The organism is Methanosarcina horonobensis HB-1 = JCM 15518 (assembly GCF_000970285.1).
In the GTDB taxonomy this organism is placed as follows: Archaea; Halobacteriota; Methanosarcinia; order Methanosarcinales; family Methanosarcinaceae; genus Methanosarcina; species Methanosarcina horonobensis.
Genome location: NZ_CP009516.1, coordinates 2,937,606 through 3,168,291 on the forward strand (window position 1 = coordinate 2,937,606; position 230,686 = coordinate 3,168,291).

General features: G+C 40.3%; 196 protein-coding genes and 3 pseudogenes (2 of these 199 only partly in view). 117 read left to right on the forward strand and 82 right to left on the reverse strand.

Annotated elements, in window-relative coordinates; all coding sequences use genetic code 11:
* The 6 genes from MSHOH_RS12925 to MSHOH_RS12950 form a co-directional block, all read left to right on the forward strand.
* Positions 1–558, forward strand: the 3' portion of a protein-coding gene (locus MSHOH_RS12925; protein WP_048143461.1) for an ABC transporter permease. The gene continues 393 nt to the left of window position 1, outside the view; only the last 558 of its 951 coding nucleotides appear in the window; the start codon falls outside the window, past its left edge; its stop codon occupies positions 556–558.
* Positions 555–1,400 carry a nickel transporter permease gene (gene nikC, locus MSHOH_RS12930; RefSeq protein WP_048140191.1) on the forward strand — a complete coding sequence of 282 codons (846 nt, stop codon included), beginning with the start codon at positions 555–557 and terminating at the stop codon, positions 1,398–1,400. Before MSHOH_RS12925 ends, nikC (MSHOH_RS12930) begins: the two co-directional genes overlap by 4 nt.
* Positions 1,397–2,338: an ABC transporter ATP-binding protein gene (locus tag MSHOH_RS12935; protein WP_048140193.1), complete on the forward strand. Its 942-nt coding sequence runs from the start codon at positions 1,397–1,399 to the stop codon at positions 2,336–2,338. Before nikC (MSHOH_RS12930) ends, MSHOH_RS12935 begins: the two co-directional genes overlap by 4 nt.
* Positions 2,292–3,272, forward strand: coding sequence for an ABC transporter ATP-binding protein (locus tag MSHOH_RS12940; protein WP_204245315.1), 981 nt, complete (start codon positions 2,292–2,294; stop codon positions 3,270–3,272). Before MSHOH_RS12935 ends, MSHOH_RS12940 begins: the two co-directional genes overlap by 47 nt.
* 279 nt (positions 3,273–3,551) lie before the next feature.
* Positions 3,552–4,556: a FecCD family ABC transporter permease gene (locus tag MSHOH_RS12945; protein ID WP_239450963.1), complete on the forward strand. Its 1,005-nt coding sequence runs from the start codon at positions 3,552–3,554 to the stop codon at positions 4,554–4,556.
* Positions 4,550–5,344 (forward strand): ABC transporter ATP-binding protein, encoded by a 795-nt coding sequence (locus MSHOH_RS12950; protein WP_048140200.1) that lies wholly within the window; start codon positions 4,550–4,552, stop codon positions 5,342–5,344. Before MSHOH_RS12945 ends, MSHOH_RS12950 begins: the two co-directional genes overlap by 7 nt.
* A gap of 413 nt (positions 5,345–5,757) precedes the next feature.
* Here the strand turns inward: MSHOH_RS12950 and MSHOH_RS12955 are convergent, their stop codons facing one another.
* From MSHOH_RS12955 to MSHOH_RS12965, 3 genes are all read right to left on the reverse strand, one after another.
* Entirely contained in the window at positions 5,758–7,083 is a 1,326-nt protein-coding gene (locus tag MSHOH_RS12955) for an ABC transporter substrate-binding protein (RefSeq protein ID WP_048140202.1), read from the reverse strand.
* Between the two features lie 1,494 nt (positions 7,084–8,577).
* Entirely contained in the window at positions 8,578–10,380 is a 1,803-nt protein-coding gene (locus MSHOH_RS12960; protein WP_052730862.1) for an ABC transporter ATP-binding protein, read from the reverse strand.
* Positions 10,377–12,188, reverse strand: coding sequence for an ABC transporter ATP-binding protein (locus MSHOH_RS12965; protein WP_052730863.1), 1,812 nt, complete (start codon positions 12,186–12,188; stop codon positions 10,377–10,379). Before MSHOH_RS12965 ends, MSHOH_RS12960 begins: the two co-directional genes overlap by 4 nt.
* A 493-nt stretch (positions 12,189–12,681) precedes the next feature.
* Between MSHOH_RS12965 and MSHOH_RS12970 the strand changes: the two genes are divergently transcribed.
* The 9 genes from MSHOH_RS12970 (at position 12,682) to MSHOH_RS13010 (ending at position 23,293) form a co-directional block, all read left to right on the forward strand.
* On the forward strand, positions 12,682–13,431 hold the full coding sequence (locus tag MSHOH_RS12970) for a class I SAM-dependent methyltransferase (protein WP_048140204.1): 750 nt from the start codon (positions 12,682–12,684) through the stop codon (positions 13,429–13,431).
* A gap of 278 nt (positions 13,432–13,709) precedes the next feature.
* Positions 13,710–14,639, forward strand: coding sequence for a nickel ABC transporter permease (nikB, locus tag MSHOH_RS12975; protein ID WP_048140206.1), 930 nt, complete (start codon positions 13,710–13,712; stop codon positions 14,637–14,639).
* The gene (gene nikC, locus MSHOH_RS12980) at positions 14,632–15,522 is read left to right on the forward strand and encodes a nickel ABC transporter permease subunit NikC (protein ID WP_239450964.1); all 891 of its coding nucleotides are present in this window, start codon (positions 14,632–14,634) and stop codon (positions 15,520–15,522) included. Before nikB ends, nikC (MSHOH_RS12980) begins: the two co-directional genes overlap by 8 nt.
* Positions 15,506–16,318, forward strand: coding sequence for an ABC transporter ATP-binding protein (locus MSHOH_RS12985; protein WP_052730864.1), 813 nt, complete (start codon positions 15,506–15,508; stop codon positions 16,316–16,318). The genes nikC (MSHOH_RS12980) and MSHOH_RS12985 overlap by 17 nt, the downstream gene beginning before the upstream one ends.
* An 11-nt stretch (positions 16,319–16,329) precedes the next feature.
* Positions 16,330–17,295, forward strand: a complete 966-nt coding sequence (locus MSHOH_RS12990; protein WP_048140208.1) for an ABC transporter ATP-binding protein — start codon at positions 16,330–16,332, stop codon at positions 17,293–17,295.
* Between the two features lie 82 nt (positions 17,296–17,377).
* Entirely contained in the window at positions 17,378–18,937 is a 1,560-nt protein-coding gene (locus MSHOH_RS12995) for a nickel ABC transporter substrate-binding protein (RefSeq protein WP_239450965.1), read from the forward strand.
* Positions 18,938–18,948: 11 nt separating this feature from the next.
* Positions 18,949–19,707, forward strand: coding sequence for a class I SAM-dependent methyltransferase (locus MSHOH_RS13000; protein WP_048140215.1), 759 nt, complete (start codon positions 18,949–18,951; stop codon positions 19,705–19,707).
* Positions 19,708–20,044: 337 nt separating this feature from the next.
* Entirely contained in the window at positions 20,045–20,377 is a 333-nt protein-coding gene (locus MSHOH_RS13005; RefSeq protein ID WP_048140217.1) for a hypothetical protein, read from the forward strand.
* 147 nt (positions 20,378–20,524) lie between these two features.
* The gene (locus MSHOH_RS13010; protein ID WP_048140218.1) at positions 20,525–23,293 is read left to right on the forward strand and encodes a phosphoenolpyruvate synthase; all 2,769 of its coding nucleotides are present in this window, start codon (positions 20,525–20,527) and stop codon (positions 23,291–23,293) included.
* A 149-nt stretch (positions 23,294–23,442) separates the two neighbouring features.
* On the opposite strand, the gene MSHOH_RS13015 is transcribed toward MSHOH_RS13010, so the two are convergent.
* Complete coding sequence (locus MSHOH_RS13015; protein ID WP_048140219.1) at positions 23,443–23,673, reverse strand: DUF3006 domain-containing protein; 231 nt, start codon at positions 23,671–23,673, stop codon at positions 23,443–23,445.
* A 2-nt stretch (positions 23,674–23,675) separates the two neighbouring features.
* Positions 23,676–25,121, reverse strand: a complete 1,446-nt coding sequence (locus tag MSHOH_RS13020; RefSeq protein ID WP_239450966.1) for a lamin tail domain-containing protein — start codon at positions 25,119–25,121, stop codon at positions 23,676–23,678.
* A gap of 344 nt (positions 25,122–25,465) precedes the next feature.
* Between MSHOH_RS13020 and MSHOH_RS13025 the strand changes: the two genes are divergently transcribed.
* The 7 genes from MSHOH_RS13025 to MSHOH_RS13055 all read left to right on the forward strand — a co-directional run bounded on the left by MSHOH_RS13025 (position 25,466) and on the right by MSHOH_RS13055 (position 32,608).
* Complete coding sequence (locus MSHOH_RS13025; protein WP_048140221.1) at positions 25,466–27,022, forward strand: flavin monoamine oxidase family protein; 1,557 nt, start codon at positions 25,466–25,468, stop codon at positions 27,020–27,022.
* A gap of 479 nt (positions 27,023–27,501) precedes the next feature.
* The gene (locus tag MSHOH_RS13030) at positions 27,502–28,029 is read left to right on the forward strand and encodes a nucleoside deaminase (RefSeq protein ID WP_239450967.1); all 528 of its coding nucleotides are present in this window, start codon (positions 27,502–27,504) and stop codon (positions 28,027–28,029) included.
* Positions 28,030–28,325: 296 nt separating this feature from the next.
* Positions 28,326–29,696: a coenzyme F420 hydrogenase subunit alpha gene (frhA, locus tag MSHOH_RS13035; RefSeq protein WP_048140224.1), complete on the forward strand. Its 1,371-nt coding sequence runs from the start codon at positions 28,326–28,328 to the stop codon at positions 29,694–29,696.
* A gap of 5 nt (positions 29,697–29,701) precedes the next feature.
* Positions 29,702–30,181, forward strand: coding sequence for a coenzyme F420-reducing hydrogenase, FrhD protein (gene frhD, locus MSHOH_RS13040; protein ID WP_204245451.1), 480 nt, complete (start codon positions 29,702–29,704; stop codon positions 30,179–30,181).
* Complete coding sequence (frhG, locus tag MSHOH_RS13045; protein WP_048140227.1) at positions 30,168–30,974, forward strand: coenzyme F420 hydrogenase subunit gamma; 807 nt, start codon at positions 30,168–30,170, stop codon at positions 30,972–30,974. The genes frhD and frhG overlap by 14 nt, the downstream gene beginning before the upstream one ends.
* A gap of 10 nt (positions 30,975–30,984) precedes the next feature.
* Positions 30,985–31,860, forward strand: a complete 876-nt coding sequence (gene frhB, locus MSHOH_RS13050) for a coenzyme F420 hydrogenase subunit beta (protein ID WP_048140229.1) — start codon at positions 30,985–30,987, stop codon at positions 31,858–31,860.
* Between the two features lie 286 nt (positions 31,861–32,146).
* The gene (locus tag MSHOH_RS13055; RefSeq protein ID WP_048140231.1) at positions 32,147–32,608 is read left to right on the forward strand and encodes a type I restriction endonuclease; all 462 of its coding nucleotides are present in this window, start codon (positions 32,147–32,149) and stop codon (positions 32,606–32,608) included.
* Between the two features lie 43 nt (positions 32,609–32,651).
* Here MSHOH_RS13055 and MSHOH_RS13060 read toward each other — a convergent pair.
* A pseudogene (locus MSHOH_RS13060) lies at positions 32,652–33,831 on the reverse strand (IS256 family transposase).
* Positions 33,832–33,869: 38 nt separating this feature from the next.
* Here MSHOH_RS13060 and MSHOH_RS13065 point away from each other — a divergent pair.
* Positions 33,870–37,115, forward strand: coding sequence for an NACHT domain-containing protein (locus MSHOH_RS13065; RefSeq protein ID WP_048140235.1), 3,246 nt, complete (start codon positions 33,870–33,872; stop codon positions 37,113–37,115).
* Between the two features lie 815 nt (positions 37,116–37,930).
* Here MSHOH_RS13065 and MSHOH_RS13070 read toward each other — a convergent pair.
* On the reverse strand, positions 37,931–38,527 hold the full coding sequence (locus tag MSHOH_RS13070) for a dihydrofolate reductase family protein (RefSeq protein ID WP_048140237.1): 597 nt from the start codon (positions 38,525–38,527) through the stop codon (positions 37,931–37,933).
* Between the two features lie 730 nt (positions 38,528–39,257).
* On the opposite strand from MSHOH_RS13070, the gene MSHOH_RS13075 reads away from it, so the two are divergent.
* Entirely contained in the window at positions 39,258–39,461 is a 204-nt protein-coding gene (locus MSHOH_RS13075; protein ID WP_048140239.1) for a hypothetical protein, read from the forward strand.
* Positions 39,458–39,883: a type II toxin-antitoxin system VapC family toxin gene (locus MSHOH_RS22225; RefSeq protein ID WP_052730865.1), complete on the forward strand. Its 426-nt coding sequence runs from the start codon at positions 39,458–39,460 to the stop codon at positions 39,881–39,883. The genes MSHOH_RS13075 and MSHOH_RS22225 overlap by 4 nt, the downstream gene beginning before the upstream one ends.
* A 96-nt stretch (positions 39,884–39,979) precedes the next feature.
* On the opposite strand, the gene MSHOH_RS13085 is transcribed toward MSHOH_RS22225, so the two are convergent.
* From MSHOH_RS13085 to MSHOH_RS13095, 3 genes and pseudogenes are all read right to left on the reverse strand, one after another.
* Complete coding sequence (locus MSHOH_RS13085) at positions 39,980–40,195, reverse strand: type II toxin-antitoxin system HicB family antitoxin (RefSeq protein ID WP_048140241.1); 216 nt, start codon at positions 40,193–40,195, stop codon at positions 39,980–39,982.
* 373 nt (positions 40,196–40,568) lie between these two features.
* Positions 40,569–40,928, reverse strand: a pseudogene (locus MSHOH_RS13090) (DUF5615 family PIN-like protein).
* Complete coding sequence (locus MSHOH_RS13095) at positions 40,928–41,173, reverse strand: DUF433 domain-containing protein (RefSeq protein WP_048140243.1); 246 nt, start codon at positions 41,171–41,173, stop codon at positions 40,928–40,930. The pseudogene MSHOH_RS13090 and the gene MSHOH_RS13095 overlap by 1 nt, the downstream one beginning before the upstream one ends.
* Positions 41,174–41,863: 690 nt before the next feature.
* On the opposite strand from MSHOH_RS13095, the gene MSHOH_RS13100 reads away from it, so the two are divergent.
* The 3 genes from MSHOH_RS13100 to MSHOH_RS13110 all read left to right on the forward strand — a co-directional run bounded on the left by MSHOH_RS13100 (position 41,864) and on the right by MSHOH_RS13110 (position 44,213).
* Entirely contained in the window at positions 41,864–42,937 is a 1,074-nt protein-coding gene (locus MSHOH_RS13100; RefSeq protein WP_239451383.1) for an MFS transporter, read from the forward strand.
* Positions 42,938–43,522: 585 nt separating this feature from the next.
* Positions 43,523–43,900, forward strand: coding sequence for an SHOCT domain-containing protein (locus tag MSHOH_RS24705; RefSeq protein ID WP_204245317.1), 378 nt, complete (start codon positions 43,523–43,525; stop codon positions 43,898–43,900).
* A 100-nt stretch (positions 43,901–44,000) separates the two neighbouring features.
* Positions 44,001–44,213, forward strand: coding sequence for a hypothetical protein (locus MSHOH_RS13110; protein ID WP_048140246.1), 213 nt, complete (start codon positions 44,001–44,003; stop codon positions 44,211–44,213).
* Between the two features lie 90 nt (positions 44,214–44,303).
* Here the strand turns inward: MSHOH_RS13110 and MSHOH_RS13115 are convergent, their stop codons facing one another.
* Positions 44,304–44,852 (reverse strand): YkgJ family cysteine cluster protein, encoded by a 549-nt coding sequence (locus MSHOH_RS13115; RefSeq protein ID WP_048140248.1) that lies wholly within the window; start codon positions 44,850–44,852, stop codon positions 44,304–44,306.
* Positions 44,853–45,171: 319 nt separating this feature from the next.
* Here MSHOH_RS13115 and nagA point away from each other — a divergent pair, with 319 nt between their 5' ends.
* The 4 genes from nagA (at position 45,172) to MSHOH_RS13135 (ending at position 50,305) form a co-directional block, all read left to right on the forward strand.
* Positions 45,172–46,332, forward strand: a complete 1,161-nt coding sequence (gene nagA / locus MSHOH_RS13120; protein ID WP_048140250.1) for an N-acetylglucosamine-6-phosphate deacetylase — start codon at positions 45,172–45,174, stop codon at positions 46,330–46,332.
* 114 nt (positions 46,333–46,446) lie between these two features.
* Positions 46,447–47,409 (forward strand): ROK family protein, encoded by a 963-nt coding sequence (locus MSHOH_RS13125; RefSeq protein WP_082089352.1) that lies wholly within the window; start codon positions 46,447–46,449, stop codon positions 47,407–47,409.
* Positions 47,410–48,232: 823 nt separating this feature from the next.
* The gene (locus MSHOH_RS13130; RefSeq protein ID WP_048140252.1) at positions 48,233–48,724 is read left to right on the forward strand and encodes a GyrI-like domain-containing protein; all 492 of its coding nucleotides are present in this window, start codon (positions 48,233–48,235) and stop codon (positions 48,722–48,724) included.
* Positions 48,725–49,165: 441 nt separating this feature from the next.
* Positions 49,166–50,305 carry a C45 family autoproteolytic acyltransferase/hydolase gene (locus MSHOH_RS13135; protein WP_048140254.1) on the forward strand — a complete coding sequence of 380 codons (1,140 nt, stop codon included), beginning with the start codon at positions 49,166–49,168 and terminating at the stop codon, positions 50,303–50,305.
* A 275-nt stretch (positions 50,306–50,580) separates the two neighbouring features.
* Here the strand turns inward: MSHOH_RS13135 and MSHOH_RS13140 are convergent, their stop codons facing one another.
* Positions 50,581–51,672, reverse strand: coding sequence for an alkene reductase (locus MSHOH_RS13140; RefSeq protein ID WP_048143469.1), 1,092 nt, complete (start codon positions 51,670–51,672; stop codon positions 50,581–50,583).
* Between the two features lie 428 nt (positions 51,673–52,100).
* On the opposite strand from MSHOH_RS13140, the gene MSHOH_RS26055 reads away from it, so the two are divergent.
* The 3 genes from MSHOH_RS26055 (at position 52,101) to prf1 (ending at position 54,098) form a co-directional block, all read left to right on the forward strand.
* Positions 52,101–52,337, forward strand: a complete 237-nt coding sequence (locus MSHOH_RS26055) for a DUF2267 domain-containing protein (protein ID WP_052730866.1) — start codon at positions 52,101–52,103, stop codon at positions 52,335–52,337.
* Positions 52,286–52,489 carry a DUF2267 domain-containing protein gene (locus MSHOH_RS25700; protein ID WP_158024157.1) on the forward strand — a complete coding sequence of 68 codons (204 nt, stop codon included), beginning with the start codon at positions 52,286–52,288 and terminating at the stop codon, positions 52,487–52,489. The genes MSHOH_RS26055 and MSHOH_RS25700 overlap by 52 nt, the downstream gene beginning before the upstream one ends.
* A 361-nt stretch (positions 52,490–52,850) precedes the next feature.
* Positions 52,851–54,098 carry a peptide chain release factor aRF-1 gene (prf1, locus tag MSHOH_RS13150; RefSeq protein ID WP_048140256.1) on the forward strand — a complete coding sequence of 416 codons (1,248 nt, stop codon included), beginning with the start codon at positions 52,851–52,853 and terminating at the stop codon, positions 54,096–54,098.
* A 106-nt stretch (positions 54,099–54,204) separates the two neighbouring features.
* Here prf1 and MSHOH_RS13155 read toward each other — a convergent pair whose 3' ends face one another.
* Positions 54,205–54,924 carry a polysaccharide deacetylase family protein gene (locus MSHOH_RS13155; protein WP_048140258.1) on the reverse strand — a complete coding sequence of 240 codons (720 nt, stop codon included), beginning with the start codon at positions 54,922–54,924 and terminating at the stop codon, positions 54,205–54,207.
* Positions 54,925–55,575: 651 nt separating this feature from the next.
* Here MSHOH_RS13155 and MSHOH_RS13160 point away from each other — a divergent pair.
* The 5 genes from MSHOH_RS13160 to cydB all read left to right on the forward strand — a co-directional run bounded on the left by MSHOH_RS13160 (position 55,576) and on the right by cydB (position 60,176).
* Positions 55,576–56,616 (forward strand): glycoside hydrolase family 130 protein, encoded by a 1,041-nt coding sequence (locus tag MSHOH_RS13160; protein WP_048140260.1) that lies wholly within the window; start codon positions 55,576–55,578, stop codon positions 56,614–56,616.
* Positions 56,617–57,200: 584 nt separating this feature from the next.
* Positions 57,201–57,614 (forward strand): Fur family transcriptional regulator, encoded by a 414-nt coding sequence (locus MSHOH_RS13165; RefSeq protein WP_048140262.1) that lies wholly within the window; start codon positions 57,201–57,203, stop codon positions 57,612–57,614.
* Positions 57,615–57,640: 26 nt separating this feature from the next.
* The gene (locus MSHOH_RS23845; protein WP_158024158.1) at positions 57,641–57,835 is read left to right on the forward strand and encodes a hypothetical protein; all 195 of its coding nucleotides are present in this window, start codon (positions 57,641–57,643) and stop codon (positions 57,833–57,835) included.
* The gene (locus MSHOH_RS13175; RefSeq protein ID WP_048140263.1) at positions 57,814–59,130 is read left to right on the forward strand and encodes a cytochrome ubiquinol oxidase subunit I; all 1,317 of its coding nucleotides are present in this window, start codon (positions 57,814–57,816) and stop codon (positions 59,128–59,130) included. Before MSHOH_RS23845 ends, MSHOH_RS13175 begins: the two co-directional genes overlap by 22 nt.
* 2 nt (positions 59,131–59,132) lie before the next feature.
* Complete coding sequence (gene cydB / locus MSHOH_RS13180; protein WP_048140265.1) at positions 59,133–60,176, forward strand: cytochrome d ubiquinol oxidase subunit II; 1,044 nt, start codon at positions 59,133–59,135, stop codon at positions 60,174–60,176.
* A 244-nt stretch (positions 60,177–60,420) separates the two neighbouring features.
* Here the strand turns inward: cydB and MSHOH_RS13185 are convergent, their stop codons facing one another.
* On the reverse strand, positions 60,421–63,933 hold the full coding sequence (locus tag MSHOH_RS13185) for a PAS domain S-box protein (RefSeq protein ID WP_052730867.1): 3,513 nt from the start codon (positions 63,931–63,933) through the stop codon (positions 60,421–60,423).
* Positions 63,934–64,572: 639 nt separating this feature from the next.
* Complete coding sequence (locus MSHOH_RS13190) at positions 64,573–64,965, reverse strand: VOC family protein (protein ID WP_048140267.1); 393 nt, start codon at positions 64,963–64,965, stop codon at positions 64,573–64,575.
* Between the two features lie 350 nt (positions 64,966–65,315).
* Between MSHOH_RS13190 and MSHOH_RS13195 the strand changes: the two genes are divergently transcribed.
* Positions 65,316–65,618 carry a GNAT family N-acetyltransferase gene (locus MSHOH_RS13195; RefSeq protein WP_239450968.1) on the forward strand — a complete coding sequence of 101 codons (303 nt, stop codon included), beginning with the start codon at positions 65,316–65,318 and terminating at the stop codon, positions 65,616–65,618.
* A 1,537-nt stretch (positions 65,619–67,155) separates the two neighbouring features.
* On the opposite strand, the gene MSHOH_RS13205 is transcribed toward MSHOH_RS13195, so the two are convergent.
* Together MSHOH_RS13205 and MSHOH_RS13210 are read right to left on the reverse strand one after the other, a co-directional pair.
* On the reverse strand, positions 67,156–67,674 hold the full coding sequence (locus tag MSHOH_RS13205; RefSeq protein WP_048140271.1) for an NUDIX domain-containing protein: 519 nt from the start codon (positions 67,672–67,674) through the stop codon (positions 67,156–67,158).
* Between the two features lie 107 nt (positions 67,675–67,781).
* On the reverse strand, positions 67,782–68,534 hold the full coding sequence (locus MSHOH_RS13210; RefSeq protein ID WP_204245319.1) for a hypothetical protein: 753 nt from the start codon (positions 68,532–68,534) through the stop codon (positions 67,782–67,784).
* 424 nt (positions 68,535–68,958) lie between these two features.
* Between MSHOH_RS13210 and MSHOH_RS13215 the strand changes: the two genes are divergently transcribed.
* A complete protein-coding gene (locus tag MSHOH_RS13215; RefSeq protein ID WP_048140273.1) occupies positions 68,959–69,768 on the forward strand; it encodes a methyltransferase domain-containing protein in 810 nt (269 codons plus the stop codon).
* Between the two features lie 275 nt (positions 69,769–70,043).
* On the opposite strand, the gene MSHOH_RS13220 is transcribed toward MSHOH_RS13215, so the two are convergent.
* From MSHOH_RS13220 to MSHOH_RS13235, 4 genes are all read right to left on the reverse strand, one after another.
* Positions 70,044–70,721: a hypothetical protein gene (locus tag MSHOH_RS13220; protein WP_048140275.1), complete on the reverse strand. Its 678-nt coding sequence runs from the start codon at positions 70,719–70,721 to the stop codon at positions 70,044–70,046.
* 172 nt (positions 70,722–70,893) lie between these two features.
* The gene (locus tag MSHOH_RS13225) at positions 70,894–71,691 is read right to left on the reverse strand and encodes a class I SAM-dependent methyltransferase (RefSeq protein ID WP_048140278.1); all 798 of its coding nucleotides are present in this window, start codon (positions 71,689–71,691) and stop codon (positions 70,894–70,896) included.
* A 368-nt stretch (positions 71,692–72,059) separates the two neighbouring features.
* Positions 72,060–73,010: a hypothetical protein gene (locus MSHOH_RS13230; RefSeq protein WP_048140280.1), complete on the reverse strand. Its 951-nt coding sequence runs from the start codon at positions 73,008–73,010 to the stop codon at positions 72,060–72,062.
* A gap of 261 nt (positions 73,011–73,271) precedes the next feature.
* Positions 73,272–74,759, reverse strand: a complete 1,488-nt coding sequence (locus MSHOH_RS13235; RefSeq protein WP_048140282.1) for a sensor histidine kinase — start codon at positions 74,757–74,759, stop codon at positions 73,272–73,274.
* A gap of 1,171 nt (positions 74,760–75,930) precedes the next feature.
* On the opposite strand from MSHOH_RS13235, the gene MSHOH_RS25250 reads away from it, so the two are divergent.
* From MSHOH_RS25250 to MSHOH_RS22885, 3 genes are all read left to right on the forward strand, one after another.
* Entirely contained in the window at positions 75,931–76,278 is a 348-nt protein-coding gene (locus MSHOH_RS25250; protein WP_048140285.1) for a TolB family protein, read from the forward strand.
* A 2-nt stretch (positions 76,279–76,280) separates the two neighbouring features.
* Complete coding sequence (locus tag MSHOH_RS25255; RefSeq protein WP_048140286.1) at positions 76,281–76,583, forward strand: PKD domain-containing protein; 303 nt, start codon at positions 76,281–76,283, stop codon at positions 76,581–76,583.
* Between the two features lie 269 nt (positions 76,584–76,852).
* The gene (locus MSHOH_RS22885) at positions 76,853–76,999 is read left to right on the forward strand and encodes a hypothetical protein (RefSeq protein WP_082089355.1); all 147 of its coding nucleotides are present in this window, start codon (positions 76,853–76,855) and stop codon (positions 76,997–76,999) included.
* Positions 77,000–77,022: 23 nt separating this feature from the next.
* Here the strand turns inward: MSHOH_RS22885 and ala are convergent, their stop codons facing one another.
* Positions 77,023–78,003: an alanine dehydrogenase gene (ala, locus tag MSHOH_RS13250; RefSeq protein WP_048143472.1), complete on the reverse strand. Its 981-nt coding sequence runs from the start codon at positions 78,001–78,003 to the stop codon at positions 77,023–77,025.
* A gap of 223 nt (positions 78,004–78,226) precedes the next feature.
* Between ala and MSHOH_RS13255 the strand changes: the two genes are divergently transcribed.
* From MSHOH_RS13255 to MSHOH_RS25705, 3 genes and pseudogenes are all read left to right on the forward strand, one after another.
* On the forward strand, positions 78,227–78,928 hold the full coding sequence (locus tag MSHOH_RS13255; RefSeq protein ID WP_048140287.1) for a DUF434 domain-containing protein: 702 nt from the start codon (positions 78,227–78,229) through the stop codon (positions 78,926–78,928).
* Between the two features lie 33 nt (positions 78,929–78,961).
* A pseudogene (locus tag MSHOH_RS13260) lies at positions 78,962–79,645 on the forward strand (RNA-guided endonuclease TnpB family protein); the annotation flags it as partial.
* Complete coding sequence (locus tag MSHOH_RS25705; protein ID WP_275425532.1) at positions 79,642–79,776, forward strand: hypothetical protein; 135 nt, start codon at positions 79,642–79,644, stop codon at positions 79,774–79,776. The pseudogene MSHOH_RS13260 and the gene MSHOH_RS25705, both read left to right, overlap by 4 nt.
* 4 nt (positions 79,777–79,780) lie before the next feature.
* Here the strand turns inward: MSHOH_RS25705 and MSHOH_RS13265 are convergent, their stop codons facing one another.
* Together MSHOH_RS13265 and MSHOH_RS13270 are read right to left on the reverse strand one after the other, a co-directional pair.
* Positions 79,781–80,833, reverse strand: a complete 1,053-nt coding sequence (locus MSHOH_RS13265; protein ID WP_048140289.1) for a tetratricopeptide repeat protein — start codon at positions 80,831–80,833, stop codon at positions 79,781–79,783.
* A gap of 496 nt (positions 80,834–81,329) precedes the next feature.
* A complete protein-coding gene (locus MSHOH_RS13270; RefSeq protein WP_239450969.1) occupies positions 81,330–81,719 on the reverse strand; it encodes a hypothetical protein in 390 nt (129 codons plus the stop codon).
* Positions 81,720–82,093: 374 nt separating this feature from the next.
* Between MSHOH_RS13270 and MSHOH_RS13275 the strand changes: the two genes are divergently transcribed.
* Positions 82,094–82,888, forward strand: a complete 795-nt coding sequence (locus tag MSHOH_RS13275; protein WP_048140291.1) for a metallophosphoesterase — start codon at positions 82,094–82,096, stop codon at positions 82,886–82,888.
* Between the two features lie 358 nt (positions 82,889–83,246).
* Here the strand turns inward: MSHOH_RS13275 and MSHOH_RS13280 are convergent, their stop codons facing one another.
* On the reverse strand, positions 83,247–84,434 hold the full coding sequence (locus MSHOH_RS13280; RefSeq protein WP_048140293.1) for a tetratricopeptide repeat protein: 1,188 nt from the start codon (positions 84,432–84,434) through the stop codon (positions 83,247–83,249).
* Positions 84,435–85,265: 831 nt separating this feature from the next.
* On the opposite strand from MSHOH_RS13280, the gene MSHOH_RS13285 reads away from it, so the two are divergent.
* Positions 85,266–85,670, forward strand: coding sequence for an FxsA family protein (locus MSHOH_RS13285; protein WP_048140295.1), 405 nt, complete (start codon positions 85,266–85,268; stop codon positions 85,668–85,670).
* 107 nt (positions 85,671–85,777) lie between these two features.
* Here MSHOH_RS13285 and MSHOH_RS13290 read toward each other — a convergent pair whose 3' ends face one another.
* Positions 85,778–86,350 carry an LrgB family protein gene (locus MSHOH_RS13290; protein ID WP_239450970.1) on the reverse strand — a complete coding sequence of 191 codons (573 nt, stop codon included), beginning with the start codon at positions 86,348–86,350 and terminating at the stop codon, positions 85,778–85,780.
* Between the two features lie 47 nt (positions 86,351–86,397).
* On the opposite strand from MSHOH_RS13290, the gene nifS reads away from it, so the two are divergent.
* The 6 genes from nifS (at position 86,398) to truD (ending at position 92,763) form a co-directional block, all read left to right on the forward strand.
* Positions 86,398–87,588, forward strand: a complete 1,191-nt coding sequence (gene nifS / locus MSHOH_RS13295) for a cysteine desulfurase NifS (RefSeq protein ID WP_048140297.1) — start codon at positions 86,398–86,400, stop codon at positions 87,586–87,588.
* A 30-nt stretch (positions 87,589–87,618) separates the two neighbouring features.
* Entirely contained in the window at positions 87,619–88,008 is a 390-nt protein-coding gene (gene nifU / locus MSHOH_RS13300) for a Fe-S cluster assembly scaffold protein NifU (protein ID WP_204245322.1), read from the forward strand.
* Between the two features lie 153 nt (positions 88,009–88,161).
* Positions 88,162–89,214, forward strand: coding sequence for a tetrahydromethanopterin:alpha-L-glutamate ligase (gene mptN / locus MSHOH_RS13305; RefSeq protein WP_048140299.1), 1,053 nt, complete (start codon positions 88,162–88,164; stop codon positions 89,212–89,214).
* 279 nt (positions 89,215–89,493) lie between these two features.
* Positions 89,494–89,841 (forward strand): peptidyl-tRNA hydrolase Pth2, encoded by a 348-nt coding sequence (pth2, locus tag MSHOH_RS13310; protein ID WP_048140301.1) that lies wholly within the window; start codon positions 89,494–89,496, stop codon positions 89,839–89,841.
* A gap of 119 nt (positions 89,842–89,960) precedes the next feature.
* Positions 89,961–91,202, forward strand: coding sequence for a transglutaminase-like domain-containing protein (locus MSHOH_RS13315; protein ID WP_048140303.1), 1,242 nt, complete (start codon positions 89,961–89,963; stop codon positions 91,200–91,202).
* A gap of 244 nt (positions 91,203–91,446) precedes the next feature.
* Positions 91,447–92,763, forward strand: coding sequence for a tRNA pseudouridine(13) synthase TruD (gene truD / locus MSHOH_RS13320; RefSeq protein ID WP_048140305.1), 1,317 nt, complete (start codon positions 91,447–91,449; stop codon positions 92,761–92,763).
* A gap of 135 nt (positions 92,764–92,898) precedes the next feature.
* Here truD and MSHOH_RS13325 read toward each other — a convergent pair whose 3' ends face one another.
* From MSHOH_RS13325 to MSHOH_RS13335, 3 genes are all read right to left on the reverse strand, one after another.
* Entirely contained in the window at positions 92,899–94,707 is a 1,809-nt protein-coding gene (locus tag MSHOH_RS13325; RefSeq protein ID WP_048140307.1) for an outer membrane protein assembly factor BamB family protein, read from the reverse strand.
* Positions 94,708–94,955: 248 nt separating this feature from the next.
* Positions 94,956–96,224 carry a HEAT repeat domain-containing protein gene (locus MSHOH_RS13330; RefSeq protein ID WP_048140309.1) on the reverse strand — a complete coding sequence of 423 codons (1,269 nt, stop codon included), beginning with the start codon at positions 96,222–96,224 and terminating at the stop codon, positions 94,956–94,958.
* 90 nt (positions 96,225–96,314) lie between these two features.
* The gene (locus MSHOH_RS13335; RefSeq protein WP_048140311.1) at positions 96,315–96,794 is read right to left on the reverse strand and encodes a hypothetical protein; all 480 of its coding nucleotides are present in this window, start codon (positions 96,792–96,794) and stop codon (positions 96,315–96,317) included.
* 243 nt (positions 96,795–97,037) lie between these two features.
* Between MSHOH_RS13335 and MSHOH_RS13340 the strand changes: the two genes are divergently transcribed.
* Positions 97,038–97,538, forward strand: coding sequence for a hypothetical protein (locus MSHOH_RS13340; protein ID WP_239450971.1), 501 nt, complete (start codon positions 97,038–97,040; stop codon positions 97,536–97,538).
* A 149-nt stretch (positions 97,539–97,687) separates the two neighbouring features.
* On the forward strand, positions 97,688–97,978 hold the full coding sequence (locus MSHOH_RS24360) for a hypothetical protein (protein WP_048140313.1): 291 nt from the start codon (positions 97,688–97,690) through the stop codon (positions 97,976–97,978).
* A gap of 209 nt (positions 97,979–98,187) precedes the next feature.
* Here the strand turns inward: MSHOH_RS24360 and MSHOH_RS13350 are convergent, their stop codons facing one another.
* From MSHOH_RS13350 to MSHOH_RS13370, 7 genes are all read right to left on the reverse strand, one after another.
* Positions 98,188–98,775, reverse strand: a complete 588-nt coding sequence (locus MSHOH_RS13350; protein WP_082089357.1) for a DUF4013 domain-containing protein — start codon at positions 98,773–98,775, stop codon at positions 98,188–98,190.
* 465 nt (positions 98,776–99,240) lie between these two features.
* Positions 99,241–99,378 carry a hypothetical protein gene (locus MSHOH_RS23855; protein ID WP_158024159.1) on the reverse strand — a complete coding sequence of 46 codons (138 nt, stop codon included), beginning with the start codon at positions 99,376–99,378 and terminating at the stop codon, positions 99,241–99,243.
* Between the two features lie 499 nt (positions 99,379–99,877).
* The gene (locus tag MSHOH_RS24365) at positions 99,878–100,135 is read right to left on the reverse strand and encodes a hypothetical protein (protein ID WP_239450972.1); all 258 of its coding nucleotides are present in this window, start codon (positions 100,133–100,135) and stop codon (positions 99,878–99,880) included.
* A gap of 133 nt (positions 100,136–100,268) precedes the next feature.
* Complete coding sequence (locus tag MSHOH_RS25710; protein WP_275425533.1) at positions 100,269–100,403, reverse strand: hypothetical protein; 135 nt, start codon at positions 100,401–100,403, stop codon at positions 100,269–100,271.
* 261 nt (positions 100,404–100,664) lie between these two features.
* Entirely contained in the window at positions 100,665–102,278 is a 1,614-nt protein-coding gene (pyrG, locus tag MSHOH_RS13360) for a glutamine hydrolyzing CTP synthase (RefSeq protein ID WP_048140317.1), read from the reverse strand.
* A gap of 375 nt (positions 102,279–102,653) precedes the next feature.
* Positions 102,654–103,415: a DUF7524 family protein gene (locus tag MSHOH_RS13365; RefSeq protein WP_048140319.1), complete on the reverse strand. Its 762-nt coding sequence runs from the start codon at positions 103,413–103,415 to the stop codon at positions 102,654–102,656.
* A 14-nt stretch (positions 103,416–103,429) separates the two neighbouring features.
* A complete protein-coding gene (locus tag MSHOH_RS13370; protein WP_048140321.1) occupies positions 103,430–103,612 on the reverse strand; it encodes a methytransferase partner Trm112 in 183 nt (60 codons plus the stop codon).
* A gap of 547 nt (positions 103,613–104,159) precedes the next feature.
* Here MSHOH_RS13370 and cooS point away from each other — a divergent pair.
* On the forward strand, positions 104,160–106,034 hold the full coding sequence (gene cooS, locus MSHOH_RS13375; protein ID WP_048140323.1) for an anaerobic carbon-monoxide dehydrogenase catalytic subunit: 1,875 nt from the start codon (positions 104,160–104,162) through the stop codon (positions 106,032–106,034).
* Positions 106,035–106,049: 15 nt separating this feature from the next.
* The gene (locus tag MSHOH_RS13380; protein ID WP_048140325.1) at positions 106,050–106,592 is read left to right on the forward strand and encodes a 4Fe-4S dicluster domain-containing protein; all 543 of its coding nucleotides are present in this window, start codon (positions 106,050–106,052) and stop codon (positions 106,590–106,592) included.
* Positions 106,593–106,942: 350 nt separating this feature from the next.
* On the opposite strand, the gene MSHOH_RS13385 is transcribed toward MSHOH_RS13380, so the two are convergent.
* From MSHOH_RS13385 to MSHOH_RS25265, 3 genes are all read right to left on the reverse strand, one after another.
* Positions 106,943–107,599 carry a fasciclin domain-containing protein gene (locus MSHOH_RS13385; RefSeq protein WP_239450973.1) on the reverse strand — a complete coding sequence of 219 codons (657 nt, stop codon included), beginning with the start codon at positions 107,597–107,599 and terminating at the stop codon, positions 106,943–106,945.
* Between the two features lie 750 nt (positions 107,600–108,349).
* Positions 108,350–108,520 carry a cytidine/deoxycytidylate deaminase family protein gene (locus MSHOH_RS25260; protein ID WP_239450974.1) on the reverse strand — a complete coding sequence of 57 codons (171 nt, stop codon included), beginning with the start codon at positions 108,518–108,520 and terminating at the stop codon, positions 108,350–108,352.
* Positions 108,492–108,689 carry a hypothetical protein gene (locus MSHOH_RS25265; RefSeq protein ID WP_239450975.1) on the reverse strand — a complete coding sequence of 66 codons (198 nt, stop codon included), beginning with the start codon at positions 108,687–108,689 and terminating at the stop codon, positions 108,492–108,494. The genes MSHOH_RS25260 and MSHOH_RS25265 overlap by 29 nt, the downstream gene beginning before the upstream one ends.
* 150 nt (positions 108,690–108,839) lie before the next feature.
* Between MSHOH_RS25265 and MSHOH_RS13395 the strand changes: the two genes are divergently transcribed.
* From MSHOH_RS13395 to MSHOH_RS13405, 3 genes are all read left to right on the forward strand, one after another.
* Positions 108,840–109,244: a pyridoxamine 5'-phosphate oxidase family protein gene (locus MSHOH_RS13395; RefSeq protein WP_048140327.1), complete on the forward strand. Its 405-nt coding sequence runs from the start codon at positions 108,840–108,842 to the stop codon at positions 109,242–109,244.
* 296 nt (positions 109,245–109,540) lie between these two features.
* A complete protein-coding gene (locus MSHOH_RS13400; protein WP_394297754.1) occupies positions 109,541–109,855 on the forward strand; it encodes a hypothetical protein in 315 nt (104 codons plus the stop codon).
* A gap of 532 nt (positions 109,856–110,387) precedes the next feature.
* Entirely contained in the window at positions 110,388–112,628 is a 2,241-nt protein-coding gene (locus tag MSHOH_RS13405; RefSeq protein WP_048140328.1) for a sensor histidine kinase, read from the forward strand.
* A gap of 69 nt (positions 112,629–112,697) precedes the next feature.
* On the opposite strand, the gene MSHOH_RS13410 is transcribed toward MSHOH_RS13405, so the two are convergent.
* Complete coding sequence (locus tag MSHOH_RS13410) at positions 112,698–113,261, reverse strand: YkgJ family cysteine cluster protein (RefSeq protein ID WP_338037899.1); 564 nt, start codon at positions 113,259–113,261, stop codon at positions 112,698–112,700.
* A 950-nt stretch (positions 113,262–114,211) separates the two neighbouring features.
* Here MSHOH_RS13410 and MSHOH_RS13415 point away from each other — a divergent pair.
* The gene (locus MSHOH_RS13415; protein ID WP_048143480.1) at positions 114,212–116,344 is read left to right on the forward strand and encodes a sensor histidine kinase; all 2,133 of its coding nucleotides are present in this window, start codon (positions 114,212–114,214) and stop codon (positions 116,342–116,344) included.
* A gap of 69 nt (positions 116,345–116,413) precedes the next feature.
* Here the strand turns inward: MSHOH_RS13415 and MSHOH_RS13420 are convergent, their stop codons facing one another.
* The 4 genes from MSHOH_RS13420 to MSHOH_RS13435 form a co-directional block, all read right to left on the reverse strand.
* Positions 116,414–117,592, reverse strand: a complete 1,179-nt coding sequence (locus MSHOH_RS13420; protein WP_239450976.1) for a transglutaminase-like domain-containing protein — start codon at positions 117,590–117,592, stop codon at positions 116,414–116,416.
* A gap of 227 nt (positions 117,593–117,819) precedes the next feature.
* Complete coding sequence (locus MSHOH_RS13425) at positions 117,820–119,061, reverse strand: ABC transporter permease (protein WP_048140332.1); 1,242 nt, start codon at positions 119,059–119,061, stop codon at positions 117,820–117,822.
* 35 nt (positions 119,062–119,096) lie between these two features.
* A complete protein-coding gene (locus MSHOH_RS13430; RefSeq protein ID WP_048140334.1) occupies positions 119,097–120,512 on the reverse strand; it encodes a COG1361 S-layer family protein in 1,416 nt (471 codons plus the stop codon).
* Between the two features lie 9 nt (positions 120,513–120,521).
* On the reverse strand, positions 120,522–121,445 hold the full coding sequence (locus tag MSHOH_RS13435; RefSeq protein WP_082089358.1) for an ABC transporter ATP-binding protein: 924 nt from the start codon (positions 121,443–121,445) through the stop codon (positions 120,522–120,524).
* Between the two features lie 1,769 nt (positions 121,446–123,214).
* On the opposite strand from MSHOH_RS13435, the gene MSHOH_RS13445 reads away from it, so the two are divergent.
* Positions 123,215–123,496 (forward strand): DUF4405 domain-containing protein, encoded by a 282-nt coding sequence (locus MSHOH_RS13445; RefSeq protein ID WP_048140338.1) that lies wholly within the window; start codon positions 123,215–123,217, stop codon positions 123,494–123,496.
* A 91-nt stretch (positions 123,497–123,587) separates the two neighbouring features.
* On the opposite strand, the gene MSHOH_RS13450 is transcribed toward MSHOH_RS13445, so the two are convergent.
* From MSHOH_RS13450 to MSHOH_RS24370, 4 genes are all read right to left on the reverse strand, one after another.
* On the reverse strand, positions 123,588–124,862 hold the full coding sequence (locus MSHOH_RS13450; protein ID WP_048140340.1) for a helix-turn-helix transcriptional regulator: 1,275 nt from the start codon (positions 124,860–124,862) through the stop codon (positions 123,588–123,590).
* Between the two features lie 96 nt (positions 124,863–124,958).
* Positions 124,959–126,023: a hypothetical protein gene (locus MSHOH_RS13455; protein ID WP_239450977.1), complete on the reverse strand. Its 1,065-nt coding sequence runs from the start codon at positions 126,021–126,023 to the stop codon at positions 124,959–124,961.
* Between the two features lie 149 nt (positions 126,024–126,172).
* Positions 126,173–126,589 carry an ArsR/SmtB family transcription factor gene (locus MSHOH_RS13460; RefSeq protein WP_048140344.1) on the reverse strand — a complete coding sequence of 139 codons (417 nt, stop codon included), beginning with the start codon at positions 126,587–126,589 and terminating at the stop codon, positions 126,173–126,175.
* Positions 126,582–126,845 (reverse strand): hypothetical protein, encoded by a 264-nt coding sequence (locus MSHOH_RS24370; protein WP_162197637.1) that lies wholly within the window; start codon positions 126,843–126,845, stop codon positions 126,582–126,584. Before MSHOH_RS24370 ends, MSHOH_RS13460 begins: the two co-directional genes overlap by 8 nt.
* Before the next feature lie 844 nt (positions 126,846–127,689).
* Between MSHOH_RS24370 and MSHOH_RS13465 the strand changes: the two genes are divergently transcribed.
* From MSHOH_RS13465 to MSHOH_RS13475, 3 genes are all read left to right on the forward strand, one after another.
* Positions 127,690–128,661 (forward strand): hypothetical protein, encoded by a 972-nt coding sequence (locus tag MSHOH_RS13465; protein WP_048140346.1) that lies wholly within the window; start codon positions 127,690–127,692, stop codon positions 128,659–128,661.
* A 395-nt stretch (positions 128,662–129,056) separates the two neighbouring features.
* Positions 129,057–129,707 carry a hypothetical protein gene (locus MSHOH_RS13470; RefSeq protein ID WP_048140348.1) on the forward strand — a complete coding sequence of 217 codons (651 nt, stop codon included), beginning with the start codon at positions 129,057–129,059 and terminating at the stop codon, positions 129,705–129,707.
* 260 nt (positions 129,708–129,967) lie between these two features.
* Complete coding sequence (locus MSHOH_RS13475) at positions 129,968–131,308, forward strand: hypothetical protein (protein WP_204245323.1); 1,341 nt, start codon at positions 129,968–129,970, stop codon at positions 131,306–131,308.
* A gap of 39 nt (positions 131,309–131,347) precedes the next feature.
* Here the strand turns inward: MSHOH_RS13475 and MSHOH_RS13480 are convergent, their stop codons facing one another.
* Entirely contained in the window at positions 131,348–132,721 is a 1,374-nt protein-coding gene (locus tag MSHOH_RS13480) for a HEAT repeat domain-containing protein (RefSeq protein ID WP_048143484.1), read from the reverse strand.
* 2,039 nt (positions 132,722–134,760) lie between these two features.
* Here MSHOH_RS13480 and MSHOH_RS13485 point away from each other — a divergent pair.
* From MSHOH_RS13485 to MSHOH_RS13505, 4 genes are all read left to right on the forward strand, one after another.
* The gene (locus MSHOH_RS13485; RefSeq protein ID WP_239450978.1) at positions 134,761–135,165 is read left to right on the forward strand and encodes a hypothetical protein; all 405 of its coding nucleotides are present in this window, start codon (positions 134,761–134,763) and stop codon (positions 135,163–135,165) included.
* Between the two features lie 107 nt (positions 135,166–135,272).
* Positions 135,273–135,965, forward strand: coding sequence for a hypothetical protein (locus MSHOH_RS13490; protein WP_204245324.1), 693 nt, complete (start codon positions 135,273–135,275; stop codon positions 135,963–135,965).
* Between the two features lie 655 nt (positions 135,966–136,620).
* Entirely contained in the window at positions 136,621–137,655 is a 1,035-nt protein-coding gene (locus MSHOH_RS25270; RefSeq protein WP_052730868.1) for a UPF0228 family protein, read from the forward strand.
* Positions 137,656–138,387: 732 nt separating this feature from the next.
* Entirely contained in the window at positions 138,388–138,825 is a 438-nt protein-coding gene (locus MSHOH_RS13505; protein WP_052730869.1) for a hypothetical protein, read from the forward strand.
* Between the two features lie 66 nt (positions 138,826–138,891).
* On the opposite strand, the gene gpmI is transcribed toward MSHOH_RS13505, so the two are convergent.
* The 6 genes from gpmI to MSHOH_RS13535 all read right to left on the reverse strand — a co-directional run bounded on the left by gpmI (position 138,892) and on the right by MSHOH_RS13535 (position 149,321).
* Positions 138,892–140,445, reverse strand: coding sequence for a 2,3-bisphosphoglycerate-independent phosphoglycerate mutase (gene gpmI / locus MSHOH_RS13510; protein WP_048143489.1), 1,554 nt, complete (start codon positions 140,443–140,445; stop codon positions 138,892–138,894).
* A 211-nt stretch (positions 140,446–140,656) separates the two neighbouring features.
* A complete protein-coding gene (ppsA, locus tag MSHOH_RS13515) occupies positions 140,657–143,071 on the reverse strand; it encodes a phosphoenolpyruvate synthase (protein ID WP_048140352.1) in 2,415 nt (804 codons plus the stop codon).
* Positions 143,072–143,331: 260 nt separating this feature from the next.
* Positions 143,332–144,690, reverse strand: a complete 1,359-nt coding sequence (gene glmM / locus MSHOH_RS13520; protein ID WP_048143490.1) for a phosphoglucosamine mutase — start codon at positions 144,688–144,690, stop codon at positions 143,332–143,334.
* A 286-nt stretch (positions 144,691–144,976) separates the two neighbouring features.
* Positions 144,977–145,984 (reverse strand): type II glyceraldehyde-3-phosphate dehydrogenase, encoded by a 1,008-nt coding sequence (locus MSHOH_RS13525; protein WP_048140354.1) that lies wholly within the window; start codon positions 145,982–145,984, stop codon positions 144,977–144,979.
* Positions 145,985–146,700: 716 nt separating this feature from the next.
* Positions 146,701–147,939, reverse strand: a complete 1,239-nt coding sequence (locus MSHOH_RS13530) for a phosphoglycerate kinase (protein WP_048140356.1) — start codon at positions 147,937–147,939, stop codon at positions 146,701–146,703.
* Between the two features lie 182 nt (positions 147,940–148,121).
* A complete protein-coding gene (locus MSHOH_RS13535; RefSeq protein WP_048140358.1) occupies positions 148,122–149,321 on the reverse strand; it encodes a dihydrolipoyl dehydrogenase family protein in 1,200 nt (399 codons plus the stop codon).
* A gap of 506 nt (positions 149,322–149,827) precedes the next feature.
* On the opposite strand from MSHOH_RS13535, the gene MSHOH_RS13540 reads away from it, so the two are divergent.
* The 21 genes from MSHOH_RS13540 to MSHOH_RS13635 all read left to right on the forward strand — a co-directional run bounded on the left by MSHOH_RS13540 (position 149,828) and on the right by MSHOH_RS13635 (position 170,820).
* A complete protein-coding gene (locus MSHOH_RS13540) occupies positions 149,828–150,814 on the forward strand; it encodes a glycoside hydrolase family 130 protein (RefSeq protein ID WP_048140360.1) in 987 nt (328 codons plus the stop codon).
* A gap of 225 nt (positions 150,815–151,039) precedes the next feature.
* Positions 151,040–152,416 (forward strand): site-specific integrase, encoded by a 1,377-nt coding sequence (locus MSHOH_RS13545; RefSeq protein ID WP_048140362.1) that lies wholly within the window; start codon positions 151,040–151,042, stop codon positions 152,414–152,416.
* A 594-nt stretch (positions 152,417–153,010) separates the two neighbouring features.
* Positions 153,011–153,607, forward strand: coding sequence for a hypothetical protein (locus tag MSHOH_RS13550; RefSeq protein WP_048140363.1), 597 nt, complete (start codon positions 153,011–153,013; stop codon positions 153,605–153,607).
* Between the two features lie 210 nt (positions 153,608–153,817).
* Positions 153,818–154,432: a site-specific integrase gene (locus MSHOH_RS13555; protein WP_048143491.1), complete on the forward strand. Its 615-nt coding sequence runs from the start codon at positions 153,818–153,820 to the stop codon at positions 154,430–154,432.
* Positions 154,433–154,736: 304 nt separating this feature from the next.
* A complete protein-coding gene (locus MSHOH_RS13560; protein WP_048140365.1) occupies positions 154,737–155,060 on the forward strand; it encodes a hypothetical protein in 324 nt (107 codons plus the stop codon).
* Complete coding sequence (locus MSHOH_RS13565; RefSeq protein WP_048140367.1) at positions 155,057–155,785, forward strand: hypothetical protein; 729 nt, start codon at positions 155,057–155,059, stop codon at positions 155,783–155,785. Before MSHOH_RS13560 ends, MSHOH_RS13565 begins: the two co-directional genes overlap by 4 nt.
* On the forward strand, positions 155,782–156,738 hold the full coding sequence (locus tag MSHOH_RS13570; protein ID WP_048140369.1) for a hypothetical protein: 957 nt from the start codon (positions 155,782–155,784) through the stop codon (positions 156,736–156,738). Before MSHOH_RS13565 ends, MSHOH_RS13570 begins: the two co-directional genes overlap by 4 nt.
* A gap of 58 nt (positions 156,739–156,796) precedes the next feature.
* Complete coding sequence (locus MSHOH_RS13575) at positions 156,797–156,985, forward strand: hypothetical protein (RefSeq protein WP_048140370.1); 189 nt, start codon at positions 156,797–156,799, stop codon at positions 156,983–156,985.
* Positions 156,978–157,196: a hypothetical protein gene (locus tag MSHOH_RS13580; RefSeq protein ID WP_048140372.1), complete on the forward strand. Its 219-nt coding sequence runs from the start codon at positions 156,978–156,980 to the stop codon at positions 157,194–157,196. The genes MSHOH_RS13575 and MSHOH_RS13580 overlap by 8 nt, the downstream gene beginning before the upstream one ends.
* Positions 157,197–157,272: 76 nt before the next feature.
* A complete protein-coding gene (locus MSHOH_RS13585; RefSeq protein WP_048140374.1) occupies positions 157,273–158,433 on the forward strand; it encodes an ATP-binding protein in 1,161 nt (386 codons plus the stop codon).
* A gap of 72 nt (positions 158,434–158,505) precedes the next feature.
* A complete protein-coding gene (locus MSHOH_RS13590) occupies positions 158,506–158,967 on the forward strand; it encodes a hypothetical protein (RefSeq protein WP_048140376.1) in 462 nt (153 codons plus the stop codon).
* 42 nt (positions 158,968–159,009) lie between these two features.
* Positions 159,010–159,651: a hypothetical protein gene (locus tag MSHOH_RS13595; RefSeq protein WP_048140378.1), complete on the forward strand. Its 642-nt coding sequence runs from the start codon at positions 159,010–159,012 to the stop codon at positions 159,649–159,651.
* On the forward strand, positions 159,603–161,120 hold the full coding sequence (locus MSHOH_RS13600; protein WP_158024160.1) for a hypothetical protein: 1,518 nt from the start codon (positions 159,603–159,605) through the stop codon (positions 161,118–161,120). The genes MSHOH_RS13595 and MSHOH_RS13600 overlap by 49 nt, the downstream gene beginning before the upstream one ends.
* An 11-nt stretch (positions 161,121–161,131) precedes the next feature.
* Complete coding sequence (locus MSHOH_RS13605; protein ID WP_048140382.1) at positions 161,132–162,031, forward strand: hypothetical protein; 900 nt, start codon at positions 161,132–161,134, stop codon at positions 162,029–162,031.
* A gap of 12 nt (positions 162,032–162,043) precedes the next feature.
* On the forward strand, positions 162,044–163,318 hold the full coding sequence (locus MSHOH_RS13610) for a hypothetical protein (RefSeq protein WP_048140384.1): 1,275 nt from the start codon (positions 162,044–162,046) through the stop codon (positions 163,316–163,318).
* A gap of 401 nt (positions 163,319–163,719) precedes the next feature.
* Positions 163,720–163,878, forward strand: coding sequence for an AbrB/MazE/SpoVT family DNA-binding domain-containing protein (locus MSHOH_RS23860; RefSeq protein ID WP_158024161.1), 159 nt, complete (start codon positions 163,720–163,722; stop codon positions 163,876–163,878).
* Positions 163,879–164,160, forward strand: a complete 282-nt coding sequence (locus MSHOH_RS13615; protein ID WP_048140386.1) for a hypothetical protein — start codon at positions 163,879–163,881, stop codon at positions 164,158–164,160.
* A gap of 40 nt (positions 164,161–164,200) precedes the next feature.
* On the forward strand, positions 164,201–164,392 hold the full coding sequence (locus MSHOH_RS13620) for a hypothetical protein (protein WP_158024162.1): 192 nt from the start codon (positions 164,201–164,203) through the stop codon (positions 164,390–164,392).
* Positions 164,393–164,441: 49 nt separating this feature from the next.
* A complete protein-coding gene (locus MSHOH_RS13625) occupies positions 164,442–166,508 on the forward strand; it encodes a DNA primase family protein (RefSeq protein ID WP_048140390.1) in 2,067 nt (688 codons plus the stop codon).
* A 1,407-nt stretch (positions 166,509–167,915) separates the two neighbouring features.
* Positions 167,916–168,659, forward strand: coding sequence for a carbonic anhydrase (locus MSHOH_RS13630; protein ID WP_048140392.1), 744 nt, complete (start codon positions 167,916–167,918; stop codon positions 168,657–168,659).
* Positions 168,660–169,104: 445 nt separating this feature from the next.
* A complete protein-coding gene (locus MSHOH_RS13635) occupies positions 169,105–170,820 on the forward strand; it encodes a TolB family protein (RefSeq protein WP_048140394.1) in 1,716 nt (571 codons plus the stop codon).
* Positions 170,821–170,941: 121 nt separating this feature from the next.
* Here MSHOH_RS13635 and pncB read toward each other — a convergent pair whose 3' ends face one another.
* Positions 170,942–172,147: a nicotinate phosphoribosyltransferase gene (gene pncB / locus MSHOH_RS13640; RefSeq protein ID WP_052730870.1), complete on the reverse strand. Its 1,206-nt coding sequence runs from the start codon at positions 172,145–172,147 to the stop codon at positions 170,942–170,944.
* A gap of 253 nt (positions 172,148–172,400) precedes the next feature.
* On the opposite strand from pncB, the gene MSHOH_RS13645 reads away from it, so the two are divergent.
* Both MSHOH_RS13645 and MSHOH_RS13650 read left to right on the forward strand, forming a co-directional pair.
* The gene (locus MSHOH_RS13645; protein ID WP_048140396.1) at positions 172,401–173,585 is read left to right on the forward strand and encodes a trans-sulfuration enzyme family protein; all 1,185 of its coding nucleotides are present in this window, start codon (positions 172,401–172,403) and stop codon (positions 173,583–173,585) included.
* 147 nt (positions 173,586–173,732) lie between these two features.
* Entirely contained in the window at positions 173,733–174,233 is a 501-nt protein-coding gene (locus MSHOH_RS13650) for a type 1 glutamine amidotransferase domain-containing protein (RefSeq protein ID WP_082089362.1), read from the forward strand.
* 238 nt (positions 174,234–174,471) lie between these two features.
* Here MSHOH_RS13650 and MSHOH_RS13655 read toward each other — a convergent pair whose 3' ends face one another.
* A complete protein-coding gene (locus tag MSHOH_RS13655) occupies positions 174,472–174,696 on the reverse strand; it encodes a hypothetical protein (protein ID WP_048140398.1) in 225 nt (74 codons plus the stop codon).
* Between the two features lie 393 nt (positions 174,697–175,089).
* Here MSHOH_RS13655 and MSHOH_RS13660 point away from each other — a divergent pair, with 393 nt between their 5' ends.
* The gene (locus MSHOH_RS13660; protein WP_048140399.1) at positions 175,090–176,217 is read left to right on the forward strand and encodes a serine/threonine-protein kinase RIO2; all 1,128 of its coding nucleotides are present in this window, start codon (positions 175,090–175,092) and stop codon (positions 176,215–176,217) included.
* A gap of 82 nt (positions 176,218–176,299) precedes the next feature.
* On the opposite strand, the gene MSHOH_RS23865 is transcribed toward MSHOH_RS13660, so the two are convergent.
* Positions 176,300–176,437 carry a hypothetical protein gene (locus tag MSHOH_RS23865; protein WP_158024163.1) on the reverse strand — a complete coding sequence of 46 codons (138 nt, stop codon included), beginning with the start codon at positions 176,435–176,437 and terminating at the stop codon, positions 176,300–176,302.
* On the reverse strand, positions 176,434–179,427 hold the full coding sequence (locus MSHOH_RS22240) for a PAS domain S-box protein (protein ID WP_162197638.1): 2,994 nt from the start codon (positions 179,425–179,427) through the stop codon (positions 176,434–176,436). The genes MSHOH_RS23865 and MSHOH_RS22240 overlap by 4 nt, the downstream gene beginning before the upstream one ends.
* Positions 179,428–179,757: 330 nt before the next feature.
* Between MSHOH_RS22240 and MSHOH_RS13670 the strand changes: the two genes are divergently transcribed.
* The gene (locus MSHOH_RS13670; protein WP_048140401.1) at positions 179,758–181,752 is read left to right on the forward strand and encodes a DUF460 domain-containing protein; all 1,995 of its coding nucleotides are present in this window, start codon (positions 179,758–179,760) and stop codon (positions 181,750–181,752) included.
* Positions 181,753–181,772: 20 nt separating this feature from the next.
* Here MSHOH_RS13670 and MSHOH_RS13675 read toward each other — a convergent pair whose 3' ends face one another.
* From MSHOH_RS13675 to MSHOH_RS13700, 6 genes are all read right to left on the reverse strand, one after another.
* Positions 181,773–182,012, reverse strand: coding sequence for a tautomerase family protein (locus MSHOH_RS13675; protein ID WP_048140402.1), 240 nt, complete (start codon positions 182,010–182,012; stop codon positions 181,773–181,775).
* Positions 182,013–182,396: 384 nt separating this feature from the next.
* A complete protein-coding gene (locus MSHOH_RS13680) occupies positions 182,397–182,672 on the reverse strand; it encodes a hypothetical protein (RefSeq protein WP_048140404.1) in 276 nt (91 codons plus the stop codon).
* The gene (locus tag MSHOH_RS13685; RefSeq protein ID WP_048140406.1) at positions 182,665–183,324 is read right to left on the reverse strand and encodes an energy-coupling factor ABC transporter permease; all 660 of its coding nucleotides are present in this window, start codon (positions 183,322–183,324) and stop codon (positions 182,665–182,667) included. Before MSHOH_RS13685 ends, MSHOH_RS13680 begins: the two co-directional genes overlap by 8 nt.
* A gap of 339 nt (positions 183,325–183,663) precedes the next feature.
* Positions 183,664–184,425, reverse strand: coding sequence for an energy-coupling factor ABC transporter ATP-binding protein (locus MSHOH_RS13690; protein WP_204245325.1), 762 nt, complete (start codon positions 184,423–184,425; stop codon positions 183,664–183,666).
* A gap of 17 nt (positions 184,426–184,442) precedes the next feature.
* Entirely contained in the window at positions 184,443–185,264 is an 822-nt protein-coding gene (gene cbiQ / locus MSHOH_RS13695) for a cobalt ECF transporter T component CbiQ (RefSeq protein WP_048140408.1), read from the reverse strand.
* A 667-nt stretch (positions 185,265–185,931) separates the two neighbouring features.
* The gene (locus MSHOH_RS13700) at positions 185,932–186,477 is read right to left on the reverse strand and encodes a ferredoxin domain-containing protein (RefSeq protein WP_048143495.1); all 546 of its coding nucleotides are present in this window, start codon (positions 186,475–186,477) and stop codon (positions 185,932–185,934) included.
* A 620-nt stretch (positions 186,478–187,097) separates the two neighbouring features.
* Here MSHOH_RS13700 and MSHOH_RS25275 point away from each other — a divergent pair.
* Positions 187,098–187,349 carry a hypothetical protein gene (locus tag MSHOH_RS25275; protein WP_048140410.1) on the forward strand — a complete coding sequence of 84 codons (252 nt, stop codon included), beginning with the start codon at positions 187,098–187,100 and terminating at the stop codon, positions 187,347–187,349.
* A gap of 11 nt (positions 187,350–187,360) precedes the next feature.
* Positions 187,361–187,846 (forward strand): NosD domain-containing protein, encoded by a 486-nt coding sequence (locus MSHOH_RS25280; RefSeq protein ID WP_048140412.1) that lies wholly within the window; start codon positions 187,361–187,363, stop codon positions 187,844–187,846.
* Between the two features lie 176 nt (positions 187,847–188,022).
* On the opposite strand, the gene MSHOH_RS13715 is transcribed toward MSHOH_RS25280, so the two are convergent.
* Together MSHOH_RS13715 and MSHOH_RS13720 are read right to left on the reverse strand one after the other, a co-directional pair.
* Positions 188,023–189,273: an MBL fold metallo-hydrolase gene (locus tag MSHOH_RS13715; protein WP_048140414.1), complete on the reverse strand. Its 1,251-nt coding sequence runs from the start codon at positions 189,271–189,273 to the stop codon at positions 188,023–188,025.
* A 441-nt stretch (positions 189,274–189,714) separates the two neighbouring features.
* Complete coding sequence (locus tag MSHOH_RS13720; protein WP_048140416.1) at positions 189,715–193,047, reverse strand: tetratricopeptide repeat protein; 3,333 nt, start codon at positions 193,045–193,047, stop codon at positions 189,715–189,717.
* Positions 193,048–193,694: 647 nt separating this feature from the next.
* Between MSHOH_RS13720 and MSHOH_RS13725 the strand changes: the two genes are divergently transcribed.
* Complete coding sequence (locus MSHOH_RS13725) at positions 193,695–194,510, forward strand: HD domain-containing protein (RefSeq protein ID WP_048140417.1); 816 nt, start codon at positions 193,695–193,697, stop codon at positions 194,508–194,510.
* Between the two features lie 190 nt (positions 194,511–194,700).
* Here MSHOH_RS13725 and MSHOH_RS13730 read toward each other — a convergent pair whose 3' ends face one another.
* Complete coding sequence (locus MSHOH_RS13730) at positions 194,701–195,621, reverse strand: Nif3-like dinuclear metal center hexameric protein (RefSeq protein ID WP_048140419.1); 921 nt, start codon at positions 195,619–195,621, stop codon at positions 194,701–194,703.
* Between the two features lie 811 nt (positions 195,622–196,432).
* Here MSHOH_RS13730 and MSHOH_RS13735 point away from each other — a divergent pair.
* The 3 genes from MSHOH_RS13735 to engB all read left to right on the forward strand — a co-directional run bounded on the left by MSHOH_RS13735 (position 196,433) and on the right by engB (position 200,028).
* Positions 196,433–198,040, forward strand: coding sequence for a BatD family protein (locus tag MSHOH_RS13735; protein ID WP_048140421.1), 1,608 nt, complete (start codon positions 196,433–196,435; stop codon positions 198,038–198,040).
* A 373-nt stretch (positions 198,041–198,413) separates the two neighbouring features.
* A complete protein-coding gene (locus MSHOH_RS13740) occupies positions 198,414–199,424 on the forward strand; it encodes a DHHA1 domain-containing protein (protein WP_048140423.1) in 1,011 nt (336 codons plus the stop codon).
* Positions 199,399–200,028, forward strand: a complete 630-nt coding sequence (gene engB / locus MSHOH_RS13745) for a GTP-binding protein EngB (protein WP_048140425.1) — start codon at positions 199,399–199,401, stop codon at positions 200,026–200,028. The genes MSHOH_RS13740 and engB overlap by 26 nt, the downstream gene beginning before the upstream one ends.
* Before the next feature lie 100 nt (positions 200,029–200,128).
* Here the strand turns inward: engB and MSHOH_RS13750 are convergent, their stop codons facing one another.
* The 4 genes from MSHOH_RS13750 to MSHOH_RS13765 all read right to left on the reverse strand — a co-directional run bounded on the left by MSHOH_RS13750 (position 200,129) and on the right by MSHOH_RS13765 (position 204,850).
* Positions 200,129–201,835 (reverse strand): ATP-dependent DNA ligase, encoded by a 1,707-nt coding sequence (locus MSHOH_RS13750; RefSeq protein ID WP_048140426.1) that lies wholly within the window; start codon positions 201,833–201,835, stop codon positions 200,129–200,131.
* An 84-nt stretch (positions 201,836–201,919) separates the two neighbouring features.
* A complete protein-coding gene (locus tag MSHOH_RS13755; RefSeq protein ID WP_048140428.1) occupies positions 201,920–202,918 on the reverse strand; it encodes a homoserine dehydrogenase in 999 nt (332 codons plus the stop codon).
* A 21-nt stretch (positions 202,919–202,939) separates the two neighbouring features.
* Positions 202,940–203,443, reverse strand: coding sequence for an amino acid-binding protein (locus MSHOH_RS13760; RefSeq protein ID WP_048140430.1), 504 nt, complete (start codon positions 203,441–203,443; stop codon positions 202,940–202,942).
* A 330-nt stretch (positions 203,444–203,773) separates the two neighbouring features.
* Complete coding sequence (locus tag MSHOH_RS13765) at positions 203,774–204,850, reverse strand: helix-turn-helix transcriptional regulator (protein ID WP_048140432.1); 1,077 nt, start codon at positions 204,848–204,850, stop codon at positions 203,774–203,776.
* A gap of 215 nt (positions 204,851–205,065) precedes the next feature.
* Here MSHOH_RS13765 and MSHOH_RS13770 point away from each other — a divergent pair, with 215 nt between their 5' ends.
* From MSHOH_RS13770 to MSHOH_RS13785, 4 genes are all read left to right on the forward strand, one after another.
* Positions 205,066–206,139, forward strand: a complete 1,074-nt coding sequence (locus MSHOH_RS13770; RefSeq protein ID WP_052730872.1) for a hypothetical protein — start codon at positions 205,066–205,068, stop codon at positions 206,137–206,139.
* Between the two features lie 102 nt (positions 206,140–206,241).
* Positions 206,242–206,502, forward strand: coding sequence for a hypothetical protein (locus tag MSHOH_RS13775; RefSeq protein WP_048140434.1), 261 nt, complete (start codon positions 206,242–206,244; stop codon positions 206,500–206,502).
* Positions 206,503–207,122: 620 nt separating this feature from the next.
* Positions 207,123–208,214, forward strand: a complete 1,092-nt coding sequence (locus MSHOH_RS13780) for a coiled-coil domain-containing protein (RefSeq protein WP_158024164.1) — start codon at positions 207,123–207,125, stop codon at positions 208,212–208,214.
* 13 nt (positions 208,215–208,227) lie between these two features.
* Entirely contained in the window at positions 208,228–208,482 is a 255-nt protein-coding gene (locus MSHOH_RS13785) for a hypothetical protein (RefSeq protein WP_048140435.1), read from the forward strand.
* A 32-nt stretch (positions 208,483–208,514) separates the two neighbouring features.
* On the opposite strand, the gene MSHOH_RS13790 is transcribed toward MSHOH_RS13785, so the two are convergent.
* The 5 genes from MSHOH_RS13790 to MSHOH_RS13805 all read right to left on the reverse strand — a co-directional run bounded on the left by MSHOH_RS13790 (position 208,515) and on the right by MSHOH_RS13805 (position 211,785).
* Positions 208,515–208,841 carry a phasin family protein gene (locus tag MSHOH_RS13790; RefSeq protein ID WP_048140437.1) on the reverse strand — a complete coding sequence of 109 codons (327 nt, stop codon included), beginning with the start codon at positions 208,839–208,841 and terminating at the stop codon, positions 208,515–208,517.
* A gap of 680 nt (positions 208,842–209,521) precedes the next feature.
* Complete coding sequence (locus MSHOH_RS22905) at positions 209,522–209,644, reverse strand: DUF2196 domain-containing protein (protein ID WP_082089497.1); 123 nt, start codon at positions 209,642–209,644, stop codon at positions 209,522–209,524.
* Between the two features lie 225 nt (positions 209,645–209,869).
* Positions 209,870–210,019 (reverse strand): HepT-like ribonuclease domain-containing protein, encoded by a 150-nt coding sequence (locus MSHOH_RS25285; RefSeq protein ID WP_239450979.1) that lies wholly within the window; start codon positions 210,017–210,019, stop codon positions 209,870–209,872.
* Positions 210,016–210,312 carry a nucleotidyltransferase family protein gene (locus tag MSHOH_RS13800; RefSeq protein ID WP_048140440.1) on the reverse strand — a complete coding sequence of 99 codons (297 nt, stop codon included), beginning with the start codon at positions 210,310–210,312 and terminating at the stop codon, positions 210,016–210,018. The genes MSHOH_RS25285 and MSHOH_RS13800 overlap by 4 nt, the downstream gene beginning before the upstream one ends.
* Before the next feature lie 159 nt (positions 210,313–210,471).
* Positions 210,472–211,785: an ATP-binding protein gene (locus MSHOH_RS13805; RefSeq protein ID WP_048140442.1), complete on the reverse strand. Its 1,314-nt coding sequence runs from the start codon at positions 211,783–211,785 to the stop codon at positions 210,472–210,474.
* Positions 211,786–212,114: 329 nt separating this feature from the next.
* Between MSHOH_RS13805 and MSHOH_RS13810 the strand changes: the two genes are divergently transcribed.
* On the forward strand, positions 212,115–212,966 hold the full coding sequence (locus tag MSHOH_RS13810; protein ID WP_048140444.1) for a UbiA family prenyltransferase: 852 nt from the start codon (positions 212,115–212,117) through the stop codon (positions 212,964–212,966).
* 286 nt (positions 212,967–213,252) lie between these two features.
* Here MSHOH_RS13810 and MSHOH_RS24375 read toward each other — a convergent pair whose 3' ends face one another.
* Positions 213,253–213,438, reverse strand: coding sequence for a hypothetical protein (locus MSHOH_RS24375; protein WP_048140446.1), 186 nt, complete (start codon positions 213,436–213,438; stop codon positions 213,253–213,255).
* Positions 213,439–214,649: 1,211 nt separating this feature from the next.
* Here MSHOH_RS24375 and MSHOH_RS13820 point away from each other — a divergent pair.
* The 3 genes from MSHOH_RS13820 to MSHOH_RS24710 all read left to right on the forward strand — a co-directional run bounded on the left by MSHOH_RS13820 (position 214,650) and on the right by MSHOH_RS24710 (position 217,328).
* Positions 214,650–215,969 carry a PKD domain-containing protein gene (locus MSHOH_RS13820; RefSeq protein ID WP_162197639.1) on the forward strand — a complete coding sequence of 440 codons (1,320 nt, stop codon included), beginning with the start codon at positions 214,650–214,652 and terminating at the stop codon, positions 215,967–215,969.
* 366 nt (positions 215,970–216,335) lie between these two features.
* Complete coding sequence (locus MSHOH_RS13830) at positions 216,336–216,557, forward strand: hypothetical protein (RefSeq protein WP_048140448.1); 222 nt, start codon at positions 216,336–216,338, stop codon at positions 216,555–216,557.
* 606 nt (positions 216,558–217,163) lie between these two features.
* Complete coding sequence (locus MSHOH_RS24710) at positions 217,164–217,328, forward strand: hypothetical protein (RefSeq protein WP_204245326.1); 165 nt, start codon at positions 217,164–217,166, stop codon at positions 217,326–217,328.
* A 169-nt stretch (positions 217,329–217,497) separates the two neighbouring features.
* On the opposite strand, the gene MSHOH_RS23870 is transcribed toward MSHOH_RS24710, so the two are convergent.
* Entirely contained in the window at positions 217,498–217,644 is a 147-nt protein-coding gene (locus MSHOH_RS23870; RefSeq protein WP_158024165.1) for a hypothetical protein, read from the reverse strand.
* Between the two features lie 499 nt (positions 217,645–218,143).
* On the opposite strand from MSHOH_RS23870, the gene iorA reads away from it, so the two are divergent.
* From iorA to MSHOH_RS13845, 3 genes are read left to right on the forward strand one after another with little or no spacing between them, the layout of a single operon-like run.
* Complete coding sequence (iorA, locus tag MSHOH_RS13835) at positions 218,144–220,030, forward strand: indolepyruvate ferredoxin oxidoreductase subunit alpha (protein WP_048140449.1); 1,887 nt, start codon at positions 218,144–218,146, stop codon at positions 220,028–220,030.
* The gene (locus MSHOH_RS13840; RefSeq protein ID WP_048140450.1) at positions 220,027–220,704 is read left to right on the forward strand and encodes an indolepyruvate oxidoreductase subunit beta; all 678 of its coding nucleotides are present in this window, start codon (positions 220,027–220,029) and stop codon (positions 220,702–220,704) included. The genes iorA and MSHOH_RS13840 overlap by 4 nt, the downstream gene beginning before the upstream one ends.
* Positions 220,697–222,004 carry a phenylacetate--CoA ligase family protein gene (locus tag MSHOH_RS13845; RefSeq protein ID WP_048140451.1) on the forward strand — a complete coding sequence of 436 codons (1,308 nt, stop codon included), beginning with the start codon at positions 220,697–220,699 and terminating at the stop codon, positions 222,002–222,004. Before MSHOH_RS13840 ends, MSHOH_RS13845 begins: the two co-directional genes overlap by 8 nt.
* A 220-nt stretch (positions 222,005–222,224) precedes the next feature.
* Here the strand turns inward: MSHOH_RS13845 and MSHOH_RS13850 are convergent, their stop codons facing one another.
* From MSHOH_RS13850 to MSHOH_RS13860, 3 genes are all read right to left on the reverse strand, one after another.
* The gene (locus MSHOH_RS13850) at positions 222,225–223,379 is read right to left on the reverse strand and encodes a mechanosensitive ion channel family protein (protein ID WP_048140452.1); all 1,155 of its coding nucleotides are present in this window, start codon (positions 223,377–223,379) and stop codon (positions 222,225–222,227) included.
* 313 nt (positions 223,380–223,692) lie between these two features.
* On the reverse strand, positions 223,693–226,443 hold the full coding sequence (locus MSHOH_RS13855) for a fasciclin domain-containing protein (protein WP_048140453.1): 2,751 nt from the start codon (positions 226,441–226,443) through the stop codon (positions 223,693–223,695).
* A 744-nt stretch (positions 226,444–227,187) separates the two neighbouring features.
* A complete protein-coding gene (locus tag MSHOH_RS13860) occupies positions 227,188–228,108 on the reverse strand; it encodes a mechanosensitive ion channel family protein (RefSeq protein WP_048140454.1) in 921 nt (306 codons plus the stop codon).
* Positions 228,109–228,407: 299 nt separating this feature from the next.
* Here MSHOH_RS13860 and corA point away from each other — a divergent pair, with 299 nt between their 5' ends.
* From corA to MSHOH_RS13875, 3 genes are all read left to right on the forward strand, one after another.
* Positions 228,408–229,478 (forward strand): magnesium/cobalt transporter CorA, encoded by a 1,071-nt coding sequence (corA, locus tag MSHOH_RS13865; protein WP_048140456.1) that lies wholly within the window; start codon positions 228,408–228,410, stop codon positions 229,476–229,478.
* 180 nt (positions 229,479–229,658) lie between these two features.
* On the forward strand, positions 229,659–230,402 hold the full coding sequence (locus tag MSHOH_RS13870; RefSeq protein ID WP_048140458.1) for a DUF432 domain-containing protein: 744 nt from the start codon (positions 229,659–229,661) through the stop codon (positions 230,400–230,402).
* Positions 230,390–230,686: the 5' portion of a mechanosensitive ion channel family protein gene (locus tag MSHOH_RS13875; RefSeq protein ID WP_204245327.1), read on the forward strand. The gene runs 627 nt beyond the window's last position; 297 of the gene's 924 nt are visible here — the first part of the coding sequence; its start codon is at positions 230,390–230,392; the stop codon falls past the right edge of the window. The genes MSHOH_RS13870 and MSHOH_RS13875 overlap by 13 nt, the downstream gene beginning before the upstream one ends.

Here is a 230,686-nt window from a genome sequence, read left to right on the forward strand (position 1 = left end):
CAGAACTCGTTAACGGATTATTTCTGCAGCACTATATCCGTGCTTGGAATATCGATTCCCAGTTTCTGGCTTGCAATCCTTTTAATTTTTGTTTTTTCCTACACTTTAGGCTTGACACCGACAATGGGATACGGAGACTTTAAGAGCCTGATACTGCCGGCAGTTGCACTCGGAACTCCTGCTTCAGCTGTAATTGCGCGTCTCATGCGTTCAAGTATGCTGGAAGTCATGAGGCAGGACTACATCAGGACAGCCGTAGGAAAAGGCCTCAGTTACAGAATGGTTATCCTGAGACATGCGTTGAAGAACACGTTTATTCCGGTGATTACAATAATCGGGCTTGAATTCGGACACCTGCTGGGAGGTACTGTCATCATTGAAACCATTTTTGCATGGCCAGGCATTGGCAGGCTTCTTATAACATCCATATCTGCACGAGATATCCCGGTGATCCAGGGATGCATCGTTTTTATCACCATCACTTACCTTGTGATCAATTTTATAACAGACATCTCCTACTCCTATTTGGATCCCAGGATAGGGAGGAGTAAGCATTGAAGTTCAAAGACATCAGACTGGATGACCTGCTCAGGAATAAGGCTTCATTCCTTGGACTTGTTATTATCGGGCTTTTAGCTTTTACTGCAATTGCAGCAGATTTCATAGCGCCTTATGATCCCAACAAGATAGAACTTGACGACAAACTCAAACCGCCGTCTTCCGAACATATATTCGGTACCGATCAACTGGGTAGGGACCAACTCAGCCGGGTGATTCACGGAACACGGACAACTTTCGAACTGAGCCTTATTATAGTCACTGTCACTGCTTCATTCGGAGTGTTTGTCGGTATTATAGCCGGGTATTGCGGAGGTTTCATTGATGAGATATTAATGCGTCTCATTGATGTCCTGCTTGCCTTTCCGTCCATAATCCTTGCCCTGGTCATAATCGGTTCACTTGGACCCGGGATTTTGAATACGGTAATTGCTATCTCGCTTGTAGGATGGCTATATTACGCAAGGGTTGCGAGGGCATCAACACTCTCAATCAAAGAAAAAGAATACATAGAGGGAGCCAGGGCGATGGGCTGCAGCGAAATGTATATTTACACACATTATATCCTGCCCAATTGCCTGCCTCCCATCATAGTTCTTGTTACCCTTAACATGGGGGGGGTGATATTGACCATAGCCTCTCTTGGTTTCCTTGGTCTTGGAGCCCAGCCTCCGACACCCGAGTGGGGTACCATGCTCAACGAAGGGCGGGAGTTCCTGAGGGATTGTCCATGGCTATCTGTAGTTCCCGGGGCCTTGATAATGATTTCTGTCCTGGCATTCAATTTTATCGGAGACGGATTAAGAGATATTCTGGACCCCAGGCAGCAGGTGATTAAGTGACTCTCTTATCCATCAGGAACCTTAAGAGCTATTTTGTAACTCGTGATGGGGTTGTGAAGGCAGTTAACCAGGTAAGCCTTGATATATTCGAAAACGAGACTCTCGGCCTTGTAGGGGAAAGTGGATGCGGAAAGACCGTTCTTGCGCTGTCTATCTTAAGGCTTTTGTCGGAAAATACGGTAGTCGAAGGTAAGATCTCATTTAAGGGAAATGATCTTTTGCGTCTTAATGAGGAAGAGATGCGGGATATCCGGGGCAAGGAGATAGCCCAGATATTTCAGAACCCCCTTAGTTCCTTGAATCCTGTCCTGACAATCGGTTTACAGGTTTCGGAACCTTTCATGCTTCACAGAGGCATGAAACTTGCAGATGCATGGCAGAGCGCCATATCAATGCTGCGTGCTGCAAAGATACCGTCTCCAGCAGAAAGGGGAAAAGAATACCCTCATCAATTCAGCGGGGGAATGAGGCAGAGAGCTATGATATCCATGGGGCTTGCGTGCAACCCTGCGTTAATACTCGCCGATGAGCCTACAAAAGGCCTTGATGTAACCATACAGTCCCAGATAATCGAACTGATGAGGGAGCTTGTGAAGGACAGGGGAGCATCGATGCTCATCATCACCCACGATCTTGCTGTTGCTGCAGAACTTTGTGACAGAATTGCAGTCATGTATTCGGGGGAAATAGTGGAGGTTTCGGAAATCAAGGATTTTTTAAGTAATCCGGGTCATCCCTATTGTAGAGGCCTTTTACGGTCTTTGCCATTGAACGGTATGGAACCTATACCCGGAAATAGTCCTTCTTTAATTGATGTTCCGGAAGGGTGCCGCTTCCACCCCAGATGCGAATATGCCATGGAAAGATGCCGGAACGAACATCCTGAAATATATGAAGTTGAAAACGGCAGAAAAACGAGGTGTTTCCTTTATGCTTGAGGTGCGGGACATTAAAAAAACTTTTTCAAAAGGACTGGTGCATAAGAAGTATCTCCGAGCCGTAGATGGTGTTAGTTTCACCATAGGCGAAAAGGAGACTTTCGGGCTGGTCGGAGAAAGCGGTTGTGGAAAGACTACTGTTGGCAGACTCATTTTGAGGCTTATGGAGCCTGATGCCGGGGATGTAGTCTTTAACGGGACAAACATAACAGGGCTCAACAAACCGGATCTGAGGAAAATGCGCCCGAAAATGCAGATCCTGTTCCAGGATGCGGATTCCTCTTTACATCCCAGGATGAGGATACGGGAGAGCGTGGCTGAACCTTTGAAGCTGTATAACTTAGTACCGGAATCAGATATCGAAAAAAAAGTAGTTGAGCTGTTAGAAATGGTTGGGCTTCAAAAAGAGCATCTTAACAGGTATCCTCACGAGTTAAGCGGAGGGCAAAACCAGAGAGTAGTGCTGGCAAGGGTACTTGCTCTCGGACCGCAATTCATTGTTGCCGACGAGCCGACATCTGCACTGGATGTCAGTGTGCAGGCTCAGATATTATCCCTGATGAATGAGATGCAGCAGAAGTATGGCTTTTCATGTCTTTTCATATCTCATGACCTGAGTGTCATAAGAAAAATGACCAGCAATATGGGTGTGATGTACCTTGGCAAGCTTGTGGAAACAGGCCGGACGGAAGATGTTTTTGAGACGCCAAAGCACCCTTATACGCAGGCTTTGATCTCGGCTGTCAGGATAGCCGGTTCGGAAAGTCTACAAAAAACATCTCCCATTGAAGGTGAGACGCCGGACCCGATGAATCCGCCATCGGGATGTAAGTTCCATACACGATGTCCACAAAAGATGGATATATGCGAAAGAGTCGAGCCTGAAGTGGTCAATGTAGGAAATGGGCAGGTAGCGTGCCATTTATTCGAGTGATTGCACTGTATCAATTCCTGATACTCATTTCAGATCGTGTCAGGAAATTTCTATTCACAGTCTTGGCAGAATCCTACAAAGCCAAGATTTTTATAATATGAAAGCAATGAAGTGCTACTAAAAGTTAGAAAAATAACACTATCAAAGCCTGATGCTGTTTGGAGGACTCATGAATTTATGAATCGAACCACTGATAGGCATTGCTCTCCTGATGTTAATAAGACAGATATAAGTATTCAGGCGAAGTTTCGTCAATATAATTCGAGAAAAAAATTTTTTTTGACCAGTGTATCGGCAATGATTGTTCTTTTGGTCGGTATTGCAGCAGCCTTCGGCTCCTATGATCTCACCTTTGTTGAGGTCTATAGAATCATCTTTGGTGGAATCATTAATAGAATTTTTCTAGAATCAACCCTTCCCGATTCTGTCACTAGCACCATAATCTGGGATCTTCGCCTTCCCAGAATCTGCATGGCAATCGTTTCAGGTGCAAGTCTTGGGATTGCCGGTGCAATTATGCAAGGGGTACTCCGCAATCCATTGGCTGAACCATTTACGCTTGGCATCTCTTCTGCTGCCGCAATGGGGGCATCCCTGTCGATCATAGGCGGGATAAGGTTTTTTGGATCCTACAGTGTGGTAATCAACGCCTTCATCTGCGCTTTCGTTGCAACCATGGTTATCTACACGATCGCAAAAAGCAAGGGCATGACCCCTGAGACAATTATTCTCTCTGGAATTGCCATCATGTTCCTGCTTGACGCTGTCACATCCTTCATGCAGTATCTTGGCACTGCGCAGCAAGTTCAGGCAGTAGTCTTCTGGATGATGGGAAGTATTTCGGTTGCAGGCTGGGATGCTGTATTCATCGTCTTTCTGACTGCCATAGTTTCTATTCCATATCTGATATATAAGGCTTCAGATATCACTATCATCGGGGCCGGTGATGAGACCGCCCACAGCCTTGGGATAAATGTCGAAAAAGTACGAATGCAAACCCTCGCATTTGGGGCTCTACTCACAGCTGCAGTTACTGCATTCTGCGGGATTATAGGATTTGTCGGCCTGCTCTCCCCGCATATTACAAGGATGATCATCGGGGGAGACAACCGTTATGTTATTCCAGGATCTGCTATGGTAGGGGCAGTTCTTCTCCTTGGTGCAGATACAGTAGCAAGAACTATCCTCTCTCCAATGATCCTCCCGGTCGGAATCATGACCGCTTTTGTTGGAGTTCCATTCTTTATGTACCTTTTTATGCGTAAGGGGAGAGAATCATGGTGAAAGTTGATATCAATCAAGTATCCTTCAGTTATCCTAGTGCTGATGTACTCCATGATGTGACTTTCCAGATAGGGCCTGGAGAGATAACTGGTATCGTCGGTCCAAATGGTTCTGGAAAGAGCACTCTTATTAAGTGTATAGATACAATCCTTAAGCCAAAGGGTTCTATTCTACTCGATGGAACTAATGTTCTGAAGATGGATCCGGTTGAACGTGCCCGTAATATCAGCTTGGTTCCGCAGTATGAAACCAGTGCGATGGATTCGACTGTCTTTGAGACCGTGCTTATGGGCAGGAGACCACACTCGGCCTGGAGGATAAGGAATGAAGATATAAACAAGGTTGCAGAAGTTTTGGAATGCTTTGGTCTCACAGATATGGCTATGCAAAAATTTGTTAGCCTTTCAGGGGGTCAGAAGCAAATCACTATGCTTGCCCGTGCGATCTGTCAGGAGCCTAAATTTCTTCTTTTGGATGAACCAACCGCTGCCTTGGATATCAAAAATCAGCTTGAGGTACTTGACGTTATACGAAAACTTGTAAAGGAGCGAAACATGGCAGCTATCATTGCTATCCATGATCTAAATCTAGGGTCCCGTTACGCAGACTCAATCGTGATGCTCAAAGAAGGTATGATATTTTCTAAAGGAAAGGCAGATGAGTTATATACTTCGGATATGATTGAGAAAGTTTACGGTGTGGAATCTGTAGTATTGGAAGTGCTCGGAAAACCTCATGTCATTCCTGTAAGCCCAATGAAAAAAGAATCATTTGATCTAGCAGAGTAGAAGTCTTTTAAGGAAAACTTCATCAAATGAAGCAAATCAAAGATTTTTGCACTTTAAGCCTGAAAGTGGAGGCACCTCTTGAGCAGTTCCTCTTCATTTTTTCGACCTTAAGCTTGTCAGGCTCATCCCCATACTTGGACGGTATATGGAGCGCACCTTACCGCAGCCCTCATCAGTTTAAGTGCTTCAATTCTCCTAATGTTTCTTGTAAGCCTCTTTATTTCGGCGGTGGTCGAGGGGTAATTCCCTGCAAATATGGCTTGTTTTTGATTACAACGCAAATAAGTAGCAGACGATTCATACTGTTACAAGGGTAAACTAAAGGAAGGAGAAGATGGAAAAATACCCTCTTTTGCCTTTCACGGAACTAAAGACCTTCCTCATTATTATCTATAAGATGAAATTCCTTAAAATTAAGAAATATCTGGATAGATAAAAAGTCCATCCTTCTTAACATCCATATCCGGAAGTTTGAGGAAGTCGGTTACATATTTTTGGTGGATTGCATAGGGATCCATATCAGCCAGTTGATCCGGATACAAGGCCTTTGATATGTACAATGCACCAAGGCAATTGCTGTGAGACACAATGTTCACATCAACCAGGTATACCTTGTTATTCTTCACGGCATCTATAGAGCCAAACCCAGGCATTGCTTTGATTTTATCAAGTTCGGATTGGGCTACGGCCTTGTCCGTCAAACCATAACCTAATGCTACATCAAAATCTTCCATCACTATCACCTCAGGGTTCTTCATAATAACCACCTCAGGATCGATCTCGAAGTAGGACGCAGTATCCATGAGGTTTCCTTTTGTGCCTTTTGTATCTTTGGTCATGGTGTTTGCACCAAGGAATTGGAGAGTCTTGATCGTCGGGCATTCATCACCACCGCTTCCAAGAGCTTCACCTTTTCTTGGATACAGATAAATCACTTTTGCTCGTTCATCCTCGTTCAAGTCGGCAAGTTTATCGTGAACGTTACCTAAGGTATTTCCCATCCAGTCTACGTATCTGTTGGCTGAGTTTGGGGATCCGCAAAGATATCCGAGCATCTTTGCATACCCTAAGCTGTTCTGAATATCTCCATGATAGATCATGCTTAAGGGAGTTAAACTGGCTTCTTTCATCTTATTCATAAGTTCTTCATCAAAGTACTGATTCTGAACAACAAGGTCCGGCTTTAAGGCTACAATAGCCTCTATATCTGGTTCCGCTGCATCGCCTACATTCTTCACCTTACTAATCTCGGGAAGAATAATGCTCCGGGAAGCAGTGTCTTTATCAATTCCGACAATTTTGTCTCCAACTCCTATTACCTGGGCATTCTCGGCGATCATTTTGTCCAGCGAAACTATACGCTCAACAGGTGTCTTGACCCTTACAGGATTACTGTAGGAATCTTGCACAATCATTTCTGTTGCAGCTCCATCCATGATTGCCTTTACCTGCTCAACATCCTTGCTGTCCACTTTTCCATCGAGGTTAGCATCTGCAAGGGGTGTTGAGTCAGTTTTTCCTGCTCCAATCTGTTCTATTAGATCGATGTCTTGCTGATCAATATTCATATCCCCATTAGCATTTCCATAGATGAAAAGTGTAAAATTCATTCCTGTATCGAAAGTAGCGCTGGCGTTTTTTTCATAATCCGAGCTCATGGAGGTTTTCATAACTCCAAGTGCCAGAATTAATATTACTAAACCGATACCAAAATATAGATACTTGTTATTTTTGTCCATCATTTATCCTCAGTACGCATAAGATTTACATAATAACTGTTATTTTGCAAATCATGATAGATCATATTTTCCTTTATTCCTAGCCACAATAACAAACATAAAATTTGAATAACAAGCAAAAAAATGAAATCCATGTTTGTCTTAATTTTTTGCACTTGTCTGTTTTTCTTTTTGGGTAGTAATGTTGTTTTTTGTTTTTCAAATTCGTCAAACTACGTGGATCACCATCAAATTACAGGTGTGACTTGATCGCGGATGTAAAATTGGTTTCTCAGGCAGTATCACTTTCAGAATAAGTCATATCACATATATAGTTGTTATTAAAAGATTTCGTTTTTATCACTATTTGTTTTATTTTTTTGAATAAAATTCATATTTTGGCATATTTTAGATAATAAAATTATTGTTTTTTATGACTCATTTTTATGACTTTTCGCTGTTTTGTATGGGCTGTCGTATCCAAAAATAATTTCACATGTGTAAATCATTGGATATTTCGAAATATGATCATTATTGAATGGCTCAAAAGTTTAATCATTGAGAGACTTCATTTTAATCGAAGCCCAATAGAACGACTATGTGAGATGAAACAGATCTGAGTAGAAGGAAAAAATAGTAGTCATTAGTTTTTGATTTTACCCTAAATAAAAGAGTTGAAAAGAGAAATTATTTTGGAATAAAACTTGTATTAAATATTCCTGATTTAATTTCTTTAAGCACATATACTTTTGCATTTAGAGCCATTTTTGATAATTTATCGTAGAATATTACTAAGTATATAAATTAATACTAAATCACTAAAAAATATTAAAATATGACATATTTTAATACATACATGTTAACATTTAAATAATAAATCGTCATTGATATTGATATTAAAAAGGAATTACATATAGAAATTTAAAAATTAGATAAAAACGCAATGTCAACAGAAACACCACAACACGTGACAGAAACACTAAAACAAATAACAAAGAGATCGCCTCACCCACAATACCAAAAGAGGACTTAACTTTTGATCAGGGCTCAAACCAAATGATACGATGTTCAGGTGGTTAATCTTACAAGAGAGTGGTCTTCCCGATAGCATCTTAAACGACATTCTGCGAAATTTTAATGATCCCCGCAAAGGGAGTATTTAAAAGCTGCAGATGTCGCCAGGGAACTCCATAGAATTTTCGTTGGGATCTCTTCCTAAAAGCATAACTATTTTTTCATTTTCATTTTCATTTTCAGTGAAAGCATTCCATCTAATGTGTTTTCATTTGGATTCGGTTAAGGATTTTGAGCTGCTGATCTCGATTTCGACGGAAAAACTCAAATCCAAATGTTTAGTGTTTAAATTGAAATCGATATCAGATTCCAGTTTTGCATTTGATGAATAATTTAACAAATTTTATGAAAATCAATGCAATTGATAACGATTTTTTCCTTAACCGATGACCAATGAATGTGTTTTTCATACGAAAAACACTTTATTAATTAACAAGATCATCATACTCGAATTTTAAGAGGAGCAGATACCGGTCCGTATGTTTTTCCAGTAATAAGGCTTTCAAAACTCCCTCCTGCTCTTATTAATTCGTCGTATTTCCCGGATTCTGCTACACGGCCTTTGTCTAACATGACTACCGTATCCGCACTACGAATCGTCGAAGGACGGTGAGCTACAATAATCGTTGTCCTGTCCCTGGAGACCTCTGCCATAGCCCGGCGCACTGCGACCTCCGATTCGGTGTCCAGGCTGGAAACCGCTTCGTCCATGACCAGTATAGGGGCGTCCTTCAAAAATGCCCGGGCTATCGCAATCCTCTGGCGTTGGCCTCCCGAAAGCGTCTCGCCACGCTCTCCAAGCACGGTGTTCCACTTATCAGGCAAAGCCTCAATGAAATCAAGAGCAAATGCCCGACGGGCCGCTTCCCGAACTTCGGCGTCGGTAGCGTCACTCCGGCCGATGCGGATGTTTTCCCTCACTGAGATATTGAACAGGTAGACATCCTGAGGCACATAGGCGATCATATTCCGAAGATATTCCTGAGGGAACTGACGCAGATCGTGCCCGCCGATCCTGACCGAGCCTTCAGTAGGGTCCCATAGCCTGAGTAACAGATAGGTACAGGTCGACTTTCCTGCACCTGAAGAACCGACAAGTGCGACTGTCTCGCCCGGCGATACCGTCAGGTTCACACCCTTCAGTACTTCAGGTAATTTAGGGTCGTACCGGAACCTCACGTCTTCAAAGCGTACTTCCGGGATAATCGGCCCCTTGGGAGGGGAAACTACCCGATCGACGACCGAAGGCTGAGTGTTCATTATACCGAACACTCGGTCGGCTGCTGCCGCGGTCTGGCTGAGCTGTCGGGCGATATTCAGCAAGTGCATAACAGGTGAGAACGCCATTGCAGTGAGGACTGCTGCTACAGGGTATAGTGCAATGTTCATGTAGCCCATGATAGAGAGCCAACCTCCTAGCGCTATGGTGACGAACATTCCTCCCGCCAGCAATGCATCGCCGGCTCCACGCTCCATGCCGCTGCGACTCTCGTAGGCTACGTAAGTGTCCGAGTACTTCTGCTGGCTGGCATCGAGCCGGCTCATCGACAATTTTATCGCCCCGAAGGCCACGATCTCCTTCATGCCCTGGATGTAATCGATCACGTCTGCACTCATCGCTCCTGCCGATTCCCTGTGAGCTTTGCCCTGCGCTTCCGCCCGGCGAGCGAACCAGTCTGGCACCGTTACTGCGGCTATAAGGAACGGAGCAAGCACTATCATCAGGCTCCAGTGGATAAGCCCGATGAAGATCAGTGCTAAAGGTGTCACCACGATCGCCTGTAGAAACTCGGGCAGTGTGTGGGCAATGTATAGCTCCAGAAGGTTGACATCTGAGAGCGCGGATCGGGCCAGGTCGCCGGACCGCTGCTTGATCACATATGCCGGGGCAAGCTCGTCCAGTTTCCGGTATAGCGCCTTGCGAATCTCGGCCAGAGATCGGAACGCGATAACATGAGACCAGTAGCTGTTGAGGTTTGAGAGCCCGAATTGCGTAATGGTGAACAGGAGCAACAGCCCGATCACCGGCCATAGCTCGGCAACGGGAACCCCTGTGATTACCGCCCCCACGAGATACGCTCCGGTAACTGCCGATAGAACGCTGAGCACCTGAATCACAATGCTGGCAATCCGCACTTTCCAGAGATCCAGGTGATAGATGGTCAACAACCGATCAATGATTCTTACTTTTCGAAATACCTGTCCTACGGGCAAATCGAAGTGTGTGCTGTGTTCGTGGCTCATACACATTCCTCCTCGGCCCTGACCAGAGCACTGTAATTACCGTTGCAGCCGACCAGCTCCGTGTGCGTACCCGCCTCCGTCAGCCGGCCTTTTTCCAACACGTAGATTCTGTCGGCATCTCGAACTGTCGAAAGACGGTGAGAGATGATCAAGGTGGTTCTGTCATGGGCCAAACCGGCTATTGCTTCGCGAATCAGCGCTTCGTTGGCGACATCTACGCTGGATGTCGCCTCATCCAGGATAAGGATTGGAGCATCCTTCAGGATGGCCCGGGCGATAGCGATACGCTGGCGCTCGCCTCCGGACAACCGTACCCCCCTCTCCCCTATCAATGTGTCGTAGCCTTCAGGGAGAGTTGTGATGAACTTGTGCGCTGCAGCAGCCCGAGCAGCCCGCTCGAGTTCCTCCTGTGAAGCCGACGGTTTCGCCATCAACAGGTTATCACGTACAGTCCCATAGGACAGGAACGTGTCCTGGGATACGATCGAGTACATGGCATGTAAGTCGTCTGTAGGAATATACCGGATGTCTTCCCCGCCGAGCCTGACGACGCCGGCTTGCGGGTCAAAATACCTCATCAGGAGAGCGGTTACTGTCGTTTTGCCACTCCCGGAACGGCCGACCAGCGCGACTTTATCTCCTGGTTCAACCTCAAATGAAAGATTCTCGACCGCAGGAGCATCAGCTTTCCGGTACCTGAAGGTGATGTCTTCAAAGGCAAAGGAGTGGGGGATGGGGCTCGGGGTGGGTCTAGCGGGCACTGCCGCGAGAGAGACCGCTTCCAGGATATCTAACACGCCTTCGGCAGCGCCCATTCCGGAAAAGGAGAAGTGTATCGTCTGCCTCAGGTCAGTGACCGGGCGAAGCGCTTCTCTCACCAGCAACAGCACGAAGAGCAGACCGGCTGCAGACAGGGCACCTGCGTCCATGCGGATGGCACCGATAATGATAGCCACAGTGCCGCAGATCGCGGCGACCAGCCCGGGAGGGATACTCCACAGAATTTCATTCCGCAGAATGCCGATTTCCGCATCGTACAGGTCATTAGTCCGCTGGTAGAGAATTTCCCCTTGTTTTTGGCTTGCGTTGAAAGACTTCAACGTGACGATGCCCTGGATGTTATCGACGTACTCCGCGAATAGGCGGGGCATGGCGACAAACCAGATCTGTATCCCCTTGCCGACTCCCTTATAGATGGCGAGCGGCTGGATTAGGGCAGCAATCATCATAGCCCCGATGACCAGCCCGATGATCATGTCAACGTAGAGCAGTATCGCTACAATCGAGATACCGGCGGCGATAGACACTACGACCTGAGGCAGAAAGCGCCCGTAGTAATTCTGCAGGGCTTCGGCTCCGTCGACCAGCGTAGCCTGTATAACTCCGCTTTTCTGGTTCAGGACCCACCCGGGACCAAGCTCGTACAACTTATGGTACATGCGCCGTCGTAAAGACATGGCGATGTTGCTGGCAGTTCTGGCCGCGATACGATCGTTTTCCCGGATCATGGCCCATCGCAGGACGATAAGGAGCGCTACAGCGGCAAAGTACAGCCCGGATTCATGGAGCGGCGTTCCCGCAAACACTCCGTTGAGTATGAGGGCAATGAGCAGTCCCTGGATAATATAACTGAATGAGATGAGAAGGCCGAGAATGATAACGCTCCATAGCTTGCCGTACTCTCCGCGGCCGAGCTCAAGCACCCTGCGGTCGAATAGTTTCATTCTGTTCGCCCCTGTTGTAATCGAAAGCCCGCGCTTTGACTCAATCCGGGTATACTCTTTGACGACATCGGTTTTTTTTGACATGTGATCTCTCTGTTAACAACTGCATTTTGTCATTAATTGATGTAATTTCGGCTGTGTTCCTAGACTTATTGCTGACTTGAGGAGAATCAATTAAACGAATTTTTAATATATTTGCTAAAAATCATTTATAAATAACTTATTAATTAACATTAATAACAATATTTATATCATATTGATTAACATTTAAAGAAATTAGTAATAAAAATTAATAACTATAGCATTATTTGTAAGAAAGATAACATTTGTTAGCCAAATAACAATATATATCACACAAAATTATATTAAAAAGAATTGACAACAAAAAGTAATAAATTTGATATTTGTTATAAAAATGTTAGTCAAAGATGATTAAAACATTAAAGGTTATTTGGAAAAATGAAATATTAATTAAAAATCTATATATTTTTTCTAAGATATTGTCGAAAAAATAGTAATTCTACTAGAATTATCATGAATTTAGCCAAAAAATGTTGCATATTAGAGGGACAGTAAAATGAGTTTAAACATCCGCATTAAAAATTATTGGGAAGGCGAGGCGCAAGGTTACAGTGAATTTATTGATAATGAACTAAACGGCTTTGAGAGAAAAGCATGGTCCGATTTGGTACTGGAACACGCTCCCTCCAAAGATTCTCTTGACATACTGGATATTGGTACCGGACCGGGATTTTTTCCAATTGTCTTGTCACAGGGCGGACATAATGTTACTGGTATAGACTTAACAGAAAACATGATCGAGTTTGCACGTCTTAACCTTGCACGTGAAGGTGCTAGTGCAAAGTTGATGACTATGGACTGTCAGGATTTAAAATTTCCAGATAACAGTTTTGATCTGTTAGTTTGCCGTAATCTCACGTGGACACTTGACGACCCTGCCAGATCATATCAAGAATGGCACCGCGTCCTAAGACCCGGCGGGAGGATTCTTGTCTTCGACGCTTGCTGGTATCTGCACCTGTTTGATGAAAATATGAAAATAGCCTATGAGAAAAAGGAAAAAGAGATCCTTGAAAAATACGGGTACCCGGTGCACCGGCACAAGGACCAGGCTGAAGGCGAAGCACTCAGCCGGAAGCTGTTTATGAGTGACAAAGTCAGACCGCAGTGGGATTTGGATTTGATGCTTAAACTCGGATTTTCAAAGGTATTTGCAGATACTTCAGTGGGTGAACGGATACTCAATGAACAGCAGCAGGATATAAACAGTATGCATCCTCCATTTTTGGTGGGAGGAGAAAAATAAAAAAGACACACTAAATGTCGCGCCTTGTGGCAAAATATTTACGGCTTGTACAGCTCCTCCGTGGATTCTAAAAAAGATGTAACAGGCAAAGTGACAGTCGATCTTTTGTCTACAGAGTGCGGTTTTTAAGTATATCCGCGTTTATAAGTCGACACCCTCAACGAATTAATAAAGCAGCCAGCTTTTACAGGGCCCTTATTGAACCACAGTTGCAAAAATAGAAGAGATAGGAGAGGGTTCAAACTGCGAGTAACATCACAGGTACGGGAAGTGAAGTAATGCTTAAAAACATAGGTGAACGGCTGTTCACATTGATTCCGGTACTGCTGGCTGTTTCATTAGTAACTTTTATCCTTGGTAGCATGTCTTCCGGCGACACTGCACGTACACTGGCTGAAAAGAAATATGACAGGCCAACATATGAGCAGATTGAGGAAATAAGAACCGAAATGGGATTTGACAGACCGGTGCTCGTCCAATACGCCGATTGGCTTAAGGATGCGGTGAGGGGCAATTTGGGCTTTTCTTATTCAAATAACAAGCCTGTTGTTGACGAGATTGTTAAGTATTTTCCCAAAACATTACAGTTGGCACTTCTCGCACTATTGTTTTTAATTGTAATTTCATTTACTCTTGGAATCTTATCAGCGGTGTTTTCCGGCTCATGGATCGACAAGATTTCCAGGATATACTGTTTTTGGAGTGTATCAATGCCCGAATTCTGGTTGGGACTCATTCTGCTGTATATTTTCGGAGCTCGTCTTGGACTAATATCAGTGCTTGGTGGAAGTTCAATGAAATTTCCAATAATACCTGCTCTTACAATGTCTATATGCAGTGGTGGGATTTATGTCCGACTTGTTCGCACAAATATGGAGGAAGTACTGAATAAAGGATATATCCGTGCAGCCAGAGCAAAAGGCGTTAGTGAATATAACATTATAACAAAACATGCTCTCAAAAACGCAATGCTTCCTGTAATAAACAAGCTTGGAATTGGATTTGGCTCTTTGTTAGCTGGATCTGCCATTATCGAATCAATATTTTCATGGAACGGACTTGGAAAACTGGCTCTCGAATCTGTTAAGCTCAAAGATTATCCAGTAGTCCAGGGATATGTGCTGTTTATGGCTGTTTTGATGGTGTTAATTAACCTGGCTGTAGATATCGTATGCGGCATCATTGATCCGCGTCTTAAAAATGGATGAGGATGAACATATGATGCAGATCAAAATTCAAGCAATAAAGAGATTAAATGTATGGTTTCGTCCATCCAATGGCATTACAAATCGTATACTTACGCAAAAAGCACCAGTTTTCGGTCTTGTAATAGTGGCTTTGATCATCTTCATTGCCATAGCTGCATCTGTAATTGCTCCAAATGACCCACTTAAGGTAAATATGTCAATGCGTTTAGAAGGCCCAAGCTCATTATATTGGCTTGGCACTGATAATCTGGGGCGATGCATCGCATCTCGTCTGATTTGGGGAGCACGAATGTCACTGATATATAGCCTGTGCGTACTGGGTCTAATGATGGCAATTAGTATTCCGATAGGGCTCCTTTCCGGGTATGCAGGCGGTCGCGTGGACACGTTTATTATGCGGGTTACCGACATATTTTTATCACTTCCGACTTTTCTGATGGCACTAGCCGTCGCCGGTATGCTGGGACCCAGTGCGAAAAATATGATTATCGCCATGGCCAGCGTGTGGTGGTCGTCTTATGCAAGAATAATACGTGGTATGGCAATGCAGATGAAGCAGCAGGACTTTATGCTTGCAGCAAAAGCAGCCGCCTGTACTCACAGTCAGATTCTTTTCCGGCACATACTTCGCAATATCGCCTCACCAATTATCGTAATGGCCACACTTGAAATTGGTTCGATTATACTGGCAATTGCATCATTTTCTTTTATAGGGTTGGGTGCTCAGCCGCCTACGCCCGAGTGGGGTATTATGCTCAGCGATAGCAAAGAGTTTATCCAGACACAGCCGCAGTTGATGATTTATCCGGGGATTGCAATTATTATTACAGTCATGGCATTCAATCTTCTGGGGGAAGGACTGAAAAATGCAATACAAGATTGACAAGGGAGTTCGGAGTGAAAATGTGATATTAGATATCCGGGACCTTTCTCTGGACTACGTTATGCCGGATCAAAACATCCATGCCGTAATAGACTTGAAACTTGTTGCAAGAATGGGAAAAATCACCGCACTTGTTGGGGAAAGTGGCAGTGGAAAATCAACGGTCGCACTTGCGGTAATGGGTATTCAGGATAAAAATGCTGTCATCTCAAATGGTGAGATTTATTTGGCAGGGACAGATGTACTTTCTCTACCCAAAAAAGATAAGCGTTCTTATATATCTAACCGTGTCGGCATTATCTTTCAGGATCCAATTGATTCGCTGAATCCGTTATTAACTATTGGAGAGCAGCTGGTGGAGGCAGTCCTGATACATGAAAAAATAACAAAAAATCAAGCTCGCACCATTGCACTCAATCAACTTCTGGCTGTCAGCCTGCCGCAGCCAGAGGAATTGATGAAAAAGTACCCATTTATGTTGAGCGGAGGAATGTGCCAGCGTGTTATGATTGCCATCGCCAGTGTTTTCCGTCCACTGCTTCTTATTGCAGATGAGCCAACGACCGCTCTTGATGTAACGATTCAGGCTCAAATCCTGCATCAATTGGATTCTATGCGGAAGAGAGACGGAACTGCAATTTTGCTTATTACGCACGATTTGGGAGTCGTTGCAGAAATAGCAGACGACGTGTGTATCATGAAGGACGGACATATTGTGGAAAGCGGCACGGTAGACGACATATTTTATAATCCGCAACATGTGCATACACGCCAGCTACTGGCGGCGACGCTCTAAGAGGTTTGACCATGGAAGTATTGGTGGAAACCCTGAACATACGAAAATGCTACGAAAAACAAAAGTTATTTACAAAAAAGGGAGACCAGGTTTCTGCCGTAAACGGCGTGTCTCTCAAAATTCAGAAGGGACGTTCATTAGGACTTGTCGGGGAGAGCGGAAGCGGAAAAAGCACACTTGGCAGAATGATGGCCGGGCTGGAAACGCCGACAGAAGGACAGATACTGTTCCGAGGACAGTCAATATCAAATATTTCCCTTAGAAAAATGCGCCCATTACGGCGTAATATTCAGATAATCTTTCAAAATAGCAGCAGCGTTTTTGATACGTCCTATACTATAGGAGAAAGTATTGCCGAGGTTATTAAAAACAGCGAGACAGTATCAAAAAAAGAATGCTTAGGAAAAATTGAGACGATATTGGAACAGGTGGGGTTAGATGCCTTATATGCTCAGCGGAATCCAAAGGAGTTGAGCGGAGGGCAACGCCAGCGCGCCAATATTGCCCGTGCTCTTGTTCTTCACCCGGAGTTCGTTGTTTGCGACGAGCCCGTTTCCAGCCTTGATTATTCATTGCGCAAACAAGTTCTGACTTTACTTAACGATCTACGAAACAAATTTGGTTTAACCTACTTGTTTATCACCCACGACCTCAACTGTGTGCCTTATGTCTGCGATATTATGGCCATTATGTATGCGGGCAAGATAGTGGAGCAAATAGATTTAAAGAATAACTCGATGCAAAACGCACTTCACCCGTATACCAGCCTGCTGTTTTCGTGTATACCAGCAAAGGTACCTGCAGAACGAAAAAAATGCACGATGGAGAGCATAATTGATACAACAGTTATACCTGATTCAAAGCACTGTTGTCGGTTTTTTCTGCGCTGTCCTTGTTGTACGGAACGTTGCATAAACGAAGAGCCTTTGCTAAAAGAGGTCGCAAGCGGTCATTTTGTAGCATGTCATATCGTATAAGCCATAATAAAAAGGAGAATAAAAAATGAAGAAAAAATGTATTTGGGCAGTTATCGTGTCAGCACTATCACTGGTGCTGTTGATGAGTGGATGCATTTCAAATCAAGTGTTAAACGATACTCCGAACGGGACTTCTGGTTCTTCAGCTGCTACCGCCATGGACGATAGCAATCAGTCCGACTCTATTACAATTATGATTTCTGGCACGATGAATCCGGAAGACGCCAGCCCGATAGAATCCAGTACGGAAATGTGCCTTTATGAAATGGTATACGAACCGCTGGTTAAATACGGAAATGGTGGCGTGATTGAACCGGGGCTTGCTGAGAGATGGGAAATCAACGATAATGGAACACAGTATACTTTCTATTTACGTGAAGATGTCAAATTTTCAGATGGTACCATCTTTAACGCGGACAGCGTGGTAAGCAGTGCAAAGCACTGGGAACCCACGAAATTTTCCACGCCGCTTACAAATGTTGAGAAATTAGACGATTACACGGTCAGGATGACATTTAAGGAAAACTGCTACCCTGTATTAATCGAACTGACCTATCCCCGGCCTTTCCGCATTGCGTCTGAGAATTCATTTGATACAAACGGCAACTTTGTAAAAATGATTGGCACGGGTGAGTGGATGGTGAAGAGCTATATCCCCGAGGAAGAGGTGGTCATGGCGCCTAACCCGTATTACTACGGAACAAAACCGAGTATTAAAAAGATAACCATCAGAAAAGTTACTGACGGCGGATCAAGAATTATGGCGCTTCAGAGCGGAGAAGCTGACCTTTCTCTTGCAGATCTTCCCTCCGAAGGCAAATCGATTATCGAGTCATCAAAAGATCTTGCCGTTAAAAACGCTGAAGGTACAATGGGATTTTTCCTAATGCTAAATCAAGAAAATAAAATACTGCAGGATAAAAATGTTCGTCTTGCGTTAAATTATGCAATAGACAAAGACAGCATCGTGGATTATATACTCGGAGGCGACGGAGTTGTCGCGAAAGGTATTTTGCCCGACACGGTACCGTACGTTACTGACGAAAACAGCGAAGGCTACTCTTATAACCCGGAAAAAGCTAAAGAACTGCTGGCTGAATCGGGATATACGGACACTGATGGAGATGGGATCGTTGATAAGAACGGCGTGCCGCTGTCCCTTAAGCTTGTTTTTCAGTCTGAGGAATATTCAAGCTGGAAACCTATGTGCGAATACTTGCAGGCGGCTGGCAAAGAGGTCGGAATTGATATTCGGCTTGAGCAACGGGACACTTCGGCCTACTATGACGCGATCTGGAAAAACCGTAATTTTGACATGATTATTTACCGCACATATGAGGACTCATGGAATCCTCACGGATTTTTGCGCTCCATGTTTTATCAGGCCGAGGGCGGCATGTCCGTGTGCTGGTATGACCCGCAGTTAAATAAATATCTTGACGAGGTCATTAAGACACAGGACGAGTCAACGCGTCAGGCAAAGTATGACCAGATATTCAGACTGATCAATGACGGGGCGCTTATTGTTCCTCTGTGCAATCCCGATAAACAATATGCATATAATACCCGCTTGCAAAACGTGACAGTTGCACCGACGACCTATGAAGGCATAGAGTGGCAGACAATCACTATAGCAAAGTAAAAGGTCTAAGCATGTCGGAAACTGTGTTTGAACAGATTGAAACAGCCTGGTCTGCCGATGCCGGAAGTTATGACCAGGTAATTCAAAAACAGCTAAGTAATAAAAAAGACGTAAAACATTGGCAGGACGAACTTTGTCTGGTGCTTGGTGAGGAACCATTGAATGTACTTGATGTCGGGTGCGGACCCGGATTTTTTACAATTATGCTTGCCAGGCTAAAACATAATGTGACATCTGTTGACGGTGCTGAGGGAATGGTAGAGCGCGTCAGAATCAATATCAAAAAAGAGGCATTAAATGCAAAAGTGTATAAAGGTGACGCAGTGCTTCTGGATAAAGAGAAGGAAAACAGCTTTGATGCCATAGTGTCACGTGATGTTGTTTGGACTCTCTATGACCCGGAGAAAGCTTTCATGAGGTGGAAAAATCTGCTGAAACCAGGTGGTAAAATCGTCATTTATGATGGAAATTACAGGCGGGATCAGTCGTCTTTGCGTTACTATGTATTGAAACTTACCTCAGACCTGATTAATCTCTTCACAGAGGGGAAATATCGGAAAAAGCAGCAGCACAGTTCCGCAGGCATCGGATTCGAGCAACTGCCGATGATCCGGCATAGGCGACCTCAATATGATCGAGAACTGTTGCTAAAGGCAGGTTTTTCAAAAGTTGAGGTGACAAAGGATCGTTTCCGCAACAGTCCTTTGCGTCTTGAATTCTGGAGATATGGGTATCAGGGGGAAAAGTTCCGTGTAATTGCCTACAAGTAGATGAACCGATAATACGACTTACGCGGTGAATCGTTTTTCTGAAAATCTGGGATAAGTTCGCCTATGAAGTAGTTCACCATAGACTATGATTTTGAAAAATTAAAGGTTCCGGAGGGTGCCGGGCTCACCCTCCCGAAGAGGCTAAACACCTGGATCAGTGAACCAGGGAGTTCTTCGCCGCCAATCCGGTTTCGACTGTGTTGCACTTGGGCTGTGGGCTGGACAGCTTCGTGTTACGGATAGATCCTCCGACTACAGTCCGCGCTGGTACGATGTCGGCAGGCCTGATGTGATCAAGCTGTGAAGGTGCCTGTACTCAGAGCATCATAACTACACGATGATCGGCTCTTTGGTCACCTACTTGCAATGGTTAGACTATATACCGGCAGACAGGCCTGTGCTCGTGGGTCGCCGAGATATTGTTATTATCATCCTTATTATTCCCTCATTTGACCACCGTTTCGGGTGGTCGGATGTTCCCTTTTATTATTATTGTGGGGACATTCTTGTAGCTCTGGGATTTTTCCTCATTTTTCTGGTGTTCAGAGAAAACCCCTTTGCCGCTGTGACCATTCAAGTATTTGCAGACCAGAAAGTAATAACCACAGGGCCTTATAGTAAAGAATACCGTCAAAAAGTTTGTTACAAACTGGTTCCGTTATTGTGGTAAGAACAGATTATTCTCGTTTAAAGCAAAACATGTGAAATCAAGGCTAATTTCTCCATTTGTCATGCTTGATTAAATAACATAAAAAGGATAATATAAAATCTGGATATAAAATCCAAATACTTCCTATTTTTCAAAGGTGTATTTAACATGAACGTTTATGTGATGCACTTTAATGAAGTCGATAGAACGAATTTGCCTGAAGTTGGGGGAAAAGGCGCTAATCTGGGAGAAATGAGCAGGGCGGGCTTTCCTATCCCTCCGGGGTTTTGCATTACAACATCAGGCTACCGTGACTTTATTGCAGAAAGCCATGAGATGGGCGAATTGCTGGATTTGCTTGACCGGTTAAAACCCGGTCAACCGGATGAAATTAGCAGGCTGGGAAAGCGGATCAGGGATCACTTACTAGCTGTTCCAATACCCCGGAAAATTAAATCGTCCATTATTGATGCATGGAAAATGGTGGGAGAAGAACATTCATATGCCGTTCGGTCAAGCGCCACAGCCGAAGATTTGCCGACTGCCTCTTTTGCCGGCCAGCAGGAGACTTATTTGAACGTAAAAGGAGCAGACCAGTTGCTGCAGGCTGTGCAGAAATGCTGGAGTTCCTTATTCACCGACAGGGCAATTATTTACCGTATTAAAAACGGATTTGATCACCGTTCTGTGTATTTGTCCGTAGTGGTGCAGCAAATGGTGTTTCCGGAAGTCTCAGGGCTTATGTTTACTGCTGATCCTGTCACAGGACATAGAAATATCATTTCCATTGATGCCAGTTTTGGGCTGGGCGAGGCATTGGTTTCGGGAATTGTTTCCGCAGACTCCTATAAGGTCCGCAGGGGTCAGATTATTAAAAAGCAAATTGCGGAAAAGAAGAAAGCTGTTTATCCGACTGCAGAAGGGGGAACCGAGATTCGGGAACTTGCTCCTGAACTGCAGAACAAACAGGCCCTCTCTGACGACAAAATTTTAGAGCTGGCCCAAATAGGTCAAAGAATAGAAGATCATTACTGCTCGAAGCTGGGTGTTGAACAGCTTTCGGAAAATGGCATTGAGAGGTGTCCTGAGCAGGATATTGAACGGAGTCCTGAACAGGATATTGAATGGTGTCCTGAACAGGATATTGAATGGTGTCTGGTAGGTGACAGGTTCTATATTTTACAAAGCCGTCCTATTACCTCGCTTTATCCAGTTCCTGAAGTGTACGATAACAAATTTCATGTTTTTTTATCTATTGCGCACATGCAAATGATGACGGATGCCATGAGACCTATGGGGGTTTCTATCTTCCAGGGTATGCTTCCTTATGGGAAGGACCCCGGGCTTTCTCCCAATTCAGTGATGGTGGAAGCGGGAGGAAGGCTTTTTTTTGACGTTACCCCTTTTTTGCATAATAAACTTCTTCGTCGATTTTTTATCTGGAGAACCAGGATTCTTGATGAATTAATGGGAGATGCTCTGGAAAAAATACTGACAAGTGAGACCTTTCAACAGGAAATTGAAGCAAACCAGGGCACCATGAAGCAGGTGTTTGAATTTTTCAAACCAGTACTTCCACTCTATTTAAAGGGTATTCCCGTTATTATTAACAATTTATTCTTCCTGGACCCTTCAGGAATTATTGAGCGAGCTACAACTCCTGTAGAACCGGTTATTTATAAGCATGAGCACTACATTATGCAGGCATCAGGGACAGAACGGATTATAAGAGTCCGTGAGAGTATGGGGAAATTATTAGATGAAATAATTACCAGCATGATGTACGTACCCTTGCCATTCATTGTCCTGCCCATGGCAAGCAGCCTGACCAGACGATGGTTGGGTGAGGACCTTGATATTGACATGCTGAGTAAATCCCCGCCTGGAAACGTGACCGGTGAGATGGGGTTAATGATTGGAGATCTGGCTGAAACAGCAAGAAAATATCCTGAAGTGGTAGATTATCTGGAAAAAGCAAAAGACAACACTTTTTATCAGGGGTTCAGTGAAGTAAAAGGTGGAGATGTATTCAGGGCTGAGCTGGACAGGTTCATGGAGCTATACGGTATGCGCTGTCCTGGAGAAATCGATATATCAAACACCCGGTGGCGGGAAGCCCCTACCATGCTTGTTCCATCCATCATAAACCACATGAAAAGCAATTCTCCGGGGGAACATCGAAATCATTTCAGAGAGGGCAGGAAGGAAGCTCAGGAAGCTGTACAGAAACTTCTTGAGCATATTAGCAATGTCCCTGCCGGAAGCCTCAAAGCAAGAATTATGTCCAGACTTCTTTCAATTTATCGAAATTCTATAGGTTTACGCGAATTTCCCAAGTATATCATTATTCGATTTTTCGGCATCTATAGGCAGGCTATCCTTGCAGAGGCACGGGTTTTACACCAGAGAGGAATTCTGGAAAGAGAAGAAGATGTGTTCTACCTGTATCTCGATGAATTGATCTCGTTGTTAGAAAACCGTTTTAGTGAAGATTCAAGGCATCTTATAGACTCCCGTAAAAGAGCCTACGAACTGTATAAAAAGATGACTCCTCCCAGGGTTATGACCAGTGAAGGGGAAGTTATTACGGGTGTGAGGAGCGATGTCGAAGCCCCGAAAGGCGCTTTAATTGGCACTCCTGTCTCCGCCGGCGTTGCGGAAGGGTACGTAAAGGTTGTCCTCAAACCCGAAGAAGCGAAGCTGAACAAAGGAGACATTTTAGTGGCGCCATTTACCGATCCGGGTTGGACTCCCCTGTTTTATTCCGCTCAAGCTCTGGTGGTGGAGATTGGCGGTATGATGACACACGGCTCGGTTATTGCGCGGGAGTACGGTATTCCTGCCGTTGTCGGCATAGAAAACGTAACCAAAATATTAAAAGACGGCCAGTATGTCCGTGTTGACGGTACAAGGGGCTTTGTACAGGTTCTGGAGTGAGATATTTATTAATTAAAAAAGGGAATCATTTTTAGATCCGATCTTCCTTCTAAATAGGAAAAATTGGGTGGCATTTACGGGGCTGCCTGAATAGTTACAATTTTGCAAAGTAATAACTCTATATTTAATTAAAATTTTATTATCTTTTATTATCTCTGGTTTTTATCTTTAAGTTTATGAAGTAAAGACGATACTCTTTCTTCAGCAGTTTCTGTCTCCTTAGCATCCCTATTAACGCTTATATTCAAAATATCCCTCTCTTTACTTTCCGGAGGCAATAAAAAAAGAGGGATATTAATTTTTATTGACTCATCATCCCTTAAAAGCAGAACCGCGATATTGCCCTCTATTCTATCGATAGTAACTTTGAAGCTTCCCATCTTCATCTCTCCAGTGAAGCGACCAGATTTCCACTTTCATCATAGAGATATGCTGTGTCTCCATCGTTATTCCAGATTGGGCTGCCTGATCCCCAGTACAGCTCGGTTGCCGTGTTCGTTCCCTCTCCGGTATACAGAGTTACAGTAGCCTGAGAATCCAGCGTACAGGAAGGAAAAACATAGGTGTGCTTGCTTCCTTCATCCTCGATTTTCCAGCCAACCAATGAAACAGAAGAAGAGCCTTCGTTTGTGATCTCCACCCATTCTTCCTGCAGGTTAAGGTCGCTAACATAGACCTCTGGTTCTGCAGAACTTGTTATCTCACTTGCTTCGGACTCAGTCTCTTCTAACTTAACGTTTTCTGACTCCATTTCTTCAGGTTCGGTTTCTTCAGCTGTTATTGAAGCCGAAGAGCTGTCAGTTCCATTCACAGAAGTTCCGGCTTTGACCACTTCCTCTCCATACCCGGTCTTTTGAGTAGTTACCGTATAAGCAGATCCGTCTGTTGTAACTACGATCGAGCTGTCAAGATCGGTCCTGTAGACCCTGGAAGCTTTCTGCAGCCTTTCAAGGACTTCGGCATGGGGGTGTCCGTAGTCGTTACCTGCTCCAACTTCGATTACGCTTACTTCGGGGCTTACGGCTGAAATAAAAGCTTCTCCGCTGCCGGACCGGCTGGCATGGTGCCCGACTTTGAGAATATCAGAATTCAGGTCATACCCGGTACCCATGAGTTTTTCTTCGGTTCCAAGCCCTGCATCGCCCATAAGCAGGAACGAAACTTCTCCGTAGCTTACTTTAAGGACAACTGAGTTTTCGTTCAGATCATCGGAGTATTCGGATCCCGGGTTCAAGACTTCAATCTCAACAGCAGGGTCAAACTCGATTTCTTCTCCTGTTTTTATTATCTCAAAAGGAATATTTTTTTCATCAATTGTAGTCAGCATATTCTCATAAGTCTTTGAGGTATGAGGGAAACCGCTGTCAATGAAATGTTCAACCTGAAAGCCGTTCAGTACATCCTCCATGCCACCGATATGATCCGAATGAGGGTGGGTTGCAATAACGTAATCAATGCCTGAGACGTCCTGTTCGTAAAGGTATGCTGAAACTTCTGAGCCCTGATCCCGTTCCCCTGCATCTACGAGCATAGTTTTTCCATTATATTTCAGGAGAATTGAATCTCCCTGACCTACATCAAGAAAATGAACTGTCAGGTTTTCGTCAGCCGGATTTTCACCGGCAGCAGGACTATCAGCCTGAACCTGAGCCTCAGCCAGATCTGTTTCTCCTGTCTGCTGTGCGGCCTGCTCGGGTTCTTCAGCAACCTGATCATCTTTTATTCCTGCATTTATCCCAGCAATGATTATTACAACAAATATGAAACCGAAAATCCAGCGTAATGAGCTGCTTCCGGAAGTTTTTCCTGCCTTTCCCAATCTGATCACATCTTATTCTTAGGTAAACAATATAAATGGGTTTTATATTAAACTGCCTTTTCATGTTCCCTGAAAGCTTTAATGTGAGGTAATCGCCAGAAGAATGCAATAATCTACAATAATTCGTCTCAGAAAATTCTATCGCGGGAAAGTCTGCAGGATAAATATAAGCAATATCGAGCACAAATACGCATATGAATGATTTATCTTCTTTTCCGGAAGCGATATTTATTTTTGATGTGATTACTTTTTAACCAGAAAATTACTTTTTAACTCATGAAAAATGATGGAAAGCTGTCTAAAAGAATATTGGGGGAGATTTAATTCCTGACATCGTCAATTTTGATACAGTCGTGGTTGGAGGAGGTATCACAGGTCTTTATACATGTTATAAATTAAAACAGTTAAAAGGCGCTAACCACACAATTTCTCTTTTTGAATGTACGGATCGATTTGGAGGTAGAATTGAAACAGTGGAAATGGGTGGATTTTTAGCTGAGTATGGCCCAATGCGGTTTGAGAAAATGGCACAGCCTCTTCTTATGGATCTCATAGCTGAACTTGGTCTGGAGACAAGGCACTTTGTCCCCTACACAGCAGCAAATGATCCTGACTCTCTTTTTGATTTAACCTTTGATGAATCGGGGGGCGAGCGCCATGGGAATAAATTGACAACACTCGATCTTTTAAAACTGGGTATTCTGCGCCTCTTAAATGCAAGTGGCGGAGACATGAACGACCCGGATGATCCCAGGCACCGGGAATGGTGGGCTGCTCTTGACGAGGAATACTATAGTCATGTGCGTAATGAGGCTGCCTATGATGGTAAGTATCTCTACCAGATGGGTTTCTGGAATGCTCTCAGCCTTGTCCTCAGCCACCGTGCAGTGAGTAAGATTATCCACTACGGGACATTTTATCATGTCATTCATTTTAACCCGAATGCAGCAGAATGGATTATTTTCTGGCTGCGCGGGTTGCATCCGTATGATGAACTTGTGGGTATAGGGCAGGGTACGGAGTCCCTTGTCCGCGAGTTAGTTTCCAGGTTGAACTCTACACCGGAACTTTCAGTCTCGTTACATCTTAATAACATGTTAACAGCCCTTTCCCCCCACCCGGACGGAAGAGTTTTGCTGGAGTTCAAGACCGATCATAGGACCGATAACAGGACCGATCATGCTGCTGCTGATAATTCTGCTGCTGACCATAGTTCAACTGACCATACTACCGTTAAAGTACTTGCAAGGCATGTTGTGCTGGCATTGCCCCGCTCTCCTTTAATGAAGCTTCTTCCCATGTTCCCTGGATACATAGGAGAACTGGTAAATTCCGTGATACCTGTTCCGTTAGTAAAATGTTTTTTCGTTAATGAAAACCCCTGGTGGGACGGATTTACATTGCCGCAAACGCGCGCCTCCTCCCTGCCGGCAAGGGAAATCCATTATACTTTCAGGAAGGAAGGTGATAGTAAACGCGGAATGGTCATGGTCTACGGTGACCAGCCCAGCATGAATTACTGGACACCGTTTGTACAGCAAAGAGAACACAAAAAAGCAGAGATGAATCTCGATAAACGCCTTGTTGAAGGGTACCTCCGGTATTTAAGAGCAAATCCCGATAACAATGACATTAAAGAAATAGAAGCAGAGGCTAAACTGATAAGCTGTTTCGGCATAAGGGACTGGAGCCGGGAACCCTTTGAGGCTGGTTGCCACATCTGGAAAGCCGGAGTCCGTGTTGAAGAGGCAATAAAAGAGTTAACAGCATTTTCGCTGGATGGTTCAACACTCCCAAATAAGAACATCCACATATGCGGAGAGGCTTATTCGGATTTCCAGGGTTTTATCGAAGGAGGGTTACGGACAGCTTTAGAGGTTGTAAAATGTATTGATCGAGATAGGGGGTGAAGACTGTGAGTGATGAGGCACGTAAAAGAGGTGATCTTCTCCAGCTCGATTTTCATTGAAATATCTGCATCAATATCAAATGATGGATACACGGATTAATTCTATTCAATTAATTTTATCCCGTCATCTTTTTAGGTTTCTTTTCTCATGAGGTTATTTTTCAGACTTTTTAATATCAGTTTGTTATCGACCTAAACCAATTTGTTTGTTAAGCCTTTGAGTTGGTGCTTTTTGAAAAAACAATTTTGTGTAAATTTGTTATTCATAATTTTAAATAAAAAAGTTTATAATGATTAACAGGAATTTATTTTAAAAACTTTTAATATGACGCGTATGATGAACAGTATTGAAATTAACTACTTTTAATTGTTTTAATAATGCAAAAAATGCCAGCATGATTTGAAAAGGGGGAGCTTATGAAACACTTCATTACAAAAGAGACGCCCGTTACGGAAGAGGCGCTTAATGTCATCGTCCATTTGGCCACGAAAAGTCTTCCTGCGATAATTGAAGATGAATTCTTCCTTAAACTGAGCGACCGCAATATTATGCGTATAGCAGTTTTACTTGCTCAAAAAAGCTATGAAGAAGGTGGCTGCCCAATCGGGGGCGTCATTATCGATAACAGTACTCGCCGGATTGTCGGCAAAGGACATAATACGCTTGTGCAGGATAACGACCCTTACAACCACGGTGAAACTTCTGCCATACGAGATGCAGGACGGCAGGACTTCAGCGATACCACGATTTTCACGACTCTCAGCCCCTGCGACATTTGCGCCACGTTGATATATATGCGCCAGTTCGACCGCGTGGTAGTCGGCGATGTTACTAACGCCTCGGGCAATGAACAGATGCTACGAGAGAAGGGAGTCAAAGTCGATATTCTTGAAGACCCCATGGGAATAGCATTGTATGCGAAGTATCGGGCTGAAAAACCGGAGCTCGATATGGAAGACTGGAAAGGGTTGGCTGCTGTTCGCAAAGCCCGAAAGGACTGGGCTTGATATAGGCATTATCCCGTAGCATGACAGGGATTGAAGCTCTAAATTGATTAATACTTTTTATGTATCTATTATTTTTTATTTGTTTTTATATTTGTACAAATTTGATTTTTTTCATTAACTGTTTTATCATAAATTTTAATAACATGACTAAATTTAGAAGAATAGATATATGAATGGCTGTTTTTCTAGAACCTTGTCTGAACCAGGATATCAGAATGTAATATTATACCGCTATAATCGTGACTCTCTGAAAAGGGAAAATGCAAGAACATCGAATCGAAAATGAGGCAATACCATTGACAAAAGTCGTAGAGATCTCTCCAACCACGAGACATGAAGGCCATTCCAAGCTCACTCTGAAGGTGAATGACCAGGGTATCGTCGAGCGAGGAGACTGGCTCTCCATCACCCCGGTCAGGGGTATTGAGAAGCTCGCTATAGGTAAGACGATGGACCAGGTTCCGAAGATTGCCTCTCGGGTCTGCGGTGTCTGTCCTATCGCCCACACCCTGGCGGGTATCGAAGCCATGGAGGCCTCGATCGGCTGTGAGATCCCCAAGGATGCAAAGCTCCTGCGGGTCATTCTCCATGCAGCGAACCGCCTCCACAGCCACGCCCTGCACAATATCCTGATCCTTCCGGACTTTTACGTCCCTGGTACGGAGACGAAGTTCAACCCTTTCGCCAAAGAGCAGCCTTTCAGGAGCGTTGCGGTGAGAATCTTCCGCATCCGCGAGATCGCACAAACTATTGGAGCCGTCGCAGGCGGCGAGGCGATCCACCCCTCCAACCCGAGGGTCGGCGGGATGTACCGCAATGTGAGTCCCAAGGCAAAGCAGAAGATGGCTGACCTGGCGAAGGAAGGCCTCGTCCTTGCCCACGAGCAGATGGAGTTCATGCTCGAGGTCATCAGGAACATGCAGAACCGGGAGTTCACCGAGGTTGCGGGCAAGCAGATCCCGATTCCCAGGACACTTGGGTACCACAACCAGGGGGTCATGGCCACAGCCCCGATGTACGGCTCATCCAGTCTGGACGAGAAGCCCATGTGGGACATCACCCGGTGGAGGGAGACCCGGCCATGGGATTGGTACATGGGTGAGGTTACCATCGATCTTGAGGACCCAAGCTACCCAATCGGCGGCACCACGAAGGCCGGCACCAAAGCCAACCCCCGGATAGAGGCCTGCAACACTGTTCCGACCTACGACGGCCAGCCAGTTGAGGTCGGCCCTAGGGCAAGGCTCGCTAATTTCAAGAACTTCACCGAGAAGGGCACCTTCGCCCAGCACATCGCCAGGCAGATGGAGTATCCCGACTGCTGCTACACTATCCTCAAGTGCCTTGACAATCTGGATACCTCTGGCAAGGTCCTTGCCGACCACATTCCCCAGGGAGACGGGTCCATGGGTTGGGCTGCAAACGAGGCCCCGCGTGGAACCGACGTCCACCTCACACGGGTGAAGGACGGGCGTGTGCTGTATTATGAGATGCTTGTGCCCACCACCTGGAACCTCCCGACCTGCAGCCGCGGGCTGACGGGAGCACCCTGGCAGATCGCCGAGATGGTCATCCGGGCTTATGACCCGTGCGTCTCGTGCGCAACTCACATGATCGTAACGGACGAGAAGAACAGGATGGTCGCCCAGAAGCTCATTCAGTGGTGAAGAGAATGGAAACGCCGTATTCCAGGATCGTGGTGGCAGGCTGCGGCAACCCGCTCTATGCGGACGACGGGTTTGGGCCCGCAGTTGTGGAGAGTCTCAAGGGTTTCGAGCTCCCCGAAAACGTTACGGTCGTTGACGCGGGGCTCGGAGGCCCACATTTCGTCTTTACCCTCCTCAATCCTGAGTCCACGAAGACTCTTATCATCGTGGACATTGCAGACTTCGGAGGGGAACCTGGCGAGCTCAGATGGCTTGCCGTTGAAGAGCTCCCTGTGGGGAGCTACCGGGACATCCACTCCTGGGATCTGACCGAGCCGCTCCAGTACATCAAGGACGATATCCGGGTCCGGGTCCTCGCATGCCAGAAGAAGTACGTTTCTGCCCCAGAGATGGTCATCGGGATTACGGACGAGGTACAGAGAGCCATTCCAGACGCTGTATCCGAGATACTGAAGGAAATCTGGATGGACTATGGAACTGCTTAAGAAGATGAAAACTACAAAGGAGGCGAAACCAGTGGCAAATAAGATCAAGATCGGGCATGTACACTTGAGCGGCTGTACCGGCGACCTTGTGTCCATAGCCGACAACTACCTGGGATTCATCAAGATCCTGGATGACTACGCCGACCTCGTCTACGGCCTAACGCTCGTTGACGTCCGGCATATCCCGGAGATGGACGTAGCGCTTGTCGAGGGATCGGTCTGCATAGAGGACCGTGAATCAGTGGAGGAGATCAGGGAAACGCGGAAGAAGTCCAAGATGGTGGTGGCCCTCGGCTCCTGCGCATGCTATGGGAATATCACCCGGTTCTGCCGCGGCGGGCAGCACAACCAGCCCCAGCACGAATCCTTCCTCCCCATAGGGGACCTCATCGATGTGGATGTCTACATCCCCGGATGTCCCCCGAGCCCGGAGCTCATAAGGAACGTTACTATCATGGCGTACCTGCTCCTGCAAGGGAATGAGGACCAGAAGGTCCTTGCAGACAAGTACTTAAAGCCCCTTATGGCCCTTGCGAAGCGCGGCACGACCGGAAGCTTCGGCGACCTGATGTACGACGTGATCAACCAGGGTCTTTGCATAGCTTGCGGAATTTGCGCTGCATCCTGCCCTGTGCGGGCGATTACCCTCGAGTTCGGAAAGCCGCAGGGTCAGCGTGACCTCTGCATCAAGTGCGGCTCCTGCTACGGCGCCTGCCCGAGGTCGTTCTTCAACTTCGACGTGATTCCTGAATTCGAGGCTATCAGCGAGCTAATCGCAGACGTGCTTAAGTGAGGTGAGAAAGATGGTTTCAGATCCGTATCTCGGCAAATACATGACCTGCGTCTCGGCACGGAGCACGGACAAGGAGATTCTGAAGAAGGCACAGGACGGCGGCATTGCCACCACCCTCATGGTCTATGCCCTCGAGCAGGGGATAATCGATGGGGCTATTGTGGCAGGCGAGGGCGACCGACCATGGCAGCCCAGGCCATTCGTCGCGATGAGCCGCAAGGACATCCTCAAGGCACAAGGGGCGAAGTATAATATCAGTCCCCAGATCTCCTGGCTCAAGGAGGCGACCCGGTCCTTCGGCCTCGACAGGGTCGGGGTCACCGGCGTCTGTTGCCAGATGCAGGCAGTCAGGAAGGCTCAGCTCTATCCTATCAACATGCGGGATGTCCCGGACAAGATCGCCCTTGCAGTAGGGCTCTTCTGCATGGTGAACTTCCCATACGATTCCATACAGGCCCTTGTCGAGGACCACGCAAACCAGAGCCTCAGCTCCGTGAAGAAAATGGAGATCGGGAAGGGCAAGTTTTGGGTCCACACAGAGCGTGGGAACGTGGCCACCGTGCCGCTCAAAGATACCCATAAATATGAGCAGCCCGGCTGCCACGTCTGCCTCGATTACGTTTCCAACCTTGGCGACATCTCAACCGGCTCTGTCGGGAGCCCGGACGGCTGGTCCACGGTTTTCATCCGCACAAAAGTGGGGAACGACATCTGGTCCAAAGCAATCGATGCAGACCTGTTCGAAACAAAGCCCATCGAGGAGGTCAAGCCCGGCCTTGAGCTCGTCACGAAGCTCGCGAAGGAGAAGATAGACAAGAACCGGAAGACCCTCGAAGAGCGCAGGAATTTCGGCGTAAACAAGGCGTTAAGGGATCCTTATGCCTGAAACTTATCTTTTTTGTCGTAGAAATTATTCGTGATATTACACGAGTGTGGGGAGTGGGATAAGTTCTCATCCCCAAGTTATGATTTTATTTCTGTTATTTACCCCTCGCTATCGTAACTGAGGGGGTTCAAGATAAGACTGTATGTGTAGGGTAACTGAACTTAGAAATCTAGGCACTAGGCAGACGCTTTTTCTGGAAAAAGGGGAAATAATTCGATCATTTAAAATAATTAAACAAGAAAATCACTAGATAACGGAATAATAATCACTTAACTTAGTGAAAAAAATGGGAACTATCTTTGGAAAATTTGGGTCAAACAAATATAGTAATGAGGCAGCGGTAAATCAAAACTTTATTGTACCTTTATTAACAGACTTTCTAGGTTATTCACTTGCAGAGATAATACCAGAGAAAAATTTTACCATATTTGATGTTCCATGTAATCGGTACAAGAAAGTAAGATCAGACGAGTTACCAAAAAACCAAAGACCAGATTTTGTAGTATGTCTTGAGAGTCCTCAAAACCCAAAATTTGTCGTGGAGAGTAAAGCATCAAATGAAGATTTAGTAAAACATAAGCCACAATCACTGGCTTATGTAATTGGAACAGGAGTTAATTTCATAGTCTCGACTAATGGAACTGAATTTAGGATATACTACGCAAACGACTTAGTATTCGAAGCAAAAAACATTGAAGAATTAGATCTAAATTTCGATATCCTAAAAGATATCTGGCAGTGTGCCTGAATTTCTGTAAAATTCTCTATACCTTTTTCCTCTTCTTTTTTGATTACTGTTCCATTATTAAATACTTATTTCCTGTAATCCACTCTTCATTAATATCAATCAGTATTGAGACTCCGAGTCTCAATACTGATTCCTGACTCGGGAATGCCCCTACTACCTTAGTTCTTCTTTTTATCTCCTTGTTAGTTCTCTCCATGATATTTGTTGTCCTTATTCTTCTCCAATGACTCTGTGGAAACTGCATATAATTCATTACATCATACTGGAAACTTTCAAGTGTATCAGCTGCGCTTTTATATCCCATTTTATCCAGTTCTCTAATCAATTCCTGTAACTTCTGACGGTCTACCAATGCTTCTTTTATTTTATCTGCTACTTCTTTTTGCTTCTTTTTTGGAACCTTTTTTAGGGCTTGTCTTATCAGATGGACATGACACATTTGCCAGCTTGATCCAACAAAGGACTCTCTAACTGCTTTTTGTATTCCTTTATGACCATCAGAAACAATTAACTTGACACCTCTTAACCCTCTTACTTTAAGGTCTTCGAATAGATCTTGCCAGAATAGAGAGTCTTCACTGTCTGCTAATCTTGCTCCAAGAATCTCACGATAACCGTCGTCCCTGACTCCGGCAACTATGAAAAGAGCTTTATTTTCATAGTGAAGTCCATCTCTCACTTTGAGATAAGTCGCATCGATAAACAGATAAGGAATTTCGTGTTCTATTGGCTTTGATAAGAACTCTTCAACCTTTTGATCAAGTTCTTTAGTAATCCTGGAAACAGAAGAGGCTGAGATTCCCTCTACTCCTAAAGCAGTCATGATCTTATCCACCCTTCGGGTGGAAACACCTTGGAGATAAGATTCACTCACGGCAGCTAAAATGGCCTTTTCAACTCTTGAATACTTCTCAAAAACCTCTGTTTCAAAGGGAAACTCACGGAACTGAGGTTTTAATAATTCAAGTTCTCCATACTTGGTCAGGAGAGTACGGGGTTTGTAACCGTTTCTACTGGCTTTGCGAGAATCAGTCCTCTCATAACGTTTTGCACCAGATTGGAGGAGGGCTTCCTCCTCCATTACAAGGTTTAAAAACCAGGTAATTAACTGGCGAATTCCATCTTCCTGATCGAAAAGATAATCTTTTATAAATGAGACGACATTAACCATTGACTCTGCATCCTGTTTTTTTTGTGGTGAAAGGAAAAGGATATAGAGTCAATCATATTTTACAGAACTTTCGGTACACTGCCAGATATCTTGTCAAGAGATGCTCATATAAAATATTCTCCACAGGAAATATTCCAAAGAATTGATTTGAAAAAATCTCTTAGCAAAACTGCTGCACAAGAAAATGATGAGGAATTAACTCGAAAAAGGATAAAAATATCTGATTTCACATTCTATTTGAAGAATGTTCGTGATACATTTCAAAATTGGCAAATTCCTAGTGAGTTCCATTTAGGAGACGATTTTGATTTTCAGCAGTATCCACCTGATAAATTGTTAAGATTTCAAAATTATGATCCAAACGATAACTCTTTCTCGAATATAAAAGATCGCAAAATACATTCATTGACAGATATTTTTCAACAGTATCCGCCTGATAAATTGTTAAGATTTCAAAATTATGATCCAAATGATAACTCTTTCTCGAATATAAAAGATCGAGAAATATATTCATTGTCAGATATTGAAGAGAAAGTAAAGTCCAAAAACAAGATATTTATTGGAAATTCGGGGATTGGAAAAACAACTCTTCTAAAATATTTAACTTGGATTAAGAGTAATGAATGCCTAAAATACCAAAATACTTTAATTCCCGTGTATATCCAGCTGAAAAATTTTGGCTTAAATAACTCTCTTCAAAGTCTTATACTCTATTCTTTTGCCGAGAAAGGTCTAAATATTTCTGAAGTGCAATTTCGTGATTACCTTAGCAAAAATGAGTTTATCTTTCTTTTTGATGCATATGATGAAGTTCAAGAAGAATACATTGAAGACCTACAACATGAAATGGTGCAATTTTTTGATATTTGTAAACAAAAAAGCCATAAAATTATAATCACCTCCCGTAATATCCGAATCCCACGTCTCTCCTCATCTTCTCGATTTTATGTATGCCCTTTAGATGAGTCTCAAATTCAGGAATTATCCAGGCAATATCTCGATAATGATTATTCTAAATTTTGTTACCAAATACAAATAAAAGGTTTACAAAAGGAATCTCAAAACACACTACTTCTTACATTGATGATTATCATTTACAAAAAATATGATCTTATACCTACCTTAAGAACTAAAATCATAAAAAAAGTAGTTGAAAATATTGAAAATTGGGAACTAAATAAACCCCAAAGATTCAAACCTGTTCTTTCTTGGGAAATAAAAATAGATATTTTGAGTGAGTTAGCGCTTGAATCTGCAAAAAAACATGAGACCCTCTCTTTAACAAAAGAAGAAACAAATGAAATAATGTTTCCAATAATCGAACATTATGAACGGAGTAGAGAAATTCCTTCTAGAATTGAGAGGAAAAGCTTGATAAATAATTTAATTAGTACAGGCTTTATTTATGAAAATATTAATGGAATATCTTTTTGGCATACAGCTTTTCTTGAATATTTCGCCTCTAAATCACTAGCTGAAAAATATGTTGAGAACCCAGCTATCATAGAAGAAATTAAAGCAAGGTTATGGTGGAAATTTATTATTATTGGAGCTGCTGGATTTCTGAAAGACTCAACTACATATATTGAAAGTGTTTTGAAGACAAATTTATATCTTGCTTCGTCTTGTCTGCTTGAATCGAAATTTGTAGACTGCGACTTAGTAAATAAAATAAAGTCAGAATTAACAGCAAACTGTGAATCTTCCATATATGAAGTTAGACAGCGTGGGATTTATTTCCTTTCAAAAATTGAGGAAGAGTATCCATCTGGTCTTCTTTTTAAGATATTAGATAAGAATCCTTATTCTGATATTAAACAGATAGCTTTGGAAGAGGTTGCGAAAAATAAAACTGAGAAAGCAAAAAAGATCGTTTGTAGTTTTATTGATTGGAAAGAGAAAGTAACATTTGTTGAACAAACAACTACACAAGGAAGTGTTGCAAAAGCTCTGTCAAATTTTGGTGAAGATGAACATCTAATGATTATTGATATTTGGAAAAAGAATACGGATATATTCACTTCTTCCGCATGCAGAGAAGCTTTTATTGACATTGTAAGAAGAAATCAATTAACTGAGAAAGTAAAAGAAAAATTGTATAATTTTTATCTGGAACCACGTGAACAACCTTTTTTAGTTGATAAAAGTGATCTTGCTAAAGTGATAATTGAGATTGGTAACGTAACTTTTGTTCCAAAATTGATCCAAAATCTAAAACATATTACCGATGAAGAAAAAGAATATGAATTCCTCTGGGAATCTGAAGGGATATTAGCAAGCTTTGAATCCAACGATGTAATAGAACAGTTAATCTCATATGCCATTGACAAAAACCAGTCAAACATTCTGAGAGGATACTGCACTGGAGCATTGAGTAAAAGCAAGGGTAAGGTGGATATTCTTATTTTCAAAACCTTAGCTGAGGATGATAATCTACTTGTCAGGAGAAATGCTATACATGGTCTAAGAAAATATCCCGCCTTAGAAGTAAAAGAGATTTTATTTAGACACATAAACGACGAAGACGGCTGGATTCAACATGAGATTATTGAGATCTTAGGAGAAAAAGGACTACTAATTGAACTAGTTGAAAATAATCGGCTTCCTATTAAATTCTATAATATTACTGTAGAAGCATACTTAAAACAAATTATGAAATATTCTCTATATAAGCTAATACCTACACTCAATGAGTTAAGCAGTATTGTCAAAGATAATAACAGATTGCAAATACAAATTGCAGAAACATATTGCTACCTCTCTGAAGAAGGTAAGGCAAAAAAGATTATAGAGAATTTTTATGATGGGGACAAATTCATCGCTGACGATAATATCTTGTATGACATGATAAATATTGCACCTAGCTTTGATTTACCCTATTCTCTCGAATTAATCAACCAGGTTTTAAAATCGGTTAATACCCTTGAGAAAAAGTATACATACGAATACTGGTGTAGTGAAGCTCTAGGCAAAATTGGTGGCATTGATTCTGTTGAGTATTTAAAGAAAATTGTTGAAAAATATGGATCTGAAAAAGACGGAATATTAATTGAACGTGTATTTAGATCTCTAAATCCTCTTGTATCTACTAAAGACGAAGATTGGTATATTAATTTCCTTAAATTGCACACCGATATTAGTGACACTGATCTTAATAGAGTGATCGAGGGGTTAGGTGGAATCGGTACTGATAAATCCATTAAGATAATTAGAGAAATTGCGCAATCATATAAGGATAATAAATATATACTGAATGTTTGTTTTAGAAGTTATGAAAACATTATGTTTTCTTCTGGAAAATTCACAAATGTTAAAGATGAAGATCTATTTTTATAATCTGATACAACTCGAAAGGTTCAAAATTCGGCGGCAGACATAACTTGAGCAACCGCAGGAACTAAAAGAGTTTCAGCAAATTAGCTCAAAAATAGGATTGTACTTCTACATAGCACGAACTATAACTTTGATATTTCTCTCTTTTTCTATTCTAAATTACGTGAGTTCGTATAAACTGATATTGATGATCCAATAATCAAGTTTTCTTCTTTTTTTCCAGCGACCGCCCGATATCTCTCACTTCGCGAACATGTGGGCATGGAGGGAAGTTTTAAGATAGTAAATTAAGAAGAGATTTGATAACTTCTTCAGAGTCAACAAGGCGCTTCGGGATCTTTACACCTAAAACTCTCCTATTTTTCACCGTTGAGATAATTAGCGTTATCTACACCGAATATGGGGTGGAGTAGAGTTCATCCCAGGATAATGGGTCTTAAAGCGAAATAATTTTAGGATTGAACAAATGCTCTTTTTAATAATATACTTAAAAAATAATATCCATGGATAGTTAGAATATCACCCGTTGTAAGGCAGGATCATTTACTCTTTCCTATCCCTCGCCATCAGGCGGAATGCTAGTTTTTTCCAATACTAGCAAAAACACTAAAGTTTGCCACGGCGCCAGCTAATTTTCAAAGCTAATTAGCAAAAGCCTAATGCTATATTATATTTACGTCTTTATATAATTATCTTGAACGTATATTAAGTTCAAATCGGTTCTACAAATGGGCAATTGGTTTTCTCCATGTGGTCCCCCAACCGACATTCTACTGATATTGATTATGTATTTCTTCTTTTCCCCTGAGATACATTCCTCAAAACGATCCCGTCTTAACATCGCCTGCACGTTCATAACTGGCGATAATGACTCCGCTCGTCGACACCTTACTATCGATTAACTTGAAAGCCGCTGGGATCGTTCCTTCGGCAAATAAGCGCTTTCCCGAGCCGAGTGTTATGGGAAATATTTTAAGCCATAATTCATCGACAAGATCGTGTTTTAAAAGCGTTTGGACGAGATTGCCGCTGCCGTAAACCTGTAAGTCAGGTCCATCCTGTGCCTTAAGTTTTTTTATTGCCTCGATCACATCACCTTGCAACAAAACCGATTTATCCCATGTAAATCGCATATCCCCATGTGAAGCGACATATTTTGTTGCTTTGTTAATCCCAGGCCACTCGTCTGTATGATGCGGCCAATAGGAAGCGAATATCTCATACGTTTTTCTGCCAAGTAGCAAGTCAAACGGCTTGTTCATCTGCTCGTCCATGATCTTACCTAAAAACTCATCAAAATAAGGAACAGTCCAACCCCCATATCTGAAACCTCCCGAAGTATCTTCTTCGGGTCCGCCGGGAGCCTGCATAATACCATCGAGTGTTATAAAAGTTAGAACAACGATTTTTCTCATATTCTTATTTCCCCCTTTGTCATTAAATGTAATATACTCATATCATCTCTTTTATTTTGAATAACACAGTATTCAGGCGCTTGGATTTTACTCTGTCATTTCCTTGATTTATTTAACAAATTCGCCGTTGTGTAACTCGTTGCGCTTCTATTAATTCTGCTTCACTTAACATAAATAGGGTGTTTCTAAATTAAAAGGCTGGCTTAGAGCCTATCCGAAAAGTCCTACCGCTCTAAATATTGTTATGCGGAAGTGAGCATAGAAGTATATTTTACGTCACGGGTTAAGGAGTTTTCTTGCTATGGGTCTGGATTTCAACGAAAAAAATCAAGCTCAACAGAGCTCTTAAACTGAAACCGATATTTAATTATGGCTTGCACAATATCAATGAATAATTTGATATCTTTACGAAAATTGACGTAATTGATAACGATTTTTCGGTAACCATGACCAATGGATTAATACTGAATTCTTATCGAGCTTCTGATGCTGCTGAGATATGCCAGTCTTTACCGCGTTTATCATTACTGCTACGTTTTCTTCTTTTTTGCCAGCGACCGCCCGATTTCTGCTCACTTCGTGAGCATGCGGGCGTGGAGGGAGTTTCAGATTAATTTAATTTATTCACATGAACTTGAAATCTCCATTTGAAATATACTTTAGTAAATCGGAGAAAAATTTAAGCTTCCGATTAAATAAGGTTATACGGCATTAAGACTAATTGATATTTATGGAATCAACAGCAGAAATCGAGAAGCGGCTTATCGAACTCGATAGGGAAATTCATTCCATCCTCAACATGGTTAGAAAAAAAGAAGGAAGAAGCTCAAAGGAAATTGTAGAATCGGCCTGTGGTGCATGGGGTTACGATGTCGAGAGCGAAGAGTTTGTTGACCAGTTGCGAAAATCTTCACGTCTGGACTGGATAGAATGAAATTTTTTGTAGACACATCGATATTCGTTGATTGCCTTCGAAAAGAGGTCATTCCGTCTTCCAGAAGCTTTCTAGAACGCATCGGAAATGAATATTCAGGCTATACATCATCAATTACCGCTGCCGAACTGAGTGTTGGCGCTCACCTTTCAAGATCCCAAGATGCTCTTGAAAAAACACTTGAACTACTTAATATTGTAGAAGTAATAGCTCTTGATTCGAGAATAGCAATAGATGCAGGAAAAATTTATGCTGATCTCATCAGAAGCGGAAAAAGAATTGAGTTAAATGACTGCCTGATTGCAGCAACAGCCCTTTCTCTGGGCATAAATAGAATAGTAACCAGAAACAAAAAATATTTCATTCGAATAGAAGATATTGAAGCGGTAACTCCTGAAGAGACCGGAGTCGACCTTGATTAATCAATTGAAAAACTTAATTCCAAGACTTTTTACTGTTTTCTGTTTTTCGATTTTCTTTCGAGTTCATGCTAAACAGTACCTGATACAACTGGTAATTTAGACATTGGAAACTTCCACTAGAGTCAGGTAAGGTTTGGAAACTTGTTGCGAAAGGTCTTCAGTCCCGAATCTCTCAATGTACAATTCTATAGCTTCTTTAATATTTTCTTCGGCTTCTTCAAGGGTTTCACCCTGAGAAGTCACATTGAGCTCAGGACATCTTGCAATAAAGAAGTTATCTTCTTTTGTTATAGCTACAAGAAATTGTCGCATGATCACTCCAGGCCGGGTTTTTTTACACGTTTTTCATCTAATATTTGTTACAATTCTATTTTATATTAGCGTAGAAAACTGTCCAGTCAGGTAGTGTGTCTAGTTTGTAAAATTTTACGGTTGTTGTGTTTTTGGGTTCTGTTCTTCTTTTTGCCAGTGGCCGCACGATAACTGCTTACTTTGCGAGCATGCGGCCGTAAAGGGAAGTTTTAAGATGAATATTAAAAGAAATCTGGCAACTAAAAGCCTATCAGAAAAATAGGTTCTCTGTAGTCTCTAGGGGATAAGAATTCTTTCCAGTTACTACCGAGATTACAAATGTCCATCCTTCAAGAATACATAGTACCATTAATCAAAATAAAAAAAACATATTTTAATCTCTTTTCAATGGCCTTATTCTGATTCTACTCTCTTCAATAACTGCAAAATGTCCTTCCCAATCATCACGCGACTCTATAACTTTTACAAGGGCTTTCGCTATGTAAGCTGAAGAGATCATAGGTATGCGAAAAAGAATTATTCCAAGTGCCGGTGGTTTCTTCGTGGAGAAAGCCAGTTCTCCAAAATCTTTGTTGAAAGTGATAAGAATACGTTTTTCCCTATGACCCAGTTCCATAACTTCTATATCAGTGATACCCGGCGATTTTTCTCATATCCACAGGACATCATGTCCACAGGCTTGGAGAGCTTCCACGGCACTCAGAGGAATGTTTTCATTTGCCAGCAGGCGCATCAGTCTACTTCCTGAGAAATCTCAGCAGGATAAACCCTTTCTGTCCTGAGTAAATCGCTCACATACATCAGGCACGCTTGAATATCTTCATGAGCCAGGCCGGGGTAGCTCCGAAGGATTTCTGACTCAGTCCAGTCATGAGCCAGAAGGTCGATAATGAACTCTACTGCAAGGCGTGTACCTTTTATAATGGGCTTGCCTGTAAGGACTGAGGGGTCAATAACAATACGTTCTCTCCAGTTCATAGATCGCACCTAGTGTTTTTTTGATGCACAAACCGAACCAATCGCTAATTTTCAAATGACGAGGTAAGGTTAATTGATATCGATATTTGTTGTTTTTCTATCAATTCATTATCGTTTTTCTATATCAATTTGATATTGTTTTTCTTCAATTTAATATTGTTCTGCAACACACTTTTTTGCTTTTTTGATATACAAATTGAATGAATTGCGAATTTTTCAAACTGCAAACTCCATTTTTTTTCTTCTTTTTTGCCAGCGGTCGCCCGATTTCTGCTCACTTCGCGAGCATGCGGGCGTGGAAGGAAGTTTTAAAATGAATTTATTAGAAAGAACATCACAAGTTATTATTTTCTTTTCTGCAACTCATCTATCTGGCTACTCAACCGAAGAGTGCGCGGTATTTTTAAGGATTCACTTTCAACTCGAAAATGGATCAGGTATGAAATGACGAAAGCAGATGTGGATTTTATCATCGGATTATACTGTAATTTGTGTGATTGAGGGAAAATAAAAAAATAAATAAGATGCTTGATCGTTGTAAATCGCACTACACGTCAGAAGAAATAAACCATGATTCAAAAAAACGGCACTCTTCAGGCTGGAAATGTCTCTGAGCCAGGCAAAGGGCTTGTCTTCGCTATGGCCTGTGCATGCGGAATCGCGGTGGCCAATATCTACTATAACCAGCCAATGCTGGGAGTTATCGCACGCTCTTTTCCCGGTGAATTAGCTCCCAGCCTTATTCCTACTGCTACCCAATTCGGTTATGCAACCGGTTTGCTGCTTCTGGTGCCCCTGGGAGATCTGATGGAACGCAGCCGGCTCATTGTGTCGCAGTTCCTTGTTCTGGCTTTATCATTGCTTTTTGCAGCAATTGCATCTACCGGTTGGGCCCTCCTGGGTGCCTCACTTCTCATTGGCTTCAGCGCCTCAGTTACGCAGCAGATAATACCGGCTGCCGCATCGCTGGCTTCTGATAACCACAGGGGTTCAGCCGTCGGCAGCGTTATGAGCGGATTGCTGAGCGGCATGCTTTTGAGCCGGATTCTGGCAGGTTCCATCGCTACTAATTACGGCTGGAGAGCCATGTTCTGGCTTGCCATTCCCCTGGTTCTTATCGGCGCGACAGCAATGGCACTTGTATTGCCGTTAAATCGGCCCGCGACTTCAATGAAGTACGGGTCGCTGCTTCGTTCACTCCTGCAACTCTGGCGCAGTGAGCCCGGACTACGTCGAGCTACCTTCATACAGGGATTGCTCTTCGCCGTGTTCAGCGCCTTCTGGACGATCCTCGCGCTGCATCTCGAACAGCCTCCTTTCCACTATGGCGCCGATGTCGCAGGACTTTTTGGTATTATCGGGGTGGTTGGAGTGCTTGCCGCTCCCGTAGCCGGACGCCTGGCCGACCGCCGGGGCCCAGGCCAGGTTGTTTCTACAGGTGCGTTTGCCACTTTGCTAGCCTGGCTGGTACTTGCAGGCTGGAATTCCCTTGCCGGACTGGTCTTTGGGGTCATGCTTCTGGATTTCGGGATGCAGAGCGCCATAGTTGCCAACCCGAAGGTAATTTACGGGCTCAAGCCGCAAGCACGCAACCGGGTGAATAGTTTGTTCACGGTAGGGATGTTTATCGGCGGCAGCCTGGGGTCAGGAGGTGCAATGCTTGCCTGGAAGGTAGCAGGCTGGCAGGGGGTTGCCATTTCTGCCATTGCTGTAGCACTTACAGCCTCCCTGGCGTCACTTTTGCTTCAGCATAACGATTCGTGAAAACGTCTCAGAACTGGATAGCTTACTGATATTGTTTTCTACTTAATCAGTAAAGTTTAATGAAAAGTATTTTTCTACAGGAGCAGGGACAGGAACACTAGAAAATATTCGCAACATTAGAAAATATTCGCGAAGGAGAAGATCGATAAGAACCGGAAGATGCTTGAGGAGCGCAGGAATTTCGGCGTTAATAAAGCATTGCGGAATCCCTATGTCTAAAACTCTCTTTTTTGTCGTCGAAATTATTAGCATTTTCTACGCTGAGCACGGGGATGGAATAGATTCTCGTCCCCAAGATGGTTTCACTGAAGGTGTATCGAAATTACTGAAAAATTTCGATTGATTTTGTAGTCTTTTTTGTAATGGTATCTCAGGTAGTTAAGTAAATTCGCTGTATTCGCTGTAAATTTAAATACATAGTCGTAAATATTCGGTGAACCTCTGGTAAAATACAAAAACTTTGTGAGTAAGATTAATAATTCATAGTATTATTTTCGTATATTCTTTGAAATATATGATAAAACTGTCTCTTTGAAGCAGCTGAAATTTACGATTTTCAATGATAAGAAAGCATGAGGCCAATCAATGATAGGCTCAACAGAAGTTATCCTGTTTGGAAGGCTTATTTTCCGGATTCTAGTAATTGCAACAGCATTTATATTAATCAAAGATTATGTTAATCGGAACAAGACTGGCAGTGAAGGGAAATCTGCGCTGGATATCTTAAAAGAAAAATATGCTAGAGGTGAAATCACAAAAGATAAATTCGAAGAAACAAAAAAGAAGATGAGATCAATTACTTTACTATGCTACTCAGTTTTAATTGCTTTCTTGCTATGTTTAACATATTTATTTTTTAATGGGCTTATTGGCACAAGTGAAGCGGACCTCTTTAAAGATATTATTCTAGTACTAATTGTGCTTGTTAATTATTTAGGTCGTGGATTATTAAATGATGGGTAAAAGTGCTTTATAGAATAAAAACAGGATTAAACCCTGACTTTACAAAATATATTCCCGTCTTCAAGATAAGGTTATACAGCATTAAGACTAATTGAAATTTATGGAATCAACAGCAGACATCGAGAAGCGATTTATCGAACTCAAAAACATATGGTTCGTGATTGCCTCGTTGAGTTATATTGCAGCAATTGGTTTTATTATTGCATATTTTATCGGTGGATACTCTCCCTATGTAGCTATAGCTGTGATGTGGGCATGTATAGGAGGTCTGGACGTGATACTTGGTATACATAGCAGGAGAAAAGGAAAATAATAGATAAATTTCAATTTGTGTAGTACCATGCAGTATACTTCCTCTATGCTAGTGAGTATATTTTATGCAAAAAAAGAAAATGAATAATGATTACTTCTTTTCAAGAAATTCTATGAAAGAATCTAAGTTATGCTCTTTCATTTGAATACAAAAATCATTATTTTTGTCTATGTTTTTATACTGTTCGTACAAGGCATTTAATTGATTATACATTGTTGAGTTTACCGATTTATACCACTGTGCATAATCTTGAACTATGTTAACAGACATCGGACACAATAACAGCGTTAAACCGAACCCTGCTTCCGCATCAGGAAAAATTACAAAAGGAAAATTTCTACATGCTTGCGGCCTATTATCGTATATTCTGCATTTTAAGTTTATCAATAACGGGCACTGCCCGACTATTGCTTTATAACATCCTTCCAACTCTGATTTTATCGCATTCGATTTTAAAATATTCGCACTTTCTTTATCTATATTTTTTAAGATTTTCTCATACTCTTTTCTATGAAAATCAATAATATGATTTTTGCAGCAACTCGCATTACATAATTCAGGACAGCTATAATGTTTAAGTATGCTTTGAGTTTTTGAGCTTAACCAGTCATATTTTTCAGAACGTTGTCTTTTATCCATAGCATTCACCCAATTGAAAGAAAAAAGAGATGTTAAGTATATAATAGCTATCAATTGCCCTATTTTATGAGAACTTAATATACTGATAAAAACTTATTTGTCCCAAAATTATTTCTCATTTCCTATTTTGATTGTAATCCCTTCTTCTTTTTTCCCAGTGGCCGCCCGATATCTGCTTCCTTCGTGAGCATGCGGACGTGGAGAGAAGTTTTAAGAGAAGTTTATTGTCAATTTTCAGGTGAGATGAGAACTTTAAAAAAGTTGAAATACCATTAAAAAGACTATTGAAAAAATGTTTAATTTTATTAAGTGGTAAACGATGAAGTATGCGCTAGTAAACTGTAATATTTACACTGGAAATGAAATAATTTGTAATGAAGCAATCATAATTGAAAATAACTATATTAAGAGTTTAGTCGATGTATCAAAAGTTCCATCTGATATAGATTTTATTGATCTGGGCGGACTTTCAGTTGCACCGGGATTCATAGACTTGCAAGTAAACGGTGGTGGCGGTTATTTTTTTACTGACAATCCTACCGAAGAAGCAGTTTCCGCTATTTTTGAAGCACACAAAGAGTTCGGGACTACAAATTTTTTACCTACAATAATTTCCACGTCCTATGAAAATATTGTAAAAGCAATCGATACTGTTGGAAAATGTTTATCTAACAATAAGTATGGGATATTAGGATTACATATTGAAGGACCTTACTTAAATGATACGAAAGCAGGCGTGCACAATAAAAAGTTAATCAGGTCAATCCGGGACGAAGAATTCTATAATTTGATAGAAAAAGGAACTAACATTATCAAACTCATAACATTGGCACCTGAAAATGTGGATAAGAGATATATACGGATGTGTATTAACTCCGGAATTCGTATTTCAGCCGGACATTCTGATTCTACATATGAACAGGCAAGTGAGGCATTTAAAATCGGTGTGTCTTCAGTAACGCATATATTTAATGCTATGTCTCAACTGGGAAGTAGAGAACCAGGTCTCGTTGGGGCTGCTTTAGAAAACGATGATGTATGGGCGAGTGTTATCGTTGATGGTGTTCACGTACATTTTTCATCTGTAAAGATTTGTAAAAGGGTTAAGCCTTTGAATAAACTGTTTCTTATTACTGATGCAATGCCACCTGTCGGTAAACCTGAAGATACTTTCAAAGTCGGGGATTTAGAGATTTTCTGTAAAGAAGGGAAATGTATTACTAAAGATGGAATCCTTGCGGGCTCATCCCTGGATATGGCAACAGCTGTTCGCAATTGCGTTCAGAGGATTGGAATTCCAATTGATGAGGCACTTAGAATGGCCTCTACATATCCTGCAGAATTTCTAGGTATCAATAATTTACTTGGCAGAATTAAACCAAACTTTATTGCAAATCTGACAATTTTTGATAACCAATTGCATGTGCGTGGAACCGTTGTTAACGGGAAATACGAGGCCACAATACGGGTTAAAGCATAAGCTAAATTAATAGACAGTTAATTGCTATTTTTATATATTCAAAGTTATCACGAAATTATCACGAGATAAACAATATTTTGGAAAATCTCTCAAAAAGAGAAAGGGGGAATAGTGATGAACTACGCCACGAAGGAATCGAAGCAAAAGTCACAAAAGACTATAGAAAAATTTGGAAACAATAATGGGAAGCTATATGGAGGGATTGAGGCAGGAGGTACAAAATTTGTCTGTGGCATAGGCACAGGACCGGATGATCTGAAGGCCGAGAGCTTTCCAACTACAACGCCCACCGAGACATTAAACCATGCAATTGAATTCTTTAGAGAGTATTCAGATAGACAACAGCTCACAGCTATAGGTATTGCTTCTTTTGGATTTTTAGATCTAAACACATCCTCTTCGACTTTTGGCTGCATAACCTTAACAACTAAACCTGGATGGTCAAATACGGATATTTTGGGAATAATCCGGCGTGCATTAAATGTGCCGGTTGCAATTGATACAGATGTGAATGGAGCTGCACTGGGCGAATATCGCTTTGGTAACGCTAAAGATAAGGATAATTTTATCTACTTGACTATCGGCACAGGAATTGGTGGTGGAGGTATGATAAATGGCAAACTAATGCATGGATTAATTCATCCTGAAATGGGACATATCCGTATTCCACATGATAGAGAAAAGGATCCGTATCATGGTTTATGCCAATATCATAACGATTGTTTTGAAGGACTAGCCTCCGGACCAGCTATTTCTAAAAGATGGGGAAAACCTGCAGAGGAATTGCCTGACAATCATCCAGCCTGGGAATTGGAAGCACATTATATAGCACTTGCATTAACTAACTACATCTGCATATTATCGCCAGAACGCATTATTTTAGGTGGTGGAGTTATGGAAAAATCTGTAATGCTTCCACTAATACGAGAAGAAGTGAAAAAGCTATTGAAAGATTTTCTCAGGAAACCAGAGATTACAGAAAATATAGATAATTATATTGTTACGCCAAAATTAGGCAAATATGCCGGCGTCCTGGGAGCAATTGCACTAACTGAAGAAAAGGTAAAAACGATTTAACCTTCAACATCAGTTAATTCACATTTATTTTAATGTAACCTATAAGTCAAATTACTAACTGATCAAGGCTGATAAAATAGGCTTTTTTCATCCAGAAACCAGTAATACTCTCTTAGTGGATTTTAGAGATTATTTTTAAGTCAATAGTTTTTGCTTAAACCAGAAAAGATTTTAAATCAAAGATCGCAAGATTTTCGGATAATCTCTGGTTCAAACTGGCTCTCATAAATGCTGCTAACAATGTTCAATCTACAACATGCTTTTTATGGTAGATGCCGATTCTTAAAATACCTGTCTAGCTAACATAAAAGCATTTTAATCTCTTTCAAAGGCCTTATTCTGATTCTACTCTCTTCAATAAGTGCGAAATATCCTTCCCAATCATCACGCGACTCTATAACTTTTACAAGAGCTTTCGTTATGTAAGCTGAAGAGATCATAGGTATGCGAAAACCAATCGGCTCGGCAGATCTGCATCAAGTATTTTCCATATGCCTTCGGTGGATCCGAATCTATAATAAAGGTAAATGGTACTGTATTCACAAGGCGATGGCTAATTTGAAGAAGGGCTGAAGATATCCGCGCACATCCCCCGGTCCAGGACCGGGTGGACCCAACTCGCCCGAACTTAAGATAAAAGCTATCTAAAACTCGGTCATAGCCTTAGAGCCTGGGGACGTCGGGAAAACCTATCCGATAAGCGAAATGACGCACGGCGAAAAATATTGGAACTATACTTAAAAAACTGCAATGAATTTGGCTTATCAATTAAAATTGAAATAGATTTCAAATAATTAATTAACATACGGGAAGGAGCCAATAAATGGAGCCAAGAATTGAAATATTACCTGAAAAAAATTTAATAGGTAAGAGAATGAAAATGACATTCTCGAACAATAAAACAGGAGAATTATGGAAATCATTTATGCAAAGACGAAAAGAAATTAAAAATAATCTAACTACAGTGTTATATTCGCTGCAAGTGTATGACAAATCATTTGATTTTCAAAAATTTGATCCATATATATCTTTTGAGAAGTGGGCTGCAGTCGAAGTTTTAAATTTTGAGGAGATTCCGTATGAAATGGAATTCTTTATAGTGCCAAGTGGTCTTTATGCGGTTTTTGTTCATAAGGGAGCTGCCAGCACTGCTCCAAAAACATTCGAGTACATTTTTAGAACTTGGTTGCCAAATTCTGAATACTCATTGGACAATAGGCCCCACTTTGAAATATTGGGAGAGAAATACAAAAATGAAGACACCAGTTCAGAAGAAGAAGTATGGATTCCAATTAAGCTAAGAAAGAAACTTTAGTCGGATGCGTCACTTCGCCTAACATTGTTTTCTCGCAAGGGCACGAGTAGCGGTTCTCAAGGGCGTGTGCGCCCCATCTCCCGACCTAACCGCGGAAGTGGCCGGCTCGTCCGGGCCTAAGTTAATAACTTTAAGTTATTTATAATTTAACATTACTTATTTTATAATTATCTATATTGTGTTACTTATTATGCAATACATAGGAAATTAATTCTAAAAAATTTAAACTAATATCATGAATTTATCTCCCAATATATAAGAGCATTCGCTAACCGATAATACATTTTTGTATAAATATCTTTCTAAAAAAAATAATTATCTGGGTACTATATACTGGTTATGAATATGCTGAATTGTCATATCTAGAATTTATCCTATAAGCGGCCAAAAATCAGACATAATAAGGCTGTAAATCCGGAAGGAAAAAAGGAGGAAACAGTGATGAAATTAACGACCGCACATTATCTGAACCATTCAGGTACAAATTACGAAATTGGACAGCATCTAGGGAGATGGATTTTAGCGACGCCAGAAGCAGCAAGGAGACTGCAAGCGCCGCCAGGTATATTTCCCGTTAGAACACAGGAAAAAATCGCCGCAATGTTTGAAATGTTTGATCAGTATTGTCCCGGTGTCAATAAAGAGATAAAGGGTTTTGCCGATACGGTCGGCGTTGACCCGGTACAGGTGTTGTTTTATTCCATAAGCTTCTTTGCGCACGGATGTAATGTGATGGCGCTGAGGTCAGAGAAAAACCTGGAAGGACATACTATTCTGGCTTATACCTACGATTTTACCGATATATTGGAGGAGATGTGCCTGGCGACTACTTCCGTTACCGGTAAATATAGCCATATCGGTTCTCAGTGCAATATATTCGGGCGGGCCAATGGCGTGAATGAACATGGATTAGCTCTCTGTCAATCGTCCAATGGTATACCCGTAACGCCTATTGAAGGTTTAGGGTTGGATCCTCAACTTACTGGCCTGAATTTCTGGTGCGTTATCCGTGCTTTGCTGGAAAACTGTAAAAATATCTCCGAAGCTTTGGAATACCTGGAAAAGATACCTATTTCCTATAATATGAATTTGATGATGGGAGATGCATCCGGTGACATTGCACTATTTGAGAATCTCCACGGATTTAAGGCATATAAGATTATAACTGCCTCAGATCCCGAGGGATTTCTCTGTGCCAGTAATCATGCCGTTTTACCCGAAATGTTAGCACGGGAAAATGGTCGCTGGAAGGGTTCGATAAAACGTTTTGGGGTAATCCGGAACACTTTTACTGCCAAACAGAAAATCTCCAGGGAAGATATCAGGCAACTGATTTCAACCAGCTATCCCCAAGGCTTGTGCACCCACTTTTATGATCCGCAGAATATGTTTGGAATGTTATATGGAGGCATCTTTGACATCGAGGAAAAGGCCATAGACATTACTTTTGGCACGCCACAGCATAATCCGTGGAGAAAGTTTGACGTGGGAGTAAAGGATAAAGATCAGGTTTTCAAGGTTTCCTTACCTTATGAGCAACCGCCAAAGGACTTTTTTGAGATGACGGAAGAGATCGTCTGAATAGTTAAACCGGAACCTTACCACCTTTGAAAGCTTTAATAGTGGTAAGGTTTCGGCAGGCAAGACGTATAATAATTATGCAAAGGGAAGGTATTATCAAATATGCGGATTTAGGGCGTTTTTGCATATCCCGCCAAACACATCGAACCATATTGCTCTTTGTACTTCGACCAGATTATGATGGGAGTTATGCCAGGATTCCAAGGATTACTCCATATAAGACATATTGTAACAACCATCTCCCGAAGACTTTACATTACCATGCTTTGACCACATCATCTATTGACCAGGGCCGGATAGTCCGTGTAGCCTTTCGCACCGCCCACGTAGAAGGTGGCCACGTCCGGCTCGTTAAGCGGCGCATTCCGCCTGAAGCGCTCTGGCAGGTCAGGATTGGCCAGGAATGGCACTCCGAAGGCGATAAGGTCGGCCTCGCCGCTGGCAATCGCTTCGTTCCCGCTGTTGAGGTCATAGCCACCGTTCAATATGAACGTCCTTTCAAAAATTCTGCGCAGGGTAGGCCCAAGCCGTGCCTTGGGTGGCACGAACTCCGCCCTGCCTCCGATGGGCTCGATTAAATGAAGGTAGCCCAGACCGATTTTGTTCAGCTCTCCGGTGAAATAGGAAAAGGTCTCCCTGGGATTTGCGTCCGACATGGAATGTGCGGTATTGTGCGGAGAGATGCGGTAGCCGACACGGTCGCCGCCCCATACATCGATGACGGATTTCGTGACCTCAAGCGGTAAACGAGCCCGGTTCTCAAGGCTGCCGCCGTACTTATCGGTTCGTTTGTTGGCCCCGCTCCGCAGGAATTGATCCAGCAGGTAGGTGTTAGCGCCATGGATTTCTACACCATCGAAGCCAGCAGTTTTTGCGTTCTCAGCCGCCTGCCGGAATTGCTTGACGATGTCCGGCACCTCGTCGGTCTCGAGAGCCCTAGGCACCGGAATTGGCTTTTTTCCAACGGGTGTGTGGACAAAGCCTTCGACGGGTAGCGCGGATGGCGCGACCGGCAGAGTGCCACCCAGCAAGTCGGGATGAGAGATCCGCCCTACGTGCCAGAGCTGGATGAAAATCCTGCCGCCAGCCCGATGGACAGAGTCTGTTATCTTCTTCCAGCCGGCGACCTGTGCCGCAGAGTAGATGCCCGGTGTATGTATGTAGCCTACCCCCTGCGGGCTAACCTGCGAGCCTTCGGAGATAACCATCCCGGCAGAAGCTCGCTGCACATAATAAGTGACCATCAGTGGGATCGGGACGTCGGCATTCCCTGCGCGGTTGCGAGTCATCGGTGCCATCACTATGCGATTTGACAGCGTGAGATCGCCCATCCGATATTGTGAAAAAAGGTCTGGATCTTCTGCCATGATGACCATCTCGTTAAGCCTGCAAAATCAGTAGCTACCTTTGTAGCTGGATTCTTAGAATGTCATTGATCTCTTCAATGCTCCCCAATCATTAAACTGATTATTGTCTCAGCGCCTGGCACCATCCCCATTGTGCAATGCTTACATTATAACCAATTACTAAATATGAGCTCCGGGTAAAAACTTATAAGATAATTATTATGGATTTTTTATTTAAATATTCGTAGCTTGCCTGATAAATTATCGGGTATTTTAACCACCAAATCACATTTTGAAAAGTCAAAGATAACGTTTTGTAAAAGTCATGGTAAATCTATAATGTAGAGTACTGTCTGGTACTGCGTAGTTTACAGGGCAGAAATTCTTTCCAGTTACAGTCAAGCTTTTAATTGTCCATCCTTTTGACCAATATATAGCTTAAAGACATTATGAATGAATTAAAGTGGGAAAGTAAGGACAGAGCAGATCAAGCGTTACGAGCTACCTTACATACACTCAGGGACAGGCTTACGATAGAAGAAATAGTTCAGCTTGCTGCACAGCTGCCTCTTCCAATTAAAGGAATGTATTATGACGGCTGGATACCTAGGATAGGCCAGTGCTATTTGAAAACGTGGAATTCGCAAGAAGAGTTCATGAACAATTTCAGTATGGTCCAAATATGAACCCAGCCGAGGTAATACGGGCTGTCCTGCGGGTTATGTACAGGCACATGGAGGAAGGTGAACTTAGGGATATAAGATCCAATATGCCAAAAAGATATTCAGGAATGGTTCCCAGAAGAGGTTGCGCCAAAAGGATAAATTATGTTATTTAATCAGGATACGTTTCTACTAATTGTTTTTAATTTTTCTTTCGTGTTACTGATTTGGCAGTGTACTGAGAGCTCTGCAAATTTAGATTGACTTCATACCTTTTCGGTAAGCTGATCTAGCTCTTCACTACTTCTTGTTTCATAAGTAATAACACGCTTTATATGGTAGCGGCCTGCTCTCCTTTTCTTTTTTTTCCAGTGGCCACCCGATATCTGCTCACAAGTGAACATGTGGGCATGGAGGAAGTTTTGAATGGAAATTCAAAAAATGTTTTTAAAGAATAAACCATAAATGAATATTGTAGTTTCATGTCATTTTTTAGGTTCCCTCAACTGTTTTATATGAGAGAAGGAGGAAGCTGGAATGGCCGAATACTGTACATATGAAAAATATGTATTTAAAAAGAAGCTTGAAACTCTAAGAAATAAAAGTGGGAGGAGCATGGAATTAATTTCCCTTTATATTCCTTCCGATAAACAGATTTCAGATGTTACAAATCATCTAAGAGAAGAACACGAGCAGGCTTCGAACATTGAGTCTAAACTTACCAGAAATAACGTACAGGGAGCACTTGACTCTTTGCTGGCAAAGTTAAGATATCTTAACAGAATACCGGAAAATGGAATAGTTTATTTTGCAGGAATTGTCGATACCGGAGCTAACAGGACAAGCATGGAAAACGAAGTTCTCATTCCTCCGGAACCTGTTGTACATTACATATACCACTCTGATTCCATTTTTTATCTTGAGCCTCTTGAGGAAATGCTTAGAGAATGCAGTACTTATGGGCTTATACTTCTTGATCAAAGAGAAGCTACTATCGGAATGCTTGTGGGTAAGCAAACTGAAGTTATTAAACATCTCCATTCTACTGTCCCTGGCAAACAAAGAAAAGGAGGTCAGAGTGCACATCGTTTTGAACAGCTCAGACGCATTGCCATTCATGATTTCTACAAAAGAATAGGGGATGCTGCAAGTGAGGCATTCCTTGAAGTAGAGCCGGCTGAACTTAAAGGCATTCTGATAGGAGGGCATTCTCCAGCTAAAGAAGAGTTCAATGAAGGTGGATTTCTACATTACGAGCTTCAGAAAAAGGTCCTTGGATTGTTTGATACAGGGTATACGGATGAATCAGGTTTTTCTGAGTTAATAAATGCAGCAGAACATACGCTCCAGGGTATTGACTTAATTAAACAAAAAAAAGATATGGAAATGTTTTTTAAAGAAATGGGCACTGAATCCGGTAAAGTGTCCTATGGAGAAGACAATGTACGGGAGAATCTTGAAATAAAGGCAGTTGATGTGCTTCTACTTTCTGAAGACCTGCGATCTGAAAGAGTAACTCTCAAATGCAGTGTTTGTGGATATGAAAATAAATGGACACGAAAATGGAAACCCAATGAAACTGTTCCTGTGGCAGGAAATTGTCCTGAATGTGGTTATGCACTTGAATTCACGGATGTTATTGATATCGTTGGTGAATTCTCAGAACTTGCTGATAAAGGCAGTGCAAGGATTGCTTTTATATCAACAGATTTCGATGAAGGCTCTCAACTTATGATAGCCTTTGGCGGAATTGCTGCAATCCTTAGATATAACACAGGGGTGTAGTTTAATTCATGAGTTTATCAGTTAATGAATTTGTTAGTTTATGAGTTTATTAATTAATGAATTTACATAAATTATACAAAATTCCTTACTGTCAAAAATCTCTTTTTCAATCCTGAATAACATAATTTCCAGTCGCTAATAAGTCATCTACTGTTACAAAATTAAATCTCTTTTGCTGTAATTCCGGGATCGCTCTGTCTAAAGCCGATACGATCCCGAAATTTGCATCATACTTTCCACTATGGCCGTCATGGCATAAAATAATTGATCCATTTTCAATATTTCTCATTATGTTGCTGTAAATGTCTACAGGTCCATATTTGTATTTGAGAGATCCGCCAAGAATAATAGCAGGTTCGGTGGAACTATCTGCCGAGCGGCAGTTCCATAAAACAATTTTGAGATCAAGCGCTTTTGCTATGTTGTTTACTCTATCGTCAATGCTGCCATAGGGAGGACGAAAGTACACAGGGGTTTTTCCGATCAAATTAGTGATTATTTTTTTGGTTCTGGACAATTCATTATTAAGAATTTCTTCATCAGTAAGTCCGGTAAGATCTCGATGATCATGAGAGTGAATGGCTATGAGATGGCCTTCATCATTTGCGCGTTTGACAATTTCATTGCCCGTTATGTATCTGCCTGTATTATCTTGAGCAGCAATGTTTTTGTCAATACAGCAGCCAAGACAAAAAAATGTAGCTTTAACTCCATACTTTCGAAGCACATCAAGAATGTATGGGGTTATTCTGCCCGGACCATCATCAAAGGTCAGAGCAATATTAGGGATGTTAGGGTTGCCTTTTACAATTATCTCATCTGACATCATAAGTACCTGTGTAAGTTTTTGCTTGTTTTTTTGTCACTGACTGCCCAATGTCTACTCGCTCCGTGAAAATGCAGGCATGGAGGGAAGTTTTCAGAGGAGTTGATTAAAAAATTTGATAACTAAGAGCCTACAAGGAAAATCCGTAAGAACATTAATAAAACACTGCTTAACATCAAGTGTTTACTCCAATTGTTGTATATTGTCCATTATACAAATAAATAAGCTGTATTGCACCGAACAGTATTCGCTGTGAAGCCTTCGGTGAGTTATGCCCATTAATCTCGAACTTCTTCTACTAACTGATATTGTAGTTTAACATATTTTTTAATCAGTCATTAAGAAACTCATTTAGCCCTTTTTAGCCTCGAATAGCATTTCCTGGGTTTGAATACACTTTTTGGAAAATCTCGATGTTACAGGAGATTACATATTTCGATACATTTTTAATTAGTTTCAATAGACTGAAAAAATATAGAAATAAATATATAATGTCATCCAATACAAATATTGGAACTTCTTTATTCTGAAGACTTCTACAGAGCCCAAATAAGTCCTTCAGTATAGCGTCCAGCCCAAAGTAAGTGACTGGGTTCTGCAAAAGAAAAAGAGCTTGCTACTAGCAAATCAGACAAAATGAGGTAGATAAACATGATTTGGAAAGACCATGGAGAGCTATTTCAGAGGAGCAAGAAAAACCCTATACTTACCGTTGATGATTGGCCATATCAAGCCAATTCGGTATTCAACCCTGCAGCAGCTATAGTTGACGGCAAAACACTCCTGCTGGTGCGTGTCGAAGACCACAGGGGCTTTTCTCACCTTACAGTAGCCAGAAGTAAGAACGGAATTGACGGCTGGGAAATTGACCCAGAGCCAACCTTAGTGCCGGACCCTGTAAATTATCCTGAAGAAATATACGGCATTGAAGACCCGCGTATAACTTATATAGACGAGCTGGGAAAATGGGCTGTAGCATATACGGCTTTTTCTGACTCGGGACCCTTACCCGCTCTTGCTTTTACTGAGGATTTCCGTAATTTTGATCGAGTAGGAGCTACTCTGCCACCTGAAAACAAAGATGCTGCTCTTTTTCCTGTAAGATTTAATGGCATGTGGGCAATGATACACAGGCCCGTATCTGGTATGGGAGGTGGGAAAGCAAATATCTGGATTTCCTTTTCTCCGGATATGAAATATTGGGGAGAACACGAAGTTCTTCTATATGCCCGGGAAGGCGGATGGTGGGACGCCCGAAAAATCGGTTTATCCCCGCAGCCACTACATACACCTGACGGATGGTTAATTATGTATCACGGAGTACGCCAGACATCGTCAAAAATAAGTTATAAGCTTGGGCTGGCGCTTCTCGACCTTGAAGATCCAAGGAAAGTACTCCACAGGTCAGAGGGATGGGTTTTTGGGCCTCGCGAGATGTACGAACGTAGCGGTGATGTTAATGACGTTGTTTTCCCCTGTGGATGGGTTTTAGTGGACGATGAAATCCGTATTTATTATGGAAGCGCGGATACTTCTGTGTCATTAGCTACTGCAAAAATGAGCGATGTCCTGGCGTATATACATGAATGCCCGGAAACTCAATGCCCCGAGGAGTACTGTAGATGGTTTGAAGAAAACAGCGGTTTTTCAAGTGATGCAAAAAAAGGTGATATTAAAATAAAAGGAGATTAAAACAAAATTAGTTTATAGAAATTATAAAACCTAAGTGATAAATACATTATAAAATCAAATTGAGGGCGGCCACCCAAACTTAAATGATACGCTTCGGGCCGCCCTTTATGACAGCTGCCGATTCTATTTTTCTTATCTCTTGCCAGTGGTCGTCCGATATCTGCTTACTTCATGAGCATTAGGGAGTGGAGGGAAGTTTTCAGATGAATTTTGTGTACATTGCCTATTATTAGATATAGAGGGGACAACACTTTTCGGAAAGATTCTTAGTTGATTTTCTCAAAAAATTACATTGAATTTTGGATTTATATTCTAATTAAGGTTTCGAGAAACTTTACATTCTATTGAAGGGGGTTTAAAATCTTCTTCTGGTGATTTCTGCCTAAAATTGCTGTTTTTTAGTGTATTTCTAGTGAGAAAAAAATGTAATTTATGTCATCAGGAAAAAAGAGCAGTTACAGGCCTTTTATGAATAAAGAAATAGAAATAGTAGAAATTGTTAAATAATAATGAATATCATTTAGTAATGGATATCATGTATATCTGAGTAAGCCTGCTTTCACAGGTAATTTAGGTGGACGACTATGAAGCCCACAGAGAAAACTGACATGAAATACACAAACCAGAGAGTAGAAATACTTGCTTTCCTGCGCGAACACGACGGTCATCCCACTGTAGACGAAGTTTATGATGGGGTTAGAAAAAAACTGACGCGTATAAGCAAGGCTACCGTATATAAAAATCTCAAATTCCTTACGGAGAAAGGTTTACTGGAGGAGGTGAATGTAAAAGGGGTCTCAAGATTTGAAGCGAATTTCATTCCGCATCACCATCTCATCTGCAGGGAGTGTGGAAAGATGGAGGATTTTAATTCGGAACAATTGCTGGATTACTCAATGAAGATAGCTGAGGATATAGAAGGATTTACTATTGTTTCAACGAGCACCAACTTCTATGGCATCTGTAAGAAGTGCAAGGGGTATAAGGAGGAAACATAACTTGAGCAGAGCATCAAAGGGGAACGGTGTGTTATCCAGGTGTACAATTGTATATCCTTCAGATGGTCAAAGAGAAAGATCCGGTGAAACACAACATTGTGCTTCAGATTCTCACTGATGAGATTGAGCATGAAGATGATCTGCAAGTCGTGACGGAAGACATCGGCTTGCTTCAGCGCAAAAAAACGAGGGATAACGAATGGTTGAGTTACTTTTATTAAGCCGGCTTCAGTTTGCCATAACAGTTGCGTTCCATTTCCTGTTCGTTCCACTAACACTGGGACTCGCACTGTTAGTAGCGGGCATGGAAACAATATACTACAAAAATAAAGATGAAACCTGGCGAAGGATGGCCGATTTCTGGGGTAGGGTATTCAAGATAAACTTCGCAATAGGTCTGGTAACAGGTCTTGCAATGACTTTCCAGTTTGGTACGAACTGGGGTGCATATGCGGAATTCATGGGAGATGTCTTTGGACCGCCTTTAGCCGTGGAAGCATTACTGGCTTTCTTCCTTGAAGGTACTTTCTTTGGCGCATGGATATTCCTGGACCGCTCCCGTCAGAAACTAAAGGCATTTTCCATGTGGATGGTCGCTCTGGGTACTAACATATCTTCATTATGGATTATCACTGCTAACGGTTTTATGCAGAATCCCGTTGGCTACGAAATGGCTGCTGATGGGAGCAAGGTGGTTATGACCGATTTTTTTGCCCTGCTTACAAACAGCTATGTGTGGTACATGCTGATACACACTCTGCTTTCAGCTTACCTCTTGACCGCATTCCTGATCATGGGGATCTGTGCTTATCATTTCCTTAAAAGGAACAACAATGAGGTGTTCAGGAAGTCTTTCAGGATAGCAGTTGCCATAGCACTCATTACTGCAGTCCTGCTTCCGGTTCTTGGTCACGGTTATGCGCAATATGTTGCCGAGCTTCAGCCCGCCAAAGGAGCGGCAATGGATGCGGTATGGGAAACAGGTTCCAGAGTGCCCATGTATCTGATACAGGTACCTGATTCAAGCACTGGTTCCAACAGTGTTCAGTTGCTGGAAATTCCAGGTCTTGCAAGTTTCCTGTATACAGGAAGTTTCAACGGAACAATAACAGGACTTAACCAGTTAGCTCAGGATGAACTACCGCCTGTAGGAATGGTGTTCTGGAGCTTCAGGCTGATGACAATTCTGGGATCCCTGTTTATCATAGAGGCTCTTTTGGGCTTATACCTTCAAAAGTCAGGCAAGCTGTACACATCGGATAAGTATCTGAAGCTACTGATGTGGTCTATTCCTCTTCCGTATATCGCCATCACTGCGGGCTGGATTGTAGCCGAGGTAGGAAGGCAGCCGTGGATAGTATACGGTTTATTAAAAACAGCTAATGGCATATCATCGGTTCCCATCTCGGATGTGTTATTAAGTATTGTCCTTATAAGCGCATTCTATCTTATCCTTATGGTCTTTGAGATATACCTCATAAAGAAAACCGTAGTCAATGCTACAGGAGCTGAGTGAAGATGTTCGATTTCCTTACCCATGATATGCTTACTGTTATCTGGTTCTTCCTGTGGTGTGTGATATGGGGAGTTTACTTCATTGTAGACTCATTTTCCCTTGGAGCAGGTCTTCTGGCACCCTTTATTGCCACAGATAAGGTGCAGATGATACAAATCCAGAGATCTGTGGGTCCTTTCTGGGGTGGTAATGAGGTATGGTTAATACTGGCTGCAGGCGGAACATTTGCTGCATTCCCTCTGGTATTCTCGAAGATGTTTACTTTCCTGTATCTTCCTATGATGTTGCTGCTCATAGGCCTGATCGCAAGGGGCATTTCCGTAGAATATCTCCACAAGGATGAGAGTCCCCGGATACAGAAAGCCCTTACGTGGGGATGGTTCGTCGGAAGCCTGTTGATCTCTTTGGTCCTGGGAGTCGCATTTGCGAACTTCTTTAAGGGGCTCGAAATCGCTTCAGGAGGAGTTTACATGGGTACCCTTCTCGGACTTTTCAGCCCGTATGCATTGATAGGCAGTATCCTGTTCGTGCTTATGAATGTTACTTCAGGTGCGCTCTGGATCAGTATCAAGACCGAAGGTGCCATAGCCGCAAAAGCGGGTGATCTGGCAAAGAAGAGCACTCTTACTGTACTTGTACTCGCTCTGGTCTATCTGGCATACTCATTTGTGGGTATAGATGGTTTTACAATCAACTATTCAGCTACACCGGCTCTGTACTTATTGCCAATTCTTGCGGTAATGACAACTGCCCTTGCTGTGTTCTTTGCAAAAAAGGACAGGGAATTTCCGGCCTTTTGCAGCAATCTCCTGGCGCTTCTTTTCGTAGTTCAAAGCGGGCTTGCAAGTATCTATCCTTACATGCTTAAGTCCTCTGTTTCTCCTGAATACGGAATAGATATCTTTGAGGCAGCATCAAGCCATATGACCCTGAGCATCATGCTGGGAGGAGCACTGGTATTCGTGCCCATAGTAATTATCTACCAGCTGTGGGCGTATACTCTGTTCAGGGAAAAGATAACAGAAATAGAACAGGTCGGTTACTGACCTGTTTTCTCTTATTTTTTTACTTCTTCTGTCACTTCATCTACGAAGCATAGATAACCGTAGACAGATACCATAATTAAAACACCACACATGTCAAATGTTTCTGGCTTCTTCCAACTCATACAGAGCCTCTACACCTGGTTAAAAAGCAGCTTTCTTACCTCTTTTATTATGAAATAGTGCAAATATACCCTCGACAGCAATAGAAAACTTATGTTTTACTTGTGTTTTATTAATTCTCTTTTTATTCTGCGCCGAAGCTAATTACAAATTCAGTACCATTATCTCTTTTAAGTTCAACCTGACCGTCTAACTGTTCTACCAGGATATTTACAAGCTGCACACCAAGAGTCTCCGTATTCTCTAAGTTTATTTCCTTGGGAATACCAATCCCATTATCTGAAATAATTAAGGTATATCTTTTACCTTTTTTGAAAAGCTCCCCTCTGGTATCCGGCTCACTGATAGCTTCTTCACTAAAGAGTTTAATCTGGATTTCTCCTGTTCTTTTATCTGGAAATGCATACTTTAAGGAATTGGAAACAAGTTCGTTAATAATCATTCCTAACGGAACTGCAATATCCGTATCAAAGAAGATGTTTTCTTCAACATCCAAATTTAAGCTGATATCGAGATTGCCAAGTTTGTAAGTCTGGAAAAGGTTTTCAACAAGCCTTTTCAGGTATGGTGAGAAATTTAGTTTATCGGTTCCTCTACCTTCGTGCAGCTCTTTGTGGATAAACGCAATTGACATTACTCTATCCTGACTCTCCCTGAAAGCGTTAAGAACTTCCAGATCCTCAGCAGATCCTCTGCTTCTGAACTTTTCAGCCTGTAAGTCAAGAAGCGAAGAGATCACTTGGAGATTATTTTTGATTCTGTGATGTATTTCTTTTTTTCTGGCTTCTTCGGCTTTTGCCAGTAGTCTTTCCGCATTTATTTGCTCAGTAATATCTCTTGCAATAGCTGAGATAGCCATTAGCTTTCCAGAAGCGTCAAAAACCGGAGAATAAGTTATTGAAACATTTATTATTGTGCCATCCTTTTTTTGCCGTAAAGTTTTGTAATGCTGGATTTTTTCTCCCTGTTTTACTCGCTCAATTATCTTATTTATTTCTCCTTTAACACTTTCTGGTTCAAGGATTGAGACATTTTTCCCCAGAGTTTCTTCAGCTGAATAACCGTAAATATCCTCTGCCGTTTTATTCCAGCTGGTAATATTACCATCGAGAGACTCTGTTACAATAGCATCATTTGACGATTCCACAGCATCCGCTAATATCCTAATTTTCTCTTCTGCTTTCTTACGCTCAGTTATGTCCTGCGTTGTTCCTTTTATTCTAATAGGAGTATTTTTATCATCAATGACAACCTCTGCCTGTACGTGGATTACGCGGTTTTCCCCATTGTCTAAAACAATCCTATTATCAATGCTGTAAGATTTCCCGTTTAAAGCTTGTTTAACCGACTCATCCACATAGCATCGATCTTCAGGATGTATGTAATTTAAAAATTCGCCATAAGCTGGAGGTAACTCTTGAGGGTTTAGTCCAAAAATTCTATAAAGCTCATTAGACCACCATATTTTACCGGTTATAAGATTCCAATCCCAATTTCCAATATGAGCGATTTTTTGGGCTTCAGAAAGACTTTTTTCACTTTCCTTCAATGAGTTGTATGATTTCTCAAGTTCTGCTGTACGCTCTTCGACTAGTTTTTCTAAACTATCATGTGCTTTTTTTAGAGCTTCTTCTGCCTGTCTGCGCTCGGTGATGTCCCTCGCTGCTCCTATCAATCCTATGATGTTGCCCTGTCCATCATAGTACGGTGCTTTTACGGTCTGGAGGATGCGCCATCCATGTGATGTAAATATTCTCTCCTCTAAGGTTGTCCCTTTTCCAGCCTCCATGACTCGTTTGTCACCCTCTGCTAGCTTCCTGGCTATCTCAGGAGGGTGAAAATCGGCAACGGTCTTATTGAGGACCTCTTCAGGGGATTTGCCAATAAGCCTATAGTAAGCGGGGTTTGCCAGGATCATCCGGGCTTCTCTATCCTTGACGAAGATGGCGTCTGAGACGTTCTCCATGATGTCTCGGAGAAAAGCCTCGCTCTCCCGGACCTCGTTCTCGATGCGACGCAGCTTCATAATCTTGTGAAGCTCATTAGCCACCAGTTGGAGCTGCATGACATCGCGGTCGTCGTACTCATCCACCTTGTTGCCCACACCGAAGATGATCCTCACCTTGCCGTTCTCTATGACCGGCACGCTCATGAATCGCTTCACTGCAGCGTGTCCGGCCGGCAGCCCTTTTTGGTTCGGTGAGGAAGGAAAGTCATTGTAGACCACCGGCCGCTTTAGCCGGACGCAATCGACCCAGTTACCTGCCTTTTCAATAGGGTAGTGCCCTTCGTTCCCTGCCGTGCATGATCTCAATGCTTCCTGGTTCCAGGTGGTGAGGATGATCTCTTTCTCGTCTTCGGAGACGAGGTGGAAGAAGCCGATCATGCTATCAGTTACCTTGACGGCTTGATTGAGTGCGAAATCGTAGAGTTCGCGGTCTGATAGGTTCGATGATCGGGTATAGAGCTCGTATAAGCCGGTAGCTCGCGCCAGTTCGTTGCTTAGCTGGTGCTCCGCCTGCCTGCGCTCAGTTATATCCTGGGTTATACCAAAACCGTTTACGACAGCTCCATCTTTGTCAAGCTCAAGATATGCTTTTTCACGTACCCACTTGATCTTACCGTCTACGATAATGCGGTGCTCGATGTCGTATGGCTTACCCTTTAGCCCTTCCTCCCATTCTTTATTGACATATTCCCTATCATCTGGATGAACTGTTGAAAGAAAAGTCTCATAGGTCAAAGGAGTACCCTTTGGAATGCCGAAGATACGATGATTTTCATCGGACCATGTTAATTCGTTTTTATGCGCATTCAGACGCCAGCTTCCTACATTTCCCACGGCCTGGGCACGGTCTAAATCATCAACCAGAGTATTGCGTTCCTCCAGGGACTGGGCTAACTTGATATTACTGTGGCTTAGCTGTGAGAGCATATTGGCAAGTTTCATGAAGAAGGACATGCTATTTTCGACAGTTTCTCTGCTCAGCCGTGGAACTTTTTCCAGAGCTGCTATGTACTTTTCCTCATTAAATCCATATTTTCTAGCCTGTGTTCGGAAGAGTTCATAGTCCACAGGCTCGTCGTCAAAAAAGAACTGACCTGAGAAGATATTGCCGATGTGATGGCCATCAACAATGATAGGGGTTACTATGTCCCACATGTTGTTTTTGCACCTGTAGAGCTTAAACTCTCCAGGAGGAACGCCTGCGGACAGCTTTGTATCACTTTCCACACAGTGCTTGCAGGTTTCGGGGTGAACCCTATGGAACTTTGTGCAGATATCCTGCCATCCAACACCTATCAGAACATTGCCTTTGAGATCAAGTAAGGCCATGGTAATGTGAGCAAATTTATAAAAGTCATCTATGATGGACTGGACTGCCTGAATATCAATGATCTCTGCCAGCTCAAGGTTTTCTGCCTTCCTGGAAGTTGAGAGGTTATTCTCCAGCTTCAGCCCAAAATGTTGCTCATTCTGGCCCGATTCTTCCTCAGCCCTTTTGTGCTTGGTGATATCCCGGTTCAGTGCCATATTCTCGGCACGCAAGTCTTGATTAGCCTTTTCCAATTCAGCGATCCGTTTTTGCATTTGGATCTCCAGTTCATCCTTCTCTGGAAGGTTAGAAGCTCCCATAATTCCCCGATCCCTCTTTTAAAGCAGACATTAATACTTCCATTAAACATCTTTTTATCTGATCCTTTTGTTTAATAGAATTTGACATAAATGTGGTCTCAAGCAGATCTCTAATAATATCTTGCAAAGAGTTAATTCTTTACCTATTATTTATAAAATTGCTCTATAATATTATTTTACATCCTAAGAAGCCATCTGGATACGATTTTAAACTCACGTGAAACCTCTACACTCAATGAAAAACAGCTTCCTTACCTCTTTATTATGAAAAATTCAAGGCTTCACAGAGTCTTCGACAGCGTCGGTATTGAATGCAGGCATCTCTACAGGCAATCTAACGTCCAAATTAACGCTAACTGCCTATCGAAAAATGTCCGCAAATATCCTGAAGAAATCAAATTAAGGGCGGCCACCCCATCCAAAAGGAGGGGTATTCTTCAGGCCTCCCGCCCGGTTAATCGGGAATAGTTCATGATATCCTTTCACAAGGTTTTCAAAAAGAGGCAAGGGTTCACTTTATCCCCTACTTTAAGGGCTGGGTATTCGTACCTTTCTGCGCTCCCCTAGTAATAAAATAGCTTAATAGTTTAACAGTATAGCTTTTTTTGTTGTTTTAAGCTTTCTGCCAACATCTCCGGCTTACCAGGGTTTGTGCCTCCATTCCCGCAATTCTATGGCCAGGCCATCAGGATCGGTAATCTCGGCACGAATGGACACACCCAGATCTATCGGCCCCCAGGTAACGTAGACACCATGATCACGCAAGTAGTTGATAGCATCTTCCATCGATTTGACTTCCAGGGCCATCGCACGATAACCCACGGTCATCGAGGAGGGTGTAGGGGTGGGATTTTCCATATGCAGTAATTCAATGACGGTGTCGCCCAGTTGCAGGTAGGCGATCTCTTTCAGCGGTCCGGCCTTCACTGGCATCCTCGACACCAGCCGAAACTCCAGTATATCCTGGTAGAAAGCCATTGATCTGTCGAAATCACTCGGTAGAATCTCTACATGGTCAATACGTGTAAACATTGCTTATTCCTCCATTTTATTCTTCTTTATTCTTCTAAGACTGACAGGTACCCTGGCAACGATTATCATCCAGCATCTGTCCGAAATGAATTGTTAGCGAGTGCATTACTAAGTTATAGTAACTAGTGCTTAATGAAACCCAATTTAATAAGAAAACACCTGGGATTATGTTATCTTTTTGAAGGTAAGAGAATTAGCCCATTACCTCATAAGTAAAAAGGAGAAACTGGATTTTGTTAAGCCTGAACATGAGATCGAGAGCAAGATGAGAACAATGAATTTGAAGTCCTGTGCATGGGCCCGCTCGAAGTATTGCCTTCATATAAAAAAAAGGGATTGGCTCTTTACTAATGAACTGTTCCATTGAAAAAGCAAGGCAATTGGGATATAAAGCCATATTTCTTTTTGGTAATCCGGAATATTATAAAAGGTTCGGTTTTAGAAATACCAGAGAATATAACATTCAAACACCTTCCGGTGAAAACTTCGATGCTTTTATGGCATTAGAACTCTACAACGGGAGTCTAAAACAGGTATCCGGAAAATTTTTCGCATCAAGTTCTTTTGAGGTCACTGAGGAAGAACTTAAGAATTTTGAAAAGGAGTTTCCTCATAAAACCAAACATGTTACAGACACTCAATTATTTCATTGAATGTTCTCCTTGCTCTATTTATTTTGAATCTAACTCCTGAAGGGTTGGAGATATTGGGATAAAACACAAGAGTGCTTTGGCTTATCTGGAGAATAAGGCAAAGGAAAGAGGCTTGAGTTTTTAAGCTAGAAGTATAAGGAAAATAAGAGTTTTCCGAATTAATTAGTTGGTTTTATTTAATCTACTATAGATAGCAAGACACATATTTTAAGTGTTTTTATTCAGTTTTGTACAAAAATTGTTTTTTCGTTTCTTTCTCTTCATTCTTGAATATGATCTACACGGAAACTTTAAACTTTTTATTCATTAAACCCCACAGCACCCAAAACTTTAATATAATATCACAAAAAGAAGGCGTATTAAGTCTCCTTTTCCAATGCTTCAATTTTCATCTCTTTTCTGAAATCACCATCAGGGCACCCAATCCGTAACAAACTGGGCGAAATATGACATAACCTCTACAAAAGCGTACACTTTTTCACGTTACCTAATAACTAAAAACTTTGATGTGAGGGAGTGGGATTAGAAAATATAAATGTCTTTGTAAACTGATTAAATCCATCCTACGGCTAAGAGCCTATCATACAATCAAGCAGGACATAAGGCTGAATGTAGAAAATTGCAATTATAGGTTTGATATCAGCTGAAAAAACACTCAAAAAGTCTACAGATCTTTTTGGAGCAAAAATTTATAGGAGAAAGAAGACGTATTTAAACATATCAAACTATCAAAAAGAAGATTTTCTTATCTTTTGAAAAAGCTTGATAATTTCTAACAGGAGTTTTAATTCCAAAAAAGTTGGTTTGAGGTCTACTTTAGCTAAATACAGGAAATTTTGCCCTATTTGAGATTATTTTATTAAGTTTATTAAGTTTATTAAGTTTATTAAATCGTTGTGGGTGAAAAGATGACAAAAAAACAATTCGCAATCGCTTGTACCTTCTTACTCATAATAGCCCATATATTCAGGCGATGGAAACGTACGCAAAAATCTCTTATCTGGAAGGGATTTTTAAGCGAATCAATGTGGATAGAAGGTTATAGAGATCTATCGCTTTTCGAGAAATTGGTTTTTTGGGTGAATTATCCTTTCTCTTATGCTAGATTTTTGTCTGATGTTGTATGGTATCGTATTGATATATTGTATTTTATATATTCGAGAGCAAGATCCACTAAGTAAGGATTGAATTCCAAAAGATTTGAACTTCTCAAAGTATAATGTGCTTAGGGGGTTAAAGTCCCCTCAGTTTTTGCGGTGGTTGGACATGAGCAAAATCGATAAAAAAGATTTTCGATAAAAAAGATTTGATGGAGAAGATACTGTTTATTTAAAATATATTTTGAAGTTTTGATTTCCCAGGTTCCAGTAATTATTCCCTGCCTGCATTTCGCTATACATACTAAGTTGACCGCTTTTAACATCAGTATAATAAATTGTATACTTATACAGCTTCTTCTTTCATTTATATTCTGAAAACGTCTACGATAATTATAGTCTTATAAGTTTTCTCTCCAGACATCAAACTTTGTCGTCGTTTAAAACAGTGTAGTCTGCCTGTACCTTTTTTCCTTACCTGAGTCCTTTTCCTTCTGAGGGTAATTTAGAATACCTATGAGTCTATCAATAAAACCGATTTGTCCTTTTCGTATTTTCTTCTTAGCCAGCTCGATATCGAACCAGCCTGCTCTGTCGACCTCTGGATACTTCCGTATTTTCCCGGAGTTTTTTGGCCACTTAAGCGTAAAGGTATTACTCACAATATTTGTTACATCCAGGTCTTTTTCAAGAGCCCATACGTGCACTATCTTGTTGCTGGATTGATTTAACTCTCCCAGATCAATAAAATTGCCATCAACCTCAAAACCTGTTTCTTCTTTAAATTCTCTTTTTGCTGTGTCCAGGGGGTTTTCATGCTCTTCGGGTAGCCCTTTAGGTATTGACCATACTCCATAGTCTTTTTTTGACCAGACTGGTCCACCTGGATGAACCAGCATTACTTCGAGTTTTTCATTCCTGAACCTGAATAAAAGAATGCCATTGCTATAAATACTCATTTTTCCACTCCCTCACCAAACTGCTCTGATCTTCCGGTTTCATAATAAACTTATAGGCGCTACTTTCTAAATGAAGCAGAACAGCCATTTAATAAGTTGTAAATAACTTATTGCTGCCTGTGTTTTACAATATGAACTGCTCCAAGCACTGCTGCAAGCATCCAGAAAGAGCTCACGAAAGGAGCACTTTTTGATTCCGGAATAGAAGTTGAATTTTCTTCTTGTTTACTTGCCGCTTCTATATTGTCTAATATTCCGGTATTGTTTGTCTTATCATTTGTTTGGTTAATTGTACTCAATAATTCTTCTAGAGTAGTATTTTCGGCGGGTGTTGTCGCTTTCCCATCATCGGTTAGTGTATATTTGCCGCGATAAAAATCTGTAACTATGAAATGTTCGTGACCGATATCCTTTGTATTCGGATTAGTATCTTTTCTCAGATAGAGCAAAACTTTTTCACTGGCATTGAAGCTTGGATCGGCGTCTGTAGTCATGCTAAAATCTCCAATCGTCCCACCGGTGACTCTTACAATAAGCTCTCTGGATGATAACGGATTTTTCAGGTATTCATCAACACTTATAACGATGTCAGTGTAAATAATGTCGTCAGGATATTCAATACTATAAAGTAATTTATGAGGTCGTTTTCCGTCTTCTGTATTCCATCTGGGTGGAAGTATTTCTTTAACTGTACCAATTACAATCGTATCAGAGTTATCTCTTATCTCCTCATGAGTGTATGGCACGAAGTCTATACATATGTTAATGCCAATGGGTTCATTGTTACTGCTTAAAGCATTTAATGTCAGCAAAGAAAGAGCCAAAACCAAAAAAATGCCATATTTTGTAATGTTTCTCATCGTACCACCTCGGGTATGGAGTCAAAATCAGGTTTGACTTCACACATTTGAAATTTTTAACTAACTTTAATAAATCTTTTCAAATCTTTACAATCTATTCCTCAAATTGACTTTCTCATTTATTTTAAAAATTGATAATTATTCTTGAATCTTTGATTGTTTGAGACTCTGGACAGAAAGACTATATAGGAGCGTATTTTCGCAAGTATAGTTCCATAATATGTCTAAAAATGAAGTATTAATGCAAACTAAATGCCAGTTAAATGCAGTAGAATTTGCAGCAAACTTGTGTCTTTTAGTAATAAAGAGTTATTGACTAATATCAAATATGTTTATTAAATCAGTGTATCATCTCAAGTAATGTAAAAAATAAGACTACCAGAACGAAAGCAGTGGGAATTGGATTCAAGGAGAGAGACCAAATATGTCAGAAGTAAATTTTAACTCCAAGGCTTTTACGTATGCAAAAAACTCATTGGTTCAAAAGTCAGCTTCCGAAATCCTTCTGAACCTATTATCAATTCAACCGGGAGAAGATGTCCTCGATCTGGGCTGTGGTCCAGGTCATATCACGAAGAAAATCGCACAGATTACAGACGGAAATGTAATGGGCATCGATATTTCTCCGGGCATGATAGAACAGGCGGTAAGCTCAAGTCAAGAGTTTACAAATTTAACCTATTCTGTGATGGATGCTGAAAATTTTGAGCTGCCTGTCAACTTTGATGTTATCGTCTGTAACTCGACTCTCCAGTGGTTTCAAAAGCCGGAAAAGGTACTAACTCGTTGTTTTAATGCACTTAAGCCAGGTGGTAGAATAGGGGTACAGGCTCCAGCTACACAGTTGTATTGTCCGAACTTTGTTGAAGCGATAGAGAAAATCCGTATGCATCCATATACACGAGAGATATTTAAACATTTTGAAAACCCATGGTTTTTCCTCGAGAGCAGAGAGGAATATGAACAGCTATTCAGGAACTGTGGGTTTGATATCATTTATAGTGAACTTCGAGACGAATCAAATCTCTTCTCTCTTGAACAGGTGTACAAGATTTATCAATCCGGAGCCGAAAACGGTTATTTAAATCAATCTTTTTACAAAGTAACTTTGACAGACGACTATATAAATATATTTCGTGAATTGGTCAAAGAGGCTATTAAAGAACAATCTGATAATTCGGGCATGATTGATTTAAAATTCAAAAGAATTTATATAACGGCTAAAAAACAATGAATGCTAAAAAATGATGAATGCTAAAAATGAAAAATGTTAGAAGCAATAAATTCGATCAACCCTCTAGCCTCCAATATATAGGACTTATGCAGCTGAGATGAGAGGTCAGTAAAATTAAAACTTCTAGTTTCTAAATATAAATTAGCCGCAATATTTATTGTGCATTATTTTATATCTAAAATGTGCAAGTCTGTGAGTATTACTCCGAAATGCTGGACTCCGAAATGCTGGCGCAAACATATTTTGTTGCTTGCAACGTGCGTGCAATAAAAGTTTCAGCAGATTTTTAGCATCATGTTTCCACCCTTCTGGAACTCGTATGCCACCTTTACTTCAGTCACATCTAGCTTTTTCATCCTTAAGATATCGATCACGCGGTCAACGTACGGTGATCGGTTAGCGTTTACGTCCACCAGCGGAAATATTCTGACCTCTTTTGAAACTCTACACAACTCACCCAGCGATCTTAGATGAAACTCCAGCGATAGATTATCCGTATAGAGGAACAGCAAATGAGAGCACAGTGCAAGGTCGAACTCCTTTTTATCGAAAGGGAGCAAAGGCAGTTCACCCGGTATGTATCTTTTCTGCATCACGCCTTCCGGGAAATCTTCAAGAAATTTCGCCATAGCTGACATCCTGATCCTTCCAAGTTCCTCAATTGAGCCGATTTCTTGCCAAACAAACTTATCCCGGTTTTCTCGGGTCTGTCTAATTATGTCATCATAAGTTTCACCGATTTTCTGCTTGATCTGGTCAGTACTGAAACGGTAGACAGGATCGATAGATATGACATTTCCACCTCGCCCCGTAAGCTCTGCATTAAAGCTTGCCGGGCCGTCCCCGCAGCCCAGAATCTTTCGCTTGAGATCGGCAGGGGTCAGGCTGAACATCCTGACGTATTCGTCAAAAGACCTTCCCCAAGGTTTGATATCATGATATTCAATTGTCATGTTATGTACCTTATAGCACATAATTGTGCAGCGTATATATAAACCGTTTTATTCGATACCCAAATAAAATTAGTCATTAGTGTTTTGTTGAATTTTGAATTATTCAACAAAGCGTTTACCGTCTAACTTCGAGCCCGCCGGTAAAGCCAGGCACGTACAGGCTACAACAAGATTATTTAATAGCTGTGCCTTTGAAAAAGGTATAACAAAATGTACCTTCTTGTCCGGCCGTCCGGTGGAGGTCACTAATACCTTTATTCCACGTTCTTTCGTCGATCATCTTTAATTCCAGCGCCTGCTCCCTGACACCTTCTACCATCGCGTTGAAAGTATTTTTCGTAAATCCTTCTACCAGGTCGGGTTTACTCGAATCGACATACACCATTCTTGGGGAGACACTCACATTTTTAAAACCAGCTCGATTCAATAGCGGATAGATCTCTCTACCTATAAGGGAATTTCCCCCCAAAAGTTCCTGGATGTCGATCAGGCACTTTATTGCTTGCATGGCTTCATCGCTCCCGGGGTAAAAATAGCTTGAGCCATGATCTCCCTCTATAACAGTTATCGTGCCCCCTTTTTTGAGTACTTTTTTCACCGACAATAAAGCGTCCAGAGGGTTTTTAAGGTGCTCAAGTACAAAGCATATGAAAACGTGGTCAAAAGTCTCGTCTTCAAAGGGCAGATCGAAGATATTTGCCACCTGAAAGCTGACATTCGCCAGCCCTTCTTTTTCAGTCAATAATCTAGCTTTTTCGACTGATTCGCCGGAAATATCAATTGATGTGATGCTGGCTTCGGGGCTGTTTTTTGCTAATATAACTGTCTGTGCGCCCACGCCGCAGCCGGCTTCAAGAACTCTGCTCCCAGGAGGATATATAGTATCGTGATGCAACAGCGTAGTTAGAGTATTTGCCTGATCACAGAGCCGAGAATTTTCCCTATCCGAATATCCGTGTACGTAATCCATTTTATTCACCAATTCCATCAGATCATTGCTTTGCTGGTGCTAATATGTTCCTTGATGTACCTGTGTGTACAAAAATTTAGTGCTATGCAGCTGTAACAAGTCAATTACTCGCACTCGAAGTCGCAGACTTGCAGTTAACTCACGTTGCTACGTTTGATTGATAGACAAACCTTTAGCTCAGGGGGATATGTTCGAGGGATGAAACAGGAAGCCCATTAAAGCGAGTAGTTCATATGATGGTTATGAGAAAGAGCCAGGGAAGAGGACTTAGAAAACTGAAAAAGATCGGTTGAGAGCTGGCACAAAAAATGAGAGTATCACCTGAATAAATGAATTAATCTGGTGAAATTAATTTTGAAATCGATACGCTAGTTCATAGCATCGGTCTGCCAATATAGGTTCACATAGTTGTTGACAAACTTAGAAGTATCAAAACTCTTTATCTCGGAATTCTCCGCGAATTCCTTCATTGACAATATGGCCTTGTCCAGTTCATCTTCTATCACTTCTGACACGGGTGATAGTTTCTCTTTCAGATTTTCTGTGCTTGCCCTCTCGAAATCGCTAAACTTGATAAGCTTCTTTTCAAGAGCTAATGAAATTACTGGACAGCTATAATCTCTCTCGGTTATTTCTCTTGTCCATGTATTAATCGTATTACTCAGCATTGCTACGATATCCGCCAGTTTGAAAAGGACTATCGCTTTTCCAAGCTCAGAGGTGTCAAAATTTTTGGAAGACATCAGGTCGAGCAGGGAATGGGTCTCGATCATTGTAGAGGCAGCCCTGCTACGTACAACATGAGAGAATGGGTATACAATTTTATTCTTGTTCAAAAGATAGGAAAACTCCATTGATTCAGCAACGTTACGCATTGCTAGGAGAAATTCACCTCTGAAGTCACAGTATCTTGGAAGCGACGCTATTTGATTTCTAACTAAGTCTGAATAAATCCCAATAGTAGTTTTTATATACATATTGTTAGTTAAATGGGCATCTAATAATATATAATCTCCAGATTCAATTTTATCCGTATTATATAGCATGCTTAAAATCTCATAGCTGAATTTATCTCCACCGTTTTTTTCTCTTAGAAGCGCATAATCGCATGAATCGTCAACAGCTACACCGATCATGGACAGACATGTCTTGAGATCGGTTAGTCTGGAAACTAGAGACGGATCCACACAAGAAAGGTACAGACATCTATAACTGTTATATAACCAGTCGAAGAGAGCTGGCTTTCTGAGAGGGCTTGCAACATTTCTGAAGTTTAAAAAGTATTTTTCCCACAAAGTTTTATGTTCGTTCATTATCATAGTTATCACCTACTTTGACCGGGATCGTGTTCTGAGTTATTGATCAACCTGGCAAAGCGGGCATATCTGCTCAGTTCGCGCAAATTTTTAAAAACTACCCCTTTGCTTCCTGCTTTCAATTACTTATCCCCGCGACCCCGATAGTGATTATATTTTTAAATATTATTCATTGTGCACACAGATTAAACGATCATAAATCTCGGTAGAGATTTGATTCTCGATGCCTGATTTCAGTGAAATGATCTTAGATTTTCCTTAGTTCTATGAATCTTTGAACAGTATTTTATATTTCATCCCCGGCCCATTTTCAATTTCGATACTACCACCGATTTGATCCACAAGAGTGTTTACAAGTTGTAAGCCTAGCGAACTGATATTTTTAAAGTCAAAGGATTCCGGAAAACCAATTCCGTTATCTCCAACAGTCAGCTTAAAATAACTGCTGGGGCCGACGTTATTTTGCATACTAAAGTCAGCAGTAGTATTGCTTGACTTTTTATCGTCAAGAGCTTGAAGTTCAATGTGAATTTCCCCGCTTCGTCCATCTGGAAATGCATATTTTAAAGAGTTTGAAACCAGTTCATTGACAATGATACCCAAAGGGATTGCGTTGTCCATTTCAAAAAAGAAATCCTCCACATCCAAGTAAAGTTTGATATCGGAATTTCCTACTTTGTATGACTTGAAGAGATCATCTGTTAATTTTTTAAGATAAGATGCGAAGTTAATTGTTTCCATGTCTCTGGAGTTATACAATTCCTCGTGAATAACAGACATCGATATGATTCTATTGTGGCTTTCTCGAAATGCTTCAGCAATTTTTTTGTGATCGGGAGTCCCGGAAAGCAGGTTGTCGCATTCTAAGTCCAGGAGGCTGGAGATTACCTGCAGGTTGTTTTTTATTCTGTGGTGAATTTCTTTTTTGCGGAGCTTTTCAGCTCTGTCAAGCGATTCCGTTGCAATTTTTCTTTCGGTAATATCCTGTATAAAGCCCTGATAAAGTCTACTTGTCTGATCTATACTGTGTATAACTTGAATAGATTCAAAAATCCATACTCTATTCCCGTTCCTATTTCGCATTCTGTATTCTTGCTCAACTAGATAGTTTGATGCAGTACTCAAATTTCTTCGATTTTCAAAAAAATTGCTCCGATCTTCAGGATCCACAAGTTGAGCCAACTGGATTTTTCCAGAAAAAAAATCTTTATCTTCGTAGCCAGTAATTTCCTTTACGGCCCCGTGCAGCAGCACAAAATCAAAGTTGCCGTCTAGCTGGAATCCAATCCCTCTGAAATTCTGCAAATATCTGAGGAGATTTTCTTCGCTTATCTTAAGTTTTTCCTGATTATGCTCTCTTTCTGTAATATTTTTAAGCAAACCGATGGCTCTATATACACGATTATTTTCATCTTTTAGGAAAACACAACTACATTCCACATAAATATAAGTTCTATTCTTTCTTTCAAGTCTGAATTTCTGCTCAAACTTCTCTCCGGTCTTTAGAGAATTCATAAGAGTGTTCCAGAACATTTCTTGTTCTTCGGGATGGATTAAACTTTTACTGGCTCCCAGATCGACTTTACCGAATTCCTCTGGAGTATAACCAGTAAATTCTTCAATTATTCCGTACCATTCAATTTTGCCAGTCTTCGGATCACCATCGAAAATTAGTTGTCCTGTTTGGCCAGCTATAGAAAAAAATCTTTCCGCAATTTTCTCCAAGTTTTCTTTATGATAGTCCTTTTCCATGATTGTTTCTCTGTTCAATTCTAACTTTTTTCCATACCTATTTTCAAATGAACTCAACTATTTGAGGACATAAAGTTTATTGGTTATAATATGTACATTATTTGATTTATTTAATAAAAGGATTTCTACAAATATTATAAAATGATAATTTTTTAAATTCATATATTATAGAAAATGATAAATGAAAAAAAAAATTGAAAATATGATTTTTAATAGTAATATCTATAATACAATTTCAAGAGTTTATTAATTAATGAACTTATAAGACAGTAAATACTCAATATTCACATATAACTTGACAATTATCATGGAAAAATTAATTTCTCTTCTTTAATATACTATATCCCATACAATATATTAAAGAAATATTAATCATTAAGGTTTATTTCCTTTAACTGTATAAAAGTATTTACATTTATTTTACTTTTTAAGTCAACTGAAGTTTATTTTCGAATAAATAGACTACTAATCATTCCAATACTAATTACAGAGATATTTATGCATGAAAAATGGATTTAAGTTATTGTTAGCTAAAATTTTCGCGAAATAACTCTACCATTAACATCGTTTGAAACGGAGGGACATTGTAGAAATAGCAAAACCTCATCTGCATTACTTTTAAGAAATGCCGTTATCGATTTTTCTGATGAGCTCTTAATCATTTTTCTCTAATTTATGATTTTTTTTCAGATCTTACGGTATATGTCAGAAACGATTTATATTTTGTAAATAATATAAATTAATGCAATGGTATGCTGGTATAAAGAAGCTTGGAATACTTGAACATTTTACACGCATTTTGGGGGATAAAGATGAATAAAGCTCTATCAATATTTTTAATTTTTCTTTCTTTTTTCGTGTTAGCGACAGTTGCATCGCTGGAAAAGAAACTCAACTCACGCATGGTGAGCGATTAACATCAGGAATATCATTCTATGGTAACCACGTTTTTTGGACGGAAAGTGCTGGGAATGATGTACATGCTTATGATCTGACTACAGGAAAGCGAACAAATATTAATGGTCATCTCTCATGTGGCCAGACTCATGCAGTGTGACATATGTACTCACCAAACAAGCACAATAACAATTACAAATAGTTCAAGCTACGAGTCCCAGGGACTCGATATCTACGGAAATGCGTAGTATGGATAGAATCAGGCAATCTGTATATGTATGATATTACTGCTCATAAAATAACTCCGGTTACCAATAGTGGAAACGCAACTGACCCTGCAATATATGGCAAACGGATAGTATATACATTAAATCGTCCCACCTCTTTTGGTATTGGAGATATCTACACGTATAATATGTCTACTGCCAAGACAACCCGCATAACAACCAGCAATAGTGCTTTTAGTCCATTTATCTATGAAGATAAAATTGTATATGCAGATAGTCAAGATTCAGAGTCTGGTGATGAAAGAGACATTTATCTATATGACCTCTCGTCAACAGTACAAGATTTGCCTTTAGCTGAATTTACCGCGAACGTAACTTTGGAACTGCACCTTTAGTTGTGTTATTCACTGAAATCGGCACTGGTGGAGTCTCTACATCCTGGCATTGGGACACTGGAGACGGTATTTACTCAAAGCATGCCATGAATGCGACACACACTTTTACGAAGCCAGGAAGTTACACAGTTAGTCTTACTGTAGGAAATGCTATGGGTAGTAATACATCGACAAAGCCAAATTACATAGTCGTTACCGATCCAAACGCTCCCATTGCAAATTTTAATAGTAACATTATCGAGGGTTATGCTCCTTTAACAGTACAGTTTAATGACATTTCTCAAAATGCAACGTCAAGGTTATGAGACTTCGATAATGATGGAAAAGTAGACTCAACCGCGGTAAGTCCTGTTTATATATACAACATCAGGAAACTATACTATTAACCTGACAGTAAGAAATGCTTACGATACTACCTCAAAAGCCGGTACAATAATTGTACTTCCAGAAATTAGTTCCTGCAGCGGCACTGAAATCCGGATTACTACCAGCAAATTAGCATTCCATCCTGACATCTATGGTAACAGAATAAATAGTGTGACAAGATTTTCGCAACGGAAACTACGATATCTATATGTATGATCTATCCACTCCCAAAGAAACTCAAATTACTACCAATGAGTCAAATCAGGAGTCTCCAGCTATCTGTGGTGATAGGATAGTGTGGCAGGACAGCCGCAACGGAGGCTCGGATATTTACGTTTGCACTATCTCAAAGTAAAAGCAAAAAATAATAAAAGAATTTCAGAACATGCGGACCTGTCTGCCAAGTCCCTCCCGGACAGCCCTTTCATAAACAAGGTGCGCTGTTGCAACATCCTGAATTGCAAGCCCTGTGGAATCGAATATCGTAATCTCCTCTTCACTTGTCCTGCCGGGTTTGAGGCCGACCATAACTTCTCCAAGCTGGGCATGGATGTCATTTTCCGAGATATAGTGCTTCGAGAGAGGGACGTTCACTTCTCCGGAATGGAGCGCCTGAACCATGTCATCCACAATGATTTTGGAGCGGATAAGGAGTTCGGGGTCAAGTTCTTCTTTTCCCACGGCATCCGCACCTATTGCGTTTATGTGGGTGCCTGCTTTAATCCAGCTGGCTTTTACGATTGGTTTTCTTGTAGGGGTTGTGGTAACAAGGATATCGCAGTTGCAGACCTTTTCAATGCTCTCTTCGTAACGGATTTCGCAGGGCACGAATTCTGCCATTTCACGGATGAATTGCTCACAGCTTTCTTTTGTCCTGGAAGTGATCTTCACGAGTTCGGGTTCGAAAACTTCACAGAGGGCTTCAAGCTGGGTTTTTGCCTGGTTTCCTGCACCTACGAGCCCGATTACTTTCGAATCTTTCCTTGCAAGGTATTTTGCAGCAATTCCTCCGGCTGCGCCTGTCCGGACGTCGGTCAGATAAGTTCCGTCCATGATTGCGACAGGAGCTCCGGTCTCAGGGGAAATAAGGATAATCAGCGCCATTACTGTAGGAAGGTTGCGCATGGGATTCCCAGGATGGACGTTTACAATCTTTACACCTGTAATGTCCTCTTCTTCAAGGTATGCAGGCATTGTCCGCAGGTCGCCGTTGTAAGCGGTATAGTAAAGATAGGATTTAGGCGGCATCTGCACCTTGCCAAGCCCGTGCTGCCTGAAAGCCCTTTCTACTACCTGCATGTCGGAATGCATGTCCATAACACTCTTTACTTCTTCCTGAGCCAGCCACAATACTTCCATAACGTAACCCTCCACCGGAGCCATAGAATTTCCTCACATCCTGAACATAAGCTGGCTTCCGGCTGAAAACCAGGCTTAAACTGAATAAAACCGGAATAAAAACCGGCGGCAAACAGGCGCATTGACTGCCGTATAGCATGGATTGCCATTTTTATTCGCGTAAATATGTATATATAACATATCTTCACTCATTTAAAGAACTTCCTTCGTGAAAGGAGAAACTATGCAAGAGAGTTCTGCTACTTTTCCCGAACCCGACATGAAAGAGAAATTACTGAAGCCTGCCCGGGACATCCGGAGTATCCTGCGATGGGGATACCCCAAATTTGCAACTATCCGTTTCGTGGCTGAGCATTCCCAGCTCAGTGCCGAAGAGCGGAATATCCTCACAAGGGTGATTATGCCCCCTGAGAAGGTGGTTTCCAGAATCAGGAAGAAAATAGCCTGTGACGGCATAAGAAATAGGGATCTCCACCTTGACGGGTACAATGTCCTTCTTAGCGTGGACAGCCTTCTGAAAAACGAACCCTTGTGGTTCTGTGATGACGGATATATAAGAGATACTCGCTATTATTTCAGCAAAACAAGTCAGGCTGAGGATATAGAGGAGGCCCTTGACTCAGTCCTTGAGTTTCTCTCCGAAGCCAGCCCGAAGTCAATAACTTTTCTCCTTGATTCTCAGATTAGCCGGAGCGGGGAACTTGCAAGCTTCATCCGCCGCAAACTTGAAGAATACGGAATCCGAGGAGAGGCACGTACCTCAAAAACTGTGGACTTTGACCTGAAAACGGAAGGCGGAGATCCCAAAAAAAATCTTGTCGTTGCGACCTCCGATGGAATTGTAATTGACTCGGTCCTGCAAGTACTTGACATCCCGGCCTGCCTTATGGAAAAAACAGGAATTGAGCCTATAAGGCTGTACTGAACAGAATTTTACGACAAGCAAAGGCAGAATGCCCGTCACTTTAAACAGAAAATTAAGACTTATGAACAGACTGGAAAATGTATAAATCATATGGGCTTAGATAAGCTTCTTCCTACAAAACAGAAGTATTCTGAATCTACTACAGTGGGTATAGATGTCGGGATTAAGGATTTTGCTGTACTCTCTACAGGCGAAAAGATTGAGAATCCAAAATACTTGAAAAATTCTCTTAAAAGACTTAAATACCTTCAAAAAAGAGTAAGTAGAAAGGTTAAAGGTTCAAAACGCAGAGAGAAAACGAGACAGCTACTTTCTAAAATCCATGAGAAAATAAGCAATCAGAGAAACAATTTCCAGCACCAAATCTCTTCTAAACTTATCCGCGAGAACCAAGCTATTGCACTGGAAACTCTGAATGTTAAAGGTATGGTCAAGAATCACCATTTAGCACAGTCTATAAGTGATTCTGCATGGAGTAGTTTTGTAACAAAGTTAGAGTATAAAGCTGAATGGTTTGGTAAAACTATCCTTAGAATAGGGCAATTTGAACCATCCTCTAAACTTTGTAACGTTTGCGGATACCACAATTCAGAACTAACATTAAAGGATAGAGAATGGGTCTGCCCCATTTGTAAGACTCCGCATGATAGGGATATTAATGCTGCAATAAATACCAAAAAATTCTCTCTCCTTGACCAAAATCTCATAACCACTTGACACCTGCGGAACGCAGGGAAGAGCCTGGGGACTTGCTCTCAAAAGAGAGAGGGATGAACCAGGAAGCCTGCCATTTCAATGGCGGGTGGTTCACGAACTTGAGACTGACCACAATGAGCAAGGTTCATTAATTTATTACCATGTATCCCGTCTGGAATGTTCTGCCTGTCTGTAGATCTCTTCAGCTTCTGCATACTGCCCTTTCTCTTTCAGCAGGTTTCCATATCCGCAGAGGCTCCCAAAATGTCCGGGATCAAGTTCAAGTGCTTTTTTATACTGGACCTCAGCCTCGTGCCTGTGTCCGAATCTGGCAAGCAATCCTGCATATTCGCAGTGAGCTTCAACATCTTCAGGATTAATTTTAAGCGCATACCTGAAGTGCACCCTTGCCCCATGTACAATTCCATGTTCTGCAAGCAGACGAGCGTAAAAAACGTGAAGTTTTGGGCTTTCAGGATCTGCCTTGAGAGCTTCTATGTAATGGGCTTCGGCTTCAAAGGGCTCCCCTTTTTCTTCAAGAAGACGAGCATAGCGGAAATTTGACTCAACGTGCCCTGGGTCAAGTTCAAGAGCCCGAGTATAATGGTAATTTGCTTCGGTTTTTTGCCCGCGCCTGTAAAGCAAGATTCCGTACCCACAATGCGCTCCTACATGCCTCGGGTCAAGGAGAAGAGCTTTTTTGTAAGCTTCTTCTGACTTATCCAGTTGACCGAGCCTGTAAAGCAGGCAGCCATAGTTGCAGAGCGTATCCACATGGTAAGGGTGAAACTCAAAAGCTTTCTCATACTGAACTCTTGCATTATCCAGTTCCCCGATTCCAGCAAGTATGGCTCCATATCCGCAGAGGGCTTCTACATTTCCCGGATTTTCTTTAAGAATTTCTTTGAATTCTCTGGCAGCAGGGTCCCCTAGCCCGAGCAAAGAAGCCGTTTTCCCTGCCTCCATATGAGCATCTTCCCGCATTTTCCCTGAGAAAAGCAAAGCAGATGCCCTGGAAATTATGTACTTTTCCCTGTACATCTTATCGTTGCCGAAAATAAAGGAGAGTTTCAGCAGGGTATCCGGCGAAAGCGCGTGTTCACGTGAAAAAGAAATGACAAACTCAACGACCTCATCGAGATTAGATTTATCTTCTGCAACCTTTTCGATTACATGCAAAACCAGCTTGTCTACGGCATCTATCTCCATGCTCAAAAACCTCCTAAATTTTATAACTACAGTTAATTTATTTGGCTGGCTATAAATAATTAGCTATATTATATTGTCTGAATAAATTAGAAAAGACAAAGTTAAAAAAGGCAGAAACCGGAGGAGATCGGAAAAAAGAGAACCGAAAATCAGATAGCTTCCGACCAACGGTTGATATGGCGAATATTATCTAAATATTAAGAAAGATGTTTCATGCTTTTTCCCACACCATTAGTGATTACCACAACCTGCCAGCCAGATGATACATTTCTTGACCGCGCAACAGTTTTGAGTCCTCGAGTTATATAGCGTCTCACCTGCCTCTCTGACGGTGCCCATAAAAAGAGAAGAATAAAGCAGGTTAAACGGAGAACAGTAGTGCAAAAGTAATTAAAAAACACAACCGGAATGATATTCGGGACAAATCGAATCGGAACTGAAGAGAAGATAAAAGTTTGAAAATAAAAAAGGATGAACCGAGTATGTGGTTGCCCTGTTAGACCCTGTTTACATGCAGACTGTATCTCGGCTCCACATCATACATACCCTCAAGTTCTTCTTCAGTCAGGAAACCTCTGTCTATCAGCTTACTTAGGGTTTTCCTGTCAACGGATTCGACCATATCCCAGAGGTTGCGCTCCTGAAGATAAGGTTTTAGCTTGCGGATGCGCCAGAGTTTCCAATCAACTTTTTTCCGTCTGAGTTCCACATCCCCTATTCTCAGGACATCGATACCTTTTTCATCAAAAGAGCTCAAAATACGGTTCCTAAGTTCTTCCCGCCTTTTTTCAAGAACAGATATTGCAGAGACAAGTTCATCGTATTCAAGTGCAACATCGGCAAGATCCATCTCTTCTGGATCCTGTTCGCTTATATCAAATTCCACTGTCCTACACCCCGTTTATACTCTTAAATTTCGCATGTTATTTCTTTTGGATTTTTTATATAAATCGTTCCTACCTTTTCTCGAATTTCCGTCTTTTTCTACTTATATTGATATTAGGCTGTCATTTATTAGGCTGTCATTTATTACCTGCCATTCCTGTTTAAGTATATGCGGGTAATCAGGTTTATAGCTGCACCTACAGGTATAGCTATGTCTAAACAGAGATTTATATCCTGATATACAGTAGCAGACTTTAGTTAGATCTTAGTCATACCTTAAAACCTGCCAATACTTAGATGATTAAAACACCCAGGCAGGCAGTATTTTTAAGCATGGAGATATTTCACATTTAATGGGTTTATCGGGGTGAGTTTATGCCGTTAACCAGCTTCAGAAAAGCAAGAGCAAAAGAAGAACTGCGCCTTATTCTACCAGAGATAAACGAGATTCTGGAATCCGAACCTGCCGTGCTCAGGATTAATCCGGAATCAATCATGCTTATCGGAGATATCCATGGAGACCTTTATGCCCTTGAGTTCATAAATGGGATGAGAAAAAAACTTGGCTACAAAAAAATTCTTTTTTTGGGAGACTATGTGGATCGGGGAACAGAAGGCACAGAAGTCCTTACAAAACTTTTCCAGATGAAACTTGAGGAGCCCGAAGATGTCTTCCTTCTAAGGGGCAATCACGAAACCGTTGATATGAATATCTATTATGGTTTTTTTGAGGAAATTGGCTATGACCGCGATTTTCTTCTCGAAATAAGCAGGACATATGATGTATTGCCTGTAGCAGCGGTTGTCTCAGGACATACTTTCTGCGTGCACGGAGGGATTAACGGGACTGAAAGTGTCGATTCCATTACAAAAGAAGGCGCTTTTCCCTATCTATGGAATGACCCTTCAGAACTTCCGGGGCTAAGTAGATCGTCAAGAGGCTCCACGGTCAGGGAATTCGGTCCTGATATTGTTGACGGTTTTTTAGAAACGAATGGTTTGAAAAGAATCGTAAGAGGGCACACAGCTCTTAGAGTCGGGTATGAATGGTGGTTCGATGGTAAATTATTGTCAATTTTTTCATGCCCTGACTATGTTGGGCTCGGAAACGCTGCCGCTTTTGCCCTTATCAGGGGAGGAGAGCTAAAAATTATTACTTTTGAGAACTAACAAGAACAATCCCATATGAGTATTACGAGTAAACAGAAAAACCAGATAAGTAAAAGTTCAAAATGATTAAAGCAAAATATAAAAATTGCTCCAGCCTGAGTCACTACTTCAGACTGGGGATTTTCGTTTTGCCGGATTGTGGATTATTTTTATCTGAAGAAAAAAATAATAAAAGTTGAAATTTGGAGCCGGAAGGCACGATGCCGTGAGTAGATTCAATGATATGATAGATGCTTTGATGGATGTTTTTGAATGTCTGGATCTTTTGACTTTCTTTTTTTAGTTATATCTACCTGTTAACCTATGTTCGTCTCTGATAGACATCTGATAACCTTTGATTATATCTGGTTAATCGCCTTTAATCCAGAATGATCCAGGTTTCTGTCATTTTGCTACCTATATCAGGGTCGAGCTGCATTGCTTTCATATACTGTATTTTTGCTTCGTCGAAACGCCTCATTTTTCTCATAAGCAGACCGTAACTGTAATGGAGCGGTGGATAGTAAGGATTGAGCGCAAGGGCTTTCTTGTACTCTTTCTCTGCTTCGGATAAGCGCCCCATTTCTGAAAGGAGGTTTCCGTAGCTGTAATGTCCTTCTGCACTTTCAGGGTCAAGACTGAGGGCTTTTTTGTATTCCATTTCAGCTTCGTATCTTCTTCCAAAACGGGCAAGAAGGTTAGCATAATTGGAATGGATTTTTGCATCGTTCTGGTCAAGGGCAAGGGCTTCCATATATTGTTCCTCAGCTTCCGAAACACGTCCTTCCCTTGCAAGGAGATTTCCGTAGTTGAAAAGAGTTCTCCTGTGTCTGGGGTTAAGGGACAGAGCTTTTCTGTACTCAACTTCGGCTTCCGAAGAACGTCCAAGGAAAGAGAGTAAGACACCGAAATTGTGGTGGAGGCTCGGGTCTTCAGGGTCAAGCTTCATTGCAAGCCTGTACTCTTTTTCCGCATCCCTGAGTCTTCCAAGCTCAAAAAGCATGTTTGCATACCCACCTCTGGCAGGAACATAGTCCGGGTTACCAGAAAGAGCTCTTAAATAACGTTCTTCCGCTTCCCGGAAAAATCCATACTCGGTCAGAAGGTAAGCGTACCCTGCATTTGCTTTTACATTTTCGGGTGAGGTTTCAAGTACAGTTTTATACTCACTTTCTGCTTCCTCAATCCTTCCAAGCTCTAAAAGAAGTTCAGCATAAGCACATCTTACATCTTCGTTTTCAGGGTTTTCTTTCAGGATTTCCGTGTAACTTGCCTCGGCTTCAGGGGAAAAGCCAAGTACGTGTGCTGCTGTACCCAGTGCATAGAAAGACTCTTCACGGAGCTTTCCGGAAGCCTGCATTAAACAGACCTTTGCAAAAACATATTCTTCCATATGCATTTTTTGCTTTCTGCATGCACTGGACAGCTCAAGCAGGAGTTCTGGGGGAAAAGACTTTTCTTTTGAATTTTCCAGGGCAAAATCGGCTGCGCAGGCGAGATTGTTCTGGTCAGATCCAATTATTCCTATTACATCGTACACAAAGTCGTCTATAGAGTCAAAGTCCATACTTCCGGCACCTCAGAAGGAGTGTTCTAAATGGGGGAATTGTCAGTGTAACATCCAGACTATACTTTTGTATTTAGTTGAATATATTAGTGAGTGAATATTCCGTATCACTATTTGACATAACATTAGTATTTGAGTAGTGCATAAGAGAACCAGTATAATATTACAATTATCATATAACACTCTATCCCTTTGGAACGCAAAATAAAACAGTAATTGGATTGAACGACATCGTTTTCCTATTAAAATAAGTTCTGCAGGATAAAAATTAAGCGGGATAAGACAGGAGAGATAACAAAAATAAATTCTAAACGATAAAAACATAAAAAATGACACAATAAGCTAGAAGGAAAAAAAGAAAACTAAATTAATAAAAATACGAATAGAAAAGAAAAGCATATCGAATGATAGTAGTTCCAAGAGAAAAAAGAATTAAAAATTTCGATTAGAGTATAAACTGGATGTCGGAAAACAACCAATTAGTATTAAATCATGAGCAGTATTAATTTCAAGTTAGCTGGTAAAAAAGAATCTGTCATTTCAAAGATTACAAGCAATTTAAAAAGAGAATCTGATAAGACAGGGAATTAGATAAAAATAGATGAAAATGAAAGAAGATTGAACGAGAAAACACAGGGTTTAGATTACTTCTTGTTCTTAGATACGGATTTCGATCTTCCACAGTAGAGGTCATTCTTAATAAAGCTCCAAAAAAACAATATATGAGAACTATACTTTCCTTATTGCTTAATATTTAAGATGAACTGCTTGTACTGAAGAATAGCCAACAGATACCTGATAACTATTTAATGATCCCTAAAACTGACCACCATGTTTCTTAGACTCTTTTCTCTGTTTCTGATTATTCCCCTTGTGGAGATCTATCTACTGGTCAAGATAGGAGGTATAATCGGAGCTTTAAACACCGTGCTTATTATTCTGATAACCGCAACCCTTGGAGCTTACCTGACAAAGAGCCAGGGCTTCAGGGTGCTTCTCCAGATCCAGGACGCAACCAGACAGGGGTACATGCCTGGAAATGAACTTTTTCATGGGCTCTTTGTATTAATAGGGGGCTTTGCCCTCCTGACCCCTGGCTTTCTGACCGATGCCATAGGTTTTTCCATGCTTATTCCTCAGATTAGAGAAGTTTATGTGGAGATAGCAAAAGGAATCATAAAGAAAAAGATACGGCAGGGCAGCTTCCAGATGCGGATGTACACGGATTTCAGGTAACCTACCCTCGTTATGGGAATTCTTCCTATTCTTCTTTTTTGCCAGAAATTCCCGACAGGGAATCTCGATTTTGTAAGCCTGCTTTAGAATCCTGAAGTTAAAAACTCTCAGGACAGAAACTCGAATACATAAACAAGTACCGGTGCCAGAAAAACCGTAATTAGGCCAGCAATTCCTATTGCAAGCCCACTCATTGCCCCTTCGGTTTCTCCAAGTTCTATTGCCCTTGTTGTCCCGAGAGCGTGGGAAGCTGTGCCGATTGCAATGCCGACTGCAACACTGTCCTTTATTCGGAAAGAGCGGCAAATGAAAGGACCCAGCACAGCTCCTATAATTCCTGTTGCCACAATTGCAGCTACTGTTATCGCAGGCAGGCCTCCTATCTGTTTTGAAATCTCTATTCCTATGGGAGTGGTTACGGATTTTGGGACAAGAGAACTGGTTATGATCTTATCAAGCCCGAAAAAGTTAGATAAGATTAGAATGCTTGATATACCTGCAATGTAGCCTGCACTTATGCCTGCAATTATAGGTAAAACATCGCTTTTCAGGAGCTGGATTTTTTTGTAGAGAGGCACGGCAAGTACCACGGTTGAAGGCCCGAGGAAGAAGGAAATATAGTCTCCACCCAGATTATAGGTCTCGAAATCTATCCTGAAGTAAAGGTTTTTGAAAGGCACACAATAAATTCATATCAAGCGAACTCCTATTTTCATAGGGTGTTCTGATGGGAGAGAATCGCTTCGTGTATATGGACCATGCAGCTACCACTTTCATAAAACCGGAAGTGGTTGAAACTATGCTGCCTTTTTTGAAAGAACATTTCGGAAATCCCTCTTCCCTGTACTCAATAGGCAGGGAAGGAAAAGAAGCTGTGGAAACCGCAAGGGAGAAGCTTGCAAAAGCTCTTGGAGCCAGGCCCGAAGAAATTTACTTTACTTCAGGGGGAACCGAGTCTGACAACTGGGCTGTTAAAGGAACTGCTTTTGCCAGGCGAAAAAAAGGAAAGCACATTATTACCACGCCAATCGAACACCATGCAGTCCTTTATCCCTGCGAGTATCTCGAAACACAGGGCTTTGATGTTACCTATCTGCCTGTGGACGAATACGGACTTGTAGATCCTGCAGAACTGGAAGCTGCAATAAGAGAAGATACCATCTTGATTTCGGTCATGTACGCCAATAATGAAATCGGGACAATCGAGCCGGTTTCGGAAATAGGGAAGGTTGCCAGAGAGCACGGGATCCCTTTCCATACCGATGCCGTACAGGCAATAGGCAATATCCCCCTTGACCTGAGTGGGAAAGAAAGGGATGTGGACATGCTTTCCCTTTCCTCGCATAAATTTTATGGACCAAAAGGGATAGGAGCGCTTTACATTAGAGATGGAATAGAGATCGACAACTACATGCACGGAGGAGCCCAGGAGAGAGAAAAGCGAGCCGGGACAGAGAATGTTGCAGGGATCATGGGCATGGGAAAGGCTATAGAGCTTGCAACTGCAAACATAGAAGGGCATAACGAAAAGATAAGGAAAATGAGGGACCGACTCAGGGCAGGAATACTTGAGATTCCTGAATGCAGACTGAACGGGCACCCGGAAAAGCGCCTTTCAGGGAACCTGAACTTCAGTTTTGAGTATATAGAAGGAGAGTCCCTGCTTCTTATGCTTGACCAGATGGGGATCTGCAGTTCAACTGGCAGTGCCTGTTCTTCTGGCTCACTTGGTCCTTCACATGTACTCAGCGCAATAGGAGTGCCGCCTGAGATTGCACAGGGTTCTCTGCGCCTGACCCTTGGGGACGCGAATACAGAAGAAGATATCAATTACGTACTTGAAGTCCTGCCTGAAATTGTTGGAAAATTGAGGGCTATATCTCCATTCTACAAGCCGGCAAGTGTATGCGAAAAATAAACAAGAAAATAAGTAAAGCGAGGGAATTTTGTGTATAATAAAAAAGTAATGGACCATTTTATGAATCCGAGAAACGTGGGGGAAATAGAAAATGCAGACGGGATCGGAGAAGCCGGAAACCCCCATGGGGACCGGATGAAGATTTTCCTGAAGATCAGGGATAATAGAATCGAAGATGTAAAATTCAAGACGTTTGGCTGTGCAGCAGCAATTGCGTCCAGCAGCATGGCAACCGAAATGATAAAAGGTAAAACCCTTGAAGAAGCCTGGGAGCTTACGAACGAAGCTGTAGCAGAAGCGCTTGAAGGGCTTCCTCCGGGAAAACTTGAGTGTTCGGTAGTTTCCAGGGAAGCTACTCACAGAGCTATTAACGATTACCGTAAAAAGTATGGGCTTGAACCTCTGGAAGAGCAGACCTGAAAGAAAAGTGCGTAAAAACTTTCATGAACTAGCAGCTCGCTGTTGTGACAATGCTCGGGTTTGGAGCTTAATTGGATTTATTTTTCCTGAAACCTCTGGAATCTTTCGAGTCTTTATCGTAAACTTGATTATAAAAGTACCAGATCATGTCCTATGAAAAAAATAGGGATTGCGATTACCGACCCGGAAGACTGGACAGCCCAGGCACTTATCAATGCAGCCGGGAAAAAAGGATATTCTCCTTTTGTCTTTGACCTCAGAAAAACAGAAGTCAGGATAGGTTCAGGAGTTTCTGAACCGGCTGCTCTTATTAAAGCCGGGAAAATCCTGCTCTCGGATCTTGACGCACTTATTGTAAGAGATGTAGGTGCAGGAGCTTTTGAAGGGGTATCTTTCAGGTTTGATACCCTGAGGGAGCTCGAGGCAGAAGGAGTTGCAGTTATAAACTCCCCGGAAGCCATCCAGAATGCGGCAAACAAGTACCATGCTTCTTACCTTCTGGCAAAAGCCGGGCTCCCTTTGCCTGAAACCATAGCTGTTCAGAGTGTAGATGCAGCCTTAAAAGCAGTATCAAGATTCGGGGATTCCGTCATAAAACCTGTTTTTGGTTATAAGGGAAAAGATATTGCAAGGGTGAAGAACCAAGAGATCCAATTTTCAGACCGAAAAAACGAGCATGTTTCTGTAGAAGAAACTCTTGAAAAACTGCTCGAAGAAAGGGGAATGCTGTATATCCAGGAGTTTATAGAAAATCCAGGGAGGGACATACGAGCTTTTATTGTCGGAGGCGTTGCCATAGGCGCAATTTACCGAAAAGCTGCTGCAGGTTCCTGGGTAAATAACCTGAGCCAGGGAGGAAGTTCGGGTAGGTGTGTACTTACCGATAAGCAGAAAGAAATTGCCGAAAAAGCTGCCCTTGCAGTGGGTGCAACATTCGCGGGTGTTGATATTATAGAAGGTTCTGAAGGTATAAAAGGTCCTGAAGGTATAAAAGGTCCTGAAGGTATAAAAGGTCCTGAAGGTATAGAAGGTTCTAACGGTCGGGCTGAATACAAAAATAAACAGGCGGAAAGCCAGAAAAATGAAAACGGGCAGGGACCCAGGATACTTGAGGTCAATGGAACGCCTTCAGGAAAAGGAATTTTTGATGCATGGGGCATAAATCCTGCAGATTATATTCTGGAATACCTTCAAAATATGTTATGAATTAACTATAAATGTTATTGGAGATAGTATAACATATTTTAGGAAGATTTTTCATACAGGTATTATCAAATCTGTAAGCTACCAAACCTACAAACTATCAGATCTGTGAAAGCAGTAAAAGCAGCCCGTAGATGAAGCAGTCTGCGAACAGGCCGTTTGAGCATGCAGCCTAAAAAAGTCATTAAGAGTTAGAGAGAACTTTTAAACTCTAATCTGAAAGAAAGCTGCACAGAAAACATTTAAGATACAGGCTGCCCTTGAATAAGCCCGAGGCAAAAGATGAGCGAGTACAAACAATGTATAGTTACCCGGGACGACCTGAAACTTTCTAAAGGTAAATTTGCTGTACAGGTAGCACATGCTGCGCTTTCTGCGGCTGAATGGGCAAGCAAAAGCGACCTTGAAAAATGGAAAGAAGGAGGGCAAAAAAAAGTTGTCCTGAAAGTTCCCACCCTTAAGGATCTTTATGAGCTTAAGGAGAAAGCAAGAAGGGAAGGACTTCCAACAGCCCTGATACAGGATGCAGGCCTTACTGAAATCCCTCCTGGGACGGTTACTGTGCTTGGAATCGGACCGGCAAAAGAAGAGATTATAGATAAAGTTACAAGGGACCTCAAACTTGTCTAACTGCCAGAGTGCCAAAAAAAGGATCGGCCCAGTTTTAAAAAATAAATAGAGGATGCCTGAAGAGATGTTTTCACTGACCGAAAAAAATTATATCCATTATTTCATTCAGGAGGGCATTAATGAATAACTCAGAGGTTTTAGAAAAAAACACGCCCTCGACAGTTTTAATTTTATTAATATGCCTTGTACTTGTTACAATAACTGGATTTTTCTTTTCGGATTCTATTGGCGTTTTTGCGCATGAGTTAAAAGATTATCTCGGACTGGGTGCAGATTCTGAAAACTCTGAGCAGGCATTCATACCGGATACTGCTTCTTTTACTTCCCCGGCAATACCTTTGTATTCTACTGAGAAAAACGAACTTACTCCTATTCTGAGGACTCCACTACAACCCGGTTTTTCTTTGAGCAGTAATTATCAAACCTCAGAGCTTTTTCAAGGAGGGATAGGTTATCTTAAAATAAGTATCAAAAACGAAGGCAGAAACCCGATTTTTATTGACAGGTACGGAGTTTCAGTTAACGCCTCTGAATCACGGATTTTTTCCGAAGACTGCGGAGCTTTGCTTTCCCCGGGAGAGGAAAAAAACCTTGGAATAATCGCAGTTCGGGTACCTGAAGAAGAAAAAGCCAGTTTAAGCATCGTTCTCTGGCTTCTTGCCTCGACCTCAGAGGGTAAATGGCATGAGTACGATCCCTATTTTCTAAATGGGTTCAATACGGACTTAAAACCGATGCCTGAAAAAAACAGTCCAAAGTATCGATATAATCCCGGTTATTATTTTAGAACAATAAATCGACTGGTAGAACCGTCCGAGCCCGATGTAAGGGCAAAAGCAGCCGAGACAGCCCGTTCATATCCAGGAGCTTATAATATATATCAGGTCTGTGCCCTCTTTGACATGGTGAAAGAGGAAATCGAGTACGTAAGCGACCCCAGGGGTAATGACATTTGGGAGCCAGCCAATGTTACTCTGAGAATAGGAGCCGGAGACTGCGAAGACCAGGCAATTCTTCTTTCGTCCATGCTTGAAGCTGTAGGAGGTACGACCAGGGTCTATCTTACAGACAATCATGCTTTTGCAGCTGTCTATCTGGGCAACGGAACCGATTCAACCGAAGCTGCAGTTAAAGGAGTAAGAACTTATTATGGGAATGTTGATGTAAATTATCTGACAGATGAATACGGCTCCTGGCTCATGCTTGATCCTACTTCCAGCCTTTACGCAGGCGGACTTCCCGGAAAAACGGCTCAGACAAAGGTGGAAGCAGTCGGAGAAAATGAAACTTACAGGAGCTGGACTTTCGTAAATACAACCGAAGTAAAAGTGATTGACATCAGTACCAGAGCAGTTAAATAACTTCTATTTATTATCCAGAATACCCGGGAAGAAATGCTTCCCGGAAAGCCATCAAAAGCTGTCACATAAAAGCTGTTACATAAAAGCTGTTACATAAAAGCTGTCACATAAAAGCTGTTACATTCACCAGACAACGGTGTATCGTACCTTTTTAACTCTTGATCAATGGTTCAGACCTAAGTTTTATCCGGCAGATTTTTACCCATAATTATTACCTAATTTAGAAAAGGAGTGTTTGCAACATATGGAAGTTCCGGAAATTGAAAAACAGATAGGAATAAATCTTTACTCTACTGATACTGAGGGGCTTGGAGGGCAGCTCCGCCAGGAAATAGAGGATTTCATTGTAAAAGAAATTACAAACCGTGAGGAAGGACAGGAAGGAAAATATCTAATTATCGAACTTACAAAAAGGGACTGGGATACTCATCACCTGACCCGAACTCTCGCGAAAATTCTGCAGATAAGCCAGAAGAGAATCAGCGTTGCGGGCACAAAGGATAAAAGGGCACTTACTACTCAGAAAATCAGTATATTTGATACCGATGAATCAGATATTGAAAAAATCCACTTAAAAGACATAGAAATAAAAGTGCTGGGCCGTTCCCGAAAGTCCGTAGAACTTGGAGACCTGTGGGGAAATGATTTCATTATTACAGTCAGGGACATTGAGAATTCTCCCGAAGAGACAGAAGCTTTGCTCAAAAAGATAACTGACGAAATTCTTGCCCAGGGTGGCGTTCCCAATTTCTTCGGGATCCAGCGTTTCGGATCTGTCCGTCCTGTTACTCACTTGGTAGGGAAAGCCATTGTTGAAGGAGACTTTGAAAAAGCAGCCCTCCTCTATATTGCCGAATCCTTCCCGGAAGAACCCGAGGAAACAAAAAAAGCCCGCCAGTTTGTCAAAGAGACAAGGGACTTCAAGGAAGGCCTGAAAACCTACCCCCTTCGCCTTGGCCACGAAAGGGCAATGATGAATCACCTGATAGCAAATCCGGAAGATTATTCCGGATCTTTCCGCGTGCTTCCCCAGAATCTCTACAGGATGTTCGTGCATGGGTACCAGTCCTATATTTATAACATGATTCTCTGCCGCAGGATAGAAGCCGGTATACCTCTGAACCGGGCAGTTGAAGGCGATATAGTCTGTTTCAGAAACGAAGCCGGCCTTCCGGACTCCTCAAAGACCGAGAAAGTTACCTCTGAAACAGTAAATGCCATGAACCGCCTGATAAAGCGTGGCAGAGCCTTCATAACCGCTCCTCTTCCTGGTTATGTTACAGAATTTGCTTCCGGAAGACCTGGAGAAATAGAAAATGAAGTCCTTAAAGAACTTGGAGTTTCTCTCGAGGGTTTCAATGTGGAAGAGTTTCCTGAAATGAGCTCGAAAGGCACCAGAAGGGAAGTTCTCCTTCAGGTTGAACCGAAGTTTGAGGTTGCTGAAGATGAGCTGAACCCCGGGAAATCAAAAGCAGTTCTTGAGTTCATGCTTCCTAAAGGAAGTTATGCTACAACTGTACTGCGGGAATACATGAAAGTCGATCCTCTGCAGATGAGTTAAAAAGCTGAGGGGTCAAAAACAGGTCTAGATATAGAAAGACAGTTAGCTTCAGTTAACTATTTGTCTTTTTTAGTTAGGGAGCCTTTAACTCCCCGGCATCCTGACCCGTTAAAGCTCAACGCAGGTGAGTGACTTTTAATCCAGTTTGCTTCCATTTTGAAAATCAGGAGATCTTTCATCACTCTTCTTTTTTCTTCTCCAGATCCCATAATACAAAAATATAACACCAACCAGAAAGATTACAGGCAGAGACCAGAAGGTTAGAAAAGCCAGTATTCCCAGTACTTCCCACGCACAGATATATGGGTCAATAACTTTAAGAGAAAGCAAAAGAACCTCAACTAAAGCTATCAGCCATAAACCAAAAAAGAAGGCTCTGTTTTTATTTTGTTTCAGAAGTATTACCAGCAGAAGAAGCATTCCGGAGATAGCAATCGGGGGATAATAGAAAGTAGCAGAATTCTCGAGCCCTCTGGTAAAGAGCAGCCCTCCTTCTCCGTGATCAAAGGCATACAGTATACCCTCAGTTGAAACCAGGTATAATTTGTCTTTGTACAGTGTTGGATCCGATACTGTGGTACCTTTTATTCTGCTGCTGCTCCATACGGGTTCCCCTGTACTGGAGTCAAAGACTTTTATATTGTACTGGCCTGTGGAATATACATATTTATCAGTAATCACGAATGATGAGGCAGGCAGTGAATAAGGAAGCTCTTCCAAAACTTCTCCAGTGCTTGCATTTAACAGGACAGGTGTGTTGGTATTAACGAGTATTCTGTCATTTTTTATTTCAACGATACTGGCCCACTCACCAATATTTTTCTTCCAAATATTCTCACCAGACTCAGCAAATAGTGCGATAATGTCTCCTTTGCCTTTAATATAGACCATATCTTTGTAAAGGAAAGGACTGTAAGAGTATTCACTTAAATCTGTATATCTCCAAACTTCCTCCCCTGTTTTTGTATCTAGTGCAATTAAACCCAAATAATTACTAATCACTACAAAGTCCTCATTCACTACCAGATCTGACATCGAATTTTCAAGTTCCTGTTCCCACCTTAAGTTCCCATTTTCAATATCAATTGCAGCTATACGCATCTCGTAGGGCGTGCTGACAAACAGCGTCTTCCCAAAAATGAGAGGATTTTCCCACCAGATATCTGGAGATTCTCTACTCCATAACAGCTCACCGGTTTTTGCATCCAGTGCATCAATCTTTGAAGGGCACACTGCATACAAAATCCCATTCTTATACGCCAGGTCAGCACTCGACTCTTTATTCCAGAGTTGTTCTCCGGTTTCCGCATCCAGAGCTATAATATTCTCTTCATACTCCTCGCAAATGTAGAGAATCCCGTCCACAGCAAGGATTTTCACGGCCGGCTTTTCACACCCAAACTCCCAGGGCAATTTATAGGTCCAAGCAACTTTTAAAGGTGGAGTCAGGGTTACAGGTTCAGTTTCACTTAGATAAAGTGAAAGATTAGAGAATTCAAAATCATCGTAATTACTGCCATTAGCATTACTCCCGGCACTGATTTTTATGGTATTATTTCCGGAATTAAAATAAGAAAAATGAACCGGAATTGTGATGTTTACTGCAGCAGAATCCGAAGTTTCTGTCTGAACATAGTCGTTAAGGGATCCAATTTCTATATTATTGAGATATACTTTATCTAAAAATTCATCTGTTGGCCCTGGAACGACACTTCTGCCAGTCAATGTGAGTTCTGCACTTTCTATATCCACCGAAGGGTCCAGAGTAAAAATTGTTGTGTAAATCAACCCTTCAGGATCATCCGGATTCAATTCTTCTTTAAAATCATCACCAAGATGGTGGTACTCGGTGTCGAGAACTATTTCAGTTGCTGAAGCAACTGAAGCGAAAACGAATAAAGAAGCGAATAAAAATAGTATGACATATATCAGATTTTTCTTCACCAGATCCCTCTAATTTGTATTTTCACCGCTCTACTTAAAATAATTTACTATGAACTTTTCTGAGGAACTGTAGATAAAATGACAGGAAAAGCACCAAACACCCTGCAGGCGAACGTTTTTTCCTTTAAACTAATACAAAAAAGTAGAGAACAGAAGTGGAACCAGAGCAGAACCGACTGCCTATAAAATTCCCGGATTAAAGGAGTATACACTTCAATCAGTAACCAGGAAATTCTAACCGCGTTCAATCAGCTTCTGCTTCTAATGCGGGCTGAAAGCAAAACTCCTGACAAAGTAAGTATTGCCCTGAAACCAGGAATACTCACGGGTATCCGTGCATTTTCTGCCGATCCTTCAGTTTTGTTAGCTTCTTCAGCTCCTTCTGATTCTTCGGTTATTTCTAGCTCTTCTGCTTCCTTGGTTATAGTTCCTTCATCTTCTTGAACAAATACTTCATAGCTGAACACGACAGGCACATCATTAACCCCTATCTCATTTCCCGACTGGTCAAATATGCTGTAAATATTATCTAGAGTCGAATTATTAATTTCTGAACCTTCCAGAATTCCTACAGTTAAACAATTCTCGATGCTACAGCCATAACTTATAACCGGTCCCTGAGGATAAAAGTAAAGCTCCATATTGTTCCTTGAAAGTTCGCAGGTAGTATGAAGTTGTTCGAACCATTCTCGGGTCTGGTCTTCGATATAGAACTCACGTTCTGTTCCATAAGTCGCGATCAACGTATTTTTCTTTTGAGCTTCAATTTTTTCAAGTCCCATTTTTGCAAATAAGCGAACTCTTTCATCTTCATCGTTCAGAGTTTCCGTAAGCGGTCCAATTGCACGCTTGTCTCCTATCCTACCAAGAGCTTCTGCCGCACGTGCGCGGACTTTAGGATCATTGTCCCCAAGAACCCCGATTAGAGGCTCTACGGCTGGTTCACCCATCAGACCCAGATGATAACCCAGATCTGCATCAAGTTCCGGATTTTCTTTCAGCGCCTGAATCATGGGCTGGATTGCTCTTTCATCTTTGATCCCGGCAAGGACTTGAACCGCCTTCATCTGGAGAAAAATATCCTCATTTTCATTCTGCAAAATTTCGATGAGAGGTTCTACAGCAGGTTCTCCGATTGCAATAAGGGCATCAGTTGCGGCTTTTTCAACTTCCCATTCTTCATCTGTCAGTAGACAGAAGAGCGGCTTTATGGCTCTTTCATCCTTTATTTTGCCGAGAGTGATGGCTGCATTTTCCCGAATTTCCGGGTCTTCAGCTCCAAGTGCCTGAATCAAAGGCTCAACTGCAGGCTCACCGATTTCGACCAGGACTTTTACGGAGTCTGCTTTAACATCTACATCCTGCGCGTTAAGATCCTTGATTAAAGCCTCTATTTCTGGTTCCTCTGAAATAGCAATGGCCGTGTGAATTCCGGAAAAAAGAGATAATTGAATAATTATCAATGCAAAAAACATGAAACTAGTTTTTAAGGTAGTCTTTGACTTCCCAGTCCTCATTTTATCACCCGACTTAGATTTTCTCAAAATTTAAAAACTCCAAAGTTTGAAGTTTTGACCTTATAACCTCAAATTAAAAACGGATCGTTTTTATCCCGTTATCGTGGCCATATCGAGGAATAAAAGCCTTCTTGCTTCTTGTTTTGGAATCAGGTAGCCGTTGACCTCATCGAGCTTGGGATCTGCCGGGTCTACCCCGTATTTTTCAATATAAGATTCTCTTGCCTCTTCCATAATTTTTGACATTTCCTGCTCACTCATTACAAAATCGTAATCTTTGCCTTCGATCAGACCCTCTGGAGGCTCGCCTGTCTCGCTGACAATAACTCTTAAGTTACTTTGAAAAATCGTGCCTTCCAGATAATTTGGAAGTTCTCCCCTGGCAAATTTGAGATCATTTTCCGTAATGTTATATTCTTCGTACAGCTCTTGCAGCTCTTCATCCGTATAACTAATATCTTCATTAAAGAGAAGATCGACTGCCGTTTTTTCCAGATTTATGTAATTTAGCCCGAGAATCCCTATAGTACATACAAAAACTACGATCATTGCTGCCCACGCTTTATTCATATAATGTTCACCCGGGATCAATAGGATACAAGAAATCAGTTACATTGCAAAATAAATAAGAAGCTTTAAATCATATAACCTTTCTGTGAAAATTGAATTCGGAATTTTTATAAAATATCTTAAGAAAATAAAGTGCTGTCTTTTCCTCTTAGTTTGAGGATCTGAGAGAAAAAGACAGCACTTTATTTTCAAGCTTAATATAGTTGGACTAAAACATGCAAAAAAGAAAAGAAACGCCGGAAAATGAATAATAGGAGGGAACAAGTCAAAGCAAATGCAAAATTTGGAATGGCTGCGCTGGCCATGACGTTACTTCTGGTAGTCGTCTTTTTTACACCGACTGAGGATACACAAAAAGCTTCAGATGAAGGTGAAGAGAAAGGAGAGAATAATGAAGAAGCTGCATATGCACCCTGGTTTAATGAAGGCGATCCCTGGTTTGCTGAAGGTGATGAATTAAACCGACTCAGTGGCGATGAACTTCGCGCCCTTGCAGAACAGAACGAAACAATAAGAAAAATGCTCGAAGAAGATCAAAAACTTGAGCCTGTCCGGATCGAAAGCCTTGAGGATTTAGAGCACCTTCCGGAAAACTATCCTGAAGAAAAGAAAAGACTGGAAATTGCAGATTATCTCGCGAGACAAAATCTATCGAAAGAAATAGCAAATATTTCCGATAGTATCTCGGAAACAAATATCAGCGAAGCAAACGAGTCCGCAGTAGGATCAACGAATCAACAATAAGAGGAACGAATCAGCAACGGAGTCAATGAATCAATTAAAAAGCAGCACTGATGGGCTGGCAACGAACTGAGATGATGAATAGATAACGAGATGATGAATAGATAACTATAGATGAGAAACGATAAACTTTCTCTGCCTCTTCGCATAAAATGAAGATAATATCAAGCAGACTTATTCCGGTTCCACATAAGGGAAGAAATGAAATGCTACAAAAAATGTCTACTCAGTTTTTAGCAACTGTCTCATTAGCAATGCTAATACTTGTTATGATTTTATATTATATTGAAGAGTTCTTTTTTCCAGGACACGATTCTTCTTTCATGATCTTTAGTCGTTTTGTGGGTTTAGCGATCTTTGCCTTGATGGCGACAGCCGTAATAGCCATAGCCATTTCAGTTTTTAAATTCGCTTTTAAATTCGTAAAAAGACAGATAAAATAAAAGAACTCTTTAAATTAAAAGACGCTTTAAACCAGAATAATGCTTTTAAATCGTTTAATATGGTTCAGAAAGAGAATCTAAAAAGATAATTTGAAGATAAACTCTGGACAAATAATCCCGTACCGTGTTAAAGAAAAATTACCTGGCAAAGAAAAAACATAAGGCCAGGAAAATCTAGTAGGAAACTGATGCGATATTACCTCAGAACTTTACAGACTCGAATCTTCTTTCTTTTCTACTAACCTTCCGTACATATTTGCGATGAATATCGAGTTTGTAAAGAAGATTGCAGGTATGCCGATGAGTACGATCGAAAGCACTGCAAAGATAATAGCAAGAGCATACTGTTTCAGTATTGTGATGATATACTCCCCGATATTATCCCTGACAACTTTCAGGATATCAAACTCAAAGAAAGACTCAACTGTCTGCTTCCTGAAAAAGTTAACCGCAAGCATTGGTATCACAAAGAACCCTAACAGCAGGTTGACGAGATTTCCGAAAGCTTCATTGACATACATCGCAGCAAACAATATAATCATATATACTATGTAGAAGGGAAGAGCTTTCAGGAAAACCATGAACCCAAGTTTCAGGTCCTCCGTAAAATCGAGTTTGATAAGCCCTTCATACCTGCCTTCAATAAATTCATTGATAAGCCTTACAATATATCCGAAAAGTGCAAACCATCCTATAATGGGAATAATTAATAGGAGTATATAAAGAAGCCTTTTCGGGATTTTGAAAGGATATTTGAAAGCTTCAGAAAAACTTATGGTTTCTATAATAATCACCATATATAATGCTATTTTTTAAGTATATAAAACTTTGTAAATATAAGTTCAAAGATATATATGGGTTTTGAGAAATAAATATAAAAAGAGGCTGAAACCCTGAAATAAGAAGCCGAGAAGTTAGAATCAAGAATAGAAGTAAGAAAAAATCGAGAAAAAAACGAAAATAGAGAAGTATTCTTTATAAGGAAAAAAGTATAGCTATTTTAATTGAAAACACATTTGTTCGAGTTCCTGCCTTTATGAGTAAGATTGTAAATAATAAGATCGCAAATAATGAAATCGTGAATAATAAAAAAACGAAGGGACAATTGCCTTTAAATGAAATCTATAGTTCTAAAGTGCTTTAAACATATGTCTGTAAATAACTGAATTTGGTTTTTGAAATGGAAGTTAAGATAAGGTTTTTTTCTAACCCCTCCAGATCTTCTCATAAGTTTCTTTTCTTGAAAGGAAAAGTTTACTCTGTTATTTTTTCTTTTTCTCTTTTTCAAGCATCTTCTTTGCTGCTTTATCGCCTGAAGAAGCTTTCTTCTGCAGTTTTTCCATTTCCTTGCGAACTTTGGAGTTAGAAATCTGTTCCATATCTTTCTTAGCCATTACCATATGACGAACCTTCAGCGAGATTGTTTATGCAATCTCCTTATACTTATTTCGCAGCTGAAACTTTATCATATATTACTGCAAGTCCGTACATTAAGTGTCAAAAATATTTAATGGTTTTGGCAAGAAGGGCTTTGCACCGAAGTACCTTTTCAGCCCGAATTTAAGCTCAGATACGATTTAGGTGCAAGTTGAGAATTAGGGTAGTTTTTGGATGTAAAATGACCCAAATATAAATATTAATTAATAAATATATAGAATGAATTATTTTTTGAGTTTTATTTCTGCGAGATTATTACACAATAACAGTTAAAGAAATTACTATATGTAGGTTTAATAACTTCGTTTTTTACAGGACTTTTATGGGGGGATATTCAATGTAGAGGGTTTCGTTTACAACAGCATAAATTATTATCATGCCTTTTGAATATTCCTTAATCATTTCTCACTTAGATTTCTAATCAGCCTGTGTACATCAGTGAAAAATCTTGAAACCTATATATCACACTGTTATCGTTTTCTCAACTTTCACCTGCGAGAAATCTGGATTAATTCCATTCTCATGCATCTCATGAATTACTATCTTTAAATTATATTCAATAATTTTAACCAGCAATTCATTTACCTGAACAACCTGATTTTCAGATTTTAAAGTCTCCCCAAATATCCTCTTTATTACAGCGTTTGTAGACTCAATGTTGCTTCTTTTATGATAATGCTCATGAATTAAGGAGAAATGAATCCAGAAGAAATAAATCAAGAAAAGAACCAAGAAGAAAAGAGATAAAAGATTCTGAAACTACACTGTTATTGAGAAGAAATTTCCGGGACCGGGTTTAGAGATTCCCGGACCCTCTACTAATGTAAGACAAAAAGAAGAAAAGTGTCAAAGATTACTTTTTCTTCATTTCCTTTGCAAGTTTCTTCTTTGCATCCTTGCTGCCTGCGGAAGCCATTTTTTCCAGCTCCTGCATCTTTTCTTTCTTAGCGCTCTTTTTCTTATCCATATCTTTTTTAGACATTGCCATTGTATATACCTTCATAGAATTTAATGAAGTAAAAAATATCCGTATAGGTACAATGCCAGTAAAGTACCTCAACAGATATCATATTAGTCCATTATTTTCATTTTTAAAACTATTTATCAGTTTCCCGCGGGAGAAAACTCCGGGCTTCTTTATATTATTTACGAGATTAAGAAGCCAAGCATTTTTGAAATATCAGTTAAAAAGTTTAAAAAGGACAGAAAAAGGGATTAAAGAAAAAAATTCCCTCATCCCTCTACAGGATTACTGTCCCTGCTTACCTTCTCTTTCTTTTCTGTATTTACACATTGCCCTGATGAGACCCTTAAATGGAGGAGACGGTCTTCCAGGTCTTGACCTGAACTCCGGATGGAACTGAGATGCAAAGAAGAAAAGCTTGTCAGGGATCTCGGCAATCTCCATTCTATTTTTGTTTTTGCCGGAAAAAACCATGCCAAAGGACTCAAGTCTGTCAACAAACTCGGGGTTTACTTCATACCTGTGGCGGTGGCGCTCGACAATGTAATTGGTTTCATAAAGCTTTGTGGCAATCGAGCCTTCCTTAAGGATAGCATCGTAGTCTCCAAGGCGCATAGTACCGCCCATATCCGCAACTCCGGTTTGCTCAGGCAGGATGTCAATTACGGGATAAGGAGTATCTTCATCAAACTCCGTGCTGTTTGCCTTTTCAAGGTTCACAACGTTTCTTGCAAACTCAATTACAGCAAGCTGCATTCCCAGACAGATTCCAAGGAATGGAATATCGTTTTCCCTGGCAAATTTGATTGCAAGCATCTTGCCTTCGGTCCCACGTCCTCCAAAACCACCAGGAATCAGGATACCATCAAACTGTTTGAGCTTCTCGACCTCTGCAGGGTCTTCTTCAAGGGTCTCAGCTTCAACCATATTAACTTCAACTTTGCAGGCGTTATCAATTCCACCGTGCTTAACAGCCTCAAGGATGCTGAGATAGGAGTCTTCAAGATTCGTGTATTTGCCTACAATTGCCAGTTTGACTTCGTCGGTTGTGGATTTCATCCTTGCAACCATTTCGCTCCATCCACTGTCCTCAACACAGGACTCCAGCTTCAGATGCTTCATGAGCCTGGTGGTCAGGCCCTGCTCTTCAATCGTAAGAGGCACGTCATAAATATCATCGGCATCATAGGCACTTATGACCAGTTCCTGAGGCACATCACAGAAAAGAGCGATTTTTTCTTTGGCACTTTCCTGTAGAGGAGTCTTTGATCTTGCAACAATTACTTCCGGGCTCAGTCCAAGAGCTCTGAGCTCTTTTACTGAATGCTGAGAAGGCTTGGTTTTCTGCTCGCCCTGCAGGTCTTCCATTACAAGAGTCACATGGATAAAAACGATATTTTCGGAAGGTTCTTCTCTGTGCATCTGGCGGACTGCTTCAAGGAAAGGCATACTTTCAATGTCTCCCACAGTCCCCCCGATCTCAACAAGACAGATATCGGCCCCACTTCTGGCTGCAACCTTTCTTATTTTGTTCTTGATCTCATTTGTTATATGGGGGATGATCTGGACGGTCTTTCCAAGGTAATCTCCTCTTCTTTCCTTGGCAATTACTTCCTGGTAAACCTTGCCTGTGGTGAGGTTGTGGTCTCTGGTAAGTTCCGTGTCAAGGAACCTCTCATAGTTTCCAAGATCCAGGTCAACCTCACCTCCATCCCTGAGTACAAAAACTTCCCCGTGCTGGTAGGGGCTCATGGTACCTGCATCAATATTGATGTATGGATCGATCTTGATAGCCGTAACTTTATAACCTTTATTTTTCAGGTTCCTGCCGATGGATGCAATGGTGATGCCTTTCCCAAGCCCGCTCATCACCCCACCGGTAACTACAATGTACTTCATGGGTAAGCTTCCTCGATAATTTTTCTATAGGGATTCTGGACCAGAAGATAGTCCCTTAAATTTCAGATTAAAGAGTAATCAGAGGAATAATTTATACAAATTCTTGATTCAATTCTTGTGTACGAACACAATACCAATATCTTCATGATATAAAAATTACTCTCTAATTCCAGAAAGAAACAGACTCAAATGATGAGTTAAAAACCAGGACAGTTTACAAAAAAAATCAGAAATTGAACCTTAGAAATCCCAAAACTTAGAAAGTCAAAAACTGAAAATTCAGGAGCTTAAAAATTCAAAATTCAAGAAGATAAACAGAAGACTCAGACAGGAGAATTATGGACTGCAAAAAGGACATGAGCCCGGCTTCCGAGCTTAACCTTCCTCCATAAATTTTAATAAAATATAGGTTGTGCAGGTTACAAACAGAATTGAGAATAGAAGAGCCTGAGCAAAACTCACGCTGAACTGAAGCCCGGCTGGCAGCATGAAATAGAGGAAAAACAAGAATACAAGCAGTAAAAACCCTCCCAGAGCCAGGACAAAGGGGAACCTTTCATTCTGTCCCATACCTCTTCTAGTCCTTTTTCCCGATGAGGCCGAGAGCCCCCCTTTAAAGTTCTTGAGGGCTGAAGATGAGATCCCAACAAAACCACTCCCCGATGTCCGCGGGCGAGAGGCTTTTTTTATAGGCTCCGCAGTTATTGAAGGCTTTGAAGGCTTTAACAACTCATCAGTATCCTCTTCCCATTTACCGGGCTCGTCCTTTTGGGGCTCCTGTGGTCTTGCCTCGACCTTTCCAAGCTGGACTGGAAAACCTTTCTTCTTTGAGCCGTAACCTGCAGTGATATATATCTGACCCTTTGTAAGTACCCTGCCTTCCTGAGGGATTCTTGCAACTGCAGAAATATACTCTTTCTGGAGCACGTAAGGATTGTCTCGCAAAAATGTGATCTGGCCTTTCAGTTCTTCGCTCACTGAGAGGTGAATATGGGTTGGAGATCCGTAGTTTGTAATAAGGATTTCAAAGGTCTGCTCTCCGCCTGGATAAAGGGGGATTTCAATACTTTCGTTTTCAAACTCAATTGAGTTTATTTCCTGCCGGTTGATGACAACATTCTGGAATATCTGTTCCAAGTTCAACCCTCACATCAGTTCCTGAGGTCTGCAGGAAGCAAATTCGGAATCCCCTCATCTATGGGATAATGCTCTTTGCAGATAGGGCAGTAGAGGGTTCCGGATATGACCTCTTCTTCATTTTCTTCAACAACGTTCAAAATCAGGTCGCCCTTACACACAGGGCAGGCCAGAATATCCATAAGATCTTTTTTCACAAAAATTCACCATCAAAGCCACTTTTGCGATAGGGAAGACAGAATTATATTTTTCGCCGGGATAGTTAAAGACTCTATTGTCATAATCCAATTGACTTATTTATGTATTCCGTTGACTTCTCTTATCTATATCCTTTAATCCCTGTTTATTCCTTTGATCTCTGTTACGCCAACACTTTATGTGTTCAGCTAATCTTTTTTCAATTAACTTCATACTTTAATGAGATCCAAGTACTTACAGGTAACTTATAATTTTACTGCATATTTATGAGTTGGGATTTAGTACTTCTACTTCAAGTAATGACTTTAGATATATATTAATACATATTGTTTTTTTAAATAAAGTTTATAACATAATAACATTTGATAGTCCTAAATAATCTTTTTAACTGAACAAGTTGAGTTTCAGGAACGATAGATTCAGCTCAATTTATTTCAGGATCACAGGTTTCGGAATATTGTTTGATCCAGGGGGAGAGACCTGGAATTGGGATAATTTACAAAAGTGCGGTTTTACAAAAAATGAGACGACAGTGTGGTATAGGAAATGAAATTGACGGTGTTTGAGAAAAGCATTGACCCTGCGACCCAGAGCATGCTGGAGAAAGCAGAAAACGAAGGTATAGAGACTGTATGGGACAGGTATGAAAAGCAACTTCCTCAGTGCAGTTTTGGACAACTGGGGATTTGTTGCAGGAACTGCAATATGGGTCCCTGCAGGATAGATCCCTTCGGTGAAGGGGCTGATAAAGGGATATGCGGCGCGACTGCAGATATTATTGTTGCTCGAAATCTCTTAAGGATGATTGCCGCAGGAGCGGCCGCCCACTCTGACCATGCAAGGGATGCGGTGTTAACCTTTAAGAAAATGAGCGAAGGAGAAGCTGGAAGCTATGGGATAAAAGGCGAAGCAAAACTGTTCTCCCTTGCCTCGGAATACGGGATCCTTGCAGAAGGAAAAAGCCGTGAAGAAGTGGCAGGCGAACTTGCAAATGCGTTGCTTACGGAGTTTGGAAAACAGAATGGGCCTCTTTTATGCACAAGGCGGGCGCCCGGATCAAGGCGCAGACTCTGGGCAGAGCTCGGGATAGAACCCAGAGGAATTGACCGGGAAATTGTAGAATGTATGCACAGAACCCATATGGGAGTGGACAATGATGCAACCCATATCCTGCTGCATGGGCTGCGTACAGGGCTTTCGGACGGTTGGGGAGGTTCCATGATTGCAACCGATGTCCAGGATATTCTCTTCGGGACTCCGGAGCCTAAGAAAAGCACTGTAAATCTTGGAGTGCTTTCCCCTGATAAAGTAAATGTAATTGTCCATGGGCATGAACCAATCCTTTCAGAAATGATTGTGGAAACTGCGGAAGACCCCGAACTTCTTGGACTTGCAAAGGAGAAAGGAGCAGCCGGAATCAATGTTGCTGGAATCTGTTGTACCGGAAACGAAACCCTGATGCGTCACGGGACACCCATAGCAGGCACCTTCCTCCAGCAGGAACTAGCAGTAATTACAGGGGCTGTGGAAGCTATGGTTGTGGATGTCCAGTGCATTATGCCTTCTCTTGGAAGCCTTACTGGCTGCTATCATACAAAATTCATATCCACATCTCCAAAAGCCGATTTCCCCGGAACTTTGAGAATGGAATTCCATGAAGAGAAGGCTTATGAAACTGCAAAAGAGATTGTAAAAACAGCTGTAGAAAACTTCCCAAACAGGAATCTCGAAAAGGTAAATATCCCGGAAGAAAAGCAGGAATGTATGGTTGGTTTCAGCGCGGAAGCAATCCTTAAAGCTCTTGGCGGAAGTCCTGCCCCTCTTATTGAAGCGATCGCCGGAGGCGCAGTGAAAGGAATCGGAGCAGTTGTGGGATGCAATAACGTAAAGATCCAGCACAATTACGGGCATGTGAACCTCGTAAAAGAGCTGATTAGAAATAATGTCCTGGTAGTGACTACAGGCTGCAATGCAATTGCATGCGCCGAAGCCGGGCTCCTTGTGCCTGAAGCCGCTGTTCTGGCAGGAAACGGACTTAAAGGTATCTGCGAAGCTCTTGACATTCCTCCTGTCCTGCATATGGGTTCCTGTGTTGATATTAGCCGCATCCTGGTGCTTGCCTCGGCAATTGCAAACAGCCTGGGAGTGGATATAAGCGACCTCCCGGCTGCCGGCGCAGCCCCTGAATGGATGAGCGAAAAAGCCGTGAGTATAGGTGCTTATGTTGTTTCTTCGGGAGTGTTCACCGTACTCGGAACGGTTCCACCTGTCCTTGGCAGCCAGGCAGTTACATCCCTTCTGACAAAAGGTCTGGACGGCGTTATTGGTGCAAGCTTTGCAGTTGAGCCTGATCCTTTCAAAGCTGCAGACATGATGCTTGAACGTATTGAAGGAAAAAGAAAAGCACTGGGCTTGAAATAAGGGAGGTAACTCATAATGAAAGATGTGATTATCCGGCCTGAACTCTGCATGGGCTGCCGCTCCTGCGAGGTTGCTTGCGCTGTTTCCCATTCAAAGAGCAAAAACCTATTTTCAGCTTTAGGAGAAGATCCAGCCCCGAAAAAACGCATTTCTGTAGAGTATATGCCTGCCATTGAAGCCTCAGTGCCGATTACCTGCCGCCACTGCGAGGATGCACCCTGTGTTTCGGTTTGCCCCACAAAAGCTCTTTCGAAAGATACAGCTACCGGTACTGTAAACCACAATCTTGAGCGTTGCGTGGACTGCTGGACCTGTTCTATGGTCTGCACCCGTTTTTCTTCTCTGTACCAGTTAATTCTTGCTTCAGGATGCTGGACCTCTTCCATGGCTAACAATTACGGAGTAATTGACAGGCGCACCGAAGAGGGAACCGTGGTAAGATGTGACCTGTGTGAGGGCAGGGAATTACCCGCCTGCGTGGAGGCATGCCCTACACATGCTCTTGTGTTTTTTGAGGTAGAAAGGCGTCAGGAAGCAAATTCATTTAGCTTCTCCTGAAAACTGCAAGATGAATCAAAACTATTCTGACAGGCCCCGCTGCCGGTAGTGGGGTTTGTTAATGCTTTCATTTCGCACAGGGAACAATAGAATGATGCAGGTTATATTTCGGATTAAATATTTGGGACTTTCCTTTTAAGATAATTACTTGCATAACTTCTGACCAGTCTGAAGTGATCTTACGCTTACAGATCCTGCATATAAGAGATTTCCAGCCTGCTCCACGAACTAAGAAAAAGCAATATTAAAAAACTTAAACTGCTGTGCCAGGCAGGCACAATGAGTAAAAAAGTAAAAAGAGGTTTAATTGTTAGGAACTGTTTAATGTGTAAAAAATTTTGCTTTCGTTTTTATAGTCCAGGAGGAATCAGCACTTTATTGATTCCATGAATAACACCATTGCTTGCAATAATGTCAGGTTCGACAACGTTTGCGTTTCCGATGATTATTTCCTCACCTGTGATGTTTACAGGAATCATCTCGGATTGCACGGTAGTAAGCAACTGCCCGTCTTCAAGGTCCGATGCCATATATTCTCCCTCTACGACATGGTAAGTCAGCATAACGTTCAGGTCCTGATTGTCCTCACTGAGATTATTAAGTGTGCCTTCCGGAAGGGCATCAAAGGCTTCATTGGTAGGAGCAAAGACGGTATATGTCCCTTCGTTCAGGGTGTCTTCAAGCCCTGCATCCCTTACGATTGAAGCAAATGTAGTGTATCCTGCAGCCTCTGCAGTCTCAACAATTGTCTGGTTGTCTCCTCCGGTTTCGTTTTCACCAAGGGCTGGTTCTTCCTCACCCGGAATTATTCCTTCTTCCCCTCCAATAGGAGATTCCTCTTCCTGACCAGGTATTGCCCCTTCACCAGTCTCATTGTCAATAATGCTTGTCTCTTCTTCGCCCGCATCTTCACCTGCTGGTTCTTCTGCACAACCGGAAACGAAAAGCATTCCTGCTAAAAGCAACACTATCAGAAATCCAAGTTTCTTAATACTTTTTCCCCCCATATACAATTAAAAGATATACTCTATGACGTATTTTTCATATCACATTATATGCTCTTTTTATATAATCTTATCTGTTTTTGGAAAAATGTTTCTTTTTAAAAAAACATCTATTTAAAAATAGTTTCTATTAAAAAATCTACTGGATATTCTCAAAAAAGATATATCCCATATACTGGCATTTCTTATCCAAATGGAGGTAGCCTGTAAACTCTCTGAAGCTGAATTATGATCCTCTCATTTAGATTATATTTGCAGATAAATCTCCAATCTGGCTTATTCATTAGAGCATCTTTTGATAGTCCTTATCAAGCTAATCGTTAAGTTGTAGAAAGAATTTTTCAGATTAAAACTAGTAGCTGTCCCCAGTTCGTAAGAAACTTATCATGTTTTCATATGAGTTTTTACCTGAGGAAAAGTAAGGTCTGAAAATAATGATCTTATTACTTTCCGGGTGCAAAACACTACTAACGACGTTTTCTTAGAATATCAAACAGTTCTTCTGAATTGATGAGAATTACTCCTTTTGATGCATTTGAGAGATTTATAGAACAACGAGTTTTAGCAAAAAGCTAGGAGAAAGTTCCTTCCAGAGGGAGGAAGTAGACTGATTGAACCTGTCATCTGATTGAACCTGTCATTTCTCCTGCAAGTCAGAAGAAACATAAAACATTGTTAATACTTGCAGATATTAGCCTGATCAGACACATAAGGCAGGATTCAGGAGATGTATAAAGTGTGTAAGCTTCAAAGTTATGACTTGTGGTTCTTTTCTTCAAAATAATTTAATGTTACCGTTTCCGCATGCACATCACTACGAAAGGAAGAGAAATATGCAAGGTTATGCCCGAAAGCTACAATCGCGCTTTCATCATCGACAATTATGCTTCCAACACTATAATCTACCGAATCTAGGGATTTCAAGGGCAAGTACATTTGTAATCCAGACATAAAGTTCGTCTATGTACCCGGAACAGAAGTCGTAAATTTGTGGCCAGTTTTTCCAGTTAATAATCTTTTCGCTCTTGGGACTATTTTTAGAACTTGTTTCTTCCATTATCTCCTCATCCAGACTTCTGATGTCCTTTACCATAAGTTTTACTCTCTTCTAGCTAAAATAACATTTGATAATACTTCGTTAGCTCTGAAAGGTTATTATAGTACACAAACAATCCTCTAGGTACAGAATTCTAACGCTTAACTATATAATTTATACTGCAAATCATCCTGATGGTGAAATATCATGGTAAAGTTAAGCGAAGAAATGAAAACTGCTTTTTCAAAGGTAAAGATCTTCCCTGTTGCAACGGCTTCAAAAGAGGGAGTTCCTAACGTAGTACCCATAGGCTTCTGCCAGCTCGTAGATGATGGGACTATCTGGATTGCAGATAATTTTATGGTTAAATCTCTGGCAAACCTGGAAGAAAACCCGAACCTTGCAATCTATGTGTGGGGTCCAGAGACAGGTGGTTGCTTCCAGATAAAAGGAAAAGCCACAATTATCCGTTCAGGCGAGAAATTTGATAAGATGAAAGTAATTGTGAACACCGCAAAACCAGGTCTTCCTGCAAAAACTCTCATAGAGGTAGCTATAAGCGAGGTATTCCAGTGTGCTCCAGGTCTTGCAGCTGGAAAGAAACTTCTGTGAAAAGGAAATACCTGAGTTCATAAAAACACTCTTTATATTATGAAACCGGTCAAATCAAATTGCACGCGGCCACCCCACCCTAAAGGATGGGGTATGCTTCGGGCCTCCCGCCCGGTTACTTGGGGACAGATGATTAAGTATCCTTTAACAAGGTTTCCTTAACACAAGTAATTGAAATTTTGGCCTCGGTTTCCTATCCGAATTACTATCTCTATCAAGGAAACTATGGTTTAGATATTTAAACAGAAATACGAAGGAGGGGGTCACTTCACCCCTACCTAAGGGAAGGGGTATTCGTGACCTTCTGCGCTCCCTTAGTAATAAAACGAGTTTCGGAAAAAGATAAGTCTCTGAAAAGTATAGATGTACGTCAGAAGATACGAACAATCAGGAGTGAGGAAATGGTTGAAGATAAGGGAAAAACTCCTATTTTTTGTGAAAAACTCTGCATTGTCTGTAAAGGTGCAAGATCAGGCAACAGTGTCTGCAAATCTATCCAGAATCTTGAACTGAAAATCTTCGGGAAGAACGGCTGTATCTGGGGGGCGGCAAGGACAAAATATTACGGAGTTACTCCTGATAAAAAGCTTCCTGAAAAACTCAAAAAATGAGAAAAAGTCCATAGTTGAAGAATGAATTGAGGAAAGGCTGTAAATTGCCTGTTATTTTTATTGCTCCTATCTATTTTGTTAAGAATGCCTTTCCTATCTTCCCAACCTAGCTGTTGCTTTTTCTCTCATAAGATTATATTAATTTAATCTGAACTAGTCTTCAAAACTTCAGGAGTTTTCCCTCACATTTGGGATGAAAATCACTAATATGAAAGGGAATACTGAAATTGTCGAACAATCCTATCTCACTGCAAGAAATGTAATTGCTGGAAAAACGTGAAAGAATGGTTTCTATAAATTATAAATCCAGACTAATAAAGATCGAAGGATAAAATTTAAGATTTTAATAGTGTTTATATAAGTTCACTCTTATTTTTTTCCTAAAATTGTTGAATTCAATAGAAGAAGTTAATGATATATATTTTTTAAATTTATTTAATATGTCTACTGACTCTTATATAGTTTCTATTCTTTTAATATTAAATAATATATTAACCTTCAAGCTCCTCTTTACTTCAAAGTCACTGGGGGTATCGCAATAGATATTAGCAAGAAAGTTCTTATAATCACCCTCTTAATTTTTACAATTCTTACGGCCTCATTTACATTTACACATAACATGCAGCTTTCCAACTTTTTGGAGCTTGAACAGGCCGATACATTAGAGAATGTAGAGCGGGTGCAGAATGCTGTTGCTACAGAGCAGGGTTACCTTGACTATATTGTCCAGGACTGGGCCTGCTGGGACGATACCTACCAGTTTATTGAGGACAAAAATCAAGAGTACATAAATGTTGATCTGCAGAATCAAACACTTTCCGGGATTAATGTTAATGTTATGATTTTTGTTAATAGTACCGGGGAAGTGGTTTATGTAAAATCTGTGGATACCCAGACCGCAGAAGAAATACCTGTTCCCGAAGGACTTCTTGCAATGATAGAAGATGGAAGTCTTCTTACAAAAGAAGAGGATGACCCAATAAGCGGTTTTGTTTTGCTTGATGAAGACCCCATGTTTATTGCATGCCACCCTATTCTCACAACAAAATACGAAGGACCTTCAAGGGGTACTCTCATTTTCGGCAGATATTTTGACGATGATTTACTCGATTCTTTTAAGAAAGTTACCCGTTCTTCTCTTTTAATGTACAGGGCAGACGAAAAGATGCCTACGGATTTTCAGACGAAAATCAAAAATTTTTCGGAAAATTCGGATAAAATAATGGTTGAACCGATAAATGAAGAGCAGATAGCAGGTTACTTCGGGTTAAAAGACATAAAGGGTCATCTTGCTCTGCTTATCAGGGCTGATTTTCCAAGGGAACTCTATTTACACGGCGAAAAAACCCTTAACTACATGTATTTTTTTCTACTTTTGACAGGACTTATGACAGGAATCGGAGTCAAATTTGTGCTTGATAAATTATTTATTTCAAGATTAGTAGAAATCGACGATTTTGTTACAAAAGTCAGGTCGGAAAAAGACCTTTCCAAAAGGCTGTCACTGGAAGACGATGATGAACTCTATCGTCTCTCAAAAGAAATAAACGGGATGTTAAACGAAATTTATCTGGCAGAGCAGGAGTTAAAAGCTCAGGCACGTGAAAAGAAAGTCCTGCTGGACTCGCTCAACGAACTAACTGTCTTTATGGATCCCGAACTCAGAATCATCTGGGCAAACAAAGCTGCGCTTGAACACATGAAAATGGACCTCGAAGAGGCAATAGGAGTTTGCATTAAGGCTGTTCCGGGCATAAGTGGTTCTTTAGTTGAATATTTGCATGTCGAACAGATCTTTACTACAGGTGAGAAGAAATCAGGAGAATTTGTCGCAAAGGACGGAAAAGTCTGGTTTGCTCAGGCAATTCCTGTGCCTGATGAGCAGGGAAAAATCATAGGGATTCTCCAGACATGCAGGGATATTACTGAAAGAAAAGAAGCTGAGAGACTGCTTCATGAAAAGCAGATCGCAGAGGTTGCAAACCGCACCAAGAGTGAGTTTCTTGCAAATATGAGCCACGAACTAAGAACCCCGCTTAACTCAATAATAGGGTTCTCTGATCTGCTTCATGAAAAAGTATATGGGGAACTTAATGAAAAACAGACCAAAGCTGTAGGGAACATATCAAGGAGCGGAAAACATCTCCTGAGTCTGATTAATGATATTCTTGATCTCTCAAAAGTGGAAGCCGGAAAGCTCGAACTTAATTATAAAGAATTTGAGCTTATCAGCAAGCTTAAAACAATAAAAAATCTGCTATCTCCTATTGCAGACAGGAAAAACATTGAGGTTAAAATTGCTGTGGATAAAGATCTTACTACCATTTGTGCTGATGATGCCCGTTTTGTTCAGATTTTGTATAATCTGCTGGATAATGCCATAAAGTTCTCTCACGAAAACGGACTTGTGAAAATAGAGGCAAAAAAGAAAGGAGACCTGGTAGAAATAAAGGTTACAGACAATGGAATAGGGATAAAAGCTGAAGACCAGTACAAACTCTTCAAGCCCTTCAGCCAGGTAGACTCTTTTTCCTCCAAAAAATTCCAGGGAACAGGACTTGGCCTATCGCTAGTTAAACAAATTGTTAACCTGCACGGAGGTTATGTATGGTTTAGTAGCAAAATAGGAGAAGGAAGTACCTTTGCCTTCACAATTCCGATAAAAGGAAATGACAGAAACGATGGCAACAACGAAGTAAAGCCACTTAATGATACAGAAACCGCCGAAAATCTGGAATCAGAAGGAAAAAATAAAAACATAAACCAGTTCTGATTGGAAATCCTTTAAATGAAAGCTTTTAATCTCGGTTTATTCTCAAACCAGAAATTTTTCCACTTTTAATTAAAAAGTGGGCTCTTCAATTTCTTGACAGAAATCAATACCTGGGCTCGCCGTTTCTATCTTATATATTTCTACTTTGTTTGCTTCCGTTCTATAAGCTTCTAACTCATATGGAGCCACTTTTCTCTGAAAACTTAAAAGTTCTTTCAGAGTAAAAACAGCACACTTGTTTTTTCCTTTTCTGGATTCTTTTAGTTTGTCGTAATTAAAATAAAGATCATCATAACTTACTACATGCCTGAACCATTCAATAGGAATAGGAAGACGGGACAAAAGCGGAATTGCAGATTCAAAATAGTTTCTGCAAATTTTTTTCCTTGATAACTGACACCAGTTATCTATCGTAAAATTTACTTTCCCAGCCTCAACCGTAAAAACAACAGGATAAATTTTGCAGATTATAGGTTTGAAATCTCGACATTCACATGCTTCAGTTTCCTTATTCAAAAAAGGACACAACTCTCCAAGTTTTAATACATGAATAAGAGTGCCGTCATCAGTTTTTAAAATGTCCAGATATTTGAGTTCGAATTCAGAAACGCTTATACCCATTTTCTTTGCCATGTATTCCTTTTCTCCAGGGAGCAGGGTTCCTATCTTATTGTGCTCGCAAGCCCCTCCGCATTTTTTGCAGACGTTAAAAGTATTCTGATTACCACCACTAAATGTCCTGTGAAAATTCTCATACATGTTCATGGGTATTTTTTTGAATATCAATCTAAAAACCTCGGTTATGTGAGACTGAGTTTATTGATTATATTTTTTTAAGTCATATTTACATCTATGCCTGAAGAATACATTTTTTGCCATTGTAGAAAAAAAATTAACAGGTTTGATTGCAAAAAAGAATGTCAATAAATTTATGGTCTCCTAACAAATAACTGAGTATAAAATATTTGCTATGCGAACATAACTTTTAACATAACTTTTCTGTAAATTGTAATTCAGTTATGTTAAAAAGTTATGTATAAAAAATACCTGTGCTCTTGAACGAAGAAACTAATGAGGCCAATTATGGACTTTTTTAACTTATCTTTTACCGATTTGTAAATAATATGTTAAAAACATACCATTTATTATTGAGAAACTACAAACTCGAAAAATAATCTACACGCTAAAAGTATTATACTTTTACATATTCTGCCCTGCAAACCTGAGTCTTCGCAAAAAATACCGTTATTTTATCCTGAATTCTTGTATTTACCGAAAGTATTGTAGTCAGGGCAGAAATTTTGTTTAATTTCGGTCAGCTTAAATGTACAGAGATCCGTCAACTGGATTAGAAGTACTATAATATATTTTTGCTGTTATACTTACAAAGTTAATTGGAGCGAAACTGACCTTGAGCAGAATAATCTGATCACAAAGAAATTTTAGTTTAACTTCGTAATCTTTATATATTTTTTGATTTTATTTTTAAGATAGATATCTGCATTTTAGCTTTTATAGACAAATTTATGCTATCAGGTTGCAGGTATGGAGTTTTTATTTCCTGCAGCTTGTTGGTGATGTGTATGGATGTTAGCAAAAAACTGTTAATAGTTACTTTCACAATGTTTGCTCTGTTAACCGGGCTTTTAATAGTAGCATCCCATACAATTCTGCTATCGAGTTTTTCCAATCTTGAAGCCCGGGATACTATCAAAAACACGGAAAAAATAGAACAGGCAATTGCCTGGGAGACTTTGTCTATCGACAGAACCGCAAGGGATTGGGCTTTCTGGGACGATACTTATGAGTTCGTAGATACCTTAAGCCCTAAATACATAGAGTCGAACCTGGACGACAGCACTCTTTATGATCTGGATCTCAATGTTATGCTTTTTATAAATAAGTCAGGGAAAGTTGTCTATCCGATGTCTGTTGATCTCATAAACGAGGCAAATGTTCCGGTTCCGACAGGAATTCTGGAGCAAATTGACAGTGGAGTTCTTACGACCCGGGAAAATGAGGATTATATACACGGAGTCATACTGCTTGAAGAAGGACCGATGCTTATCGTTGCTCGCCCCATTCTGTTAAGTCTCGAAGAAGGTCCTTATGCAGGAACTTTAATCCTTGGAAAATATATTGACAGTTCTTACATTGCTTCTCTTGAAGAACGTACTCAGTCTTCCCTATCACTCTATACTTTAGATACGGAAATGCCTCCGGACTTTAGGGATGTTTTTAATGAAGTTACCATTGAGGATACAACTGCTGTCAATATTCTTGGGGATGAAAGAGTAGCCGGGTATTTTGCATTGAGAGATACTACCGGGAAACCTGTAGCCATCTTGAGAGCTGATTATCCACGTGAACTCTATGCCCAGGGTACAAAGACTCTATTTTATATTTACGGTTTTCTACTAATTTGCGGAATGGTCATAGGAACCGCAACCAAGTTCAGTCTCGATCGTCTCCTTGTATCAAGGTTGATTGCTATTGACAGCTTCCTTGAAAAAGTAAAAAAGGAAAAAGATACCTCAAAGCGGCTGGAAATGGAAGGAGAAGATGAGATTCACAGGCTTTCAAAAGGTATCAACGAAATGCTTTCCAGCATCAGACTTGCCGAGCAGGAGCTTAAGGCAAGGGAGTATGAAAAAAAGTTTATTCTCGATTCTCTTGAAGAAATAGTGGTTCTAAGGGATCCGAACTTTAATATTCGCTGGGCAAACAAGACTGCCCTTAAAAATGGGGATCTGTTAACGGCTGAGGTTAAAGAACTGAAATCTGAAAAACCTCAAACTAAGAAGGCTATTTACCAGAAACTCCAGCAACCCCAGGCTCCCATCTGGACAGATCAGGAATTTACCTCTCCTGAGGGAAAGACCTGGCTTCTCAGGTCAAAACCCGTGTGTGACGAAGCCGGAAATACTATTGCAGTTCTGGAAACCGGAGTGGAAATAACGGAACGGAAGAAATATGAAACTGAACTCTTCCATGCAAAACAGGATGCAGAGGTTGCAAACCGTACCAAAAGCGACTTTCTTGCAAACATGAGCCATGAGCTACGAACTCCTCTAAATTCGATAATAGGATTCTCCGATCTTCTGTATGAAAAAATTTACGGAGGACTTAATGAAAGACAGGTTAAGGCTGTTGGGAATATATCCAGCAGCGGAAAACATCTGCTGAACTTGATCAATGAGATCCTCGACCTCTCCAAAGTGGAAGCAGGAAGCTTTGAACTTCATTACAGCATGTTCTGGCTGGCTGAAGCATTTGCTGAAGTTCGGGATATGCTGTTTCCATTTGCCGCTAGCAAAGGAATAAAAATAGAGCTTGAGATTGAAAATAGCCTCCCAAGAATTAATGGAGATAGGGAGAGGCTCACACAGGTTCTGAGCAACCTGATGACAAATGCAGTTAAATTCTCAAATGAAAACGGATGTGTAAGAGTAAAAGCATTGCAAAGCAACAACTTTATAAATATCACCGTATCCGATGAAGGAATAGGTATTGCGGCAGCCGACCATGATAAACTTTTCAAGCCTTTCAGCCAGATTGACTCTTCTTCGTCCAAAAAGTATCAGGGAACCGGACTTGGCCTTGCTCTTGTGAAAGAAATTGTTCAGCTTCACGGTGGCACCGTTTGGTTCAAAAGTGAAGTAGGAAAAGGAAGTACGTTTGGTTTTTCGATTCCTCTCTGCGGTAGAAATGAATAACCTCTAACTTATTTACAAACAGCATGGAATATAAATTATAGAAATATAAATATTATAGAGTCGGAAATATTATGTCCGACCCGATTTTATTTTCTGGTAGCTTTTCGGTATGTTATTCCAAGATACTGGTGCATTTCCACAGCGCGTTCCAAAATCTATTAAATACTCGTTATTGTAGTAATACCAGATTTCTACAACAGGATATATACTATCGCTGTATTTATCATAGTTAATCTCCGATGAATCTGCGAGTATCAGTTCTGAACTTTCGTCATCATAGTAAGGTCCGTCAGTCGGATCCAGAGGGAACCATTCTCCATCCTCGTAAACTTCGACCCAGGCATGTCCACCACTAACATCTCCGAAATCTACTTTTCCTATGGCAACCCTCACCGTACTTTCGTTATATTCCCCTGAGGCTATCAGAAGAGAAGCAAGGGTATTTGCCTGTTCCTCACAATCGCTGGCGGGTTCTCCATACACAGGGTTACTGGAATAAGAAGGAGTTTCTTCAAGGAATTCAGTTGGGGTGAGCCAATTTTCCTCTTCACCATTCAGAGTCTCATCCGAGACCCATGTCCATGAGAGAGCTGCTTCGTAAATCTCATATTTGTCATCGAGATCATTTTCTTCGAGATAGGATTCTACAGCTTCAGTGTATGGGGTAACATACATCTGGTAATTGGATGTGGATGTCATATTCTCATACTGCAGCGTCTGTTCTTCCATGAAGTTATTCAATTTGTCTCTGTCAGGGATTCCTCTTCTTACAGACTCTTCTCTGGTGAAATCAGGAGGCATCTTGCTCGGGATTTCCCTCCTGAAAATCGGCTGGTTATTCCTTACCATGGATTGTCTGTTTTGCATCATATTTACGTCCCTGGCAGACAAACCGAACTTCCAGTTCAAGCTTTCAACACTATAATTTTCATTTTCAATAACATCTATCAAATTGAAGCACCAACTTCCCGAAATCTGATTTTCAATAGATGAACAGTAAGAAATAATATCACTCTCAGCTGTCTTAGAAGTAACACATCCGGAGATAGCTTCATAAATACTGGTTATACAATCTGTTTTTCGGGAAATTTCTGAATTTCCTGCCTCCAGGTTTTCGCAGGCACAGACAGATACTGCTATTATAATAACAGTCAGCAAAATTACACCAATCCTTTTCATTCTGTTACCTACCCCTACTTCACTCTCTTCTTGATTCTTTGATACTGATCTTTCCCTATTTTTTCGCATAAAATCCATTTTTCATATTTCAACATACATTAGATTTTAACAAACTTTCAATCTTAAATCGTATAAGACTCTGAAACTTTCTCAGAATATCTGTACATTCCTATCCCCCAATACAAAGCCCCGTTCCCGAATATGCAGTTAGCTATCGCTCTTTACCTATCTCTTTGAAAAGAAATTAAGAAAGGAATCAAACCTTTCTTAAAGAAATCAAGCCTTTATTATTCCGTTTACTCGTACCTTAATGCGTCTACCGGCTTTAGTTTTGATGCCCGGTAAGCCGGAACCACTCCTGAAGCTACTCCTATTACAATTGCAAGGATAAGCCCGAAAGCCATCAGGTCAGGAGCAAGGTATAAACTTGAATCACTACCTCCTCCCATCATACGTACACCCAGCAGTGGGAAGAGAGTAGAAACAAAGGTCCCCAGAGCAACTCCAAGGATGCCTCCAACAAGCCCTACCATTGCGGAGTTAAAGAGGAAAATCATGAGTATATCCCTATTTTTCGCCCCGATGGCTTTCATAGTCCCTATTTCTTTTGTCTTTTCCAGAACAGAGGTAAACATGGTATTTGCAATACCTACAGCTCCGACAAGGAGGGATACGGCTGCAATCGCTCCGAGGAAGAGTGTCATTGAACTCGTCATTTCGGTAACAGATTCTGCCATGGATTTTGAGGCGCTAATAGAGAAGTCCCTGTCGTCATCCCTGATAATGTGCCTTGAAATCATGAGCTTCTTTTCGATATCTTCCATCAGGCTGTCCACCAGATCTTCGCTCTTGGCTTTTACCGTGATGGTATCATAAACACCTTCTTCTGCATCGTCAATCAGGTTTACTGCCGCATCTATTGGCATGTAAATACTTCTATCACCCTGGCCTTCTTCCGTAAGGATTCCTACAACGCGCACTGCTTTACCATTGATCGTAATTACCTGATTAACTCCGATATCCTGGTCGTAAACTCCACTTGCAACGCCGCTTCCTATAACTGCAACATACTTATCGGACGGCTCGAGCAACCTTCCTGATTGCGTTTCCAGAGTAGTCATGTACTTCCAGACCTGAGGGTCCACACCAGTGATTGAGAGGGTTGCATTTTGCGCTGCATAAATCACCGGTTCACTGCCGGAAACCTGGCCGGCTATGTATTGTATACCATCCAGCCCCTGAAGTGCATCAATATCTTTATCCGTTAATTCGACATCTGTTGTCGTACCCCCTCCACCGGGTCCTCCGGGACCGGGCATATTGGATGATGCTTTAGTATACCCTGGTGATATGGTTATTTTAGTCAGATCCATCTCGGCAAGCCTGCTCTGTACTTGTTCCTGCATGGCATCCCCAAGGGAAAGGATGCCAACAACAGACCCTATCCCTATAACTATCCCGATAATGGTCAGCCAGCTTCTCAATTTACTGTGCAGAAGCATATTCAGGCCCATTTTCAGGTAGGTTGAATTTCTCATCTTGCATCCTTCCGTTCTATGCGGACGTTGATTTTTCAGTCTCTTGGTGCCTTAAGGCCAGAGTTCTGTTCTTCAGGCTTTTTGCTAACTTCAGGTTTTTTGTTACCGGGTTTTTTCTGTCTCTGTGCCTGTATTCTTTCCTGTATTTTCTTCCGGTACACAAACGCTCCACCTGCAAGCATTATTACCGCAATGTAAGGCAGGTATGAGGTTCCACTGTTGCTTGATGCTCTTTTTCCCTGCGCAGGCATGCTTCCGCCGGTAATCTCGAGCTCTACTTCCTTATCCACTGTTATTCTTTCTCCTTTTGCATCCGTATATTCGATCTGAACCTTCAGTGGATTACCTGCCACGGAAGCGGCAGTTAAATTTCCTCCTTCAGTACTTGCTCTTGCAGTACCCGGTGCTCCTGCACCACCTTCAGTCCCTAAGGCTCCCTGCGTGCTGGTAACATCAAAGGATGCTATTGTATAGTCACCTTTCTCAAGATTTCCAACAATGGTTGAGGAACTTCCCGATACCTTATAGTTGTCCTGTTTCGGGACAGATACTTTCACCGAATATGCAATGTTATTACCTACATTTGCAACTGAGAGCGAGATCTCTCCTTCATCACTTTCCGAGAAAGACACATCAAAGTCGGTTTCTCCACCTACGAAAACTCCTGCTGTGGTATTGATAATCTGTTCATTTGATTCATAGTCTTCAAGAACGAGGTTTATGTCCAGAGTATAAAGTCCAGGATCTGCGTTTACATCTGCCATCACAGAGTAAACGATGGTTACAGAGTCCCCTGCATCCAGGTACTTGATATACTTTGTATTGTCAGAGTATACAGGAAGGATAACGCCATCCGGGTCTTTCCAGGAAACTACCATGTTTTTGAGAGGTGAAGTTCCGGTATTTGTTACTATAAACTCAAGGGTTTCTTCTTTTGCAATGTCAATGTTCGCCTTATCTATGGTCACAATCTGGGCGTATTCTTTGCCTCTTACTTCAATAGTTATGGTTTTTGTAGTGGTATAGGTGATCGATGAAGATCCGGATCCGCTTTTATAGGTAGTGACTATGTCTATATCGTACGTACCTGCAGATGCGTTGGCATCTGTCATTAGCTTGAATTTAAGGACGCCTCCCTCTTTAGTATCCTGCCGTGCATTGAGATAGGATATGCTTTTTTCAAGAGATTGCCCGGAAATCCCAGTGAAGGGATATTCCGGTTTGACGGTGACAGAGATATCTTTCACATCTTTTGTTCCTACATTCTGTACGCTGACAGTCAGTTCAACAGGCTCTCCAGGGCGAGCAGAGTCAGGGTTCTGGTTTGTCAGGTTCACCTGCATAGATGAGGAGTTTATATTTCCATTTGATGCACCCAGTGCTGTTCCAGCTCCAAGGCATATGAATGCTGAAAATATCAGTAAGATTGTTAGTAAAGAGAACTTCTTCATTTTTATTCCTCAGTTCATGTTTGGTTCGTTTTTTATACGTGTTTCAATTTTTTCTATCTCTCCGTCTCTGATGTATACAACTCTTGTTGCGTATTTTACAAGGTCAAGGTCATGGGTTACGATAATGATTGTTTTTCCTTCTCTTTTGTGGAGCCCGTCCAGGAATTCCAGGATATAGTCTCCGGTCTTTGTGTCCAGGTTTCCTGTAGGCTCGTCCGCCAAGATGATAGGCGGGTTTACAGCAAGGGAGCGGGCTATTGCAACTCTCTGCCTCTGCCCGCCTGAAAGCTGAGAAGGCAGATTGTGCTTTTTTTCCGAGAGTCCTACTATGTCAAGCAGGTATGTTGCTTTTTTTCGAGCTATCTCTCTGTTTTCCTCCTGAAACTCCAGAGGCAGGAGTACGTTTTCTTCCGTACTGAGAGTTGGAATGAGGTTGAAACTCTGGAAGATAAAGCCTATCATCTGTCCTCGAATACGGGCAAGCTCGGACTCGTCAAGCTCTGAGATATCTTCTGAGTTCAGGTAAACTGTGCCTTCTGATGGTATGTCAAGGCAGCCCAGCAGGTTCATAAGAGTGCTTTTACCACTTCCGCTGGGACCCAGAACAACCAGGAACTCCCCTTCGTAGATCTCCAGATTGATTCCTTTGAGGGCTGCAAACTCGACCTCACCCATCTGGTAAATTTTCCAGACGTCAGTTAGTTTGATAAGTGGTTCTTTTTCATCCCGTGTAATTCTGGTAAGTCCAGAGCTTTTGACAGAGTCGCTCGCTGAGTTACTATAGGGGTTATTTTTTAGATCCTCCCCGGAATCATCCTCCCCAAAATCTTTATCCGATTCATCGTAGAAACTCGCTGTTTTTTCGAGAGAATCCATAATTTTTGAGGGATTCAGCTTCGTCTTGAACGTCTCTATAATTTCAGTGAATGTCATAAATTAAATACCTCTAAAAAGCTGGTCATATTTCAGCTGAAGTTTTCAGGCTTAAACTGAACCTTTTCAGGGTAGCTTGAGTTTGATTCTTCTTTTTGTTCGTCTGGTTTCTATCTTTCTCACTACCTGTTTTATGATCAGATCCGATATTCCCTAATGAGAATCAGACTGATAATAACTTAGTAATGCATACTTATTCTATTTATTATATTAGTGGCTAATAAATTTATTATGATGCTGTTTAGTGTGGTCTAGTTGGACCTTATAATGTGGCCCAATTAGACCCGATGTGGTTTTATGAGGTCTTTGATGGGTTAATGAGGCACCAGCAAGATGCACAGTGCCTCATCTTCTGGGGTGTAGGTTTCTGTTTGACTGCTCCTTTCCTCTTGTTCTTAAACAGGCAATACCTGGATGTTGTGAAGGGTTTCCAATTTTCTGGTGGCGAGGTATCCTTTCCAGGTATTAGTCCCGTTTTATAGTCCCGTTTACTTCTTCTGATTGAAACACCTTTCAGATAGGTGCTCTATCAGCTGACTACTCGAAAGAGACTTGAGGCAGTCAACTCCATCATGGGCATTTAATAATAAAAGCATACTTAACTCAAAAAAGGGAATATATGCAGTGAATTTAGCAATGAAGCTTTTTTGAGGACCTTTTAATTAATTTATTCTTTAATGGACCTCTAATCAATAAATATAACTTCCATAAAGTTTTATTATCTGTCATGCTTATTAATAAGCGTACGCCAACCTTCTCAGTAAGCGGTTTTTGATAGAATAAGTCATGAAATTAGATTGTAACAGTCCTGCCGTTTCTCTTCCAGAACCTCTTAGATAATTGGTCTTTTGTTTTTGGGTGCTTGGAGAACCGGTTCATAAGAAATATCCGCCAAAATCCATGAGATCAAGGACTTATCCTAATGGAATCAATTTGTTTTTCTTCCTGCAGTATTCAGATCAATTTTCACATATACCTGATTTGTCTTTTTAAGAATACAAAGAAATGACAGTATAGACACGACTTTAAGTCTCCATATCTAATGATTGGCTTTCTCGAGTAAAGAAGAATGACACGGTTCAATCTCAAAGACTCAGAATCTGGAATTTAAACACGTCCCAGTTTTGCTTCGGAACTATACAAACTCTCCGATTTCTGGGAATTGCGATGTAATCGCAACAGCACTGAACTCTTCGGTATTAAAAAAAGGGAAAAAATGAGCAAAAACTGTGTAACCCGTTGAAAATTACATTCAAATAATTTATATATTGTAGTTTTTTAGAATCTATCTTTTATTTCTTCCCTTTGACGGATCTCCAGATAAGTTTGCAGGAGTGACCCTATAATATCTTTGAAACATGGACTCGAGAGTAAGGAAACGATTATCAAACTGGTAAACAGGTAGTGACCCATGTAATAAGTAAAAAAACATAGAAATTATTATTTTTTTAGTTACTCGTGAATAACCTCAACAGATTAACAGGAACTTTTTTATTTTGCAAACCTAACTTTGTTGAGCGCTAAAAAAAGTATAATATTAATTTATTAAGCTTTAAAATTAATAATAAGTGTTTAAATCAAAAATAATGCTTTTCTGTAGCTTAAAAACTAAAATATATCTATTTCTTACCTTGTTTTCTGTAAGTATCTTTATCTTTTTGTCTGGCAATTAGAGAGATGTACGAACGGTAAACTGCGTTAACAGTGTGGCCGCGATTGATAGTGTTACAAGGATGTACAGAGATGTAAAGTTATAATGGAGTGAAAGTATGAATCGAACAAAAATCAATTATGTCGTGGACCTTGCTCTCCTCATTCAATTTGTTCTGGTTGGCTATTCAGGTCTTTTATTGTTTATTGACGGACATGGGACATCCCATTTCTGGAAGTTAATCCACGAAAAGATTGGAATTCTGATGCTGGCCTTCTTTATTGCCCACTTTGTACTGCATTGGGGCTGGTTAATGTTAAACACAAAGAAATGTTTCAGCAGAGAAAAAGAAATGAAGGCTGATGAGATCATCGAGGCAAAACATACTAACATCGATTAATGTACTAATGTCGATTAAGTCAGCAGAAAAAGGGAAAAAATAAGAGTTATCAGGACATCAACGGATTAATCAAAGATATGACCCGTCAGCTTTATCTTTCTTCATCCCGCAAGATCACAATATTCCCGCGTCCCCTTTTAAATTTCTCAATAAGCTCTCTTCTTTCCAGGTCTGCAAGCATCAGACTGACTTTTCCTTCAGAATACTTAAGTTTGCTTCGGAGATCTTTCTGCGTAATTCGGCCTCCCTGACCTCGAATTATGTCCATAATTTCCTGGAGATCTGCCGGAAGAGGGAGATTCTTTTTGATAACAGGGGCTTCTTGCTCGGGCAGCTTTGCTGGTTCAGGCTCCTTCACAGGTTCTTCGAAAGATGCTTCTTGAGGAGACATATCTTTTAAAGATATTTCTTTAGCAAAGGTTTTTTTGTCCTCTTCAGTCTCCTTTTTAAAGAATGCAGATTCTGTTTCAAGTATGAATTGCCCTTCTTTGATTTCGGTCTGTTTTTCCATAAACTCTGGCTTTTCTGAAAGTTGAGCTTCTGTGAGCTCTACAGACAGATCCTGTTCGGCTTTCTGCTCAATCCTCTCATCAGGAGAATTTACTAAAACAGGCTCTTTTGCTGAAAATTCGGGAATGCTCACAGGCGTTGAAAACCTTTCCGTTTCAGGTTCTGTTTTTCCTTCCAGAAGACTGCTTTTTTCCAGCTTATTTGTTTCCGACTGGCTCTTTTCCAGCCTGGCAATTTCCGACTTAGTTTTCTCTGCACTTCTATGCTTCTTGAGATTGTAGCCACCGGCAACAAAAAATGATAGCACAAGGGCTGCAAGGAAATAATAGCCTGTTGAAGAGGTAGATCCTCCGTTTATTTCGCTGATTTCAGCGATACTCACATTAGCACTTGAGTTGTTTACATCCGGGTCATTAACAGCATCCGAATTGTTATTGACTGATTGTATAAGAGTGCTGGAATTTTCGGTATCTTTGGAGCTTTCGGAAGTCTCTTTTAATTCATAATTGTCCATCAATTCTTCTGAATAAACGGGAAGAAGCAGGAGGTCAAGCACATAGCTTCCTTCTCCTTTAACTTTAATCGGCTCTTCGGCGAAGTAGAGAAGAGTGCTGTTCTGATAGTAACTGGCTGTAATAAGGTAGTCTCCGGGCTCCAGTTCAAAAGAATAAACACCATATTTTGCCACCATGGACTGGGAAGGTGTGGAGTTTACTTCAACCACCGCGTTTTCCAGAGGTTCGAAGGTATCCCAGCTGTACACTCCTCCACGAATTGTAGCTGTGCTGTCTGCTAATGCGGGTATAGAAAGAAGCACTACAGCAACAACACAGGTAATATAGACATTCAGATTCATTTTATCAGGAGACCCGGATAACGGTTCGAATTTTCTTATTTTTCGGATTTCATTCTGATATCAGTTCCATAACTTTATGAATTCTCTTTAATAAAGTTAGTTCTTCTCAATAAAAGTAATCCTCTTCAACAAAGTTTCTCTTATCCCGATTTCCGGACTATGTATACCCACTACGTGAACTCTTTTCTCTGTTTTTTTGGGTCTGCCTGGGCCCATCCCTTCATCAAAAAACGGGTTTACTGCCCACTGTTCTTCTTTCTTCATTCCGCTGGGATCTTCAACATTATAGGTTCCATTTCCAAAGAAGGACGCGTATCCTTCTCCCTCTGCCTCGACAGTGATATTTTCACCACTGAGCAGTAATGTCTTGCGAGAGCCTGAAATCTCCAGATCAGCAGATCTTATGTAGTAAACGAATATGTTTTCCGGCCGCCCTTCTTTAATTTCGAATACGTAATCGCCCTCGATTTTGATTATAGAATCAGGGGACATTACTGCAATTTCACCTTTTTCCAGATGAAGCTTAAGATCAAAACTGCCCATCAGGGTGACTTTTCCCTCACCTTCTGCACTGAGCAGGGATGTTTCGTTCAATTCTTCACTCCCGGGCATCAGGAGCTTGAACTCATCAAATATGTCTTTAAGAACCAGGTTGGCTCGAATCATGCTCTTCTGTGACTTAATCAGATATTCTTTTTCTGTACTTCCCACAGGAAATCCTTCTTCTGAGTCACCATTCGTTCCAATAGTGCTCTCTTCTTCGCCTGATGAAGATCCTGCAAGGTCCAGGTAATGCCTGGCCTCTTCTACAAGACCATTGTATTCTTCAAGCAGTGATTCAAGCCTGCTCACGTCTTTTCCATGATCTCTCAGGTACTGAACTCCTTGCTCAAGCCCTGCAGATATAGTTTCTGCCTTTTCAATATTCTCATCAAGCATGCGTGCTGCGTCTCGTAGAGAGCGCGACGAACCATGATCCTCAGGCACACCTGAAAACGGACCTTGAGGGCCTATATGCGGCATCTCATTTCCTTTAAGGAGTCCGGCGTAGGGATTAAAAATGCTCCTGTAAAGGTCTCCTGGAGGCATATAAGTAAAAGGCTGTCCCTGTGAACCAACACAGCCTGAAGTTACGAGAACTCCTGTAAGTATTAGAATCAAGGTCAAGAGTTTAAAAGATAAGAATTTAACTTTCATACTAGTCTACGCCTTCTGGTAAATAATCACTGGACTTATATTGATTTATTGTTAATATATATTAAAATTTGGTTGAAGTCCGATAATTTTCTTGAGAACAGATCTGTGACAATTCATATCCCGGGCTCACAATAAACTCCCGAGAACTCCAAGGCAGCCGTTCCTTCCGAGTTTTTCATACTGTGCTGCCGGAGTATAGTTAATAAGAGAGACATGTCAGAGCTTCTTTCTCCGGATAGAAGGACAATCATTTTTCCGACTGTTTCATATACTTTTATTTCTCTTCCTTTCCTGCTCCACTTTACCTGTCTTACCCTGATAAGCCCGGCTTCAAGAAGAGAATCCAGGTTGTATTTGAGAGTATTCAGGCGCACTTCCAGTTCATCTGCAATATCTGCCGCAGACATTGACTTTCTGTCAAGTAATTTGAGAATCCTGATCGAAGTCTCATTAGAAAGAATCCGGGCAATTTTCCTGGAGTCCTCGGAAAGTTGCAGGATTAACAATTTTTCCTCCGGGTTTTCAGGCATTTTTAGATCTCTGGTACTGTCTGAGTATAGGATAGTTTACAATAACTTCTATATTAGCTTTTAAGTAATTTATACACAAAGTCGTTTGTGTATAGTCAGGAACATCCGAAGCCGTCATTTTACGGGTGGTTATATTACATATGGTCTCGATTATTGTTTCAGCCGGGCATTTCATAACTGCATAGTGCAAAATAGCGCGGTTTGAAAACATATTTGCTGGTTTATTGAGCGAGGATTTTAGTAGGTTGGACGACATACAATTAAGATATTCCTGACTGATGGTGTATCTGGATTTAAAGATAAAAGCATACTTACTCTCCTGTAGATCATTGGGTTTAATAATTATCCTTTAAGAGAGCTTATTTTCGTATTTAATGCTTTATAATTCTTAAATTTCAAGTTTAGAGAGCTGAAATTCCGGAAAGTTTTGAATAGTATCGTTGTTTATAAATTGCCTGCGGTTTGAGAAATATATTATAATTTTTTTCTTTACGATCTTTTCTTCGGATCACTCTGGTTTATTCATAACAATTCTATTAAAATAGTTTAATAGAAGCTATATAGACAGTAAGAATAAAATCTATAACTAATTCTGCTAATTGATATTTTTTCCCTTTGTCTTTTCTTTCTGCTTTAGATGTCTTTTTTTTCTGTTTTTTGATCGAACAATTATAAACCTACCTTTATGGAAAAAGAGCTATGGAGGCTTATTAGGTTCCGCATTTCTAGCCGTGGGCAGGTTAGTATGTTCTGACTCGGTGCAGACAGGCAGTCTGCTATACCTTAAAAACTATCACCTCTAATCAGGAGAGATTATCTCTAATTATTAAGCAGTGATCTTATTACATGTATTTACACACTTCTCCGGTTATAATATATGACTTTTTTGAGCTTTGATAAGAATCATATTGATCATTTAAGCTTAATATCTTCATCTAAGCTTAATTAAAGCTTATTTTTTAAATAAAACCCAATATTAATCCCTATTACTGAAAGTAAGCTTATATTTAAGCCAGTTTATTACAGAAGTGCCAAGCGGTGAAAGTTGCTTGGATTAACAAAACAAAGTAAATTAAACAAGTAATTGACGGAGGTATACTATGAAAAAACAAGCAGTAAAATCAGTTACCAGTTTTGCGGTAGCTCTGATAGTCTTAAGTATCATTTCCTCTGGTGCTTTTGCTTTGGAAAATGGGACAGACGCAAATCAGGCAAACGCAGTAAATGAAAACGGATTTGGAGAGGTGATGCCAGGGGGCATGAGACATGGGGGGACAGGACCAGACGGGATGCGTGGCATGGGTATTGGCCCTGCTGTTAATATAACCGAAGAAAACTTCACCGAGATTCAGACTGAAATGCTCAGTTCAATTACTGAAAAAATTGCTGAACTTCAAAGTAGGTATAACAATGTAAGCGAGGCTTCAACTGCAGAAGAGTTGCAGGAGGTTTTACTTGCAGAAAGACAGGCAAATGCCAAGGTTGCGGGTCCAGGTAAAATGAACGGATTCCCGGGTGAAATGTGTGGACCGTTCATCTTTGAAGTTGAGAACTTAACCGAGGAAAACTTTACCGATGTCCAGACTGAGTTGCTTACTTCCCTTCAAAGTATGACCGAAAACCTTGAAGAGATTCAAACCAGGGTCACAGAAGCAGGTGAAGAAGACAGAGCTGAAGAGCTCAATGAAAAAATTGTCGAGCTTCAAAACCTGTATGCTGAAGTAAGTGAGGCTTCAACTGCAGCAGAGCTGAAAGGAGTTATGTTCTCTTACCTGCAGACACAGACCATTACATCCCTTGAAAAGAAGATTGAATTCCTGAACTCTAGGACTACAACGGACGGAAATGAAACTGACGAGCAGCAGCTGGAGGACAGAATTGAGGAACTCACTGCCTTGATTGCAGATATCGAAGGTGCTGAGTCCCTTACCGAGCTTAGAGAAATAATGTCCTCTGAAATGAAATTTGGAAACAGACCAATGAGAGAAGGAAAAGGCCCTATGCAGCATGGTGATCGTGAAAACATGCCGTGGCGACCTGACAGTCTGCAAAACAATAGCACCGAGGTCTGATATCCTCATGAACAATCAATTAAATTCCCTATCCTGAGATCCAGTATAAGAAACCCAAAAACTGAAAATCTATGTTAGGAGACAGTCCACTAAATCCATACTAAGAACACATCGTCCAAAAAAATCGAAAAGGCCTCCTGAAGGAAGCCCCTCAAAACCACACCATATATGATGCCAGAGCCAAACATAAAGGGGATGGAGATAGAGAAGCATACTCTTCTCTCCTTCTTTTTCTGGCATCAGTGTCTCCAGGATATCTTGATGGATTTTTGTTCTTAGGTTATTCCTATTACGTATTCCAAGTATTATCCGAGTTCAATAACCCGAGTTCAATAATCCAAGTTCAATAATCCGAGTTTAAGAATCCGAATTCAATAGTCATTAGAGGTTTACACATGAAGCTTTTTAATTTGATTAAAATCTTTAATCTGAAAAAAATTTCCGTTTTTTCTATATTATTGATAATTTTCAGCATAGTTCCCAACTGCGTACTTGCTGAAGAGGAAAGCACGCAGCCTTCATTACCTGAGGAAGATTTTGATACTATGCAGAGCAGGATGACCGAATCAGTCGACAGGATGATAGAAGCTCTTGAAAATTCCACAGAAGATCTTGATGCTGATACCCTTGAATCCGCTGAAGAAATGATAAGTGGACTTACATCAATCAAAGACGAAATTTCCGCAGCTGAAACGGAATCTGACCTCCAGAATATCAGAGAGGAGCTTGATGCTCTGCTTGAAGAAGCTCCTGAAGAATTGAAGAGCATTTCCGGATTCGGGATGAGGTCAGGACCTGGACAGGGTCAGAACGGAAGCCAGATACCTCGTCAGGGTCCAGGCAATATGTCTGAAGGACGTCCCGAAATGCCGGAAGGAGCTAATTTAATGGATGAAAATGCAAGTATGGGGAAACAGGGAACGCGAGGTGAGACCCCTGGTGAGCAGGAAGAAACAGACAATGCAGAAAGTAACGATAAAGAAACATCCAGCGACACCGGTTTCTTTGGAAAGCTTATTAGCAGTCTGAAATCCCTTTTCAGCTGATCCGGAGAGAAAAACAAAGTTGAGATAACTTTAAAGTTCCAGCTTAAAGTTTGAAGAGCAAAAACGGAAAGACATATCTTTTCTTTTTTGCAACCATTTTTTGTTGTCTATTTTAAACTGTAAAATGATCGTTTTTATAGTTATTTGATATATCGTTATGGAAGGTAGTTGCTATAGATTCCTCCTGTTATAGGGTCCTCGTACACTTGAGATGTCCTACGCAACTACAAAGATCATTCCTGAGAGAGGAGATAAAATAAATGGACAAGTGTCTTATATCCCGAAATATGGTCGCACTGATATTGGCCATCAGTATTATCACACTCATTATGCTCTCCGGTTGTGGGTGCTTATCAGAATCTGACAGCTCAGTGAGCTCAAAATCCGCTACAACAACCGAGACAACAACCGAAGCATACGCTCAGAGTGGAGGAACTTCAGTCCGGTCAGACCAGGCAATCACTGCGTCTAACACTGATGAGAGCAGTATAAAAGTTACTGATTCGGGGACTCTTACTCTATCTGATTCAACAGTAACAAAGACCGGAGAAACCTCTTCTAATGAAAACAGTGATTTTTACGGCCTCAATGCTGCAGTACTGGCAGAGTCAGGCAGTACAATAAAGCTAACCAACTGTACGGTAAACACAGGCGCTAACGGTGCTAATGGCGTCTTTGCGACAGGCTCGGGATCCTCAGTTATCCTGTCTGATGTTGTAATTAAAACTACAGCGGATGGTTCCAGAGGTGTTGATGCAACCTTGTCCGGAAGCATAACCTGCACGGACGTGGATATTACCACTGAAGGACAGCACTGTGCAGCCATTGCAACAGACCGGGGCAGTGGGACTGTAACCGTTACGGGTGGAACCATGACCACAGCAGGAGAAGGCTCCCCGGGTATATATTCAACAGGTAATATCACGGTTTCCGATGCAGTAATTACAGCTGCTGGATCAGAAGCTGCCGTAATAGAAGGAAAAAACTCCATATCACTTGAGAAGGTTGCTCTTTCGAGCGCAAAAAAGTGCGGAGCAATGCTATATCAGAGCTTCTCCGGAGATGCCGAAGTGGGCACCAGTATCTTTACGATGAATGGCGGATCACTCACGGCGGCGATCGGCCCCCTGTTTTATATTACGAACACAGACTCAATAATAGAGTTAAAAGATGCTGATTTAACCGCCATGTCAGGTACTCTTTTGACAGCCAGCGCCGACAGGTGGGGTAATAATGGATCAAATGGCGGTGTTGTTACCCTTAAAGCAGAGAATGAAACTCTTGACGGCAGCATTACCTGCGACAGCATCAGTTCAGTTACAGTTATGCTTCAGAACAGTACCGTCCTGGAAGGATCTATGAATGCGGAAAATACAGCCGGCTCAATGGCCCTGATCCTGGATCATACCAGTGCCTGGAACGTGACCGGGACTTCCTATCTGACAAGCTTTACAGACGAAGACTCCACACTGGTTAATATTAAGGACAATGGTTATACCGTTTACTACAACGCAGATGAAAGTACAAACAGCTGGCTTAATGGTAATACCTATATTCTGATCGATGGGGGTAAATTAACCCCCTTCACAGGTTCGGCATAAACTCGTAGCAGATCAACTGTTCAGGCATCTTCAAGCGACTTAATCTGAAACCTCGAAACTTGAAATTCCGAGGTCTTTAACTTTTTCCAGTAAAACTCCGGATTTCTTAATCTTTTCGAGAGCTTTTGACGCAGCTTTTCTTACGGAAGCATCAGGATTCTCACGGGCACTTGAGAGTCCTGAGACTGCCTCCGGAGTGCCTATTTTCTCGAGTGAAGAGATTACAGCTTTATATATCAAAGACTCCGGATTATCAAGAACTTTTAGCAGCTCAGGAACGGCTTCTTCTGCTTTTAGATCTCCGAGGGATATGGCAGCAGCCTCCTGCACAGTACTTTTTGAATCATGAAGAGCTATCAAAAGCCCTAGAATAGCTTCTGTTTTCCCTGTCTTTCCAAGCCCCAGAGCTGCAGCCTCCCGGATCGAGCTGTCAGGATCATCTAGGGCTTTAACCAGACCTTCAATAGTCTCAAGCGTCCCTATTTTTTCAAGTGCGTCCACTATTACTTTCCTTACAGGAGTATCATGGTAATCGAGGGCTTTTGCAAGGCCCAGGGCTGCTTCAGGAGAAGCGATATCTGCAAGTGCATCCGCAGCCCGGCCTCTCAAATACCAGTCTTCATCATCAATCTCCATCAAAAGAACGGAAATAGCTTCAGGAGTTCCTACTTTCCTGAGAGCTTCTATAGAAGCCTTTCTTACCTTTCTATCAGAAGCATCCAGTACCTTTGTAAGAACAGGTACTGATTCCGATGCCCCTATCACTTTACAAAGGGCTTCTGATGCTGCCTCCTGTACCGGCTGTCTTGGATCCCTGAGCACTTCCATTAGTTCCATAAGGATATCGGGAGTCCCTCTTTTTCCAAGGGTTTCTATGGCCTGTTCCCTTATTCTTTTGTCCGGGTCTTCAAGCGCTTTTATAAGCCCGCAGGCTGCTTCGTAAGTGTTTATTTTTCCAAGAGCTATTATCGAGATTTTTTTCAGGGGATTATCCGAACAACCAAAAGCTCTGGTTAGTCCTGATACGGCTTCAGGAGATCCGATTCTCATCAGTGCTTTTACCGATTCTCTCTGTATAAATTTATCCGGGTCCCCGAATCCTTTAACAATCCCGGAAACTGCTTCTGGCGTTCCTATTTTTCCAAGAGCAATTATTGCCGCCTTTTTGACAGAGCTTTCAGAGTCTTCAAGCATTTTTGTCAGTCCTGGCACTGCATCCGGATCATCGATTTCCCCAAGAGCTTCCGAAGCAGCAGCTTTTACCTTCCAGCTGGAGTCTTCAAGAGCTTTAAGCAGAACAGGAACAACATCGAAGTCCCCGGTTTTCCCAAGCTCTCCTGCAGCAGCTGCCCTGTTCCCCGCAAAAACAGAGCGTTCTACTTTCTTTATTAGACTCTTTGTGTTCTCATTCATCTCTTTCCATCCCCAGTCAATATAAAGACCCATTAGAAAACTTGCGATGTTAGATATAATACTCAAGATAATTTTTAAATTGACAAGTTATAAATTCAGTACATTCAAACCTTAAAGAAAGTGATTTTTTTACTAAGTCATAAGTTATAATTCAGGCTTCAATGAACCGCTTTCATAAAATAAATATTAAATTTAAAGCATGAAAATCTTCAAGTTTCCTTCTTAACAATATCTAAATTATCCCTAAACATTTTTTATTTTTTTAATATATTACATTCGAAGATATATGAACTTTTAGATTGTCAATTTATATCTTCTTCTTGGAGTATTAGAAGTACGGACTTTTTTATACTATTATTGCCGCTTCTTACCGAAGAAAACATTGTAAAAGCGTTTTACTGATGTGTAATTCTCGTAAGTATCTGTTAATAAAACATCCTCCACACATTGAAAATAACCCGAAATGCTTTTCCAGATAATTATAGGATCTTCAAAATTTTCACATGATTGCTTTTTTAATTCTTCGGATTAATTCTTCGGATATTCTATATAGTTTGTTTTTGAACTCCTCTGAAAGTTCTGGTGAAAGAATGTAAATCTGTGTTTAGAGTCTTCTTTTTCCATTGATTCTTCCAAACATTGGAGATGTTGCTATTTTTGGAGCCACTTCGTAAAAAACCGGGCAGTTAAGGGAAAATTTTCCGAATTTCTGAATTTTCAATATCGTTATGTGAAGAAGTAAAGGCTGGTTTTTGGGTGAAACCTGTGAACTTTGTAAATTGGAATGTTTTACCACCTATAGGAGAAAGCGGGGTGAAATTGTACCAGCCTTGAAGTAATCTCACAGCCTTGAGGTTGTAAGTAGTTCAAGAATACTATAAATTAATACAAGTATTGGCTTAGTGGACGTTATATTGTACTACTCTAATTTTTATAAAATTCGTTGAATTTGGATGAGGAAAGTCCATATATTTATAGGTTATCTCCATACCATCAAACAACTAACGGTTAAGGACTAGTTTCAGATTTAAAACAAGTGTAAAAAAGAGATTGTTCGATAGAATGGACAGAAAACTTATAAGGAGTTAAGTAAAAGGAGTTTATGGAGTTAGGAAGTAGTTTTCCTCAATCATCCCAAACTCCATAAAGTGTGCCCTATGAGGCAGTGATTATGTTAGCTTTGCTTTTATTTAAGCTTGCCTGATTCTGCCTCCTTGGTAATAATACTAGGAGTGAAATAATGAAAAATTATAAAAGAACACTGGTAGGAACGTTGTTATTAACCATATTTTTGGTAAATATGGTAGCTCCGGCGTCAGCATACTCATAAAGTGGATCTAAATGGAACGCAGATTATGTAGTTCCTAAGCTAGACTCTACAGTTCCAAGTTCTTGGTCAAGTATTATAAAGGCAGCTACAGCTGCATGGAATAATACAGACGCAGCATTCACCTTCAAATGGAAGACAACCGCAACCGACAACAGAATATATTGCCAAAATGACGGATATTTAGGACTTGCTGTTCCAACCCGTAGTGGAGGTTATAATATACATTATACAATGTATTTTAACACCGATTATCCTTGGTCAACAGCATCAGCGGAGAATCAGGTAAATATGATGTTCAGAGTGTAGCTACTCATGAATTCGGGTATTGATTAACTTTGTATGATTTATACGATTCTACAGATTCTGAGAAAACGATGTATAAGTGGACAGGTAGCAACAAAATAAAGAAAAGGACTCTCCATTCAGACGATATAGCAGGTATTAATTATATTTATCCTTAAAAGGTGATGACAATGAATAAGAATATAAAATATATGATCATTTTTGTTGGAGTAGTCTCATTGATAACGTTAAGTGCTCTAGCATTGTCAGACTCACAGATGGTATTAAACTTACAAATAGTCCCTCACAAGATAACACCAAACTTGCAAATAATGATATGCCTTTATATAGTCAATCCAGTGCATCACTTCCACTATTAGATACTGAAAAATTGAGTAACCGTTCTGAAGTGATTGTAATAGGTACAGTGAAAGAAATACTTCCAAGTAAATGGACTTCTGTTGATGGTAAAAGGCCTAATGGTATTGATTCATTTAGCCTAGAGAACTCTATCTACACAGATATCACCATAAGTGTAGACAAATATCTCAAAAACCCATCGTCATCTAAAGAGGTCACAGTGAGACTAGATGGCGGGACAGTAGGAAATGATACTTTAGAAACTGATTATGAACCAACGTTCAAACCAGGTGAAAAAGTTCTACTTTTTTTGACGGAAGATGTTGTTATAAGTACTGGTAACATTGAGCCAAAACATCTCAGAGTTACAGGATGTATGCTAGGTAAGTTCACATTGACTGATGATGGGAAAGCCGTAAGACCTGATGAAACTGTCAGCCAAAATGAGTTGCTGAGTACAATCGAAAAGTAATTTAACTATTCAAACATCCTTCGAAGGCTATACAATTTTTAGGATTAATAAATTGAATATGAAATTAATCCTTTTATTTTTTACGATGAAGAAACAGGAGAATTTTGATGAAACGATTAAGTTCATTTTCCATATTATTAGTAACATTCGTTCTGCTTTTTTTGACTTCAATCATCGCAGCAGCTTCATTTGCTTCAGAAGCTGCCGAAATCCCTTACCAGATAAATAATTCTGATCGCATAGTTATTGGTACAGTAAGCGAGATTAATATGTCTCGTGACCATACAATTGCTACAATTAAAGTTAATGAATGGCTCTATAATCCCTTGCCTACAGAAACCATAAAAGTGAGATCAGAAAGGGGAACTAATTTATTGACTACAGTCGAAGTTGAGTTCTTCCAGAACGAGTCAGTTCTCTTGATGCTGAATGATGTAGATCTCGATAAACAGCTTTTCCGTGTTGGAATCGGAGTTCCAGGAAAACACCCTGCTTCAGATAGGGACGCGGTAATCGAGGAGTTAAAAGCTCAGGGCAAGTGGAAAGGAGAAAACCAAACAGAGAATAAGACAAATGGAATAGAAACGATAACGGACATAGAAACAACAGACAATCATGAAGAGAATATAACCAAAAATAGTACAGTGGACAATGGAAAAGAAGAGAATACAGGAACAATAGATAAGCAGGAAGAAAAATCCAACACTACTCAGGAATCAAAAAGTGCTCCTTTTATAAGCTCTTTCTGGTTGCTTGTAATAGTGCTCGGGACCGTTATGTATGTAAGAAAGATGAAATAATAATTAAATCATATAGATTTTGTTGTTTCACCTGTTCACTCAAGCAAGGGTGGGAGAAGCCACCCATATATTTCACCAGTCTCATCCCGGCTACGGCTTACACCTCTCGGTTTCCGAGTCCTGAGAAACTTTAACTACTCCTACTTTAACCATCTGTATAATGTACACACAAGTGTGCCCTAAATAATTCTAATACTTTCCTTGTGAGTTTACTCCACGAGTTTCTGAAATATCAAACTTTACCTCTGGAGACAGGGTCAAATTAATCTTGATTTGAAAAAAACTCTGTTTTTCAAAATATTTCTACGTGAATTTTTGCTCTCTACGTGGTTTGGATCCAAAAATAGCAGTAAATTTGATTCTCTGATATTTTTGTCAATTTGTGCGAAGTGTCACGCCTAAATTTAATAAATCTCGACAACATATAGACGTATATTCATCTTTTTTCGATAGTTTATCTTTAGGTATTAACTATTGAATCTGAGTGGAGGCAATATGCTCATATATAAAGTTTCTAACCAGATCATCAAATAATCAAAGATTCTGAAATAATTAATGATCCGAAAAAGTATGAAAAAGGGATAGTTTGATGATCTGGCTAAAAAGTTTACGGTTTATATAGAATGTATTGATAATAATTTTAGAAGGTGAAAATTTGAGTCAAATCAGCAAGGGAATTGCTGTTTTTATCGTTGTTCTAGCTTTTATAATAATCTTGGGACTATTTGTAAGTGCACTAGTTGACCCTAAGACGCAAGTTGATACTAAAATGCCGATGAATATGGAAACGCCAGTTCAAGGAAAAGAAATAGGTGGCTTATTTATTGAATTTGAAGATGGAACTAATGAACCTGAAGTTAAAGCCATTCTTGAAAACTGCAATATTCCCGTAAATTATAGCATAAATTACAATTCTGACATTCTGCCAAGTAGATGCTACATAATGGTAGATAAAGATAAAATAATGGATATAGAGGGATTGGTAGATGAGATAAATTTGACTATCCCTGTAAAAAAAGGAAGTAACTATGTGTTGACGGTAACTGAACGAGCTATCCAAGATAAAAATTTTCTTGCAATACTGGAAAAAAATAATCTTCAGGTGAAAAAATCCATATACTGTTATGTCCACCTTGAAGATGGACATATGAGTTGGAACCCGGATGAAGATATACCCAGAATAAAAGATGAGTTTAGAATGAATGAGAAGGTGTTGACCGTAAATCAAGAAATGAAAGTCAATGATTTATTTGTCGAATTTGAAAATGGAACTACTGAATCTGAAGTTAAAGCTATTCTTGAAAACTACAACATGACTATGAACTATAGTATAGATTACAATGTTGACTACTTTGAAGATAAATATTACATATCAGTAGACAAAGATAAAATTATGGATGTAAGAAACGAGTTAAATAAAGGGACAAATTGGATTGCCCCTGTATTCCCTGATATTAAAAAAGGAAATTATTATATAATCACAGTAACTGAACAAGCTATTCAGGATAAAAATTTCCTTGCAATGCTAGAGAAAAATGATCTTCAAGTCAAAAAGTCCGTCTATTGTGATATTATTCTTAGAGACGAGTCTAAGAACTCGATTTGGGAAATAGATGCGCTCAGAATAAAAAATGAACTTGAAAGAAATGAGAAAATACTGACCATAAGTACTGATGGTAGTACCCAATAAGAACTTATCCGAAAAGTGTTGAAACCTATTTTTAAAACAACGTCGGATAAGAGGGTAACATGTACTTGAGGTATTATCTAGCTTGAATAAATTACTCTCCCTTACTATTTTTCTGTGTTCTTTCTAGATTCTATTGATTTGAAGCTGAGGGGTTGCTATCATACCAGCCTCGATAATCTTTTTTATATAATTTTGAATATGTGTGAAGGTGAATGCTCCTATGTATATTTTCTAGCCAAACTCCAACTATTAAAGATTCGGATATTACAGAATCAAAATGAGTATGGAAAACAGATAGTTTATTAGATGGTCGGAAAACTTGTAAGGAGTTAGGTAAAAAATTTATATAGTTCAGAAGTGCTTTCCAGATAACACAAACTCCATAAATTGGTATACTTAATCTGTAGGGTTGGATTTAAAGAGTGGATTAGGTAATGAATATGAGGACTCGTTACAAAATAATTGTACTATTAATAATCATTTCTGCCGCGTTGCTGTCTCTCTGGTGGCAAGACCAGAAGCAGAGGATGTATGATAGGAATCACATTAGCAGTTATGATTACTATATAGAGTTAACTACAGACTCGACCCTGAGCAATGTCACTCTTTACCTTCCGCTCCCGGTGATAAACAACAAACACATCATCCGTAGGCACAGATATCGTAGAGCATCACTTCAATGACTATGATCATTCATGGAAATATGCCTTGGTTAATACGGAGCACGGATTAATGCTTTCTATAAAAAATAAGAAAATAGAGCCAAAATACACTACCCGAAATAAAGGTTCAAAGAAGATTCTGCATCCAAACATGTTTTCCGAAACATTGTTCTCTAATCAGACCATAGACACAATGAACCCGCTGGGCAATGAAATGGTTCTTATGCCCAAATACAATCTCACACTTAATGTTAACAACAGAGTACCCCATACACAGGCGTCTGAGCAGTTTGATTATGAAAGCAAGATGTATGCCTGCTATGATACCTCCTCGAATGCAAACGTCAGCATTTCCATCTACCTGCATGGAACGAATGGATGGTGGATCGGAGGATGGCAGTATAACAGCTATTGGGAAACCATGGAAATTATGCTGCCCGGATCTCAGGATGGATGGAAAACAGTAAATGGTGAGCTTGTTACAGGAGAAGGGACGTACAAGATATAATGAGATCATCCAAAACTTTGAGTTCAAATAGAATCCAAATAGTTTTGTGACGCTTCAATTCTTCAGTCACTCTTTTACAAGAAGTGATTTTCCTGTCATTTCTTCGGGTTTCGGGATCCCAAGAAGTTCGAGAATAGTCGGTGCAATGTCAGATAATTTTCCATTCTTAAGTGCTTTTATGTCACCGTTTCCGAAGTAGATGCATTTCACCGGGTTTGATGTATGCGCAGTAAACGGCTCTCCTGTCTTCGAGTTTATCACCTGCTCGGCATTTCCGTGGTCAGCGGTTATAAGTGCTATGCCTTCTTTTTCTTTCAGAGCCTCAACAATCCTGCCCAGACAGGTGTCTACGGCTTCTACCGCCTTCACTGCAGCTTCAAAAACTCCGGTATGCCCAACCATATCCATGTTTGCAAAGTTAAGGACAATAACATCATACTTTCCAGACCGGATTCTCCTGATAACCTCATCCGTAATCTCATATGCGCTCATTTCAGGTTTGAGGTCGTATGTAGGAATCTTCGGTGAAGGAATAAGGCAGCGGTCTTCACCCCTGTAACACTTTTCTTCGCCGCCGTTAAGGAAATAGGTCACATGGGCGTATTTCTCTGTTTCAGCTATGCGTAGCTGGATGAGTCCATGCTTGCTCAGCACCTCTCCAAGTACATTTTCCAGCTTTATAGGAGGGAAAGCAATGGGCACATTAAGGGTTTCGTCGTACTGGGTCATGCAGACAAAATAAACCTTCGGACGTTTTTCTCTCACAAAACCGTCAAAGTCCTCTTTTACAAACGCCCAGGTTATCTGCCGCGCCCTATCCGGTCTGAAATTGAAAAAGATTACAGAGTCGTTGTCCTGTATCGTTGCAATGGGCTTTCCTTCCGGATCAGTAATTACAATCGGTTTCACGAACTCATCAGTCTCTCCCCTTCTGTAGGCTTCGGAAACTGCAGTTTCTACATCCGGAGCTGTATATGGGGCTACTCCTTCTGTAAGTGCATAATAGGCAAGCTTTGTCCTGTCCCAGCGTTTATCTCTGTCCATTGCGTAGTAACGCCCCGATACAGTTGCGATTTTAGCAGTTCCATTTTCCTTGCAAAAAGAATCGAGTTCTTTTATGTCTGCAAGAGCAGTTTTAGGGGGCACGTCCCTCCCATCCAGAAAAGAGTGGATATAAACTTTTTTTATCCCTTTCTCCTGTGCAAGTTTGATAAGAGCATAAAGGTGGGTAATGCAACTGTGAACGCCTCCGTAGGAAACAAGCCCCATGAGGTGCAGGCTTGAATCATTGACCTTAACATTTGAAATTGCATTTAGAAAAGCCGGATTTTTGAAGAAGTCTCTGTTCCTGATAGAGATGTTTATTCGGGTAAGATCCTGATATACAATTCGTCCTGCCCCTATGTTCAGATGCCCAACTTCGGAATTTCCCATAAGATCATCTGGAAGACCTACAGCCTCACCGGAAGCTTTTAAAAAACACCATGGGTATTCCTTTTCCAGCCGATCAAAGTTCGGAGTTCTGGCTGCCATTACAGCATTTCCTTTTTTATCTTCCCTGTATCCCCAGCCGTCAAAAATAATGAGCATAAGAGGTTTAGGTCTTCCAGCCTGAGTCATAACAAGAAACTCCACCTTTAAGTTCAACCGCGTAAGTCCTGCCGGTAACTGCGTGTGTAGTATTACAACAGGTCTACAACATATCTACGTGCCAGAGCGTGCTTCGAGTATACTTCCAGTTTTGCACAGCGCCTGCTGTAAGGGCAAAGTAGATCACAACACTTTTCGGATTGACCTTACCAATAATGGACACCAGTTACTTTTCCCCTTCTTATTTTCCCATTTCCTTTTCCGTTTCCAGAACTTTAAGGGTGACTTTTATAACCGAATCCGGATTAAGCGAAATGGAATCTATCCCCTGTTTTACCAGGAACTCTGCAATTTCGGGATAGTCGCTGGGTGCCTGTCCGCAGATCCCACTGTGCCTTCCATTCTTTTTTGCTCCCTGTACTGCCATCGCCATTATTTTCATAACGCCCGGGTCCCGCTCATCAAATTCCGCAGCAAGCAGTTCCGAATCCCTATCAACACCCAGAGTCAGCTGGGTCAGGTCATTTGAGCCGATTGAGAAGCCATCGAAATATTCGCTGAAGTCGTCAATTTGAAGAACATTGTTTGGAATCTCGCACATAACATAGACCTGCAACTCATTTTCCCCTCTCTTTAACCCGTTTTTTTCCATTTCGGCAATTACTTTCTTTGCCTCTTCAACAGTCCGGCAGAAGGGAATCATGATAATGAGATTTTTAAGTCCCATCTCTTCCCTGACTTTTTTCATAGCCCTGCATTCAAGAGCAAAACCTTCCCTGTAACGCTCATTAAAATAACGGGAAGCTCCCCTGAAACCAAGCATGGGATTGTTTTCTTCCACTTCAAAGTCGCTGCCCCCAAGCAAGCTTGCATACTCATTGCTTTTGAAGTCACTTGTGCGGACCACGACATCCTTAGGGTAAAAAGACGCAGCAATGGTTCCGACACCCTGAGCAAGCTTATCTACGAAATATTCTTCTTTATTATCGGAATTTTGGGTAAGTTCCTCTATTTTCTGAAGGACTTTATGGTCTTTGACTTTCTCAGGGTGCACCAGAGCCATTGGATGGATCTTGATATAGTTTGAGATAATAAACTCCAGCCTTGCAAGCCCTATACCGTCGTTTGGGATCATGGAAAGGCTAAAAGCCTCATCAGGATTTCCAAGGTTCATCATAATCGCGGTTTTGGGGCGTTTTGCGTCTTTAAGGCTCATTGTATCTTTGTGGAAAGGAAGAGTTCCGTCATACACAAGCCCCTCTTCACCTTCCGCACAGCTTACGGTAATTTCCCGACCTGTCTCTAGAACCTCTGTTGCATTGCCTGTCCCCACAACTGCCGGAATACCCAGTTCTCGGCTAACAATTGCGGCATGGGAAGTTCTTCCTCCCTGGTTCGTGACAATTGCGGATGCTATTTTCATTACGGGTTCCCAGTCCGGAGTTGTGGCGTTAGCGATAAGGATCTCTCCCTGTTTAAAAGAAGGAAGATCTGAAACGTCAGGAATTACATGTGCCTTTCCGGAAGCAATTTTATCTCCTATGCTTTTGCCTTTAGCAAGAACGTTTGATTTCTTTTCGAGTACATAGGTCTCCAGAACATCTCTTCTTTTCTGAGACTGGACAGTCTCAGGTCTTGCCTGCACTACAAAGAGTTCTCCCGTTACTCCGTCCTTTGCCCATTCGATATCCATGGGCATGGATTTCTTATCTTTATTTGAGTAATAGTCTTCAATGGTAACAGCATACCATGCAAGTTTAAGCACTTCGTCGTCATTGATGCAGAAGCGGCGCCGGTCCACCTCAGGAACCTCCACGTTCCGGGTAAGCATTTTGGAGCCGCCCTGTCCATAGATCATCTTGATTTCTTTATCCCCTAAATTCTTCTCAATAATCGGCTTATACCCTTCCTTGAAAGTTGGCTTGAAAACATAGAACTCGTCCGGGTTGACCTGCCCCTGTACGATATTCTCCCCAAGCCCGTAGGAGCCAGTAATAAAGACTACGTCCCTGAAACCCGTTTCCGTATCCAGAGTAAATATAACGCCGCTTGATGCAAGGTCAGACCTGACCATTTTCATTATCCCTATCGACAGTGCCACTTTAAAATGGTCAAAGTTATTTATCACCCTGTAGGAAATAGCTCTGTCAGTAAAAAGCGATGCAATACAGCGTACGCAGGCATCTCGAAGTGCCGGATAACCCCTGATGTTAAGGTAAGATTCTTGCTGCCCTGCAAAAGAAGCAGTGGGAAGGTCTTCAGCAGTTGCCGAACTCCTCACGGCTACATCCGTGTTCTCTCCATACTGCTCGCAGAGGTGATCATACCCGGATTTAATTTCCTGCCAGAGGTCATCCGGAAGTCCTGCATCAAGAATCAGGTCTCTTGCGTTTTTTCCCCTTTTTGCAAGTTCTGATACATCCGAGGTATCAAGCCCTTCAAGTGTTTGCTTGAGCTTGTCTAGAATCCCTCCGGCTTTGAGGACATGCCAGTAAGCTTCAGCAGTAACTGAAAAACCATTAGGGATCTTTACTCCCTTTGGAGTGAGTTCTCTGTACATTTCCCCAAGAGAGGCATTTTTCCCTCCCACAAGCGGAACATCTTCAATCGAAGTCTCATCAAACCAGCGTATGTACTTACTTTTGTTCTCAGACATTTCCCCAAAATCCCCTTTAAAATTATTATGCCTTTAAAATTATTATGTTTTCAAAACAATTATGAAACGTATCCAGGATCTCATGCATTAGTTAGAACGCTTCCCCAGAGCGTACAGGATATCCCTGAATCAGGAAGTTACACGTGCAGATTGTGCATCGATGACAGAAATCAATTTTCCCTATCCAAGTTATTTTGATTTATAGCCTATCCGAAAAGTCAACGTAGGATGTTTAACCTGAAAATATAACCTGAAATGATTTATTTGAGAGTTGAGAGCTTCTCTGCTTTCAGGACCATACTCAGGCCTTCCCGCATAAGTTCCTTTGCTCTTGTCTGACTTTTTGCTTCAGCAAAGATTCGGAAGATTGGTTCTGTACCGGATGGGCGCATAAGAACCCAGCCATCATCGTACCAGATTTTAACACCGTCGGTTGTATCCATTTTGTGCCCAAGTTTTGAAGCCTCAGTTCTCACGATCTCCATCGTGGTATACGTATTTTTAGCAGGCACTTTGGTCTTTTCGTTAAAGTAATGAGGTACACTCTTTTCAAGATCGGAAAGCTTTTTCCCGCCAGCCAAGATCTCAAGGATCTTGGCGCAGCCCATTGCTCCGTCCCTGCAGTACTGGTGTTTTGGGAAGATAAGGCCTCCATTGCCTTCCCCTCCGAAAACGGCATCTACTTCCATCATCTTTCGCGCAACATTGATTGATCCGACAGCAGTCCAGTACAGTTCGACGCCTGCCTCCTTTGCGATATCGACCATACGCTGAGAAGAGCCAACAGAAGTCACTAAAGGACCTTTTTCACGTTCAACTACATATTTTGCCATCATGGCAAGCAGAACTTCATCGTTTATGAACTGCCCATTTTCGTCGACAAAGACTACTCTATCGGCGTCCCCGTCGTGAGCTACTCCCATATCAGCACCTGTCATCTTTACGAGATTAGTAAGTTCGGTTAGGGATTCAGGTAAGGGCTCAGGATTCCTCCAGGGAAAAGTTCCATCAGGCTGGGCTTCAAGGGTCAGCACCTGGCAGCCCAGCTCCCTGAGCAAAAAAGGAAGAGTAAGGGAACCTGCCCCGCAGCCTGTATCTGCAACTACCTTGAATCTGCGGCTACGGACGGCTTCGGCATTCACTGAATTTATAATATTTCTTATATAGTATTCATTGGCTCCGGGATCGGTTCTGAAGCTGCCCGTTTTTTCCCAGGGTGCGATAGCGTATTTTCCTGAGTGAAAGATTTCCTCTATGTCTTTTTCTCCTTCCCTGGAAAACTCCGAGCCGTCCCCTGCAATAAATTTGATCCCGTTATATTCCCTGGGGTTATGGGACGCAGTAACAATGATCCCGGCATCGGCGAAGTCGCGTACATAATACAGGATAGAAGGGGTAGGGATTGTCCCTACATCAATCACACTCAGGCCTGTCGAAAGAGCCCCGGAAACTGCGGCAGATTTCAGCATCTGACCTGAGATTCGAGTATCACATCCTATAGCAACCGTACCTTTCGAATTCATGTATGTACCGAGGCTTTTGGCTAAATTAACCGCCAGCTCAGGCGTTATGAATTCATTGGCGATACCACGCACACCATTAGTTCCGAATAATGCTATGTAAAGTCCCCCCATTATAATTTAAGTAAAAACAATGCCGATTTTTATTTCTCTTAATATGAAGGAACGCGGCTTTGTAGATAAGTTGCCTTGATAGTTTCAGAAGATTAAAAATAAGTAAAGACTACGCGGACAATTTACTTCTAAATCAAGACATTATATTTCAAAACTTCTCTACAAAGCCTAATTTTAAATATAATTTTCTGGATTTCTAGAAAACGACTTCCTATAGGGCTCCTGATATTTGGACTGAACATCAAAGTACTCAGGAATCAAAGCCTCATAGTTACATTCCCAGGGACTTATTCGTTTTCTCAATCGACTTCATGCCGTCGCTCTCAAGTTCCATCATCGCTCTGATTGCATCCACATTTTCAGGAATTGTAATAGACTCCTGATGAATGGCCATGAAAAAGTAAATCTCCTTCTCAGTTACTGTAATGGATTCAGTCCAAACACAATTCTCCCACATGTCGTTTCTTGGGCGCCCTATATCCCTGGCAACTTCAATAATTTCCGCTGTTGAAGTAATCCCGTCTCCTATGAAACGTATTCTGGACTGGGATGAAAAAATTTCTTTGACGTCTTCTGCAGTACAGTCAGTGTTAACATCCATATTTACGGTGTGCAGGTGCATAAGAGTTGTCGGGACTACCAGGGCTGTAGTGGTGATATTGATGTGTGAAAGCACACTCTGTACATCAGGTCCATGGTGGGACGGAATTTTCACCGGATGAAGCACTATTGCGTTAACTGGCCCCTTCTTTATATCATTGGGATCGACGGCCCTTCTTGTAATAGCTGCCCTTACCTTTTTTATCCCAAGTTTCCTGTCTATCGGTGTGATAACCCTGCAAAGCCCTGTAGTGTTGCAGGAGACAACTCTTGTCAGGTCACGGCCCACAGCCTCTTCGTAGTTACTCGCTGCATTAAAAGAGAAACCAGCAATCGGATGGCTCTCGCCCCCCTGCCAGATTGCCTTTAGTCCGATTTTCTCGTACATTGGTTTATTTTTCTCTCCAACTCCCCCAGGAGTGCAGTCCACAACCAGATCTGATTTTTCCAACATTTCTTCAATAGATCCGGCTGCCGGCATTCCTGCCTTCTCAAAAGCTCCGATATTTTCAGCAGGGCAATATATATCATACCCCATCTGGTGTGCTACTGCAGCCTCATAATTAGGCTTCGTCTTGGAAATTCCGACAACTTCCATATCGTCCTGAGCCCTAACGGCATCTGCAACTCTTTTTCCTATGGTTCCATAACCATTTACTGCAACCTTTGCTTTAGCCATTTGTTATACTCCCCTGTTTAGTTTTTGTATATCAGGAATTACAATATTAATGTAAAGATCATACGATAGACATTCTTGTCAAACTCATTTACTGGACAGTTAAAGATTTTAATTTAACCAGTTTTTTGTCTTCCCATCACCGCGTATAGGGTCGTTAATTTTTTCATTTTCGGACTGTTGAAAAATGTGCATACCTCATATACACGATTTCTCCCCCAGATCATTAATAAGATGCTTTCCTGTCATTTTTCTCATATCAAAACTCCCGTTTAAGAAAAATTCAATGACTCCAGACTTTAGGACCTGCGAATTTAAAGAACAAAATAAAGCATGAAGAGACATATCATAAGCATAATAATTTGGATATCATATGATTTCATGCTATTGTTTTTAAGTTCAATTGAATAAGCCCTAACTCATTTTGCATTTGGGTTTAGAGCATAAAAGCTTTTTTAGTTTGAAGAAAATTTGAAAAAAGTTGTTTGAATGACTTAATTGTATCTAAAAAGTTTACCCGTTAAAAACGAATCTAAAAAAGAGATTTACTGACGTATAGGTATTTCAAAACGCTATATAGGAAAAAATAATGGCTAAACAATAAAAATCTCAAACTTTAATTATAAATTGACCTTAAAATAAAAATTTTATATGAGTCATATAACAAATTATCTGAGTCATATAACGAACTTAGTTTTAAAACAAACTGTAAAGACCTTTTAACCTTTAAAAGACCTGGATGCATAACTTTTTAAAGCCGCTATTCCCGGCATAGGCTCACCTGAGAGATAGGTTATGCTCGCACCTCCACCCATGCTTAAATGGGAAAACTTTGATTCAAGGCCGAGCTGGTCAATGACGGCTAAGGTATGCCCTCCTCCTGCGATAGAGTAGTCTGATTGAGCTGCAGCCTTAAGAAGTTCTTCCGTGCCCAACCTGAAATTATCCAGCTCGAAAATACCAGCCGGGCCATGAAAAACGCTTAATCTGGCTTCTTTAAGAACATTGGAGTAATCTGCAATGGTCTCCTGGCCAATATCAGCTATCGGAAGATCGCCTTTTATCTCACCCACTTTGGCTTCTTCACGCTTTCCACCATTGTTTAGCGCTACATCCTCAGGCACTATGATCTTATCCGGGTATTCCTTAAGCAGTTTGGAAGCAATAGAAACCTGGTCCAGAAATTTATGGTCCTCGATGAATTTCCTGTTGACTTCGCCTGCATCGACGCCCATAGCCATCATAAATACTGTAGCTACAACCCCGGTAGTAAGGATTTTATCAGCGTCACCCCGCTTGAGAATATCAGAAATAACCTTAACGATGTCTTTGGCTTTCGTTCCTCCCAGCACAAAGACTGCCGGATGTTCATGACATTTCAAACCTTTGTCCAGACCTGTAATTTCCCTGTCCATGAGGATGCCGGCGACACTGGGCAAAACCTTTGTAAACCCTACCACAGAGCACTGAGACCTGTGAGAGACTGAAAAAGCATCATTTATAAATAAATCAAATAAAGGATACAGCTTCTGAACCATCTGGGTTTTGGCCTGCTCTTCAGGAGCTCGGTTCATATTCTCTTCGGCATAGAAACGCGTGTTCTCCAGGAGCAAGATATCACCCTGCTCAAGGGATTTTATAGCATTTCTTGCGCAAGCGCTGAATATATCATCTTCGTAGGTTACTTCCCGACCCAGAAGCTCAGTCGCCAGTTTTGCATGGACTTCCAGGGTGGTATAGTCCTTATCTCCGGGTCTGCCCTGATGAGACATCAAGACTACTATTGAGTTCTCCAGGGACCGCAAAGTAGGCAAATGACTCTTAATTTTTCTGTTGTCCATGATGTTTCCGTTAGCATCCATGGGCGAATTAAAGTCAACCCTTACAAGTACTCTTTTGTTATCCAGTACAACATCATCCATCGTCAGATAATCCTTTTCAGTAGTTTTCTGAGACATATTATACCTCCCTCAAATAAGGTTGAAAGATTTCACTTTCAGTTCAATGCACCTTTTCTCTAATAGGGACAGAAAGTCATGAACCAGTTTATAATAAATTGAAACAATCCTGGCTTCTGTTCATCTTTTGTCGAGCAAGGCATAGAAAGCGACTGAATGTTTGCGTTGTCCTCCAAGAATAATTACAGCATACGTTGAATATCCGAACATGTAGTAGGATAAGAAAAGACCAGCTTCTTAATGTCCGATGCCTTGAGTCCAAGCCTCATTACCGCAGCGAAAATATTGATAGCTTCTCCGGCATTCGGACCAAGAATATAAGCTCCAATTATACGATCGTTTGCTTCGTCAATAATTACCTTTGAAGCTGCAAACCTCATCTCTGCTTCCCTGGTTGTGTGCCAGCTGCTTCTGTTCCTGAATATTACTTTGTATTTGTTGCTGTCATTAGAGGCACTGGTTCCCACTGAAGCCAGGACAGGTATTGAATGAACTGCGCTTGGAATACCTGTATAATCCACCTCGACACTATTCTCATTAAGAATGTTAGATGCTGCAACTTCTCCCTGAAGGGCTGCTACAGGGACGAGTTGCACACCTCCTGATGCACAATCTCCACCTGCATAGATTCTGGGGTTTGAGGTTCTCATGTGTTTATCAACTGTGATAGCCCCTTTTTCGACCCCAGCCACTGGCTTATTTGTAAGTATCTTGATTCCTGCGGCTTCGGATGCTTTTACAAGCATGTTCACCATATCAGCATCAAAGTGCCGGAGAAGTCTTTCACTTCTATGTAAAATTGTAACTTCAGACATGGCTCTTCGTGCAACATGAGCAAACTCCAGAGAGATGTAACCACTTCCTATGAAAATAATTCTTTCAGGGAGCTTTTCGGTTTCCATGAACTCTTTACTTGTAATTACATACTCTTCCCCGGGAATGTTGAGTTTTCTCGGCTTTGAGCCTGTAGCAAGAAAAACATATTTCCCGCTTAATTTATCCTTCCCGACAACTACCGTGTTTTGATTTTCGAAATAAGCTCTCCCGTGGTACGTGTCAATACCCATGTCAACAAAATGGTTCTCAGTTTTTCCGGGACACTCTTTCACAGCTTCCCTTTTAAACTCGATAAGAGCAGGCCAGTCAATCTTAGAAGGATTTTGTATTCCCGCACCTTTACCTATTAGTCGATTACTCCAGTCCGTGACCTCGGCGAGATCTGTAAACATCTTTTTCGGATCACAGCCTCCGGGAGGAGAGATACCCCCGTACTCTTTCATATCAATAACAGCTGTTTTTAATCCGGAACATGCAACTTTATCCGCAACGGCCCTGCCTGCAGTTCCAGTCCCAATGATTATAACATCGTAATTCTTTTTCATAATCTCCCCTCTTGTTATTCATTCGTTTCCCGAAAAGATAATCGTAAAAAAAGCTATGCTTTATATACTTTTTATTCAATCAATTCTATTATAAGGATAAATAAATCAACTGAACTATTTTTCTGAAAAATTTTCCTGATAGAAAAACAGTGGTTCCTATTTATCTATGGTTCCCTATTATCTATGGTTCCAAACAACTGCTTTCAATTATTAGGCTTATCTAAAAGTAAATTTATTTGTCTAAAAGTAAATTTATTCTTCTTTGAGTTCATTACAAAATTTAGTGTATCGATTCCAAAATGAATCCATTATTGAAGGAAGAATTCATTGATCAAGGAGTGAATTTAAAAGTTCAGGTTTGTGAGCGTATTTTGGAATCTAAACACTAGTTTATCTTACGTACTGTGGAAATCAAGACGCAATAAGGTATGGCAATCAGAGAAAGTAATGAAGTCCTACATAGAGAAGAGCTTGTCTTACTAAGTCAGGAGGAATGGGGGAGTAATATGACATGGAGAAACCATGGAGAACTGTTTGTACGTTGTAAGAAAAATCCTATACTTACCGTTGAAGATTGGCCTTACCAGGCTAATTCGGTTTTTAACCCTGCAGCAGCCATAGTTGATGGTAAAACTCTATTAATGGTGCGTGTCGAAGACCACAGGGGCTTTTCTCACCTTACAGTAGCCAGAAGTAAGAACGGAATTGATAGTTGGGAAATTGATCCTAAACCAACTTTTATCTCAGATCCCACAAACTATCCTGAAGAAATATATGGTGTTGAAGATCCGCGTATAACCTACATCGATGAGATAAAAAAATGGGCTGTGACATATACTGCCTTTTCTGATTCAGGTCCCTTAACAGCTCTTGCTTTTACTGAGGACTTTCATAATTTTGATCGAATAGGAGCTACTCTGCCACCTGAAAATAAAGACTCTGCTGTTTTCCCGGTACGATTTAACGGCAGATGGGCAATGCTACATAGGCCTGTATCTTGCATGCATGGTGCGAAGACAAATATATGGATATCTTTTTCACCTGATATGAAACACTGGGGAAGTCACGAGGTTCTTCTTTACGCTAGGGAAGGAGGATGGTGGGATGCCAACAAGATCGGTTTATCTCCGCATCCAATCCAAATATCTGACGGATGGCTAATTATGTACTATGGAGTGCGCAGGACAACATCTAAAGTGAGTTATCGGCTAGGGCTTGCCCTTCTTGACCTTGAAGATCCCAGAAAAGTGCTCCACAGGTCAGTAGGATGGATTTTCGGGCCTCGTGAAATGTATGAACGGGCCGGAGACTTTAATGATATTGTTTATCCATGCGGATGGGTTGTGGTGGAGGATGAACTCCGCATTTATTACGGAAGTGCAGATATATCTGTATCGATGGCCAGCGCAAAAATGAGCGACGTGCTGCAGTATATCCGTGAATGTCCTGAAACACAGAGTCCAGACATCGCCCTCAATAATATCCAATGCTGATTTCAAGTCCCTAATAGACAACCCGTTGTCCTCAGTTTATGAGGCTGTGAAGAAAGGTCTTAGGAAAAACCATCAGAGCCGGCAGAATAGGTTCGTGAGCAGTAAAACAAAGGAGAACTGCCGTCAACTCGCCTGCTAAAAAAATGAATTGCTTTTCGGTAGGAATTTAATCGAGATGAATATATTACCAACACGTTTAAATTTATTCAAGTTCTAATGAACCATATGGCAAGAAATTATCTTGAGAGAAGAAAAGAGTATCTGAAGGAGTTTTTCTTCGATCCAGAGACAGGAGAACCAACAGGAAAACCGGAATCAATATATGAAAAGATATACGAGTATCTCAATCATAGAGAAAATATAGGAAAATCAGAATATACCAGAACTAATGATGTAATGGCATTAACCGAATTTTGTAAGAACATAAATAAGCCAATAGATAAGCTAACAAAAGTCGATATCTATCAATTATTTGATTCCCTTAAAAAAGGAAAATCCAAATCAACAATTCAATTTCACAAAATAGGAATTAGACTTTTTTTAGATTTTGCTGGAAGAACTGATTTAGCTGAATTATGTAAGTTTGAAAGATCAAAAACAGATGAAAAGCTTCCTGAAGATATACTAACATCTGATGATGTTGAAAAGTTAATTAATGCAGCTTCCAGCCTTCGAGATAGAGCACTTATAGCATTCATGTATGAGAGTGGAGCTAGAAGAGGAGAATTCTTTGAAATTCAAATAAAGCATGTAGTTTTTGATAAAAATGGTGCAGTTGTTACACTTCCAAAAGGTAAAACAGGAGCAAGAAGAATAAGACTTGTTTGGTCTTCAGGATATCTCAGAAATTGGATTGATAATCATCCACTAAGAGAGAATAGAGATGCTTATGTGTGGTGCTCTTCCAGAGATTATACCAAAACATTAGAATATGTAACATTTCAAAATTCACTTAAAAGATTTGCATTGAAAGCCGGAGTTCAAAAGAGAGTAAATATGCATTCATTCCGTCATGCAGCAGCTACCAGACTAGCAAATGATCTTACAGAACAACAGTTAAAAAAGTATCTTGGTTGGAGTGCTGGAAGTGATATGGCTGCAAGGTATGTTCATCTTTCAGGAAAGGACATAGATCAAGCAATCCTAAAGGTTAATGGAATTGAGATAGAAGAAGAAGATAAGACAGAATTAAAAACTATCCGTTGTCCTAGATGCAATGAAATACAAAATGATCAAGAGTTTTGCTTCAAGTGTGGTATGCCTCTCCATGAAAAACCATATCTTGATACAGATACCGAATTAGAGAAATTTAAGAAACGAATAGAATATGAAGTGAAAATGAATACCGAAATTTTGCCAAATCAAATGGAAATTAAAGACTTACAATATAGGATACAAGAAATAGAAGAAATAATACAACTTGGTGAACCTGATAGAAGAATTGAGCATCAAGATGAACGGATTCCACTTCGAAAATTCGAAATACAAAAATATAGAGAAAGAATTCAACATTTGGAAGGAGAAATTAGAAGAATTGAATTTGAGATTGAACAAACGAAGGATTATTATTTACAGCAGATTAATGAATTGAAAAATAGTTAATTTCTTCTAGTCAATTTTATTAATTCCATTTTAAATACAATTAAAAAATAGAGATCTTTTAGATCTCTTTTTTACGTTTTTTATACGTTAACATTAGTATAGGGGTAGCAATCACAATTAGATGCTCCAAAATAGAAAGCATCAAATCAACATTGACAAGATTTTGAAATTCAAGGGTTATCCCTAACGAGATGATAAAATTTATATACATTTTCCTCTAATTTATTAAATATTAAATCAGATGTCATCCAAAATCACAAAGTACTTTTTCTGGAAGAAACATTACCCAAATAGTTAGGTTTATATAGTAGTTATGCGTACTATATTTTAGATTTATCTTTATGTACTTTGTTGAATTTGCGTTGAGTGCCATGCCACTGGCACTAGCGTTAAATTTATAACCGTTTTTTCGTTGGTAGTTTTTACTATTTCACATAAAAACCTTTTATGTATAAGTAAAACTTTTATTTAAACTTTCCTCACTTTTTATAAAAAGTTGAGGATAAATTATACTCTTTTTTCAAATAAGAAATATTATAAATATCAGATTTAAAACAAAAGATTTAAACATCATTAAGAAATTCTGAAAAATGAATGACATTAGATTTATGGAGTATAGTACTTTCAATTCCTATAGCTATAATTGCAAATATTTTTACTCCATTGATTCAACAGTGGATAAAATCTATAAATAATAAAAAATCACTTGAAAAAGTACAAATTGAAAAAGGACAGATTGAAATAATTGAAAATTCTTCTTATGAAGAGATTGGAATAATAAAAGATAGACTTATCAATATCGGTGTTTTCTGTGTACCTTTTATATTATTTACAATTGGTGTATTATTGAATATTTATGAAAATACTATTTTTGTAATTTTATTTGTAATATCTCTTTCTCCATCTATTCAACTCATTATACATCTAATTCAACGTTTAATAAAACTTTTGAGATATAAGAGAGAAAATAAAAAAGAGATGCAGGGAGAAATTGAAAAAATAAAAAATACCTTTGTCACCATATGTATTATGTATTTACCAATTATTATATTACTTTCATTAGATATGAATAACGGGTTTTTTGTATTATTATTTTTACTATCATTTTTCGTATCTGTTTACTTGATTATACGTTATATAATATGTTATGTTCAACTGTTAACTAAAAAGAAATTGATGGATTCATTTTAATTTTAAATCTATGGATTTTTTAATTTTTCTTGTTCGACTCCTATAATAAAAGACAAATTAAAAATTATATTTAATACACAGATTTTATATAGAAAATCTATGCATTTTCTCCCATTTTTCCCTTAATTCTAACTTTTCTATAGAGATATACAAAGAAATGAATAGCTTTATATATTTTCTATGCATATTTATTTTCATGGTGAAATACAAATGAACGAATTAAAATATCCAAAGTCAAATTATCAAAAAGATCCTGAAAATTTACATCTTTACGTTAATAATGTTCGAATTCTTACAGTAGAAGAATATCAAAAATTAAGATCAGCCATTCCAAAGGACGAGTTTAAAACAAAACTTGACATTCTTCTCATAACAGGAATGAGGTATACCGAATATCTTAGATTGTACGATCACAAAGAATGGTATCTTGAAAAGAGAAACATTTTATTTTTGTCGGCAGAAGCCCAAAAGAAGGTCAAAAGGAAACAAAAAGAAAGAACGATAAATAATCTTCCATCAATGTTTAATTATCTTCTAAAGGACTTCTGGCAAGCCCGTAAGCCGCCATTAGAATCCACTTGGAATAAAGACCTTCAGAGATGGTGTATTGCAGCAGGAATAAGCCCGTATGGAGTCTCAGCCAAAACAACTAGAAAGACTTTAGAAAGTTGGATGATTTCAGCAGGTGTTCAGGAATCTACAGTGTGCCTTCGTCAAGGTCATGATAGTCTTACGAGTATGCGTCATTATCAAGGTCTTGCTTTTTCAGATGATGAAATAAGAGACATTAAAAAACAGTTGACAGCATGGGGAATTCTTAAATGATATTTGAAATTTGTTTTATTATTTATCATAATTATTTATTTTATTAAAAAAGTAAGTGAAACAATTGAAAATTAACCTTAATTTTAAACTAAATTGTTAAAGTTAATACTAATAATATTTTTCAAAAATTCCCTTAAATTCCCTTAACTTTTTTTAAAATCACCATCAATAGAACCTATCATGTTTAGATAAAATGTTAATGTTAATGTTAATATTAATACAATTTGTCAGAAAACTATATATATTTCTGAGATAACTATATATTTAAAAAATTCTATATATTTAAAAATTTTGTGGTGATCTAATGAATGTCGAACAATATAAAAATAAAATTGAAGTATTGAACATAAAATTACAAAATCAGGAAATAAGTGTTGAAGAATTAATAATAAATTTCGTTGACCTTGAATCCGATTATGAATTTATATTAAATATAAATAAAGAAATTTCCCTTCGTTTTGATGCCCTTCTTAACCTTCTCCCAACATCAGAACAAATTGATATCCTGCTTGAGAATTCAAATCAACCGAAACTTCAGAAACTGAAAAACGTTGTCAAATCCTTAGAAAAATTCGATAATAAAATAATCAAAGATTATAATAAAAATGTTAGGTCGAGGGTATTATGATTCTCATAGCTGCACCTATTTGTGAAGGAAAAATATACAGTATAAATAACTGGCTTGAATGGATTGCAAGACAGCAGTACACAGATTTTGATTATTGTCTATGTACTGAATCAACATCGGAAGAATTTATTAACAAATTATCACAAATTGAAATAATAAATAGCGGAAATATAAAGAAACCTATAATTTTGATAAACGAAGAAATAATAAAAATTGATAATCCAATTCAAAAAATCTGCAATGCCAGAGAAACAATAAGACTTTACGCTCTTGAAAATGGATATTCTCATATTCTATTTCTGGATTCTGATGTAGTCCCTATTTACATGGATACAATACAGAAATTGTTAGATACTAATTTGGATTGTGTTTCTGGACTTTATTGTTATAAAAATTCATATGTTCCTGTTGCTGTTTCTAGGAAAAGAGGCACAAATCCAACAATAACAGATATGGAAGAAGCCAACAAGAAAAATCAATTGATTGATTGTCTTGTCATTGGTCTTGGATGTGCTCTCATATCAAGACGTGTTTTTTCTGAAATTCCTTTTGATTTTGCCTATTTTGGAAATGAAATTGGTGAAGACTATGGTTATTGTTGGGCAATGGAAAACATTGAAATTCCGAGATATTTAGACGCAAAATTGCTTTGTTTTCATCTCGGAGAAACGAAAAACAACAGGAATGACGGTGGATTTTTCACCGTTGAGAGGGCTGAAAAATGATTGACAGAAAAGAATACATGAGAGAGTATATGAAAAAGAAATATGTTCCAACTGGAAGACCGGTAGGAAGACCAAGAAAACAAGAAATTGAGGAAGATTATGAAGAAGAATACGAGGAAGAAGAAATGAGTACAGCAGATGATATTATTTCCGTTCTTGAAAAAGAAGCAATAAGAAGAAATGGTGAAGTTCCTGAATTGCTCCAATACGCCAAAATCGTAGCTCCATACATCCAGAATTTCACAATGGGATTTCTTGAAAATTATTCGAAATTCAAGCAACAAAACACAAAAGTTGAAACAATTCAACCACCTGCCGGTTGGCTGGAAATGAAACCCCTTGATAGAATGGCAAGAAAATATATTGATCCTGATTGGTATGCAGCAGGTGAACGCTATGAAGCATCAAAAACAGGTGCAGTAAATGTAAATTATATTGACAAAACATACGTACCACCCACAACAATGAAACGTGAAACCTTGAAAGATTTGCAAAATAAGTATCCTGAACCGCCACTAATTGAACAAAAATCTGAAGAAACAGTTAGTGAAAGATTTAAAAAATTCAAGGAAAATGATGAAATTAATGGAAATAAAAATGAAATTGATAAATATAAAAATGAAATTATCGAAAATAACGGTGAAAATGAGGTAATACAAATGATAAATCAAGATAATGTAAAGTATATTCAGATGGCAATAGGCTATCTCTCAAACATGAAACCTGTTGATTTCTGTGAATTTGTTTCTGAAAAGAAATATGAAAGTATGTTAAAAACTTACAAGATGTTCCTTCCAATTCAAACTAAAACCATGCTCAAGCAAACAAAAATTGAAGAATTAGAATCCATTTTTAAGCAAAATTGCCCCGAACACTTTGATGAAATCGTAAATGAAGAAATGGAAGATGAATTTAAAACTTTCTTAAATGAAATTATAAACCTTGGAGAGTAAACAACTATATAGAAAAATTTATAAATATATAGATATGTACATATTATTGGTGATTTAAATGATAAATATTACACCGAAAATTTCAGAATATCAAGCTGAAAAAGTTGAAAATAATGTTAAAATTGTTGAAAAAAAGGTTGATTATTCTGAAATAGGAAAGAAAATAATGTGTATAGCTTCAGGTCTTGTTTCAATATACATACTGTACGATAAATTGAGAGAAGTAAAAGAGGGAAAAGATGGATGAAAACACTATAGTTTCAGTTCTCGGGTTCCTATTTGCCTTCTTTTCTTCTTCTATTATTGTTCGAGAATCGACAAAAAGAAATTCAAAAGACATTGAAAAATTAAAAGATAAATTCGAAGAAATTTCGAGAAATGTTAACGGTTTAACCGTTAGTATTGCTGTTCTTCAAAACGATATCAATTATATCAAAGAATTTTTTGAAAAAAAATAATTCTTTATCTTTTTTCTATATAGATTTTACATTCTATCGGATAATTATATATACTCTTAGAGAAATATATATTTTTATGGCAATAGATATAGATAAAAAAATAAAACTAAATAAAGAATTTTATGGGGAAAAGACAGCCATAATTGCCCAATCTGGCGGTGGAAAATCGTATACAGCCAGAGTAATAATTGAGGAAGGTCTAGCTTCCGGTCATACTTTTGTAATTTTTGATCCACAGGAAGCCTATATGAATCTTCCACAAATGGAATATATTCAAGCTCAAAACGTCAAATCTGTTGCCGGTCTTGGGAAAATTATAGCACAAACTCACAGAAATACAGTCATACTTCTTAAATCTCTTACTATCGAAAAACAGCAGGGATTTGTCAATGATTTTTTAAAATCTTATAAGAAAAACGTATCAAAAGGAATTCAAACACTTGTCATTGATGAATTTCATAAGTTTGCTCCCGAAAGTGAAAAAACAGCTTGTAAAAGTGAAGTAAGAGGATTATTTCAGGAAAGTAGAAGTGATGGAATAGGTATTTTTCTAATCAGTCAAAGACCTCAGAGAGTTGACAAAACATGTCTTTCTCAGTGTACCAATTATTTTATTGGTCGTCTAACTTCTCAGAGAGATCAACAAGCCGTAAATAACTATATAGATAGAACCAAAATGACAAAGGAACTTAGAGATTTTGAAAGTGGTGAATTCTATATAGACGGAATTAAAAGAGATCCTGAAATAGTGAAAATTAGAGAAGCAAAAACAGTACATTCTGGAAATTCTCCAAAAAATATATTAACTGAAAATAAAGTTGATTTTTATAAAAATACTAAAAAATTAATTCGAGGAAAAAATATGGAAAATCCAATAAAAGAAGTTGAAAAAGTCCTACCGGACACAAAATCTTTCTCACACCTTGCAGGTATCGGTATTGACTTTGCTCTTGGTTCTGCTGTTTCTGGTATTGCCGGAAACTTTGTAGGTTCTAAGGTTGCAATTCCGGTTGCTTTCGTTAGCGGTAGAACCGTAGGTTCTCTTGCTACTACTCTTGCAATGTATGCCGGATACAAAGTCAGCCCATACGGAAAAGATGTTCTGATGTATGGTACTGCTGGAAGTGCCGCCTACACCGTAGGTTCTGTTGCTTTCGATATTCTGAAATTAACAAACGTAAACATGAGTGCTCTTGATTTCATAATTCAGACTGCTACAGGAGCACAAAAGCAGTAATAACTTATCATAATTTAAAATAAAATTTAACAAAAATAAAAATAAAATTAACATAATAAGGAGAAAATTATCATGGAAACTCAAAATAAACTCAAAACTTCACCCTTCACTATTTCCAAACTTGCCGAAGGTGCAACCTACCTTACTTCTGATCTTGCCAGTGCTGACGAATGGAAAGACCTTCTGAAATATTCCGTTCCTCTTGGAATGGCTGTCGAAATCACGCCTATAAACTATGTTTTCGGTGAATTCTACACTACAGCAGGAACCACAAGCGGAAATATCATTACTGGCGGTATGTCAAGAATCCTCAAGCAGAACGCAAATGGAACTGAAAGCCGTGAAATTTGGAGCGGTAGCAACAAGATATTTGGTGAACTTGGTGACGAACTCAAAAGACCTAAGCTCAGAGTTCCTGTTGTCGTCAATGCTTCTCAGAAAATTGTAGTTCAGATTTACGGGCTCGGTGCAACTCTCGACGTTTCGACTTCCAACTTCTACATTGAAGCCACCCAGTACTACGAAGATATTTAAATATCTTCTTAATTATTTTAAAGAAGAAAAGGAGGTCAAAATATGTCGTTTCTTACAAAAGCATTTAAGACTGTTGCCGGAGAAGCTGAAAATCTGGCAACTTCTAAAAATATAAAAAAAGTTGCCTCCAAGGCTTCTTCTGCTGTCGAAAATTCACAAAAAACAATTTTCAATGAAGCTAAAACATTATCTGAAAAAAGTTTCAAAACCACATCGGCAATAGGGAATCAAGGAGTAGCTAAAGCCACAGCAGGCGGTAAAGAAATAGCAAAAGATGTAGCTAGAAACTACGCCAAAGGTGCAGCCAAAGTTTCGGGAATTGCAGGAAAAGCAACTGTATTAGGTGGTGCTGCTGTTCTTGGTGTTGGACTCTATAATACTGCAAAAAATGTTGCCGTAGAAACCGATAATCAAAGAATCTACAATCAAGCCAAAGAAAGCGGATATCTGGATTTCCTGCAAAACAATATACCTTCCTCAAATTCTGGAATTCCTTCAGGAAATAGTGCTGTAGGTGCTGATACTTCTGATCTTTTCGATTACCTGTATGGCTCTGATTCTGCCGAAGGTGCACAAACTGCACAAACTCCAACAGGTATCTATCTTTTCGGTGCTGGTCTTGCAGGTGTTGTTGCTTGGAAATTATACGAAAATTCAAAGAAGAAAAGGAAGGTGAAGAAGTGAAGAAGAACACAAAAGTAGCTTTCGGTGTTGGTGCTCTCGGTCTTCTCCTTCTCAAAAAAGCCGTAGATGCTTCTGAAGGTTCTTCTGAAGGTTCTTCAGGTGGTTCTGACGAATCACCTTCTTTCTTCTATCCTTCTGAATCAGAGGATCAGCCGTATGTTCCGAATATACCTGCTGGTGGTTCATCTATATCTTTCATTCCAGAAGGTCAAAGAATGTATTATGATCTTCCTAGCCTTCCGCCATCTCTTGCACCACCACCTGAAACACCGGAACAAATACCTACCTATCAAGCTGCTACTGCCGAAGCCGGAATTGTAGAAACAATTGCAAAATATGTAACTCCTTCGAACGTTCTTGAAGCCGGAATTATTGGAGCTAGTTTCATACCGTCAGCAGGCACGAAAATAGGAAAATCAGCAGCAGAAGCCTTTATAAACAAGGGTGCTTCAAAACTTGATGAATTGAAAGCAGGAACGAAAGCCATTGAAAAGAGCACAGTAGAAGAAATAGGAGAATCAACGATTAAAACAGGCACTAAAAATATTGATAATGTTGTAAAATCCGATGTTGTAACTAAAAGGGTTTTCAAAGAAATTGAAGAAGAAACCCTTGAAAAAGCCGGAAAAACCGGAGTAAAATACATTGATGATATTCTTCAGGCAGGCGGAAAAAAAGCTATTGGACTACTTCCTGTTGTCGGTCTTGGTGCTGGAATTGCTTATGATGTCCTATACGATGATCGATCAATCCCAATTGCAATTGCCGCAAATTTAGGCGGTGATATTGCTGGCGGTGTTGGTGCTGTTGCTGGTACTGTCGTAGCTCCGGGTGCAGGTACTATTGCAGGAGATATTGCCGGACAGATAGCAGTCCAGACAGCAATATACAGTGCTTATGATACGTATTTTGGAGGAAATAATCGAACTCCAACAATATATACAGAAAATACACCTATCACCGATTCAGCACTTGGAAAAACCAATACCGGAAGCTCAATACATTCAGGTCTAACTTCTCTCATGGGTGAAGCACTTGGAAAAGGAACAGGAGAAGCAAAAATAGTATCAAATGTTGGGGAATCAAGTTCTCAAGCTCTCGGAAAAACTGAAACTGGAAGTTCAATATATGGCGGTCTTACAGCTCTGATGGGTGAAGCAATTGCAGCCGAAAAAGCCACAAATACATCAAGTTCAAGCTCAAGCTCTTCAACTCCTTCAAACGTGATAAACGGACACGTTGTTGGGGAAAAATACACCGAAGGCGGACAAACCAAATACGTTGATTCTATGGGCGTTGTTCACGTTGTTGTTTCTGGTTCTTCAAGTTCTAGTTCTAGTTCTAGCTCAAACTCAAAGAGTTCTAGCTCAAGTAGTTCAAGTTCTTCAAGTTCTAGCTCAAGCGGAATCAAGTCTCAAGGTGGAAAAGGAACCGGAGAAAGTAATGTAAAAATTGTCAAAAAGAAATAAGGAGAAAAATTATGACTAATAATAATTTCATTGAACAAAAAATAACAAAACAGGTAACCATTTCTGCCGGTCAAAGTGGGTATGTCAACATTGACATACCTTCCGGTAGACAGGTACTCCTGAAAGGCTACGGGTACACTTGGTTTGCATCAAACAAGTATTCTCTCACCACTGGAAATGTAACTTTTCCAAGCCGTACCGATCAGGAAGGAAGCCCAAGTATTCCAAGAATTTTCGGAATTCCCTATCCTTGTCGATCAGGCGGATACCTGAGACTCTACATTGAAAACGGTGACAGTGGAGCACACACTTACGATGTAGTTTTCTATATACTGTCTACAGAACTCTTGAACGAAGAATCTACAGGCGGTGACCTCAATCTTACTATTGGTGGTTCGAGCGGTGGCGTTGCTTCTACTGTTTCAATTTCGAATAATACGAATACAACGTTTGCTGATGTCATTGCAAGAGGAGACGGAAAGAACGCTCTTTGTGTTGATACTGAACTGTCACTACATACCGATAGTCTTACACTTTCTAACGTTTTTGTGGCTTCTCCAGATGGATCTGTAGGAAATGCCAATTATATGAAAATTGATACCAATAGAAGGCTTGAAGTTGTTTCTGGGGAAGACAGAACACCGACACATTCAAAAGCTACGATAGGTACAAGTTCAACCACTGTCATTGCTGCAAATGCCAACCGGAAAGCCCTGATAATTATCAATGACGGAACCGAATCTATGTATATAAAATTAGGTGCTTCTGCTGTAATGGCTGAAGGAATCCGAATAAACGCTAACGGTGGAGCTTATGAACTATCGAAAGAACTAGGAAACCTTTACACCGGAGCAATAAACGGAATATGTGCCAGTGGCAACATGAACGTGCTGGTAACTCAATTCGTATAAGGGGGTCAAAAAATGCCATTAAATAATTCAAATATTCTTGATTCTACCGGAAAAGTCCCTATGAATATGCTTCATGCCGATGAAAATAACGGCATTCCTATATTAGATGCTAGCGGAAATATATTGATTCAAGGTTCATATCTTAAATTGAAAAAAAATACATCAAATAATATCATTGTAAAGGAACGCACATCTGATGAAACATGTATGTACATTAATCAAGTTTCAGCAAACAATTATGACATGTACATTGTGAAATCAGGAAACCAAAAAGTAATACATACCGGAAATGTTAATGCCGTTAATGGTGTTGCCGGTCTTGATTCTACTGGAAAAGTGCCGATAGCAAACCTTCCAATCGGACAAAATAACGGTATTGCTGGTCTTTCGAGTACTGGTGCTCTTACGTTTCCATCATCATTAATGATAATGTCAAACGGTGGACTTAATTCTGATCTATATATCAGAAATTATAATGAAGACGCATTGAAAATTAACAGGGTTAGCACTAACAATTACATTGGGTATGTGAAAAAGGATGGAGTTTGGAAACAGGTTCTTTGTGATGGTGATGTAGTACCCGGAACTCTTGGTAGCAACCTCTATAAGACCGGTACATCAATACCTGATCCTTCAGGGTATACAGATGGAGATATATTCTATCATACACCTGAAAACAAGCTATACATACGAGTTTCGGGTAGTTGGGTTCTCACCAATACATTCAGTACTCCAACACTGGATAGTCTGTCTACTGATGCAAGTTATGATGATTTTGAGGATGCAGTCCAAAGTGTGCAGACAAACAAGAATCTTGGAACACTACTTACGGAAGCTGGTCAAAACTCAAATTTCCAGACAGCAGTACAGGCAGTGCAAACTAACAAGAATCTTGGAACACTACTTACGGAAGCTGGTAAGAATTCAAACTTTGATACTGCCGTGAATAATGCAGTATCATCAACAACAATAAACAATGCTGTTACAGCCGCTACAGTGAACAATCTTTTGTATTCTTCTGTTGCAAAAATCGGAAGTGGATCTTATACCGGTGATGGCGTTTCTGGTCGTGCTATTGCACATGGATTAGGAAGAACACCTAAAGCTGTAATAATCCTATGCACTTCCAACAATCAGGTATACATAAACCTGACTGGAACAGGATTTGTAAGAATCGACTCCTTGAATAATATTGCTGTGACTGCATGGACATCGACTAATTTCTATCTGGTTCCAAGTGGTGTAAATTATTCTGGTGGAACCTTCAACTGGATTGCTTTAGGGTGATTATATTGTCCGAACTTAATTCGGACATCTTTTTAAGTGACAATAGACATATTCACCTTTAACCGTTATCGAAAAATGAATGTTGTCATATTATTTAAATCTTTTTTGTCCGAAACTCCATTTTATATAAATGTTTTGGTAATTGTCATAATTTATCATAATTTCTCATATTTGTGTCAACCCAAATCAAAATAATTTTGAGTGAACAAAGTATATAGTTATACATTAATGAATAATTTTATACGTCACTCATTCTCCTTATTCAAGTTTTCAGTACTGCTATTTTTTGGAAGTTGACGCAACCCATCAGAAAGATTTATATAGTTTTAGAGATTAGTATATTATATAAAGTATTATAATAAGTTTAAATAAAAAATTTTATAAAATTGGAGGAACTAAAAATGAAAAATGCAACTTATGCAAGAAAACTTAATCAATTTAACACTATCGGCTTAACTATTCCAAAAGAAGTAGTTGAAGAAATGGGAATTACAACAGAATCATTATTTAAAATTTCTGTTGAAGATAACACAATAAAATATACAAAGTTGGTAATTTAAATGGAAACTAAAATTCAAAATACTGAATTATTCAATTTATGTAATGATTATTTTTTAAGTCCAGTACAGGACTTAAAACTTAAAGATGAATTAAATGAATGTTTTGGAAAAATAATAAAGAAAGAATTACCTAATTCAGAATTTACAATAGTTGAAATTGAAATTTTTGATGATAAATATGTTTTCAAAGGTGTCGAAATTGAATTTGCTGAACCTGAAGAACTCTATTGTTGGAGAGAAATAGAAATTAGAAATGAAGGAAATTTGGAACAATTCTTTTGAGGTGTTAATGATGGAACTTCTATGTAAAGATGGTAAACTTATGTCAGTTGAAGAAATTAAACAGTTAAGAAAAGAAGAAGAAGTTGAAAATAAAGAATTAGAGGAATTATACGATAAAATAATTAAAACATTTGGTGAAGGTGTAAAGCATTTAAATTATAAAGATAAGGTAATTTATATTAGTATTCATGATTCTTCGTATGCTGGAAATGGGTATGATCCTTACAGATAAAATAATAAAAACACAAATTGAAAAATAATAAAATATGGGAGTGGTTTATATGATAGATTTAAGTAAACACAATTTGAATTTCTCTTTTAATAAGAATATAAATAACGAAATATATAAACCTATCGTTAAAAATGTAGATCCAGTTGTAAAAGATAATCTTATAGATCAATTAAAGAATTACTTGAAAATTGATGTTCATACAGCATTGAATATTTATGATATTTGTGAAAAAGATCAAGGATTCGAAAATATTCAAAATATAATTCATATTCCTGCTGAAGAAGCTGAAAAAATTTATGAAATTGTTTCAAATTATATAAAAAACGGTATATGTAAATTAAATGTATTTCCTAAAATTATTGAAAATAAAATAGATGTATCAAACGAAGAAGTAATAGAAGAAGTAAAAATATTTAATGCTCCTACTGAAGAAGCTGAAGTAATTATTGAAATTCCAGAATATAATTTCAAATTCACAATTACATTTGATAATCATTATTTCATATCAGTTCAGGATTTAAAGCTGAAATTTGAATGTAAAAGGGATATTTTACAATATAATAAAACAAGAGATAAAGATTTAGCAGAATTTGTTAAAACTTATATTGGTGTTGAAAAAGCATTTGCAGCAGAATTAGTTAAAATATTCAACGTTAAAATGCATGAAAAATCAGATGAAATAAAACAATTAGCTTATACTGATGAAGATCAAGAAAGTCATACACTTGAAGAAATAATATGGAATGCTGCTGATGCAATTGCAGAAAAATATAATGTAATTTGTATGGCAGAATCAAGAAAACTTTTCCTATATAATCATGGAATTTATCTTTCAGATGGTGTTGAAATATTTTTGGAAAATGAAGTTGCTGAATATGCAGATCAAAAATATATGGTCAAATTACTTGAAAAAAGAATAGATGATGTACTTCACCGTATTGAATACAAAAATTCAGTATCACAGAAAGAATTTGACAAAAACAAAAATATAATTGTATGTAAAAATGGGCTTGTTGATATAAATACTGGTGAACTTAGACCACATACACCTGGTGAAGTTTACACGTCAAAATTTGATTTCAATTACGATCCAGATGCAAAGCTTACACCTGAATTTGAAAACTTCCTAAAAACAGTATTTGAAGGTATGGAGTACCAAATAGATATTGCTCAGGAATTCTTTGGATATTGTCTTACAACTGAATATTTCATTCAAGCATTTTTGTATATGCTTGGTGGTGGTGGAAACGGAAAAGGCACATTCTTGAACATTCTTACAGCCTTTGTTGGTGAAGAAAACACATCTGCATTAGCACTAACTGAAATTTGTGGAAAAGACAAATATACACTTGCTGAACTATATGGTAAGAAGCTTAATGTTTGTGGTGATATTGCTGCAACAATCGTTAAGGAAACAGATAACCTGAAAAAGATTACAGGTAGAGACAACGTAAGTGCTCAATATAAATATGGGCAGTTATTTAAATTTAAAAATTCAGCAAAAATAGCATTTGCAGGAAACAAAAGTGCAATATTCGATGATGATAGTAAGGGATTCGTTGACAGATTAGTGTTAATTGATTTTCCAAACAGATTCAGGAACACAAAAAACGATGATCAAAAAATGGAAGAAAAATGTACAACAAAGGAATCATTATCGGGAATTCTTACATGGGCTATAGCTGGATTGAAGAGACTTAGGGAAAATGGTAAATTCAGTCATCAAAAATCATACAAAGAAAAGATGGAGTTACTGAATCAGAAAACAAATCCTGTAGAATTCTTCGTCAAGGAATGTGTAACCCCACTTCAAGGAAATTATTTAAGTACTGATGTAATTTTCAATTACTATAAATTATTCCAGCAAAAACATAATCTTCCAGAATACAAGCAGAGAGATTTTGTAACTGAATTCAAAGAACATTTATTTGAAAACGGTATTCATTATGATTGGAAGCAAAAAACGTATGATGGAAAGGTTAGATGGTGTATATTTGATATTGGTGTTGATATTTTCAATAATTGTCAGAAAACAAACCCTAAAAAATATGATCAACCTTTAACTAACTTCATTGATACTGAAGAACGTAACCCCTTAAAATTAAGTTTAAATTAAACTTAATCATCTCTTTTTTTCTAATGTTAAAAAAATCAATATCGACTATTTTTCCATGTTAAGCATGTTAAGCTTAATCAACAACGGTTGACAACTTCATACCATAACATGAACTTTTCAATTCTCTCTATATAAAATATTTTTTTTCTATATTTACAAAAAAAATATTTCCTATACTAATTTCTATTTTTCTTATGTTAAGTTAAGAGAGGGGTAGTAGATAGTGTTTTTACTTAACATACTTAACATTGTAAAAAATGGTAGTGTCAACTGATACTGGTCGATTTTAACATGACTTTTAACGCCAAAAAATCCAATGTTAAATTCATGATGAATATAGATTTTCATCCATAATTCTATCGTGAACACCATCCAAAATACCTTTCAGAACTCCATACGTCACGTTTTGACAGCTTTTTTGTGTAGGATGAAGAATTAGAACGGATAAAAAAGAGATGATATAAAAGAGAATAATTTATGGCAAAATATAAAACGATTTTTATCTTTATATAGTTTTTGTAGGGAGTGTAAAATTAACAATTTTCTTAAAAAAAGACATTTTTATTAGTAAAATGAGTTTATTTATATACCTTTAGATCACATGTTATGTTAAAAACTTATCGGTTTCTTTATGATAAACGTTAAATCGTCATGCTGGTTAGTTTTTGGATACACACCTAATGATTGCAATATCAATCCCCCAGAATGTTTTTGGAGAGATAACTAATTTTATTTCTAAAACATGTCGTTCTGATTTACCTAATTCTTTACTTATTGCTCAAGCATTCATTATGCGGTATCCAGAGTACGGAAGAGAATATGGACTTTCGATTATAAACTCTGTTATAGAAGACGGAATAAAACGTGGACTTTTTAATTAATTATTGTCGGGATATACTCATTTTTAATAATTTTTAATTATTTGCATATCAATGTTTATTGATACGTTGATGCATTTTTCTATAAACATGAATAGAATTAAGTTTGGTAATATATCCATTTCAATAATATTTTCGGTAGAAATATATCGAAGAGCCTGTTGACCTTCTTTTTTTTAAAGCAAACTCATATACCTTTTTGAGAGAACAAGGAGAATAAACAAATTCCAGACTGCAAGCACCGCAAACACAGTCAGGTCAGCATATACTAACCCTACGGGAATCTGAAACAAAGCCTGTATGACATTTTGTATATCTTTTAGATATAAGGCTTTTTGAATTTACCGTAGTTCCTGATAAACCGAGTTCACTGATATATTATATAAGAAGTACTTACTCTCATATAAGAAGTACTTACTCTCGGTTTTCCAATCAAAATAAATTTACTTTTATTTTTTTATCTTTTTTCAAATAAAAATGAAAACGCCTATATAATTTCTAATCTTCCCAGTGTTACTGGAGGACTTCTATGAAATTTAACAGGGTTTTTATGGTTCTTCTTCTATCCCTGGCACTTACCCTTGCAGGAAGCGGGTGTGTCTCGGAAAGCGAAGGAGCACAAGAAAATGACAATATAGAAGCAGATGCTGAGAGCGAGGTATTGAACATCCGGGCGAATCCTGTGACTCCCTGGAATCCCGAACCAACCGAACCGGTTATTGACTCGACCGCTTACATTCACCCTCAGGCATCAGTGATAGGGAGTGTGACAATAGGCGCTCGTGTAATGGTCTCCCCAATGGCTTCGGTCCGGAGCGACGAAGGTATGCCAATCTTTGTAGGGGATGATAGTAACATCCAGGACGGTGTTGTACTCCACGCCCTTGAGACGATTGACGAGGAAGGCGAATCTGTGGAGAAAAACCTGGTTGAGGTTGACGGGAAAAAGTATGCAGTCTATGTTGGAGAAAGAGTTTCTCTTGCTCACCAGTCACAGGTTCACGGCCCTGCCTATGTCGGAAACGACACATTCATCGGAATGCAGGCTCTCGTTTTTAAGGCTAAAGTAGGAAATAACTGCGTACTTGAACCAACATCGGCAGCAATTGGTGTAACAATCCCTGACGGCAGATATGTCCCTGCAGGCACTGTAATTACTTCTCAGGTTGAAGCCGATAAACTGCCCAAAGTTACTGACGATTACGCATACAGGCATACAAACGAAGGCGTAGTATACGTAAACACAAACCTTGCTGAAGGATATAACGCATAATAACACTACTGTTAAAAGTAGAAGGTAAGCAGTTTAACAAATAACTTGATAGAAATGTACAGGCAAACAGAATTGTACAGGAGATAAAGTCCCAGAAAATGAATTCTCTTTTAACCGAAAAAAAACCTTTAGCGAATCATTTTTTTCTGCCCGGAACTATCTGTCTTATCCTGTTTTCGGGCAAATCCTCTATTTAACCTTATTTTCTCTTCAAGAGTTCAGGATTTGTTGTTTCAAAATGTGAGAAAAGCTGGAAGATTTCATTTCTGGTATTACGAAATTGTATCAGCTGACTAGCCGGCAATTAACAGGAATTTCAATTTGTGTTTAACTATTTCCTGAGTTCAGTTAACGAGATATAATATGGACTAATATTTCGATATAATATATAATTCATTATTTATAATATTTAAATTAATTTTTTTTAAGTTCACGGTGAGGATTCATGAGAAAAATACTCAAAGATTTATGCTTGTTAATGTTCATTGTAATTCTTATCCTGCCTGTAGAGGCAGTGCCCGGTGAACTGTCCGAGTTCGGTAACTTTACAGGAGGATCTGGATTGAATAAAACAGAAAATGCTTCTAGAAATTATTTTGATTCAGACTCAGGTTTAATCTGTATTGACGCAGGAAAGACTGTAGAATATGGAGAAATCATTTCTTCAGATGACCTTGTAGAAGAAATCACTTTTCTCACTGACAGTCCGGAATCGGAACTTTTTCCTGTGTGGACCGCGGATGGAGAATATATTCTGTACACTATTGAGAGAAACCAATCGGATAATCTTGAATCATATAGAATAAAAGCAGACGGAAGCGAAATAAAACGAATCGGTACTGGAGAAGGAAATCTTACCGGCTTCAGTGATTTAAGTCTGGATGGAAGAGATCTGGTTATCATAAAGTCAATTGATTCTCAACTTGATCTTTATCTGGCAAGTCTGGAAAACGGAACAGTAATACCGGTTACTAGTGACCCGCAGATTTCCGAAGGCTGGGGTGCATGGTGCCGCCTTGGAAAAAAGATTACCTATACACAGGAACCTGCAGGTATGCCGTCTCAGTTATGGATAGTTGACCGGGACGGAAGTAACAAAACCAGGTTGGGTACTTCAGAAAACGTGGGAATTGGAAAGGATTGGTGCCCTCTAGGGTTAAGAGTAATATATAGTGCAAAAGACTTAAAACAAGCAGATGATCTGTGGGTAATAGATTTTTATGGTACAAATCAGACCCAATTAACGAATACATCCTATAATGAATGGAATCCCTCTTTCAGTCCTGATGGAAAATGGATTGCATATGTTTCGGATGAAGGAGGAAGCCCTGACATATGGCTCAGGGATATCGAAGGAAACTACAGAGCAAGAATTACAAACAACATTGGGAGAATTGATTCTATCCCAAGGTGGAGTCCTGACGGATCTGAAATAGTTTTTGCGGGACACAAGCCGGGGAACGATTCCAGTATTGATTTGATAAACAGCTCAGATACTGTTTTAATAAGTGATCTGGATGCCAGTTTGATTAATGATCTGGATTTTGATCCGCTAAATGGTTCGGATATTGACCAGACAAACAGTTCGGATATTGATCCGACAGGCAGTTCGGATAACGGTTCAATAAATGTTTTGAATACAGCTACAAACAATGATTCGGAAATTGTTATAATAAAACTCCTGTCTGCACCTCATATCTCCCCTTACCCAAAAATTACCGGTGTTGAAGTCAATCCTCCCGAAGAACTCTTACAGGAAGGGAATGTCACAGTTTCCATAACGGTAACGAATGAGGGAGGAAACGCGAGTGAGGGAAATATCTCAGTTTCCTTCCCAGGTAAAGAGAAAATTAAAAGAGTAGAAGGGACAAGCAGTGTTGTTGGTGTTTATTCAGAAGGAAGTCTTATTCAAGGGAAAAACGGAGAGATAGCTGCGCAGTATCCGCTTGTTGAACTCACAGAATATGAATGGGGTGCCGGGCAGGAAGAAATTCTCAACGTGACAGTGGTACCGAATAATGAAACTGAGGAAATTGTATTTTTCGTACGGGCCGAGCTGAAGGATAAACGCACGGAAACTTACAGGAGAGATCCTTTACTCTCTGCAGATGAAGACCAGCAGGGATTAGATGTCCACAAGTATCTATTGAAAGTGAGATGAGAGTTCTCCTTTTCACTTTTCTCAGTTCTCCTTTTCTCTTTCTTTTCTCCTTTATACTTTCTACTTTTTCCTTACCTTTCTTGTTCTTTCTATCTTTCTTGTTCTTTCTATCTCCTTTAACTCATTCGTCCAGCCCTTTTCTTCCTACAATATAGTTTGCAACCCTGAGGGCATCCCTTTCTCCGGTCTCTTTTTCAGGAGAGTCGCTCAGTTTCACTACCGGGATCCCGTTAATACTGTGGAGCTTTATTACCATATTGAGGGGGGGACTTTCCTTGAAGAATTCGGAATTATTGGTAAGGCTTGTGCCTATCCCGAAACTGCAGTTGATCTTACTTTCACAGTATTTTTTGAGCCGGATTGCGGCTTCGGCATTAAGGGCATCGCTGAAAACAATAACCTTTTTCATGGGGTCAATACCCATTTTTCTGTAATGTTCTGTCACCCTGTCCACAAAGGCGAAAGGGTCTCCACTGTCGTGTCTGACACCATCATAGATTTTTGACAACTTCAGGTCCATATCCTTAAAAAAAGCTTCAGAGCCAAAGGTATCCGTAAGGGCAATTCCAAGGTCTCCTTTGTAGACCTCCACCCAGTTTTCAAAAGCGAAACGGTTAGCGTACCTGAGCCCGACAAGCGCAGACGTGCCCATAATCCATTCGTGCCCTACCGTACCTATGGGTTTTATCCCATACTTTTTTGCAAAATAAACATTACTTGTCCCTGTCAGGGTTTTTATTTGCATAAGATTTTTCATTACAAGGTCATGGAGTTCAAAACTTCTCCGCCTGCGGGTCCCAAATTCTGCAAAGAGGCAGCCGTTATCCTCAAGAATCTTTCCGATTTCCAGGATTTTTTCTCCATAGGCTGCAAATACGGGTTCGAATGTTCCAGAACTTTTAGTACTTCCGCTCCACTCTTTCTCTATAGTTGTGAAGTAGAGTTCGGAAACAGCAGCCATAAGGACAATCTCCCACAAAATCGTGCTGTGCCAGGGCCCTTTTATCCGCATGTCCAGTTCATTTTCCCTGGTAAGACAGACTTCTACCTCTTCTGGCTTGAAGCGAAAATTTTTGAGGTACTCAAGGTACATCGGCTTCAGAAAAGGACAGTGTTCACCAAGCCAGTAATATTCGTCTTCTGTCAGTTTCAGTCCAGAGATCTCTTCATCTATGACTCGTCTGAGAGCTTCTACAAACTCTTCGGAGAAGCGCTGAGATCCCCGATTAGTAAAACGGTATTCTGCTTCTGCCTTTGGAAATAATTCCAGTACAGCCATCTGCATGGTGAACTTATAAAGGTCGTTATCGAGTATTGATTTTATCACGGAAGGCCTTCCTTTAACGTTTTAGGTTGCTTCTGGCGCAACATCCGTAACTATTTCTATTTTATTGAGGCTTTTTGCTTCAGTATATAGCCCGTTTTGTTTTTAAAATTTCTGATGTAACTGCATAAAACAAGTTTTCTTTATTAAGTTCAGAATCCTCCGAATCTTTTTCCTGCCCATCTCGCCAAACAAATAATTACCGGAAAGCAGATACTTATTCATGACATTAATTTAAACAGGGGATTTTCGGGATATGAAAAGAAAACTTAAGTTCGCAACTGAATGCGTGCATGCGGGAGAAAAACCGGATCCCGTGTTCGGGGCACACACGACTCCTATATTTCAGACTTCAACCTTTATTTTTGAAAGCGTCGAGCAAGGGGCTTCCAGGTTTGCAGGAGAGGAAGACGGATACATATATACTCGCATTCCTCCGAACACACCCACACACGCAGTCCTGACAGAAAAGTTTGCTGCACTTGAGGGAGGAGAAACAGGCCAGACCTTTGCTTCAGGCATGGCAGCAATCACCGCAGTTGTGCTTACAGCTCTCAAACAGGGAGACCATCTGATCTCAACGGATGTAGTGTACGGCTGTACCTACAGCCTTTTTTCGGAAATTCTACCCGGGCTCGGGATAGATGTTACTTTTGTAGATACAACAGATATAGAAAACGTAAAAAAAGCTCTCAAGCCGGATACCAAAATGATTTTTCTGGAAACCCCTGCCAATCCTACCCTGAACATATGCGATATCAGGGAGATTGCCGGGCTTGCCAGAAAACAGGGAGTCATTTGTGTTGTAGATAATACCTTTGCCACGCCTTATTTCCAGAAGCCGCTTCTGCTCGGGGCAGATATTTCCCTGAGTAGCTGTACAAAATACATAGGCGGACATGCAGACCTGCTTGGCGGAATTGTTGTATGCAGCAAAGATTTCATGAAAAGTCTGGCAAAGGTTGTCGGATATACAGGCGGGGTCATGGGCCTTCATGAAGCCTGGCTCTGCATAAGAGGGCTTAAAACTCTGCACATCCGGATGGAAAGACATGCTGAAAATGCGCAGAAGGTTGCGAGTTTCCTCGAATCACATCCCGGAGTAGAATGGGTAAGATATCCGGGGCTCTCAGACCATCCGCAACATGAGGCTGCAAAAAAACAGATGAGCGGGTACGGAGGCATGCTTTCATTCAGCATAAGGGGCGGGATTGAAGCAGGAAACAGGCTTATGAATAATGTCAGGCTCTGTTCCCTTGCAGTAAGCCTTGGGGCAACCGATACTCTCATCCAGCATCCCGCTTCCATGACACATGCCTGCGTTCCGAAAGAAGTGAGGGGAAAAGTAGGCATCACTGACGGACTTGTGAGATTGTCTATCGGAATCGAAGATCCTGAGGATATAATTGCAGACCTCGAACAGGCTCTTTCAAAAGTCTAATGGAAGGCAAAAAAGGAATCTCACCTTGAAGATTTCACCTGTCTTATTTTCGGAGCCAGACAAGATATATGTGCCTCCGGAATAATCTTTTGTCTGCACTTAAGCACAGGATTAAAACCGCAACAATAAAACCCGGGGGGAATTCATTTGAAAGCACTCGTATTCGGAGCTGATGGTTTTGAAGATGTCGAACTTATCTACCCTTATCACCGTTTGAAAGAAGAAGGAATAACCACACACGTAGCCTCAATGAAAAAAGGACCGATAACCGGAAAACATGGGTACGAGATCAATGCTGATATCGCCTTTAAGGATGTAAATCCTGCGGATTATGATATCCTTGTAATATCCGGAGGAAAAGGACCTGAAAAAATGAGACTCGACAAAGATGCCCTTGAGATTTCAAGGCATTTTTTCAAAGAAAATAAACCCGTTGCCTCAATCTGCCACGGTCCGCAGGTTCTTGTTTCGGCAGGCGTAATAAAAGGAAGGAAAGCTACCTGCTGGATAGGAATCAGGGATGATATAATAGCTGCAGGCGCACAATACGAAGATAGTGAAGTTGTCGTAGATGGGAACTTTGTATCCTCAAGGAGACCTGGAGACCTTCACGCTTTTGGAAGGGAAATGATTAAACTGCTGAAGTGAACAGGAAACAAAATTTTTTTCTTCTTTTTCTTTAATCGCTTCTCTTATTTACACGTATTTAACTTTGTTCTTTAGTCTTTATTTATTAAATTTCTATTTTTCCCGATCTATCACCAATCAATAGAACTTTTTCAAAATGTCTGAAAATCAAGTCGCACCTGTGATATTATTTCTACGAATAATGGTCTGGACTGGCATGTCTGGACTGGCATAATCCTTCCATTTATGGTTGTAGAGTTCAATAATGAATAGGATTAGAACCGTACCTTGAACCTTGTTTTTTTTCCTCTTCTACTTCTATTTTATGCGATACAGTTTCGCCAGTCGGTTTTTCCTCTTCCACTTTTATTTTATGCCAACCACGCAAACCGCGACATTCTTTGCAATGAATAATGTGTTTTACAACATGAGCAAGCCCTATTATCGCCAAGATACATCCCACTATTTTTAGAAATTTATGCATGATTACTCACTCCAAGCTATTATTGTACCTTATCGTTTATGAAGATACGCAAACAGGTAGAAAGCCTTCACTTATACAGCAAATAAGATATGCACAAAAAGAATCAACTATGATTATTAATAATCGAAAAGCGGTTTATTGACGGAACAGCGATATTTGAAGTAAAATGACCATCAGTAGCCACAAAAAACCTTTCAAGAGTCAATGTGAATGGCTGCATTCCTTACTTGCGGCAGCAATTTATTTTATAAGTTAACCTCTTGAGCGTAGCGAAAAAGACTTCATGCTGTTTCGATTACATTGCAACTACAAGAAAAATCCATGATTTTTCTGTCCCGAAGCGGGATTGGGCGATCATTTAAATATCGAGGGTGATATGTATAACAGGATAGGATGATCGACGAAGTGCTAAAGGTTTTCAAAAAGCTCGATGCAAAGGATTTCAGGATACTTACAGGCATCGAGACAGGGATGAAACATTTTGAGTGGGTGCCGGTAGAGGAGCTTAACAAGTACACTAAAATGCCTTTTGACAAGCTTGAATACAGGCTGAAAAAGCTTGTGCGGGATAAGCTTGTTGTCAGAACCACCCAGCCTTACGAGGGTTTTCAGATTTACTTTGAAGGGTATGATGCCCTTGCTCTCAATGCTTTTGTAAAAAGGAAAAGTATCAGTGCCATAGGGGACGAAATCGGGGTAGGCAAAGAGTCCGTCATCTTTGAAGCAATCCGGCAGCCTGAGCTTGCAATAGGGGAACCATTTCCGGTAATAATCAAATTCCATAGGGAAGGCAGGACCAGCTTCAAGCAAATAAAAAGAGTACGTGAGCACCTCGGGGAAAGAGAACACTTTTCCTGGATTTATGCTGCCAGGCTTGCAGCCCAGAGAGAGTATGAGATCATGAGCAAGCTTTACCCTCAGGTTTCCGTTCCCAAACCCCTGGATCAGAACAGACACGCCATAGTCATGGAAATTGCAAAGGGCAGCCTGCTCTCAAAAACAAAGGTTGTTGACCCTGAATGGTACCTTGATGAGATTCTAAATCAGGCAAAAATAACCTATTCTCTCGGAGTTATTCATGCTGACTTAAGTGAGTATAATATCTTTGTATCTGAAGAAGGCGTCCAGCTCATTGACTGGCCTCAGTATGTCACTCTGGACCACCCTCACGCCGACGAAATTCTCGAAAGGGATATTTCAAATATCCTGACACACTTCTCCCGAAAATATGACATCAAAAGGGAGCTTGGAAAAGTTCTGGAAGAAATTAAAAGTAGAGCAGAGAAAAGCTCTGTAAGTGGGGAAAAAAACTCAGAAGAGTTTGAAGAAATCTCTGAAGAAGGGAATTTTGAGACTGAAGAGTATGGAAAAGAAGAATTTGAGGCAGAAGAGTTTGAGACAGAAGAGTTTGAGACGTTTGAGACAGAGGAATTTGAAGCAGAGGAGTTTGAAGCAGAAGACCTCGAGCCGCAAGATCTCGAAAAAGCTACCCCTAAAAAAGATACTTCAGGTAAGGACTAAGTTTTTCGCAGCCGAAATAAACTCTAAGAAGTTAAGATATTATATTCTTCAGCAGGATGTCACTGAGAATTTTACCCTTCTCTCACTCCAGTTTATGACTGTTTAAGAAATCCAATGGAACTGGATTTCTTGACCTATTTATCACTCTTAATTCTTTTTTACTCATATCTTTTCTCTTATTATATTCATCTATTCTGGTCAGGTCATCTCTTTCACTCAATTAATTCCTCCTTTATCAGGCCATAAAATTGTGAAAGTACTTCCTTTTGTTAATTTGCTTTTAACTTTAATTTCTCCACCCTGCATCTCAACCAGACGCTTGACTATTGTCAAACCCAACCCTGTCCCGCAATACTTTCTTGAGAGTGTAGAATCAACCTGTTTAAAAGGCTCAAAAATTATTTGCTGCTTATCTTCAGGAATGCCTATTCCATTGTCTCTGACGCTGACTTCTATTACATTTTCCAATTTCTTAGCTTCAACCTCTATATGTCCGTTTTCGGGAGTAAATTTCAGGGCATTATTAACGAGGTTATGGAGAATTTGCTTGAATTTTACTTTATCAATATAAATATTCAGATCAGCAGGCTCAGCTGTGAATTCCATGGATATATTTTTTGAAGTAGTAAACGGAAGTGCAAGATTTTTAACATCCTCAAAAACTTCAGCAATACTTACGTTTTCAAAAGTTAGTGAAACATCCCCAGACTCTATTCTTGAAATATCCAGAATATCATTAATCAGATTGAGAAGGTGATTTCCGCTTAAAGAAATGTTTTTTAGATATTTTAGCTGCTTTTCATTAAGTGGCCCAAACATCTGGTCAATCAGTATATCAGAATAGCCTATTACTGAATTCAGAGGAGTTCGCAATTCATGGCTTACTGTTGAAAGAAACTCACTTTTTGTCCGGTTAGCCTCTTCTGCATTTATTTTCGCACTAACAAGGGCTTTTTCTGCTTCGGCTTTTTCTGTCACATCCCTCATACTCCATACCCGCCCTTTAAGAATTCCATTGTTTACAAGTGGAGCTGAGTATCTTTCAAACACTCGTCCATCCCTAAAATAAACATCAGAGATATCGGTTTTGCTTGATCGACATAGGGACTGCATTTCTGATAAGTGCTCTTCAGGATCTTTTACCTGATCTAAAATAAGACCAATAAGTTTCCAGCAGGTTTCCGTATTATCCAGAATATCCGACATACCTAACATTTTAGCAAGCTTTGAGTTTGAAAAACGAATTTTATGGTTGGTGTCAGTGACAAAAATACCATCTGCAGTTGACTCAAAAGTTGATTTTAGAAGAACATCTCTATATTGAATATCCATGGAGTCTTGTTTCTGCTGGATCGCCAGTGCATAAAGCGCAGCAACCCTTCTGATTGCTTCAAACTCACTGTCAGAATATACTTTTTTTGAATTTGCAAGGGATACCTGTCCCACGAGTTCGTTTCCAACAATTGCAGGAACGCTTAGGAAATTTTCCAGAGGGATATGTCCCTCAGGAACTCCTCCTGAAGCTGGATGAGTTTTTGGAGAATTCGTGTAAAAGCCTCTTTTTGTGTTTAACGCGTAACCGAGTAGTTTGGGGTACAGGCCTTTCGTATCTTTTGAAAAGGTAACCTTCTTATCCTTTTCATGAGTATTACAGGTTTTCATCATTCTGGTAAGGCTATAGCATATATTGTCACCGGTTTCCGGATCAATAGAAGAGACATATCCGTGTTCACTATCTGTCAGTCTTAGAGAGGCTGAAAGTACGATACCAGCAATAGTCTCAATGGAGTTATTCGGGTCTAACAGAGCATCTGCCAGTTCTGCAAGTTCTCTATTGACAGCAAGTTCCCATTTTAATTTCTTTTCAGCTTTTCTATATTCACTAATGTCCATGGAAAAAACAGCAAAATGGGAGAATTGACTGGAAGAGTTGTAGACAGGATAAATATGATGAAGAAAATGAATTCCATTTCGTACGTCTTCGAATTTTACGGATTTTTCTTCGGTCAAAACAATATTAAACATTTTTATCCGCTGGTCTAAGATATCTTCAGGAGTTATCGTGTCAAGTTTCTTTCCTATAAACTCATCCTGTGTGATATTTAGCCTTTTAGCTGCTGTTTCGTTAATGTAAGCAACTGCACGGTCAGGTTTCATGAGAATTACAGACTCAGTAATGGCGTCCATCATAGAACGCAGAAGCTTCTCATTTTCGAGAGCTTTTCTTTCGGCTTCTTTCTGAGCCGTTATATCCTTGAAAACGCAGTGTGTCTGCTTGAAACTGCCATTCTCATCATATGCAATTCTTCCATCAAGAACTATATTTATAACTTTACCGTCTTTCCTCACAGCTTCATACTCAACACCCTGTACTTCTCCCTGCAGCTTGAATTTCTCCAAATGAGCTTTAAACTTCTCAGCATACCTCGGCGTAAGAAAGTCTTCGAAGCACTTTCCGATTACTTCTTTCCAGGAATAACCTAGGGTTTCAAGCCATGTGTTGTTTACATCAATGAAATATCCTTTTTCATCCAGGGAATGATAGCTGAGTGGAGCTTGCTGAAAAAGGAGTTCGAATCTGTTTTCGGCTTCAATAAGTGCTTTTTCTGTTCTGATATTATGGATTTTTTCTGAAACGTGAGAAGCTATTGTTTCTATAGAAAAAACATTATTAACTTTTTTATCTTTTGGCACGAGAATGGAAATACTACCAAAAATATTATTTTCATGTGAAAAACCAATAACCTGAATGGAATCAATATTAAGATTTATTTCTATTTTTTTACAGAGCTCTTGGGGAATTTTCTTTGCAAGCAAAATATAAAGACCATCTTTGAAATTTTCAAGTTTGCCACTTGTAAGAAGCTGGCTATTTAGTTCCAGATATTCCGGCATAAAAGTTACGTTAGCAAGGTCTCTGCCTGGCATACCGACAACCTTCTCTGCAAAGTTTTCAAATCCTATCGCTGCTCTAACCCTTATAGAATTTATGCTACTATCGTAGAATGCTACAATAACATAACAATCTTTATTCAATTTATGAACAGCTTCCCCGGCTAACTTACACAGTTTGTCAGGGTCCTCAACACGATAGATTTCGATTAATATCTCGTTAATAAGCTGAAGTTCATGCAGACGCTCGTTATAATCGAATTCATTTTCACCATTTTCGGGTAATTCGTTAGTAGAGGTTTCATCCCGGCTGTTCATCATACATTTATCTCTTTATATTTATATATAAAGATTATTATCCAGTTCAAAAGCTCCCCCAACATTTGCAGTTTTCATCCAAGATCGTTTTCGAGAAGTTTTTAAAAGATACGATTTTAAGTTTTCAGGCACATTCTCATTCAATGAAAAGATTAATTGTGAAAAAAAATTAATGAAGGGTATACTTTTTTCGAAAAAATTGGAAAGTAGATTAAAGTTTTAAAAATAAAAATCAACTAAGGTTAAAAGAGGACCTCATAGAGTATGTTGATATTATAAAATAAAGGTAGAAATCAGTTAAATATATATTCAACAAGAGATAAAATATAGGTGTTCATGCAAAAAAGGATTATTTATGGAATCGATATTGCTCGGGGTTCTCCCAGGGCGAGGGAACTTCCCAGGTATGCTCTTGCCATTCTCAGGGATGGTGAGATTTCTCATTTCAGTATGCTTCGCCGCCAGAAGATTTTCAATATGATTCAGAGGGACAGGCCGGAGATAATAGCTGTTGACAACATTTTCGAACTAGCAGCTGACAGAAGCGAGCTTCTTTCTCTTATGGAACGTCTGCCTGATGGAGTTAAACTCGTCCAGGTAACAGGCGGGTTGCATCCTGAACCTCTTGTCAGGCTTGCACGCAAGCATGGAATTCCTGTTGATCCCGAGAATCCAAATGATGAAGCTGAAGCCTGTGCCAGGCTTGCAGACCTAGGGATAGGGCATGAGGTTTCTCTTTTTGAAGACATCACGAAAATTAAGGTTAGCAGAGCCCGTTCCCTGGGACGGGGAGGCTGGAGCCAGAACAGATACAGAAGAAAGGTACACGGAGCTGTGCTTCAGAGAAGCAGGGAGATCGAAAACGCCCTTAAAGACCTTTCACGGGAAAAAGGCATCAGGTTTGAAGCCGTGAATGTGAAAGGTTTCGGGGGTTATGTCAGATCTGAATTTACCGTTTATGCAAAGCGTGGAGAGATTCCAATACATTCTATGGCAAGCAATGATGCGCAGGTAAGTGTGAGAAGTGTCGAACGCGATAAAATCCGCTACGTTCCCCTTAAACCCAGGACCCAGAGACGCAAATTCACAATCGTCGGGCTCGATCCGGGAACTACTGTAGGCATAGCCATTCTTTCTCTCGATGGAGACCTTCTCTACCTGAAAAGTTTCAGGGGGATAGCTCCTGATGAAGTTGTCAAGCTTATTGCCGAATATGGAAAACCTGCAGTAATCGCAAGCGATGTTACTCCAATGCCAGGCTCGGTTGAAAAGATCAGAAGGAGCTTTAATGCCGTTCCTGCAAGCCCGGGAATTGAGGTTTCTGCTGAAGAAAAAATTGCGCTTGGAAAGACTTTCGGTTACTCCAATGACCATGAAAGGGACGCATTGACTGCAGCTCTTCTCACCTACAGAAGTTACAAGAACATCTTTGCACGCATAGAAAAGAAAGCCCCAGAAAATGCAGACCTTGAGCTGATAAAGCTTCATGTAATTCGCGGAGACTCGATAGAAGCCGCAATTGAAAAAGTCCGGGCTGCCTCTGAAGCTCGTGAAAAACCAAGGTCAAGAGCAGTACCTGGGAAACCTGAGGAAAGGACTGCAACTGACGAGTCCCTCCTTAAAATGAGGGAGGTTGTTCAGAGGCAGGGAGAGCAGATCCAGAACCTGCAAGAATATGTTGAGGAACTGAAACAGGCACTGGTTGCAAAAGACAGAAAGATCTCAAAGCTTGAGTCAAGATTAAAAGGTTTCAAAAAGGAAGCTTATAGTGAAGTAAGGAAATCAAAAGAGCTCCAGATAAGGGACAGCACCATCGAGAGCTTGAAAAAAGAACTCAGCAATAAAAACAGGACCGTAAAAGAACTCAGACGTAGGAGCAATAAACTCAGGAAAATCCAGAAAATGGAGATCCGTGGGGAAGGTACTCCCGTAAAAGTTATTGATGCTTTTACGAAAGAGTCCATTGCCGAAACCAAAGAAAAATACGGGCTCAAAGCAGGAGACGTAGTCTTCCTTGAAAACCCGAGCGGAGGCGGGGCTGCAACTGCCCAGATCCTTGTGGAAGCCAGAGTTCGGGCTGTAGTTATTCCTGAGGACATCTCTCATGCAGCAGAGGAGACATTCTTTAAAGGTGACGTGCCGATCTTAAGAAATATCCAGCTTGAGAGAGCTGACGACTTTGCAATGGCAGAACCGGAAGCTATGAAAGCTGCAATTGCCGAATGGGAAAAGGCGGCCGAAAAAAGACGCCAGAAAGCCAAAGAAGACGAACTGCAGAGCCTCTTTGAAGAGTACAGAAGTGAGAGGCGGAGAGGCCTGGTTTAAGGCCCTTCTTTAAATTTTTCTTAAAACTCCTCTGCTTTTTTTGTAGAACCCGCTTGCATGGCCCTTACTTCTTCCAATCCAATAGCTTGTCCGCCTACTCCCCAGCTTCCACTCTTTACTTCCTGGACTGTCACCACTGTATAGCTACGGAGATTTTCTCCCATGAACGAGACTACAACATCTGTCACGTCCTTGATAAGCTTCTTGATCTCGTCCTCGGAGAATACGCCTTCAATGAGTTTGATATCAACATATGGCATTTCTTTCTTCCCCCCAAATCTACTACTACGCCTTATCTCTCGTTTTTTTTGAATTTCCACCAACCTATTAGATTTGAGACCAGAAAAACTTATCTACTTGAAGTTTTCTCATTTTCCACATAATTCCTTTATTTTCAATAACACTTGATATGAAGAATAATTTTTTTCAGGCTACAGCTTCATAAATGCTATGAGTATCACAGCATAAGAATCGTAAATATGCTGGAAAACAATATTACATTTTTGTTCATAACTTTCTGTATCATATAATTCGGGCAGCCCTTAATCCAGTTCGTCTATTTAAGGTGCAACGTTTAATGAAGATTTTCGACATCACATTAAATAAACTAAGGCTTAAATGCTCCTAATATAGGATTACAGATGTCAGTAACTTTTATTCTTTATGTAAACAATAAGGCATAGTATTATTAGGGCTGCAAGAACAACTGCATAGTATAATGGATTGCCTTCGATATTGAATCCGAGTATACCGAGCGAGCCTTCCTCCTCTGGGCTTGCTTCAATTCCTACGGCACTATTAAACCTTTCTTCTATACCCATATGACCTGAGATTAGATATGCTGCCAGGCTTAAGCCCATAACAATTAAAATTAACCCTCCAAAAAGGATCATACCTTTTCTTCTTTCCGTCTCATGCAACGGGCTCAGCCTCCGAAAGCATGTCTGGCCTGATCTTATGTATGTATGACACCGCATATCCTGTAAGTACTGCTTCTATTGCAGCAACCCCCATGTTAACTCCTGAAACCAGAGTGAGCCCGTAGAGAATATCAGTACGGCTCTGAGTGACTCCCTGGATACCCGAAATCAATATTATAATTATCATAGTTATATTGCCAAGTAAAAGCCCTGCCAGGGTAGCAGTGCCGGCTCTTGAGAATGAGCTCAATTTAGCCCTGCCAAGCCAGTGATATATACCATAGGCAGTCAAAACTTCAGTTGTATTGACCAGGGTATTCGCGCCAATCATTCCCCATCCTCCATGTCCTATCGCGGCAGACAATATGTTCACTATGAACACGACCATTCCTCCGACTGCAGGTCCTGCAAGAATACCTATAAGGGGCGTGAGATTCATGTGGACGCCTCCAAACAGAGGGATATTTACCTGAAAGATCGCGAATGAAGCAGCGGTACACATTCCAGCTATAGTTATTGCCTTACTGCCACCGGCTCGCTTCGTTTTTCTCATCCAATATATAAATATACAGATCAAAATTATCGAAACAATCCACCATATAGAAATCCACTGCAATGTAAAAGCACCATCTTGTAGATGTATATGAGCCATAATTGGATTTTCCTGACAGCCTGTATTTTTATATGATTTAATATATTCAAATCAATATCTCATTGTAACCAAAATATTTAATATTTGGCATAATGGCAAATAATTTGGTATAAGACCAAATTTTGATCGGCGATTCACCAGTGAGTAACATCATTATATTAAAAAATAAGTATTAAGAAATCAGCATTAAGAAATAAAATTCGAGCCAGTCTTTCGCAGTTTACTCCTGTTCGCTAGTCAGATATTCTATCAGCTCTTCTATAGTCACAGGCCTCCTTTCTATCCCTTCTCCGCTGCATTTGCAGACAGCTTCGTATACCTGTACAACCTTAGGCTTTTTCAGTCCGGCATTTCAAGTAACTTGGTATTGTAAAAGATCTCCGAGGGACGGCCTTCAGCTATTACGGATCCTTTTTTGACGATGCATATCCTATCTGCTATACGTGCTGCAAGGTCAAGGTCATGCGTTGCTAATACGACACTGATACCGTGCTTCTCTTTTAATTCACAGATCACTTTCTCGATGATTTCCGCATGCTTTGGATCCAGGTCGGACGTGGGCTCGTCCAGGGCAATGATTTTTGGCTTCATGGCAAGGATGCCAGCTATTGATACTAGCCTCTTCTGACCGCCACTTAGATAGTTAGGGATCTTGTTTATAAGCTCCTCAGCTCCTAAAACCCTTAAAGCTTTCATTGCTGCATCCCAGGCTTCACCCCTGTTCATTCCCAGATTGAGAGGCCCGAACATTACATCATCCAGGACTGTAGGCGCAAAAAGCTGATCATCTGATCTCTGGAATACTATGCCTACATTCTTCCACAGGTCTTTTTTCGTCCGGGAGTCAATACGTTGGCCCATAACATTTATATTGCCTTTTGATGGTAGGAGCAGGCCATTCAAATGTTCCAGCAGAGTTGATTTGCCTGAACCATTAGCTCCGCATACGGCAATTATCTCATTTTCGTGAACCCTGAAGCATAGATCATGAATTCCAATGCTGCCGTCAGGATAGGTATGACTTGCACAATCTATGTGTATCAGCTCGTGAGGCCTGGGACGATAGTGATCGGAGACCGAATCGATATATTTTCTATCCATGAATTGCAAACTCACCTCTAAACTGATGAACTGTAAAATAGTAGCAGATAAGCTACTGTGAAGAAAAGAACAAGCAGGATAATGTATTCCAGAGGTCTCATTTGTTGAATTTCTGTTGCCGCAATGTATTTTCCACTATATCCTCTGGACTCTAGGGCCTTATTCACTCTTTCTGCACGGTCGTAAGATCTGATAAAGACCAGTGCGAAGATCTCAGCAAAGACCTGGCTCTGTCTGCCTATGCTCCTAATAATGCCTCCACCTCTCGATTTAAATGCCCTGATCATCGAATTGACCATATCCAGTGTTATAAAGAGGAACCTGTAGGACATTAAAAATATTTGATCCAGGGGAGACGGAAAAATCCTGTAAATCATGGCTGAAAGATGAGCGTATCTGGTAGTCATAAGTAGCAGAAGTGAGGATGTTATAGGTATCAGGGCTTTCAACAAAAGCCGTATGGGCAGCAGTAATCCCTTATCCGTTAAAGTCAAGGATAGCCAGGGCAATCTCAGAGAAAACAACGGCACTCCGGGTTCGTTCCACATCAATATAATGACCAGAGATAGAACGAACAAAATGGGCAAAAGGTACCAGTCAGATAATTTTCTTAAAGGCAGGTCAGACTGCCAGTATAATACGACCACAAACAAATACAATGCTATCAGTAGCTCAATACTTTGAATAATGGTTAATATTGCGATAATGGCAATAAGGCCCATTAACTTTGTCCAGGGACTGATCTTGCAGAGGATAGAGTGACAGTTCTCACTATAATAGGTGATAAGATCAAAATCAGGAAGATGATCGGATGCCTGTGAATTGCTCATGGATATCATAGGATATTAAATAATTCTGTTTATTTGCGGTCAGAATTCTGTACTATCTGAGCGGTATCATTTCTGTACTATCTGAACAGTAATCCGGCATATTCTTCCTTTTTCATTAGGTTTTCAAAGTTTATTCCTCCATAGCACATGTAAATCAGCCTTCCCTGGCCAGCTAATTAATGTTTTTCACATTCAGCTATTATTTCCGTGAGGTAAATATATAATTTTGGATTAAGCACAAGTTTTTAGAACTAAATTTGGTATGTATACAAATTTCCTGGAGACAAAAATAAACGGAGTTAACTTAAGTTAAAGCTTAAAATATGTCGCCATCGACTCGTAAACTCTCATTTTAAAAATTCAGTATTTTAATAAACAGAAGGAACCAGAAGAAAAAAGAGAAAAGAAAAAAGAGAAAAGAAAACCAATAAAGGTAGATCAGAACAATTTGAAAAGAAAAAAGTTCATAAGAAAAAGTTCGTAAATTATGTTTTAGGATGGACTCGAAATTAGGTAAAAAGAAGACAGTTTTTCCCAATTCTCCGTGTATCGATGATTTACTTTTCCTTTTCAGACTAGTTAGAAATCCTCGGTACTTGTTTTTGCAGTCTCTTTTAAAAAGTCCTTGATATTTTTTAATTCTTGATACTTGTTAGTCCCGATATTTGTTAATAGATTATTTTCTATCGAAGAAGATATTCTTCCCGGTCACACTCAGAGGTATTCCAAAAACGACATCTGCCTCCAGCAAGCCAGAAACCCTTGCTGCTGCACCGATTGAATACATGACCCTGTTATCTATGCAGAAATCTTTGGCTTTTGCGGCAGCTGCGCCTACAGCGATTCCCAAATCTGCATATTTGAACATGCAGTTTGGGCCCCAGAATTCTACTTCCACTTTCTGACGTTCCAGCATCTCTGCACAGGTCTTGAAGCCGCAGGCTCCGCAATTCAGGCCTGCAGCCCCGCTGGCTTTGACTCCTATAAGGACAGCTGCTCCTGCGTTTCTGAGGTTTACAGCATCTCTTTTCAGGAAAACGAAGCCTCCTCCTTTTTCATCTGCCAGCCTTTCCATTGTCGAGGCAAGGGATTCTATATCTTCTTTCTCAATAAGGGCAGTTATTATATCATCCACTCCTTTGGCTTTCGGTGCAGTCCTTGCAGCCAGAAGAATGCTTTCTGCGAGCGTTTCAAGTACTCCGGATTCGGGATTGAGGATCATACTCAGGTTATTGGGATTTCCGAAGCTTAAACACATCGCAATTCTCCATTTACAGGTTCATAATCCTTAACTCCAATTTCATCCGAAACTGTGGCTTATATCACTTCAAAGTGTCAGGAAAAAGGATACATGATTTTAGGGCTTCCATATGACTTATTTTAGGGACTTGCAGATAAAGATTGTATAGGCTTGATCAAGCAATAATTGACCGCTCTATATACAGTTTCCGGCCAGTCCCTGATTTAATATTTTTTCTAACTTATTCCGGGTCTGTAAATTCTATCTAAGTCTCTGATTGTTCAATACTATGGACAGAGAACATATAAGGAATAACTAAATACTTAGAAAGTGGAAAAGTTATGTAAATTTCTGTAGAGTTTAAGACCTATATTGAGCTTCGCGTATCGAAGGCAAGAGTAGGCTACTTTACGATTATCTTCTCGTCCATGATACTTGGGACGATACAAGTTCTCATGGCATTATATTTGGAAATTGGGATAGTACAAGAGCAACGTGGGTGAGACCTTAATCACCCATTTTTTAGAAGAAGAGATCAGTATGCCTTCCGTACAAACTAATACAAAACTAATATTTATCTTATTGTTTTTTTTATCGTTTCAATGGTATATTTTTCCAATATAAAAGATAATGAAATACATTCCGCCAATCCAGTAAACATTAACGTACATCCCGGTGACTCGATACAGCAGGCAATAAACAGTGCCAAACCCGGTGACACTGTTATTGTTTATGCAGGGATGTATAAAGAAAATTTAGTTGTAGACAAGTCTCTAATAATAGTCTCTAAACTGGAAGAATCGACTGATACTATCATCCAGGCTGCAAACACAAGAAAAACGTATTTCATGTAACTGCGGATAATGTGACAATTAGTGGATTTAATATTACCGGGCAAAAAAATAAAGCTGGCATATACTATAGCGGGTCTGATGGTAATATAACCGGAAATAAATTAGTTTATAACAAATATGGAATTCTATTGAAAAAATCCAGTAATATCTCAATTGAAAATAACACTGTCTTTCAGAATTATTATGGAGTTTATCTGGAGAATTCTAATAATAACCGATTAAATAGAAACAATATATCCAATATCGAGGTCCTAGTCGATATAAATGGGATTAATCTTGAAAATTCGGATAATAATAGACTTTTGAATAACACTATTAACTTACACAAATATACATATTCAGTCACACTCGGTAATTCTCAAAATAACACATTAAAAGGTAATACTGCAGACTCGAACACTGAAATTAAAGTAGTATACGGATTTGATAGCAGAAACAATACGCTGGAAGGAGAACAATATACTGTAAACGAGAAAGGAAGAGTACTGAAAGTATAATCAAAAAAATTAATTAGAGGGCTGATAATTAGAGAGTTGATCCCAAAACTTAGAATTACGTCACCATGCCTCGGATTTGGACCAGTTACACAATTCTCCGGTTAGGATAGCGTTCCGAACTTTAATTAAATATTAATTAATATAGAAACCAAATTGGTTTTGGGACGAACTCTTACTTAAAAGCTGAAAGATTCCCCATTTGCAGGTGCATAAGCCTCAACTCCGATCTCTTCTAAAATCCATTCTGCAAAGGCTTCCGTTTTCTCTCCGTGCATAACAAAAACCCTTTCAGTGCCTTTTTTGCAGAAATCCTTTACGAGCTGCTTTAGTTCTCTGTCCCCGCAGTGGGCAGAGAAATCGTACTGCTCGACCGCGGGCTTGAGGGTAAGGATGTCATCTCTTGTTTCGATCATCCTGTGTTCCAGAGCAAGTCTTCCGTTTGTGCCTTCAACCTGATAGCCGGTAAGCAGGATTTTTGATTTAGGGTCTTTGTAAAGCCTGCTCAGGTAATAAAGTGCAGGTCCCCCGTTCAACATCCCGGCAGTGGTAACAATAACCGACGGCTCTTTGAGGACTGACTCTCGCTGCTGGTCTTTTACCTGTATAGCGCGTTCAAAAGCCCTGTCAAGAAGGTCAGGGTTTCTGAGGTATTCAGGATATTTTCTGAGGATCTTGTACACATCCCTGCCCATCCCGTCAACATAAGCCCGAATCCCGTATGCATCAAGGAGCATAAGGACTTCCTGTGTCCTGCCTATGGCAAAAGCAGGAATAAGAGCAGTTCCGCCTTTATCAAGAGTCTCATAGATGGATTCTATGAACCGCTCTTCGGTTTCTTTACGCGGGACATGGTCTTCCCCGAAGTAAGTGCTTTCAAGCACAAGGATATCGGCTTCAGGGAATTCTTCTGCGCCCGGGACAAGTCTTGTTTCCTGGAGGTTGAGGTCACCTGTATAAAACAAGCTTTGTTCTGACTCGGACTCGATGCGAATTCCGGATGCTCCCGGTATATGGCCTGCATTATAAAAGCAAGCGTTGTACCCATGGGTGTTGAAAGTTTCCCCGTAATCCTTTCTCCGAATCCTCTGGACAAGTCTCTGAAGATCATCAGGATCAAACGGAGATACACCCGAAAGAGTGGTTTCTGCAAGCTTGAGGGTATCTTTCCCGAGCAGGCCGGTAAACTCCGCTGTTGGCGGGGTCATGAAGACCTCAGGGCTCAGGTACATAAGGTTAGGTACAGCCCCACAGTGGTCCAGATGCCCATGAGATACCAGCACAGCCTTCGGTTCCATGCCATTTTTAGGATATTCCGGGATATCTCCAGCTTTTACCCCGTAATCGAGCAGAATTTCCCCATTAACAAGTAGACCCGAACGCCCTACTTCCCTGCATCCGCCTTTAAAACTGAGCTCCAGAACAAACACCCCTTGAGATTGCTTTTTTAAATTGTTTTATTTACAAATATACCGTCGGAAGATACTAATTATCGTTTTCTATTTAGATTAGGGAATTGAATTGTTTATTCTCAGATTTCTCGAACAAGCTTTTTCAAAAAGCCTTTAATATAAATCTGGCTTTGCAGTCCTTAAAAGTTATGATACGAGATCAAAAACTTGATAATATGGTGACTTCTAGAATAGCAAAATATTGGCGGATTTAAGCAGTAAGTCAAAAAAAGATGCTGAGTTAAATTTATTAGTATTAGCTTCAGTAAATAGAATTAAAGTTGCACAAATAAAAATATCAAAAATTTGTTGACATGAATAACTTTATCTGATTTCTTTAGAAAAAGTTTTCCGGTATGCATGTAAAGTTTCAGGCACACCGGAAAATTCTATTTTTCAGCTTATTCTTATTTTAGATCCTTAAACCTCATCTGGCTCTGGAATATACCAGTACCCCGTATCTTCATTAGACCCGGAATTATTTTCATCAGCTTCTTTATATTCCTCTTCAGGTTCAGAGAGAGTGTTGTTCAACTGCTGAGAAGTTTGAGTCGTGTTTGTACTGGCGCCTTGAGTAGTGTTTATGCCTGTGTTCAGAGTGATATTTTCCTCTCCACCATACCATCTCACAGGCAACGGATAATCAAGGTTGTTTCTGTACGTTTCGGGAATAAAGATACGCGTTCCCTTATTATCCAGAGCTGCTTCAAAACCAGGATCAAGGACATCAAGCCTTGCCTTACATACCGAAGCTTTCTCATACTCCTTTATGCGGTAGTGGGCAAAACGCTTGTTATAAAGAGCAGAGGGTGCATCGGGATTGATTGCAAGAGCGCTATCATAAGAGGTTATTGACTCATTAACTTCTCCCATTATGTTGTGTAGATATCCCTTATTATACCATGCCGTTATGCAATCTGGTTTTAACTGAACCGTTTTATTAAAGCAATCAAGGGAGGCCTTATTACTGCTTATTGCGAAATTGGCGCATCCTTTGAAGTACCAGGTTGCAGGATTGTTTGGGGCATACTCAAGGGCTTTGTCATAGCTGGCGAGTGCTTCCTGATATCTCTCCATTTTTGCGAGAGCAAAACCCTTGTTATTAATTGCATCAATATTTGTCGGGTCCAGTTTAAGAATCTGATCATAACAGGTGATTGCTGCTTCGAAATCTCCCATAGCTTCCAGAGCTTTGCCCTGCCGGTACATTATCTCTCTGTTCTCAGGCGTGATCTTGAGAATCTCTCCATAGGTTGAAGCAGCCTCCTCAAACCTGCTGAGTTCTTCAAGCACGGAAGCTTTCTCAGCCAGTACCTTTGAGTTGGTAGGGTCAAGCTTCATAATTACATCATAGTCTTCAAGTGCCGCTTCCTGCCTTCCGGATCTGGCTAAAGCAAAAGCTCGGCCTTCCAGTGCCTCTATATTTTCAGGTTCGAGTTCAAGAAGAGAATTGAAACAGGCAACTGCTTCATCATACTTGCCAAGGCTTACAAGGGCAAGAGATTTCCCCTGAAGGGCTTCAGGATCACTGGAGTTAAAAGCAAGTAACTGATCATAGTAAGCAATTGCTTCTTCAGCCCTTCCAAGACTGCTCGAGGTAGAAGCCATCCCATACCAGGCGTTACTCGACTGAGGATCAATATCCAGGGCTTTCTTATAGCACTCCAGAGCTTCCTCGCTTCTACCGAGTTTGTCAAGGGCAGAACCTTTCTCATACCATGCCTCGGTGAATAAGGGATTAATTGCAAGAGCCATTTCGTAAGAGTAAAGTGCGTCTTCATACATCTCAAGTTTGCCGTATATTGAAGCTTTGCCGTACCATGCCGCATCGTAACCGAACTCCGGACCTAGATCACTAAGGTTCCCTGAAAGGTCCGAGCTGTCTCCAGGATTTACATAGTTATAGCTCAAAAGGTAAGACCAGAAACCTCCTGAAATTGCCTTTTGTGGACTAATATCCAGATTTCCACTTTTAACAAATACGGAGGTCGAGTTCCCGGACAATATTTCCATATCCTTGTTCAGTCTGAAACGAGCAATAGAATATCCTGAATTTATCTGGAGAGCCTGACTATAACAGTCAGAAGCTTCCTGATACCTTCCGAGCTGATCAAGGAGAAGACCCTTATTGTACCAGATTTCGGCACTATCCGGGGCAACAGCAAGAACTCTGTCATAGCAAACTAGGGCATCTTCGTATTCTCCTGTTTTTACCAGGGCAAAAGCCTTGCCATACCATGCAAGTGTGTAATTCTCATCAAGTTCTACAGCTTTATTATAACTTTTTACAGCATCTTTGTACTGCTCGAGTTTTGAGGAATCATAGCCTTTTCTATACCAGACTTTAGCATATCCGGAATCAAGTTTAAGGGCTTTATCATAACAGCCAACAGCTTCCACAGATCTGTTAAGTCTATCAAGATCCTGTCCTTTCTGATACCAGACGATTGCGTGTCCTGACTCGGTCTCAAGAACTTTATCATAGCATTCAAGGGCTGATTCATAATTCTCAAGATTATCAAAAGCCAGTCCTTTATCATACCAGATTTTGACTGCAGGAGACTTAAACTCGGGAGCTCCAGAATAACTTTCAAGAGAAGAATCGTAAGCATTAAGCTGTTCGAGTAGTCCGGCTCCAGCCTCTTCGACCTCAATTCCCGCACCAGGATTAAGGGCTTTGTCATAACAGACTATTGCAGCGTCATATTGTCCCATAGCATTAAGCACGGAACCTTTGCTGTACCATGCTTCAGCATTATCAGGACTGTAAATAAGTATCTCGTCATAGCACTGCAGGGCCTCTTCATTTCTACCAAGTTTCTCGAGACAGAAGCCTTTCTTCTGCAAAGCGTTAAAATTCTCAGGTTCTGAAAGGAGGACAAATTCATAACAGGTCAGAGCATTCTGATATAATTCCTGTCTTTCAAGATCCACTCCTTTATTGTACCAGGCCTCAACAAGATCAGGGTTAAGCGAGATGGCCTGATCATAACACTTTATTGCAGTCTCATAATCTCCGGACAAGTCATATAATATTCCTTTCTGTGTCCAGAGTTCGAAATCTTCAGGAGTAATGTTAAGAGCTCTATCAAAACAGTTCATCGCTTCATCGTAGTTTTTAAGCCCTGAATAAGCCTTTCCCTGCATTTTCAGAGCTTCAGAAGAGTTGGAGCCAAGTTCAATTGAATTCTCGTAAGAGGTTAAAGCTTCCTGGTCAAGATTGAGTTTCTCGGAAGCAAGGGCTTTCTGGTACCATACTCTCGAAAGATAGTTATCCGTAGCGAGACTTTTCTCGTAGCAGTTGATTGCCTCTATATAATTTTGCGTCTGTAAGCATTCATTGCCTTTTTCATACCAGACGCCGGAAGAAACCGGGAAGGTTTCAATAGCTCTGTCGTAACAGTCAATTGCTTCTTCATATCTATCCGTAGAGGCTAGAGCACATCCTTTTCCATACCACGCCATAGATGAATTAGGTTCCGTTTTAAGTGCGTCTTCAAAGCATCCTATAGAAAGCTCATACTCTTTGAGAGAATAAAGATCATTACCTTTATCCAACAGGCCTTCTACAGAAGCAGGGCGTTGCACAAGTACCCTTTCAAGGGTAGGAACAGCAGACACCCCCTCTCCTGCGACATTACTCTGAGTTTCAGCTGCTCCTGCTGCAGGTAAAAAACCTGAGGTAAAAGATAAAGCAAAAGCCAGAAGGCTGAAAGAACAAACGATTAAACAAATTTTTTTAACTGAGCTCATTAAATACCCCGATTCCTTCTAATGAGTTCCTGAGGAAAATTTTATAAGCAGTCTGTCAGTATCATTTAAGGTCACTATATATGTAATTTATTAAATCATATAATCGAGAATATCCAGAAATATAAGCGACTATATAAGTTCCTTTTGCTCCCCCCAGAGATAATTTATTCAGTTTGGATCACACTATATCCCATAATTTCCCGGTAGATACTCACTTAATTTGAGGAGCTCTTTCAATATATAATTTATGTAGTTTATGAAGGAAATTACAAGGTTTAACTAAGAATTACCATGTTTTTACAAGGTTTAACTGAGAATTACCAAGTTTTTACTCCCGTTAAAGATCTTACTTTTTTACTATTAAGTATCTGCATTGAGACTAATTTTAGGATTTTCGTTGCCAGATAATTATTAAATTCACTGGACAATACTGAATCCGTTATGATAGTCGTGTAGATAGTCTTAGCGTTTACAGATAATTCTCATGTTCCTGTAAATTGTAAGATTTTTATTTTAAAGCATAATATAAATCTCTTACTGTTATCCGGAGTAATTAGTATTATTATTTAAAGCGCAAAAACCTTTTCAGTACAAAATCATCAAGATATACATAAAGTATATACCCCAACATACCTTATTGCAGAAGCATGCAGAAGGAAGACCTGGATTTTTTTCGGAAATGGTTTTTTGGGTATGTTAAACAATTTTCTTCTCCTGACTCTTTTATCCAGGAAAATATTGATTTAAAAATCGAACATACTGGAAGAGTTTGTAAAAATATCCTTTTACTGGCAAAATCCGAGAAAGTAAGCGAAAAAGAGTGCATACTCGCCGAAGTAATAGCTTTGTTTCATGATCTGGGGCGCTTTGAGCAGTTTATGAGATATAAAACGTTCAGAGATTCTGAATCGGAAAATCACGCGCTTATGGGTATAAAGATCCTGAATAAAGAAAAGATTCTCTCTCGCATTTCAGGAAAGGAAGAAAGCCTCATCCTGAAAGCTATAGAATATCACAACCTGATGGAAATTCCGGAAAATATAGAAGCCTTCAGCAAACTTCACTTTTTCACAAGGCTGATAAGGGATGCAGATAAAATTGACATCCTGAGGCTTGCCTGTGAAGAATATTCCGAAGAAAAAAAACACCAGAATCCGGCGCTTGAATTGTATCTGCCCGATACTCCGGGGTATTCGGAATCCATAGTATCAGAGATTCTGAATAACAGAATGGCAAAAATTGGGGATATGAAAAACAGAAACGATGTAAAGCTTCTTCGCCTAAGCTGGATTTTTGATATAAATTTCCTTGCAACTTTTTCTCTTCTTAAAGATTATGGCTATCTTGAGACTATAATGTCATTCCTACCTGAAACAAAAGAAACGAATCTTTTGAGAAAGCATTTCGAAAATTATTTGAACTCAATGGAGTATGGAGCCGGAAAAAAGGAGACTAAATCTTAAAATAGAAAAATAGAGCCTAAAGAGGCAAATTCCCAAGTAGACATTTAAGTGGATGATTTGAGATCATTATTGCAGTTATATGAAATACCTGTAAGATACCCTGTTCGAATCTATTGAAAACATCCGGATAATACTGGTTGGAATGTAATTAGTTGAAGTAGCATTGTTAAAGTATCAATTGTCGAAGAATTTAATCGAGATATCTTCTGCGATTCTCACTGCCCAGACTACGCCGGTAATCCGAACGTATCTGATTTCTTGACTGTTCTTCAAGCATGAGCTCAAGTGAGTTGCTCTCATTTCCTTTCTGGTTACAGTCTTCCTTTCCTCCTTCCATATAAAGTGGAGCCCTTTGTTTGTCAGCTCTGAAATCAACCGTCCTGAGCCCTGAAGACTGGTCAATGAATTCTACCTCAATTCCAAGAAGTCTGCGTAACCTGGGACATAGGGCTTTCATACCCGGGTTCTCAGTAGCATAATGAGTTGCATCGATCAGGCAGAGATCTTCGTGCGTTCTGAGAATATCATGTTTAAGTTCTGATGAAATAAAGGCATCAACTCCGTTTTCCCTTGCGATTTCAAGGAATTCGCTTCGGAAACCGCTGCCCCCTACAACCATAACCTTACTGATTTCCTGCTTTTCCCCAGCATACATGACAGGAGTCTGCAGGCAATCCGAAACATGAGCTGCCAGTTCGGCTGAAGAACAGGTTTCAATCTCCCCTATCCTGCCAATCTCTGAAATCCTGATATTTTTAAGTCCCAGACTGGCTGCAAGAACATCATTAATTCCTCTTTCGGCTCTGTCGTAATTTGTGTGCATACTGTAAAGGGATATTCCGTTTTCAAGGGCAATTTTAAGGGAAGCAGCCAGATGTTTTGAAATTATGTTTACTGGATGGAATATCAGAGTGTGATGGGTAATCAGCATGTCTGCTCCGATTTCTGCAGCTTTTTTAAGGACATAAGAGTTTGCATCCAGAGCAACCGCAATTCTGCTTATTTCATCCTTAAGTCCGAGAATCAAGCCAATCCTGCCTTTATCAAAGTCGTCCGCAAGTTCAGGTGGAGCTATTTCTTCAAGAACGTGCACAATTTTTGTAAGTTTCATGGAAAAGCCTCCGCAATCAGAAAATTAAAGTTACTGGTTTTCATCGATCAGAATCCAGATTAAGTGTTTATTGCATTTAATTCCAGCCCTGAACGGATTGATCAGATGATGAAATATGATATCTGAGTCTGTGGCTTTTGATCCTTTCATTAAAAAGCTTCCAGTTAGTCTCAAAAAGAAACAAAATTATGGAAATAAGAAATAAAATAAAAAAAGTATACCTTAGAATATTATTCAGTCATCTTAGGTAATGTTATTAGGCTTTGCTTAAGCCCTCACATGCTTCTCTGTCAGTCTTACTTAGTTAAATATTTTCTCTCTTTTATACTATTTGTTTTTTAAATATCGCAAACATTTTGCTTTAAATTGAACCAGTGATCCTGGCTTAAAAAGGGGTCCTTTTATAGAAAAGGTACAAAAACATTAGCAAAAATTAAAATAGAATATATGAAGATATTTTATAGATACTTAGATAAGATTTATTAGAGAGATTAATTAAAGATAGAATTAAAAAACTTCTAAAATTAAAGGAATAAAAATAAAATTACTTTAAGAAGTAATGAAATCACATTTATAGAAGAGTGAATTGGAAATAAGAGCCTAAAAAAATAATTAATTCATGCGGGGTATGCTGGGGGCGGAAAATAATACTGCGCATAAATATAATAATACTGTAATCAGACATCATTTATAATAAATTTGTCTGCGTTAACATATATTATTTAATAAGTCTCAATTTACAGAAGCGCAAAATGTAAGTTTCCGATGCCCGGATCCGAAGGATACAATATCAAAATCAAGGGAGGTCACTATGTCTAAAAAGATCGTACTTATTGGACTGCTTGCCTTTTGTATCTTCTATGTCCTTTCAATGACTGCTTTTGCGGCCAGTGAAATTGAATGGGTAGAAAAAAAGGACGGAGCAAAACTTTATTGGGGGAACACAATAACAGTAGAAGGTTATGAAGTAAAAGCAGAAGATTTTAACGAAGACGGGATGGTTTTTGTCTCTATCTCAAAAGATGGAGAGAAATTGAAAACTTCCCCCCTTACAGCAGGGCTGGAATTTGAATATAACGATGAGATAAAGGTTTATGCCCAAAAAGTGGACCCGAATTATGAGATTATCAAAAAAGACGGAAAGGAATTCAAGACCGGAAACTGGAATCCTTATGCCGAACTGGATATTCTTGTAAGGGGAAAGCCAAATTTTGAGATAAATGTAGAAACTAAAAAAGATAAATATGATTCTAAATCAACAGGAGATAGCAGAATCGATGTAGCAATAAAAATTAAAAATAAGGGAGAAGCAAGGGCTGAAAATGTCGTGCTGACCGTCGATACTGCCGGGCTTGAGTTACTCACTGGAAAAACGAAGCATACGTATACAAAGATCCTTAAAGATGAAACTACAGAGTACGTTAACCTCACATTGAAAGCGCCTACTCCGTGGGAAGACACGAATTTCAATATAACCGCAACAGCTACATGCCTGGATGTTAAAGGTAATAAATACGAATTTGTAGGCTCAAAAAATATAACCGTTGAGAAGAAATGGGACCTTGTCATTTCAAGGAGTTTTCCAAGAGAGCGTCACATGGGAGAGCCTGTTTATGTTACAGTTACTGCCAGGAATAGAGGTATCTGCAATATAAACGATATCGTACTTAAAGACTCAATTATTTCCAATATGCACCTCCAGCAGGATACAACGCTTGATAAGACTTTTTCTCTGGTATCCGGAGAGACAGCTGAGGATGTTTTTAAATATACTCTCATTCCAGAAAAGCCAGGGGAATTTACTTTCCCGGCAATTACAGCTACTTTCACCCTTCCTAACGGAGATGATGGAAGCATAACATCAAATAACTCGGAAAAAATAACAATTTACGGGCCTTATATTGAAGTTACGAAAACCATTGACAAACAGCAGTTAGATCCTGGAGATAAACTGACCGTAACAGTTACTGCAAAAAACACCGGAAACGTTGATGCAAGTGTAACAGTAACCGATACTGTGCCCTCCGAAGCTAAACTCATAAGTGGAGAAACAAGCTTTAAACAGGTGCTTGGAAGTAAAGGTGGCTCGAAAACCATCACTTACATAATGCAGATGAATAAAGAAGGAGAAATCGAAATACCTGCCTGCAAGGCAAGTTTCCTCGACCTTGACAAATACTCGGGAGAGGTCTATTCGGAACCTCATACTGTCTATGTCGGAACGCCAATGACCCTTGAAGGAAGCAGTTCGCAGCCGGAAGGATCAACTGACTCCAATCAGGAGAAAAATGAACCTACGAGCCAGGCGAATACAGGAGGCACGGAAGAGGATTACGGAGATACACCCGGATTTGGCTTCTTCTTGGCTGCAGCAGGCCTTCTGATGGGAGCAGGGTTCATAAGAAAGAGAAATATCTGAAAAACTAAAATTAAGTTTTGCTAGGATTCTTTCGGGATTTCCGGAGAATCCGCTTTTTTTATCTGAGTTCTGGTACCCAGAGTGCCAGATATTTCATTGTTAAATATTTCTAACCCATATAACATCGTTAGCAGTACCGGACCATTTTCCTGTCACGTTCGACAAAGAAGAGCGGCCCTTCCTGAAAGAAGCAATAAAGAAGGAAAGACTCGCAATACTTATTTTATTTGAAGTTACAGTTCTGTTAAGTATGTAGAGGAAAATAGAGTATTCTGTTTTCGGATGCCTGGAAACAATATCAACTGATTAATAAGGAAACACCACAAATTAGAATAATATAAAAAAATTGGCAGTCTGAAAAAGGAATTAAATCATGAAAGGACTTCAGAACCAGCTCAAAGCAAAAACCCTGATCCTTACTCACGGAGACTCTGACGGGATATGTTCGGGAGCACTTGCAAAAAGCGCTTTTCCTGATGCGTATGTATACTTTACAAGCCCTGTCAACCTTCTTGATAAACTAAGTTTTATAGAAGACGTTGAAACTCTCATTATCTGCGATATTGCAATCGAGGAAAGGCACTGTTCTGAACTCTACTCCGCACTTAAAGGACTTGCGGAAGAATGCAGCCTCTACTACATAGATCATCATCCTCTTCCGGAAAACTGCGGAAAAGAAGAATGGTTTTACCACGATACGGGAGTATGTTCCTCAGAACTGACCTGCAGGGTCTTTGAAGATCTTCTGAGCGAGGAAATGAAAAGAGTTGCAATCTACGGGGCCATAGGTGATTTCTGCGATAATACTCCCTGTATAAAGAAATGGGTAAGAGACTGGGACAAAAGAAGCCTTTATTTCCAGGCTGGAACCCTGATCCAGGCAATAATCCAGAAAGGAAAAGAATATGAGTTTAAAAGAACTTTGCTTGAGCCCCTCTCAAAAGACGTAATTCCTTCAAACATTCCCGATTTACTCGAGCTTGCCAGAGAAGCTGCAATCAACGAAGAGAAAATCCGGCTTTATGTAAAAGAACACGTTAAAGTCCTTAAAAACAGCGCGTATATTGTGAATACGAATAATTCAATTTCGAAAGCAGCAATCTATGCAGCCTCCTATGGCCAGAAGGAAGTCGGAATTGCAGCCGAATACCGGGAGAGAAAAGGAGTGTACGATCTCAGCATACGTTCCCGAGGAAAAATAGATATAAATCGCATCCTTCGCTCGGTTGCTCCCAAGTTTGGAGGAAGCGGAGGCGGGCATCTTCTTGCAGCAGGAGCGCGCATTCCCGAAGAATCACTGGAGGTTTTTCTCCGAGCTTTTGATAAAAAGCTCGGGGAAGCAAACGAGGTAAAACAAAATGAAAACCAGCAAAACTGCAGCTGAAAGTGGTATAAATCTCGAGATTATCTTTGTAGGACGTTCGAATGTGGGCAAGTCTTCCCTCCTGAAAGAGCTTTTCGGGGCAAAGGTAAGGATTGGAAAACGTCCAGGAGTCACACTGCGCCCTACGCATGCACAGGTCTCGGATCTGCTCATCACCGACATGCCCGGATTCGGTTTCATGAGCGGGGTGAAGGACAGGAAGCAGGATATCGTAAAAGATAAAACCGTACACTATATCGAAGACAATGCAGAGAGGATAAAAATAGGTGTCCTTGTAATAGACGGACCAGCCTTTCCAGAAATAGTTGACAGATGGGACTCAAGGGATCAGATTCCTATCGACGTTGAGATGTTTGATTTCCTGAGAGAAATCGGTATCGATACAATTGTTGCTGCAAACAAGATGGACAGGATCAAAGAAAACGAGTCTGATCCTCTCCTTGATGAAGTTTCTGCCCGCCTGGGACTTGAGCCTCCCTGGCAGAACTGGAAACACCTGATCGCTCCTATTAGCGCCAAGAAAGGAGATCTTAAATCTTTAAAGGGACTTCTCCGGGACAGGTTGCATGAAATGAAAAGGGACGACCTGTTCAAGTATATTTGATTTCTATCCCGGACTTATCTTAAACAGGCAATAAATAGGCAATTTTTTATTTATAGTTCAATTCTTTTCAAAAAACATGTAGAACCAGAAAGTATCTGATTTACAGCCTTTTCAGCTGCTGACTGTATACGCGCCCAATCCTCTGTATCGTGTCTGCTTCTTCGGGATCTTTATCATCCCGGATGCGGATGAAACGGGGAAAACGCAGGGAAAAACCCGAGTCGTAGTTGGGACTTTTCTGGATTTCTTCAAAAGCGATTTCAAGAACAACTTTTGGCCTTATGGCAAATACTCCTCCGGCTTCTCCGCCTTCCATTAACCCTGAGAGTATTTCTGTAAGTTCCTTAAGCTGTTCATCAGTAAGCCCTGTGCCGACCTTACCTACCTGCAGGAAGCGAGAAGTCTCAGGGTCATAGCAGGCAACAGTATAAGAACCTATAAGGTTTGCCCTGCGCCCGAATCCCCATTCGGCCCCTACAATTACAAGGTCAAGGGTATCCATAAGGGGTTTTTTCTTGAGCCAATTTTTGCCTCGCTTGCCAGGAGAATAAACGGAAGTCGGGTTTTTGACCATAACTCCTTCGTGTCCTGCCTTTAATGCTTCCCTGTAGATCTTTTCCACAAGCTCAAGATCTCCGGTTATCACCTGCTTATCCACGCAAATTGACTTTGAATCCTCAACAGAGCTCTCCACACACGACTCAAGTGCCTTTCTTCGTTCAAGAAGGGGGAGATCTATCAGTGTTTTACCGTTGAGATACATTATGTCAAAAAGGTTGAGCTGGATGGGAATTCCGAGTACTTTTTCCTTGACATCGTACTTGCGCCTGAAACGCTTAAGAATTTCCTGAAATGCCCTCGGCTTTCCATCTTCGTCTACAGCCACAGCTTCTCCATCAAGAATTGCAGATTCAGCCTTTATATGCTTACGGACTATTTCAACGATGTCAGGAAGGGAATTAGTAACGTTTTCGAGCTTTCGTGAAAAAAGAGAAACCGAATCTCCGTTCTTGTGGATCTGGACTCTTGCCCCATCGAATTTCCACTCAATTGCAGCCTCCTTCATGTCCCTGATATCAGCATCTATATCAGGGCTGATCTGCGAAAGCATCATCTTGATCGGGCGGTTAATTTCGATTCCGAGACTCTCGAGAGCTTCTATCCCGCCTTTTTTAGCAGCCGCAGCTACTATCCCAAGATCATTTGTAACCATGAAGGAATGTTCCACAATCTCTGCAGGGACTAAAAAGGCCTTTGCAATAGCGTCCCTGACAACTCCTTCCCCTACACCAATTCGGAGTTCTTCGAGTGCAAGCCTGGAAATATATTTGGCTTCCCTCGGGGTTGATGAAGTAAACAGAAACTGGAGGTTTTTGACCTTGACATCCTGCGAACCTTTTCCCGAAGCCTCGGATGCTGTCTTGAAACGCCTGTAAACCTCTGTTATTGAGAGCTCGGACTGTTCCTCAAGAAAAGAAGAAAATGTCACCTGATTCTTCCTTTTCTCTTTCAGAATAAGGAGCGCCGTATCCCCGATGTCTCCGGTGGTTCGAATGAGGGACTCTATACTATGTATAGACATGCCTGAAGCTTTTGAAAGAGAAACATAAAGCAGGCTTGTGCCAATCCCAAGTTGCTGTCCACTCCAGGCAGGAAAAACCTCACTCATAATAAAATGAGTGGCAAGAGGCAGCTCTTCAACGTCAACCTTTTTGAGAAGGTCAGCAACCTTATTTGTGGTTTCTATAGTGCTCGATGTTTTTTCAATTGCCTGGCATGTTTCCGCAAATTCCCTGAAACTTGTCATGGTCCACACAGCCTTTTTTATTTTTGTTTTTCTTATTTGGATTAGTTAAGGCCAATATTTCCAGCAATCCAATGTTTCCAGCAGTTACTGACTTCCGTAAACTGCAATCAGGTCGCTGAGAATTGCACTTGCTGTTTCTATCGGGCCTGCACCCTTTCCCGTGACTGTAATTTCTCCCGCAAGCTCGGTATCTATAGAAGCCACATTAAGAGTGCCTCTTACGTCAAGGGGATGATTGATAGGCACAAGCCTTGGTGCAACATGGATCCTTTCCCTGCTGACCTCTCCTATGAGCTTGATCACATGCCCTCTTTCATAAGCCATTTCCAGGGCTTCAGGCGTAATTTTCGTAATTCCTGTGACTTCAACATCCCTGTATGTAACATCAAGTCCGAAGATCGCATTGGCAAGAATTACCAGCTTGCAGGCAGTATCAATTCCGTCCACATCATAAGTAGGATCGGTTTCTGCGATTCCAAGTTCCATGGATTCGGCGAGAATATCTTTATAACTTGCCCTTTCTTCAAGCATCCTGGTAAGAATATAGTTACATGTCCCATTTAGAATTCCTTTGATGCTTTTAAGCCTGTTTCCTGCAAGAACTTCATTTGCCAGATTAATAACGGGCATGGAGCCGCCTACCGTAGCTTCGAATCTGAAACTCGATCCGGCAGCTTTTGCAGCTTCCATCAGTTCTCTATACTTAAGGGTCAGTGGGCCTTTATTGGAGGTAATGACATCTTTACCTGTCTCGAAGGCTGCAAGCATATTCTGAAGTCCTGCTCCTCCGGTAACAATATTTGTAGGAGTGGTTTCTATTACAAGTTCGTGGTCTACTGACTTTATAACTTCGACACCTGTAAATTTTTCTATTGCAACCGTACCCTTCATTCTTTTGCGGGCAAGACAGTCGGCAAGATCCACACCTTCTGGATTGACAGTAGCACCTCTGGAGTCCACAATAGCGACCACCAGGATTTCCAGCCCGATACTTTCCAGATACTCTTTTTTCATAAGGAGTACTTCAGCTACACCCTGTCCGATTGCACCAAATCCTAAAATAGAACAGCGCACTGTTTTCATGTTTTCAAATCTCCTTGTTTTTCAGGCCTGGATGTCTATTGGAAGCACCATCAGCAAATCTTTCTTTGCCGAGACTTTTTTCAAAATATCAAGTGCCTTTTGCAAATCTTCTTTACCTACAGCGTCGATCCTGATCAAGGCCGAAGAAAGCAAATTAATGCCCGGCATGGATAGCGAGAGATCCATAACTTCTGCAAACCCGGTCTTGTCAATCTCATCAATCGTATCCTGGATCCCTGTATGGACCACATGCCCTATAAGAACCACATTTATGCTTTCTCTGAAACGATGTTCTCCAACCCTTACAACTCTTATCCCATTTTCCTCAAGCTTTGCTTTTATTGCACCTATGCTCTCAGGTTTTGTCTCAAGTACAAGCTGTACAGGTACCGTTTTTCTGGGGGTTCTTTTCTGGTGGTGGTGTAAAACCGTTATCAGGTTAGCTTTGAATTCCGAAAGAGGCTGGAGGGCTAAAAGCATCTGCCCGGGCACGTCTTTTAATTCAATGTCCATGGAAACTCGCATAGTGTCCCTCATGCAATTTATAATAATCCAAGTTTATAATCCAAGTACGTCAAACAATGGATATCGATTTTAATGAATTTGTAATATTTTATATTCAGTAACTTAATCCGGTCAATTGCGTAAAGGTAGTTCTGGTATAACTAAATTAAATGACATTGGGAATATCATGTGCCAGATCTTTTAAATTTTTGTTAACCTTTCCTGCTGTTTAGTAGATGAGTTCAGTTATATAGTTTGTCATTTACGGTTTTTCAAAAGAGGTTAAAGTATTCTTTCTTCAAAATTATATTTTCTTCTAAAAACTACTTTCTCTTCTAATAGACTTTCTCCTTACCCATTCCTCTCATTAAATCCTGTCTGTTTGAGGACCTCTTCATCGGGAATTCGGATAATATTTCCTCTGCCCCTTTTGAACTTTTCAACCAATCCACGTTCTTCGAGATCCGAAAGCATAAGACTTACTTTAGACTCTGAATAAGGAGACTTCTTTCGGAGTTCTCTCTGGGTAATTCGATTTCCATTAGCTCGGATCAGATTCATTATCTCTTTCAGATCGTCAGGTAGACTTGCTTCCGGACTTTCTGGACCTTCGAGGCTCAATGAATCAGGTATCTCTTCAGACAGGGAATTAACGAACATTTTTGAGTCTTCTGGCAACTTCACTTCTTGTTGCACAGCTGTTTCTGTCTCAGAGGTATCTCCTCCTACAATATGAGATGCATGAGGCTCATAGTTTGTCTTGTGAACTTCCTCAATTGAACCGGCTTCACCGAGCTCTGCATATCCCGATATTTTTGCTCCTGCGGTGAAATTTTCAGGTTTTGATGTATCTGGCTCTGATGTGTTTGATTTTGATGAATTAAGACTTTGAGCTTCTCTCGGAGAACCTGATACCTTTTCAGGAGGGTTTCTTTTTTCCTTTTTTACCAGATAACCAGCAAGAAGCAGGATACAAACTGCAAGTAAAGCAAAAGTTAAGACCGTATTTTGTGAACTTACTTGAGATTGAGTTTCCGTTTCCTCAAAATCCAGATCGACATTTTCGAAATCTTCCTGATAAAGAAGATCTTCCTGATAAGTAGGGAAAAGGAGAAGATCACGGACATATTCCCCTTCATCGGCGGAAACTATAACTTCTTCTTCAGTTGTATAAACTATAGTATTCTCTTCAAAATAATTGGCAGTTATCAGATAAGTTCCCGGAGTAAGATTAAAAGAATATTCGGCATCCGTTGCAACATAAGACTGCTCCGGAGTAGAGTTAATCTCAACTATTGAGTTTTTGAGAGGTTCAAAACTATACCACTCATATACGGTCCCGTGAATCGTCGCCGCAAGTGCATTTCCCTGAACACAAATCAGGAAAATGAATACACAGGCGATCTTGCAGAGCTTTCTAAAATTCACAAAGCTTTAAATGGGTTTTTAGCATAAATCCTTTACTTTTCCTCAGCAGAAGTTCAAAATCACTGAAGGCAAATTAAAGTTTTATCAAGAAAATAAAGACCCAATCAAGTTTGGAAGTACGTATATTGTTACTAATTAGTTTTATTCCGAAAAGTATACTTATATCCCCCTATTCCTTTATGACAGTATTATAGCTTGCCAAAGGAGGCAGTCAGATGAAAAAATTAGGAGCTGTTCAATATCTGGCTTACGTCACATTTATATTAATTATATTCAGTATACTGTCTGGAGAAGCATTTGCTACTAGCTCTTTATCGAAGAATGAAAATGGAAATCAGTATGCAGATGAAAGCATTGTTGATACCGAAAATTATGAGAAAGACAGTTCAGAAGATACTAATAATGTTACTGAGAATTATAGTTATAAAAACTTACAGGGAGAAGACAGAACAAGAATACAGGATAAGGATAAGTTTTCTGCATATAAATCAGAAAAAAAGCAGATACAGGAAGCTCTCCAGTTACAGAAGAGTAAGTATAGGGAAATAAAAGAGGATTTTCTTAAAATAAGGAATCAAATTCAGGCAGGAAAGCTTAATCCCAACTCCGAAAAAGCTGTAGATGCCACAAGAACCTACCTTAATTCCAGTATCAGTTATATGATAGCTCATCTGAAAAACGTAAAAGCCAATATGCAGTACTCAAACGGCAATGGAACAGAAGAAAGAATTGTTGCCATGGACGAAAATATTAAACTGCTTGAAGCTGAGCAGGCAGCAATTGCAAATGCTTCCAGCCAGCAAGAACTTATAACTGCGATCAGGTCAGTGCGTGAAGTATGGACTAATGCGCAGAAAACCAGCCTGACAGGTGCAGGACAAATTGTCAGCCAGAAAATAGGAGAATTCCTTGACAAGTCCGAAAATCTCTCAGGAAAACTCGATACTGAAATTCAGAGCCTTAACATGACGGGTGTTGATACATCTGACCTTCAGACAAGGCTTGCCAGTTACAATTTATATATAAAAGCTGCGCAGGAGAAAAAAGCAGCTGCAGACTCTATTTATGAAGATGAAAATGCTACCAGGGAAGATCTGGAAGTCGCAAACAATTATTTGCGCGAGTCCCTCAATAATGTCAACAAAGCAAACAAGATACTTAAAGTAATTTTCGGTGACCTGAAGGAGTATAACCTCGAAGAAGTTAACAAAATTGGAGTCGAAAATAGCACCGAAACCGAGCTTAATAATATCACAAGCAACAATACTAACAATAATTTATCTGTATAAACGGCATTCCTGTAAACGAGACAAAAAAGGAGTAACAAATAGTATAGCTCAAGAGAATTGAAAATTTCTTTGAGGATTTATTGGGAACTAAGGAGGCAGAAAATGGTCAAATTTGCTCACCTGCTTATGCTGTCATTTTTAATTGTCTGGACTGCAGGATCCGGCTGTCTCGGAAACGATTCCTCTGATATGGAAGATGGAGGAATTACGGAAAACGTTGCCGAGGCAGGGAATGCAGATGATTTAAATATGGAACTCCTTACTTTGGCTGAGATTCAGGAACTTGATGCTGATATGGCCGAACTCGAGATCCTGCTTGATGACGCAAGCCCTGAGGAAGAAATAGAAATCGAAGAACTGTGAGCCAAAAGTAAACACTGAAAACACGGAAGATCTATGAACTCATTACTTTTGCTTCGTGTTTTCCGTGACCCAACTTAAAGTTTAAGATTGATGGAGAATTCTGGTTCCTGCCAATATCTTTTCTTCAGTAGTGAAGTTTTGATCTTGTAATTTTTGATTTTGCGAATTGTTAACTTTACGTTGATTTTTAATGTAGAGATTACTTCATTTGCGATCTTCGTCTAAATTTTCTTTGTATTTTGTATAAACTTATCGGGTTACTTGCTAATTTATATGCTTGAGATATAAAGGAACTCATTCAACACTAATTTAAGATTCGCGATCATCTGAGGGAGATTAATTTCTGAAGAAACAAAATAATGATGAAAAAATAATCAATCTCACTTAATTTGTTTATTTTAATTTGACATGGAGTTTAGGTTTTAGTATAAAAATTTTTCTTCAAATATTAAAAATTAACAGAGCACAAAGGGTTTTAAAGCCTTATGTAGAGAATAAAACATATATCAAGCTTTAAATTTCATATTTATCTCATAATTTTCTCTTTTAAGAAAAGTATACTTATATATTCTTCCATCTTAATAAAGTAACAATTGAATAATTTAAACGGAGACTTTCATATGGGAAAATGGGGAAAAGTAATATTCTATGGATCATACATAACTATAATACTTATTATATTAAGTATTCTATCACCGGCAGCTTTTGCCAAGAGTGATACTGCGGCAGGTAAAGGTGCTGACATGCAATCACTTGAAACTGTTCAGGCTAGGGTTAAGGAAAAAGTCCAGGAAAGGAATCAGACCGTGAATGGAACTCTGGAACGAGAGCAGCTGCGTGAAGAAACTAAGGAAAAAATACAATTAAAAGAGCAACTCAAGATCCAGAAAAGCAGTTACCAAACCTCAAAGCAAAATTTCCTCCAGATAAGATCCAGACTGAGGTCTGGAAATTACAGTGAAGAAGATCTTAACACTACAAGGAAATATCTCAATTCAAGCATTGACTATATGATAGCCAATCTTGAAAAAGTTAAGCATAACCTTGAGCAGTCAAACGGTAATGGTACTGAAGCCAGAATTTCTGCCATCGATGAAAGGATAAGCCAGCTTGAGGAAGAAAAAGAAGCTATCGGAAACGCAACAGAGCCTGAAGAGCTCGCAACTGCGGCAAACTCAATACGCGGAACCTGGAATAATGCAAAACATAGCGTAGTTGCCGAAACAGGAAAAACTGTCAGCGAGAAGATAGAAAAATTCCTTAACAAATCCGAAGATATTGCCGGAAGGCTTGAAAGTGAAATAAATGAAGTGAATGAGACTGGCACTGAGACCGCAGAACTAGAGGCAAAACTAGCTGATTACAATGAACTTATGGACTCAGTGAGAGAAAAGAAGGAAGTCGCCGAAGAGATCTTCGAGAAAGAGGATGCTACTCAGGAAGAACTCAAAGAAGCAAATGAATACCTTCAAAATGCTCTTGAAGATATACGTGATGCAAACGAGATATTGAGAGAAATCTTCAGTGAACTGGAACACTACAGAGAACAGTTCAGGCTTGAAGAAGAAAACCAGAAAACTGCTCAAACCAACGACGAAGATGCAGATGATAGCGCAGATGATAAAGAAGATGAAGATAAGGAAGATGAAGATGAGAAAGGCACACAAGAGGCTGTGATTACGAATTCCTCTACGAAAGAAACTAACAGTTAAGGAAGGGTAAAAAATGGTAGAGTTCAGATATCTATTTGTCCTGTCAATTTTGTTTTTCTGGCTTGCAGGATCCGGTTGCGTCGGAAATGATGCCTCGGATATGGAAGAAGGTATAACTACAGATATTCCCGGAACAGAAGAAAATACCTCCGCGAAACAGAGCCTTACTGAAGCAGAAATTCAGGAGTTTGAAGGAAATATCTTAGAACTTGAGGATCTGCTCTCGAATTCAAGCCTTGATGAAGAAATAGTAATTGAAGAGCTTTAAGAACAGAAAAAAATGCCTTAAAAAAGATGCTCTCATTTGAAGAACATCTTTTCTTTATTTTTCATTTTCTGGACTTCGCCCTCCAGAGTCTCTAATCTTGATTCCAGTTCATGCATATCTTTTCTGGTAAAGACGTCTGCCTTTGAAATGGTATCCTGAATCTTGTCGGAGATTTTCTTTTCGAGGTCAACCCTCTGTTTCTTGCTCTCTTCGACAAGGTCCTGAACAACTTTTTTACCTTCTTCTTTGCTGATATCCCCTTTGTCAACCAGGTCTTTTACAAGTTCATTTACTCTTTCTTCGGTCATTGCCCACAGTCCAGCCCCTATGAGCCCGAGTTTTCGAACAGGTTCTTTCATATATAAACACGCATCCTGGATTATTAATCTGAAAATAGTTAATTTGAAGTAATGAGTTTGAAGTGGTGTATAATGAATTAAAAACTGATAATATATTAAAGGTGATGATACATTAAAAATACATTGCTAAAAAAGTATCTTTATATCAAAATTCTCTTTTTGATCTTCTTTTAATATTCATTAGATGTTCTTTTTATGTTTTTTCAATATTTCGAGTAAATGTTTCAGATAATATCTCGGGTTTATTCAGCGTGATATTAATTGTCCACGTCTGCAATGTATGTAGCTTAATGCCAAAATGCGAACAACAGTGAAACCGAAGAGGTAACTTTTATTCTTTCAACATCGGAAATTGCCCCATGGATACACTATTATGGGCTGAGTGAGATGCAAGATGGCTCTTACTTCGAATATGCGTTTCACGTTCATGTTCATTATTTATCCCTTAATTCGTCGGAATTAAGGAATTAATGCAAAAATGTTAAATTCATTAGGAACGTTTCAAAGTAAGGATGTATCCTGCTGGCCCTTCCCTTCTGGAATTCATACTGGATAATTTCAACACTGAAAATCTGCCCGGAAAAATAAGAAATTTACTCTACTTTACGATTGGTGTGTTTGCTTCTGCAATTTTCTTTTTTTGCATTTTCCGTCTGCTTAAAACAGCTTTTTTATAAATATCAGTAACTGTTGTCTTGAAAGGAATGGATCACAACTTTTTTATGGATTTCCTTGATTCTCCCAACCTGCCCGTCCGTTAATTGAACTTTTATCCCATGTGGGTAAGTTGAAGAGTTGTTAATATTCTCTTTACAGGCGTATCTTGTCGTTCTTGTCCCGTTCGCGAAGCTTCTGGACTACTGTTTTGAGAACAGGAAGATCTTCTTTTACGGTATCCCATACAGCATTAGTATCAACACCAAATAATCATGGATTAGTTTATCTCTCATGCCTGCTATTCCTCTCAAGTGGACCTTGAGGATATTTTTCTCTCAGAACCTGCGATAGGTTTTTGGTAGCTTCGCCAATTATCTGGATTTGCCTGTTTGCCTGATAGTTCCGTCCTGAACAAGGCTATTTGACAAGAATTCTTCTTCGCTAAGGTCTCCTGTATATTTTTCAATAGAGGAGATGGACTGAAGGATGTGGCTGAGATAAACCATGTCATCTTTTTTCATTCGGAGATCACTCTGGCTTCTTTTTTAATTCCCTCTATCAAGTACGGACTTATTGACTTTTCAGTTAGAAGATCAACTTTTATTCCCAGGTAATCCGACAGTTCCAGTTCTATATTCACGAGAGTTAGCAGGCTTTTTCGCTCGGCAAACTCAACCAGAACATCAATATCAATTTCGGGTTTCTCTTCGCCTCTAACATAAGACCCAAAAACAGATACTTTAACTGCTCCGTATTTTTTCAGAAAAGAAGAGATTTTGCGGAAGAGCTCTTCCCGTTCTTTCACAGTTTGCATGCTGGTATATCTTGTTTTTTTAATTTAAACCTTCCCGATTTGCGTTTCGACATCAGATTTGTGTTTCGGGAGCCTGCGGTCTTTTTCTCTCACTGCGCTCGCTCAAGAGGACATTAACCGGTTGTTCTATAATTTTATTTACAGTTGTGGATAAACGGCTCAGCCATTCTCCTCAAGCAGCCAGTACCACAGAGGCACATACCTGATCTTCTTTCCATCAACAACCTCCTCGTCAAAAACATCCGATGTGATGATAGTCCCTTCTTTCATTTTGAAGTTCTTCATTCCGGCAAGCAGGCCGTTTACTTCGCGTTCTTTTGTTATCGAGTCTGACAAATCCGAACAGACCTGTATCAAACGGGTGGGTTCAAGTCCTTCTTTTGTTATGAAATCGACCTCAAAGCCCTTCTGGTCCTGCCAGTAGTAGATTTCGTTTCCGGAGTGTAAGAGCCGGATGAAGACGAGATTCTCATATAATCTTCCGGTATCGGAGGAGAGTTTGAAAGAAACGGCGTTGATCATACCTGTGTCGATACAATATAATTTCCTGGGTTTGTTCATCTGTTGCTTTAGCGATTCATTGTAGTGGTTGACGCTAAAGAGCAGGAATGCGTCCTCAAGGTATGCAATATAATTGATTATAGCATCTGTACTGAGGGAGGAATAATTGGCAAACAGTCTTCTGAGAGAGTTGTAGGTATGAGGTTTTGCAATATTCGATATGCAGAATAGCGCCAGGTCTTTGAATATCAGGGGATTGCGTACTCCATGCCTTGAAATAATATCCCGGTAGATAATGTCGTCAAAATATGACTGCAATGTTTCCCGATGTTGAACCGACGGATAGACTATGGTCTCGGGGAATCCTCCTTTTTCCAGGTATTCGTTGAATCTGCGTTTGACAACTGGCCTGTCTTCCGAATAAGGGAGTGTTTTCATATCAAAGGTTATTGAATGATAATCCAGGAATTCTGCAAAACTGAAAGGGAACATTCTGGTGCTCAGATGCCTGCCTGTTAATAAGGTGGATATCTCCTGTGAAAGCAAGGATGCATTCGAGCCGCTAATTACTAACTTTACATTCTGTTTTCTATCGTAAATGCCTTTAACCCATCGTTCCCATGAAGGGAAGTTCTGGATTTCATCAAGGAAAAGATACAAACGGTCTCCTTCGGATATCTCCTGAATTTCCCTGAAAGTTTCTACCAACAGCTGCAACTCGTCCCCATTTAGCGGCTGCAAACGATCATCATTAAGATTCAGGTACAATATATTGCTCTTTGGTACGCCACGTTCAAGCAGTTCCAATATCAGTTGATACATATAGTATGTTTTGCCGCATCTCCTCACACCAACTATGTCATTTACATGCGGAGCATCAATGTTCACATTATACCTGCGCTCCTGCAGTGGTGGTAATACTCTTCCCTCCCACTCGATAATGGCACTTTTCAGTTTCTCTCTTGTATCCACAAAGAATAGTCAGGAATCTCTTATTTATATACTTGTCCATTATAGTCGATGAAATGTGCTAATTTTATCGTGTATAAACGATAAATTTATGAGATTGTGTTTACATGTTTTGGAGCTTTTGCGTGCACTACTTTATTACCATTGCAAGGAAATAGAAACACGCAGGATTTTCCAAAATGTGCCTTTGATCTTGCATTCTTCCGTTTGTCCTCTGCATTATCCGAATATACAAATTATGAGGATGAGTAAAAAAGGAATTACTATTTCTTCAATAAGTCTGCACAGATGGTAATAGACGAGATTCGTAAATTATTAGAGGAAACACTATTATGTTAAAAACAAGATTGATAGGCCTGTTTCGCTTATTCCGTTCTGAACTGCCATTTGCTGCGGGAGTGTGCGTGATATTGGGGGAATTACTAGCATTGGGTGGAATTCCCGCCCCAGCAGAAATTTTACTGGGATTTCTGAGCTTTTTTTTCATTTCGGCTGCAGCTCTGATCCTGAATGACTATTTTGATATCGAAAGTGACAAAATAAACGCACCGGAAAGGCCGCTCCCGGCAGGTCTTGTTACTGAGCGAGATGTTGTGTTACTCTCCATTGCAGTGACAATGCTTGGATTTATCACAGGCTACCTGATTAGCATGGAGGCTTTGTTAGTAGTTATTTTAGTCTGGACAGTGGGTTTTCTTTACAATTGGAGGTTCAAAAAGGCTGGTTTCATTGGAAATCTGATGGTTAGTTTTTCGGTTGGTATGACTTTTGTTTTTGGCGGCATAGTAGCAGGTAAACCATTTGAAACTATAGTCTGGTTTTTCGCGATCATAGTAATGCTAGTAGACCTGGGGGAAGAAATTGCTGCAGATGCTATGGATATTGAAGGGGACCGGAAGGCAGGGTCCCGTTCCTTGGCCCTGATACTTGGACGTGAAAACGCACTGAAAATCAGCGCAGTGATTTTCTCACTGGTAGTTTTTGCAAGTATCTTGCCGTTTCTCCTGGGCTGGTTAGAGTGGATTTATCTTTTTCCCATTTTACTGATGGATGTGATTATTCTGTACTCAACCAGTAAATTGTTAGACTCGAGAATAGTAAATCGGCGAATTTATATTCGCTGGATATACTTGAGTGGATTGGTGGCATTCTTAATTATCATAATTATTCGAATGGTTATGTGAAAATCTGATGGCAATTCGATTCTAAGCCTCCCAATACTGCGTGCAGCGGACAGGTGCGGGAATTCGCCCACCCTTTTCGGGATTCTACCCAAAGGTGGATTCGAAGTCTGGTGATTTTTCTTATCAGATCCGCCCTTGCAGGCAACGCCAGCAGTTGGACGGCAGCTCCGCCTGCCCAGCCGATTTGCGAGCAAAATCCACTAAAATAAGGATTGGAACCGTTTATCAAAATACTTAACACTATAGATGTATCTTTTCTAATTGATTATTCTGAGAATGAACCTCTTTAATAACTGCTCTTCTTCCCAACATCCCCCTCAAGCAGCCAGTACCACAAAGGCACATACCTGATCTTCTTCCCATCAATAACCTCCTCATCAAAGACATCCGATATGAGGATAGTTCCCTTTTTCATTTTGGGGTTTCTTGCCAGATTTTCCTGATAGATGCTATTTTTATGGTACAAAATCATTAAAAATCATAATGCCAAAAGAGGATTTCAGCAATTCAAATATTCAAAAATTTCAGAAAAAACCTGTAAGAAGATTAAAAAGTGGGATACGACGAGAGTAAATTTGAGAATTTCGGAGAAACTCTCTGATTAAGAAGATTATTTCGTTCTATTGTTCAATTACCTGCTCTGAGATAGAAACTTTTCCCAAAAACCGTTTTTATACTGATTTATTTATATTTTTTAGCTGCGTTTGTATTATTAACGAAATCAAGACAAGAAAATAACTGCTTCTGATCAGGGATACATTATAGCATTTGTTGATTTTAAGCTAGCATTTGTTGATTTTAAGCAGTTTCATTAGTATAATGAAAGTGGGGGTTCGATATATGACCCGTTGCTTGCAACGGGCAGCTATAAGTTTAGCTTGGGGGGAACAAATGAGAGGTAAATTCTTTTTTATAGCCTTAGTTTTTCAGTTTTTAATTATGATTTCTATAGTTGCATCGACCTGACAGGAAACCTGGTTTAGGAAAGGATATGAGCCTGACATTTATGGTGACAAAGTAGTGTGGTCAAATGGCAGTATTCATCTTTACGAAATAACCAGTGGAACTGACACTGAGCTCAACTCCTCTTCAGCACGACACCCAGCCTCTATAAGAACAAATAGTGTGGCTTGATAACAGCAGTGGAAGCTCCTGTCTTTATGTTTATGGCATATCAACTGGTGAAAAGTTTCAGATTAACAAAAAAGTAGGCAGTGGTAGGACCTGCGAGGTCAATGGTAAGACTTATGTGGCTGTGGAAGTGACCCAGCTATTTGCGGTAACATAACAGTATGGCAGGATTATATCTACAGTGAAAATTACTGACTTTGAGACCTGATTTCCTGAAATTTTAGATTCATTTAGAATTCAAAGCCCTGTTTCACTTTGATGTCATCGGTACTACCCGCCTATATTTTATTTTTTATGGAATCCCATGGTATTTATACGGATTTTTGCTTCTATTCAAATCTGAACATTAGATACACGACCTGAAATTAAAATATATTTTATAAATATTAAGTCTAAAAGAAAAAATTTAAAAATTATGGACAAAATTTACTATTAATGGTTTTCAAATGAAATAAAAGGTAACGATTTCAAATGGAACAAAGGAAAGAGAATGAAAATAAGAGAAAGTCATACTCGGTATCCTTAGTTTCAACAGTTTTGATTTTGTTTTTAATGCTCTTTTTAATTCTAACTTTACCTATGGCATCGGCAGCTAATGAAGAAAAGGTTCCATTCAAAATCAATGAAACCCAGATTACAACCAGCGGATCAGCAGAAAGACCTGTCATCTACAAGGACATGATAGTATGGCAGGATTATCGCTATGGAAACTATGGTGATGGAACGTTTGATGGAACGTACGATGTATATGTGTATAATCTTTCAACGTCCAGAGAGATTCAGATTACTACACCCGGATCTGCAGCAACGAATCCGGATATCTATGGCGACAGGATAGTATGGAGTGATGATCGAAACGGAAACTTTAGACTTGAAAAATCCGATATCTACATGTGCAGTCTTTCCACTTCCACGGAAACTCGGATTACCGCCAATGAATCTTACTCTGTCTCTCCTGCTATCTACGAAGACAGAATAGTATGGACCGAATACAACAATGTTCATATGTACAATCTTTCCACCCAAGAAGGCAGTCAGATAGTTACCAGCGAATCAATGATATTTAGTCCTGCAATCTATGGCAACAATATAGTGTGGGAAGAATTACTTGTTTCAACTGACAACGGGGTTTCTCGTGACATCTACTTTTATGGTTTCGATACTCATAAGAAAACTCAGATAACTACCGGTGGGTCAGCAGGCAGTCCTGAGATCTACGGGGACAGGATAGTATATGAGGACTGGCGTGATGGACATTCAAATATCTATATGTATAACACATCCACTTCCAGCGAAACTCAAATAACTACCAGTGGATCAGCAAGCAGCCCTGATATCTATGATAACAGAATAGTGTGGCTTGATGGGCGTAATGGAGACACTGATGTTTACATGTACAATCTTTCCACTCACAGGGAAATTCGGGTTACCAGCAGCGAATCAAGTAAGGAATACCCTGCGATCTACGGGGACAGGATAGTGTGGGAAGATACCTTTAATGGAACCTCCAATATCTATATGAGTACTTTCTCAGGGGACGAGTCAGAACTCAAAACACCTGTAGTGAATTTTACCAGCAATATTACAGAGGGTTATGCTCCCCTTACGGTAAAGTTTACAGACCTATCAGAAAATGCAACTGAATGGAATTGGAACTTTGGAGATGGAACCAACTCGACCCGTAAGAATCTGGAGCACACTTTTTCTGCAGCAGGATATTACAGAGTAACGCTTAATGTGAGCAATGCGTATGGGACGGATACGAAGAAAATAGATATAAATGTGAGAAATAATTCCCAAAAAATCCCCTGCAGATTCAATTTTTTGATTTTTGAGATGCTGGTACTGTATCTCTTTAAGAGGTCAGCCTGAAACTGCTACAGGAGAATTACTTGAAAAGAATTAAGTTCATGTCTGGCATTTTTTTCTTTTTATGGAGAGTGGTAGAGAAAACTGTAACTTATTTTGACTCACCTTTTTTAACTCATCTAAAATATCCAGACGCTTCGGGGGAAGTTACAAAAAATATGGGATCACCGGTACATCTTTTGCCATTCTTCCTTTTTCAAGCTCTATTTTCAGTTATTATTGGTTTCTTAATTATATTTCTTTAGTTATTATATGTCAGAAATAATAATCTCTTTATGAGACTCGAGGACTATTTACTGGTTTCCGGGTTTCGATTAGTGATAGCTGACGTCAGTAGAATTAATTCTAAAGAAAAGGGGGTAATTAAGCATGGGCGAAGAAATGGCAGGAAAAGCTCAAATGCATCACGGCTCAATGTCCGAGATATGGGAGCTTCTGACCGAAGAGCAGAAAAGAGAAGTTGCGTTAATGAAAATGGAAATGAAAATACAATGGATGGAAATGAAAATAAATAAAATGGAAAAAAAGATCGAGCTAAAGAAAAAATCCATAGACAACATTAAAAAGGTCCAGGGAATGATAAAAAAATAAGAAGCAAGGGGCCGAGAGCTTTATATCCTGAAAAATACGGATAATTTTTAACTTTTTGAAAGCTCTCGATACCCAACACTTACTCCTGTCCAGATCCCTATTTTGATTTTCCATTTTTTATAATTATTCTTCGTGGTAAAAAGACAACTTGCGAAAATTATTTATCTGCTCAGATCAAATAGATAGTCATGTTAAGTATTGAACAGGCCTGTTTTGGCTAACTATTGGACTATTGGTAACTATGTTTTCTAATTAATCCAGAATCTGAATAAATTTATGCTCGGGTTTGATTTTTCTTCCTTTGAAAAAATGATTTGCTTTTTGTTAATGAATCGTATAAAAAATGAAAATAGGAGGAACAGTGATATCTAATGAAACACATTATAAAGATTTGTCCAGTGTGCGGTAATCAGTTTGTCGTCCTGGAAAGCATGGAAGAAAAAGCTATTTACTGCACGATTAAGTGCTTTCTGGAATCTCAGGATCAAACGAGTAAAGATGAAACCTCTACTTCACTGCCTGAATAGTCTATTTATGATCTATTGAGTCAGACTGCGTGAGATTTGATTAATCCTCGGTTTTCTTTAATCTACAGGGGGAATTCGTATGGCAAGGAATACTGGTGAAGGTAGACGGACTGGTGCCGTCAAGGGACGGTCACAGGCGTATAACCTAAAAACCGATAAATGGGTTCAGTTTGATGAGAATCACAAAATTATGACCAGCACTGACAACCCGCGAAAAGGAGTTAGAAGAAAAGGGATAAAATAATTTGAATGAGTGCGTACAATAGGCACCTTGTCTGGTTTTGTACATGGTTTATAGGGGGGAGAAATAATGAATTTTATCCTTCGTCCTGTACTTTTTATCTCTTCTGGATTTCCTAAATGGATAATTACTTTTTAATGATCCCTGCCATTTTTCCTAGCATCTTAATAAATTATCTTATTAAGCGTTCGTCTTCTTTTAAGGATTCCTTAAGAGCTTCTACTTTCCTTTTCAGTACATTGATTTCTTTTACCAGCGAGTTTGTAATTGCCTCTATTTCCTTTGCTTCTTCTACCGCTAACTGTTTTTTTGATAACAAGTTTATGACCTCCCTAAAATAGTTTATTAAGCAGCTTCATTTTGTAAGGTTTATGTTGCTCAAAATTTATAATCTTACCAGATAAACTGTATTTGAACATATATATAATTATTCTACAGTTGTAAATGACATTATCCAAGCAAATAGTTTAATTTTTCATCAAAGGTATGAGTTAAGGGTTTAGTATCTCAAGGCTTATCGAACAAACCGGAATTATTTATTTAAGTGTTTAATCAGCACCCATCCCGAATCTAATAAAACAAAAGCTTTATATTCGAATTTTACGTACTTCTTCCCACAGCATTGTACATAGATGAACATCATATTTCCGCAGCAAGAGCAGCGGTAAAACTCCTTAAAATATCTTTTCGAATTCTCAAAACAACTTATCAGATTATTTGAGAGTTCAGGTTTGTTTTTAACCTCATTTTATTTCCTTTGAGGCCTGTCAAAATTATCCATTTCATTAAATATTACCCACGATCCGAGATGAGCTTATTTGACTGAAAAAAAACTATTAATGGGTAATGAAGCCATTGCACTTGGAGCTATAGAGGCCGGAGTCCAGGTAGTAACAGGGTATCCCGGCACCCCCTCGACCGAAGCTCTGGAAACGATTGCCCGGCATGCCAACAGGTGCGGGATCTATACAGAGTGGTCGAGCAATGAAAAGGTTGCACTTGAAACGGCTGTAGGGGCAGCTTACTCCGAGGCAAAGGCGCTTGTGACCATGAAGCAGGTAGGATTAAATGTTGCATCTGATCCCCTGATGAGCCTGAGCTATATCGGCGTAAAAGGGGCTCTTGTCCTGCTTGTTGCAGACGATCCCGGACCTCATTCTTCCCAGACCGAACAGGATACAAGGGCTTTCGGGCATTTTGCAAATATCCCTGTCCTTGACCCTGCAACCCCTCAGGAAGCTTACGAGCTTACAAAGCTGGCTTTCGAGCTTTCTCACGAATTCGAAATCCCTGTTATCCTCAGGACTACCACGCGGGTTTCCCACAGCTGTGGTGACGTCGAGCTTGCAGTTTCAGAATCTAAAGCCCCAAAACCTGTTCCGGTTGAAACTTCCTGCGAGGGCTTCACAAAGGACAGGCGCTGGACGATTTTTCCGAGGCTTACTGCAGAGCGGCACCCCTGGCTTGAAAACGTGCAGGTGCAGCTTTCCAACCGCTTTTCAGAGCCTCCGTACAATTCCGTTTCGGGAACCGGAAAAATAGGGATTATAGCCTCAGGGGTTTCAGCCCTCTATGTAAAGGAGGCTGTAAAAAGTTTTGAAGAACTTTTCACTCTTTTCCGAGTCGGGACAGTATATCCTTTCCCTGAAAAGGCAGCTCTTTCCTTCTTAAAGGGAATCGAAAAACTGATCGTGGTCGAAGAACTTGACCCTTACCTTGAAGAACAGGCTCTCCAGCTTATCGGAAGGTCTCATTTGCCTGTTGACGTTTACGGAAAAAAGAACGGCTTTTTCCCTGTGAGCGGGGAATATAACGTTGATGTTATTATTGATTGTATAAACAAGGTATTTGCAGAACTCGGGGAAACTGCCAGCCTTTCTCATGCTGTCCCTGCTGTTTTGAGGGGAGAACTTCCGCCCCTGCCTGTCAGGGCTCCGACTCTCTGTGCCGGCTGCATGCACAGGACTGTTTTTTATGCATTCAAGCAGACTGCAAAACGGCTCAAAAAAGACTCTCAGGTCGAGACCATTTTTTCCGGAGATATCGGCTGTTATACCCTTGGAAACGCACATCCTCTCAATATGGTTGACACCTGCCTCTGCATGGGAGCAGGGATGAGCATTGCAGGAGGTCTTTCCCGCACAAACCCTGAGGCAAAGCAGGTGGCTTTTATCGGGGACTCAACATTCTTCCATTCAGGCATTCCTGCAGTGGTAAATGCTGTTTACAACGGAGCCAATGTTACCCTTGCAGTTCTTGACAACCGCACAACTGCCATGACAGGACACCAGCCCCATCCCGGAATAGGAGTAACTGCGCTTGGAAGTCCCTCAAAAGCAATTGATATTGCCGACGTGGTCAGAAGCTGTGGAGTAGAATTTGTAAGGTCCGTAGATATAGACAGCCTGGAAAATTGCCTTGAAGGCTGCGTAGAAGCGGCAAAAGAAGCTATTGAATTTAAAGGCCCTTCAGTAGTCGTGTTTAAAGGAAAATGTGTTGGGATTACAAAGCCCAGTATACGGTTTATAATTGATACTGAAAGCTGTACAGGCTGCGGATTATGCGTAAAGCAGCTCGGCTGCCCTGCTCTTTTCCTCCCTTCAGGAGAAGAGAAGCCTATTATCCAGAATAGCTGCAGCGGCTGCGGGCTCTGTGAACAGGTATGTATTTCAGGAGCCATAAGGGAAAGTGGGGTGAAGAAATGAAGGGCGAAGGAACGAGAGTTGAAAGGACAAAACCTGACGGAAAGAAGTACGATATTCTGATTGCAGGTGTTGGAGGGCAGGGTGTTGTACTTGCTTCCCGCATGCTTGCGCTTACTGCAATTAAAACCGGGTTCCATGTAAGTACGGCTGAAACCATAGGCATGTCCCAGAGGGAAGGCTCAGTCAGCAGTCATGTAAGAATAGGAGACGAGATTTCGGGCTCCTTAATCCCGGCAGGGAAGGCAGACCTGCTTATAGGGCTTGAACCCGCAGAAACCGTAAGGAATCTTCCATTCCTGAAAAAGAACGGAAAAGTAATAGTAAACTCTCATACCATACCTCCGGCATCCAAGCCCCCCGGAAGCCCTGAATATGACCCTGAAGCTTTGCTGTCTTTTCTGGAAGCACACTTTCCGGGCATGATCTGCCTGGATTTCACCCGGCTTGCTGAAGAGGTAGGGACATACAGGGCTGCCAATGTTGCTATGCTGGGAGCGGCTGCGGGCATGGATATATTGCCTTTTTCAAGAGAAACTATTATGGCGGTACTTGAAACCGAAATTCCTGAAAAACACAGGGCTGTAAACAGGGCTGTGTTTGAAGGTGCAATCGAAAAAATCAAGTTAATCTCCGCGCCCCTGAATGGGGAACAGAAGGTGAAATCAAATGTATGAAGCATCCCTGGAGTCTGAGCTCGACCCGGATGTCCAGCTCTACCATCCCAAACTCTCGGAAGAAGACACCCTTGTAAAATTGAAGAACCTGCTTAAACGTGTGGTTGAAGGTAGCCCTTTTTACCAGAAGAAATTCAGGGAAACAAACGTGGATACCGAGAAAATAAAGTCTCTTGAAGACCTCAAACTCCTGCCTTTCACACACAAAGAGGAACTGAGAGACGCTTATCCCCTTGGTCTACAGGCAGTGTCTGATTCCGCAGTTGTCAGGATCCACTCTTCCTCAGGAACAACCGGTAAGCCTGTCATTATCCCCTATACCCGTAAAGATGTCGATGTTTGGGCTGAACAGATGATGCGCTGCTACATGCTGGCAGGGCTCACCAACCAGGACAGGATTCAGATAACTCCGGGGTACGGACTCTGGACCGCAGGAATAGGGTTTCAGCTTGGAGCCGAGCGCCTTGGAGCAATGGCAATACCCACTGGTCCAGGAAATACTGAGAAACAGCTTGAGATGCTTGTTGACCTTAAATCCACCGCCCTTGCAAGCACCTCTTCATATGCGCTTTTGCTTGCCGAAGAGATTGAAAAGCGCGGTCTAAAAGATCAGATCCATCTTAGGGTAGGAGTTATCGGCTCGGAACGCTGGAGCGAAAAGATGCGCAGCAGGATCGAAACCGAGCTCGGAATCGAGACCTTTGACATATACGGGCTGACGGAAATCTATGGTCCAGGAATTGCCCTTGACTGCTCGTACCATGAAGGGATGCACTACTGGTCCGACCACCTGCTTTTTGAAATTATCGACCCTATAACCGGCGAGCAGCTTCCAGAAGGCACCCTCGGAGAGCTTGTTATTACAACCCTTACAAAAGAAGGAGCTCCTCTGATCCGCTACAGGACAAGAGATCTCACTCGCATAATTCCCGGACTCTGTAAATGCGGCTGCCCTTTCCCGAGAATTGACAGAATCCTCGGCAGGTCTGATGACCGTATAAAATTCAAGGCAGTAAATATCTATCCAGGTCAGATTGAGGATATTATCCACAAAGTTCCCGGAGTAAGCAGCGAGTACCAGATCCTCCTTACGCGCAAAGATGGCAGAGACAGCATGACCTTCAGAGTTGAAATTGAAGGAGCAGAAGATCCTGCAAAGAAAGAAAAAGCTGAAAAAGCCCTGGGAAAAGCATTCAAGGACTTTATAGGGGTGAGCGTTGATATTGTGGGTATGAAGCTAGGGGAACTTCCAAGAAGCATGAAAAAGACAAAAAGAGTAATCGACGAAAGGGAGCTTTAAACACTCTTCATATTCTAAGCTCCCTTTCATTAACTATTCCTTAATTTTTATTCAGCTTATTTATTACTCTATCTTTTTACTCGACCTGTTTTATTACCCTGTTTTATTACCCTGTTTTATTACCCTGTTTTATTACCCTGTTTTATTACCCTGTTTTATTACCCTGTTTTATTACCCTGTTTTATTACCCTGTTTTATTACCCTGTTTTATTACCCTGTTTTATTGATTTGTTTCATCATCTTCTGTTCTCTCGTCAATATCGGTTAGTCTGCCTCTAGGAGAATATCTCACTTTAATTTCTTCCGCTGAGGTGGGTTTTTGAGGAGCTTTTTCCTTCTGAAGATCTGTTTTGTATACGATAGTCCTGTAGGGGTACGGGATTTCAATACCTTCCCTGTCAAAGCGGTTTTTAATTGCTTCCCTTATTTCACACCCTGAACTGTATGCGTCACTCCTGTCCTTAAACCACATCATCATACGCAGGTTTACAGCAAAATCCCCAAGCTCTGTCACGTATACTTTAATCCCTCCTCTCTCTCTGAAATCCGGGTCTACAGTATGGAGTACGGACGGGTTCATGAACCCATTTGCGAAGGTTTCAGGTCTCAGGATACTGGGCTTTACGACACTATACTCCAGGGTCTGGGGAGACATAACCTTTGGATGTTTTCTGGCTTCTTCAATCATGATTTCCTTTGCCTTACCGATATCGGAATCATAGCTAATTCCGACCTCTATTGGCCAGATAACTGCAGGGTCTTCTATTGTCCAGTTAATTATTGCTTCATTGCTGATCACTGAGTTGGGAACAATAAGGCGCCTGTTATCCCAGGTTATAATAACTGTATGCCTGAGATTGAGGTCCGTAACTTTTCCGTATTCGTTCATAATAGTCAGTCTGTCTCCAACCCTGAAAGGTTGAAACAGAGCAAGGGCAATACCTGCAATAATATTGCTCAGCGTATTCTGGGCTGCAAAACCGATAACTATTCCGGCAAGCCCTGCACCGGTAAACATGGCTACGGAAAGACTGCGCAGGCTGGGAATGCTGAATATTATAACAACCAGACCTATAAAATAAACTGCTGCAACCGTTATGTGCCTGAACATCCGGAAAGTCGTGGTGTCCATATGCAGCCTGCGGCTTGCTCTTTTAAAGTAACTTTCCATTATGTTGTTTACAGTTCTTGCTACAAGGATAGTTCCCATGCCCACTAAAACAATGAATAACAGCGTACTGAGGTTATCCGAGAACCAGGTGAATGCCTTCCCCAGTATTGCGTCAAAATATGATATGTTTTCTACAAGAGTATCGGGGGTTTCCATAGCATCAAGGGTGGTATTTAAATTATCCAGGGTTTCCAGGGTTTCCATGCCCTCAACCTTTGGCAGGAAGCTTTATATAAATATTGATTTTAAAAACTCATTAACTGTAAAAATGTAAGTAAAATTTCTCAAAAGAGTTCAAAGCAGCAGAGACAGTATAATAAAAGATAAATTCAGGCAAAAAGTATACTTAAACAAAAATGTAAATTCAAATAAAAAGAAATTTCCCTGGATGGAAATTTCCTTTAACTTTTAAGAATTGTTTTTTTCTGATTTTTTGGTTATTCTTTTTGGTTATGCTTTTTTGATCTTTTACTGATCTCTTATATTATCTTTACATTACCTTTCAAAGGAATAATCTTCATCCATACAGATTTTCCTGTCGTATAAAGACCCAGTAACCTTCATAAGGTTCAACTTCAAATTCATCTGCTCCTAGCTGATTCTCACCTATTGTCCCATTGAGACTATTGTAGCCGACATACTGGTAATAGCCTGTAGTGTTATTGCCAGGCACCCATGGCCCCACTATTTTTACATATGAGCTGTTAAGAGACGAGTTGTTAAGGATTATAAATGCAGCTTCTGCAGGTACAGTCTCGTTTACGGGTGAACCCAGAGCATTCCAGCCCGGATATACCTGCAGACTCGGTGGAGCAATAATCTGTTTCTTCTCAACTGAAGAGAATTGTTCCGAAGCATTGAATTCGGTTCCATTGGGAACATTGATCCAGTATGCTTTCAGAGGTTCAATATCTGAGACATCCTCGAAGAGCCTGGTTGAAGCATTGTAGTAAATCAGGAAGGTATAGTTCACATCCGAAAGCAGATAATCAACGCTTGTATTGTTGGCTTCGAAAGGAATTGAGAAGAAATACCAGCCTCCGGTCTGGTTTCCATCCGTCTGGTTTCCGGCAGGAATTCCGCTGCCCGGCGGGACGAGCACTTCGTCAATTATACAGATAACCCCATTGTTTACAATGATTATCTGTGTGATATTTACGTTCTGTATTTTGATGTTGTTACCTATTGTATTTACCTGGAGGACATTGCCCTGAATGTTAGTAACATTACTCGTGCTCGCAAGCTGCTCACGAGTAAACCTTCCACTTAACACATGATAGGAGAGAACTTCCCTGAGCAGAGTAGTGTTGTTCATCAGCTGACTACGGGTTTCTGCCGGCAGCTTATCGAAGGCTTCGTTATTTGGAATACAGACGGTATATGGCGTTGTCCCGTTCAGGGTCTGTGTCAGGTTTGCGGTCTGCACTGCATTTACAAATGTGGTTAAGTTCGTCTGGTTCTGTGCAGCCGGGATGATATTCGCTCTCGCTATTAGTTCATCAACCGTAACATTAGCTACATATGTAGCATTTTCTATTGCTGCTTCCCCGCCTTCTTCAGTTGTGTACCAGAAGCTAAGGTTGTCACCTGAACTTACCGGGTTAATTCCGAAGTTTTCTTCAGCGGGTTCTCCGTTAATGTAAACAAACCACTTCTCTCCGGTTGTGTTATTGTTCTTGATTCCCTCAATGCTCTGGAGTATGAATGACATGTTGGTCATATTACCAGTCATATTGCCTGTCTGGTTTCCTGTCATATTTCCAGCCATACTTTGAGTCATATTACCGGTCATGTTTTGCATTAAGGACGCATTAAATTCGAGTCCTGTTACAGCGAGAACTCCGAAGTCGGTGAAGTTGTTTACTCTATAGCTCTGGGTGGAGTTTTCCGGCATAAACATTGTATTTCCCTGGATAAGACTCACCGAGTCATTATACAGTTCTGTCAGGTTTTGTTCAGGCTCAGGTCCCGATTCAGGTCCTATTTCTTCTTCTATAGCAACCGTAACGTTTGCCACATAAGTTGCATTCTCGATTGCGGCTTCTCCGTTTTCCTCAGTCGTATACCAGAAGTTCAGGTTAGTTCCGTTACTTACAGGGTTCATCCCGAAGTCTTCTTCAGCCCGTGTTCCATTTATATAAACAAACCACATTATGCCGGTTTCGTTATTGTTTCTTATGCCTTCTATACCCTCAAGTACGGACATATTGGTCATATTAGTCAGGTTCACACCCTGCACGGACACATTATACTGAAGTCCTGTTACATTGAGAGCTCCGATGTCGGTGAAATTATCTACTGTATAGGTCTGCATACTATTTTCCGGAGTAAAGGTGAAATTTCCTTCAGTCAGGTCCACGGTATCGTTGTATAATTCTATCGGACCTTCCACTGCTTCTTCCGGAATAAGGACCGCATCTATTGCATGGATCACTCCGTTGCTGGCATTGATGTCCTGCACCGTAACCTGTGCATTTCCTATGAATACTCCTTCTTCAGTCACATTGACCGGTAGCTCACTGCCCTGAAGAGTCGTGATATTGCTTACATTGGTGAGATTTTCTGCCATCAGACTCTCGTTTGCAACATGATAGAGGAGGACATTATTCAATGCATCCGTATCATTCAGGAGTGCTTCGATGGTTCCGTTGGGAAGAGCACTGAACGCTTCATCCGTAGGAGCAAAAAGCGTAAACGGACCTTCTCCTTTCAGGGTGTCGGTAAGGTTTGCAGCTCCGAACGCCAGCAGAAGAGTTGTGAAGTTGCCTTCCTGAGTTGCCGTTTCAATAATGTCGTTTCCCTCTAAAGGACTTTCAGGCGGGATCAGTACAGTATCAATAACGTGTACAACCCCATTGTCTGCTGTAACGTTTGCCTGAATAACTTTCGCATTTCCTACAAATATTCCTTCTTCAGTTGCATTGACAGGCAGTTGACTTCCCTGAAGGGTTGTGATGTTACTCACATTAGCCAGGTCTTCTGACATCAGGGTACCGTTTGTGACGTGGTAAAGGAGCACCTGCTCAAGTGCGGCAGGGTCTGCTGTTAACTCCTCTAAAGTGCCTTCCGACATATTCTCGAAAGCCTGGTCTGTTGGGAGAAACACCGTATGTGTCTCATTCCCTGTCAGAACATTAATAAGACTACTATTATTGAAGGCACCTGCAATAATTACGAAATTTTCGTTGTCTCCTATAAGGTCTAGTATGGTTGTTGTTCCTTCTTCCTGTGCCGAACCGGTACAGGCGGCTACATTTAATAACAACAGAATAATTAAAGCATAGGCTAAACTGGTTAAACCCGATCTAATCCGTATTCCCCCTTGAATTCCCCTTCAGCAGATCCTCTTTTTGTCTATTGGATCCGATCCCGTTTTAGTCTGGCTGAATTTTTGTTTCGTGTGAAAATGTATGATTTCCAATTTTATATATCATACAAAGAGTATTTGTATCTTCTTATTAATATTAATTTATGGAGAATAATGGTGTTTTTACAAAAATTATTTCAAATCCTATAATAATGAAAGTCATTTAATCCGTTTTCTGTTTTTCAGTTTTTTACCTGAGTTTTCTGAAGAAATACCTGATTTTTGTTTCTAAAAACGCTTAAAAGCCTTTAAGATCCTTTACTGACTCCTTTCAGGGAACCTGATCGAGCTTTTATCTCAATAAAAAAACGCATCTGCAAGAAAAGTCGAATAAAAGATATAATAATTATTATCTTTTATTTGTTTCTAAAAAATAGTCTGCTAGAGTTGAAGATAAGTGTGTATAATATAAATTTAATACATTTTTTATATATAAATCTATTAAAAACGAGTGCATTTATATCAAGCTCCGGATATGACTTAATCTCTGGCTAATAAACCAATCTTAGATAAGCCTTAGATTAGCTAATCTGGAAAAACAATCATAAAAAAATAAGATCAGGCAAGTCTAACTCAATCGGCTAAAACCGGTTAGCCTCACAATTCAGGAAAGATATTTTTTAATTAAAAAATGAAAGGAAGAAATTACTTCCTTTCTCTGGCATAAGCAACGATTGCGTCTTTAACTCCGTATTTGAATGCCACCACGAGAGCGATTCCCCATGCCAGCGGCCTGAAGAGTATGTAGATTATGGTAGTATCAATTAGCATCGTGTCCAGGGCAACCAGAACTACAATAAGAAGCAAGAAGCCTCTCAGAAGTGGAAGAAGTATATCTGCCCCTTCGATTTTCATACCTTTGATAGTATTGCTCAGGTAGTCCATCACTATATCAATAGAGAGAATCCCTATCAATAGGATCAGGATAGCTATCAGTACACGTGGCAGGTACAGAGTAATATCTATCAGCAGATCTGTAATCATAGGTTGTCGCAGGATGTCAAACACAGCCGTGAGGACTATCAAATACCCGAATATTCTAACAATTCCAGCTATGACGCGCGAAACCTTCAGTCCGCTGGATCTAAGTGAAGCTCCAAAAGATGTCCGTTCAAATCTTTCATCCAATCCGGTTGAAATAAGGACTCTCTCAAGTAGATCGCTGACGAAGTCAACAATCAGCAGACCTATTAGCAGGACTATGAGAGCTGAGATTACAAGCGGGATGTAGAATATTATAAGATCGACAAAACTGTTCACGACCTCGATATTCAGAAGATCCAGAATGATTATGGCAAAGATAATGTAAATGAACCAGCGGATAACCGCATCAAAAAAACCCACTGTACTCATCTGTCCTCTTCTTATCATTCCACCTATCACAGTTCTGTCAACCAGATCATCAAGTCCTATTTTGTCCAGTACTTTGGCCCCGATCTTTCCAAGGGCTTTTCCCAGTATTGTCCCTATAATAATAAGAAGAATTATGGCTACTAATGTCGGAATAAATGCTATAAACTGATCAAACATAGCGTATAGACTATTCATAATCTCATTTTGAACCATACAAATCACCCCTATATCCGGTTTTAATACTGACGATCTTCCCAAATTCCCCTATTTTTTGGAAGGTCTATTATTATATTTATTGTAATATTCTATTTAATGGATATTACATATATTTATCTGCAAACACTTAAAAACTCATTTCCAGGGTTGGAGTCATGTTGCGCTAAAAATTATCCCAACTGCTTCAAAAACTTGATAGTTGTTTTCAAAAAACCATGTATAGGCTTAAATCATTGAAGTATTAATTAAACAAATTAAACAACGCGATTATTTTTATTATAAAGTGAGGCAGAGCCGTGAAACCGAGGACTTTCAGAAGGAAGCAATCAAAGGTCGGTCTTGCCCCCGGAACTCTCGTCCACGTGGGGGAAAAAAAGGCAGAGAAAGTCGTAATTAGAGCCTGGATATATAACAGTGAGAAACTTATAGAAAAAGAGCTCAAAACCGTGGAAGAGTGTCAGGTCCTAAAAGACCACCCCGGCATGAACCTGTGGATAAATGTGGACGGACTCGATCAGGTAGAGGTTATAGAAAAACTTGGAAGCTACTTTGGGATTCATCCTCTTACCCTCGAAGACGTGCTGAATACAGGGCAGCGCCCGAAAATGGAAGATTATGATTCTTACATTTACACTGTACTGAAAATGATGCTTCTAGATGAAATAAAAGAAGAGATCATTATAGACCAGGTAAGCATCATCCTTGGTCCCAATTATATCCTTTCTTTTCAGGAGAGGGAAGGAGATGTTTTCGATCCTGTCCGGGAAAGGCTCAAAAATCCTGCTTCACGCCTGCGAAAGAACGGGGTGGATCTTCTTGCATACAGCCTGATAGATGCTGTAGTTGACAATTATTTTTTGATTCTTGAACACTTTGGGGAAGAGATTGAGAATCTTGAAGAAAAGCTGATAATGAATCCCGTACCTGAAACTATGAGAATGATTCAGAAGTACAAGAGGGAGATGATCGTACTTCGCAGATCAGTCTGGCCCCTCAGGGAGCTGGTAAACAGTCTGCAGAGAGTCGAGTCCGGACTCATAAAGGAGGCTACTCAGATTTATCTAAGAGATGTTTATGACCACACCATTCAGGTCATTGACTCGATAGAAGCCTTCAGGGACATTCTCTCTTCAATGGTAGATGTCTATCTATCCAGCTTGAGTAACAGGATGAATGATATTATGAAAGTCCTGACAGTCATCGCCACTATCTTCATCCCCCTAACCTTTATTGCAGGGGTTTACGGCATGAACTTCAAATATATGCCCGAACTCGAATGGCGCTGGGGTTATCCTGTAGTCGTGATAGGAATGGCAATAATAGGAATAAGCATGTTCCTTTACTTTAAGAAGAGAAGGTGGGTTTAAAATACTATTTTCCTTTTTTCTATCTGTTCTCTTCTCACTTATCCTTTCGGGCTTCTTTTTCTAATCTCTTCACTTTCTTTACGATCTCAAAAATTTATTTGAAGTAATTTTTTTATAATGGTTTGAATGTAGTATTAATAAATTTAGAAATTATTGAAATATGTTATTTGCTGGAATACTATGTACGGCTATTACGATCCCCCCTTTTCAGTAGAACAGGAAGGAATCTCTATCTCTGTGGAAAGAACTGGAGATAGATGGACATACAGGAGGAAATCTGGAAAAGATGAAGTGGAAAAACTTATCCTTGGAGATAGAAAACGCATCATCATAAATCCGGTTGAACCTCTAAATACTCCAAAAGAAATTACTCCAAATCTGCTGATAGAGTTTGAAAAAACCCTGCTCCTTGCAGGTGGGGAGAAAAAACAGATTTTTTTAACTTTTCCTGTTGAGATAGGCATTTTCATTCAGGAAGCAGGCAACAAGAGCCCTCAACTTGTGGATGTGCTCAGTCTGGCGAGGCAGAAATTTACCCTTTACGGAGAGGTTTCAAACGGAGTTGTCTGTAAGCACTGGAAAAGCAGGTTATACTCTGTTTTTCCTTTACTTAATCCTCTGCAGGAAGGCATTATGGAGCTTACTCTGAGAAATGCCTCCTCTGATTGGGCTTCAATCTCAAAAGCCGTTTTCAGTGCATACGGGATGAAGCTCTACTATGACGGGGATGTCTTCATGAAAGCCCGTATGGACATACTCAACAGGAACACGGCTGAAACAGGTTTTGAGATGCAGCCAATTAGCGGAGAGTCGAAGGGTTATCTTGTGAAAGACCAGAAGATCAGGAAAGAGGCTTTCGGTGTTTACGGCCTCCGGAAGCTTGGCTTCGTACCACTTAAATTTTATATGGGGTGGGGCTTTTGATCCTTCCTGATACTAATTTTCTTGACCTTGGCCTACCTACTTCAAATGGTACGGTTACTCTGGGATCTTTGCTAAAGTTTGTAGTCATTCTTTCGTTCTGGATGATTTTTTCCAGAATTCTCACAATTTACCTGCGAAGGTCTCTTAAAGACCGGGTCAGTAAGGACGTGGGCGAGCCTATTCTCAAACTTCTTTACTATGGTTCTCTCATAGTGGTTTTTATCTCGATACTTCCTCTAATAGGAATTGACCCCTCCGGGCTTCTGCTTGCAGGAGGAGTTGCA

What these genes read in the sequence shown, in the direction of transcription:
- MSHOH_RS12940 (WP_204245315.1), top strand. Translation starts at nt 2,292, where the DNA reads ATGAAGTTGAAAACGGCAGAAAAACGAGGTGTTTCCTTTATGCTTGAG.
- MSHOH_RS12950 (WP_048140200.1), top strand. Translation starts at nt 4,550, where the DNA reads ATGGTGAAAGTTGATATCAATCAAGTATCCTTCAGTTATCCTAGTGCT.
- MSHOH_RS12955 (WP_048140202.1), bottom strand. Translation starts at nt 7,083, where the DNA reads ATGGACAAAAATAACAAGTATCTATATTTTGGTATCGGTTTAGTAATA.
- MSHOH_RS12960 (WP_052730862.1), bottom strand. Translation starts at nt 10,380, where the DNA reads ATGAGCCACGAACACAGCACACACTTCGATTTGCCCGTAGGACAGGTA.
- MSHOH_RS12965 (WP_052730863.1), bottom strand. Translation starts at nt 12,188, where the DNA reads ATGTCAAAAAAAACCGATGTCGTCAAAGAGTATACCCGGATTGAGTCA.
- MSHOH_RS12970 (WP_048140204.1), top strand. Translation starts at nt 12,682, where the DNA reads ATGAGTTTAAACATCCGCATTAAAAATTATTGGGAAGGCGAGGCGCAA.
- nikB (WP_048140206.1), top strand. Translation starts at nt 13,710, where the DNA reads ATGCTTAAAAACATAGGTGAACGGCTGTTCACATTGATTCCGGTACTG.
- nikC (WP_239450964.1), top strand. Translation starts at nt 14,632, where the DNA reads ATGGATGAGGATGAACATATGATGCAGATCAAAATTCAAGCAATAAAG.
- MSHOH_RS12985 (WP_052730864.1), top strand. Translation starts at nt 15,506, where the DNA reads ATGCAATACAAGATTGACAAGGGAGTTCGGAGTGAAAATGTGATATTA.
- MSHOH_RS12990 (WP_048140208.1), top strand. Translation starts at nt 16,330, where the DNA reads ATGGAAGTATTGGTGGAAACCCTGAACATACGAAAATGCTACGAAAAA.
- MSHOH_RS12995 (WP_239450965.1), top strand. Translation starts at nt 17,378, where the DNA reads ATGAGTGGATGCATTTCAAATCAAGTGTTAAACGATACTCCGAACGGG.
- MSHOH_RS13000 (WP_048140215.1), top strand. Translation starts at nt 18,949, where the DNA reads ATGTCGGAAACTGTGTTTGAACAGATTGAAACAGCCTGGTCTGCCGAT.
- MSHOH_RS13005 (WP_048140217.1), top strand. Translation starts at nt 20,045, where the DNA reads ATGATCGGCTCTTTGGTCACCTACTTGCAATGGTTAGACTATATACCG.
- MSHOH_RS13010 (WP_048140218.1), top strand. Translation starts at nt 20,525, where the DNA reads ATGAACGTTTATGTGATGCACTTTAATGAAGTCGATAGAACGAATTTG.
- MSHOH_RS13015 (WP_048140219.1), bottom strand. Translation starts at nt 23,673, where the DNA reads ATGGGAAGCTTCAAAGTTACTATCGATAGAATAGAGGGCAATATCGCG.
- frhD (WP_204245451.1), top strand. Translation starts at nt 29,702, where the DNA reads ATGGAAACGCCGTATTCCAGGATCGTGGTGGCAGGCTGCGGCAACCCG.
- frhG (WP_048140227.1), top strand. Translation starts at nt 30,168, where the DNA reads ATGGAACTGCTTAAGAAGATGAAAACTACAAAGGAGGCGAAACCAGTG.
- frhB (WP_048140229.1), top strand. Translation starts at nt 30,985, where the DNA reads ATGGTTTCAGATCCGTATCTCGGCAAATACATGACCTGCGTCTCGGCA.
- MSHOH_RS13055 (WP_048140231.1), top strand. Translation starts at nt 32,147, where the DNA reads ATGGGAACTATCTTTGGAAAATTTGGGTCAAACAAATATAGTAATGAG.
- MSHOH_RS13070 (WP_048140237.1), bottom strand. Translation starts at nt 38,527, where the DNA reads ATGAGAAAAATCGTTGTTCTAACTTTTATAACACTCGATGGTATTATG.
- MSHOH_RS13075 (WP_048140239.1), top strand. Translation starts at nt 39,258, where the DNA reads ATGGAATCAACAGCAGAAATCGAGAAGCGGCTTATCGAACTCGATAGG.
- MSHOH_RS22225 (WP_052730865.1), top strand. Translation starts at nt 39,458, where the DNA reads ATGAAATTTTTTGTAGACACATCGATATTCGTTGATTGCCTTCGAAAA.
- MSHOH_RS13085 (WP_048140241.1), bottom strand. Translation starts at nt 40,195, where the DNA reads ATGCGACAATTTCTTGTAGCTATAACAAAAGAAGATAACTTCTTTATT.
- MSHOH_RS13095 (WP_048140243.1), bottom strand. Translation starts at nt 41,173, where the DNA reads ATGAACTGGAGAGAACGTATTGTTATTGACCCCTCAGTCCTTACAGGC.
- MSHOH_RS13100 (WP_239451383.1), top strand. Translation starts at nt 41,864, where the DNA reads ATGCTGGGAGTTATCGCACGCTCTTTTCCCGGTGAATTAGCTCCCAGC.
- MSHOH_RS24705 (WP_204245317.1), top strand. Translation starts at nt 43,523, where the DNA reads ATGATAGGCTCAACAGAAGTTATCCTGTTTGGAAGGCTTATTTTCCGG.
- MSHOH_RS13110 (WP_048140246.1), top strand. Translation starts at nt 44,001, where the DNA reads ATGGAATCAACAGCAGACATCGAGAAGCGATTTATCGAACTCAAAAAC.
- MSHOH_RS13115 (WP_048140248.1), bottom strand. Translation starts at nt 44,852, where the DNA reads ATGGATAAAAGACAACGTTCTGAAAAATATGACTGGTTAAGCTCAAAA.
- nagA (WP_048140250.1), top strand. Translation starts at nt 45,172, where the DNA reads ATGAAGTATGCGCTAGTAAACTGTAATATTTACACTGGAAATGAAATA.
- MSHOH_RS13125 (WP_082089352.1), top strand. Translation starts at nt 46,447, where the DNA reads ATGAACTACGCCACGAAGGAATCGAAGCAAAAGTCACAAAAGACTATA.
- MSHOH_RS13130 (WP_048140252.1), top strand. Translation starts at nt 48,233, where the DNA reads ATGGAGCCAAGAATTGAAATATTACCTGAAAAAAATTTAATAGGTAAG.
- MSHOH_RS13135 (WP_048140254.1), top strand. Translation starts at nt 49,166, where the DNA reads ATGAAATTAACGACCGCACATTATCTGAACCATTCAGGTACAAATTAC.
- MSHOH_RS13140 (WP_048143469.1), bottom strand. Translation starts at nt 51,672, where the DNA reads ATGGCAGAAGATCCAGACCTTTTTTCACAATATCGGATGGGCGATCTC.
- MSHOH_RS26055 (WP_052730866.1), top strand. Translation starts at nt 52,101, where the DNA reads ATGAATGAATTAAAGTGGGAAAGTAAGGACAGAGCAGATCAAGCGTTA.
- prf1 (WP_048140256.1), top strand. Translation starts at nt 52,851, where the DNA reads ATGGCCGAATACTGTACATATGAAAAATATGTATTTAAAAAGAAGCTT.
- MSHOH_RS13155 (WP_048140258.1), bottom strand. Translation starts at nt 54,924, where the DNA reads ATGTCAGATGAGATAATTGTAAAAGGCAACCCTAACATCCCTAATATT.
- MSHOH_RS13160 (WP_048140260.1), top strand. Translation starts at nt 55,576, where the DNA reads ATGATTTGGAAAGACCATGGAGAGCTATTTCAGAGGAGCAAGAAAAAC.
- MSHOH_RS13165 (WP_048140262.1), top strand. Translation starts at nt 57,201, where the DNA reads ATGAAGCCCACAGAGAAAACTGACATGAAATACACAAACCAGAGAGTA.
- MSHOH_RS13175 (WP_048140263.1), top strand. Translation starts at nt 57,814, where the DNA reads ATGGTTGAGTTACTTTTATTAAGCCGGCTTCAGTTTGCCATAACAGTT.
- cydB (WP_048140265.1), top strand. Translation starts at nt 59,133, where the DNA reads ATGTTCGATTTCCTTACCCATGATATGCTTACTGTTATCTGGTTCTTC.
- MSHOH_RS13185 (WP_052730867.1), bottom strand. Translation starts at nt 63,933, where the DNA reads ATGGGAGCTTCTAACCTTCCAGAGAAGGATGAACTGGAGATCCAAATG.
- MSHOH_RS13190 (WP_048140267.1), bottom strand. Translation starts at nt 64,965, where the DNA reads ATGTTTACACGTATTGACCATGTAGAGATTCTACCGAGTGATTTCGAC.
- MSHOH_RS13195 (WP_239450968.1), top strand. Translation starts at nt 65,316, where the DNA reads ATGAACTGTTCCATTGAAAAAGCAAGGCAATTGGGATATAAAGCCATA.
- MSHOH_RS13205 (WP_048140271.1), bottom strand. Translation starts at nt 67,674, where the DNA reads ATGAGTATTTATAGCAATGGCATTCTTTTATTCAGGTTCAGGAATGAA.
- MSHOH_RS13210 (WP_204245319.1), bottom strand. Translation starts at nt 68,534, where the DNA reads ATGAGAAACATTACAAAATATGGCATTTTTTTGGTTTTGGCTCTTTCT.
- MSHOH_RS13215 (WP_048140273.1), top strand. Translation starts at nt 68,959, where the DNA reads ATGTCAGAAGTAAATTTTAACTCCAAGGCTTTTACGTATGCAAAAAAC.
- MSHOH_RS13220 (WP_048140275.1), bottom strand. Translation starts at nt 70,721, where the DNA reads ATGACAATTGAATATCATGATATCAAACCTTGGGGAAGGTCTTTTGAC.
- MSHOH_RS13225 (WP_048140278.1), bottom strand. Translation starts at nt 71,691, where the DNA reads ATGGATTACGTACACGGATATTCGGATAGGGAAAATTCTCGGCTCTGT.
- MSHOH_RS13230 (WP_048140280.1), bottom strand. Translation starts at nt 73,010, where the DNA reads ATGATAATGAACGAACATAAAACTTTGTGGGAAAAATACTTTTTAAAC.
- MSHOH_RS13235 (WP_048140282.1), bottom strand. Translation starts at nt 74,759, where the DNA reads ATGGAAAAGGACTATCATAAAGAAAACTTGGAGAAAATTGCGGAAAGA.
- MSHOH_RS25250 (WP_048140285.1), top strand. Translation starts at nt 75,931, where the DNA reads ATGTATGATATTACTGCTCATAAAATAACTCCGGTTACCAATAGTGGA.
- MSHOH_RS22885 (WP_082089355.1), top strand. Translation starts at nt 76,853, where the DNA reads ATGTATGATCTATCCACTCCCAAAGAAACTCAAATTACTACCAATGAG.
- ala (WP_048143472.1), bottom strand. Translation starts at nt 78,003, where the DNA reads ATGGAAGTATTGTGGCTGGCTCAGGAAGAAGTAAAGAGTGTTATGGAC.
- MSHOH_RS13255 (WP_048140287.1), top strand. Translation starts at nt 78,227, where the DNA reads ATGCAAGAGAGTTCTGCTACTTTTCCCGAACCCGACATGAAAGAGAAA.
- MSHOH_RS13265 (WP_048140289.1), bottom strand. Translation starts at nt 80,833, where the DNA reads ATGGAGATAGATGCCGTAGACAAGCTGGTTTTGCATGTAATCGAAAAG.
- MSHOH_RS13275 (WP_048140291.1), top strand. Translation starts at nt 82,094, where the DNA reads ATGCCGTTAACCAGCTTCAGAAAAGCAAGAGCAAAAGAAGAACTGCGC.
- MSHOH_RS13280 (WP_048140293.1), bottom strand. Translation starts at nt 84,434, where the DNA reads ATGGACTTTGACTCTATAGACGACTTTGTGTACGATGTAATAGGAATA.
- MSHOH_RS13285 (WP_048140295.1), top strand. Translation starts at nt 85,266, where the DNA reads ATGTTTCTTAGACTCTTTTCTCTGTTTCTGATTATTCCCCTTGTGGAG.
- nifS (WP_048140297.1), top strand. Translation starts at nt 86,398, where the DNA reads ATGGGAGAGAATCGCTTCGTGTATATGGACCATGCAGCTACCACTTTC.
- mptN (WP_048140299.1), top strand. Translation starts at nt 88,162, where the DNA reads ATGAAAAAAATAGGGATTGCGATTACCGACCCGGAAGACTGGACAGCC.
- pth2 (WP_048140301.1), top strand. Translation starts at nt 89,494, where the DNA reads ATGAGCGAGTACAAACAATGTATAGTTACCCGGGACGACCTGAAACTT.
- MSHOH_RS13315 (WP_048140303.1), top strand. Translation starts at nt 89,961, where the DNA reads ATGAATAACTCAGAGGTTTTAGAAAAAAACACGCCCTCGACAGTTTTA.
- truD (WP_048140305.1), top strand. Translation starts at nt 91,447, where the DNA reads ATGGAAGTTCCGGAAATTGAAAAACAGATAGGAATAAATCTTTACTCT.
- MSHOH_RS13330 (WP_048140309.1), bottom strand. Translation starts at nt 96,224, where the DNA reads ATGAGGACTGGGAAGTCAAAGACTACCTTAAAAACTAGTTTCATGTTT.
- MSHOH_RS13335 (WP_048140311.1), bottom strand. Translation starts at nt 96,794, where the DNA reads ATGAATAAAGCGTGGGCAGCAATGATCGTAGTTTTTGTATGTACTATA.
- MSHOH_RS13340 (WP_239450971.1), top strand. Translation starts at nt 97,038, where the DNA reads ATGAATAATAGGAGGGAACAAGTCAAAGCAAATGCAAAATTTGGAATG.
- MSHOH_RS24360 (WP_048140313.1), top strand. Translation starts at nt 97,688, where the DNA reads ATGAAGATAATATCAAGCAGACTTATTCCGGTTCCACATAAGGGAAGA.
- MSHOH_RS13350 (WP_082089357.1), bottom strand. Translation starts at nt 98,775, where the DNA reads ATGGTGATTATTATAGAAACCATAAGTTTTTCTGAAGCTTTCAAATAT.
- MSHOH_RS23855 (WP_158024159.1), bottom strand. Translation starts at nt 99,378, where the DNA reads ATGGTAATGGCTAAGAAAGATATGGAACAGATTTCTAACTCCAAAGTT.
- MSHOH_RS25710 (WP_275425533.1), bottom strand. Translation starts at nt 100,403, where the DNA reads ATGGCAATGTCTAAAAAAGATATGGATAAGAAAAAGAGCGCTAAGAAA.
- pyrG (WP_048140317.1), bottom strand. Translation starts at nt 102,278, where the DNA reads ATGAAGTACATTGTAGTTACCGGTGGGGTGATGAGCGGGCTTGGGAAA.
- cooS (WP_048140323.1), top strand. Translation starts at nt 104,160, where the DNA reads ATGAAATTGACGGTGTTTGAGAAAAGCATTGACCCTGCGACCCAGAGC.
- MSHOH_RS13380 (WP_048140325.1), top strand. Translation starts at nt 106,050, where the DNA reads ATGAAAGATGTGATTATCCGGCCTGAACTCTGCATGGGCTGCCGCTCC.
- MSHOH_RS13385 (WP_239450973.1), bottom strand. Translation starts at nt 107,599, where the DNA reads ATGGGGGGAAAAAGTATTAAGAAACTTGGATTTCTGATAGTGTTGCTT.
- MSHOH_RS25265 (WP_239450975.1), bottom strand. Translation starts at nt 108,689, where the DNA reads ATGGTAAAGGACATCAGAAGTCTGGATGAGGAGATAATGGAAGAAACA.
- MSHOH_RS13395 (WP_048140327.1), top strand. Translation starts at nt 108,840, where the DNA reads ATGGTAAAGTTAAGCGAAGAAATGAAAACTGCTTTTTCAAAGGTAAAG.
- MSHOH_RS13410 (WP_338037899.1), bottom strand. Translation starts at nt 113,261, where the DNA reads ATGGCAAAGAAAATGGGTATAAGCGTTTCTGAATTCGAACTCAAATAT.
- MSHOH_RS13415 (WP_048143480.1), top strand. Translation starts at nt 114,212, where the DNA reads ATGGATGTTAGCAAAAAACTGTTAATAGTTACTTTCACAATGTTTGCT.
- MSHOH_RS13420 (WP_239450976.1), bottom strand. Translation starts at nt 117,592, where the DNA reads ATGCGAAAAAATAGGGAAAGATCAGTATCAAAGAATCAAGAAGAGAGT.
- MSHOH_RS13425 (WP_048140332.1), bottom strand. Translation starts at nt 119,061, where the DNA reads ATGAGAAATTCAACCTACCTGAAAATGGGCCTGAATATGCTTCTGCAC.
- MSHOH_RS13430 (WP_048140334.1), bottom strand. Translation starts at nt 120,512, where the DNA reads ATGAAGAAGTTCTCTTTACTAACAATCTTACTGATATTTTCAGCATTC.
- MSHOH_RS13435 (WP_082089358.1), bottom strand. Translation starts at nt 121,445, where the DNA reads ATGACATTCACTGAAATTATAGAGACGTTCAAGACGAAGCTGAATCCC.
- MSHOH_RS13445 (WP_048140338.1), top strand. Translation starts at nt 123,215, where the DNA reads ATGAATCGAACAAAAATCAATTATGTCGTGGACCTTGCTCTCCTCATT.
- MSHOH_RS13450 (WP_048140340.1), bottom strand. Translation starts at nt 124,862, where the DNA reads ATGAATCTGAATGTCTATATTACCTGTGTTGTTGCTGTAGTGCTTCTT.
- MSHOH_RS13460 (WP_048140344.1), bottom strand. Translation starts at nt 126,589, where the DNA reads ATGCCTGAAAACCCGGAGGAAAAATTGTTAATCCTGCAACTTTCCGAG.
- MSHOH_RS24370 (WP_162197637.1), bottom strand. Translation starts at nt 126,845, where the DNA reads ATGTCGTCCAACCTACTAAAATCCTCGCTCAATAAACCAGCAAATATG.
- MSHOH_RS13465 (WP_048140346.1), top strand. Translation starts at nt 127,690, where the DNA reads ATGAAAAAACAAGCAGTAAAATCAGTTACCAGTTTTGCGGTAGCTCTG.
- MSHOH_RS13470 (WP_048140348.1), top strand. Translation starts at nt 129,057, where the DNA reads ATGAAGCTTTTTAATTTGATTAAAATCTTTAATCTGAAAAAAATTTCC.
- MSHOH_RS13475 (WP_204245323.1), top strand. Translation starts at nt 129,968, where the DNA reads ATGGACAAGTGTCTTATATCCCGAAATATGGTCGCACTGATATTGGCC.
- MSHOH_RS13480 (WP_048143484.1), bottom strand. Translation starts at nt 132,721, where the DNA reads ATGAATGAGAACACAAAGAGTCTAATAAAGAAAGTAGAACGCTCTGTT.
- MSHOH_RS13490 (WP_204245324.1), top strand. Translation starts at nt 135,273, where the DNA reads ATGAAACGATTAAGTTCATTTTCCATATTATTAGTAACATTCGTTCTG.
- MSHOH_RS13505 (WP_052730869.1), top strand. Translation starts at nt 138,388, where the DNA reads ATGCTTTCTATAAAAAATAAGAAAATAGAGCCAAAATACACTACCCGA.
- gpmI (WP_048143489.1), bottom strand. Translation starts at nt 140,445, where the DNA reads ATGACTCAGGCTGGAAGACCTAAACCTCTTATGCTCATTATTTTTGAC.
- ppsA (WP_048140352.1), bottom strand. Translation starts at nt 143,071, where the DNA reads ATGTCTGAGAACAAAAGTAAGTACATACGCTGGTTTGATGAGACTTCG.
- MSHOH_RS13525 (WP_048140354.1), bottom strand. Translation starts at nt 145,984, where the DNA reads ATGGCTAAAGCAAAGGTTGCAGTAAATGGTTATGGAACCATAGGAAAA.
- MSHOH_RS13530 (WP_048140356.1), bottom strand. Translation starts at nt 147,939, where the DNA reads ATGTCTCAGAAAACTACTGAAAAGGATTATCTGACGATGGATGATGTT.
- MSHOH_RS13535 (WP_048140358.1), bottom strand. Translation starts at nt 149,321, where the DNA reads ATGAAAAAGAATTACGATGTTATAATCATTGGGACTGGAACTGCAGGC.
- MSHOH_RS13540 (WP_048140360.1), top strand. Translation starts at nt 149,828, where the DNA reads ATGACATGGAGAAACCATGGAGAACTGTTTGTACGTTGTAAGAAAAAT.
- MSHOH_RS13545 (WP_048140362.1), top strand. Translation starts at nt 151,040, where the DNA reads ATGGCAAGAAATTATCTTGAGAGAAGAAAAGAGTATCTGAAGGAGTTT.
- MSHOH_RS13550 (WP_048140363.1), top strand. Translation starts at nt 153,011, where the DNA reads ATGACATTAGATTTATGGAGTATAGTACTTTCAATTCCTATAGCTATA.
- MSHOH_RS13555 (WP_048143491.1), top strand. Translation starts at nt 153,818, where the DNA reads ATGAACGAATTAAAATATCCAAAGTCAAATTATCAAAAAGATCCTGAA.
- MSHOH_RS13560 (WP_048140365.1), top strand. Translation starts at nt 154,737, where the DNA reads ATGAATGTCGAACAATATAAAAATAAAATTGAAGTATTGAACATAAAA.
- MSHOH_RS13565 (WP_048140367.1), top strand. Translation starts at nt 155,057, where the DNA reads ATGATTCTCATAGCTGCACCTATTTGTGAAGGAAAAATATACAGTATA.
- MSHOH_RS13570 (WP_048140369.1), top strand. Translation starts at nt 155,782, where the DNA reads ATGATTGACAGAAAAGAATACATGAGAGAGTATATGAAAAAGAAATAT.
- MSHOH_RS13575 (WP_048140370.1), top strand. Translation starts at nt 156,797, where the DNA reads ATGATAAATATTACACCGAAAATTTCAGAATATCAAGCTGAAAAAGTT.
- MSHOH_RS13580 (WP_048140372.1), top strand. Translation starts at nt 156,978, where the DNA reads ATGGATGAAAACACTATAGTTTCAGTTCTCGGGTTCCTATTTGCCTTC.
- MSHOH_RS13585 (WP_048140374.1), top strand. Translation starts at nt 157,273, where the DNA reads ATGGCAATAGATATAGATAAAAAAATAAAACTAAATAAAGAATTTTAT.
- MSHOH_RS13590 (WP_048140376.1), top strand. Translation starts at nt 158,506, where the DNA reads ATGGAAACTCAAAATAAACTCAAAACTTCACCCTTCACTATTTCCAAA.
- MSHOH_RS13595 (WP_048140378.1), top strand. Translation starts at nt 159,010, where the DNA reads ATGTCGTTTCTTACAAAAGCATTTAAGACTGTTGCCGGAGAAGCTGAA.
- MSHOH_RS13605 (WP_048140382.1), top strand. Translation starts at nt 161,132, where the DNA reads ATGACTAATAATAATTTCATTGAACAAAAAATAACAAAACAGGTAACC.
- MSHOH_RS13610 (WP_048140384.1), top strand. Translation starts at nt 162,044, where the DNA reads ATGCCATTAAATAATTCAAATATTCTTGATTCTACCGGAAAAGTCCCT.
- MSHOH_RS23860 (WP_158024161.1), top strand. Translation starts at nt 163,720, where the DNA reads ATGAAAAATGCAACTTATGCAAGAAAACTTAATCAATTTAACACTATC.
- MSHOH_RS13615 (WP_048140386.1), top strand. Translation starts at nt 163,879, where the DNA reads ATGGAAACTAAAATTCAAAATACTGAATTATTCAATTTATGTAATGAT.
- MSHOH_RS13620 (WP_158024162.1), top strand. Translation starts at nt 164,201, where the DNA reads ATGTCAGTTGAAGAAATTAAACAGTTAAGAAAAGAAGAAGAAGTTGAA.
- MSHOH_RS13625 (WP_048140390.1), top strand. Translation starts at nt 164,442, where the DNA reads ATGATAGATTTAAGTAAACACAATTTGAATTTCTCTTTTAATAAGAAT.
- MSHOH_RS13630 (WP_048140392.1), top strand. Translation starts at nt 167,916, where the DNA reads ATGAAATTTAACAGGGTTTTTATGGTTCTTCTTCTATCCCTGGCACTT.
- MSHOH_RS13635 (WP_048140394.1), top strand. Translation starts at nt 169,105, where the DNA reads ATGAGAAAAATACTCAAAGATTTATGCTTGTTAATGTTCATTGTAATT.
- MSHOH_RS13645 (WP_048140396.1), top strand. Translation starts at nt 172,401, where the DNA reads ATGAAAAGAAAACTTAAGTTCGCAACTGAATGCGTGCATGCGGGAGAA.
- MSHOH_RS13655 (WP_048140398.1), bottom strand. Translation starts at nt 174,696, where the DNA reads ATGCATAAATTTCTAAAAATAGTGGGATGTATCTTGGCGATAATAGGG.
- MSHOH_RS13660 (WP_048140399.1), top strand. Translation starts at nt 175,090, where the DNA reads ATGATCGACGAAGTGCTAAAGGTTTTCAAAAAGCTCGATGCAAAGGAT.
- MSHOH_RS22240 (WP_162197638.1), bottom strand. Translation starts at nt 179,427, where the DNA reads ATGAACAGCCGGGATGAAACCTCTACTAACGAATTACCCGAAAATGGT.
- MSHOH_RS13675 (WP_048140402.1), bottom strand. Translation starts at nt 182,012, where the DNA reads ATGCCATATGTTGATATCAAACTCATTGAAGGCGTATTCTCCGAGGAC.
- MSHOH_RS13685 (WP_048140406.1), bottom strand. Translation starts at nt 183,324, where the DNA reads ATGGCTCATATACATCTACAAGATGGTGCTTTTACATTGCAGTGGATT.
- MSHOH_RS13690 (WP_204245325.1), bottom strand. Translation starts at nt 184,425, where the DNA reads ATGGATAGAAAATATATCGATTCGGTCTCCGATCACTATCGTCCCAGG.
- cbiQ (WP_048140408.1), bottom strand. Translation starts at nt 185,264, where the DNA reads ATGATATCCATGAGCAATTCACAGGCATCCGATCATCTTCCTGATTTT.
- MSHOH_RS13700 (WP_048143495.1), bottom strand. Translation starts at nt 186,477, where the DNA reads ATGATCCTCAATCCCGAATCCGGAGTACTTGAAACGCTCGCAGAAAGC.
- MSHOH_RS25275 (WP_048140410.1), top strand. Translation starts at nt 187,098, where the DNA reads ATGGTATATTTTTCCAATATAAAAGATAATGAAATACATTCCGCCAAT.
- MSHOH_RS13720 (WP_048140416.1), bottom strand. Translation starts at nt 193,047, where the DNA reads ATGAGCTCAGTTAAAAAAATTTGTTTAATCGTTTGTTCTTTCAGCCTT.
- MSHOH_RS13725 (WP_048140417.1), top strand. Translation starts at nt 193,695, where the DNA reads ATGCAGAAGGAAGACCTGGATTTTTTTCGGAAATGGTTTTTTGGGTAT.
- MSHOH_RS13730 (WP_048140419.1), bottom strand. Translation starts at nt 195,621, where the DNA reads ATGAAACTTACAAAAATTGTGCACGTTCTTGAAGAAATAGCTCCACCT.
- MSHOH_RS13735 (WP_048140421.1), top strand. Translation starts at nt 196,433, where the DNA reads ATGTCTAAAAAGATCGTACTTATTGGACTGCTTGCCTTTTGTATCTTC.
- MSHOH_RS13740 (WP_048140423.1), top strand. Translation starts at nt 198,414, where the DNA reads ATGAAAGGACTTCAGAACCAGCTCAAAGCAAAAACCCTGATCCTTACT.
- engB (WP_048140425.1), top strand. Translation starts at nt 199,399, where the DNA reads ATGAAAACCAGCAAAACTGCAGCTGAAAGTGGTATAAATCTCGAGATT.
- MSHOH_RS13750 (WP_048140426.1), bottom strand. Translation starts at nt 201,835, where the DNA reads ATGACAAGTTTCAGGGAATTTGCGGAAACATGCCAGGCAATTGAAAAA.
- MSHOH_RS13755 (WP_048140428.1), bottom strand. Translation starts at nt 202,918, where the DNA reads ATGAAAACAGTGCGCTGTTCTATTTTAGGATTTGGTGCAATCGGACAG.
- MSHOH_RS13760 (WP_048140430.1), bottom strand. Translation starts at nt 203,443, where the DNA reads ATGCGAGTTTCCATGGACATTGAATTAAAAGACGTGCCCGGGCAGATG.
- MSHOH_RS13770 (WP_052730872.1), top strand. Translation starts at nt 205,066, where the DNA reads ATGAAAAAATTAGGAGCTGTTCAATATCTGGCTTACGTCACATTTATA.
- MSHOH_RS13775 (WP_048140434.1), top strand. Translation starts at nt 206,242, where the DNA reads ATGGTCAAATTTGCTCACCTGCTTATGCTGTCATTTTTAATTGTCTGG.
- MSHOH_RS13780 (WP_158024164.1), top strand. Translation starts at nt 207,123, where the DNA reads ATGGGAAAATGGGGAAAAGTAATATTCTATGGATCATACATAACTATA.
- MSHOH_RS13785 (WP_048140435.1), top strand. Translation starts at nt 208,228, where the DNA reads ATGGTAGAGTTCAGATATCTATTTGTCCTGTCAATTTTGTTTTTCTGG.
- MSHOH_RS13790 (WP_048140437.1), bottom strand. Translation starts at nt 208,841, where the DNA reads ATGAAAGAACCTGTTCGAAAACTCGGGCTCATAGGGGCTGGACTGTGG.
- MSHOH_RS25285 (WP_239450979.1), bottom strand. Translation starts at nt 210,019, where the DNA reads ATGAAAAAAGATGACATGGTTTATCTCAGCCACATCCTTCAGTCCATC.
- MSHOH_RS13800 (WP_048140440.1), bottom strand. Translation starts at nt 210,312, where the DNA reads ATGCAAACTGTGAAAGAACGGGAAGAGCTCTTCCGCAAAATCTCTTCT.
- MSHOH_RS13810 (WP_048140444.1), top strand. Translation starts at nt 212,115, where the DNA reads ATGTTAAAAACAAGATTGATAGGCCTGTTTCGCTTATTCCGTTCTGAA.
- MSHOH_RS24375 (WP_048140446.1), bottom strand. Translation starts at nt 213,438, where the DNA reads ATGATTTTGTACCATAAAAATAGCATCTATCAGGAAAATCTGGCAAGA.
- MSHOH_RS13820 (WP_162197639.1), top strand. Translation starts at nt 214,650, where the DNA reads ATGCTCTTTTTAATTCTAACTTTACCTATGGCATCGGCAGCTAATGAA.
- MSHOH_RS13830 (WP_048140448.1), top strand. Translation starts at nt 216,336, where the DNA reads ATGGGCGAAGAAATGGCAGGAAAAGCTCAAATGCATCACGGCTCAATG.
- MSHOH_RS24710 (WP_204245326.1), top strand. Translation starts at nt 217,164, where the DNA reads ATGGCAAGGAATACTGGTGAAGGTAGACGGACTGGTGCCGTCAAGGGA.
- MSHOH_RS13840 (WP_048140450.1), top strand. Translation starts at nt 220,027, where the DNA reads ATGAAGGGCGAAGGAACGAGAGTTGAAAGGACAAAACCTGACGGAAAG.
- MSHOH_RS13845 (WP_048140451.1), top strand. Translation starts at nt 220,697, where the DNA reads ATGTATGAAGCATCCCTGGAGTCTGAGCTCGACCCGGATGTCCAGCTC.
- MSHOH_RS13850 (WP_048140452.1), bottom strand. Translation starts at nt 223,379, where the DNA reads ATGGAAACCCTGGAAACCCTGGATAATTTAAATACCACCCTTGATGCT.
- MSHOH_RS13860 (WP_048140454.1), bottom strand. Translation starts at nt 228,108, where the DNA reads ATGGTTCAAAATGAGATTATGAATAGTCTATACGCTATGTTTGATCAG.
- MSHOH_RS13870 (WP_048140458.1), top strand. Translation starts at nt 229,659, where the DNA reads ATGTACGGCTATTACGATCCCCCCTTTTCAGTAGAACAGGAAGGAATC.